The sequence below is a fragment of the Vibrio sp. 14N.309.X.WAT.E.F5 genome, assembly GCF_030397615.1.
GTDB classification, from domain to species: domain Bacteria; phylum Pseudomonadota; class Gammaproteobacteria; order Enterobacterales; family Vibrionaceae; genus Vibrio; species Vibrio lentus.
The window spans coordinates 1-165,899 of sequence record NZ_JAPNXR010000012.1 but is presented as its reverse complement, the minus strand read 5'-3'; the positions used below and the strand labels follow the sequence as shown (position 1 = coordinate 165,899).

Sequence of the window (165,899 nt, the reverse complement as noted above, 5' to 3'; positions counted from 1 at the left end):
AACCCGCATCATCAGCTTGGAAGGCTGAGGTAATAGCCATTATACGATGCACGCACACTGTCTTAAGAGTAAGACTGAGGCATCAAGAAGACTGGAGCGTACAGCGGGAATCGAACCCGCATCATCAGCTTGGAAGGCTGAGGTAATAGCCATTATACGATGTACGCACATCGTCTTAACGAGTTTGATAATGCCACATCTAACTGAAAACGAAACCTTTTTCTTTCATTTTTATTCTAAGTGCTCGCATAACCACCACTCCGCTAGTTTTTCAATCATATCTGGCCTTATGAGAGTGAATAAAATGTGACTAAAATCTCGTTAAAAGGAGAGCGAGAAATAATAGTAAATGTCATGCCGTTTTTTTCGATAAATCCACCTTAATTTATAAACCTGTTTTAGTGGTGCTCAGTTGTCATAAATCTAATAAAAATTAAGGTATTTGGAGTGTTAACATAAACTGATTTTTATTCTTGTTTCGGCGTTCGTTAATAACAATCTGAATGCATAAATTTAACTTATTAGCCAGTCAAAACATTCAGTAAACTAATCCCAAATGAGTAGAGTTATAGAGACTTCTAAGCCTTTGCAGAAAAAAGTAACGAGTTCAGTTGATAATTCACGCAAAAGCCTCGTCATTCCGTCTGTCGTTTGGTACATTTGCCGCACATTTTGTCTCCCCTAAAATACCCATGCCTTCTCAGTTCCGAATTAACAAAATTGTTGAAATTGGTGATACTCTTCACCGCAGTGGTTGCGCTCCGTATAAGCTTGAAAAATATACACAATATTATGCTAAAAAGCATGGTGTGGATGTGATGATCCAAGCAACGCCAACCGCGATTAATTATCAGTTTCCAGACGATAACAACGCTGTGATTCTAAAGCGTCTAAAGCCTGCTTCAATTAACCTGAGTTTGTTGGCCAATACGATCATTCGTATTAACCAACCGAGCAGTGAGCCTGTACCAGAGCCTGTCGGTTACTCTAAATTTGTGACTGCACTCGCCAATATGGGGATTCCGCCTGCGTATTTGATGCTGGTGGGCAGTACGTTGGAAGCGGTGGGTTTTTCTGCGTTATTGGGTTTGATGGTTTGGGTCTGTCAGCAAGTTCTTCATTCACGTCGCGCTATCGCGGTTGAGTTCATCTCTGCATTGTTAACCGGTATCTTCGTGGCGTTTTTGGCGAGTACAGGGTTGCCGATTCCGGTGTGGGCATTGTGTATCGCGTCAATCGTTTTGTTCGTCCCCGGATTATCCATAGCCAACGCATTAGAATGTTTGGCGTTTAATGACTTGGTTTCTGGTACTAGCTTGCTAGGGCAGAGCGCCTTAACCCTGATTAAGCTGTTTGTCGGGATTATCATGGGGCTCAACATCGGTGAAGCGATATGGGGACAAGCGGTTTCTATCGACTATACCAATGCGGTACCAATGTGGATGCACATATCCGGCTTGGTGTTGATCTCAGTATCTATCGGTGTGATGTTCAATGCGCGCCCTAAAGACATCTTGCTTGGCTTGCCAGTTGCGGTTCTGGGTATGTGGGGGCCATTCTACCTTGGTTTTGATAGTGGCTGGGTTGTGGGCACTTGGGTAACGACGGTTCTTATTACTTTGTACGGGACTTGGATTGCCAAGAAGATGGAGCTCACGGGCTCTATTTATATCGTGCAAGGGATCATCATCTTGGTTCCGGGTAGCCGAGTATTAGTGAGTGCCAGCCAGTCTGTGTTTGAACAATCGATTCTGCCTATTCCGAGTATTGGTTTGTCGGCGTTATTCATGTTCTCTGCAATCGTGGCAGGGCAAATCACCGCTTACTCAATTTACTCGCCAAAAGTCGAACGTTAAGCCGTTCTGCTTCTCAAATCTTTAAACAAACACAGCTTAATGGCTGTGTTTGTTCGTTTTAGGTGCTGTTCTTTCTACGTTAAATTGCGCTACCGAAAATTGGTTCGATTTGTGCTCGCTAAGCCTAACAAGAGTCATTAAAATGGGGACAAATTCTATTTAAATGAAGTATTAACGTATGTCTTTACCTCCTTGTCCGCAATGCCAATCTGAATATGTCTACCCAGACCAAAACAACCTAATTTGCCCTGAGTGTGCCTATGAGTGGAACCCAGAAGAAGAGCGTTTAGAAAGAGAAGCCGCGCGTGTTAAGGACGTAAATGGCGTTGTATTGGAAAGTGGCGATAAAGTTACCTTCATTAAAGATCTAAAAATCAAAGGCAGTTCTTCTGTACTGAAAATCGGCACTAAAGCGATAATCAGACGAATCAATGAAGGCAAAGATCACCAGTTAGATTGCAAGCTGGATGGTGGCGGTGAAATGCTCGTTACGGCGAAGTACGTTAAGAAGCAATAGCGGCTAATGGTATTGACCTATCATTGCCGTTCAATAATTCTGACTGAGACATTGTCGTAAATCTTCAATAACTTTACGTGGCTTCTCGGCATACTGGTTCGCCTATTAAACAATATTAATTGCCTGAGAATTAAGATGATTAGAGAGTACAACCCAACTGATATTGAAGCTGTTTTAGATATTTGGTTAACCGCCTCGATAAAGGCCCATGACTTTGTGGCTCCTGAGTTTTGGGAGTCGCAAGTGGCTAATATGCGCGACCTATATATCCCGGCATCAACAACTTACGTGTATCAAGTAGACGGTGAGGTTCGTGGCTTTTATTCGCTTTATGAAGGGATCTTAGCGGCGATCTTTGTCAGTACAGAACAACAAGGCAGTGGTATTGGTAAGCAGCTTATTCATCACGCGAAGCTTGAATGCCCGAACCTGTCATTGAATGTATATAAAGAAAACCAAGCGACGATTCAGTTCTACTTGTCTCAAGGATTTTCTATTGTGAGTGAACAAGTTGATGAACATACAGGGCATCAAGAATACACCATGTACTTAGCTTAGGCTTGATAGCTAAACCCGAAAGAGCAGTAACTAGGAATCGAAACTATATGGACATGGTCAAAGCTGATATTTCGCACTCAAGTGTCTTTCATCACTATGTGAATGCTTGCTCTGAGGATGGGTTAGATATTTACACAGGTATTTCTGACAGTAGTGATGCGTATTTAAAAAGGCGAGTCGCTTATTCAAAAGGTGAGGAACTGCCAGAAGGTTGGACGCCTGCTTCTACGTATTTTTGTATCGACTCTGGTCAAATCCTTGGTGTCATAAGAGTTCGTCATGGCACCAGTGAATACATTCATGACGTTATCGGACATATAGGCTACGAGACTTTGCCACAAGCGAGAGGGCAAGGTATCGCAAATCATATGTTGTCTTGGGTTCAACGTCACGTACTTACCGAAAACGCTATTATTACCTGTGAGTACGGCAATATTGCTTCGCAAAAAGTGATTGAGAAGTGTGGGGGGCAGTTCTTAAATACCTTTTACTCAGAGCAAGATAAACACGAAGTTCTACGCTATCAACTAAACCCTAAATGAACACTGAAGCATGGCACCTTCCAATTCTCACTTGCTTGTCGTGAGCGAGCTTTTTGGGAATGAAGCTGCTGGTGATTCTGATTCATTAGTTATAGTTCATTGATTATTGTTGGAGATATTTTGAAGTATTCGACAAGACCCGCTCAGTCATCAGATTATGAATTTCTGTTCGAGCTAAAAAAGGCGGCTGAACTTGAGCCAATTAAGGCTGTTTTTGGCTGGGATGAGCAGATTCAACGAGATATACACGCCGAAGAGTGGGCAGAAGAACGGCCTGAAATCATTGAATATCAAGGTAAAGCGATTGGCAGTGTGTTGTTGCAAGACAAAGACGACCACTTCTATTTTTGCCGGTTCTTCTTACTGCCTGAATATCATGGCAAAGGTATTGGCAGCCAAGTTTTAACGGATTGCTTAGCTCAAGCAGCCAAACTCAATAAGCCTGTGGCGTTGTGTTATTTACAAGGTAATCGAGTTGGGGAGTTGTATTTAAGGTTTGGCTTCGAAATCACCTCGCAAAACGATCAGTTTGTCTATATGTGGCGTGAATAGTTAGTAATAATTGTGATTAACTCATTCCTTTAGCCTGTATCTCCATCAGATAGTTGTCTTAATCTTGCCAACAGAAGACGTTTAAATATGAGAACTGTCAGCTGAATTATAAAATAATGCTAACCATATCAATATTTTATCAATCTGTGTTTTCGGTCTGGATTTTTAATGATAGGGTCGCTGAATAATTATATTGATAAAAATAAAGGCTTTATATGAAACATTTTCTGCCAATGGCTTTGGTAGCTAGCTTAACGGGTTGTATGACGTTACCTCATAATGCGTCGAATACTCTATCTGCTCCTCATGGAGATGGAGCTATTGGTATTACTACGAAGATCATTAAGGTTGGTAGTGCTTATCCGTGTGATACTTTTTCGATTCTAATGTACGAAAAGATTGGTGATGAACTCGCTCAAGAACCGGAGACGTTGAGAATGACAGTCTACGAAGATCTAGAGTACGTATTGTTTGATAATATCAAGCCAGGTAGTTACGTTGTTAAAGAAGCACGCTGCAATGTTCCAAGAGGGATCGCTGTAGACGGATATAAACGTTACCACTCTATCGAAATGTCGAGTGAGTACATGGTTAAACCCAACACATTGACTTTAACTGACGACCTAATCTTTGCTGCTCAGGAAACTGAGAAGGACTTTTATTTCACAGTTGAATCAAGTGAAGAAGTTTCCAATTACCTTGAGGGTCTGCTTGCGGTATCAGATACTATCGGTGAAGAGTGGAATATAGAAACTCCTAAGAGTCAGCAGCTCTAATCGTTCGTTGGCTCCAAAGTACTAGCTGCCTTAAAACTGGTTAACTTAGCTGGAAATTGTAAATAAACTCAATGGTACGCTGTGTCATTGAGTTTATTAGTTTTGAGGGGCGACTTAGATTTGATAGTCAGTAATGCCCGAATGTTACTACTACAGATCTGCACTCTTCATTAAGCCTTCTTTTGGCTCCTAATTGTTTGCCTGCAATATCTTAAAAGTAAAAATCTTGCGACGATACTACCCCAAAATCTGTTTGTAGCATCGCTAGAATCAGAGTTATCGACATTCATTTCCCAATTTTAACTCGGAATTATTAATCTTACTGGTTTCAGTAACTAACGGTTTCTTGCGACTGAACTTTTTACAAGTGCATGAGGCGGAACACCAAAGGCTTTCTTAAAAGCATTAGTGAAATTGGAAGGGTGCTGGTAACCCGCCTCATAAGCCGCTTCGGTTATTGAAACCAAGCCGCGCTCTAAGTGCTGTCGCGCGATATCTAGGCGTCGCTGGCGAATATAGCCGTTGATGGTTAGATTATAAGACTGCTTAAATCGACGTTGTAAATTGGAGATACTCATTGAAAATTTACTCGCGATGCTTTCAAGGCTGAGCGGCTGATCCAAATTGATTTCAATGTAGCTGATGATGTCTTCAATTTTGGCATCAAACCCTTTTGAGGTGGTTACCTCATCAATGCTTTCGTTTAAATCTAAACTCTTCAACGTGCTATTCGAACTGATGATTGATGGACTGGTATTTGATGAAACGAGATTGGCATCCTCAGAAGTACATTGCTGACAACATTGAATTGGCATCTGAGATAAGGTTTGAGCAAGTAACTGCTGGGTCAGCGTCTCTACGACAAGCTTGTCTTGAAAGTTGGTTGGTGTCGCTTGGCTGGTTAATCTGTTGGTGAGTTGAATGATGTCAGCGTTGATCTGTAAGTCGTAAAACGCCTTGTGTGAATCGAGGAATGACTTGCTTGTACAGTGCTCACTTAAACGTGGCTCTACCCATTGAGGTTTAACCAATATGTTGATCTTGTTCATCTTATTGTTTTGGATTAGCGAACGCCTGAAGTTGGCAGGTTTGGCTAAGTTTACTACCACGCCTTGTGGTCCATTGCTGGCATCGAGATCGAACTCAAGATCGTCGTAGCCAAAGGTGAGCTTTCCTTCGAGAAGAATGGTAATCAAGATAGCGGAGTGAGCCGTCGAAACTATGTTGCTGTCGACCAATTCAATACAGCGGCCACCATGCACAAAAATTTGGTCATTGTATTGATAAGAAAGAAACTTTCCCTCAGCAAGCGAGGTCTGCTTGGTTTGACCTTGAGTGACGATAATCTGCTTTTCTGTCTGTTCGAGCTTTTTGGTCAAGGCGACTTTTTTGGTCAATGCAGCTCTCTTTACTGGTGCATTCGCTTTAGCCACAGCCGTTTCGGCAAGTTTAGTTTGCTTTGATGTTACTTCACCCATTTGACCGTTCCTCATAACACCTGTGCGTTTCTGCATAAGCAAATCATCTGTGCATTTATAAATTACAACTCTATCATATTTGCGAATTGTTATCATTTACATCTAGGATTGAATTTATGGAAAGCCCAGTCAACTCAACAATTAAGCTTTCAGCCCTCTGTATTGCCATAGCCAGCGCGTTTAGTAGCCCTGTGATGGCAGAGGAAAACACATCGCACTTTGATGAAGTTGTGGTGTGGGGAACGAGAGTATCGAGCAACACTGAATCGATCATTGCCGATGACATGTCACTCAAGCAAGCTGACCATATGTCAGATCTTCTGCGTGAGATTCCCGGTGTTGATGTTGGGGGAACGCACTCGGTTAACCAACGAATTACCATCCGTGGACTAAGCGAAACTGACTTAGATATTCGTCTCGATGGTGCTTCTCAGCATGCCAACATGTTCCACCATATCGGTAACCTGACTCTTAACCCTGACATTTTGAAATCGGCTGATATCCAAGTGGGTAACAACTCGGTGACGCAAAATGGTTTAGGTGGTTCGGTGCTGTTTGAAACCAAAGATGCGAAAGACTTACTTCGTTATGACGAGAATTTTGGCGCTCGTGTTTATGGCGGCTACGCGACTAATGCAAGTCAGCAAGGTTCTTTAACTGTGTATGGTTTGTTGTCTGATAAGGTCGATGCGATGCTCTACAGCCATTACATGAGTAGAGATGATTTTGAAGACGGTGACGGCAATGAAACCTTCGGTTCAGAAGGGGACGTGTACAACATTCTCGGTAAGATTGGTTTTGAACCGAGTGACTTACATCGCTTTGAACTCTCTTATGACTTGTATCGTGATAGCGGTGATTATAGCCCGCGTCCAGATATGTCTGGCGGTGCGAACGAAGGCTTGTCTAACGATATTCTCATTCCTACCGATTACGATCGTGACACGATAACGGCTAGCTATGAACTGCGTGGCGAAAGTCACCAAGGTAACGTGACTCTGTATAACACAGAAACTGAGATTCAGCGTGATGAAAGTGTTATGGCACCACGTTGGCCATCAAATCGCTTGTCTAACAACACCGCGAAGAACCAAAACTTTGGCCTGAACGCGAAGTTCCAATCGGACTATCGCCTAATGTCGTTTGATAACATCGCGACCTATGGCTTTGACTACATTGATAAGTCATCAAGCAGCTATTATGGCAGCAGCAAGTTTATGGATGAGTCAGCAATTTCTACCGCACTTTTTGTTGAAGACCAGTTCTACTTTACCCAAGCCTTTTCTATCACGGCAGGTGTTCGCTTTGATGATTACCAGCGTAAAGCCGAAACAGGAAACGATGACTTTGACGATGTAACTTGGTCGTTGGCAACCCAATGGGATGTGACCCAAGACTGGACGCTGTTTGCGAGCACCCGTTCGCTGTTCAAAGGCCCAGAGCTGATGGAGACCTTTATTGCTTATCAAGATGCAGCGTTCTTAGCTGACGATATTAAAGCCGAAACAGGGCAGAACACTCAAGGTGGTGTGCGCTTTGATAAGCGTTTAGATAACCACTTCATCGGCGCAAATCTAACTGTATTCCAAACCAATATTGATGATTACATTGCTGAAGAGTATCAACGAGCGAATCAGAGTTATTTGATTTACAACTTAGGCGACGTTGAGATTAAAGGCTTCGAGGCAAGTTTATCTTATGGCTATGAGATGTTTAACAGCAAACTGTCTTATGCGCGTTCAGATACTAAAAACAAAGACACAGGCGGCGCTGTTGCAGGTGGCAATGGACGCAGTATTGATATGGGTGACAGTATCACGCTCACGCTCGATTATCAGTCTGAAGTGCTAGAAACGATCTTCGGTTGGAACTCAATGTTGGTGAAAGACGAAGACAACGTATTTGATGGTCAGCCAATCAAAGAGGGTTACGATGTTCATAACCTGTATGCTCAGTGGGTGCCATCAAATGTGGATGGATTATCTGTCACCTTTGGTATCGATAACGTGTTTGATGAGCAATACACCTCACACGCATCTCGTTCAGGAACAGCTAGAGGTTTTACTTTGGATGACTATGAACCAGGTCGTAACTACAAGCTTTCAGCTGCTTATCAGTTCTAGGAAAGGTTTAAACTCATAGGTTTGGTTAGAGCGATAAACTGGGTCGTAGGGATCCGCAAAGTTTAGCGCCCATAACTGAAGCTATTCTTTTAAGTCGGTCGTTTAAAGCATTCATTTAAGTTATTCGTTTTAGTGATTACTTTAAGTGCTTAGTTTAAGTGAATAGGGAAAAGAAAAGCGCCTCTCGATCTCTTGAGCAAGGAATCGAGAGGCGCTTTTGCTTTATTCGTTATTGTGGGTATCACTCAATAGGCAAAGACAGCACACCACCATTGAGTTCTACTTGGCTCAGCCATTCTGTTGGAATCGCTCCATCTTCTTCGTAGAAACACGCCGCTAATACCGCGCCAATCACAATCGCACGCCCGCAGCTGTCACCACCACATAAGATGTTGTCGCGAATGCCTTGTTTATAATTCTGAGCACCCGCAATGATGCGAATCAGCAGTGGAAACGCAGCACTCAATTCACAATGCAATCCGAACTTCTTCGCGGCATCTGTTATTGAAAGCTCAGGTTCAGCCAATGCTTCATCGATTTGATCGTGTATAAATCTGCTGCAAGTTTGTCGCACCATTTCTACGGACTGTAATGGTGATTTGCCTTGAATTGCTGCTTGAATCAACAGGGTGATGGCTTGCGCCCATTCCACGGCTTTGTCGTTGTTGTTGGTCACTCGTACCGCGCTCTCTACCATCGCTGGTAAGGTGTGAGAGGTAAAAGTACACGCCACTAATGGAATGATCTTGGATATTGCGGGGAGCTGTGTATCGTCTGCGCCGCAAGCTGTAATCGGGGAATCAGCTAACTCTAATTGATGTATGTTCAGCAAGCTCATACGAGTGGCTTTATCAATGTAGCCTCGCCAACTGCCACCAAAATCAAACCAGAAACGGAAGTGTTTGATGTAACTCGCTTCATCGTATTCTTTATTGTCGACTAAGCTATCGACCATCGCCAATAACTGAGCACCATATTGAGATTGTTCGCCTGCGGTTTTTCCTTGGTGCGCAAAGTAGCCCTTGTCTTGATAATCGAATTGATTCGGTGAGCGAAACTCTGGCTCAAAACCCGCTACGTGTAAAATCCTCTCTTGGTCGTAAAGCCAATGCAGCCCCATGGAAGCAGCGTCGCCAACCAAGGCGCCAACAACAGCGTAAAAAGCTCTTTCTTTATGATTGTCCATGTTGAGTGATGTCCTTGAGAAGAATCAACGTAGTTCGATACTTTAAGTATAGTGATTAGGCGAGTATTTTGCTGTGTTTCTAAGAAGAAATATGAAGGGATAAATCCTGATTGGTCAATAACTTAAACCAATCAGGTGAAATTGATAAGGGCAATGAATGGTCGGGTGAGTCGATACTTTTGATTGATGGCGTTACTGATGGTTAAGGTAGGCGCTAGAACGCTGCTCAATCACTTTGAACAGACGCGAAAGTGCAAAGCACAAAGTAAAATATACGAAGCCAACAATCAGCCAGATCTCGAAGATCAACCCCGAGGAGTTTGCCATCTCAGTACCAACAAACGTCATCTCTTGGATCGAAATCAGAGACACAATCGACGTGTCTTTAACCAAGGAGATTGCTTGGCCAGCCAATGGTGGGGTGATGGCAGTTAATACTTGTGGACCAACCACAAATCGATACTTAGACAATGCAGACAAGCCAAGCGAATCGGCCGCTTCCCATTGGCCTTTAGGAATACCTTCTAAACCCGCTCGAATCACTTCCGCAATATAAGCAGAAGAGAGCAAACCAATACAAATGACACCAGATGCTAAGTTTTCCCACAGGTTAGCTGGGCCGAACAGGAAACCTTGAACTGCGTTAATCTCACCATTGTGTTCACGTAAGATACTTTCTAAACCAAGTAATGGAATCAGTTGGTTAGAAACGAAGAAATAGAATATGAAGACAAACACCAGTGGCGGAATATTTCGAACCAACTGGATAAAAATCAGTGCAGGCGTTCTGAAGAAAGCGATTTTAGAGTACCTTGCGACACCAAGTAATGTCCCAAAAGAGAGTGCTAACACCATGCTCCAGACACTCAAGCGCAGTGTTGCGATCAAGCCTTGGAAAAAGTAGGGAATACTGCCTTGAGAAGGTGGAATACAAATCAGGGTAAACGCATCTTCCCATCGCCAATGGTAGTTGATACCAACAGCAGAACGATAATAAAGCCAGCCTGCAAACACACAAATGACAGCGAGTAACACGCCATCTAAAAGAGTAAGGCGTTGCTTCATATGAACGTTGGGCTTAGGTGTTGTTAATGCGCTAGTACTACTCACGTCATTCCTGTTTAAACATTAATTATTATTGGGTTGTTGCTTGGATCTAAAACGAATCAAATTAAGCTACTTAAAAAGGCTACTCAAATCGTCGATGAGAAGGCAGTGCAAACAGTGCACTGCCTTGATTTAGATTCGACAGATTAGCTCATATTAAAAGGTGAGCTCAACTTCAGATTACTGACCTTGAGCAATCTGGTCTTGCCAATCTAAAGTAGAGAACCAGTACTCGTAACGCTCTTTCAACCAACCGTCTTCAGTACGTGCTTTGATCCATTCGTTGAAGAATTCTGCCTTGTCGGTTTCACCTAGGCGAACTGCAAATGCTTCATTACCTTTGGATAGACGCTCTTCAAATGGAATAAATAGCGTGTCTGCGTTTTTGATCGCTTCATGTTCTGGTTTCGGGCTAGACGCGATAACTGCGTGCGCGTTGCCGTTTAACACTTCTTGGAATGCCTGAGCATCGTCATCGAACTGTAGAACTTTCGCTTTAGGGAAGGTTTCACGAGCCACTTGAACTGTGAACGCACCACGACGAGCAGCAATTTTCACGCGACGAGAATCAAAATCAGAGATCTGAGTAAAACCTTCCGCTAGCTCTTTGTTAGCAGCCAGTTGAACACCAGAGTGCGAGTATGGTTCAGTGAACAGCACGCTTTTGGCACGAGCTTCAGTAATAGACATACCGCCGATGATCACATCAAACTTCTTCGATAATAGAGAAGGGATAATGCCATCCCATGCCGTAGGTACAAATTCGACTTTCCAACCTGAATCTTCGGCAAGGCGTTTCGCCACGTCGATTTCGAAGCCAATGAGATCGCCTTGTTTGTTACGCATTGCCCAAGGAACAAATGTCGACATACCAACGCGTAGTGAGCCACGTTCGTTGATTTTATCGAGGTTAGGCGTTTCAGAAGCAAGTGCAGGCAAACTTACGGCAAGCGCAAGTAGGGCTGTAATCGCGGTTTTAAATAGCTTCATGCTGATAAATCCTTATTGTGTTCGCCAGTTAGCTCCGAGCTTATGCTCAAGCCAAGCAGCAACGGCAGAAAGTGAAAGTGTAAGAGCAAGATAAATGATCGCCACAGAGAACCAAATCTCGAATGGCATCGCGGTTTCAGAAACGATGTTTCTGGCTTCGGTTGTCAGGTCGAAAATAGCCATGACACTCACAATCGAAGAGTTTTTAATTAGAGAGATCACTTCATTGGTCAAAGGTGGCAAGGTGCGTTGCACCACCTGAGGAAGAATCACATCCCAGTAAGTATAGGTCTTTGATAAGCCCAAGGATTGAGCCGCTTCAAATTGTCCTCTCGCAATACCATTTAAACCGGCACGAAATATCTCGGCGGTGTAAGCACCTTGGAAAAGTGCCAAGGCTAAAACGGCAGTGCTAAAGCGATCCAGCCCTAATACGGGGCCAAATACAAAATAGAGCAAATAAATTTGTACCAATAACGGCGTGTTACGAATCAGTTCAACATAGCTGGTGGCTAAGGTGCGTCCAACCACAGAATTTGAGTTTCTCAATAGCGCTGTCGTCAAACCGATGATCAACGTAGCGACCAACGAAATCAAAGAGATATTGATGGTAACCAGTAGCCCTTCAACCAACTCTGCTGGCCACCATTCACCATCTTCATAGAAAGCAATATAGTCCGGCACGCGCTCCCACTGCCAGCTGTATCCCATGGTTTGTGCGCCAGAATCGAGGATCCAGACAACCGCAGCCACGAGCACAATAATTTGTACCAAAGCGGATAGGGCGGGTTTAATAATTCGAATCAACATCAATAAGTCAGGATCTGATTTAGGAACGCTTGAGTACGTTCATGTTGCGGGTTTTCAAAAAGCGCTTGAGGCGTATTGGATTCCACAATTTGCCCTTCATCCATGAAGATAACTCGGTCGGCCACTTGTTTCGCAAAGCCCATTTCGTGGGTCACACACACCATGGTGATACCTTCGCTCGCCAATTCAACCATCACATCGAGCACTTCGTTGATCATCTCCGGATCAAGCGCTGAAGTTGGTTCATCAAAAAGCAGTAATTCAGGCTTCATGCACAGTGAACGTGCGATAGCCACTCGTTGTTGTTGGCCGCCAGAAAGTTGTACAGGGTATTTGTTGGCTTGTTCTGCAATGTGTACGCGTTCGAGATAGTGCATTGCAATCTTCTCGGCTTCTTGTTTGCTTTTTTTAAGCGTACGAATCGGCGACAGAGTTAGGTTCTCAAGCACAGTAAGATGGGGGAATAAATGAAAGTGCTGAAACACCATTCCGACTTGACCTGGAGTGCTGAACTTGCGCGGAAGCACTTGCTCTAGCACAGAAAGCTCGCCACTTTCGAAGGGTTCTAGCTGATTGATACAGCGGATTAAAGTTGATTTCCCCGAACCTGATGGCCCGCAAATCACCACTATTTCTCCCTGTTCAATATTTAAATCGATATCCTTTAGGGCATGAAAATCACCATACCACTTGTTAAGTGACTTAAACTTAACCATTTCCTTGAGATTGTTCAAATCGTTGTTCATACCTAGTAAAGAGACAGGTTTACCTTACCAATATAGAAATCTGAATGCACATAAAATTAAGGACTTATGAGAATTTAATAGCATCTTGTAGGGCAAATTAAAAAGCAGCGCCTGATTTGGACGCTGCTTGAGGATATACGCAAGGGCAAAGAATTTGGTTCAGTTATCACGGATAAATTCTTAGATTATAGTGATTTTCTTTAGAACCTTGTTTTCCTTGCTCTAATTTTGACCGCTATTGAATCGCAGACTCTAGAATCTCACGTGTTTTCTGAGGCGTGATTGCTTTGTTCTCGCCAAGCTCTAGGTAACCGTGTGATTCAAGTTGCGCGACAACACTATCAATCGCAGTTGCTTTGTTTGTTTCGTAACCGTCGAACATCGTTGGAACGTCTAGGCTGTGGTAGAACGCTTCGATTGCAGCAATAGTGCGCTCTGCTAAATCGGCACCCGCTTCTAGGCCAAATACGTTACGACCCATTTGCTCTAGCTTGCCACGCTTCGCTTCGATTTGATTACGAAGTAGTGAAGGTTGAACAATCGCAAGAGACCGTGCGTGGTCTACGTGCCATAGTGCTGTGAACTCGTGGCCAATCATGTGTGTTGCCCAATCTTGAGGAACGCCAGTACCAATCAGGCCGTTAAGTGCTTGGTTTGCCGTCCACATTAGGTTTGCACGCCATGCGTCGTTGTCACGCTCGTCGTATTGCTTACCCAGTACAAGCAAGTTTTTAAGCAGTGTTTCTGCGTAACCGTCTTGAACCATCGCGTCTGTTGGCATCGTAATGTATTGCTCACACACGTGAACCCATGCGTCAACTAGACCGTTGATCAATTGACGCTCTGGAAGAGACTTCATTACGTCTGGATCCATAACCGCGAACTTAGGTTGTACTGCTGGGTTCATGAACGCCAGTTTCTCTTGAGTCTCTTTACGAGTGATTACAGCACCCATGTTAGATTCAGAACCTGTCGCAGGAAGTGTCAGTACTGCACCAATAGGAGTAGCTTCAGTTACTTGGTGTTTGCCCGCTAGGATATCCCAACCGTCGCCGTCGTATTTAGCCGCTGCAGCAACGTATTTAGAACCGTCGATTACCGAACCACCGCCAACAGCGATAATGAATTCTACGTTTTCTTCTTTAACAAGAGCGACTGCTTTATCTAGCGTCTCTTTCGTTGGGTTAGCTTCGACACCTGCGAACTCAATCCAAGCGTGATCCTTTAGAGAAGCGACAACTTGGTCGTAAACACCGTTGCTTTTGATTGAACCGCCACCGTAGATGACTAGCACTTTCTTTGAAGTATCAACTGCTTGGCTGATAGCGTTGATTTGACCTTGGCCGAAATGGATTACAGTAGGGTTAACGTAAGTAAATTGCATTAGAGATTCCTTGTGTAAAGCTAAATTTGTTATTTTGGTTTATTGCTCAATTTCTATATTTGCATATTAGTACAGTCATTCGGGGTAATGAAGGGCTGTTTCTCCAAATAAATTGCCTATTTCTACAAAGTTGATATTCTTCCTCTGCTTTAGCTTACATACTCTTAGCACTTGGAATGGAAAGTCGCCACTTATGAAAGAACTCGCGCAGTTATTACAGTCTTACGTTGAACACAAAGGTTGGGATGATCTTGAAGGGATCAGAGAAACAGAAATAGACGGCGTGTGGTTATATAGAAGCAGCGGCGGCAATCAGCGTCAGCCTTTTACTTACCAATCTGGCATCATAATGCTGGGGCAAGGTAAAAAGAATATCTATATTGGCGAACGCCCAGTCACTTACGCAGCTGGTGATTACCTTGTAGTAGGTGTGCCAATGCCGTTGGAGTGTGAGGCTTTGCCTGTTAATGGTGAACCATTGCTTGGTTTATCTATCAACATTGACTCTCAACGTTTGCACAGCTTGGTAAAAAAGTTAGAAGACCAAGGCTTTCTTGAGAGCTACTGCAATAAGCACAAACAGAATTCTAGCGGCTTAGAGTCCACGCCGATGGAAGAGCAAATGCTAGAAAGTTTTACTCGATTGGTGAAAATGCTGCATTGCGACATCGAAGCCAACATATTGGGTGATGCCATGGTCAGCGAAATTGTCTACCGCGCCCTAACTGGTTCAGAAGGGCGAGTGCTGTTTGATTTGGCCCATCATGACGGCCATTACGCACGTGTCGCTAAAGCACTATCTAAAGTGCATGAAGAGTATGACCAAACTATTACTGTTCAATCGCTTGCCGACGAAGCCAACATGAGTGTGTCTGCCTTCCACAATGCGTTTCGTAATGTCACCTTTGAATCACCGCTTCAATATTTGAAGAAGGTAAGGCTTAACAAAGCCAAAGAACTGATTCAACTAGAAGGCTTACGAATCAGCGATGCTGCTCGCCGAGTCGGCTACTCCAGCCCATCCCAATTCAGTCGCGAATTTAAGCGCCACTTTAATACTACTCCAAGAGCGGTTTAGTCTTTACTCAATATCTATGTCCCGAAACGTGCGGCATTTCATGTTGTGCGATATCACGCATATCTTTTGGTTGATCGAGAAGTATTTATTTTATAAATATCTGGTTAGTCGTAGCTCTTCTCTCGTGAGGAAAGCTTAATTTACAGATATTTTCTAGGAGTTCTCTTGCTCGATTTATTGAAGAAAGTAGCATTAATTAATCTAACAGCAGCATTGGTTGTTTTAGCGCTATCTCAGTTTTTTCCTTTCTTTGCCACGACAAGACTTGTCGACTTTCTGTTTTTTGTGGTCATTGTCATTTGGGTTCTAGCGAAGTTAATGTGGGAAGGTGGAGTTCATAGTAAGACGACACGTCTTGATGACCCTATAACAGATAAAGTCTACAAAATGGTCGAAGGCCATGATTTTGATAAAGACCAACAAGAACATTACCGAATGAACTACCACACAGGGTTAGTGTTGTTCATCGCTGGTTTACCCGCTTTTATTGCTTGCTTTGTCCTGCAATTTTTATGAGTTAGAGGTTCGCAATGGCGTCGCTCGTTCAATTTTGAAGCTATCCTCATCCCTAAAGGGACCATTCCTTGGTATTGCAAGCGTCTTTCTTCTGCAATCACTTCAGCCTTCCATACTTGTTTAATTATATGAGTAAATGTATCTAATTATAGGTATTGTCAGTTTGTTGGTATTGGATTGTCGAATATATTATTAACCGGATTTATGTGTAATGAGTCCGTTAAAATAATTAATTAAATAGCCTAAGAGTTTATGCACGGGTATAGGAGAGAAACTCACTAACTTAGCTATTAACGGAGTTTTAGTGTGAACAACCTATCAAATATTATCTAAATTTTAGGAATTACTCATCGTATTCTCAGAGAGAGTATTCAGGATTATTGAATAGACTTAAAATTAAAGATAATTTAGCAGTTGATAAAGCCTAGTATGACGGATAATTAGTCGTTTGATGACTAATTATTCTGTAACTTGCTGATTTATAGTCAACTGAGAGTCTGATGGATATCACGTTTACCCTAAAATAATTCACTTAACATGGCGCTACTTTAATCATTCTTTCCAATACGATTGTTAAATATAAATACGTATGCCTATATTATTAAAAGGATAATTCCGATGAGTAGCGATATCATTAAAATTTCAAGAAATACTGAAAATGCACCAATTAATTCTGTATCTACACAAACGGTCGCTTTTTCTCATTATAATAACTTTTCAGCTCAATTACCTGTTGACCCTAAAACAGGTGAAGTCGTAATCGGTAATATTAAAGACCAAGCAGAACAATGCTTAAATAATATTAAAGCTATTGTTGAAAGCATCGACCATGTTATGGATGATGTGGTGAAGATTAATGTTTTCGTTAAGAATATTTCTGATATTGAAGCTATCGATGAAGTTTACAAAAGCTTCTTTAACAACAGCCTGCCTACACGTACCGTTGTGGGTGTAGCTGCACTGCTAAACAGCGATGCGCTAGTGCAAATGGATGCTCTGATTTCTAACGGCGAAGGCACTAAACCACAAGCACCTTGCGCACTAGTTAAGGTATCAAGAAATACAGATAATGCACCTCAGAGTGCTGTATCGACGCAGACAGCGGCTTTTTCTCACTACAACAATCTTTCGGCTCAATTGCCTATCGATGTAAATACAGGAGAGTTGGTTTCAGGTGGTATCAAAGAGCAAACGACACAATGTTTAGCAAACATTAAGACGATTCTAGAGAGTATCGGTCATGTCATGAATGATGTGGTTAAAACGACTATCTACGTGAAAAATATCGCAGATGCGGAAGTGGTAAATGAAGTATGTGCTAAATTCTTCCCAAGCTACGTTCCTGCTCGTACCGTTGTTAACGCCGCTGAACTACCAATGGGCGCTTTAATTCAAATTGATACATCCGTTTCACATGGCGACGGTACACCGCCGCAATTACCAGAAGACACTCGCTTGTTGGTTATTGAAGCTAATAATACTGTTGCTGCACCATTCATGCCTTATTCGCACACCGTTGCTTTCTCCCACTACAATCATATTTCTGGTCAACTACCTTTAGACCCGAAAACCAATGAAATGGTTGCTGGTGGTGTAAAAGAGCAAGCGGAACAATGTTTACAAAATATTAAGGCGATAATTGAAAGTGTTGACCATAGCATGAACGATACCGTGAAGATCAATATTCAGCTTAAAGATGTTTCAGATATTGAGGCGGTGAACGAGATTTACACCACATTCTTTAATGCTGATTTACCGGCAAGAACGGTAGTAGGAGTTTCAGAAATTCCTATGAATGCTCTAATTCAAATTGATGCCGTCGTTTCTAACTGCGAAGGTACGCCGCCACAAGACTAAACGTCATTTAACCTTTCTCGATAACAGCGATCAGATCTCGGTTTAAACTCCTAAATATGGAGTGGCACATCAACCGTAGATCTGATCAGTTAATGTCATCCTAGACGTTAATCAATCATCAAGCCTCGCTACACAACTCGTTCAAAGCGAATTAATTAAGCTTATTCTCGACATATGGTGCTTATTAAGTCGAAGTGTTTTAATATGAAAAACAGACGCTTAACGCAAGAAAGAAACCCAGTTTATGCAATTTCGAATTATTTTACTGCTGTGCCTTGCCCTAATAGGGTGTTCGTCCAATCAAGAATTGATACCCGACCCAAAAAACATCACGCTATTTTATGGCGATACATCGATCTCGGCAGGTGTTTTAGAGGATAAAACATTTAGTTCAGTGCTCGCTGACAGGGTTGAAAGCGTTACTTTTTCGGGTTCAATACGAAAGCAAGACTCTGGTTACTTCGTCGATATGTTAGTGATTCGAGAAAAGAAAGAGCCACGCTCGACTCGACAATTAAATACTTCGCTTCTTATGAAGCCCGGAGAGTTAGTGGATGTTGGCGGCGTGAATAACGATGTATTCAGAGTTATTCTCGAGTAACACACCCAATGTGCTCAATTAATCTGAGTTTTTGCTTTACCTCAACCTAACTTCAAGTCTTAAGCTTCTCTCAACCATTGGAAAGGAGCTTATTATGCAAAACAACTACGTAAAAGAACTTGCCGTAAAAACTTATCAAGAAGAGCTTCAGAAAGAGTACGTAAAATCTAAAGCTCGCCCATTTCATGCCCCAAGCTTTATCGGAGGCATACTGTTGTCAGTCGTGTTGGTTGGCTTGTTTTAACTTAAGCAGGATCTTTGATCCATTACCAACTCTCAACATCTCTATTTGATGCGTTTTAATGCTTACGGCACAATCGCTTATGTTGAATTATGATGCCAATGTCGAGAGGAAGTATGGCAAGTCCTAGAGTTTTAAAGGCGCAGATTACTGATATTACGTGTGGCGAAAATGTCACTATCATCGAGCCCTCTAATGTGTATGGTTGTGAGCTTAAAGATGATGTGTTCGTTGGCCCTTTTGTAGAAATTCAAAAGAACTCGGTTATCGGTGACAGAAGTAAGATTCAGTCTCATACCTTTATTTGTGAGTATGTGACTATCGGGCGTGACTGCTTTGTTGGGCACGGTGTGATGTTCGCGAATGACTTGTTTAAAGATGGCACACCAAATTCAAACCCAGACAGTTGGGGGCGAACTGTTATCGCAAATAACGTTACCATCGGTTCCAATGCGACAGTGTTGTCTGTCAGCATTTGCGAAGGGGTGGTAATCGGCGCGGGCAGTGTGGTGACCAAAGACATCACCGAGAAAGGTATTTATGCAGGCAACCCTGCTAAGAAGTTAAGAGACCTACCTTAAATTCAGAATAGAAGCCGCGTTATATGAATCATAAGGTGCAGCTTTTTAGATAAGCGCCAGAGTATTGATTATGGATGTATTTTTACACTTACTTCAGCCAAGCGATGTAAGTGCTTTATTGGAGTTTGAAGTCGAAAATAGAGAGTGGTTTGAGCAATTTGTCCCAGCTCGGGAAGACAGTTTCTATTCTTATGCGGGCGTTGCTGAGCAAGTCACGAGTTTTCTAACAGAGTATGGCAATGGCGAGATGATTCCTATGTTGATCAAAGACGCTAATGGCACTATTTGTGGGCGAATCAACGTTCGTGATATCGACCAGAACACTGAAAGTGGAGAACTAGGTTATCGAGTAGGTCATGCATTTGGTTCTAAAGGTATTGCGTCCAACTCGGTGAGAAAGTTACTTATCTACTTGGCCGAGCACTCTTCCCTTAAATATGTTGATGCCTATGCGTTAGTGGGTAATGTAGGCTCAAATAAAATCTTATCCAATACAGGGTTTGATTTAGTTGAACGCGTTGAAAGTTACGCCGTGTTCAAAGGGAAGGCTCAAGATGCTCATTATTATCGAAAGGCGATACTTTCTTAAGTGAATGTTTGAGATGTATTATTTGTTCTATCATCAATGAGATAATAGATTTAGACAAGATGAGCTCACATCAGTTGTGGTGCGAAACAATACAGAGATCAGTTTATGAACATCGTGACAGTCTATAGTGGTAATCAACAGGTATACGCGAATCTATATCAGGGTTATGCCGCCGAGTTTTCAAAGATCATCGGAGATAAACCAGACGAGTATGGCTTGTTTGAGATTTATCCGACGCTTGGTGATACCGTAACAGGTTACTTACTCTACATTGATGGAGTTCCTGCTGCGTTGACAGCAATTGAAAGCAAAGCGCCAAATGAGTTTGAGATATGCGATTTCTATGTCGTCCCTTATTTTCGAAAAAACAAAGTAGGGAAACGGTTTATCTGTGAGCTGTTTGAACATCTAAAAGGCAGTTGGGAGATCAAGCAAGTACTGGGTGCAGAGCATGCAGTTAAGTTCTGGAGAGAGGTCGTTAATGACTACACATCAGGTAACTACGTGGAAGATCAATATCAGGACGAAAAATGGGGCTTGGTAACGAGACAATGCTTCAATCACGCTGCTAGTGCCGAGTAAAAGCTTATACATTAGAAGCTGGCAGCGTCCTTCTAGCCAGCTTCGAGTCTTTTTATTTCAAGGTTTAAGGTTACTTCTAGTTACGGCCACTTATAGATTTACGGTTACTTCTTAGGTTTGTTACGTTCGATTACGCTAATCGCGATCGCCAAAAATAGAATATCTTTCACTAGGAAGAAATTAGTGACTAAGATGCCATCCGATACTTTCCAAGTGTTTGGCGTTGTAATTAGGAAGCTGAGTGTCACAATAAAGATAGCCGCTGCAGCAATGCCTGAATAGAAAGCAACTGTCGGTTTCTTAAATCCAACGATCAGTCCAATCGCGACAATGATCTCCGCGCCACCCACCATGTTAGACACCGCTTGTACTGAGAACAGATTGTAAAGCCAGTTCATTGCAGGATGATTTGCGATTAGCGGTTCAATGAGCATCGCTTCGGTTGGCGTAAACTTATAAATACCAATCCAAGCGAGCACTAATGCTACGCCAATCACACCAAGGTTATATCCCACATTACTCTGTTTTAAATCATAGGTTTGAACATGCATAAAAGTACTCCATTTAATAAAATCCCTGAATATGACCGCACTAGTGCAAAATTAATTTCGCTGTGAGAACAATACTTAATCTTTTTTAGCGAATTCAGGTTCGAGCCCTGAAAAGTCGAGTCGCAAGATGCTTGGTAGAGAAGGGGTGTTTTATGCAAGAAGAGGAGCTTTCTAATTTTTGTTTTCAATATTAGGAATTTGGATTAGATTACGCTGACGTAAATCCAAATTATAAGAAGAGAATCGCTCGTGAAAATCCATAGAATTAACCCGACCAAACGTTGGTCTGATGTAACTGTATTGAATGGCATCGCAAGTTTTGTTGAAGTACCAGAGACGGATACATCTGCAGGAATTAAGAGTCAGGTTCAGCAAATTTTTGATCAAGCAGAAGAAATGATGAGCTTGGTCGACAGCGATAAATCTCGCGTATTGTCGGTGACGATTTATCTAACAGATTTCGCAAACTTTGATGCATTGAATGAAGTGTGGGACTCGTGGTTCCCTGAAGGCAGCGCGCCAAGTCGTGCATGTGTAAAAGCTGAACTGGCAAACCCAGAGTTGTTGGTGGAGATGTCGTTTATGGTTGCTGCGGGTGAGAAGTTTCAATAAGCCGAAATATCTCTAGAAGTAAGTATTAGTCGATATAAACGCTAATCAGCTAATCAGCTAATCAGCTAATCAACACAACTAGGCAACGAACAGATAAAACAAAGCCACTCAGGTGAATCACTTGAGTGGCTTTATTGTTTACACGCTACCCGACACTAAATCGGATTAGGTATTAAGCGATGCCTTGATCTCTTGCCATCTGCTTCGCGATCTTCGGTGCGTGCCATAAACACGGTAACAAGATGAACGATACAGGAACGGCTGTGATCACAATGAACGACTGTAGGGCAGATATACCGCCAGAACCCATTGAGATAAGCGCGATAGCTACTGCACCCATGATGATACCCCAGAAAGTACGTACGGCTGCGTTCGGCTCTGTAGTGCCTGTCATTACCACACTGATCGTGTAGGTCATTGAGTCACCTGTTGTCACGATGAACGTAGTCGTCAGGATCAAGAACAGAATCGCAATCAAAGTAGGGAACGGCAGTTGCGCTGTAATTGCTAGAAGAACAGCTGGAAGGTTAAAGCCTTCAAACGCACTAGAAATCACGCCTGGGTTCTCTAATTCAAATGCTAAACCACTACCACCAACGATGCTGAACCAGAAACAAGTTACAAGCGGTGCAACGATGCTGATAGATACGATCATCTGGCGAATGGTACGGCCACGTGAGATTCGAGCAATGAAGATCGCCATCATCGGGCCATAGCCCAAGAACCAACCCCAGAAGAATACAGTCCAGCCACCTAGCCACGCTGTATCTTGGCGGTAAAGCGCCATAGGGATGAAGTTATCGACCATTTCGCCCATACCTTGCAGGTAGCCATCAATGATGAAGCTCGTTGGGCCGACTAGCAAGATGTAGCCGATTAGGCACACAGACAAGATGATGTTGTAACGGCTAACCAGTTGGATGCCCTTGTTTACGCCACTTAATGCAGACAGCGTGTACATTGCGATAGCAAATACGATAACAACACTTTGAGTCGCAAAGCTGTCTGAAATGCCAAACAGTTCGCTCAGAGCGTAGCTGATTTGTAGGCCAAGGAAACCAATAGGACCGATAGTACCTGCAGCTACTGCCACAATGCTACACGCGTCGACTACGTTACCAATCCAGCTATTAATTGCTTTGTCGCCAAGTACTGGGTAAAGCAGAGTACGAGGCTTAAGAGGAAGGCCTTTGTCGTAATGCAGGTGCATTAACACGATAGAAGACAAACCGCCTAAGATTGCCCATGCAAGGAAACCCCAGTGCATGAAAGATTGTGATAGGGCATTGAACGCCATCGCTTGAGGATCTGCGTTGCCATAAAGAGGCGGAGCTGAAACGAAGTGAGCAATAGGCTCTGCCGCTGCCCAGAACACACCACCGCCGGCTAGCAGCGTACATAGGACGATAGACATCCATTTAAAGGTGGTCATTTCAGGGAAGGCAAGCGTTCCTAAACGAACGTGGCCTGTGCGCCCTAGTGCAAGCACTAAGCCGATAATGAAGTTAAGTAGTAGTAGGACTTGCCAGAAAGCACCGAACCACTTAGTTGAGTAACTAAAGCCGATGTTAACAAGTTCGGACAACACGGAGGTGTTGGTGAAAGCGAGGATGACAAAGAGGGTTAAAAAACTGCCACTAAGCCAAAAGACTGGGTTTCCGAGTTCCAGTTTTTCACCCAAAGATTGAGCTTTGTTGAAATCGATAGAAGTAGATTCTGCGTTGATGTTTTCGTTGGCGACTTGCGTCAAGTTGGACATTATTTCTTCGCTATATTTGGCTCTTTCAAGCCTATGTATTTCTCCCACACTTGCATAGAAATGTGAGGTTCGTCAAAAAAGCCGCAGATACTAACACATTTGTTACCAAAAAGTGGGCGAATTCCCAAAAGAAACCCAAATCATCTATAAATTGCTACTTTTTGGTTAGTTTTAATGCGGATTTTTTCTCAACGCTGTGTCACATTTCTGATTTTTGAGACATTATTTTTTAGCTTTCCGAAATAAATTAATATTAGTTGTTGGTGCAAAATAAGTGTCGACTCATTGCATGCTATAAACAAATTAATGCGAGTCATTTTATAAATACTGAATATTTTAGGTGTTTAATTGGCGCTGTTACCTACAGTTGTTTTGCGAAGAGATTTAAGTGGTGAGGAAAGTGCCATTTAAATTGAACATCTTGAAACAACAACTTAAGGGATAGCTAACATGCACCTAAACCAAGGAAGAGTGGCCAAGAAGGTTTTTACACTCAGTACTCTCACCGCGTCATGCTTGATGGCGTTCAACAGTTATGCGGCTGTTGATTGTTCAACGTTAGAAACGTGGGACTCTGCCACGGTGTACACCGGTGGTGATCAGGTTTCACATGACGGCAGCGCGTATTCAGCAAATTACTGGAATCAGAACAACAACCCGAGCCAATTTGAAGGTGACTATGCACAGTGGAAAAAGCTAGATGTGTGTAGCGGCAATGGGGGCGGTGGTACACCAAATGAAGCACCAACGGCTTCGTTAACAGCGCCAACGGCATCAGATGTGATTGTTGAGGGTGACAACGTCGTATTAAGCGCAACAGCACTGGACGCTGATGGCAGTGTTGCTTCAGTAGAATTCTTTGTTGATGGTTCTTCGGTCGCGGTTGTGACAGCGGCACCATTTGAAGCAACGTGGGCTGCAACGTCGGGTAACCATCAGGTTTCTGTTGTCGCGACAGACAACGAAGGTGCGGCAAGCCTTGCTAGTGAAGTTTCAGTGGTTGTTGATTCAGCTCTGCCAGGAAATGAAGCACCGACAGTTTCGGTTGCGCTTTCAGCAGTTTCGGTCGATGTTGGTGGTGTAGTAACGCTTACCGCAACAGCAGCAGACAGCGATGGCACGGTTGATAAAGTAGATTTCTACGTAGCAGGTGCCCTTGTAGGGACAGCAGCGACAAGCCCATACACATTAGACTACACAACGACTCAAGCAGGCTCTTTAGCGGTTTACGCGAAAGCTACCGACAATCAAGGCGCAACGACAGATTCAGCGCTGGCTTCTTTGACTGTGAATGGCGCGCCAACAGTAAGCACATGCCGTCCTGATGGCTTGTATCAAACTCAAGGTGTCGATGTTCCTTACTGTACTATTTACGATGATGAAGGCCGTGAGAAAATGGGCGCGGATCACCCACGTCGTGTCATTGGTTACTTCACCAGCTGGCGTGCAGGGGACGACCCGCAAGCCGCATACTTAGTCAATGATATTCCTTGGGAACAACTTACACACATTAACTACGCTTTCGTGAGCATTGGCTCAGATGGCAAAGTAAACGTGGGTGATGTGAACGATCCGAACAACGCAGCGGTAGGTAAAGAGTGGCCGGGCGTTGAAGTTGATCCTACCTTAGGCTTCAAAGGTCACTTCGGTGCATTAGCGACCGCTAAGAAAAAACACGATGTTAAGACTTTAATCTCAATCGGTGGTTGGGCGGAAACGGGTGGTCACTTCGCCACTGACGGTAGCCGAGTGGCTGATGGTGGTTTCTACACAATGACGACCAACGCCGACGGTTCTATTAACCATCAAGGTATCGAAACATTCGCCACTTCCGCGGTGGAAATGCTGCGTAAATACCAATTCGATGGTCTAGATATCGATTACGAATACCCAACCTCTATGGCGGGTGCCGGTAATCCGTACGACAAAGACTTCATGGAACCCCGTCGTCAATACCTGTGGGCTTCGTACCAAGTCTTGATGAAAGTGCTACGTGAGAAGCTTGATGCGGCGTCTGCGCAAGATGGTAATCATTACATGTTAACGATCGCGGCGCCTTCTTCTGGTTACCTGTTGCGCGGTATGGAAACGTTCGATGTGACTAAGTACCTCGATTACGTAAACATCATGTCTTACGACCTTCACGGTGCGTGGAACGATCACGTAGGTCATAACGCAGCCTTGTTTGATACGGGTAAAGATTCAGAGTTAGCACAGTGGAACGTTTACGGCACCGCGGCTTACGGTGGTATCGGTTATCTGAACACGGATTGGGCTTACCATTACTTCCGTGGTTCTATGCCAGCAGGTCGTATTAATATCGGTGTGCCTTACTACACTCGTGGTTGGCAAGGTGTAACCGGAGGCGAAAATGGTCTTTGGGGCCGAGCTGCACTTCCAAACCAAGCTGAATGTTCAGCAGGTACGGGGGAAGGTGAGAAGAATAACTGTGGCCATGGTGCAATTGGTATCGACAACATGTGGCACGATACCGATCCAAAAGGTAACGAAATGGGCGCGGGTTCTAACCCAATGTGGCACGCGAAGAACCTAGAGAAAGGCATTTGGGGTTCGTATGCAGAGGCTTACAAGCTTGATCCTGTGAATGATCCATCTGATGTTCTAACGGGAACTTACACGCGTAACTACGACAGCGTAGCGGTTGCCCCTTGGTTGTGGAACGCAGAGAAGGGCGTATTCCTTTCAACGGAAGATAAAGATTCTATCAACGTGAAAGCAGACTACGTTATCGACAAAGAGATCGGCGGTATCATGTTCTGGGAACTGGCAGGGGATTACAACTGTTATGTACTCGATGCAAGTGGCAACCGAACGTCTATCGATACGACAGAACAAGCGTGTAACAGCGGTAACGGTGAGTTCCACATGGGTAACACCATGACGAAAGCTATCTACGACAAGTTTAAGTCTGCGACCCCATACGGAAACAAGGTAGCGACGGGCGCTATCCCGACAGAAGCGCTAGATATTACGGTATCGGTTGGTGGCTTCAAAGTCGGTGACCAAAACTACCCAATTAACCCTAAGATCACGTTTACAAACAACACAGGCCAAGCACTTCCGGGCGGTACCGAGTTCCAGTTCGATATCCCAGTGTCAGCACCTGATAATGCAAAAGATCAATCGGGTGGTGGTTTAACGGTGATTGCTTCGGGTCATACTCGTGCGGATAACATTGGTGGATTAGATGGCACTATGCACCGAGTGGCGTTTACTTTGCCTACATGGGAAGAGCTTCCTGCTGGTGGTGTGTATGAGCTAGATATGGTGTATTACTTGCCAATCTCAGGCCCTGCTAACTATGCAGTAAGCGTGAACGGAGTCGATTATGCCTTTAGCTTTGAGCAACCAGACCTACCATTAGGTGATATCAGTTCAGGTGGCGGTAACCCTGGCGATGGCGGCACAAACCCAGGTACATGCGATACAGCCGGTTTAGCGGTTTACCCAGACTTACCTCAGAAAGATTGGGCGGGTAACCCAAGCCATGCAAACACTGGCGACCAAGTGGTTCATAACGGTAGTATTTACCAAGCGAACTGGTGGACAAGTTCTGAACCGGGTAGTGATGGTAGCTGGACTCAGGTTTGTTCTTAATTTAATGCTAACTAATCCATTTATAGACAATAGATCGCAGTAATAGCCAGTAAATACGAATGCTTTTACGTCTATTTATCAGTGATTTAGTGTAATTTAAGTAATCAACTTCAACGTAAAATTAAAACGCCGAACTGAATCCAGTTCGGCGTTTTTGCTTTAAGTCACAGATTGCGTATAGAAACCCTTAAAAATATCGACACTCGTTCAGTAAAAAATAAAACCATGATATAAAACAATCTGTATATAAGAGAAGTCACAGCGTTACCTAAAATTATAAATCTATGGGGTAATCTTGAAAGTCAGACGTAAATACATTCTTAGTTTTTCCATTGCGCTCGCCATTGTGTCGATGATTCTTTCGGCCTTTCAATTTAACCGAACTGAAAGGTCACTGTTGGAATCCAACCAGCTATTTTTTCGAACGATTGTGAATGCGAGTTACGATATTGTCGACACAACAGTTAATGAGGCGATAAAGACATATCTCAAAGGAATTACCGATACCGTTGCGTCCCATGTATGGCATGCCACACCGGAACAGGAAATTGAACAGGTAAGCCAGATCGCCAATGAATTGCACATTGGACAATCAGGTTATATCTATTTGATGTCACCGCAAGGCGTTCACCTCTACCATCCTTTCTTGCAAGGAAAGAAGCGCGGGCATCTTACTCATATCCAAAAACAGCTCAGTATCGACTCTGGTATGATCGAATACTTTCACGCTAATCCACATGAGATAAGTCGGCGTGCAAAAGTTGCCTATTCGATGAGGCTACCGAGTGGCAATACTTTGGTCGCGACGACCTATAAAGAAGAATTGATGTATTTGGTCGATCTTGAAGGCTTAAAAGATAAGCTGAGAAAGTACGCGTTCGGTGATAGCGGATATGTGTACATTATTGATCTTCAGGGTAATTTAGTGCTTCATCCTGATTATGAACACAAGTCATTGAAAGCCTTGATAGGCTACTCGTCCGAACTGCTCATTGATCGAATCGCAACCCAGCCAGAAGGTCACTTTAGCTATTCAATTTCCAGTGACAATGGTACGACCAACAAAAACGTCTTCTATAAGTTTTACCCCTATCTGAATTGGGTCATTTCCGCCGGTATTTTAGAGCAGGAGCTCAATAGAAATCATAGTTTGCTGTTCATTAGTTTGATGGCTTTGGTCGTGAGCCTATTGAGCATTATCATCGTGTTGGTGCTTTACCTGCGGCATCGTCATCTCAAAATCTTGGATGTTGCGAGCCTCGATTACCTTACTGGTCTTCCTAGCCGACGGAGTTTTATCGAGCAGTTAAAGCTGAAAATTGCGCAAAGGTCGCCTTATCCGCTAACAAATGTCGGTGTCATTTTGCTTGATATTGACCATTTCAAACGGGTGAACGATCAATATGGTCATGCTCAAGGCGATAGGGTTATCTGTGAGGTCGCAAAATCACTGAAGAGATTTGTTAATCGTCGTCGCTTGATTGCACGCTATGGCGGTGAAGAGTTTATTTTGGTGACGTTTGATTGTGATGAGCGTGAGTTATTCGAATTGTCTGAGGAACTCAGACGAAGTGTAGAGCAACTGCAAGGTTTGGTGTCACCTGTCACAATCAGTGCTGGCTGTTGTCACGATCGAGCGCTCACTGATATTGAAACAGCGATCGATAAAGCTGACAAAGCGCTTTATCAAGCAAAAGAGAGGGGACGTAACAACACTCAGACGTATCAAAAGAACGAATATCGCGTTGCTTATATGTGATCAGTTGAAAGAATCGATGTCTTCAAGGTTGGAAATCATGCTCTTGAGAACGACAGACACAAAAAAGCCCAAATAGATCGCTCTATTTGGGCTTTTTCAGAAATATTTGAAATGCTAATCGCTAATTTAAGCTTTCGCTGCTTTCATCGCTTCCGTTTTTTTTTCCTTTTGCATTTTTGCAAGGAAGTAGATGTTTACACAAGCGATGAAACCGTTGGTCGCGACCACTGGCCATGCGTCAATCATAACGCCGTATGCTGTAAAGAGAGTACAGCCAATAAAGTTAAGGACACGCAGACGAACGATATCTTTCATTGTTAATGAAATTGCGACCATAATAGATGCCGCGTAACCTAAAATTTCAACCATATTGAATTCCATTGTTTGACCCTCTTAAATTTGCCGATACTTTGTCGGTACCAATTCTTCTCTTCATGAGATGATTGAGGAAGCTCCGTGCCTCGAATGGTCTGGTTATGTTTAACGAGGTAGACTATACCAACTCTGTTTTTGTGATTAAACCCCCAAAACGGGCAGAAGTGAAGGTTAGCGATTACGCAAACGTTTAATGACCTTTCTATTAACATAATTACTATTTATGTTGGGAGGTTAATTGATATTTATTCTTATATAGGTAAGGAAGCCGCGAATGATAAAACGATCCATTTGTGCAACAAAAAGCATAAAAAAAGCAGCGTTATTGGCTTTGATAGCGATTGGACTGACAGCATGTACCACACAAGAAATGCCGCCATCGCACAATTATGGTGTGGTCACCAGTGGTGATTTTGAGTTCATGGAACACGGAGTGACGACGTACTCGTGGCACCCTGAATCAGAGCAGGTTTACCTTTCTCAAAAATACGATGAGACCGTAGTAACCGATCTAGTGCGTGATGCGATTGAAGATCAACTCGCTACGAAAGGTTATCAACTGAATCAAAATGGTGCAGTTGGTGATGTTGTTGTCGGTTTTGGATTGGCCGAAGAATCAGAGTTAAATGATGACTCGATTTTCGATGCGATTAAGCTTTCAACAGGGGTGCCATTTTATGATGGTGACGGAAAGGTCGCCGAGAAAGGATCGCTGTACATTGCTTTTTTCGTACCTAACTCTCAGGTCGTACAATGGCAAGCATTAGCACAGTCTGGCATTCAACCTGATTTAGAGCCAAGCGAGAGCAAACAGCGCATTACTGGCTTTGTTGAAATGTTATTTAGACGCATGCCTGAGCGATAGAATAAGTCGTTGGATGCATTCGTTGAGTCAATATTAGTTGTTGAAAATATGGTCAGATCGCAGATTATACTTTTTTATTTGTAACGAATGGTACAAATACGTAAAGCAACGTAAAGTTCGCGCTTCTTTTGCTAGCATTTGTCTATACTGCTCAAAACGTTAACTTAGGTTTGATTCAATGAAACTGTTTTCCAAATACTCTCTCCCTCTATTAAGTATATTCATTGTAAGTAACGCAGCGATGGTAAGTAATGCAGCTATCGCAGCACCTTCTATAGTACCAAGCCCACCTAGCCTAGGCGCAAAAGGGTATGTGTTAATTGATTTTAATTCCGGTGATGTGCTAGTCGAAAAAAACGCACACACTAAATTAAACCCAGCAAGCTTAACCAAACTGATGACCAGCTATGTAGCTGGACAGGAGATGAAGCGAGGCAACATCTCTGCGGATGATCAAGTAAGAATCAGTGAGAATGCATGGGCGAAAAAATTCCCAGACTCATCGAAGATGTTCATTGAAGTGAACACCGATGTGGCGATGATGGATCTTTACCGTGGTTTGATTATCCAATCGGGTAACGATGCGAGTGTTGCGATTGCAGAACACGTAGCCGGTTCACAAGACGCCTTTGTTGATTTGATGAACTCTTGGGCAACCTCTTTAAAACTAGAAAATACCCACTTTGCTAACGCACATGGCCTAGACGCTGAAGACTTATATTCGACACCTTATGACATTGCATTGTTAGGGCGCGCAATTATTCGTGATCTGCCGGATGTATATGGCTTATACAGCGAGCGCTCGTTTAGCTACAACGGAATTACACAGCACAATCGCAATGGTTTACTTCGTGATAGAAGCTTAACCGTTGATGGCATGAAAACCGGTTACACATCTGGTGCAGGCTACAGTTTAGCGAGCTCGGCAACACAAGGTGAAATGAGACTTATCGCGGTTGTGATGGGCGCATCGAGCGTTAAGAGCCGTGAGTCAGACAGTAAACAGTTATTAAGCTACGGCTTCCGCTTCTTCGACACACTGAACCCACATCAAGGCGGCGACCAAGTGGCCGAAGAGAAGGTATGGTTTGGTGAGCAAGATACGTTGAAACTGGGTGTTGCAGAAGATACCTTCATTACTTTGCCTAAGTCAGACAGTAAAAAGCTAACAGCGTCGATTGAACTTGATTCTGAGTTAAAAGCGCCGATTGCTGAAGGCCAGACTTTAGGTGTGGTTCACTACACAGTCGATGGCGAAGATGTTCAAACTCAACCATTGATTGCGCTAGAGGCTGTTGAGCAAGGTGGCATATTCAAACGTTTGATGGACTACATTAAATTGTTCTTCGCGAGCCTATTCTAAATAGAGTCGTTGTTCAGCTAAAACGAGAAAACTTAGTGGGCGTTGTGAGTAAATCACAACGCCCATTGTTATTTCTGCACGCATGAAAATGGAGCCTGTCGCTTTCTTTATTAGCCGTAGCGAGCGGTTTCGATTACTATACGCAAAATTTAGCAGTGTAGTCACTTATGACCATAGAGATAAAGAACGTAACCGAACCCGAAGTAACATGTGCCAATTGTCAGGCATGCTGTTGTCGTTTAGAGGTTATGATCATCACAGATACCGGCGTTCCTGAAGAGCATATTGCGTATGACGAATGGGGCGGCGAGACCATGCTGAGATTAGACGATGGCTGGTGTTCGGCAGTTGATAGAGAAACACTGATGTGTACGATCTATGAAAACCGACCTTGGATCTGTCGTGAGTTCGAAATGGGCTCTTTTGAATGCGTCGAGCAACGTACAGATGTGATGGGCTAAGCGTCGGCTGTATCAAAAACAATATCAAAAAGTACGCTATCGATCTGTGATAAATACACCATCAGATTAAATTTCAGGGTTCTATATCTTAAGCAGATGTAGAACCCTGAATCGTTTTAGCGAAACAAAGCTATAGTGCGATAAGAGTAATCTAAAACTCTGACGGCACTTCAAACTCGATCCACTCATCAGTTGTTGGGTGAATCAGTTTTAGGTAGCCCGCATGAAGGTGCAGACGTTCACGTTTGTAACCATAGAGATCATCACCTCGGATTGGTACACCAAGGCCCGACGGGTGAGCGCAATGTACGCGCAGCTGATGGGTGCGGCCTGTTTTTGGATACAAGTGAACCTTGGTTTTGCCATTGTTGGTGCTGACCGCTTCCCAATGAGTTTCAGCGTTACGCCCATGTTCAGGGCAAACCAATTGTCTTGGTCTGTCTGTTATGTCGCCGCGCAAGGGCAGGCTGATATCGCCAGATTTGCCGTCGATTTCACCATCTAACAGAGCTGTATATCGTTTCTCTACGGTTCTATCTATGAATTGCTTCTGGATGTGTTTATTGGACTCTGCAGTCAGTGCCAAGATCAGCAATCCAGACGTCGACATATCTAACCTATGGATAATCAAAGGGCCTGTTGCGTCGGGGTAGCGCGCTTTCATACGGGTATAAACAGAGTCCTCGATAAACTTACCAGGAACCGATAAGAACTCCTCGGGTTTATTCACCACCACGATCTCGTGATCTTCATAGACAATATCAAACGACTTACCAACCGCAGGGTTCACGATAAGCGGGTTATCTTCTAATTCGATGCCGTTTAGCTGGTGGTCGAGGATCTCGAAGCTTTTGCTTTGGCAAACCGGGTATAAGTTTGCGTGCTGGCGAATGACAGCCGTTGGAGGTAATCCCCACCAAAACTCAGACAAAGCTAATGGTTTAAATCCGTGTTCAAAAGCAAAATTAAGCAGCTTAGGTAGGCAACAGTCGCCAGAGCCTTCAAGAGCGTCTTTGCCATCTAACAATTCAAGCAGGTTCTTTGATTCGAGTGCTTGGTTGATAAAGCGATAATGAGACAAACGTTGCGCTTCTAATTCGACTGCGATCGCTTGGTACTCTTGCTTGCGGCTCTTGAGTTCGCTTTCGATAGCATCAACTTGCGACTGGCGTTCTGCGATCTTTTGTTTCCACTCTATACGGAGCGCTTTTAGGTCGCGCTTCTCTTGGCTGCTTTGATTGCCTAACTGTTTAAGCAGGTCAGCGGCTGAATCAAGATTCCCCAACGCTTTCTCTTGATTGGCTTTTTCTCTTAGAACCGTACGCTCAGCCTTGTTGGCAGCCATTGCGATCTGAAATGCTTCAACTGCTTTACTCGCATCGTTTTTGAGTTCAATTAGGCTTGACGTCAAATCATCTAGGTTATGAGTTTTTTCTAGGTTCGTAATGTCATCGACCAAGGTTGCTTGCTTGACTAAGCCTTGCGTGTTTTGGACTTGAAACTGTTGCCCATCAATAGCAGAAGGAACAAAGGCAATACTTGTTAGCTGAGAGGCGAGTGAAGAATCTAACTGCAAACCTGAAAATGCAGAAAGGTAGCCTAGCTCTTGAGTTGTTGGATCCTGAATAAGAAGCACGGCATAGAGGTTGCCTTGCGATGTTTCATTCACACCGCAGTCGAGTAATGACTGCTGAAGTTGCTGCATGGCAAACTCACACGTTGGATGTGGTGTGTAGTAGTACGGAAACGTAAAACGAGTCGGTAGCGGTAAGTCTACATTCGTATTGTCGTTTTTTAGGTGCAGTGGTGTGTATTGAGCAAGGTTTGCTGACATGAAGATCAAACTCTATGGCTGTTCAGTTAGAGTTCGGTATTGTTGTCGAAATGAAGGCAAATGAGAAGCCAAAGCGAAAGATAAATCGGCTTTGGCTTCATTTAGTGGCTTGTGCTTATCCTAAGCGCGCAGAGCTTGATTGAAACTCGATCAGTTCGAGTGTTCTAGCTCTAGTTGCTCGGCTTTTTGGTAAGCAGGGTGGCTCGTTAAAAGATCACCGTATTTAGCAATGTTAGGGTAGAGCGCAGTGGCACCGAAGTTACCCACGATTTCTACGATGAACGACATCATGAAATCGGCACCCGTCAGAGTATCAGCAACAAGGTAAGTTTTACCTTCAAGCGCCTCGTTGACAAAGGTTAGGACCTTTTGGTTTTCGTCATCAGCGTAGCCGCCAAGGAAATTAGTCTCGCAACCGTCTTTCATCACAAAGATTTTAAGTAGCATTGGCAGAATGCCAGAGCTTTCAGCGAAGTGAAGCCATTGTGAATATTCTACATAGTCAGCTGTGCCACGTAATGGTGCGAACTTACCTTGACCGTATTTGTCGATTAGGTACTCGGTGATAGCACCAGATTCGCTGATCACAACACCATCGTCTTCAATAACCGGAGATTTACCAAGAGGGTGAACGGACTTCAATTCTGGTGGTGCTAGAAACGTTACACTGTCTCGTTGGTATGGTTTGATTTGATAATCAACACCAAGCTCTTCCAGTAGCCAGATGATTCGTTTTGAGCGAGATTTGTTTAGGTGATGCAAAGTAATCATGATTTTACCTAGTTAACTGGTTCAGTTTTTAAATTTATTTAGCTTCGTTTGTTTTGATAACAAGCTTACCGAAGTTTTGGCCTTCCAATAGACCCATGAATGCTTGTGGCGCTTCGTCTAGGCCTTCAACTAGGTGCTCACGGTAATGCATCTTGCCTTGAGACAACCATTCTGTCATTTGAACAGCAAACTCATTGTAACGGTGTGCGTAATCATCAAAGATAATGAAACCTTGCATCTTAATACGCTTGACCAAAAGAGTGCCCATAAGGCTAGACATACGATCTGGGCCTTCAGGAAGTGATGTTGCATTGTACTGAGAGATAAGGCCACACACAGGAATACGAGCACCTGTGTTAAGCAACGGCATTACCGCGTCGAATACTTTGCCGCCAACGTTTTCAAAGTAAACATCGATACCGTTGTCACACGCTTTAGCCAGTTGTTCTGCGAAATCGTCAGCTTTATGGTCGATACATTCATCAAAGCCCAGTACCTCTTTCGCGTACTGACACTTCTCTTGACCGCCTGCAACGCCAATTACGCGACAGCCTTTTAGCTTGCCGATTTGGCCAACGGTTGCGCCTACTGCACCTGTTGCAGCCGCAACGACTAGAGTGTCGCCTTCTTTAGGTTGGCCGATATCAAGTAAGCCCATATACGCAGTAAAGCCAGGCATGCCCATGATGCCTAGTGCGTAAGAAGGGTGTGTTGGCTCTTTACCTAGTTTGATTAGGCCTTCACCATCAGACACACCAAGATCTTGCCAACCAGTGTAAGCCAGTACCCATTCGCCAACTTCGAAATCGCTGTTGTTTGACTCGTCAACCTGACACACGGTTGCACCGACCATCACTTCGTCGATTGCAACTGGATCAGCGTAAGATTTTGCATCGCTCATTCGGCCACGCATGTAGGGGTCTAGAGAAAGGTAGACTGAGCGAAGTAACATCTCGCCGTCTTTAATTGTTGGTGCGGCTACTGTCTCTAAACGAAAGTTATCTTGAGTCGGTGCGCCAACTGGGCGAGAAGCCAATACGATGCGGCGATTGTCTTGTTGAGTCATTGGATATCCTTAATTTTATATTATGTTTATTTAGAATTAGACCAGTCGTCTAGTTTTGTTGTCTAAAAATCCCGCCGTCATCAAATTGATAAGAGGGCGGGTTATCTGTCGTTAATAAAACTAAACACAATGCGCGGTTAGTTTTTACCTTTTAAAATCTGTTGGGTTAGATTTAAAGCTGATTCTAAGCTGCTTGAGCTCTGGCTTAGTTTGCTCAATAAGCTTGCGCCCAACCACATAGAATATAGATTTTGAGCGGTTTCTTGGCTGTCTTCAACCTTAATGGAGCCATCTTCAATACCACCTGCAACACAGTGTTGTATCGTAGAGGTCACTTTTTCAGCCCCTTTGAGTAAGGCTTGACGCATAGGATCAGAAAGATCAGAAACTTCAGCGCTGAGCTTAACGACTAAGCATTTATGAGCGTTACAGGTACCGTTTTCAATCTGTGACCATCGAGTGAAATAACTGATAATTCTCTGGTAGTGGCTACCTTCACCATGAACCAAAATAGTTTCAACTCTACCGATGTAGGTCTCAAAATAGTGTTGAATCAGAGCCTCGCCAAATTGCTCTTTCGATTTAAAGTAGTGGTAAAACGACCCTTTCGGCACGTCCGCTTCTTTAAGCAATTGCGATAGGCCAACGCCGTTAAAGCCGTTGTTCACTATTAATTGGTAGCCAACATCTAAAACATGCAGGCGTGTGTCATTTGTTTTTTCGTTCATGGGCAGTACTATAATTCAAATTAGACCAGTCGTCTAGTGGTTGGTTTTTGAGGGTATATTCCGTCGTGGCTGAAGTGGCTCAAAATGTTCAGATATAAAAAAGCCCCAACATAGCGCGTATGTTGGGGCTTAAATCAATCACTTCGATTATTTGATAGAGATTAACTCAACATCAAAAATCAGTGTTGCTGAAGGTGGGATTGGGCCTGAACCACCTTTACCGTAAGCCAATTGGCTCGGGATAAACAGGCGAACTTTTTGACCTTCAACCATGTAAGTCAAACCTTCTTGCCAGCCCTTGATTACTTGCTTAAGAGCAAATGAAATCGGCTCACCACGATCAACAGAGCTGTCGAAAACAGTGCCGTCGATAAGTGTACCGTGGTAATGAACCGTTACTTTGCTGTTCTTAGTTGGGTGCTCTGTACCAGTACCTTCTTCAAGAACTAGGTATTGAAGACCACTTTCAGTCGTAACAACCCCTTCTTTAGAGCCGTTTTCGATAAGGAACTGTTGGCCTTGCTCGAAGTTTTCGTCACCAGACTTATGATTCATCCAAGTACGATAGATCATGAAACCAGCCAAGATGAAGACAATGACCGGGATGATAAATTTAGACATAGTAAAACCTATTTATTGTTGATTCTTTATAGAGAAAAGCCGTTACGGCTGAGTCAAAAGGTAGTTGATTGTTTTTGCGATACCTTGAACATCTTGGTGGCCTGCAGTTAGGACTTGGTACTTACCATTGATGATAAAAGTCGGTACTGAGTTGATTTGGCCTTTTACAGAGATCTCCTCTGCTTTCTTGATAAAGTCAAAAAGCGCAACTTGTTGTTCTTTGTTCAGTTGGTATGGGCTAACTAGACCGCGAGAAGTGAACGCAGTCTCTAGAGCTTGTTGACGTTGTTCAGGAGTCGCATCTGCACCCATTTGAACCGCACCGAATAGATCATCCATGAAAGCGTGGTCAGGCGTTGCGTCAAGCTGCATTACCGCTGTGTAGTAGATCATCGCGCTAATTTGAGCACTTTCGTTGAAAGTCACATGAACTTTGCCAATCTTTTGGTCTGTCAGTGATTCAAGCTCTGGAATTGCACTTTCCATTTGACGGCAGTGACCACAATTAAGAGAGAAGATTTCAGTGATCGGAGATAAGTTAAATTCAGTCAGAGCCGCTGGAAGTGCTTCGTATTGAACACCTTGTTGTGGCTCATCTGTTTCACTACAGCCCGCGATAATAAGCAGGGCAGCGAGTGCTGTAACGAATTTAGTAAATGGTTTAAACATAATGTTTGCTCTAGCGTTGAGAAGTCGTGAGATTCTAACTATTTAGTAAGAATTGGAAAACAATTATAAGGTAAATAAATGCAAACAGTTCGAACTAGCGGGTGATGACAGGCTAGTTGACGGTTAACTGTGATCAAAAGCACTTTTTTTGGATGTTTTTTTTCGTCTAAAGTTTTTGTCTAAAGTTTTTCTCTCGGTGCCGATATAGACATTAGTGAATGGTTTATCTGCATGAGTGGTTGGTGAAGTAATGAGATATTTAGCAATAATGTTAAGCATAGCTTTGGCTGGGTGTGAAGCTACGTCACCAACTGATTTATTTGGTGGTGACATGCTAGAGACTGCACCACAAACTGATTACGATCTTATGCACCCTGAATGGGGCGTGGTTCAAACGACACGCGTAGCAAGCAATCGTGGCTATTCAATGCAGAGCAATACTCATCAACAAACAACCATTACCACCAACTACGGGCGTGGCGTTTCAACCAACGATCCGCTAGAAGTTTTCCTGAGACAAAACCGTATCGATTTCGAAGTTCTGCCTGGCAACCATGTAATGGTAAAGCTTGAGCAACATGTGAACTTTAAGACAGGCTCTGCTTTCCCTGAACCCGCTTACAACCATTGGTTAGATACGTTGGGTAGTTATCTTTCTCAGCGTCAAGATATCGATGTTGTGATTGAAGGTCATACCGACAATACGGGTTCTGATCAAATCAATGATCCTCTATCAGAGCAGCGTGCAAAAGAAGTGAAAGCTCGATTAGAGAGTAACTATGTATCTAGCCGCTCTATCTATACTCGAGGCTTCGGTGAATACGTGCCGGCTTGCAACAATGCTTCAGCCCAAGGTAAAGCATGTAACCGCCGTGTAGAATTGATGCTGATTGTCGCTAAATAACAGTTAGTCTCTCTGTTCTCGTTCAAAAGAAAGTAAAAGCAGATAGAGCAAACAGGTATAGATAACAGACATAAAAAATCCCTCACATAAGAGGGATTTTTTGTATCTGACTTTCGCTTAGCGTTGTCAGCTTATGCGAATTGCTTTTCTAAGTAAGTGACTATGTCTGAAGACTCGTACATCCACTCAGTTTTGCCATCTTTTTCGATACGTAGGCAAGGCACTTTCACGCGACCGCCGCCAGCTTCAAGCTCTGCACGGTGCTGTTCATTGTTTTTTGCATCACGAAGTTCAAACTGAACCGATTGACGTTTCATCGCACGGCGCACTTTTACACAAAATGGGCACGCTTCGAATTGGTATAACGTGTGCGTTTTTGCTTGCTCATTCACTTGGCTTTGTTCTTCTTGAGAACGTTTCACACCACGAGGGCTGAAAACAAAATTCAATAGCAAAATGACGCGACCTAAAAACCAACGGATAAACTTCATAACTCTCTCTACATATTTAAAATTAGCGTTACAATTTGCAGCATTATATACACAAGTTTTGTCAGATGCTCGCAACAAACGGCTAATATCTATTTTGTCCGTTCGATCGTGTGAGACTTAGCCACATTTAACCCCAAACGTTTTGATAATCGGGTTAGGTTTGCGCGGTCTGTTTTTAGAACTCGTCCTGCTTGTGCCCAGTTAAAATTCGCATCTTCTAACACTTCTGTGATTATCGTACGTTGGAAATCATCCGTTGCACCACGTAACCCAGCAGTCAGGTCGATAGTGGGTGTTGATAACGGCGTGGTTTTCACTTGTGTCGTTGCGATAGGTTGATCTTGGTCGAGAGGGCCACAATCTTCCTTGCTAATCGTTACGAGGTTTTTGTTGGTGCTGCGAGCCAGTGCTTTCAGCGCAGAACGGCTGATCACGTGTTCAAGCTCACGTACGTTACCTGGCCAACCGTAACGGTTCAGGAACACAAGTACATCAGAACGGAACTTAACTTGGTTGATACCAAGCTTACGGCGCGCTTGCTCAAGGAAGAAGCCCGCTAGCAAGCTAATGTCGTCGCCACGGTCTTTCAGTGCAGGCACTGCAATAGGGTAAACGCTGAGTCGGTGATACAAGTCGGCTCTGAATCGACCATCTTCAACTTCTTGTTTCAAATCTCGGTTGGTCGCAGCCAATACACGAACATCAATGGTTTGAATGTTGTCTTGACCTACTGGCTGGATTTCGTTGTTTTGCAGTGCACGTAGCAGCTTACTTTGAGCAGCTAAAGGCAGTTCGCCAATTTCATCAAGGAATAGGGTGCCTCCGTCTGCTAAGGCAAACTTACCAAGGCGATTTTTATCGGCACCAGTAAACGCGCCACGAACGTGACCAAACAGTTCACTCTCTACTAGGTTTTCAGGAATCGCAGCACAGTTTACATACACAAGCGGGTTACGCTTACGTTGTGATTGATGATGCAGAGTACGAGCCACTAACTCTTTACCTACACCGGTATCACCGTGAATCAGGATATTGAATTCTGAAGGCGCGACAATCGCAATGTCATTCTTAAGCGCAACCATGGTATCGCTTTTACCGATCAGTTCGCCGCCATCGCGTTCCCACGCCTCAACGTTTAACTCTTCTAATAGTTGCTTTGATTGTTTTGCTTGATGCTCTAATTGCGAGAACGTCAGTGCCATTTGCATGGTTGATGCTGCAATGGCTGCCAGTACTTCGAGATTGCGAGCAGGAATATTCGCAAAGACATCAGGCTTTAGGCTATCTAACGTCAGGATCCCCAGTAGCTTCTCACCAAATAACAGCGGAAGACCCATACAAGCATGCATCGGTAGATCGCCGTCGTGGTCAATAAGCAAACCATCGAAAGGATCGGGTAGGGAGCTGTCAGCATCAAAACGAACAGGAGAACGTGATGCGCAGATTTCTTCAAAGCGAGGGTGCTCTGAAATGATAAAGCGACGACCGAATGTATCTCGACTGAGCCCTTGCATTGCGATGGGTACTAGCGTGTCACCTTGAAGGCTTAAAAGTGCGACACAATCACACGTGATGGTTTTCCGAATAGCATCGATTAGGCGATTGAAACGGTCTTGATCGTTCACACCGCTAGCGAGACCGATGGTCATTTCCATAAGAGTGGATGCTGAGATATCTTGCATAAAGGGCTCATACTGTTTGTATTTTTATACATGGTAGAGTCTTTATGACACAAAAAAAAGGTCTTTTTGACTAAAGTTTGAAGTGAATTTTTGAAAGGATGCCAGACACAGCAAGCTTTCGCATGTTGGCACCCTTTGTGCAATGTGTCCATTACGTGTTGTCTATATGACTGAATATCTGACCTATTGTTGATTTGAATCAATTAATGCGAATTTATCAGTCCACGTGATTCTCATGAAAAAATGCAGCCATAGAGCTCATTGAGAAAGAATTGGTATAAAGTCATCTTTAAATAAAATTAGTCAAATTGACATCAATGGTCAAAAGACTAAGTGTTCGGAGTAAATCAATGCTAAACAATCTACATATCAACATCATCAAATCGACGATTCCTCTTTTAGAAAGCGCAGGCCCTGCTTTAACTCAACACTTCTATCAACGTATGTTTACACATAACCCTGAGTTGAAAGATATCTTCAATATGACTCACCAAAGAACAGGTCGCCAAGGTGTGGCGCTGTTTGAAGCTATCGCGGCTTATGCAAAGAACATCGAAAATCTAGCGGCGTTAACCTCAGCGGTTGAGCGTATTGCACAGAAACACACAAGCTTTAACATTCAGCCAGAGCATTACCAAATCGTTGGCCTTCACCTAATTGAAACACTGCGTGAGTTAGCTGCTGATGCATTCACACCAGAAGTAGAAGAAGCGTGGACTGCGGCTTACCTATTCTTAGCGCAAGTATTCATCGACCGTGAAGCTGAACTTTACCTACAGCGCAAACAAGCTGTTGGTGGTTGGGAAGCCGCACGTGCATTCGTAATTACAGACAAAATTGAAGAGTCAGCATTAGTAACAAGCTTCATCCTACAACCAAAAGATGGCGGTGACGTTCTGGATTACACACCAGGACAATACATTGGTATCGAAGTGAAACCTGAAGGCGCTCAGTACAGCGAGATCCGTCAATATTCACTATCAGACAAGCCAAACGGCAAGCAGTACCGAATTTCTGTGAAACGTGAAGGCCAAGGTCAAGAGACTCAAGGCGTAGTATCGAATCACATGCACGATACTGTTGCTATCGGTGATGAAGTTAGCCTATACGCACCAGCGGGTGACTTCATGTATCAAGAGCGCAGCAAGCCAGTAACGCTTATCTCTGCGGGTGTTGGTGTAACGCCAATGCAGTCTATGCTTGAGTTCTTAAACAACGAGCAGAAAAACGAACCTGTACTGTACCTTCACGCTTGTGAAAATGTAGGTCAACACTCTTTCACGACTCGCGTTAAAGATATTGTTGCCGACAAAGGTTGGGCAGCGAAAACGTGGTACATGAACAAAGACGAGTCTGCATGTGAGAACACACATGAAGGTCAAATGGATCTAGCGTCTATCTCTGACACTAACGGTTTTGAGGAGAGTGATTTCTATATCTGTGGGCCTGTTGGCTTCATGAAGAACATTGTAGAGCAGCTAGATGCACTTAAAGTCGACCGTTCTCGCGTCCACTACGAAGTATTTGGCCCACACGCTAACTTCTAATAGCTCTCGATAGTTCAATTGACACTCGCCTGAACTATTAACGACCTTGCCTACTCAAAGGCCCCGCAGTGCGGGGCCTTTTTTGGTTTATCCTGTCTGACATCATCGGATATTGAAGATGTGGATACTCGAACTAGGAGCGTCTCGCGGTCGAATTAAGAACGCTTAACCTTTTTGGACATGTAATCAGAATCAAAAAACTCGGGCCAGTACATTTTTACGTAACCGCCAGCGACCCAGATAACTAATATGGTCGCGATGGTTAGCTCAAAGAAGCCAAATCGGTGTAACCAGTACCATTGAGGGAACTCGGCCCCAAAAAACGTGGTTAAACGATGCATAGCAATAGCACTGATCACCGATGGGAAAGTAACAGCAGCAATCGAAGGTTGGAATTTCAGACGCATTAAGCGGATATAACACAAGTAGATAAGCAGCGTCATGGTGATTGCGATACCCGCCAAAGCGCCCGTAAGAATAGGGTCTGGGTTGTCGAAGTTGACTAAGTAAGCGGCTAAAGACAAATTTACTGGTGCGGCCATGATTGCAAGAGTAGGTCGAGCTCTACGAGGTAAATTCCCTTCAAAAACCAAGCGGTAAAGCACAACGGGCAGCATGAAGAAGTAGATGGCAATACACGTTGCTGCGAGTGTTTCTGAAAATACCGTGTGTCCAAATTGCGTGCCTGCCAATGAACTGCTGATCAGCCCTACAGGATAAAGAAACCAACTTGGAACGATGTTCGACATTTTGAAATTGATGATCTGAAAACCGAAGAACAACACCATCATGGTAAAATGCAGCAATAACGCGCAGAACCAAATTGGGTAGGCGATTATTGGCGATATTTCGGCGAGATAGTCACACAGAATCAATAACGCCATGCTCATCGGCGCCATTAAACTTCCGCTTAGTGGATGGCGAATATCATTAATGAAGGTATTAAAGCTGGTGAGATAACGAAGTAAAACAGGCAGTAATAACAGCGCACCGAAAGCAGCAAGGTAAGGGCGAATGATCTCACCAACCCCCGGGAGGTATAATGCCCAAGCTTGTCCTAGTCCAATTACACCAAGTGCTAAAGACGCCTGAGAGGGCGGCACATTTTTTACTTGGGTTAATCTTCTCCAGTTCAACGACTTGCTCCAACTTAGTTATTATAGCTTGTGGGTGCTTATAGAATATCAGTGAGTAATAGATTTTTTGCTCTAGTTAGAGCGTGTAGCTGTGCCATCAATAGATGTTGAGGGCATTCAACTAATTTTGAGTGGATGATAGCAAGTTTAACGTTTGCTTTTTTGATTTTGATGCGGAATCGGGACATTAAGCACGTTGAATGTGTGCTTTTGTTTCATGAGTCATTTGTAATTAACGAACTTCCTCTTGCTGAGGGAGGTCTTGTTGTCTTAACTTCTCGTTTTTAAGTGTACGGTTCAATAGTTGGCTGTAAATTGGCTGACCGCCAAGCATTTGCGCAATGATCACTGCGCCCAAGCAAGTAATGATCAATGGCAGGATAAGGTAGTAGTTATTGGTCATTTCGATAACCAGTAATATACCTGTAATCGGCGCACGCACAGTGGCAGCGAATAAGGCACCCATACCTGCTATCGCAAACATACCCGGTTCAATATTCAATTCAGGAAAGAATGCCGCAGCAATTAGTCCAAAGGCATAACCAAAGAGCGTGCCGAGTGCGAGCATCGGTGCAAAGATACCGCCGGGAGCACCAGAACCAAAACAAAGCAGCGTAGTCAGTACTCGTCCTAGGAAGATCAATAACAATACGTTGGTGCTGTAACTGCCATTAGTGATGTTGGGGATAATACCAATACCACCACCAGTCAATTCGGGAATATAAAGAAGCAACAGGCCAAAGCAGCCACCGAGCAAGGTACCGGTCATCAAGTAGCGTTTGCGGTCATTTTTGTGTATGGCCACAAACAGGTCTTGAGAAAGCGTAATCAGCTTATTGAAAACCACACCAAACAGGCCGAACAACACACCTAACAATAAGAATAACCACAGAGCATCTAATTCAGGAGGCTGGTATTGAGGCATTGTGATAACGGCGGATTGGCCATTGATCGAACGAAACACAATATTGGCTGATACAGCGGAAATAATGACGGCTTTGATCGAAATGAGTGAGTAACGAAATTGTGGTCTCATTTCCTCGACCACAAACATAATCCCGGCGAGTGGCGCATTGAATGCAGCCGCTAAGCCACCAGCAGCGCCTGAAGCAAGCAATGAGTGTCGAGTATCATCATCTTTTACTCTGAAGATGTCAGTCACCATACGACCAATACTGCCACCCATTTGCACAGTTGGTCCTTCACGACCTAACACCATACCGGAACCTAGCGCGCCCATACCGCCAAAGAATTTTACTGGCAATACTCTCCACCATCGAACAGGGCGCATACCGTCCATCGCACCTTCAATTTCAGGGATCCCCGATCCGGCAGCTTCTGGAGCAAAGCGGTGAACGAGGAAATAACCAATAAAGGCAAATGCAGCACTGATCAAGAAAGCGGCAAGCCAAAGGGGTAAGTGGCTGCCAATTTCATCTTTTAGCCAATCGGTACGAGTTTCGGTGATGAAATGAACCGCGACTTCGAAATAAGTGCCAACAACGCCAGCAAGTACACCAACGATGCAAGAAAGAAAGAGAACTGAAGCTGGGGTCTTATCTCTTGAGAGAAATTGATTAATAGCATCCCTTGGCATTTTGGCGAGTAGGGACTGCTTAATTTTCTCTCTTCTGGTCATTGAGATAAGGCTCCTGAATGGGTTGAGGCGGGACTGCAATAAATTATACGCTTCCTCTGCATATCCTATAGCAACAAAGATGCAAAGTTGAATTTCATTTATGGAATATACGTGTTACATAAATGGAATCTATAGGCAATAGTGGTATCACCGTCACAATTTTGATCGTTTCTCTGGTGGCAGCTTGAATATCCCCAGAAATGAACCATAGTTAAATCGTAAAGCAACATAACAGACCGCAAGGAGACGTGAGGTTTTACACACAATTTGGATGGATTCAGATACAAAGTTTTAGTTTCTCGTTAATTGTTCAGGTCGATATTTAAGGCTTCCTGATTCGCGAACTCACGATTGAGTAACGAGAGTGAGGCGTACTGATAAGTACGCCTTTAGTTCGTCTGGAGCATTCATTTTTCTTCGTTCCTCCCTTTTCTAGTGACACTCATACAACTTCTGGCTTAAATCATTCTCCGTACAAACAAGCGATTGGGGTCAATTTCTCCGTGATTGTGTATATACTCCTTAAAAAAGGAGAACTGATATGACCAAAAAAGTTCCTACAAACATAATTACGGGTTTTCTAGGTGTCGGTAAGACGACCGCTATTTTGAACCTTCTAAAAAATAAACCTGAGAATGAAAACTGGGCTGTCCTAGTTAATGAGTTCGGCGAAATCGGCATTGATGGCGCATTAATGACAGACCAAGGTGCTTTGATTAAAGAAGTACCGGGTGGCTGCATGTGTTGTACCGCTGGTGTGCCTATGTCAGTGGGTATTAATGCCTTACTGCGTCAGAAGCCGGATCGCTTATTGATTGAGCCAACAGGGCTTGGTCATCCAAAGCAGGTTATTGCGACGTTAACTTCAGAGCAATACACACCTTACGTTGACCTAAAAGCGACGCTAGGTTTGGTTGACCCAAGAAATCTGTCGATTGAGAAATATACGTCTAATCAGAACTTTAATGATCAATTAGATAGTGCTGACGTGATTATCGGAACTAAAGTAGATTTGGTTCACTCTGAAGATATCGACGCATTCAATGATTGGGTGACGGATCAAACACCTGCAAAAGTGTTCCATAAGCTGATTCACGATGGTGAAGTGCCATTGGAAGTGTTGGACATTGAAAGGGTACATGGCAGTGCTTCATCTCATATTGAATCACATCATCATGATCACGCTGAACAAGAGCCTCAATTCCAACTTCCTCCCGGTGAAGCTTTCATCCGTAAAGAGAATAAAGGGCAGGGCTACTTTAGTTGTGGCTGGTTGTTTGGCGCTGAACATAAGTTTGATTTTGATGCGCTGTTTTCAATGCTGTCGGATCTGACGGCTGAGCGCGTAAAAGCGGTGGTGAATACTGACCAAGGTTGCTACGCGTTCAACGTGGCGAATCAAGTCGTGTCAGTGAATGAAATTTCCCTTGATGGCTTTGAGTCTCGCCTCGAAGTGATTGACTCCCAGTTAATGCCTTGGAGCGATTTAGAGCAGATTCTACTCAAGCTGTGTGGTATCAAATAGCCCTGTTTTGGCTGTTTGAAACCATGATTTTGGTGTTTACCTTGTTGAAGGCGGGATAAACACCAGATTAAATGAGAAAGTTTGCGTTATATCACGATAAATGTGAGATAAATCACTCTAATTACTTTATAGTGCTCGGCTGAAATAAGAATGTAGGCTGTCTGCTTAAGGAACCCGTAACAATGTCATTTTCCTCTCAAGGTTTTGCTCCTGAATTAGTCAAAGCGTTGACTGAGTGTGGTTATGAGAAACTCACACCAATTCAACAAAAAGCGATTCCAATGGCTCGTAAAGGCCATGATATTTTTGCTACTGCTCAAACCGGTACGGGTAAAACAGCGGCATTCTCATTGCCTGTTATCCAACACCTTTTGAACAGCGGTAAAAAAGCGTCTAGAGGAACGGCTCGCGGCCTTATTCTTGCTCCGACTCGTGAGCTTGCTGCGCAGATCGCTCAAAACATCAAAGACTACGTAAAATACACTGAACTAAGCGTTTCAGCGGTTTACGGTGGTAACAAGATGTCTTCACAAGTTCGTCAACTAGAACTGGGTGTTGATATTTTGGTTGCGACTCCAGGCCGTTTAGAAGAGCACTTAGAAGCGGGTAACGTGTCTATTGCTAACCTAGAATTCCTAGTATTCGATGAAGCTGACCGCATCCTTGATATGGGCTTTATCAATGCAGTTCGCAAGATCATGTTGGATGTGGAAACTTCTCCACAAATCATGATGTTCTCTGCGACGACTTCAACTCAGTTAAACCAGTTGTCTGTTGATATTCTGCGTAAACCAAAACGTATCAGTGTTGAGCGCGAAAACTCAACGGCTGCAACTGTTGGCCACGTGGTGTACCCAGTTGATCAAGAGCGTAAAACAGAGCTACTTTCTGAGCTGATCGGTCGTAAAAACTGGCGTCAGGTTCTTGTGTTCGTGAACTACAAAGAAACAGCAAACGATGTAGTTAAAGAGCTTAAGCTAGACGGCATTAAAGCGGTACTTTGTCACGGTGATAAAGCGCAAAGCGCTCGTCGTCGCGCATTGGATGATTTCAAAGAAGGCAGAGCTCGTGTGATGGTTGCAACCGATGTTGCAGCTCGTGGTCTTGATATCGAAGACTTGCCACACGTAATTAACTACGACATGCCTTTCCTGGCAGAAGATTATGTTCACCGTATTGGCCGTACAGGTCGTGCTGGAAAACAAGGTCACGCAATTTCTTTCGTTAACCGCGAAGAAGAACTGACAGTTGTTCAAGTTGAAAAACTGATTCAACAACGTATTCGCCGTGTTGAACAACCGGGTTATGAACCGAAGAAACGTGATGCTTATATCGAGAAGCTAAACACTAAATCGGCTTACAAAAACCGCCAGGGTCGTAAGAACAACGCAAACGAAGAAAAACCCGATCAAGCAAGCGCTGAACGTCGTTTAACTATGATGAAGCGAATTCAAAACCGTCGTAAGTAATTACGGTTGGTGATCGAAAAGAGCCACTGTTATGTGGCTCTTTTTGTTTGTATTGTTCGCAATATTGTTTATTGTCATCACTACTTCGTTTCAATATCGCTTCATTTCAAGTCCGATCAAGAAGCAAAAGCCACTAAATAAAAATAAGCCAATAAGGTAATAATATGGATAGCACACTACTTTGGGCTTTTATTCCCACGTTTTTCTTTGTCTCAATCACGCCCGGAATGTGTATGACTTTGGCGTTGACCCTTGGAATGAGTGTTGGATACAAACGTACATTATGGATGATGATCGGTGAACTGGCCGGTGTCGCTGTGGTTTCTATTGCCGCGGTATTGGGTATTGCATCTATCATGTTGAACTACCCGTGGCTATTTACGGGCTTCAAATTTGTTGGTGCAGCTTACTTGTTCTATTTAGGTGTTCAGATGTGGCGTTCGAGAGGCAAACTAGCGATCAGCACTGACAACCAAACAACAAAAGTCAGTAATGATTGGGATCTGGTGGTACAAGGCTTTGTAACGGCAATCGCGAACCCGAAAGGCTGGGCATTCATGATTTCGTTATTGCCTCCTTTTATTAACAGCAAAATAGATCTAGCACCGCAGTTGTTCATCCTAGTGTCTATTATTTTGGTTTCTGAATTTGTCTGCATGACTTTGTACGCGACAGGCGGTAAGAGCTTAAAGCATATGCTGGGCAAAGCCGATAACGTTAAGCTGATGAATCGCATTGCTGGCACGCTAATGATGGGTGTTGGTGTGTGGTTGTTCGTGAGTTAACTGTGATTAACGGTATTGCGATCAACGATAACGGTTAGAGATCCCCGATTCAGTCGTTCCTCCTTCTCGAGGATGACGAGTACTTGGGCTGATGAGGAGTTTTGAAAGCTCGGATTCTTACTTAAACCGAAGAATGAATAGAATATAAAAAGAGCGATAGGGCATTTAGCCTTATCGCTCTTTTTCGTTCTAACGTCCTTAGAGTGGGCCGATTTTAATCACTATCGATATCAAAGAGACCAGCTTTAAAGCTCTGATTAAACGGCGATCTCACCACCGTCTTCACGACGAATCACAACCGTAGATGCTCTTGGGCGAACACTGCCTTGAGTTTGCGCAGTTGCATCACTTGAAGAAGGCCAGTTTGCAGGGTGCTGAATATTTACAAACAGTGACTTGTAATCAGGGCTAATCGTAAAGCCAGTTACCTCACATCCGTTTGGACCAACAAAGAAACGCTTAAGTTGCGCTTGATTGTCTTCACCAATCACCGCACTGTTACCGTTGTCGTCTGTTAGCTTAGACGGTACCACTGCTAGCATTTGGTCGTTGGTGTAACTCGTTACTTCATCTGCACCGTTATCCGTCTGAATCCATAATATGCCACGAGCATCAAACGCTAGTCCGTCTGGGCTAGCAAACTGGTTCATATCCGTCAGGCCAGAACGGTTGGTGTCTGCATCGCCGTTGGCAGGTGAACCGAATACGAAAATATCCCAAGTGAAGTCTGTTGCGCTGTCACCTTCATCCCAACGGATAACATGGCCAAACTTGTTGTTCAAACGTGGGTTTGCTGCGTTCGTTTCACTGGTACGCGCGGTGTTATTGGTAAGTGTTAAATATACAGAACCTGTGTATGGATCTACTGAACACCACTCCGGACGATCCATTGGTGTTGCACCCACAAGGTCGGCGGCTCCGGCTGTATTTAAGATGATTTCAGCCAAAGAGTTGAAATTGTCTGCCAGAACTCCACCCGATAACGTTACGCTATCCAGTGTCAATGGTAGCCACGTGCCAGAGTTGTCTTCGTTGAAGCGCGCCACGTAAAGTGTGCCTTCATCCATGTATTTATCACCTGTTGCTAGTCGGTTTGATGGGTTACCATCTGCTGGATCCCAAGCGACAGCGGATTCGAATTTGTACAGGTACTCAAAACGAGAGTCGTGGCCTGAGTAGAAGACAACTGGCTGACCTTCTTTTAGCTTGCCAAAAGTGCAGCCTTCGTGACGGAAACGACCAAGCGCAGTACGCTTTTTCGCTCGAGCGTTCTCTGTGTAAGGGTCTATTTCAACAATATAACCGTGGCCGTTTGCTTCGTTACGGTAATCATCTATTGAGCTTGCACCTGTAGGCTCTATGTTAAAGCGAGTGAATTCATCCAAGCGCTCTTCTGCATTGCCAGCCAATGTATCCCACAAATAACGTGTGCTGGTATCGTCGATACCAATGCGTTCTTGTTCTTCAGTTCGAACGCCTGCATTAACAAAATAGCCGGGCCAGTTCTCTTCACATGTTAGATAAGTGCCCCAAGGGGTGAAACCATTACCACAGTTGTTTAATGTACCACGCGCTTGGCTGCCATCAGGGGAGAAGCGAGTTACAGTAAGAGCGGTATGTGCGACTGGGCCAGATAAGTCCATTACAGTCGCGCCAGTGTAGCGGCGGTTGAGTGGATCGGTATCGACCAATTTCCACATGTTGTCTTCCAGTTGAATTCGGACAACTGACACGCCATGGGCATTGATTTCTTTACGTACTTCGTCAACAACAGTACGGACACCACCTTGTATAGTTTGGCCGCTAGGGTGCAAAGCATTCGTATCAATATATTCATGGTTAATACACAACAAGCCGTCTACGTTGCTGTCATTTAATGGGAAAAAGTGCATCCCGTCGTGGTGCATACCCAAGGCATTCAATTGTTCTTCGCTTGTGTTACTGCCGTCATCCTTCCATGCACTACCTTGTGTATTGAGCGGTGTGCCCCATGGGACTAAAACTTGTGCCATGTAACCTTGAGGAACCGAAACAGCATCGGTTAATGAGCCCGGAATCGAATCAAAGTTCAGGACCGCACTAGAGGCACCTGAACCATTTCCTACTGAAGAGTCTGGACTAGAAGAGTTACAACCAGAAAGCCCAAATGCACCGAATGCTGTCATTGCACTTATGCCTAAACCGCCTTTCAAAACGTTTCTTCTTGAAAGGTTTGCGTCTAGTACTTCTTCGAATGGTTTGTTTTTACTCTTATTGAATCGAGTGCTATTAAATGTTTCCTTGCTCATCTGTACTGCTTCCTATTGGCTGTAATTATTATGGGTTATTCACGACTTGCTCGGCTATTAATCGAATGGTTAATAACTTGGATCAATGTGTGAGTCATCCTGAGGCAGTTAAGTGACGGATTTTTATGAATTAGATTAAGTTTTTGTTTCTGCAGCACGATTTTTGCGATTAAGCGTGATGAGTAATACAAAACTCTTGGGAAATGAAGAGGAACTGTGTATAAGTGCTTTATTAAACGTAGAGAGAGACTGTTATGAAATTAGATAAAATCGAAAACAAAAATCGCCGCCTTCGCAAGAAATTATACCTAGGTGAATTCGCGATTCTGGGTTTTGAAGTAAGCTGCAAGACATCGATTACTGATTTTGACCAATACGATGTGTTCATTGATGAGTTCATCGACTTCATCGATAGCATCGGTCTGTGCTTTGGTGGCGGTGGCCTTGAGTTGTTTGAAGGTTTCCTATGCTCTATTGAGCGTTACCGCTCAGTAACAGAAGCAGAGCAACTGCAAGTTGCACAATGGCTTGAAGCTCGCGCTGAAGTAAGCAAAGTTGAAGTTAGCGAACTTATTGACGCAAACTACGCATTCTAAATTGATGTTGTGCTGTTAGCTTAACTTGAAGGTCGATTACGGCTTTTAGAATGAGCAACAACACCTTAGAACAAAGGCCGAATCGTTATATCGATTCGGCCTTTTTGCGTTTGTTACGTTCCATTTTATTGCTCACTCTTGTTCTTTTATAGCTTAACAAGCCGTTAGTAGGACTTTTGTTTTCGAATAAATATCAGCGCTTTACTGTTACTTTTGTTGGCTGTAAGAAGTTTGAATAAACTTGTGAGAGTTTTATGAGAATTCAATGAAGTTGCTGATAGATTTGATCGCCATTCTTAGAGTCACAACACCACAATTCGTTCTGGCAAATGTAACGGTATATCGCTGTTATTCGTTTTGTTGGCAACGATAGGACTCGATAAAGGATGGAATCAAAATGAATAAACGAACTCAAATCAGCTTAGTGGTTAGCTCTGCTATGTTGGCCTTTGGTACAGCACAGGTTCAAGCAGCACAGCTAGAGGTGACGGTGACCAATGCAACGAAAGGAATCTATTTTACGCCTATCTTGGCAGCGGCTCATGATTCTAACTTGTTTATGTTTAGGACGGGTGAAACCGCTTCAGCAGAGTTGGAGTCGATGGCCGAAGGTGGTGACATTTCTGGCCTTTCAAGTCTGATAGCTAATGCGGGTGGTGTGGTGGTTGAAAACCCAGCAATCGGGATATTGAATCCAGGTGTAGCAACCACGTTTGATATTGATACTGGTGATTTGGCTTACTTGTCACTAGGCGCAATGCTACTTCCTACCAACGATGGTTTTGTTGGTTTAGACAGTTGGAAGATCCCAACTCAAGCGGGCACTTACAAAGCAACGCTCAATGGTTATGACGCAGGCACTGAAGCGAATGATGAGTTGGCTGGCAGCATGCCAAACCCTCCATTTATTACTTTTGGCGCTGGTGGTACGGGAGTTGAAACAGCCGTGTCTAACGCTAAGGTTCATATTCATCCGGGTAACATTGGTGATAGTAACGCGGCTGGCGGAATCAGTGACCTCGATAGTAGCAGTCATCGTTGGTTAAACCCTGTGGCAACTATCACTATTGTTGTGAAGTAAGGGGGATGTATGAAAGCTAGAATTCTATTTATCGCGGCCTCTGTCGCTGTTTTGGCGGGTTGTCCGGATGATGACGATGATTATTATCGTTACGATGTCAGTGTTACTAACCTAACACCCAATCAACCTATGTCGCCCCTCGCGGTATTGACTCACAATAACAGCTTCAATCTGTTTGAAGTCGGTCAAAGTGCCTCAGTTGACCTTGAATACTTAGCGGAAGGTGGCAGTAATACACAGTTACTTGCGCTCAGTGACAGTGACGCGAATGTTTACCAAGGTATCTCAGGAAGCGGGCTTATCTTGTCGGGTGAGAAGGACACATTGTCTATCCGAGTCGATCCTGCTTTAGAAGGTTACCTTTCGGTTGCTTCGATGCTCGTGAATACCAATGATGCGTTTGTGGGGGAATCTGGCTTATCGCTGAAATCATTAGCGGTGGGTGATACGTTTGTTATGAACATGAACGTGTGGGATTCAGGAACGGAGCTGAACGATGAGCTTGCTGCAACCATCCCAGGGCCCGCTGGCGGTGGTGAGGGCTTTAATAGCGTAAGAAATGATAATGATGTGGTGAGCTTCCACTCAGGCGTCATCAGTCAAGATGATGGCTTAACGACCTCAACTCTCAGTGCTAATCATCGCTTCCTTAATCCAGGTGCGAGAATCACCATTACCCGAACTGAATGATTGGGTTAAGCGTGAAATGAAAGAATTCCTGCTCTGTTCCGGTCAATTGAAAGGTGGGTAGACTCCGAATAGAGCAGGGATCATGAATAGTGCTGCGGCAAATTTGATGGCAAACATATTACTGGTTGAAGACGACGATGATTTAGCGGAACTGGTGCAAATGCATCTCAAGTTTCAAGGTCATCACGTCGAAAGAGCCAATACAATTGAAAAAGCGCAGGGCCTGTATCTGGATGGTCAGTTTGATTTAGTCGTGCTCGATCGAGGCTTACCTGATGGCGATGGACTCGACTTTTGTCGGATGATCCGCCAGCAAGAGGATTGGACCCCCGTGTTAATGCTCACAGCAAGAGATGCTGAACTGGATAAAGTCTCGGGCTTAGAAGCGGGTGTCGATGATTACATTACAAAGCCATTCAGTGTGCTTGAGTTTCAAGCTCGTGTTCGTAATGTCTTACGTAGGGTTAATCATGCAGAAGCCACAATAAAAGAGGTTCCAAAAACGGAATCTGTGATGAGTTTTGGTGGCCTTACCATTCAACCGGAGCGTCATCAGGTTTCGTTAAACAACCAAGATGTTCTATTGACCGCGACAGAGTTTACTTTACTCCATTTCTTAGCCACCCGTCCGGGTCGAGTGTATAGCAAAGATGAATTGCTCGATCATGTATGGCACACCAATCATTCAGGCTACCACCACACCGTTTGTAGCACCGTCAATCGCTTACGAACCAAGCTTGCTATGCCCAATAGCGATGATGACTTCATTAAGACTGTTTGGGGTGTTGGGTATAAGTTTGAATCGAAGACTTAGTTCTGGTTGTCGTTTTTTAGTCCATTAATAGAAACAGAAGTCATGTGAAGGAGGGAACATGAGTTTTAAATCGCGCTTAGTGTTGTTTACCAGCTTGTGGTTTCTATTAGTGAGTGTGGTCATCGCCTATACCTATCATTGGCAGAAAGAGACTATTGAGCAACGAACGAAACAGAGCTTACACAAAGAACTCGCGCTCCACATGCGCGATGATAACCCTCTTATGATTGGCACTGACTACAACCCAAAAGCCCTCAAATCCATCTTTCATACCTTAATGTTAATAGGGCCAGACTTTGACATCTATTTCCTTGATAGTCAGGGCAATATCACCACGCATGCAGCGCCTGAAGGCACTGTGTTAGCGAACCAGATAGACTTAGCACCGATTAAGCAGTTTCTAAACGATGAACCTTATCCGATTTTGGGAGATGACCCGATCAACCCAGATTCTCGCAAGGTGTTTTCTGTCGCAGCGATTGAAGAGCTAGGATCTACGGTTGGGTATCTTTATGTGTTAATTGGCAGTAACCGCCATACTGTGATTGCAAATTCACAGGTCGACACACCCTATATCGCACTGGCTGGCCTTATGTTGGTCTCTATTTTGGGTTTTGCCATAGGAGCTTATCTATTGGTTAAACGCAGCTTATTGAACCCGATAGAAGCCGTAACCCATAAGTTGCAACAGCAAGCCGAACAAGACTTTCGCTTAGAACCTAATTTCACACATCAAGTACCAGAACTGGTGCCGATCGCGCATTCTTATCAGTTGATGGCAAAGCACATTCAACAACAGTTTCTGCAACTTGAGTATCAGTCATCACACCGGAGACAAAGCTTATTGCAGCTCAGTCATGATTTGAAAACGCCATTGTCGAGTGTATTGGGGTATCTAGAAACGTGGAAGATTCAAAACCCACAATCAGACCCGTTAATTGACGTTGCTTTCCGTAATGGCAACAAGTTGTCTGAACAGCTCCATTCGCTGCTAGACAACGCTAAACATGATAACCCTGTTCCCACGTATCAATACGCTGCGATCGACTTAAATGTGTTGATGAGTGAGTGTTTGGAAACGATCCGAAGCAAGTATCTTCATAAACAGGTCGAGATTAACGTCAACATGCCTAGTGGGATAAAGGCGGTAGGGGATAGCGATTTACTTGAACGGTTGGTTTTAAACTTGTTAGATAATGCGCTGAGGCATAGCCCAAGTGGAACCATGGTGTCGCTGGATATCGGTTTGGAAGCAGATTCCAAGCGAGTGAAGGTGGTAATTCATAATGAGGTTGAGCTGGAAGCGCCAAACGGTTCGTTGGGAATTGGAACTAAAATCGCTCAGTCGATACTAATGTTACATCACAGTGTGTTAGAGACGAAAAAGGCAGAGAACTCATTTCAGCAAAGTTTCTATTTGCCGTCGATATAGCGTTACCTGTCTTTGTATAGCTTTGATGGCTTTCAGCTTAGGTTATAGACGAGTTGTTCACTGAGTAGCGAACAACTCGTTGAAAAGCTTTTAAATTGAAGAGGCATTTAAGCGTCTTCATTTCCTTCTTCGTTGCCTTCATTCACTTTCGCGTAAAAATGAAGCAGTTCTGTCAGCTCTTTTACCCAACCGAATGCTTCTGTCGGTGCTTTTTCCAAAATCTTCTCTACTTTCTCGCAATGAGTTTCAAGGTCGATGGCTTGCTCAAGGTTGAATGACATTGCGTAGAAGTGCCAAAGCAATAGACGTGTCATACGCTCAATGTTTTGTTGTGAGTTATCTGACTCACTAAATGCAAGGTTCACTTCACTCAGCGCGATTGCGGTCATTCGTAGCATCGCGTCGAACTTCGCTGACTGCATGCGCTCTTCACTGGCGACTTCTTCCTGCTCAAACGTAAACAATTCCGTCATCGCGTCTTCAGGGACAAGACGATGGATCATTCTTAAACTGAATTCTTCTAGTTCCTCACGAGGCATGGTGTTTAAGCTAGTTAAAGTGTAATCGCGTTGCATAGCGTTCTCTTGGATGAGCAAAAAGGTCGGACAGTTTAATGGAGAACTGAGCTTAGAAAAAGCATATTTTGGATAAGCCCACGTTTGCAGGCTTATCCAAGTATCAAACGCCTTAGACTCAGCGCTTAGAGGTTATTTATAGCGACTTAAAACATTGTATAGCGACTCAAACGTTATCAGCTTTTGCTGAAGCTTGGTGGTTGATACTGCATAGACTGATCGTTTCTCATGAAAATGTTGCTCGCGACCAAGCTGCCGATGCAAATCGAACAAAGAGCAACCCAAGTCATCGCATCTGGAATCTCGTTAAACAGTGGAACCGCCAACAAGGTAGCGACGGCGGGGGTAGCACTACCAAAAGCGGCCGAGCGCTCTGCTCCTAATGTGTTAACAGCATAAAGGTAAGTGAAAGCTGCTATTAAGCCTGCACCGACGCCTTGTACTGCAGAATGTACAGCAAGCTCGGTAAATGGCCATTGGGCGATTGGTGTATCCATTAGATGGCTGGGTAGGCTACCAGTCAGGATAAGGAGCAGTAATAGCAAAGTAGAACACAATGAAATGAACCCCGCGCTCACTAATGCATCAAGGTTGGCGACACGCGCTGAGATAGTAAAAGTGGCCCACATTAAGCTTCCACACAAAAACAACAAGTGGCCTTTGGTGTATTCAAAGTTGAAGCTGCTTAAGCTACTGCCTAAAAACAGCAATATACCGAGCAAAACCAGTGCTAAACCGGCGATACGGTGTCGGCTAAGGGGTTGCTTAAAAAGGAGTACCGCAATGCCAGTGACGAAGAGTGGCAGCGTTCCCGGAACTAAAGCACTCCCGTGTGATACCGGGACAAATTGCATAGCTGTTCCTGCAACGAGTAAATAAGGCAATCCGCACCCTACAAACATGCCCGCTAGGTAGCGCTTAGGGACTGAAGAAATAGAAGTATGTGCTTTCCAAACCAAAGGCAGTAGCACTAATGCAGGGATGAGAAATCGCGTCAGTGCGATGTCTGCAGGTGTTAAATCTGAATTTGCGCCGCCTTTAAGCGAAAGAAAAAAACTCGCCCAGATGAGCAGAGTAACAACGATAGATAGATAGCCAAGCTTCATAATAAATAAGGAAAGTGGATTATGCTTAATTATGAATTAAGAGCTATGCCATAGGTTGGCAAATTTAGTTCTAACTTGAGTTATCATTGAGGATTCCTGCTAATATTTATCAAATTATTAACGAATTTAACCAATGATCGGCATTTACTATGGATAGAATTGATAGGCATCTTCTAGAGTTGCTACAAAAAGATGGCAGGTTAACTACGGCTGAGTTAGCAGATGAAGTCGGTTTATCACCTTCACCGTGCGCAAGACGCATCAAAAGGCTTGAGGAAAAGGGAATTATTGACGGTTATCGTGTGAGCTTGTCGCGAGAGCAAGTTGGCATTGCTATGAGTGTCTTCGTTGAGGTGAGTCTAAATAACCACCAAGAAGTGTCGATCGATAAATTTGAAGGCGCCATTGTCGAGATGGAGGAGGTGATCAGCTGCCACGTAGTATCTGGCGCTTATGATTATCTGTTAGAAGTGGTTAGTCCGAATCTGATGTCCTATGAGGCGTTTACAAGAAAGCTACAACGGCTCTCAAACGTCAAGGACATACATACGCATCTCGCGATTAGACAAGTGAAAGGTAATGCACCGCTGCCTGTCTATGTTGATTAAGATTGATTGTGTTGACTAAGACTGACTGCTCTAAATAAGCCCGATTAAGGCAAGTAAGAGCGATTAAGCTGAAAGGGTTACTTATATGCATTGAGGTTGGTTGGTGAGCTGAAAAAGCAATGTTCTACTGCTGATAGAAATGTCAAGTTGAAAACCAAACTAGGCTCGACAACTTAACATAGCGGCCATAAAAAACGGAGCACCTTGTGAAAGGTACTCCGTATGTATAGGTGCAAAAATCAGTGATATTTAAAGTTAGAGATTGAACAATCTCCGGTTTTTACATTAATTCTGAATGAAAATGCATGTGAATGGTAATCCACACCGTCATTCCAAATTGTCTCTCCAAATATCCTACATAGCTCTAGCTCACTTACTGAACCGAACTCTTCCATGTGTTTAGCGACAGATAAAAGTTTACCTCTTATCTCTGCAGTCCCTTCCGTGTTACTCAAGCAGTTGAAAGCCATAGTCTTTTGCATATTACCTAGCCAAAATGTTTCTTGTTATTAAGTTATATGAAGAATCATGATAACAATTTTCTGGCGTTTGTAAATCTATTTTGTGATGGATATCTCACATATTTACTTGCATTGGTCGGAAAGTGAACTTTATTGTTGATAGTTAGCACATTAGATTTACAAGCTATTGATAAAGCTTTGATTAACTATTTCTCTGGATATTCTGGCAGCGAGGTAGTCTGTTATGAGAATAAATCCAGTCGATGAGCAGAGAAAGTCGAATGTCGGTTTCAGTTTGAAGCATCGTTTATTGGTGCTTTTGCATGGCGTGCTTCATCTATCATATTGGCTTCCTTACGATACTTTGACGACAGCTGACGGAATTTATCACTGAGTGCATGGAGATCTTTGGAGAGCGATTGTGAACTTGTCACATGCGATTGTGCGCTTTCAGATTGGCGCGGAAGTTTTGCCTTAGCACAGTGCTGAGCAACGGCTTGCCATAAGCGAGTGAGAGACTGAGCTCCTTCTAGTTCACTAGATACGACGTATGCCTGTTTTAACAAAACCTCAGAGACATCATAAGCGGTATTCATATGACTATTGAGCTGCACATTAAACCTTTCTTCATACTTTGCCCAAAGCTCAATGATCTGTGTTTCGTTGAAGTGTTTAGATAGCAGAGTTTGTGACTCATAGGTTGAGAGAACTTGGTTGAACTCTTTGGTGTATTGGTTGTAGCGATCTTCATATACGAGTTGGCGATCCAACAATGTTTGCCAGTTTTCACGATCGCAATGGCTTGCGAACGCGGCATTGGCAATCAAAGGTACGCTCATAATGATAACCTTTCCCCAAAAACGCATGACTTTCCTCTACTTACCGTGCTCTCTACAGACAGTATAGATGAGTGGCAGCGTGAGTTGATGTACACTTCATGTAACCCTAAAACGGAAGAGCTGGTGGATTTGATGAAAAAAGCGCTGATCGCTTTACTTGTGTTGTTAATATTGGGCGGAGGAGGAGCAGCGTACTACTTCTTTGTTATGAAGAAAGACTCACCACCAGCAGACAAAACCGAAGAGTCCGTTGAAGAAGTTACTCAGCCTGAAGCGGATTTAAAACCGATCATGGAACTTAAACCTGAGCCAGAGCAGACAGAGTTTTACGTTCTGGATAGAAAGCTTGAAGTGGTAGAACAACCAGAAGTTGATGGCTTGATAACAGATTACCTCTACAAAGGCGAAAAAGTCGAAGTACTCGAAAAACAGGGTGAATGGGCACGTATCTCAGACTATATCGTTCTAAAAGAAGGCGGGCCACAGACAGCCGAATGGGTTTCGATGTCTGGCCTATCCAATGATGAAGTGATTATTTCTCAGAAAGAAAGCATAGAGATATTGGATTCATATTTGGTTAAATCCGACGATCTTAAGATCCATAAAGAGAAGTTCCGCAATACGGTTGCCGAGCTGATCTCTGATGGCGAATGTGACCCAAGTGACTTCGAAGAATTGGGTGGTTGGGTGAAATCGGTAAAGTACAGTGACCGAGATGTCTATTTTATCTATTGTGGCGGACTGTCTCTTGAAAATAAAATTTATTTAGATGTAAATACAAACGAAACATTTACTAAGTAAGATCCAATCCACTATTAATAACTAGATGTATTAATAGCCATTAAATTTTCTATTTATTTAGACTCAAAGCCCACTCTATTGATAGTGGGCTTTTTGTTGTCTACTCAATTTTAATTATCGAAACAGAGTTTTAGTCAATGTGATTTCAACATTTATTTATATTGGATTTTATATAGAACAGCCTCGATAGATTTATTAATAGGGAATAGTAATCTCACTATTATTCCCTCGATCAATTGTTTCGTTTCTCAATATTGCATTCTCATTGAAACTAGTTAGGGAGTGTCATTTTATCTCAAATAAACAGGGGCTTATCTGCTTGGTGATATAATTGATGTTAAATAAAGTCTATTGGTATCAGTAGCTTGGTGGATTTTACATAAGAGTAACATTTCATAGTTTTTGGGATGTAAGTCAGATTTCTAGCCATAATATGAAAATATTTTTTATTTGTAATAATACTTTTTGATTTTGAGATGTAGGGTTTAATTAAAGCAAATCGTAAAGTTTAATTATCGACTAAGACATTATCTTATTAACATCATTGTTATTTAATTGCTTGTAAGGGATGGAACCATTAATGAAAAAACTTGCTTTAATTACAGGATCAAAAGGCGGTATCGGCTCAGCAATTTCTTCTAAATTAGTCGCGGATGGCTATCGTGTTATCGCGACCTATTTTACTGGGAATTATCAGTGCGCACTGGATTGGTTTAATGAAAAGCAATTTACTGAAGATCAAGTGCGATTGTTTGAATTAGATGTCACCAACACCGCTGAATGTGCACAGAGCCTAAGCAAGTTGTTAGAAGAAGAAGGCACGGTGGATGTTTTAGTCAACAACGCAGGTATTACTCGTGACAGCGTCTTCAAAAAGATGGATGCCGAAGCTTGGAAAGATGTGATTGAGACTAACCTCAACAGCCTTTTCAATGTGACACAGCCTCTGTTTGCACCGATGTGCGAAAAGGGCAACTGCCGAGTCATCAATATTTCTTCAGTCAATGGCTTAAAAGGTCAGTTTGGACAAACTAACTACTCGGCGGCTAAAGCGGGAATGATTGGTTTTTCAAAAGCCTTGGCAGCGGAGGGGGCTAGAAGCGGAGTGACGGTAAACGTGGTTGCCCCTGGCTACACAGGCACACCTATGGTTGAGCAAATGAAGCCTGAAGTCCTTGATTCAATTAAAAACCAAATCCCAATGAAACGTTTAGCGACGCCTTTAGAAATTGCAGACGCAGTGGGCTTTTTAGCAAGTGAATCTGGCGCGTACATTACAGGCGAAACACTGTCTGTGAATGGCGGCTTGTACATGCACTAATTGGCGAAACTAAAGGGAATTGAATAATGGAAAAAGTATTTATTGTTGCGGCTAAACGTACTCCTATTGGTGCATTCACCGGGTCGCTAAAAAACGTATCTGCGGGCGAGTTGGCTGGCGTTGCGATCAAAGGCGCACTTGAGTCTGTCGATCTTTCGTTGGATGCGATTGATGAAGTGATCGTCGGTAATGTGATTTCGGCAGGTCAAGGCATGGGGGTTGCTCGTCAGGCTTCCATCTATGCAGGGCTACCTGAGGAAACACCTGCATACGGTGTGAACATGATTTGCGGCAGCGGCATGAAGTCGGTGATGGATGCAGCTGCGCACATCAAAGCACAAGATGCTGAAGTCGTTATTGCAGCGGGTGTTGAGGTGATGTCTCAGATTCCTTTTATTGTGCCACCGAGTATTCGAAATGGTCACAAGATGGGTGACATCTCGATGAAAGACTTGCTGGTGGGTGATGGGTTAACCGATGCGTTCAATCATTACCACATGGGTATGACGGCTGAAAACATCGCCAACACTTTGAATATTTCGCGTCTCGCACAAGATAACTACGCGTTAGAAAGCCAACAGAAAGCAGTTGCTGCGATTGAAGCGGGTAAGTTCAATGAGCAAATCGTGCCTGTAGAAGTTAAGCAACGCAGACAAACCGTCACTTTTGATACCGATGAGTATCCGAAGTCAGACGCGACATTCGAAGCTCTACAAAAGCTTCGTCCAGCCTTTGACCGAGAAGGAACGGTCACCGCTGGTAATGCATCAGGCATCAATGATGGCGCAAGTGCCATTATCTTAGCGTCTGAATCTGCGGTCTTGAAATACGGCCTGACACCACTGGTAGAGCTGAGCAGCTACGCGCAATCGGGTTTAGACCCAAAAATTATGGGGTTAGGTCCAGTAGAAGCGGTATCTAAAGCGTTAGACAAAGCGGATTTAACTTTAGAGGAAGTCGAGCTGTTTGAGTTGAATGAAGCCTTCGCTGCACAGGCGTTAGGCGTAATGTACCAGTTGTCTGAACAACATGATCTGCCGCTTGAAGCGTTCAAGTCTAAAGTTAATGTCAACGGTGGCGCTATCGCACTTGGTCACCCTCTAGGGGCATCAGGTAACCGAATTATTGTTTCACTCATCCACGAAATGATCGAGCAACATACCAATTATGGTGTTGCTTCGCTTTGTGTGGGCGGGGGAATGGGAACCGCTGTTTTGCTTAAAGGTATCGAGGGTTAGAACTCGACATGCCGTAGGCGAGCCAAATTGGTTTTTTAAGCTATTTATTTTTTTAACTATGTATTCATCAGGAGTTACTTATGTACACGGATATTTTCAAAACAATCACAGACCAAACTGAAAAGCAGTTCGAACCGTACTTGAAATTCAATAAGTTGGTTGCAAAGAACGTTCAAACAATGACTGAACTTCAAATGAATGCGTTGCAGACTTATACCGATATGGGTCTTGCACAAATGAAAGCAGTCAGTGAAATCAAAGACGTAAATAGTCTTACCGCTTTTAACGGCCAGCAACTAACGGCACTTACTCAATTGTCTCAACAGATGATGAGTGATAGCTCAAAAATGCAAGCTGCTGCAAAAGAGTTCAAAGAAGATGTTGAAACACTAACAACTGAAAACTTGAAAACAGTTACACCTGCATAAAACTAGTCGCCATCGAGTTAGTACAGGTTGGCCTGTACGGCTTGGTGGCGATTTTCCGATTATTGGAGTCATGTTATGTTTCAACACTTCTTTTCGGACTACCTTGTTAAGCTTCAACAAACGAACCAGCAATGGTGGGAAAATTTTGAACAAAACAAGGAAGCCGCGCAATCTCCCCTAAATAAAGCGATGCAAGAATTGAATTTTGATGATGCATCGAAAATTTTTGAACAAGCCGCAAACCAACCAGCCGTTCTACTTCAGCTGCAATCCCAATGGTGGGAACAGCAACTGCAAATCTGGCAAAACGCAGCACTGATGGGTAACACTGAAAGCGTTATCGCTGAAGATCGTGGTGACAAGCGTTTTATCGATGATGCATGGAAGAACGACCCTTTCTATAGCTTCATCAAGCAATCTTACTTGCTGTTTAGTAAAAGCTATATCGATACCATCAACTCGATTGAAGGCATTGACGAGAAAACCAAAGAACGTGTAGCGTTCTTCTCACGTCAGGCTATCAATGCCATGTCCCCAAGCAATTTTATCGCGACTAACCCAGAGTTGATGAAGCTGACTTTGGAGAGAAATGGCGAGAACCTTCTTGATGGCTTAGAGCAGTTGCAAGCGGACGTGGAAGCGAGCGCTGACATCCTTAAGATCCGCATGACCAACAATAATGCATTCCGATTGGGTGTGGATGTTGCGAATACAGAAGGTGATGTCGTCTTTCAAAATGACTTGTTCGAACTGATTCAGTACCACCCAAAGACACCACAAGTTAATGCGACACCATTGTTGATCGTTCCGCCGTTTATCAATAAGTACTATATTCTCGACCTCCGTGAAAAGAACTCGATGGTGCGTTGGCTACTTGAACAAGGGCACAGCGTATTTATGATGTCTTGGCGGAATCCGGGTGAGGCGCAGAAAGACCAAGAATTCGGTGACTATGTCACGGAAGGTGTCGTTAAGGCGGTCACCGCTATTGAAGACATTACCGGCAAAGAACAAATCAATGCCGCAGGTTATTGTATTGGCGGCACGGTACTCGCATCTACGGTGGCTTACTATGCGGCTAAGCGTATGAAGAAGCGCATAAAAACGGCGACCTTCTTTACCACATTATTAGATTTCTCTCAGCCGGGTGAGGTTGGGGCGTATATCAATGAGACGATAATCGACGCGATTGAGAAACAGAACGATGCGAAAGGCTACATGGATGGTCGCTCGTTGAGCGTGACGTTCAGTTTACTTCGCGAGAACAGCTTGTACTGGAACTACTACATTGATAACTACCTCAAAGGCAGTAGCCCGATGGAGTTCGATCTATTGTACTGGAACAGTGATAGCACAAACGTGGCGGCTAAATGCCATAACTTTTTGCTGCGAGAGCTCTACCTTGAAAACAAGCTGGTTCAAGATAAAGGCGTAAAAGTAGGTGGTGTTTGGATTGATTTGAATAAGATCAAAATACCAAGCTACTTTATCTCAGCCAAAGAAGACCATATTGCTTTGTGGCAGGGGACTTACCGTGGTGCATTGAACACTGGTGGCAACAAAACGTTTGTTTTAGGCGAGTCTGGCCACATTGCAGGCATTGTTAACCACCCAGAGAAAAAGAAATACGGCTACTGGTTGAACGACAACCTAGACGATTCTGCTGACGAATGGCTAAATAACGCAAGCCACAATGAAGGCTCATGGTGGACACACTGGGATCAATGGTTACAAGACTTTGAAGCTGACGAGAAAATCGAACCTTTCAATCAAGGTTCCGAGCTTTACCCTGTGATTGGCAAGGCGCCGGGTAACTATGTTAAACAGGTGCTGCCGATTGTTGATAAAGAGACCGCTGAGCAAGACGTCGCCGAAACAAAAGCTCCGGAAAGCGAAGCTTAGAATTGATTATCACAACTTAACAGTTGAAATACCAAGTGCCAGATAATAAAAAAGCCACTGAATTCAGTGGCTTTTTAGTGTCAACTCATGTCAAAAATAACTGGCATAAGTTGAAGCAATTTCGATTTCTAATCGATTTCTTTGTCTTTAGTCATAGATAAAAGCCAAAGAGATACGGCTGCAACACCTGCAAAGCCACCAAGAATGATAACTGGCATAGCGCTGTAACCTAGGATGTGCCAAATTACGCTTTCTAAAGTACTCATTCAATCGCTCCTTATTGCCAGCCTTCAACGCCGTGCATGTCTGGTAGTTTATGTGCGATACCTTTGTGGCAATCTACACACGTTTTTTCACCAGAAGCTAGCGCAGTTGAGTGTTGTTTCGCACTACGAGGGCTCTGCTCTGAGAAGTCCATGTAATCGAACTGGTGACAGTTACGACACTCAAGTGAGTCATTGCCTTTCATACGTTTCCACTCACGTTCAGCAAGGTGGGCACGACGTGCTTTGAATTTCTCTTCAGTGTTGATGGTTTTTGCAATAAAGTGCGCGTACAACTCTTTAGATGCCTGAACCTTACGAACAATCTTATCTGTCCACTCGTGAGGTACGTGACAATCTGAACAGATAGCACGAACGCCTGAGCGGTTAGAGTAGTGAATTGTTTCTTGGATTTCAGCAACAATAGGCGCATGACAACCAGAACAGAACTCTTCCGTGTTGGTTGCTTGCATACCTGTGTTAAATGCACCCCAGAATAAAAGACCGCCAGCGAAACCCAAGAAAAGTACAACGCCTACCGCTGCTTTACTTGGTGTCGCGAGTCTTTTCCAAAACGCTTTAAGTAATTTTATCATATATAGCCTCTCTTACCGTCTGGCTACGATTAACGCAGTGAATCTACAGGTTTGAACTCGTTCTCAACTAGTGGTTTAGCATTAGCTTGAGGTACGTGACACTGTAAACAGAAGTAACGACGAGGTGATACGTCTGCAAGTACCGCATCTTCACGGTTCATGTAGTGAGTTACACTCACTTTAGTAGCACCCATTTCTTTTGCGTTTTTCCAGCTGTGGCAAGAAAGACACTTGTTAGCGTTAAGAGAAACTTCATAGCTACGAATAGTATGAGGCACTAGAGGTGGTTGGTATACGTAGTCACTCTCAAGTACTTGGTCACGAGGGAACTTTTTGAAGTCATCCGCTGCGCGAGTAGCTTCAAGTTCACTTGCACCACGTAGAGATTCTACGCCACCAATGCCGCCTGGGTTATCCAGTTCAGCTTGAGCTTGAACTGCACCAGCTAGCAAAAGACCAGCTGATAGTAGGGCAGTAATCAGTTTTTTCATGGTTAATTTCTCCGCCTAAAGGCTAATTCTTTGAGTGGACTACTTCCTTCAAAAAGTGATGAAAAAAGTAGTCGCAATATTAAATACGTTAGATCTTGTATCTAGGTTCTAAAAGCAATTGGCGCTTAAGAAACCTTAGTGATCTTAACTGGACACTTCTTGTAATCCGTCTGCTTAGACAGAGGATCCGTTGCATCCAAGATCAACTTGTTGATCAGAATTCTTGCATCAAAGAATGGTACGAATACCAAGCCTTGTGGTGGACGGTTACGACCACGAGTTTCAACACGAACGCGTACTTCACCACGTTTGTTTTCGATAAGAACTTCATCACCACGGCGAAGGCCACGAGCTTTAGCGTCAGCAGGGTGGATGTAACAAAGTGCATCCGGTACTGCTTTGTAAAGTTCTGGTACACGACGAGTCATAGTACCTGTGTGCCAGTGCTCAAGAACACGACCTGTACATAGCCACATATCGTATTCATCGTTTGGTACTTCAGGTGGCGCTTCGTATGGAGCATTGATGATCAGTGCTTTACCATCTGGCTTGCCATAGAAATCCCAATCAGAACCTTTCTTAGCGTATGGATCCGAACCTTCTTTAAAGCGCCAAAGTGTTTCTTTACCGTCAACAACAGGCCAACGTAGACCACGAACTTGGTGGTAGCGATCGTATGGTGCTAAATCGTGACCGTGGCCGCGACCAAAGGCTGCGTATTCTTCGAATAGACCTTTTTGAACGTAGAAACCTTGAGCTTGTGCGTCGTCGTTAAGCTCTTGAGCTTCAGACAGTGGGAATGCATCAACGTTGCCGTTTTTGTAAAGTACGTCGTACATGGTTTTGCCACGGTACTCAGGCATTTTCGCAACAAGTTCTTCGCCCCAAACTTCTTCAATAGTGAAGCGCTTAGAGAACTCCATGATTTGCCATAGGTCAGACTTAGCTTCACCTACCGTTTTCACTTGTTGGTACCATGCTTGTGTACGACGCTCTGCGTTACCGTAAGCACCTTCTTTCTCAATCCACATTGCTGTTGGAAGGATAAGGTCAGCCGCTTGAGCTGTCGCTGTTGGGTATGGGTCAGAACATACAATGAAGTTATCTGGGTTACGGTAACCTGGTAAACGTTCAGTGTTGATGTTTGGACCAGCTTGCATGTTGTTGTTACACATTACCCAGTAAGCGTTGATCTTACCGTCTTTAAGCATACGGTCTTGAACAACAGCGTGAGCACCTGGTTTAGCAGGGATAGTGCCTTCTGGAAGTTTCCAGATGTCTTCTGCGATTTTACGGTGTTTAGGGTTAGCAACAACCATATCTGCCGGAAGACGGTGAGAGAACGTACCAACTTCACGAGCTGTACCACACGCAGATGGTTGGCCAGTAAGTGAGAATGGGCTGTTACCTGGAGTAGAAATCTTACCTGTTAGAAGGTGGATGTTGTACACAAGGCTGTTCATCCATACACCACGAGTATGTTGGTTCATACCCATAGTCCAAAGTGACATTACTTTGATGTTTGGATCGGCGTATTGCTTAGCCAGCTTGATCAGGTCATCTTGAGATACACCTGACATTTCAGACGCTTTCTCAACGGTGTATTCAGCAACAGAAGCTTTGTAGTTCTCGAAGCTAATATCAGTCATTTTGCCTGAGTTAGGGTTCGCAGCTGCCTGTTGTAGAGGATCATCATCACGAAGGCCGTAACCGATGTCTGTTGTTGCTTGCTTGAAGTTCGTGTGCTTGTTCACGAAATCCCAGTTAACGGCATCGTTTTGAATGATGTAGTTAGCAATGAAGTTAGCAATCGCTAGATCTGATTGAGGTTCGAAGATGTAACCCGTGTCTGCAAGCTCAAAAGAACGATGGTAGTAAGTAGACAGTACGTTTACTTTAACGTGTGGGTGGCTTAGACGGCGGTCTGTAATACGAGTCCATAGTACTGGGTGCATTTCTGCCATGTTTGAACCCCACAGAACGAATGCGTCTGCGTGTTCGAAATCATCGTAACAACCCATTGGCTCATCGATACCGAAGGTACGCATGAATGCACCTACCGCAGAAGCCATACAGTGACGAGCGTTTGGATCGATGTTGTTTGAACGGAAGCCCGCTTTCATCAGCTTAACCGCTGCGTAGCCTTCCATTACAGTCCACTGGCCAGAACCGAACATACCAACGCCTGTTGGACCGTTCTTCTTCAGAGCTGCTTTCCACTTCTCAGCCATTACGTCGAATGCTTTGTCCCAAGATACTGGTGCAAAATCACCATCTTTGTGGAACTCGCCATCTTTCATACGAAGAAGAGGCTGTTCAAGACGGTCTTTACCGTACATGATTTTTGAAAGGAAGTAGCCTTTAATACAGTTAAGGCCTTTGTTTACAGGTGCTTCTGGGTCGCCTTGAGTCGCGACCACTTTGCCGTTTTGAGTACCTACTAGTACTGAACAGCCCGTACCACAAAAACGACAAGGCGCTTTATCCCACGTGATTTTTGTTTGATCTGAGCTAGCAATCAGGTTGGTTGCTGTTGCCGGTAGAGATACACCTGCAACGGCTGCCGCTGATGCAGCTGCGTTTGCTTTCACAAACGCACGTCTTGTCATTTTCATACTTCACCCTCAAGTTGAGAATTGTTGCTTCCAGTTTCTAAATCCGTTTCGTCTAGATCAGTCTCGATTTGGTGGTAAACCAAAGCTGTCCCTAAAACGTTCTTAATGTTATTTATTGCTTCGATGGTGTCCGTTACAAAACCTTGGTTTTCGGTTTCTAGGACCACGATGATTTTGCCTTCAGGGCTGTCTCCGTAGATCTCTGCATTATCAAACTTTTCGATTTCTGCTTTAATCTCGACCAGATGCTCTGGGCTCACATGCACGACTAAACTTGATATATGCACTTCATTTAGTGCCATAAATTGCTCTCGTTATTTTTGTTTTATGCATTACTCACAAGAATAGCTGAAGTAGGGCAAACTGCTACGCAGGCTCCACAACCGTTACACTCATTTAACTCGATTTTTGGTAGAGCAACACTGCCTGCTCTAAGTTGAAATTGAATGGCCATAGGTTCACACATGTCACCACAGCTTCGGCATTCAACATTTTGTTGCGCTAAACACTTATCAGAAATACGTGCTTTTGCTTGCCAAGGCTCTCCTTGCTTTGGCTTAAAAATGGGTTCGGGACAAACATCTGCACATTGATAGCAAAACGTACATTCATCGATAGAGAAATCGACAGTGGGGAACCCACCATCGCCTACAATGATTATCTTAGTCTCACAACTCTCGATGCATTTTCCACAGCGAGTACAGTCATCTACAAAGCTTTCTAGGTTGTTAATCCAAGGCAAACGAATTTGGCTTGCATCCACTTTTTTCCTCGAAAACATACGGCGTTTTGATAAATCTACCACAAGTAACCTATAGATGTTGCTAAGATGTTGTAATTGTAGGCCATTATTTCATTAATATCTTGTAATTAGTCCTCACAAGTAGTGTAGTTTTAGAAACAATTGTATAAATACCCCCTAAGGGCTAATTAGGGGCATATATTGTCTTAGATCAATAAATTACAAAGCGAGTGATCACATATTGAATGGAGCTATGATTTTTGATGTGTGACAATACGATCTTGCTGGCTATTCATCTCTCACTAGGAAGGCTTTTTTGCTTATAAAACCGGTTTCATCTGTCACTAGCACAATAGCAAAATCGTTGCTTTCTATACTGTTGCTGTCGGTTGCTACTACTGGCTTTGCTATCTTCACTTTGGCTTCGAGCTTGAATGATGCAGAAGCCATAAATGTAGCAGGTTCAATGCGTATGCAGAGCTATCGTTTGGCGCATGATATTCAAATAGAATCAGCTGATTACAATTCTCATATCCAAGAATTTGAAAAGTCGCTCTATTCGTCTTCAATGGCGGAGTTGGTCAGTTGGGAAGTGCCAACCGATATCACAGAAGATTACTATCTAATCATTGGTCGCTGGCATGAATTGAAGCGGGTATTGAATAGCGATGATCGTCAACATTATCTGGTGTTGGTGGAAAACTTTGTGAATGAGATAGACCACTTCGTTTTCAAGCTTCAGGAGTTTTCAGAGAATAAGCTGATTAAATTAGCGTGGGCTGGTGGTATTGGCTTAGGTGGCATTCTCGTCATATCTCTTTTTGTTGTTCACTTTGTACGTAAACAAGTTGTTAAACCTCTCCATGCGCTAGTCGGCGCGAGTCAGAGGATAAAAAATAGCGACTTCAAGGTGGAATTGCAGGTTACCAGCAACAACGAATTGGGTATTTTGACGAAAACGTTCAACTCAATGGCCAAAGATTTGGGTGTACTTTACCGAAACCTCGAAGATGTCGTTGATGCCAAAACGGTTGAACTGCAAAACGCGAACCAATCATTACAAGCGCTTTATTATTCCTCTCAAGAACTCACGGTAACGCGGATTGCACCTGAAAACTTTCGGGCCATCTTGCAGCACTTAGTCAGCTTAGAAGGGATTGAGTCGTTAAGATTAGAGATTGTAGATAACTCAGGTCGCTCATTGATAATGGATGAGGGCTACGACGCGAATCGTGAGTATGAAAAATTTGAGATGAAGCTGGATGATAACGAACTCATTTTGGGTTACCTGTATTGCTCATATCATCATGGGCACTCAACAAAGACGTTAATAGAGAGCTTTATTCAACTGTTATCTCGTGCAATCTATTATAATCGCGCGCAAAAGAAAGCCGAGCAGCTTATTATTATGGAAGAGCGTGCGACAATAGCACGTGAGCTGCATGATTCACTTGCTCAGTCGCTTTCATACTTGAAGATCCAAGTGACTTTATTGAAGCGTGTGATTGGTAAATTACCTGAGCAAAAACACCGCGAGCAATCAGAGCAAATTGCTTCAGAGATAGGTAACGGCTTAGCCGATGCTTATACTCAGTTAAGAGAGTTGCTCACGACATTTAGGTTGTCCATTAAAGAGGGCAACTTCGGAGATGCTTTGAGCACCATGCTCGAGCAACTCAGTGAAAGAACAGATGCCAAGATTAACTTAACCAATAATCTGTCATCTATTGAGCTTGATGCGCACAGTCAGGTTCACTTGCTTCAATTGATTCGAGAAGCAACAATAAACGCAATAAAACACGCCAATGCCGACTTGATAGATGTATGCTGTATCGATGAAGATGGTGAAGTATTAGTCGTGATCAAAGATAATGGAGATGGCTTTGACCTAGGTAGTTCGAGAATGAACCACTATGGAATGAGCATTATGCAGGAGCGTGCGGCAAGACTGAATGGCGACTTAACGATTGAATCAGCTCAAGGTGAAGGCTGTACAGTCATATTGAAATATAAAAGTTTGAAGGAAGTTAAAGTTGACGATTTGTAAAGTAATGCTGGTTGATGATCATCCATTGATGCGCCGAGGTATAAGCCAATTACTAAGCTTTGAAGACGAATTTGAAGTGATTGCAGAAGCGAGCAATGGCACCGAAGCCGTTGCACTTGCTCATGAAGAAGAACCTGATTTGATCCTTTTGGATCTGAATATGAAAGGGATGTCTGGATTAGATACCCTAAAAGCACTTCGTACCGATGGTTCAAGCGCTAACATTGTCATCTTAACCGTATCTGATAGCCCAGCAGATATAGAAGCTATTGTAAAAGCGGGCGCTGATGGTTACTTGTTGAAAGACACTGAACCCGATGAGCTCATTGAACTGCTTAAGCAAGCACACAGCGGCGATAAAGCCTATAGCAGTGTCGTTTCTCGTTACCTAAATGATGCTGACAGTCGTAATGATATCTTTGACCAACTGACTGAGCGTGAAACTCAGATCCTTCAAGAAGTTGCGAAAGGTTACCGTAACAAGCAAATTGCTGATCATCTGTTCATTTCTGAATCGACAGTTAAGGTACACATGAAGAGCTTGCTGAAGAAGCTGCAGGTACCTTCGCGTACGGCTGCAACGGTTCTTTATCTAGAACGTTACGGTGAAATGAAGTAGGGCTTGTTCCTTTGAAATAAACTATTTCAAGCCATACTGCTAATTACAAGTGTTCGGATCAAATAGCGTTAGCTTCTAACGACATTGAGCATGTGACATTAAAAAAGGCGCTGAACTTATTAAGTTCAGCGCCTTTTTGTTTCAGCATTTTATATCTAAATTAGCATGTCTCTTTTAATGAGAATTAAGCTGCCATTGGTACTAGAACAAGCGTACCGAAGATAACTGTGATAAGACCACAGATTACTGGGACAGATGTACGTTTTACTACTTCAAATGGGCTGATTTTACCCATACCAGAAGTCGCTACAATTACCCCAGATACTGGCGAGATGGTACGACCTAGGTTCGATGCTTGAAGCATTGGGATGATTAGGAACGCTGGGTTCAAGCCCATTTTCGCAGCCAGTGATGGAGCAAGCTCTACGAATGCATAGAATGGCGCGTTACCAGAACCTGTCGCGATAGCAGCCGCAACCGTTAGACCCGTCAGGATTAGCATCAGTGCGATACCGCCTGCGCCTGCCGATTCAGCAAGACCGATTAGGTTATCAATCGCACCGATAGACATTAGACCTTGAGCAAATACGCCCGCCGCAACCAACAGCATTACCACGCCTTTGAATGCTTCTGCCATGCCTTGGTAGCAAGAATCTAGATCTTCTAGCGTTTTTTCGCCGTCGAACTTCTTCACAACGTAATCGATGATTGCGCCCACGAAGATAGAGCCCACTACGATAGTGTAGATATCAAGTGACAGGCCTGGAATTGTACGGCCGTTAAATAGGAATACACCGATGATAGGCAGGAATGGCAACGCAGCGTAGAAAGCGGGTGCTGTCGTTTCAATGTCAGAAACGTCTACTTTTTCCATTGGTGTGTTTTCTTTCTTATCCAGATACTTGTTCCAAAAGAAAGCGGCTGCAGCCATTACGATGATTGCACAAATAGAAACTGGAAGTACCGTTTGAACGGCAAACACATCAAGAGACATTCCTGATTTTTCAGCTGCAATAACCACATCACCAGACGTTGGTGAAAGGATAATTGCCGCAGGCGAAGCACAAACCGCGACAGCAGCAGGGCGAGAAATACCCATTGCTGTCATCATTGGGAATAGGGTCGCCATCAATAGAACACCAAGGCCTGTTGCAGAACTTACTGCTAGTGACATTAGACACGCTACGATGTAAGCCGCAACAAGAAGTACATAGGGAGACTTGATAGCTGCAAGTGGTTTAGAAAATTGCTTTACTACTACGTTGTTCGCGCCGATGTGAGTCATGTATGAAGCGAAACCACACAGAAGCATGATTTGCATGCCTAGGCCGCCCCCGCGGTATTGAAGCATGTACTTAACGAATTCTAGTGAGTCGGTAACCATGTTACCTGTTGAAGCTACCTTAGCTGGTAAAACTGTGTGACCAATAAGGCCAGTAATAAGAAGTAGGGCAAGGCCAGCAGTTAATAATACACCCGCTGCTTTATAGCCTTTCACAATAAAGTAACCAACAGCGATGGTAATCACGAATCCGATCAAGAGCTCTAGCATAGAAATCTCCACAAAGTTTAAAAAATATAAGAAAGTGTTTCAGAATATGACAATGAATGTACAGAAAACTGCACTGTGGCACGAGGCATAGTTGAGGTTGATATGATCTAAGACAAACATTTTTTTCGATGTTAATTATGGTTGTAAATCATGATTAACTACTGTTGTTTAGATGTTAATAAACAAATTATGTGGCTTGCTAGAATATAACTTGGATCACTTTTGATTGGTTTAGTTGCATATGATTGGCTGGTTTATAAAATTATCGTGTTTTGTCTATTTGTCGAGGTAACTGACAGGAAAGGGGGCTTTATGACAAGAAAGTGGATTGTTTTATGATTTGGCGCCTACTGAATTAGGTTTATAAACGCCAAATCATTGGAGGATGAAAAGTACTTATTATTGCAATGTACTCATCAATTTATATTTAACTCAGGTTCGGTGTTTGAATAAGTCGGTAAATCAGGACATGCCATCTTTTTACAAAAGTGAATCATGCCATTTTGAGTGACGAGCAACAACTCATCATCGTTCAGAGGTATGTAAGGCATTGCGTCTGACGACAATACAGAACCTTCACTGATCATGACTTTCTCATAGAACTCTAACTCTCTATTCGGCAAAATTTGCTCATGTGCACTTTCATCTAATGAAATATTGTGTTGAGTGGCCGTATAAGATCCAGATGAAGTAAAGCCAACTTGTTTGGTAGACACATACAATAAATCGTAGCTATTGTTTTTCTTAAACTCGATATTTATTGACGACTGATTATAGATAACTTTATTAGTTGGGGTGATCACAGACGCAGCGTTAGCTAAATAATGACCTTGCAAATGAACTTTAGGAAAAATAGTCGTCAGCCAACCGACTAAAACACCAATTAGTGTCACTCCAACCAATGTACGTATTTCTTTATTCACAAGTTACTCCTGTAAAATCACTAGGGAAGCTTAAAGATTTTCCTGAATTATCGATGATGATTTTTCGTCCTTTATGCTCATAAAGAGTAACGTTATTAAGCTCATTAAAAGTAAACTCGTCTGATGCTATTTTACAAGAAAGAAAATGCTGACCAGTGAGCTCTTCACCTAAGCTATTTCTATCTAAATATGTGAATAGGTAGTGAGAACAAACAGCGGCAATCATAAACAAGGCTATCAGTGTCAATAGATTGTTTTTCTTATCTATAGGGGGGGCTGTTTCAGCTTTGGTGTTTTCTTCATTGGAGCTAGCTGTTTGTTGTTCAGCTTCTTCTGATTCCTGTCGTCGTTTTATTTTTTGTAATGCGCGTTCTTTGTCTTGCGTTACTTGCCCTGCAAATCGGTAACCTTTACCGCGTTCAGTGACAATGATCATTCCGGTTTTATCTTCTAAAGCTTTGCGACAAATGGAGATAGTCTGCATTAAGCTGCCATCTTCGACATATATACCTTTGGACACCCATACTTGCTCGATTAGAACTTGGCGAGTGATCACTTCATTCGGTCTAGAGATAAAATATTTGAGTAACTCGGACTCATTAGAACCTATTGGGTAGGTACGGCCCGTCTTGAAGTGATGGATTTCACTCTCTTCTAAATTGACCTGTATATCATCATTGATAATGAATTCAGCAGACATCTGGGTTCTCGTTGTTATAAGCGTTCTAACGTAAATATAACAAATGTCAGCATAAATATAAACTCACTATTTTTCGTGCTAGTACATTGTAAGTTGTTAAATATAAACAATTAATCTTTATCATTTAGACTTTCTTATAAACCTTTTTTAGGTTGTTTAATGCGTTTTAAGGTGCTTGGCGTTCACTGCTATTGGATCATTGTTCGGTGACGCTGATTTAGTGGGTGTGGGTTAACGGCTCAAATTTCTTACGTAGTTCTATCAACGTGTCATTCCAACTCTGTGTTGCCTTGCTCTCTGCGAATAAAAGTCAAGCTTACCTCTGACTCAATCGGCAACTCAAATAACGATAAACGCATGACCACACCAGTTAAATGCGAAAGCTACGAGGGAGAAATTTTGAAAGAATTCAATAAGCCATATTTATGTGGACTAATAACGTTAGCCTTACTCGGCTGTCAGTCGGAAGACTCGACTCAAGAGCCCGTTTCAGTTTTGGTTCCTTACAACATTAATGAACTACCAAAACCGAACGACGGTTACGGGTATGACGACGACGGAACTATCACTGGAGTCGGTGAAGACGCCGCAGCAATGTCATCGACTAACGACGCGTATTATCAAGATTACAATAACTCATACGCAGCCCTAGACGGCTGGGGGCTTTGTGCAGAACCGATTTTAATTCCTCTACAAAGTGTTAATTCTGATAAGCGTTATCCACTAAATAACGAATCCTTAGCCGGGAATGTTGTATTAATTGATAACGTAACCGGTGAGGAAGTTGATACTAAAATATCAGCTGATGGTTCCAATATTATTATTCAATGTGAATCAGGTTTGGAAGAAGAAACAACTTATTCGATCGTTGTTACTGATGGTGTAAAAACTGAATTTGACGAACCTTTAAAAGCGGATTTTAGCTTTGAACAATTAATATACTCAGAGACACAATTTGAGAATGACAAAGAGCAAGACCTTCATACTCAGGTAATAAGTGCTATTGATTCATATGACGCACTCTATCCAGGTCAGAACATGCCTGTATATGCCGCACAGTTTAAAACTCAGAGTGCCTATTCTCAGCTTGATGCGATGAAGATAAATCACGTGTTGTACGGGAGTTCACTCTCCCAAACACTTCCTGAAATTGTAGAGGAAAAGCGGGAATATAACCTGTATACAAAAGTGCTCAAAATTCCGTCTTACTTACCTTTTACAAAAGAGAGGGAGGCGGAATGTATCGTCGATGAATTTGATCCGAAGAAAAATTGTCCACCACTTTATGAATGGATCACTAACACTGACGGTGGTTTCCCTACGGCTGATAACCCAATCCCCCAAATAACAGAAGATCTCGAGATAACAGCAGACATATACGTACCAAAGAGTTTTAGCTGGGTTATACCTAAACAACTGCCTACAGCCATCTTTATACATGGTGTTACAGCAGAGCGAGGCACTGCTTCTTTAATGGCTGCAGAATATACGGATAAAGGTTATGCCGTGGTTGCGATCGATATGCCATATCACGGGGAACGAATGCGTTATGACGACACTGATACTGACCCTAACGATGACGAAAAAACAGGAGTAGAAATCAGTGCTCGAGCAAACAAGGCGTTCTTCATCAATATTGATTCTCCTTTAGCGCTTCGTTCTAACCTCCAGCAATCGGTGTCTGACTTCTTGGGGCTTCGTTACGCGTTGAGCCAAGAGCATTGGGTGAAAAAAGATGATGTTCACTTAATTGGACAATCCTTGGGTGGAATAATGTCGGTGATGGTCAGTGAATTTAGCCAAACTAAAGATGGTTTCCCAGCTAACACTGATTTTGTATTCAACACGGTGAACTTTGTTGTTCCGGGGCAGGGACTGACTAATCTGGTTTTGTCTTCGCAAACGTTGGGCCCAGAAATGTCCGAAGGTGTTAAGAAGTCTCCAGATGTTCAGCGTGGTATTGCTGAGACAGTGATACCTGATACTTGTACCACGGAGGCGACGAACCAAGAGTGTATTGAATCGCTACGCGAGTTTGTCGCACTTTCTACAGACAACGCACTACTTGTGAGTCAGTTGGAGAATGACATCTTTGATCTGGTTGTAACTGACCTTAAACAAGGGGTTCAAGCGACAATTGATAGTGCCGATCCTGCTAGCTTCATCTCGCGTCAAGTTAAGGCTGAGCAACCGACTCTTTTGTTAGCGGCCGTTGGAGATTGTGGTGAAACCTGCGATGTCGGCGTTGATTACGTGTCAGACAGCGTTATTCCAAACTCTGCACCAGATAACATTCGCACTGGTACCGAACCACTTATTGCTGCACTTGGGTTAGACCCAATAACAGGGACATCAGACAATAAAAATGCAAAACGTGGCGCTGTTAGAACCACCACTGGTGGGCACGGTACGTATTTGTTCCCGTATGAAGGTCCTGTTGATGAAGACGGGCTACCGGGTATGCCGGGAGAAAACATGTCTGACGTACTTAAAGCTGTGGACACTCAACAAGTCGCCGTAGCTTCAATGGTAATGAGTGACGGTGCAGTTGTTGTCATCAATAACGAAGATCATATCGAAACAGAGGTACCTCAAGATGAAGAATAAACTCTTATTAGGCACCGCAGCTGCTCTCATTCCTTGCTTAACAAACGCCGCAGGATTCCAACTTAACGCACAATCAGCAACAGGGTTGGGCCGTGCATTTGCGGGCGATGCAGTGATGGCAGATAGCGCCGCGATTGTTGCTAAGAACAGCGCTGCGATGGCTTATATCGAGCAACCAACACTCTCTGTTGGTGCTATTTATATCGATAGTGGTATTGATGTGTCTAATGTTAGCTACACGCCGATGAGAGGCTATACAGACACACTCGATGATCAATCTCTCGATGCGGGAACTTTGGTTCCGAACATTCATTATGTTCATCCTATTGAGGGTTCGAAGTTCACTCTGGGTGCAACTGTGCACTCTAACTTCGGTACCGATGTTGAGTTTGACGAGTCGTTCGAAGCGGACGAGTTCGGAGGTAAAACGGCGCTTTCCAGTATCAACGTTGGTTTTGCTGTCGCTTATGAGTTGTCTGAAAAAATCAACTTAGGTGCTGGTCTTGATGTTATCTACGGTGAAGGCGAGATTCACCGTAAAGATCTACTTGATGTCGATGCAGACGGGTTTGGTCTGGGTGCAAATGTTGGCGCGACTTACCAAGTCAACGAACACAACAAATTTGGTATTAGTTACCGTTATAGCCCCGATATCGAAGTTGAGGGGGATATCTGGATGCTGGGTTCTGGTACGGCAGAAAAAATGAATGTTCCGTTACCAGACACTCTAGAGTTTTCCGGATGGCACCAAATTAACGAGCAATGGGCATTCCATTACAGTCTGCAATGGGTGAATTGGTCAGAATTTGATTCATTAACGTCTGATTCTTACGACGATTCTATCAAGGAGTATCAATGGAAAGATGCAGGACATATTTCGGTCGGTGGTACATACACCATGTCAAAAGACATCGTGCTAAGAGCGGGCTACATGTACGACATTTCTCCAACTGACGAACTCACATCGTTATCTATTCCTGATGTTAATCGTCACTGGTTCACCGTCGGAGGGACGTATAACCTCACGGTCGCCAGTTCTGTTGACATTGGTGTCGGATTTATCATCGGAGAATCACAAGATATTGACGAAAGCCTGACGACTATTCCGGGAACGAGTTCCAATATAACTGCTGATGTGACTGCCAATGCTCTCTTGCTTGGCGTTCAATATCAGCATCGTTTTTAACTTTTACTTTGGAGTTCTAAACGTAAAAATTTAGGAATCATATAAAAATTGCAGGGCTCGACAGTGAGTTGAGCCCTTTTCTCATTATTAGCTGTTTTAGCATTATTTAAATAGCTGGAAGCTCATTAAGTAAGAAATAGCTGCTTAGAAAAACGTTTTAATTCAGACGAATTCAACGGTTATGGTTATTAAAAATGAAATTTACAAAGCTTAGCAAAACAATCTGTTTGGCGCTGTTTGCCTTACATATCACCCCGACGTTTGCCCAAGACTCAAACCTGATTCCTGTGACTATCGAAAAAGCTCACAAACAAGCATTCACTTCTTCAATTAACGAGGTAGGCAAAATTAGGGCGACGGATTCTGCTGCATTGACATTTAGTGCTTCCGATAAAATTCTTAACATCCATTTCAAAGATGGAGATTCGGTTAAAAAAGGCGAACTGATCGCTCAGTTAGATAACACCAAAGCGAAAGCCGATTTAGACAAAGCTAGAAGCTCTTTAGCACTAGCCAAGTCGAAATTGAAGCGAGTACAAGAATTACTAAAGAAACAGCCTGATTCTATGTCTCAACAAGATGTTGAAGAGCTAGGAGAACAGGCAAATCTAGCAGCCGCTGATTTCCGTCAGAAAGAAGCGCTGATGAATGACTATTTGTTGGTTGCGCCATTTGATGGGCAGTTAACCAATTTTACCCACTCAGTAGGCAGTAAGATCGATGGCGCCACAGCGTTAGTGAGCTTGATTAAGCTTGATCCTGTCGAAGTTCAATACTCCATTGGACAGTCAGATTTAGGCAACGCTCAGCTTGGACAGAACGTTTCCATCCAAGTTGATGCTTTTGTTGATGAAGCCTTCTCTGGTGTGGTGGATTACATAGCGCCAGCCGTTGATGAAAGCTCTGGCCGCGTAGAAGTGCACGCGCATGTGACCAACCCTGATCATCGTTTAGTCCCAGGTATGTTTGCCAAAGTAAGTCAAATGACGAGCGAGGATTCAACGAAGATGGTGGTTTCTCAAAACTCAGTTCAAGCAAAAGATGCACAGCGCTTTGTTTGGGTTGTGAATGGTGAAAAGATTGAGCAACGCGTTGTTGAATTGGGTGTGAATACTAACGACGGATATGTTGTTGTCGAGAAGGGATTAAAACTGGGCGATAACGTCGTTGTGACGGGGCAGCAGAACCTAAAGAGAGCGTCGTTAGTTAAGGTCATGAACCCAAATGCCGAGCAGAAAACGGTTGAGCTGATAACCGAGCAGGCCGCTAAAGATAGCTCGAAAAAAGCCGTTAATCCTGAAGCAGAAATGACCGAAATTCAAGTTGATGAGTCACACCCGATTGAACCTTCTGTTGATTGGACTGAATCATCAAAAGCGGTTGACGAAGTAATTAACGAAAGCAGTAAAGGTACAGAAAAAAACGTTACTGTTGAGCATTCATCGAATGAAACTCAAAGCAAGGAAACACTAAGCAAGGAAGCTGTAACGAAGGAGAGTGTGAATGAAGCTTCCTGAGATCTGTATTAAGCACCCCGTTTTTGCCTCTGTTCTGAGTATCACGATTGTTTTACTTGGCTTGTTGTCATTTCAAAAACTATCAATTCAGTATTTCCCTGAACATAAAACACCCTCAGCAACGGTAACTGCTGCGATCAACGGCGCGAGTGCGGAGTTCATGTCGCGTAATGTGGCAGACAAGCTGATTACCGCAGCGACTGGTCTTGATAGTGTAAAAACCATGACGACCGACTGCCAAGAAGGGACGTGTAATCTCAAAATCATCTTCGAAGACGACATCGATGACGTCGAATACACGAGCCTGATGAACAATTTGCGCAGTAGTGTCGAGGCCATTGGTGATTTCCCGCCTAGTATGACGGATAAGCCAACGGTAACAGACGACTCATCTGACACCAGCATGCCGAGTAACATCATCACTTTCGTGAATACTGGCAAGATGTCTAAGCAAGATATGTTTGACTACATTAGCCAACAAGTTGTGCCTCAATTCAAACACATTCAAGGTGTTGGAGGTATCTGGGGCCCATATGGTGGTAGTGATAAAGCGGTGAGGGTTTGGTTGCAACCCGATCGTATGATGGCTCTGAATATGAGTGCGTCTGATGTGGTGGGGACACTGAGTTCTTACAACGCGACGTTCACAGCAGGTACTATCAAAGGCGAAGTTCGTGATTTCTCAATTAACCCTGTCAACCAAGTCACTAGTGTTGATGATGTGCGTGATCTGGTCGTTCGTGTCGACAATGGAAAAATCATTCGAATTGGTGATATCGCTGAAGTCAAAATGGGAGAGGAGAGCCTAACGCCGAGTATTTTGCGTGTCGATGACAATCTCGCTATGTCTATTCAGGTGCTGCCACTAAAAAGTGAAAATCCGGTAACAGTTGCTGATAAAGTAAAAAAACAAATTGATGTGATTCAACCTCAGTTGCCAGAAGGCATTGAGATGAAAATGGTTTACAACCAAGCGGATTTCATTAAAACCGCGATTGATGAAGGTTTCATAACTTTAGTTGAGGCCATTGTTCTTGTTTCTGCCGTCGTTGTTCTGTTCCTAGGTTCTGTTCGCGTGGCTTCGATTCCGATCATCACTATTCCGGTGTGTGTGATTGGTGTGTTTGCTGTGATGCATTTACTTGGTTTTAGCATCAATGTGTTGACGATTCTGGCGATCATTCTCGCGATTGGTCTAGTGGTCGATGATGCGATCGTTGTAGCTGAAAACTGCTACCGTCATATCGAAGAGGGTGAAACGCCATTTAACGCTGCAATTAAGGGGTGTCGAGAGATCGTCTTTCCAGTGATTGCAATGACGCTGACTTTAGCGGTTGTTTACTTGCCAATTGGCTTGATGGCTGGCTTGACCGCCGATCTGTTTAGGCAGTTCGCGTTCACGCTTGCAGCAGCGGTGATCATCTCTGGATTTGTGGCATTAACGCTATCGCCAATGATGAGTGCTTATTTAATGAAGCCTGTATCAACGCCTCCAAAATGGTTCCAAAAGGTCGATGCCAAGCTGAATCGACTGTCTGATGTGTACACCAGAGAGCTGGGTAAGTGGTTCGAGCGTAAAGCACTGATGAGTGGTATCGCTTTGATGCTGATTGCTCTGTCTGCCTTAGCTGTTTGGACAATGCCACAAGTGCTGCTTCCAACTGAAGATACTGGTTTTGTTGAGGTAACATCGACACCGCCAACAGGCGTAGGGCGACAATACCATTTAGACAATAACGCACAGCTAAATAGCGTATTTTCCGATGATAATTCTGTAGAAGCTAACCTAGCTTACATAGAAGGAACACCCACAAACCATGTGTTATTGAAACCGTGGGGAGAGCGTGAGAAATCCGCTGATGAGTTGGTGAACGAGTTTATTGCTAAAGCGCAAAGTTCAGTCTCTGCCTACGGCATGTCTTTCAAGGTTCGTTCTGCAGATAACTTGAATATCGCGACCAACATGATCTTAGAGCTCACGACGGTGAACCGTGACACAACAGCTTTGTCAGAAACCGCGCATCAGGTTGTTGAGGCACTAGAAGACTACGAGGGCGTAACTAACGTTAAGAACTCGATGTTACGTGATCAATTGCGTTATGACTTGTCAATTGACCGCAATGCCATTGTGTTGTCTGGCGTTGATTATGGAAATGTAACCAACGCACTGTCGACATTCTTAGGCTCTGTTAAAGCGGCTGATTTACAAGCAGACGACGGTTATACCTACCCAATACAAGTACAAGTGAACCGTAAAGATCTGGGTGATTTCAAAGTGTTGGATAAGTTGTACGTTGACTCTCAATCCGGTCAAAGACTTCCGTTGTCCCAGTTTGTTTCTATTAAACAAGTAACGTCGGAATCGAACTTCAAGACGTTCATGGGGCAAGACAGTGCGGAAATCACAGCCGATTTAATGCCCGGATATACGGCTAGCGATGTAAAAGCTTATGTTGATGATAACGTACCGAGTTTATTGCAGCCTGCTCAACGCTATGAATTCAACGGTATTGTAAAAGACTTAGTTGATTCGAGTGCTGGTGCTCAAGTGTTGTTCGTATTGGCGTTGATCTTTATCTTTTTGATTTTAGCGGCGCAGTTCGAAAGCTTTGTCGATCCGATGATCATCTTGCTTACCGTACCATTGTGTATTGTGGGGGCGATTCTGACGCTATCGGTATTTGGTCAAAGCCTAAATATCTACTCAAAGATAGGATTACTGACTCTGGTTGGCTTAGTGACTAAACATGGTATTTTGCTAGTGGAATTTGCTAACGAGAAACGTAAATCTGGTGCGAGCGCTCAAGAAGCTGCGATCAGCAGTGCACGTTCGAGGCTGCGTCCTATCTTGATGACATCACTAACGATGATCCTTGGTTCATTGCCGTTGGCACTGGCAGATGGTCCGGGCTCATTAGGTCGTATCAATATTGGTTTGGTGTTGGTCGGTGGTTTATCTGCTGGTACTTTCTTCTCATTGTTTTTAGTACCTGTCGCGTATGTCGGTATGGCGAACTTAAAGCAAATGGATGTGCTGGCTCGACTGAGAACGAAATCAGTATAGCGAGATCGTTCAAATTTAAGCTAGATACTTCAAGGCCCTCATACGAGGGCCTTATTTGTATACGGGCTGGGAATCGAAGGGATCTTTAAAAGTCGTAGTTTAGATTCATTGAGCTGTAGATTTCAGCGTTACTTTGGTCTGACGCAACAGTAGTGTTGTAAATGTATTCGGTATCAAACGTGAGTGCCAAATTGCCCATCAGAATGTTCTTCAAATAGCCCTTGAGGTTGTAGTTGGTGTTCTCTTCACCGTAGGCTATGTTTGCGGTTGCACCCATAGAAAAGGTTTCAGTAAGCGTTAGTGAGCCATCAACACTCGCATTGACGATCAGTTCATAGTTCTCTTTATTCGGAAACTCTTCATCGGAGGATTGTCGTTTACTGATTCGATAACCCGGGCCTGCAGAGCCCTGCAGTTTAATTCGTTCAGTATCGTAAAAGTGGCGACCTAAACCTGTTGCGGTAATAAACTGCTTTCGATAAGTACCAAAGTGGTCGTGCTCAAAACGAGTTGTTGCGACCAAATAGGTGACTTCGTTTAAGTCATAGCTGATGCCATAGTTGGTGGTATAGCGATTGGTGCCATCTTCATCATTTTCGGCATCGGTATAATACGTATCGAACTGTACTCGTTGCCCCCAGTTTTCTTTTTTGTAGCCTACTGATATTCCTGAGTTAATCGACAACGATGAACTGGTGTTTTGAGAGTAGATAAAACCCAGTTTGGTTAACGTAGTGAAAGGCGATTCGTCTTCTTGTTCTGACTCTTCATTCAAAATTGCTTCATTTTCGAAGGATTGTTCTTCAGTAACCTCGGCTTGTTCTGTAACAACAGCTTCTTCCACCGGTGCCGTTTCTTCAGCGAATACTTGAAAAGACAGAACCATCGCCGCTAAAGGTAGCGGGTTGAAATATCGTTTGTGTAGAACAGTGTTTCTTAATGTGAATGTAGTTTTTGATATAGCGTTTATCGACATAATGGTTAGGTATATAAATTGATTTAACACGACCAACCAAGGGTTAATCGTGATGAGTAGACAGTGATCGAATCGAAAGTTTTAGTGAGCTACGACGCGATAGGCAAAGGGGAAAAGAGGGTTTTAATCGCAGAGAACCCGTTGCCCCTATGAGGGTTGAAATCTTCAATATGTACAAAAAATTCAAGGATCTCAGAGGGCTTGTCATCTTCAATCAATAAGAATTCCAACAACCCTTTTTCGATATGACACGAAAGAATGGTTTCGTTTGAATGGTCTGCTGAAATCTGTTCAACATTGATCACGACACTTGTCTCGGGTAAGACATTGAAAGAGTCCTGCGCACATTTAAGAATACAGCTGCACACGTACTCTCGATATAAGGCGTTGCTTTCTGAAAGGGACAAGGTTTCTAACTTTACTTCGCCTTGGCACAAGACCTTTTTATCTTTAGGGATCACGTTGTGCTTATTAACCTGAATGTTGATTTCTAACAGGTGACCATTTTTATAGGTATTGAAGTTGTGGTTTATCAGCTTAGTGTCGACCACTGTCGCGTTCATCGTGTTCTGCTGAGCTTCAGAGAGGGCAGACAGCTTTGCATGGCTATCGTTATTCAAAACGCCTTGCGACAATTGATTGCCTTTTGCCCAGTAGCTGTAGTTTTGAACCCAATGTACAAATTCCGTTTTATATTGTTCGATGTCTTTCTCTGCTGCTAGTTCGACATTGTTTGTGAGGGTGTGAAACTTAGATTTGTTACCCAACAGTATATCTAGCCAGTATGGTTTGTATTCATCAAGCGCTTCCATGGCTTTGACTTTATTGTCGAAGCGAACTGTTGGCATTGTAGGCGCAGGTTCCATGGCAATCGACTCCCAATTCACTTTTGGTGTTGGAATGGTATGTACGGATTGGATTAACTGCAGGTGCTGGTTGAACAAGGTCACTTCACTAACCGCGTTCTCAAGTTGTTTCGTATTCATCTACATTCCTGTCGACTGTTGTTCATATCGTTTGGCGTTCATTTTATGGCCAAATGACACTCGGAATATTTCAATGAATGTGAATGATCTTTCGTGAGGTTGTTTGATAATGGTTTAGGAATATTTGTAATGGTAGGCAGTTTAGTGGCTGCTTATTGGTGGGGACAGATAGTACAGAGGCGAAGAACTTAATGAATTCGAAAGAGTATAACTTGTAAGAAAAGACAAACCCTGCGATAAGAGCAGGGTTTTTATTGAATCTGTACTTAGTGACTGGTTAGGCGATGTGCGTCATTTTATTAAGCACAAAGGTTTCAATACAGTTTTCAGTCGCAGCCATGTACTCAGCGATATGTTCGCTCGCTAAGTGTTTCTCTAGATGATCTTCAGATTCCCAATTCTCATGAAAAACGAAGTGAGCTGGGTTACTGTTATCTTGGTGCAGATCGTAGTTAATACAGCCGTCTTCAACACGGGTTTTATCGATCAATTTAATCATCTCAGCTTTTACAAACTCAGTTTTGTCTTCTTTAGAGACGATCGTTGCAATAATAGTCAGTTTGCTCATTTTCAATTCCTCGGCTTTAAACTCGATAAGTTCACGTAATATAAGTATAAATTCAGATTGAAGAAAGAGTTCTGAAATCCAATAACTATGGTTCTTGGCATCCACAATTCAAATTTGAGAGCTTAAAGCTAGTGGTAATCGGTTACGCTCATTAAAAAAGCCCTCATAGCAATATGAGGGCTTCAGAATAAGAATCAAACAGTGTTGTTATTGGTGTGTTAAGCGCAATGCTCTACGTTAAGCATATTGTTCCACTGTCATCGCCCAATTTTTCTTTTGTTGTTCAAAATTCATTTTGATTTGTTGGTAGCGAACCTTAAGCACAGAGTGTTCGTACTTTTTCACAACGTCTTCACGTTTACTTTCAAGTAGCTGTTTTTTGACTTCGTAGTATTCGTTCATGTTTGATACTAGAGCATCGAACTCTTGTTGAAGCTTGTCTGCGATTTGCTGTTTGTCGGCACGGTGCATGATTTTCTGCTGAGTGCGTTTCAGTAGCATTGTCGCTTCGGCCTTTTCAATACGAGCTTGTGGTGTTTTCTTAAGCTTACTTGCTAGGCCCATCAATGAAGCACTCTTAATCAACCATTTCGTTGGGTCGTATTGCCACCAGTAAATGCCATTACGGTAGTCGTTCTCAAAGATGTGGTGGAAGTTGTGGTAGCCTTCGCCAAAAGTGAGTACTGCTAACACACCGTTATCACGAGCTGTGTTTTTGTCAGTAAAAGGTTGGCTACCCCAGATATGAGCAAGAGAATTTATGAAGAAAGTTGTGTGGTGGTTAAGTACCAAACGAACCGCACCCGCGATTAACAACATACCAATCACATCGCCGTAAATCACACCTAATGCGATAGGAACACCAATGTTCATGAGCAATGCTAGCAGAACGTAGTGCTTGTGCTGCCACATCACGATCTTGTCTTTCTTCAGGTCACGACAATTCTCGTAATCAGTATACATTGCTGTGTTGTAATTACGGATCATCCAACCAATGTGTGAATACCAGAAGCCACGTTTGGCTGAGTATGGGTCTTTGTCGTTGTTGTCGACATGCTTGTGGTGCACACGGTGGTCAGAAGACCAGTGTAGTGCACTGTTCTGGAGAGCAAACGCACCGCCCAAAGCAAACAGGAATCTTAGGCTTGAATGCGCTTCAAACGCTTTATGAGACCATAAGCGGTGATAGCCTGTTGTGATAGACAGATTACAAAAAGTAAAACAGACCGCTAGCCATATCCAGTGCTCCATTCCATAGCCAAAAAAGTAGCCATAAACGGGAGCCGCAACAACAGCAAGCAGCATACTAGAAGAGAATACAAAAATATTGAGCCAGATTAATGGTGGCTTCTTTGTTGATGGTTTGTCAGCACTATTCATTAGCAAAATTTCCATTGGGCTTACATCTGTGCGCTAGAATATCAGCGTACACGTGTAAGTCAATATTGAAAGTGTAAACGTGTATTAGTATGTTTTGCTTAAATATTGTATAAAGGTAGTGTGAAATGTAGTAACAAGTCATAAATGGAAGTACTAAGGGCTAATAAATGGAAATTAAGGTAGCTGAATATAAAGATTATGAGCGGATTGCCCAATTACACGCGGATAGCTGGAAGCTATATTACCGTGGCATTCTTGCTAATGATTACTTAGAAAATGATGTTTTGGAGGACAGATCTGTTATTTGGCAGACTCGTTTGATTAATCCTCCTTTTAACCAACATGTTTTATTGCTTGAAGAGGGCGGTTTACTGGTTGGTTTTGTCTGCGCGTTTGGTAATCACAACTTTGAACGTGGTACGTTCATTGATGCGTTACATGTAGACAATAATTACCGCGGTCGTGGCGTAGGCAAACGTCTTTTGTCTGAGTTATCGAAGTGGTTACAGCAATATTATTCGGATTCAGGACTGTACCTAGAGGTGATGTCTGAGAATCACCAAGCCATTGCGTTTTATCAAGCGATTGGTGGCAAAGAAGAACTAGAGCAAGTTTGGAACGCACCATGTGGGAGCCAAGTGAACGAGAAGGTGATTTCTTGGGGTTCTCCAGAGGAGCTTGAACAAAAAACGGCGAGTGTTGTGTATTCTTAACCCGTAATTAAACATGCCTTATTTTTAACGAACTAACGTTAATTTAAGTGCGTTTAGAACGAATAAAAAAGCCCCAGACTGAATAGGTCTGGGGCTTTCTCATTTTTAGAGCGTTAGTGGGTTTCTAGTCCGACCAAGAGATGCAATTTCTTCCCTTCTTCTTCGACGAATACAGAGCTTGATCGGCATCGTTGATGAGTTGTTCAACCGATCCTAAGGCTTGAGTCACATGCTTGACACCAATAGATACCGTGACTTCAAATCGAAGCTGGGCTGGACAAGCCAATAAGTCGTCTGCAAGCTGCTTAATGCTTACCTCACTCTCGTTTTGGATAATGACCAAAAACTCTTCACCTCCGTAACGAAAGCAGGTGCTGTGTTGTGGCAAGGTGTCTTTAATAGCTTCAGCCAAATCTTTGATGACCGCATCCCCGGTCTGATGGCCATAGGTATCATTGATTGACTTAAAGTGATCAACATCGATCATGATAGTGGTCATTGAAAGCTGTCGGTCAATGTTCGGTTCAATAACTTGATGCAGATACAGTCGGTTATAGCACCCGGTGAGTGCATCTTGATACGAGAGAGCTTCAAACAAGTTAGATTGCTTACGTAGCTGGATGGCTTGTTTACGAAGCTGTTCGGATTGAGTAAAGCGTTTATGCACTTCGAAATCTCGTCTTAAACAAGAGGCTGCAATAAGAATATAAGCTGAAGCGTATACGGAAATCGTTTCCAATTCGTGACTAGGCTCTGCTGCGTAAAGTGGTGGTGCTAAGCCAACGAGATAGCATAAGAAGATAATGGTCAGCGCGCTTAAACTATATCGAGCGGACATTCTGGAAAATGTCCCAACGTAGATCATCACGAGGATGGTGCCACCTTGATAATCTAAGTTCCCAAAATCAATGGCGATGCGACCAACATAGACGAGAAATAGGGCGCTGATGACCAGAAGACAAGCTTCGAGCTGCTGTAAGTGGTTAGGTTTATGTTTGATGCAATAAGCCGCAACGAACATCATGATGACGAAAAGTATCGTTCTCAACACCACAGGGAAAATACATTGTGCCCCAAAATTGATGTAATCGGAGATAATGAAAGTAAAGAATATGGTAATAGGTACGTAGATGAATTTTACGTACGGTAGATAGATTTCATTGTCGAAATAAGTCTTAAATCGTTGGTTTTGAAATCCGGGGTATGAACGCATTTGAGGTAAATCGCTACTGTGTCACAATAATTTGGTGCAAGTATGTCTACGTCGATGATGGTTGTAAATGCGAGTTTTTATTTATGTGACAATATGTTAGTTCTATCATCATAGGTGTGCAGTTTTTATGCTCACGCTCTAATTTTTCGCTGTCAGAGCGTGAATATCTTATAATTTCAAAGACGTTAGCGCTTGTTTTTTAAGTAACGCTTACGGCGCTCTTCTTTCTTCTTAATCTGTTGTTCAGCTTTCAATGCAGCCGCTTCTTCAACTTCAACCAGTTCTTTAGTAATCATCTCTGGTAGCTCTAGCGTAACTTTACCTAAAGTACCGCTGCGAAGTTCGTGAAGAAGGATTTCAGAACATTTGTGAATGTCTATATGACCACCTGCACGAAGTGCACCGCGCTTACGACCAATGGCTTCCATCAATTCGATATCTGACTCTGGCAGTTCTTCAATTTGGTAGCGTTCTTTCAAAAGGTGAGGGTACTGCTTAGCTAGATACTCGACGGTGTAGAATGCGACTTCATCGTATTCCATTGCCGTGTCTTTAACCGCACCTGTAGCGGCTAGGCGGAAGCCACTGTGTGGGTTTTCTACTTTAGGCCAAAGGATTCCTGGAGTATCTGAAAGGATCACGCCATTTTGAAGGTTGATACGTTGTTGGCGACGAGTTACTGCAGGTTGGTTACCCGTTACCGCAATCGTACGTCCAGCCAAACAGTTGATGATGGTCGATTTACCCACGTTCGGGATGCCCATGATCATTGTACGAATATTCTTACCCATCTGTTCACGGTGCGGTGCTAATTTACGTACTAGCTCCATAACGTGGTTAACTTCTTCTTTAGCGCTGGTGGTAATCGCAATCGCCTTAACGCCTTGCTCTTTTTCGAAGTGCTCAATCCAACGCTCAGTAAGCTCAGGATCCGCAAGGTCGCGCTTGTTCAGTACTTTTACACAAGGCTTATCGCCGCGCAGTGAAGAGATCATTGGGTTTTCACTACTGAACGGGATACGAGCGTCCAGTACTTCGATGATCACATCAACCTGTGGGATAACTTCTTCGATTTCTTTGCGGGCTTTATGCATGTGACCCGGAAACCATTGAATAGACATAGAGATAAACCTTGATAAATATATTTGCTGCACATTGTAAGGGTTCGCTAGGGCGTGTAAAGCGCTATATCGCCTAGAAGAACTACAGAAAAAGACATTTGCGCAAAGATTCTTGGGAGTTCAATTGAAATTGACTACTAAGTTACAATTTAGAGCGCAGTTATCATATGGCTAACTCTTTGATTAAGTTTTAAAAATTTCAGGTTAGCTAGTGAGGGGACGCATTATTTGAATCGATTATTTCAGGGGTAAATAATGCGTGTATCTGCTTGGTTTGCCTCAAAGGTAAATCGAATATTACTAGGGGAACCTATGTTGGAGGTTGGTTTGATTGTACAGATTGAGCTAGGCTTTTTATTAGCTGCTTACGTTCAGCTTGAGCAATGTATATAAATTGGTCGTTGTAGCTTTTGTCTGCGTTGATATATTGTTCGAAGTTAACCGGTACTCCAGCAACCGAAAGCTCTAAATGCAAGTGAGGTCCAGTTGTTCGGCCTGAATTCCCAGTAAGACCGATTATCTGACCTTTAGTGATGTATTCCCCAGCTAAGACATGTCTTTCTGAAAGATGAAGGTAGCGCGCGTAGTTTCCATCAGTGTGCTTTATGGTTAAGTAGTTACCTGCGAAACGGTTATATCGAGACTTCAAAACGACACCGTCGGACAACGAATGAATCTCTGTGCCAATAGGTGTCGCGTAATCCGTTCCAAAATGAGGTGCAATTCGATTCGTTATAGGGTGTTTCCTGTTTAAATCGAATGATGAACTTACTCGATAATGCTTAGCAAGAGGGAATACATAGTCATTGTTTATTTTATATCCATTTTCGTTATAGATATTATCATCCGCCCCTCTCATAGCAAAAAATTCTATATCACTACCTAAATAGTAAAAAGCACTGACATATTCTGTGTTTGTACCATCATGTTGGGTTTTTATTGAAAACTTATCACCGTTGTTAACTGATTTAATAATGTCAAAATTATCACCTAATAGACTTAATAGTGATTTTAATTCATTGTTCGTCAAACCAGAGGATAGTATAGAACTGACAAAAGAATATTTCACAACCCCTGAAACCATTTCAGATGTCGGATCTGGGGTTGGAATATGAATGCTTTTGGGTTTGGCTATTTTAGGTGCCTGTTTTTTATCAGTATTTGAATGATTGTAGCTTAGCGATATGGCTGTTGAAACGATCAAAAAAACCATCAAAAGGCCAAAGGAAAGGGTGCGGCGACTTAAATGGCTATTTATTTTCAAATACATAAATTATCAATAAAATTCGGTTAATGGATAAAAATAAGAATTAGATCATAATATTTATTTGTTTTTTTTGCATGTTATTTTAGTTCATTCCTTCTTAATGACTGGCTAAAGGCATAGGGTGTGTTTCTAGAGTGATAAAAAACAAACCTTTCACCTTTTGATTTAGATAAATTGTACTTTGCAAGTAGTTATTATGTCATGTTGAGAAAATTTTAGACGATAATATAATCGCGGCAAAATATACTCTGCCAGAATACTATGTTCACTAAAAATACGCTGAAATCAACATTAGGTCTTATTGTTACGTCGCTTATCTTAAGCGCATGTGGCGGTGGGGAAGGTGGAGGTGATAACACCCCGCCAGCAAGGAATACCGGAAGCATCTCAGGTAACGTTTTTGACGCTCCTGTGAGCGGTGCAAAAATTGAGGTGTTTGAATACAAGGATGGAAACCTAGGTAGGAAGTTAGCAAGTACGACTTCCGATGCTTTTGGTGACTACAAGGTTGAATTTGAATCTTCATCGATGCCACTTTTCATCGTAGCTAAAGAAGGCAGTTATACCGATCCCTTAACGAAAAATACAGTGTCTGTCAGTAACGGCAAAACACTGCGTTTAGAAGCCATGCTCAATTACAAAGAAGGGCGTGACCAAAACTTAATGCTGACCCCTTTGACGAACATCGTTTCAGGCTTAACTCAATACAAAGTAGGCAGGGGAGTGTCAGACTCTACTGCTATATCGGAATCACTAAATAGCATTAACGATATGTATGGTTTCGATGTCAATGAAACTACTCCGATAGACATTACTAAAGGTGGTCAAAGTAGTTTTGCTACATCCGGTCACCAATATGGTGCTTTGTTAACCGCTTATTCTTCTTATTCGTACGACCTAATTCAAAAATACGGTGATACTCAGAGTAATATTTACACATCGATGCATTTGGCTGATATCCAATATCGAGATGTCATTGCCGATGGTCTTCTTGATGGGCTGGAAATAAGTACTGTGTCGGGAGGGGTAACCCCTTTAACCTTCGGTCAACAAAAAGTCTCTAGTGATATTTACACTAACGATTTGGCACAGCATGTTCTAATTGTCGTCAATGATCCTAACTTAAATATTTCAGGAACAGACGCAGACGACTATGTTGAGTTTAGCCGTAAGATTAATGACCAAGGCACCAATAGCGGTACTGGCGGTGTGATCCCTCCTCGCGATGAAACCGAAATTGATACCGAAGCGCCTACAGTGTCTAGAACAGACAGTGATGTATTGGCAGGTCTCGATAAAGTGGATATTAAGCTCAATGATGAAATTGGTGTTCAAGGTGTTTCAGCGTACCTTGAATACCAACTGGACGGTGTCTGGTCTCTCGAGAGTCAATGTGACGATGAACAAACTTCGGATAGTGAGTTTTGTTTCTTGGAGTTCGACGGCTTTGAATCTGGTCTTAGAGAAACAAGTATTAAAGTAGGTGTAGACACAAAAGCCATTGACGCGGTAGAAGTGGGACTCTCAAATGTCACTGCGGCACGTTTGGTTTTTTATACGACTGATGTCTTAGGCAACGAATTAGTTCAAGGGCGAGATGTTGGCCAGTATATAAACTTTGAATGGGACAACAATGCACCAGTAATTGAGGTAACTTCAGAAGATACTTTCAATGGTAAAGATGATAACTATTTTCTTAGAGGAATTATAAAAGAAGATTATCAAAATATCGAATCAACGACGGTAAGAATCAATGGAGAACTACCTAAAAATTTAGAATGTAAGCCGATGAACGCTGAGTTTGGTAGCGCTTGTAGCTTCGAAGAGAGCTATCCTGCAGCGGACTTTTCATCATCAACAACTTCATTTGAAATTACGGCGACAGATACGCAAGGGAATGTAGGAATAGAGCCACATACAGTAACTAAGGATGATCAAGCTCCGGAGCAAGTAATTAGCTATCCAAAGAATGCTCCAATGAATTATATCAACGTTAGTGTTGATGGGGAGCGAGTATCTAAAGAAGATGTTTATACGCAAGATACCTACACATCAGAAACGGTTCAATCCACTCGTGATTATTTGAAGATTGATTACATTTACGCGAGTAAGGGGATTTTAAGCTCAATTCCAGGTGTTGATTTCAGTGACTTTAATGTCAACCACCTCAAAGATAACAAAATTCCATATGTTCGTGTCAGAGTTTCAGATGGCAATGGAGATACGGGGTTAGGATCTAGTGCCGACAAACTTAAGCTAGTTGTTAAGTATTTAGTAAGCCCAAATAATGATAACAACTACGCGCTTCAGAAGGTGACCGATACCGTAGCCTCTGCCGCTAAAATACCCCACGAAACTATCTCTGATACTGAAGGGCACGTAAATGAGGTCATCTATTATGTTCCTTTTGTAAAAGAGATACTTGGTGACAACTTCGATTCTACATCCGAGAACAGCAGTCAAAAACTAGTGATTCAAACTATTGACGAGTCTGAAAATGAAAGTGCTGAGCAAGAGGTATATTTTCGTAGTAGTTTCGACTTACCGACAATGACGATTGTTACTCCATTTATCGGGGCTAGTGTGCAATTGGAGGGGTTAAACTCGAAGGGGGAGTTTACCTCGTTAGGAAGATGTACCACTATTCAACACTTAGAAAGTGATGGAACAAATAAAGCACTAGATGTTGCTGGGTGTGAAACAACAACCGATGTAGTTAACTACGACTTTATGCGAGTGCGGCTAATCGGTATTGATGGTAATACACAACCGCATTACTACAAGTGGGAAAGTGATCCGGGTACACAATCAGAACAAGTGAACTTAAATAGCGCGAATATAGGAGCTTACTTCAAACTAAATGGTTCTAAAACTTTTTATATTACCGAGCTAGCAACATACCAGACCGGACTGTTTGACTCTCAATGGAATCAAGTTGAAGCTGGAAACAAGACCCCTGAGAATGCCGCACGAATTTTAGACGACGTAGAATATGCTCTCGCTGGTGGAAGTGACTCATTCTTTGGTTTCGACCCAACGATCGTTTCGTATGCGACGAATGAAATGTTGAAAGGTGCTATTCCGGAAAAACTGCCAAATAATTACATTCATAGGTTTTTAGTAGAAGCGATTTACGACATTACCCAAGTAAACAATATGCTACTAAGTAACTCTGTTGATTTTGCTTCCGCTATTTATGATGACTTGCAGTACGATGGCCAAGCTAACGGTATTGGTAGTGGGGGTAAAAAAATAGTTCTAGATTCATATGAATTTAGCTCAAAGTCTTACCGTAATGACTTAGCGCAATCGTACTATAACATTATGACTGAAAAGTATGGTGTTACAGCTAACCTAGCTCAGCGATACGCCGATCAGATATCAATGGCTAACCCAAGCCTAGATGGCGAACAGATCATAGACGGTGATGTCGAAAGTATTGATAAATCACCGCCTCAACCTTCGCTAAGTATCGAAAATGGCCGAGAAACATGGGTTGGAAATAAACGTTACGTTGCTGGTGTTTTAAATTCGCAGATTCTTTTGGAAGATCCATCTGGCATTGTAGTAGAAGAAGGCAGTCAGCCATCATTTGTTACTATGTGGTATGAAAAAACTGAACCGAATACGGGAACTCCAATTGACCTGAATATTCGAGAGTCAGGTGGTGATAGTTATAAAAAAGAGTATCTATTTACCCTTGATACTGAGTCGTCAAATCTCACAGGTATTGACAAGTTTGAGCTTATAACGAGTGCAATGGACGAGCATGGAAATAGCTATGGTTACAATGGGGAAGATCCCCATATAGAAACCTTATATATCGATAATGATTATCCTTTGGTCACTTACACTCCCCCGATCGGTGGTGACGATAACCCGGTCGAAGAGGGCGTCTACCTGAACACCAATTATAACCAAGAACTCACTTTTACAATTGATGATCCTGTAGGGGATAAGTTGGATAAGCGCGGCCTAACTTTCTATAACGCGGCCACAGGAGAAAGCAATAGTTATGCTCCGAACCGTTTTTCAAGTAATGAAGAAAAATATTTTAAGGTGAAACTATGCTCTGGAGAAAAATGTAGCGCAGAAGATAATATTCTTAGTCCAAAAGATGGTAATTGGACTGTATATGTGAGTGCTGAAGACAATTTGTCTAATATAGTTAACCGTCAGACGACCAATGCTCCTCAATTTAGTGTATTACTTGATTCAAAAGGTCCGGTAGTAAACGGATCTAAAATTGCCAACCATCTGGGTGGTAACTCAAGTTGGGTTCCTGATATTACTTGGAGTTTAAGCCCTGGAAGCTTGGTTAAAGTCGAAATGAAGCCAGAGTCTGGAAGGCGTTTCACTTTACAACAGTACGAAACCGAACCTGAAGAGAGTACTGAACCGTATCTCTTTGGTATTCAGCCTAATGTAGAGGTGAGACTAGTTGCAGATGCATTTAAATATAATGAGAAAAACTTTTTCTACGTAACAGCAACAGACAGCTCTTTTCCATTGGGTACACACAGTGGTGAATTTGAATTCTTAGTCGATAATAAGGGGCCAGTAATTGAACTTGCTGACCCGTGGGTAATAGATACAAACTCCGGTGAAAGCTATGTTCTTGGTACCAATTTTACAGTGAAGATTACGTCAGTATCTGACGATTCTGACGTATCTAAAGTTGAACTTTGGCAACAAGGTCAAGCAACTGCAATACGTTCAATTGACCCCAAAGATCCAACGCAGCCTTTTGATATCGTAATTACAGAAACACAAAGTGACGCTATCGTAATTGGGGAAGACAAAAAGGCTAATCTGTACCTTAAAGCTGTAGACGAATATGGATTTGAATCTGAAACGGAAATAAGAACTATTCTGTTAGATCGTGAAGGTCCATCATTAAAGTTAAATGGGTTTGATCCGGAAAGTTTCTATCTTGGTAATTATGTATTCAACCTTTCTGCTCAAGATTTAAATGACAGGGGAACACCTTCGTCAGAGGGTGTTAACAAAGAAACATTAGAGTATTGGACTTTTAAAGAAAACCCCTCTGATGCAAGCACCTTAGTTGGTGATGAAATGAAGATCCCTTTAGGAGGCGAAAACTATGTCGATAGTGCGACTCGCACAATCAGATTAGGTGGTTCCGACATTAGAGGGAATACGACAAGCGTAGATTATGTGGTTAAAGTTCAAAACTCAAAGCCCACGATTAAATCTGTTACTTTCACATATGAAGGTGGCACACCAGTTTCTTCTGCTGGTGGCCAGATACAAATTACTCGTAGTGAACCTGTAATTATCAGTATTGCTGCCGAAGACGAAAGCGGGATCCCGCTAGTTGAAGGTACTTATAAATATGGTGAACAAACCAACAACATCTCATTTTCTCAGAAAGACGGCTTATGGGAAGCTAGGTTGACAGAGGCCGATCTAACGGAAGACGGAGCCTATCAGCTGGAATTCAAAGTTTATAATAATGTTCGCTATAACTCAGAACAAGAAAGGCCGTCTGCAACAAGGTCAGCAAGTATCAATGTGCAACGTCAAGGCGTAGCTCTGTCAATCGCAAAACCGACTGACTTCCAAAGTCATATATCGGGAAGTACCCTTAATGTTGAATTTGACCCTGTGGGTGAGGTAAAAGCGAGAACATTAGAATGTTGGGTAAGAGAAAATTACACATCAGAAGGTGTACCGGAAGATGGTCCAAACTATGCTTATTCAGGTGTTATAACTAATCCTCAAGAGAATTATAAGTGTAGCGTTACAACTGATGTGAATATGTCTGTTTCACCTGTGGTTTTGATAACTAAAACAGTCGGAACGAATGGCACTGAAACTGTTAATAAGTTCAGCTTTAATATGATGGATATCGATGTCCCAACGGTTGAACAGGACACATATCAATTTACTGGTAATGACGTTGGTTTGAACGACAAAGGTGAGAAAATTTTGAGCTTAACATTGAGCTTCAAAGACAATCTTTCTGGTGTGGATATTAGTGATGGTAATGAGCCATTATTAATAAGAAACCGATTCAACAAGTCTTTTAAACCAAATAGCTGTAGCACGAAATTGGGTATAACGACCTGTTCGTATACAGGTTTGTATTCCGATATTCTCTCTCCAGGGGCGTTACAGCACTTATACACGATTAAGAACTTGTCTGATGTCGCCGGAAACTTAGGTTTGGACCATGCTTTAGAGTTATTGCTTCCAGCCCAAGGCGATTTAGAAATCGCCATTACTAGCCCTGCTGAAAATACTATTATTCGAGGTGAGACCCTTGAAATGAAATTCAAGGTGAAGGTTGGACAAAATTCTGATCTTGAAAATGTCGCCGTAACTCTAGATGGTGCGTCATATAATTTGAACGATAACCCAGAGAACTTTGGCCTTTTCCCTAAGTGTGAGGATGACTATTCTTGCTCTACGTTTACCGCGCCATTAGATGATAAACTTGATGGCAAAAAAATTGAGCCGCGAATACAAATTATTGATGTATGGGGTGAATCAAAGAGCGATGAAGTCCGCGTAACGGTCGATAATAGCGTTCCAAATATTGACGATACAGTTACCCTCAATGAATCTCCGGACGATGCTAACTTGGTTAGATTCCAGTTTTCGGTTTGGGATGAAGGGAGTGGAATTGCAAGCGTTAAATACACGTTAAGCAATCCTAAGCATGTCTTCGATAAAGATAACATTCCCGACAATTCGCATCTCTATTTTGATCTTCCGAAAACTGAGTTACAGGGATTGAATTCGATACGAGTCAATGTCGAAGCAACTGACAATGTAGGTTGGACTCAAAACAAAACGATTGATATTGACATTAGGGTACCAACTATTGATTTGGCTTTTGATGGAATAACAAGTTTACAAGGGGATAAGCTTGCTTTTACCAATGAAAGCCAAGCGTTCACCATTACTTCTGATGAGGGAGAGGATGTTAAAGCTGCTTCCTATTCTATAGATTTGGTTCCAGCTTCAGGTAGCACAATTAAGTTTTCTGGAAAAATAGCCTCTTCAACAGCTTCAGATACGATGACATTTGATATCGATGCTCAAGCTGAGTATATGCAAAAAGTAACCGTAACCGATTCTATCGGGCGAGTCATAACCGACGTTAATGTGCTCAATAAGACTTACGATTCTAAAGGCATTGCGTCCATTGTTGATTACCAAGCTCCGGTCATTTCAAGTATCACCAGTACTCAGGATTCGATGATTCCGGAGGAAGGGCAATATTATTTGGATGTAAGAGCATACGTCTTCGATAAAAATCTAAGCAGTGTTAATTCTACTGCAAACAACGGTACCGATGCCCCGGTAAACCCACAGTTAATTGAAGAACCAATCAAAGACGGTGACCCTTACTTGATACGTTATCTTTTATCTCCTGGCGATTATCTAATAACGGTAACAGCAGACGACTTAGTTAAACACAAGACCGAAAAGTCACTAAATACAAAAGTTGAAGCAGCAAGTATTCCAGAGCTAACAATATCAACGGCAGCATCAATGCCTTTGGCTGGTGGAGTCGAAATTCCTATTTCATTTACCTTTACTGAAGAGGTTAATAAGTTTGAATTTTCAGATGTCGAAATTAAAGCAGATGATGACAATGATATAGGCGCGCTGAAGGAAGCATCATGGAGTACAACAGACAACATAACTTGGACGGTCAATTACATAGCGCCAGAAAAACAAGATAAAAACATAACCATACGGGTCGGTGATAATAGTTACGAAAGCGTAAATACTATCCCCGGAACAGGGGATAGTTTGGTTATGGGGGTCGAGGGTGTTCTGCCAACGCTGACCAAAGTGACATTTGATCCACTGCATCAGGAGATCGGTGAAAATGTAAAAGTAACTCTTGAGTTCGATAAAGAATTACAAGAAGCAACCGCAATGCTTGGTGAAAATGAAGTTAGCTCCTTAACTGTAACGGCCGACAAGAAAGTTTGGGAGGGTAGTGTTCAAGTACCGGATACCAATGAACTAGCTGTGGGTTTGATTGTAAGCCAGTATAAAGATTTGGTGGGTAATGTGGGTGCGCAAGACAGCACACACTCGCTGCCTATCACGCCAACCTTGGACATCACCTCTGTAGGCAGTGTGGACGGCAGCAATGCCGCTGACTTGGCCTTCTCAGGCACCTCGACCCGTTTTGATGGTCAAGGGCTCAGCCTAGAAGTGAAAGCGCAAGGCAGTGAGGCGGTATTAAAAAGTGGCAACGCGACCGTAGCAAGCGGTGGGGCTTGGAGCAGCAGTACCGTTGACATCAGCGATCAACCGAATGGTGCGTACACCGTCGTTGTGACGGGCACCAACGCTTCAGGCGTGCAAGTAAGCGAAAGCGCAAGCTTTACGCTCGCGCAAGCGGTACCGACGTTAACGAGCGTGACGTTTAACCCAACACACCAAGCGATAGGTCAAAGCGTATCGGTCAGTCTTAAGTTCGATAAAGCGCTGCAAGCGGCCAGTGCTGAGTTGGGTGGCAAGGACATCCCGTTGACGCAGAGTGCGGACGCCAGCGTGTGGACGGGCAATGTCGATGTATTAGTCGCGACGTCGTCTGATTTGACGGTGGATTTGGTGGTGAAAGATTACCAAGACTTATCGGGTAATGTGGGTGCGCAAGACAGCACACACTCGCTGCCTATCACGCCAACTATTGGCATCTCTGCGATCAACAGCGGTAACGATGTTAATGAATCAGAGTCACCAACGTTGATTCTTGATGGTACTACGGTTCGTTTTTCTGGAGGTGATAAGTTGAGCCTAAGTGTCACAGACAGTGGGGGCGTTAAAGTTTCAGATGCTGAGGTGCTGGTTGGTGAAAACGGAGTTTGGCAATATGAACTGACTCTTGATCCAGTCGAAGGTGGGTCTGTGACGGTGTCACTACATGGTGCCAATGCACTTGGATCCGATGCTACTTTGGTTGAATCTACATTTACATTAAATAAGGATGTGAACGCTGCAGTGGTCATAGTGCCAAGTTTATTACGACAACTGCTTATTTACGACAAGGGCACAAAACTAGCAGCGTAACGCTAATCGTTATATGGAAGATTAGACAAAGGTCTGCCTATTCGGCAGACCTTTTTGCAAATGTATCTCAGGTTGTTGGAATTTGAGTATGTATCCGGGGCTTAATCATTTTTATTACCCTCAATTTTATTAAGAAAATTATTGTACACCAGTGCCCAATATTGATTAGTTTAGTGATGCTGAGTCATTGAAATGAAAATTATTTTGTTTTTCCTATCTCATTATTTAGTCATATTTTCAGTCAGATAACTAATATAACTGGTGATGCAATCAGAATGGCAATTGCATAGATATTTTGCATAGTAGTTTTTGGTGTTATCTCTATAAAAGTGCCATCTTGATATTAAATGCATAATATATATAGTGTTTATATCACATCGTTATTTGATGTGGTGTTCTGCATTTTGGTACTTTAGTACCACCCTTTTAAGCCAATTTAGTGTTCCAAAATAAATCCTATTTATATTGGCTAAGTTTATGTGGGAATTTATTCCCACTTTTTTTATCTTTTACAGATGAGAAAATGCTTAATATAACCTTCTAAATCGATGAAATGCTTCCACCAGATATGTGTGTTTGGTCTAGTTAGTATTTACTTAAGTACGTAATGAAATGATTATTATGTGACATCCGTTCAAATTAATTTGCCTTTTTAGTTAGTCAGACGAAATGACTATTTATCCTGTTTAATTGGCTTTATTGCTAGTGTTATGGTTTTTGACGATACTCCTTCTAATCTATTGAAATTTATAACCATTACGCGTAGAATTTGTTTAACCAAATCGTTTTTTAAGCCTTATCAGCTTAGTTATCACCGCAACTATATATACCTGTAGGTTGTGGAGAATCCAAATGCACTTAGTTTGCAAATTTATATCTAGTTCGTCTCTCAGTACGAACGACCTTCAATATGTCTTAACACCGGATGAGTGTATCGGGCTATTTTCGCGTGTGCGCACCCCTAAAGACATCTTGGCTCAATTACCAAGCACTTTGCTTCAGCAGATTACTGCGTCGGCTAAAAAAAATGTCCACAGCCTGCTCAACGCTATTCGAGTAGAACTTGTAAAAGCGAACTGGGTTTGTCTTTCTTCCAATGTGCGGATACGCCCATTAACGAGTAAGCAGCTAGCAAGCTCCCCTAAACTTAAGTTACATATTGACAGGGTGAGTAATAGTGGCTCAGAGCGCGTTCACAAAGCTAATTATCAGCAAGTTGTCGACGATGTACCTTTGGCACGTCATTACAGCTTTTCGCCAGTTGAACCTTCTCCAGAACATAAAATCGTTGTCGAGTTTGCAGGGCAGTGGTCTAGCAATGCGGCATGTTTGATGTTGGGAAAAACCGAAGCTCAAAAAGAAAAAGTGACTGTAGGCAAAGCCGATACCGAGAACAAACACCGTAGTCTCGCGACGTTTAAAGCCCTCGAAGCTGAGTGTAAAACGCTATATATCAAAATTCCTTGTTCTGACCAGCCTCAGCCAATTTTGCTTAAACTCGCCGAAGACCTGCAGCCCGTTGATAAAGAAACGCAGATGGAAGAGTGGGATAACGTGTTGGTGCCGGTAGTTCCGCTATACAAATCGGGTTCTTCATGGGATGGCTACAAGTCGGGGCGTGTTTACATTATTTGGAATGGGGAAGTTTGGCGCGAACTACAGGTAACAAATGATGGATATTTTGCTGATGTAGACATGAGCAATAGCCGAAAAAAAACAACGGAGACAAGACACGTCAATATTGATGGATCTTCGTTGTTCCCCGGAGAGAATGTTGCTTTTGAACGGTTCACCATTTTGCAAGATGGAGTAGAAGTGTTTAGCGGCGAACTAGACATCAATGAGCAGGCAAGAGTGTTTAGTTTGGTTGCAGAGGAGGTCGAGATCAAGTTCGTTGGTTTTGAACATGAGCAATTGATGGTTCCGACACATCCTAGCCCTATGAAAGCCTCTTCTACACTGAGTGATGAGGTTCTGGGTTATCCGCTACCTCACATCTGGATACCATACAAAATCAAAGGTGAGTGCCAAGGCGTTTACCTGTATTACGCATCTCAAGCATTAAGTGATGCTGCTATTTCTGAATTAGAAAGCAATTATGAATCGATGGCTGTTTCACTAGCTGAAACGTCAGACTACAGCAGTAATCAAGAATTTACTCAACAAACCGTTTTTGCTTTGCCTGAGCTCTCTGAAAGTCAAAAAGTGAATGCGGTTGTGAATGTACAGAACGATTGCAATGTCGCCGCAGTCAATATACCGCCTCCTGGAAGCGAGATCTTATTACGCTATCGTGTTCTTAGCTCCACTGATCAACCCGATGACTATTTTATGTTACAAAACGACGAGCATAGTTGGTCGCAAAAAGCATATTTTCGTTGTGCCAAGGTCGATGAAGATGGCTATCTCAATTTACGATTTAGTGGCTGGCCTGAAAAGGTTAAAGAAGTCGATATTTTAAGGGGAGCTCATGCATCACGAGGGATTGAAACTCCCGAAATGTTTAAGTTGCGCGAAAAAGTAAAAGTTACGGATTTATTAGGCTAAAAAATGAAAAAAACACTACTAATAACGTTATTAGGCTTAGCAATCATTGGTTGTAATGATCAATCTCAACAGAGTGCTTCCCCTATTTCGAGTTCTGCGCAAACAGAGCAAGAAAAACACCCAGATCGCGTTTATGTCGGCGAGCAAAACTACTACGTAATGGAATCGGCAGTTACCAATGAGAATTGGGTATCCGATGACGAAATACAACCTATGCCGGGTCAGTTTCCTAAATACTATGTCTTTAATTCAGATGAATGGCCTAAGGAAGACATTAACGATGCTAGCTCTTATGATCTGCCGCGTTTTCAGTTTGCATGGGACAATGATGATGATGACAGGGTGAAACTGAAGATTTGGAGCATGAAGACGGATGGTACAGATTTACGTTTAGTGGTTCCAGATACCAAGGTTGATGGCATTGTACTTATTCGACGCTCTCCTAACTTGCGTTATGTTGCTTGGATAGATAGGGGAACTGGCAAGTATGTTTATGACTTACAAACGGGTGTAAAAACGCGAGTGATGGGAGGTGGCTCTCCTGGCATGGTTTGGTCAGAGGATAGCCGTTATTTATATTTTCATACCATGCCGGGACAGAATTTTGATGTTGATAACGCGCGTTGGAATTCTGAAACTGGCGAAATTGAAGCGATTGATTTTGGAGTTGGACCTTACGCTGTCCTGAAAAATAAGACGATAACGAATCTAAGTTACACAGGGGTGTTTAAGCGAGATTTAACGAACAATGCTCTGAAACATATAAGCATTAATCCAACAGGTAAGGTTCAGCAAAGAGAGTGGTTGAAATTTCGGGGTATGAGTCCAACGGGTCGATATGCTTGGGGCCAAAATAATCAGAATAGATTCATTTTTGATATTGAAAATGAAACTGTAAAAAAATACGAAAAAACCGAATATGTGGGTTCAGGGATATTAGGAAAAGATGCTCGATTCAGTGCACATGACCGCGTATCTCGTATGACTGTCGTCGATCGCGAAACACATCGACGCTGGCAATGGTATGCGTTGGGTACTGGCGAAATAGGCGTTAACTCTAATATGAGCTTATACAATGGCTTGGTAAATGATGGTCTTTGGTTTAAGGAGAGTGAGTGATGGTTGATTTATGTACTTACGATAAACCGATGTATTTACTGGGTGTGTATTTTCAAGGTGAAGCTACAGATGTGGGTCGCGAGTTCAGTAATTGGAATACAGTGTCAGACTTAACCAGCGTAGATCAAGTAAAGAATGTTCGACCTATCCCATTTACCCCAATACTAATAGATGCTCTTGCCCAAGACTCTGTAACTTTGCCTAGGTTCTGGGGAAGTGACCAATATGGCAGGCTATGTAACCTATCGTACTTAGGTGAAGCTGAAGATAGTAAAAAGCAAGTACTTCTTCGCCATAATAGCCCCATCACAACGATTGATATTAATCAAAGCTATGAGATGTTGTTTCCGTCCACTAATTTAATTGGTCAATTAGTGCAAAAATCGTCATCTGTTGTTGAACTAAAAGAAACAATGAAATCACTGTATACGGAGATGAGTTGGAGAAACGTAGCGAAACGGTTTAGCCCTACCAAAATTTCTGTAAAACAACTTGCGAAGCCTTATATAGAGGAGCATGGGCAGCCCCTTTCTCAAGAAGAAGAAAACTACAACCAGTGGTATGCAGATATCCAGTTATCTGGCGTTGAGGTTATTGAGGGGTTTGTTGTACCCAGTGTTAATACTGTTAGTATCGTGTTTAGCAGCGATATTTACATAGGTGCGGAAGTCTCATTAATAAAATATTGCAGCACACTTGGCAATCAGCAAGAAACGTCAGAGGTCGTATTGGAAAGAGGCGTCGTGAGCCAGCCTTTTTATGATGATGAAGATCAAGAGTCGCAAGAATTTAATGACACTTTGCCATCTGTATCATTTAATCTACCTTCGGTTATTGAACCTGCGAATTCTGAGTCAACCTCAGAAGATGATCACATCGTGCTGGGTGATGGTTTCTACGGTCTGAGGGTTCAGTTCTTTGTTCAGGATTATCTTAAAGAAAACAAGCGTCTTCAAAATAAGTTTCCTGAAGTTATTCAGTCTGGACGACTAAGGTTTGAACGGAATAAATTGTCAGCAGTCACTGGCGTAGCAGATCAGGATTGTTATACCTACGAATTGAACGAAAAGGTAACGTTTAAATCAATCAGCGGTTACGGAAAACTCGCTATTGTGTGCGGCGACATGATCTCTCTTGAAGAGTGTTTGTTTTATCAGTACCCCCAAGCATTACCCTCCAATTACAGCGAGTTAATGACAAAAACCGGTAAATCGGTTCCTCTTAGCGGCACGGGTGTTAATACACTCGGATTAGCGTCAGCAATCAAAAAGAATGCGGAAAGTTTGGCTGAAGGTTTTCTGATGGGAGGGAATCCATTTTCAGAAAACCTAAAAGCAACGATGTTCAGTGTAGCTAAAGGGATCTGGTCGGACATTGAGCATCAGAAATTGCCTGATTTAATGACCAGCAGTGTTGCACTCGCTTTTGGCTTTTCAGCATTTAAAGAAAGCCGTAAAGAATTGACCAAAGCGATAAGATTTGCCAATAAGGGGCTCGACTTTAATCAAGCGGCAGCCTTGGCGTTTCGCAAGAGCGGTATGAACATCTCTTTTATTAAGCGCGAACTCGATGTGATAAAAGCTAGCTTGATCACGGATACGTTCAGCGAGAACTCAACACGACTTGCGAGGTCATGGTTTAATGGCTCCGTTATGGAGAAGATGAACCGAGCATTTCCAATTCTTGAATCTGGCTCTAGCTTAGTTGACTTGTACGATTTGGTGCAAAAAGAAAACGAGCTTGAGAAAAAATCTCTTGAAGCCAAAGAAGATTTCGATGCTGTATCTCAAAGTTACCTTCAATCTATTTCAGTTATTAAAGCGTATCAACAATGGGTACAAGCGTTAGACGATGCTAAAAACGTCATCAATGGTAGCGATGGTGAGGAGATAGCCCACATAGTTGAGGACAGCCAAGGGTTAGCGATTCATATCAACTTTAAGTTCAACGAATGGCAACATGGCAATGAGCACGGCAAGCTGAGAACAGACATTAAACAAGTGTGTAAGAACTTGTCGCTATTGATGCTAGATAACCCAAGCTACAAGGTATCGATAGAAGGGCATGCTGGTAGGATTGGATCTTCTGATGCGAACGATCTTGTTGCTGCTAATCGTGCAAAAACTGTTACCAACGCAATAACCTCCATTGACTCTAGCTTAGAAGAAAAGGTTTACACGGCGTCTTATGGAAATACTCAACCGCTTACGGCTGATAGTACCAAGAGCGATATGTCACAGACCGGAGACAGTGCCCCAGCAGCTTTAGATCGACGAGTTGAAGTTCGATTGATTATTCCTAACTATCAAGTTGTTTTACCACCGAGCCGCAGCGGAATGGTGGAATTAGAGAAAGCACGCCAGTTGAAGCAAGCATTGGATGTTGGCTTAGATGATACGCAGAAGGCGCAAGTCGCAGCGGTATTAACCACTCTTAGCGGGTTTGCGATGTTTACTCCGCTAGCTCCGCTTGCTGCGGGTATTTTGTATCTAAAGTCCGGAGCAGAGCTAGCAGACTGTGGGTTATCTGTGTTGGACGAGCTCATTACTGAAAAAGCCTATTCTGACTTTAAAGGACGTTATCAGAATATCGACCAACTAAACCAGTTAGGTAAAATCCATATCCGAGTTCTTCAACAGTACAGAGATTTAAAAGTAACGATTGAGCGTAGTGAGATAAAGACACGTGATGAAGTTGAGTCTCATCTGAAGAATAAAGAAACGGTGCAAGAGCTGCAGAAACGATTTTTACTCCGTGCTCTTGCGCTTAATGGGCTCGTGGAACTGCTTGCTCGAATTTCGCTTTGGAATCCAAATGTTTCTAAGTTGCAAGGGTTGCTTGAGGAATATCGAGTTAAGGATTACATCGATGTTTACGTTATCAACGATAACTGGGAGGCGCCGTTAAGCAATTACAACACAATGGCTCAGAACTGGATTCAACGAGTTAGGGACGATAAGTCAGGTGCAAGTGCTGCCCGAGCTTTTGCGCAATCTTGGAAAAACGAACATTCGCCACAATTGTCCCCTTTGTTGAAGAGAGCTCGCATTCAAGGGGAGTTCAATAAAGGCTTCCCAGTACAAGCACGTCTATATCAGGGGGATTCGGACAATGGCTTTTCCGATTTCGCGAAAATGTTCGATAACAACGTGGAGTCGATTAAATCGGACGATATCGGCTTCAGCCGTTTGCTAGTTGAGAGTAAAGGGGATGGGGTTTCTTGGAAGCCGCTTGAAGAGTGGATTTCCCCAAATAAAACCAATCGAATTACGCCTTTTACACGTATTAAGGTACAGATTGTATTATCAAGTAATGCCTCTAAATCTAAGAAAAAGATATTTAAGACAACTTTGCAATATTGTTGTGAGCGGTCGCTTTGGGACTTTAAAGGGCCAAGCTTTGAGGTTCTGATGGCACCGCGAAAAGCGGATGATCTAACTTTTTGCGGGAGCAACGATAAGCTAAAAAGTTACTTTGACCAACACGCAGTTGAAGAGCATCTGACATGTGTTGAATTTGAGCCAACATATTGGTTCGGCGAATATGAAATCCCAGGTCTTAAGCCTTTATACTCAAATTACGAGATGCAAAGCTTCGATAAATGGAAACAAAGTGGAGAAGCTCGCTCAATGCAATACTATTTCACTGCTGATGGGAATACGTTGTCTCTAGCAGGTATTGAACAGCAGTTATTCAAGTTTAACTATGGTGTCGATGACAATAACACCTATGGTAAGCAGTGTTATCTGAATGACGATGGAGAAGTCGAGGTTGATGGTTTACCACTTGTTCTATACGACGGTCTGGCGAATAGGCAAGTAGTGATTAACGAATATGATTTACTAATCGAAGAGTTTGTTAAAAGTACTTCTGCTAAAAAATCTGAAGGTATTGCACCGTATCTAAAAGGTGATGTTTCGATCTTTAGTGCTGTTTCGAAAGGCAGTGGTTTTGAGTGGTTCGATGATAAAGCACCAAAATCCTCTGTACTTGATTGGTCTAATGATAAACCAGTTACTATATATGTCGCGTTTCTTTCCGAAGGAGGCGAAAAAGAGATATATAGACGCATGATGGGAGAGGGCTATCGGGTGCCAATGCGGTTATCTTTGTCGATTGAAGAGCAAGAATCGATTTTTTCAAAAGATGCAACTGAAGGACCAAGTTTCTTTGGTTCATTGCTTGAAGTAGGTGAGTACACTTATACGAAAGAAGTCCCTTCTCCTTATGCAAAAGTAGAAATTAAAGAAGTGAGTTTCACTGAAGTTGATACTGAGGTTACATCGGACCTAACATCTTTTGTGGAAGAGTTTCAGACGAAAGTCAAAGACGCTCCTAATCGATACCTAGACCCATTTAATGACCGTAGAACGCTACATATTGTTAAGTTTGAGCTTAGATACACCTCTCCTACTGGACGACGAGTGCCTACTTTGAGGCCATTTGGTCCTATTGTAGACAAGACAAAAGCAGAGTTCTTACCGGTGCATATTTCGGTATCATCGTTATCGCAAACGGGGCTTGCACCCGGCGTAGGGGAGTATCCTATAAAGCAGCCTCAGAAATTGTCTTTGCCTGGTGGTCAAAAATACAGTGTGCAAGGGGTGCCTTGGATGGAGATTGAAGGAGATGCTTCTCGAATGAATGATTCGGCTTTTCTCTATTGGCAAAAAGAGTTAGCGAACAACCCGGTGAAACGAAAAGCGTGGATCGAGGATTGGATTGTGAAAGAACCGATGAATGTTAGTGCTCCGCAGCAAAAATCAATATAAAAAAACCGCCTTCGGGCGGTTTTTTTGTTTCTATCGGAATGACTAAAATACTCCGCCTTATTGTTTTTTTTGCTCAACCAGCAGCAGAAATATCGTATTTCTTCATTTTGTGATTGAGTGTACTTAACGGCAGTGACAGTTGTTCAGCCGCTCGTTTCGTATGCCAATTACAAGAGTTTAAGCAGTCAATAATTACGGTACGTTCGTACTGGCTCACGACCTCTTTTAGGCCAACTGCGACATCGTCATCTCCTAGAGGTTCAGGTTCGAACGTGGTTTGAATTGCCGATGTAGCTGGAGCAACAACTTGATGGTGTTCTACCTCTTCAGGGATCTGTTCACCAAACTCAATCTGAGTTATGGTTTCAAAATCCGAAAGCAGAACCGAGCGTTCGATGATGTTCTTAAGTTCGCGCACGTTACCGGGGTAGGTGTAAGCGAGCAGTTGGTTTCTCACATTAGCACTCAAACCTGGTGATTGAGGCAAGCCTAACATCGTCGTGGTTTGTTGAACAAAGTGCTCGGCGAGTGGGATAATGTCCGCTTGTCTGGATCTCAGAGGTGGTAAGGTGATAGGAAACACATTCAAGCGGTAGAACAAATCGGCCCTAAAACCTCCGTCTTTAATCTGCTGCATTAAGTTACAGTGTGTCGCCGCAATGACTCTGACATCTACTTCAATCTCTCTGCTAGCGCCTACAGGGCGAACTTTACGTTCTTGCAGCACACGCAGCAGTTTAGCTTGAAGTAGCATTGGCATATCACCAATTTCATCTAGGAATAGGGTACCACCGTTTGCTGCTTCAAATAAGCCAACTTTGTCCTTGTCTGCACCGGTAAATGAGCCCTTTCTGTGCCCGAAAAGTTCGGATTCCAGAAGTTGTTCAGGAATTGCGGCACAGTTCTGAACGATTAATGCTTGGTCAGAACGATTCGAGTTTTCGTGAATGTATTTTGCAATGACTTCTTTACCCGCACCCGTCTCGCCTCTAAGTAAGACGTCGACAGGCAAAGAGAGCACCTTATCAAGTCGGCTCAATACATTGATCATCTCTTCACTTTCAGCGATCGGACCTTGATAGGTTTTCTTTGTCCGTTTCTTTAGCTGAGTATTTTCACGAACCAACGCTTGGTTATCAGCGCTTAAACTCTTAATCACTTGACCATATTGCTCTAACCAAATGGCATGGCGAATATTACTTGCCGCCATTCGGCAAAACTCGGTAAGTGCAGTTTCGTTATCGATAACGCTTAAATCAAGCAAAACCAATAATCCAATAGTTTTGCTTTCATCATCAATCAATGGCCAAGCAAGTAAGTTATTGCTTTTTAGACCTAACGTTTGCTCGGTTTGATAGATGCCTTCACAGTCATAACCATTGTAAGTGTATAGCTCATTGATCAAGACAACTTCGCCGTTACGTACGGCGAAGTTGAATGGGTCGGCTTCACTTACTGTGTCTAACTGCAGAGGCTCCCAAGGATGTGAGGCAATGACTTTTTCATGGTGGTGTGCGGTGCTCGGAATCAAGGCTTGACCGGTTTGGTCAAGCACGTAAATGATGCCATGTTTCGCGAAAGTCATTTGCCTTGCTGCTGTGAGAACGGCATCCAAAGTTTGAGCTAACTGGCTGCGATCAGCCAGAGATTGGCTGATCGCAAGTAGGGCGTTACTAAGCTCACTATGGTTAGCTGAACGCATAGGTTAGAGTTCCTTGCTCGTCCACAGAAACGTCAATTTGAGTATGTGAATCATCCTTGTCATTCACCAGTAGTTGAGTCGAAAGCTGCGGCAATAGTTGACGGTTAATAACGGCATCAATATTTCGAGCTCCCGTCTCTGCAAGGCGGCAGTTGCCTAATACGAATTCCACTAAGTTATCACCATAGCAAAGTGCCAGTTTGTGGTGGCTTTGTAGGCGCTCAGACACTTTCTTTAGTTTATGATGGATAATGTCAGTCATTGCTGCGTCTGAAAGTGGAAGGAATGGCAACACGGACATACGAGCCAGTAAGGCTGGTTTGAAGTGTTGATTCAATGTTGGGCGAATGGCTTCAGCGACGATATTGGCATCAATGTCTTTCGCTTGGTGAACTAAAGACTCAATCTCATGAGTCGCAAGGTTACTTGTCATGATGATGAGTGTATTTTTGAAGTCGATGGTACGACCTTCGCCATCATTTAGCGTGCCTTTGTCGAACACTTGGTAGAACAGGTTGAGTACTTCTGGATCTGCTTTTTCAACTTCATCTAAAAGAACAACAGAGTAAGGGCGCTGACGAACTGCTTCGGTCAGCATACCGCCTTCACCAAAACCAACATAGCCAGGAGGAGAACCAATAAGACGAGAAACCGTGTGTTTCTCTTGGAACTCAGACATGTTGATGGTTGTCATGAAGCGTTCACCACCAAACATCTGATCAGCGATAGCGCGAGCGGTTTCTGTTTTACCTACACCACTTGGGCCAACCAATAAGAAAACGCCCGTTGGTGCATCTGGGTTACCTAATCCCGCTTTTGCGGTTTGAATACCTTCAGCAAGCGCATCAATGGCAAACTCTTGACCTTTAATGTTTTGAATTAGATTTTGCTTCAAGTTTAAGGTCGCTTGCGACTCATCTTGAAGCATCTTACCCATAGGGATGCCTGTCCAATCAGAAATTACATGACTAATTTCGTCGGGACCCACTTCGTAGTGAACGAGTGGATTGGTACCGCGCACGTTATCTAAACGTTCGTTACAAGATTGAATAGCTTCGCGAGTCTGCTCTTCAGAATATTCATGACAATTTGGCTTGTCACTTGTTAGTGCTTCATTGTCTTGAAGCGCATTGTCACCTTTAGGATCACGGTCTTCTTCAGTCGAAGGAGTAGTAAGGCTATAAAGATGGCTACGCAGTTCAATGATTTCTTGAATAAGAGATTGTTCTTTTTTCCATTGAACTTGAAGGGTAGCTTGTTCTTCGGTGGCCTTTTCAATCTTCTCTTTTAGATCAGGAATTAAAGCGGCACTGTGTTTGTCACCGGTTTGCTGCAGTTGGTCACGCTCAAGAGCTTCGAGTTCGCGGTTCGCAGCTGCAATTTCTTGATGCAATGTTTCGACAGGTGCCGGTGTTGCATTAAGGCTAATATTGACGCGAGCACAAGCCGTATCTAACACGTCGATTGCTTTATCTGGCAGTTGGCGTCCAGTGATGTAACGATCAGCTAAGTTTGCTGCGGCAGTGATTGCGTCGTCACGCACGTACACGTTATGTGATTTTTCATAGGCTGGTCTTAAGCCTCGGATGATCAATGCGGCTTGACTAGCTGATGGCTCATCGAGTTTTACTAGTTGGAAACGGCGCGCCAGAGCTGGATCTTTTTCGAAATATTTCTTGTATTCAGACCATGTAGTGGCAGCAATTGTTTTTACTTCACCACGTGCTAGAGCGGGTTTAAGTAGGTTGGCAGCATCACTGCCTCCAGCTTGATTGCCTCCACCAACTAGCGTGTGAGCTTCATCTATAAATAAAATGATTGGAGTCGGTGAATTCTTCACTTCATCTAGTACTGCGTTAAGGCGTTTTTCAAACTCACCTTTTACACTCGCTCCTGCTTGAAGTAAGCCCATGTCTAGGCCGTATAGTTCAACACCTTTGAGGCAGTCTGGCACATCTCCTTCGGTAATTTTTAATGCAAGACCCTCTACCACCGCTGTTTTACCAACTCCCGGCTCACCTACGGCGATTGGGTTATTTTTTCTGCGTCGCGCCAATATGTCGATTATTTGTCGGATTTCCTGATCACGGCAGAATACTGGGTCGATCTCGCCCTTTCTTGCTTTGCCGGTAAAGTCGGTGGTGAATTTACTTAATGCCGAACCATCTTCACGTGCATCGGTTTTTTCTGATGTCGTTGCTAAAGATTCTAGAGAGTTTGTTGTGAGTTCAGAAAAGTTACGCTTTAAGGTATCTGGGTTTACACCGTCTAAGATTGAAGCGTAGCCGTGCTGACCATAGCGTAGTGGGTTACTCACGAGTGTAAGAAGTAGGGCGCCAGAGCGAATCTGAGTTTCGGATAGATCTAAAGATGAGACCAACCAACTTTCTTGAAGCCATTCGATTAAAAGCGAAGAAAAAACGGGCTTGCTGCCGTTGCCTGTTGTGTTGGTATCTAAAGTCGAACGAATGGATTGCCTTAAAATGGTCTCTGAGCAATCGAAATGACTTAATAAGATATCAAAATCACTATTTGGCCTTTCTAATAAGCTTAATAGATAGTGTTCAATTTGCACTTCATTGGCTTTTTCCGATACGGCTAATGCAGCGGCATCCTCTAAAGCGACTTTTACAATAGGGTGCAGACGTTGTATTAAAGAGGAAAGGTTTATATTTATCATTTTAGTTCTATTAGTTATGTATATGGGATGCAGCAATTATACTAAAATTGATAACTGGTTTTTTATTCGGTGATGAATTTACTATTGTTTATTGGTTACTTTTATTGTTTGTTTTGGCTTTTTATCTGACTAATATTTAAAATCCCGTTCAAAATAATAAATAGTCTAGGCGTTATGATTTAATTACTAGTTTTTTTGACTTTATTTCTAATCTTCGAGATAGTTATTTTGCCTTTGTGTTTTAAATTCAATTTATTAGTATCCACGTTCAATAAATCGTTTTTCTTAACAACAAATTGTTGTTAAATATAATATTTATAACGGGTAATTTTTTGTAACTGACTGTATTTATTGGCTTTATAAAGTTGGCATGATGTTTGTATTAGCTTAATCAGTCGCGGTGATAAGCGATTTGGTGAATTAATGAATTATAAATTTTAAAAAGGAAATATCGATGCCAACTCCAGCATATATGTCTATCAATGGTGAAACTCAAGGTCACATTACTAAAGATACTTACTCTGCAGATTCTGTAGGTAACACTTGGCAAGAAGCTCACGTTGATGAGTTCCTAGTTCAAGAACTTGATCACGTACTAACAGTTCCACGTGATCCACAAAGTGGCCAACCAACAGGTCAACGTGTTCACCGCCCTGTAGTAGTAACTAAAGTACAAGACCGTTGTTCACCTCTGTTATTCAACGCATTAGTGTCTGGCGAAAAGCTTCCTGAGTGTGTAATCCGTTTTTACCGTACTTCAGTACAAGGTAAGCAAGAGCACTACTACTCAATCAAGTTAATTGATGCACTACTTGTAGATATTCAAACTCGTATGAATCACTGTCAAGACGCTGCAACTTCAGATCGTGTAACTGAAGAAGTACTTAAGCTGACTTACCGTGCAATCGAAGTAACTCACGAAAACTGTGGTACTGCTGGTAACGATGACTGGCGTGCTCCACGCGAAGCTTAATCGCTTTTCGTGAAAAAACAAAGGGTCAACAACTGCTGTTGGCCCTATTTCTATTATTAGTATCAGGTAAAAGATATGGTGAATGACGTAGAATTTAAGTTTGAACTGCAAGGCTCTGAGCATGATTTTCGTGTGGAGAGCTTTCAGGTAATCGAAGAGCTTTCAAAGCCTTTTCAAATCAGCCTATCATTACTTTCACTTGATCCTGATATCTCATTTGATGCACTCATCCGTAAACCAGGTAGCTTGACTCTATATGGCCAAGGTGTCAGTTCAGCGAGATGCTTTCACGGCGTAGTTAATGAAGTTCGTTACCTTGGATCGGGTAGGAGATTCTCCCGTTACCAACTGACTCTTGTTCCGCAAGCTTGGTTTTTGAGCCAAAGACAAGACTGCCGAATTTTTCAACAAAAATCAGCGTCGGCGATCATCTCTGAAGTTTTAGATGATGCGTCAGTAACTGATTATCGATTAGAGCTGTCAGGCGTATATCCTTCAAAAGAATACGTGCTCCAATATCGAGAGACAGACCTAGAGTTTGTTCAACGAATTTTGGCAGAGCATGGTATGTGGTACTACTTTGAGCATACAGAAGCTAACCACACAATGGTTATTGTCGACAGTAATGATGCAATAGCTGAGTTATTGAGCTCACCACTTAACGGGTCTTATTTGGGGCCTATTGTTTATCATGCTGATGGTGGTGGTGTTGCAGATCGCGAGCATATCTCTGATCTTGAACTTGTGAATCGAGTGAAAACCGGCCACGTTACTTACACTGACTATAACTACGAGTTTCCGAAGATCCCTCAGGAAATGAGCAGCTCCGGCGAACTCGATTTAGACCTTAAATTGTTCGATTTCCCAGGGCGTTACGTTGATCCAATGATGGGTCAAGTAAGATCAAATGAATGGATGTCTGAATATGTTGTTGATAATCAGCAAGTGGAGGCGACCAGTAATGTCATGAGGCTGGCGTCTGGATACAGTTTTAGTATCAGTGAGCATCCACGTTCAGCAATAAACCGTGATTATCTCATGTTATCGGTAATGCATAGTGGCCATGACCCTCAGGTTCATGAAGATGAAACTAATGGTCTGCCAACTACATATCACAATCAGTTTGCGTGCATTCCTAGGAATGTTGAGTTTAGAGCTCCAAAACTTGAGGCTCCTTTGGTTGAAGGTACACAAACAGCGGTCGTTGTGGGGCCTGCAGGCGAAGAAATCTATACTGATAAGCTTGGGCGAATCAAAGTTCAGTTCCATTGGGACCGTTATGGCGAGAGCGATGAGCATTCCAGTTGTTGGATTCGAGTAAGTCAATCAATGGCAGCACCGACTTGGGGGGCGGTATACCTACCTCGCATCGGTCATGAGGTGGTTGTTACCTTCCTAGAGGGAGACCCTGATAGGCCTTTAGTTACTGGTGCAGTTTATAACGGACTTCATTATCCTCCTTATTCGTTACCAGAGAACAAAACGCGTACAACTTTCAGAACTCAAACGCATAAAGGGACAGGCTATAATGAGTTGAGCTTTGAAGATGAAGCTAACCAAGAAGAAGTCTACATTCATGCGCAAAAGGACATGTCGACTAAGGTTTTGAATAACCGCTACCGCGACATAGGCCAAGATGAGTTTTTAAAGGTTGCACGCCATCAGACAAATGATGTTCACGGTGATCACAAAGAGACCATTGACGGACACAAGACCACCCAAGTTAACAGCACGTTTACTGAAACTGTCGAACAAGATGTATCCGTTACTTACAACGCTAATGAAACTCAATATGTTAAGAACAACTCTGACTTAGAAATTGGAGACAATCAAATTACCAAGATTGGTAAGAATGATGATTTGGATGTTGGTGAAAACAGCAATTTAACGGTAGGTGCATCAAAAAGTTCTGATATAGGGGCCGATGATAACCAGACGATTGGTGGCAACTTAACGGTCTCTGTTAAAGGAAACACTTCATACAAAGCCGATGGTGCGACGCAGGTCATAAGCGGCGACAAGATAGTACTGAAAACAGGTGGTTCGTCATTAGTGATGAATAGTGACGGGTCTATCAAGTTGTCAGGTTCCTCAATAACCATCGAAGGAAGCGATAAGGTTGTAATCAAAGGTGGAAACGTGGCGATCAATTAATGATGGAAAAACAAACCCAAATTATACAAACCATCACCGAACAGCAAGCCGAATCAACGGCTTGCTTTTCGCGTTTTGGAACAATTGTATCGATTAACGAAACTAAGAGTGGTGTTCGCGTCGATTTCGAAGGAAACCCGTTGCAGCAGCCAATTAATGCGAGGTTGGGGCGAGGGTTCAAATTAGCCGAGTTACAACTTGCTATTGATAACAACCTTTCATGTCGTATCGAGTTTCTTAATAACGACTTTAACCTTCCTTTAGTCACAGATATCTTTTTCTCCATTGTTGATGACTCGGATGAGTTTGTACTGAGAGCAAAGAAAATGGTTATTGAAACGGAACAAGAGTTAATTGTGAGAAGTGGCGAAACAGAGACTCGTTACAGCGGCCGTGATAGCCGAATTACCACCAAAGCCAAATATGTGACTTCTCAAGCAGAGAAGGCTCAAAAAATTCAAGGCGGCACCATCGCGATCAATTGATCGTGTTACTAGATTGGATTCACGGATGCGTCAAAAAATAGGTATTGATCAACTAAACCAGCCGATTACTAATGAAGATTTGGAACTCGCCATCACTAATGCGGAAAGTACTCTCACTTTATTAGACGAGTTTCCTATCAAATGGCTGGATATGTGTAATGAAAAGCTGTCACTGGCTTCGGAGACACTCGGTTTCTTGTTAAAGCAACGCTTACAAGTACATAAAAGGGGATACCCAAGCGTTAAACTGGAGTATTTAGCGCTGGCTGAGCGTCAGATTGAAGACCTAAAAAATGTTTATTTGTCTTTCTATCGATTGGCTCCGGGATTGATTCATCAATTAAAGCAGAGCGAACCAACCATTTATGCTTGGCTCATGTTGAATTCTGAGATTGGACAAGAGCACGAAAACCTACTTTGTGGTTTATCGATACTTGATGACTTGGATTACCAAACCGCAAAATTGCTGATTGTTCAGTCATCATTGTCAGGTATCGACTCTGTGGTAATCGAAATGGTTGAAGGTGGTTGTAAACTGCCCCTGCTTTATTTGGAGTGCTTACAGTTACGCCAAACTGTCACAGTTGGTCTGCTAAAACGTTGGCTTAAAGACAAGCGGTTTTCTGAACATAAAACACATTTATTTTTATCGTTACAAAACGATGCAGAAAGCGTTGTCTGGTTAGCTGAAAACTCAAATAGCAGTCAGAACTTGTTTGAGCGATTACTTGCGAAAGAGGATAGAGGGACATGGTTTCGTAAGGAATTTGGTACCTCAATCGATAGTGTATCTGATCCCGAAGTGGTCACTTTTGCCAAACTTTTGGAGCTCAAAGAGTTTGAGAGCTTTAATCTGAGTAGTGTACAGGCTCCTTTCGATTTTGTATTACATGGTCTGAATGAACATGTTCCGAAAATAGTCGAATTAGTATCTAGCCTTGACGAGTTCGAAGGTGAGGATTGGATCCAAGCGCTTTACATTGTCTTTGGGAAACGTTTACCAGTGATACCAAAAAATTTGGGGATAGACTTTGAGTGGCACGAAATACTCGAAAAGCTAAAAGAGTGGGTCGAAATTGGCGCCTACAGACAAGCGTCACCGGGTCGATTGGGACAACCTTTGACTCTAGAAACTAGTATCCAAGCCATGTTCGATACTCAAGTCAGTGCTGCTTTTAGGGTTTGGATTTGGCGTCAGGTTTGCCTCCATACTCGCTCATATATCCCTTGGGATATGGCTATGCCAGTTCATCAACAAGAGTGGAATATCACGCGACTAACCCAGAATTCAACAGCCTCAGAAAGGTTTAATCTAAGGAATAATAATGCAGTTGTGGGATATTGAGAACCATCCAGAACTTTCAATCAAAGGCCGTTTTCAACGGGACCATAATGGCAATGAGGTGTGGATTGTCGTTGGAAAACGTTCATGGCAACTCGTAGGTTCTGTTTGGAAGGAGCAAGAAGAGGCAGAGATCTATGACGATCCTGTCTATCTGGGTGAAGCAGGGCTTTCCGCGATGAAAGCTGACCAAGAGTTCTCCGTTGTTAAAACCAACACAGATGTACTGATTTTCGGTAAGGCCCGAAGCTACGCGAAAAAGGCAGTTACGTACCATGAGTGTCGGCTTTTGATTGATGGCCATATCGACAAAACCATATCGGTACTTGGTGATAGGCAATGGATTGAGCACGGAGGTAGCGTAACGCTAAGTAAACCACTCCCATTTGTGGAAAAAGAGATCGACTTCTCCTGTGCTATCGGAGGCGATTTAAGAAACCGGCTCGGCGGAGGTATTGCTGATACTAAAGGGGAACTATTGAAACAGAAGGTTCCTTCGGTTTTTTATCCTACGGAAGATTGGAGTGCGACACCCAAGAATACACGGGTTGCTGGATTTGGTCCGTTAGCCCCATTTTTCGGGGCTCGTCAGCAATATGCTGGCACTTTTGATGACGATTGGCTAGAGAATAGGAAACCTCTTTATCCCGTAGACTTTGACCAACGTTTTTATCAGAGTGCGCCACTAGACCAACAATGCAAAGGCTTCATATCTGGCGGTGAACGATTGATGATGAGTGGCTTTTGCCATAATGATGCACTCTCTTTCCGTTTCCCCAAAGAGATGTATGTAGCAGAAGCTCAATTTAAAAATGCCAACTATCAAGTAGATATGCCTATTTCTACGGTTTTCATTGATACAGAGGCTCGCATACTTTCAATCAGTTACAGCGCCGCATTTCCTTGTCAAGGCGAGGAGCATCTTTTAGTTTCAACGAAGATCCATAAAAAACAGGAGTTGTCCGATAATGAATAACAATTCAGCACGATTCGTTATTGGTATGGAAGCCATGACACCAACGGGCATGAATCTTGATATTGCCACAACAGTTGCCAAAGCGGATTTGGGAAGGTTCGATCAGCAAGTGGCCGGTGATGGGATAGAAAGGTTCACGTACGCTAATATTGAATACATTTCCAGTACATCATTGTTTGACAAGTGTTCGGTGCTTATTGAGAGCTTGATCGACTCTCTTTTAAAGCAGTTACCCACATCATTAAAGCCTATTCCGTTACTCGTCAATGTACCGGGCTCTATTTCTGCTGTGGAGATGAGTCAGTGGTTAAGTGAATGTAAGCATTGTGATTCAATATCACGTTATGAAGTTGTTCAACAAAGCGGACCATCACACTTGACCACATCGTTGGCTAAGTTGAACCAATTCGATGCAATAATGAGTATCTCAGTAGATTCACTTGTTGATGATCTCAGTGACTTAATCGAAGCTGGAGATGTCATGAGTTCAACTAATCCATGGGGCATAATACCGAGTGAGGGCGGGGCGGGTTTACTGTTATGTCGGAATAACTTGGTGCAAACGTTAAAGCTTAAACCCAAAGCAAAGTTAGGTTATTTCGAATTAGAACCTGCAAATACAACGCGAAGGTCAGTAATGAAGCTCGTCAGGAATGCGAGTCGCAATATCAAGAGTTTTGGGCCTGTATTCTCTGATATGACTAATCTGAGGTCTCATACTGAAGATTATGGATTCGCGTTAGGTGCACGCGCCGAATGTTTTGATAACCCACAGCAGCCCACGTTAATTAATGATTTATGGGGCACATTGGGTAGTTGTTCTGCATTGGCATTAATGGCCTGCACTATCCAAGAGGTAACGCACAATAGCCCTGTAACCCTGTTAATGTTTGATGTTAAGGGAGAAAGGGCGTTGCTCCAACTCACTTGTATGAAACAGACCTGACTACATAGCCGTGATACGAAACGCTAATATGATAATCATTATCACACTACAATTATCTGAAAGGCGATTCAGTAGACAAAGTTAGTCTTAGCGTTTATTTAGATCCAACTTATTCATCAAGCCGCTTTAGTTGCTGCACCGCTCTATTTCTAAATTTGTAACACCTTAATGAAACTAATGTGTATTTTTTATCATCGTAATTAAGTATAGCGTTATACATTCCAATTACGAACTCAAGCTTAGGGCCGGGGCTTGATGGTTTTATGATAAGTGAGCAGTATTTCAGTGCTTTACCATACTCACTTTATATCGAACTATTTCTAATTCCTATTTGGTGAATCCACTTCCCAAACACCTATTCTAATTATAGAGATAATCAATACTATTTCTGAACATTACTCAGATAAACGAACATTTCGTTTTTATTAGAATGAACTAAAAATGTGACTCAGTTAACAATGTATGTTTAGTTCGTTATTTACGTGGATAAGTACCCTAATTTTTAGCCAAAAATAGTTAGTTAAAGCGTTTGTCGTAATGTTCGGTTGTTTAGTAATAATAACTGAATTAATAGTCTTACCGATGGTTTTAAATACTGCTATTGAAAAGGGTATTGGACAGTAATTATTATCCAGCATTAATTTATTTCGTTTGATAAAGAGTTTAGCGTGCCAGAAAAGCAAGGGACAGCCAAAGGTTATCTAGATAAGTTGGTTGTGAAAGCGATCGAAAAGAAAAATCAGCAAGCTCAGAATATGGCTAATAAAAATAAGCCCAAGCTAGAGTATGTGATTTTCTCCCAATTTGACGTGTTAGATACATTACCTTCAAAAAATGGCAAAACGACTGTTTATCACCTGGCCAAGAAAGGGAACCCTGAAAAACAGGTTTGCTGTAAGGTTTTAAATGAAGGTTCATCTGAACTTGCGAATGAATTAATCATTAATGAAGCCAGTCGTCTTGAGATGTCTCAACATCCGAGTGTTGCTGATTTCATTAAAATAGGCAAAGAGTTCGATAGACCATACTTTATGTATCAGTGGATTCAGGGCGAATCTTTGGCTGAAAAAATGGCTCGTCATACTCCTAAAGGTTTTAGGCATGATCATATTGCGTGGCTGATATATCAATTGTCTGGTGCGCTTGAGTTTATGCACACGAGAGGTGTCTGCCATTTAGATATTAAACCTTCAAACATTATTGTTACAGAGTCCGATTATGTAAAGTTGATCGACTTTGGTGCTGCTCGTTATGTTGGTGAATCTAATACTTACGCAGAAGCAAGCATGAGCTATGCGTCTCCTGCATTTATAAAGTCTGGCGTGGCTCAACCTCAAGATGACGTCTATTCATTGGCGTTATTAACTGGGCATCTATTTCTTGGTGCTGCATTTGGCGATGCTTGGACAACTCAATTACAAGCAAAAAAACGACCAGGTTTAATCCCTAACCATGTATGGAAGTTAATTAAAGATGTTGTCAACAACCCTCGACAGCACAGGTATACAGCGACTTCGTTTGCGCAGCAACTAGCGAAGATCGATACCCAAAAATTTGGTGCTGATGTAAGTGCTCCCTTATTTAGTAGTTTACGGAATGCTGATCTCGTTCTAACCAAACATCGAACTATTGACAGAATTCAAAGTGGTCGACTCCGATACTTAGAAGCGAGTTTGGTTCTGTGTGTCGTGATTATCACTGGCACATATTTATATAACCAAGGTCAGCCTGAATGGAAATCGATTGTTAAATCTACCAGCAGTTCAAGTAGCCTTGTGAGCACTATTAAACCTGCACAAACCGCGTCTTTTTTAGCGCAGTCTCCATGGGATATTGAATTCGCGTTACAGGATATGGAAAAAGATGTCGTCTCGACAGCTCCTTACCGAGAAGCTTATGAAGTCCAACAGAGCAAATTAGCTAAGTTGTATAAAAACTATGAATCAGACTTGAATGAATATGAAGGGGCGGTCGATCTACTTCCTAAAACTCTGATGTCGATCCGGCATGATCTCGTTGTTTTGCGAGAAAAACTGAACAGTGACGGCTCTCTATTTCCTTATGCAGATAAAGCGCTGACGGAAACGATGGCAAGTCTGAATAAGGCAACCATCAATTCGCAAAATATTGCCGCCTTTGGTGGGAATCAAGAACAACGTTTAGTCGAACTCATCTTAGATGGGAAATCAGATGTTGCAGACAGTGATATTGAAACTGCTTGGAAAGTAAACCAGTCAAGAGCCTATTTTTATAGTCATGTATTACCGCGAAAAGTGCTCAGCGGAATAGATGCCTCGATAGAGAAAAATGCAAAGCAGCATTATTACACCAAAGCAATTCTTGAGGCAGAAGCTGCGCAATCATTTTTTGGTAACACGCCAAAATTGAAAGCTAAAGTAAGAGCTCTAAAAGTAGCAAGAAGCGAATTTATCTTGTTCAGTACTGTAACTGAACAATCAGTATTTGGTCGACAGAAACTTCACGACTCGTTAGCTGATCTAGAGACTAATGCCCCTAAGAAATTCAGCGAAATAACGGAAATTCTTAATAGTATGGCAAGTGATTCTATAGACAAAAGTCATCAACTATCTAAACCAGCGCGAGGTGCTATAGCAATCGAGCGAGCAATTAGAAATTACAATTCTGAAAGCAGAGGTTAACTTGAGTCTGATCGATACTGAAACGCTATTAGCACCAATATCTGAACACTCACCAACTGGTGACGATGCTAGGTACGAGTTTTGCTATGAAATGATGGAAGCCGAAGTGAAAAAATTTGGTTCATTATTTGGTGAGACTGTTGACTGGCATATAGTAAAAGTCCATTCGATTGAAGTGCTAAGTCAGCATAGTAAGGATCTTAAAGCGCTTTGTTATCTGATCCGTTCTTTGGTAGAGGACAAAGGCGTGATAGGGCTTGAGGAAGGGTTATCTTTGCTCAATGACTCAATCAGTCGTTTTGGTCATGAGTTATACCCTAAACGTAAAAGAGGTAGAGATGGGGCTGTTGAGTGGCTCAATCATCAATTCAAACTCGTCGCGACTAAATTGTCTGCAGAGTCCCTTGACTGGGAAGTTCTATCTCGATGTACCACACTAACTGAAGGTATCCAGCGTCAGTTTGACGAGATATTTCAAGACTCTGATGTAGACTTTTTCGAATTAAAAAGTCATTTGAATCAACTAATGCAGAACGCATCTCTAAATGAAGAAACGTTGGTTGAACACAGTGTGGCTGATTCCGAACCGCTCATTGATGTTGTTGCACTGTCCGAGAAAGCGATCGTTCCACAAAGCCACGAAGCAGACAGTCCGAAGACGCACACCACGCCTAATCAGAAACGAAGTAAACCTCGAGAGCACAGTACTGTAGACGTTGATACAGATTTTTCGTCTCCGACTGCATCAAAGCGTACGTTAAAAAAAGTGTCTGAGATAATGGTGCATTCAAATCCGACTGAACCTTTAGGATATCGGATTTACCGTCATCTGACATGGGCCGACGTTGATGGTTTACCAGATCACAAAGACAATCTAACGCCTCTTAGCCTCGCTGTTTCATCAGACCATCAGGCGGATTATCGAGATAAAGCAAATCAAGAAAGTGATATCGATACGATCAAGCGCCTAGAACGAACACTTACTGATGCGCCATTTTGGCTGACTGGGCATTATTTCGTTTATTCAATGTTAGACAATCTTGGGTATGACGAAGCCGCGTTGGCTGTAAAGCAAGAAACAAAGAGATTTGTCGATTCTTTTGAGGGAATTGAGAACCTCTCTTTCAAAAATTCTATTCCATTTGCGGATGAAGCAACGATTACTTGGTTGTCTACAGGTAATGCTTGTCCTTCGGGTAAGTCGTCAATAATTCAAACTATTGTTGTAGCTGAAGATGATCTATCTGAGATGGAGGATATTGCCCTAGGTGACTTGGGTAAATATGTGGCTGAACTGTCAAACAAACTCGAGTTGGATAACTCCGGTCGTGGACAATTCATGTTGCACTTAAAGTTAGTGAAAGCCTACCAAAGTGTTGGTTTATACCCTTTGTGCTTGCCTTACTTGGAACAAAGTTGGGCGGTGGCTAAGGAACTAAATCTATCAATTTGGGAACCCCATTTGTTTTTTTCTTTAGAAAATCTAATTCAAAAAACTCTAAAGGAACTATATCGAACTAAGGATTTTTTACCTGTGAGATATAGCGAATGGGAAACAATTTATGACCAGCAATAAACTAGAAAGGACTAATTATGTCACGTGATGGCTCGGTGGCTCCGAAAGAGCGAATTAATATACGTTATGTTCCAGCAACAGGCGATGCGTCTGATGATGTTGAACTGCCCCTAAGTATGATGGTTGTCGGTGACTTCACTGCTCGTGCAGATGAAACTCCGATCGAAGAGCGTAATCCGATTAATATCGATAAAGATAACTTTAACGAAGTATTAGAAGGTTACGCTCCGAATATCAAAGCAAATGTTGAAAACCGTCTTTCTGATGAAGAAGGTGCGCAAATTGGCGTTGATATTACATTCAAAAATATGAAGGACTTTACTCCAGAGTCGATTGCGAAGAGCGTTCCTGAGCTGAATGGTTTACTAGAACTTCGTGAAGCCTTGGTTGCATTGAAAGGCCCTCTAGGGAATGTACCTGCTTTCCGTAAGAAGATTGCAGCAGTTCTTCAAGATGAAGAAGCAAGAAAGAAACTTTTGGATGAACTAAGCATTGGTGCAGACCAAGGCGAAAAAGCAGAGTAAGGAAGATCATGTCGGCAGAAGCACAAGCACCAGAACAAGAAGCAGCTCTAGTTGAGTCAGGCTCTCTTCTGGATAGCATTCTAAATGAGACTCGCCTTAAACCTAGTGATGAAGGTTTTGACGTTGCAAAGCGTGGCGTTGAAGCATTCATTGGTGAGTTATTAAGCAGCTCAACAGTAGAAAAAGTAGACCAGTCTTTAGTTGATTTGATGATCTCTGAGATTGATCAAAAGTTGTCTAAACAGGTTGACGCAATTCTTCACAACGAAGAAGTTCAAGCGATTGAATCAACATGGCGTGGTCTCAAATATCTTGTTGATCACACGGACTTCCGTGAAAACATTCAAATCGAACTTATTTCGGCTAAGAAAGACGAAGTTCTAGATGATTTTGAAGATGCTCCTGAAGTAGTGAAATCAGGTTTGTATAAGCAGATTTATACTCGTGAATACGGTCAATTTGGTGGTAAGCCGGTAGGTGCCGTTATTTGTGATTACCAACTATCTGCGTCTTCGCCTGATATCAAATTAATGGAATATATGGGTAATGTAGGTGCTATGTCTCATGCACCATTTATTACTTCTGCATCTTCTCAATTCTTTGGTTTAGATTCTTATGAAGAATTACCAAACTTAAAAGACTTAAAGTCGGTATTTGAAGGTCCTCAGTATACTAAGTGGCGCGGATTCCGTGAGCACGAAGACGCACGTTATGTGGGGCTTTGTACATCACGTTTTATGCTGCGTACGCCATACTCAGTTGAAGACAACCCAATTAAGGCGTTTGACTACGATGAAATGGTTACAGACAGCCATGACAATTACCTTTGGGGTAACTCAGCTTATGCTATGGCTTCAAAGATCAGTGAGTCGTTTGCAAAATATCGCTGGTGTCCAAACATTATTGGCCCGCAAAGTGGTGGTGCGGTAACCGATTTACCGGTTTATAACTTTGAAGCGATGGGTCAGATCGAAACTAAGATCCCAACCGAAATTCTGGTTTCTGACCGCCGTGAGTATGAACTTGCAGAAGAAGGCTTTATGGCTTTAACAATGCGTAAAGGTTCTGATAACGCAGCGTTCTTCTCGGCAAACTCAGTTCAAAAACCAAAGGTGTTTGCGAATACACCTGAAGGCAAGCAAGCTGAGATGAACTACAAATTGGGTACTCAGCTACCTTACATGTTCATTATTAACCGCTTAGCTCATTACATTAAAGTACTTCAACGTGAGCAAATTGGTTCTTGGAAAGAGCGTACCGATTTGGAAGTTGAGCTTAATAAATGGATCCGTCAATACGTATCTGACCAAGAGAACCCGCCAGCAGAAGTTCGTGGTCGTCGACCGTTACGAGCGGCTAAAGTCGAAGTGTCTGACGTTGAGGGTGACCCAGGTTGGTATAAAGTATCAATGTCTGTTCGTCCTCACTTCAAGTACATGGGCGCGAGCTTTGACTTATCTTTGGTTGGTAAGCTAGACCAATAATAAGTTTGGAAATAAATAAGCGGCCAGGTTCACTGGCTGCTTTTTTTCTTAGAGTGTTATATGGAAAAAGGTTACCGATTATTAGAACGAATTGAACTTGGTGAGCCGAAAAACTGTTATGAAAAAGTGGTTTCACATAGGCATTTAATTGAATCCATTCATCTGCACCTTGCTGATTTGCTTAATACTCATGCGGGTAATGCAATGATCGATGGGGAATATGGCTTACCTGATTTCAATGATGTTCTATCGAACAACACCAATTTAGTTCGTCACATTCAAAAGAACATCACTTCCACAATAGAAAGCTTCGAACCTCGGCTACGAAGCGTTGAAGTGCATTACCGAGAAAATCACAACAACCCTCTTCAATTAGGCTTTGGCATATGCGGAGAAGTCTTACACAACGGTGGAAAAGTTCCGATGTCTATCGATGTCTATATGGGAACTGACGGCCAATTTAACGTTTAGTAGGTGCCCATTGAGTAACAGTAAATACTTTCAAGATGAACTCACATATCTACGAGAATCCGGCAGCGAATTTGCCAAGTACAATCCAAAACTGACCAATTTTTTATCTGAAGGAACATTCGATCCTGATGTAGAACGTCTTCTTGAAGGTTTTGCGTTTCTTACTGGCCGTATTAGAGAAAAGATTGATGACGAACTCCCAGAGCTCACTCAGTCGTTAATGACGCTGTTGTGGCCACATTACATGCGCTCGATTCCTTCGTTATGCATTAGCGAACTAACGCCGCACTCAGGAAGTGTCACTGAAAAAACAGTGGTGAAGCGTGGCGCTGAGATGGCTAGTGAACAAGTGGAAGGTACGCAATGTTTATTCAGAACCTGCTATGACGTAGAGCTTTTCCCCTTAAAAATCACAAGCATTGACCAAAGCAACAGTCGAACGAGCTCATCTGTTGATGTGACACTTGCGACTGAACATGGGCTAGAGTTATCTCGTATCGGGTTAGATAAATTAAGGTTTCATTTACATGGTGAGATCCATATAACTAGAATTCTTTTCTTATGGATATTTAGATACTTAGACTACGTCGAGTTAGACGTGGGCGGTGGGTATAAACGTAAACTTGGACCTGAATTTGTTAAACCGGTTGGGTACCAAGACGACGAAGCGATACTGCCATATAGCGACAATTCATTTGCAGGTTATCGTTTGTTGCAAGAATATTTTTCTTTGCCAGACAAATTTATGTTTTTTGATATTACGGGTCTCGATTGGCTAAAAGGGATACCACAAAGAAGTACCGTGAACCTTAAATTCCATTTTAAGAGAGCATTACCTGCCGAAGTTGTCCTGAAAGATAAGCACTTAAGGTTACATTGCACGCCAGCTGTGAACCTATTCGAAAAAGATGGCGATCCAATTCGGCTTGAACATCGCCGCAATGAGTATAAAGTTCGGCCACAGAGTGACAACCAGGATCACTACGAAGTTTATTCAATAAACCAAGTAGAAAGTTGGAGCAAAAATGAAAGGCGACGAAAACCTCTTATTGAATTTGAGTCCTTTGAACACCAAATAAATCAGCGAGATAAACGTGATTTCTACAAGTCAAAAGTTTCAGAGCGAGTGAGTGGAAGAGGGCTTGAGCGTTATATATCTTTTCATACCCACAATGGGAATATTGCAGACCTAGGAACCGAAACGGTTTTGATGAAGTTATTGTGCAGTAATGCAGATTTGTCTGAAAGATTGTCTGTAGGAGACATCATATATACCACACATAAATCTCCAACTTACGCCACGTTTAGTAATATTACTAAACCTACGCAATCTGTTAGCCCGCAAGTGAATGGCGAACTCCAATGGCAACTGATTGCTAATATGTCATTGAATTATCTATCGCTCTCTAATATTGATGTACTCAAGGTTTTACTGTCTACATATGACTTCCATTCTAGAGTAGATAGGCAGGCTCATAGGGCTTCGTTGCATAGGCTTGACGGCATTATCTCATCAGAAATGAAACCTATCGATAGAGTGTTTAGAGGGGTATCCGTTCGTGGTAATCAATTTAAGCTTAAGATGAACTCTAGTTTTTTTGTCAATGAAGGGGACATGTTTTTGATGGCAAATGTATTGAATGAGTTCATACGCTTATATTCAAGTGTTAACTCATTTACAGAGTTAGAAGTCTACGATGAACGCAGCGGCGAAAGCTACCAATGGGCAAGTTTAACCGGACAGCAAACAATCTTATGATTGATGAATTATCAGAAAAAATAAACGAATTTAGCTTTTTTCAAGCAGTTTTGCTGTTAGAGAAGCACTACCAACTATTACCGGGCAGTGATTTTGTAGCGGTTGGTGAAAACAAATATTTTTATCAAGAGAGAATTGCGTTTAGTGTCTCACCAAACCTCTGTTTCCCCAAAAGTGATATGGAATTCATCAGTCATATGGAAAGGTCTGGTGAGCACTATTCGAGAATTGAAACTAACTTCTTAGGATTACACGGTTCAAGTTCACCTTTGCCCGCGAACTATACAGAAAAATTAGTAGGTAGAGATGATGATGATAATCCAGTTAGAGACTTCTTTGATTTCTTTCATAATAGATATACCAGTTTAATCTATCGTGTTTGGAAAAAGTACCGTTATCATGTTCAGTATCAAAGCGATGCAACAGATGACTTTTCTGGGCGTATGCTGCACCTAGCAGGGTTGTCTAATGTTATTCAAGAGTCCGATACGATCGGGCTTGATCGTGCAAAGATTTTGTCTTACGTCAATCAGCTATCTACCAGGACACGCTCTCCGAAACTTATTTCTGGCATTGTTGCGCACTATTTTTCATTACCAAGTGTTCGAATCGAAGAGTGGGTCTTTCGAAGAGTAAAAATTGCCGAATGCCAAAGGAATCAATTAAATAGAACGAATTGTATTTTGGGTTCAAATTTACATTTAGGTAAGAGCATCCCAGATCTAAACGGTAAGTTTAATCTTTGTATTGATAACATTGATTTCGAGACGTTCCGAAAGTTCTCCTATGGAGGAGATTTCCATAAAACTTTAGTGGGGTTGATGCGTTTTATTCTTCGTGACCCCATGTCTTGGGATTTAAAGCTAACCGTTGATTTAGACTCAGTTCCAAAGAACCAACTCGGTCAAGGTGATGGGACGAGTTTGGGGCAAACTTTTTGGTTGGGTCAAGCAGGTACGAAAGATGCGAAGATTAGAGTAATTGGAGGCATTTAAAAAAGCCGCTCATAAGAGCGGCTTTATTTTTAACGACTGATTGGCTGGTGTAACACTACTGTTGTATTGAGAGAGCGAATGCCATTGAAAGACTCTATCTCATTACATAAATGGTGTATTGATTGCAGATCAGGAGCTTCAATCAAAGAAATAATGTCGTAGGTACCCCCAACAATGCTTGTAAGTCTGACTTCAGGTAGTTCTTTTAATGCATTACTTACATCATTTTTCTTACCTTTTTCACAAGAAATTAGCAAATAACTTGCCGCTTTTCTCCCGTCATTTTCTACTCTTATTTGTGCCGTATACCCTTTGATAATACCGGTTTTTTCAAGCCTGTTGATGCGTTCAGCGACCGCTGTTCGCGACAAGCCGATGTTGCGAGAAAGATTAGCAATAGATTCTCGCCCATTGGAGAGTAGATTCGAAAGAATTTTACGATCTAGTTTGTCTAAGCCTTGTAAACTAATGTTGGACATCATGTGTTCTGCCTTTTCTGAATTATTATTGTATTTGTATTTGTATTTGTATTTGTATTTGTATTTGTATTTGTATTTGTATTTTTACTATATGGCTTCGGGTAGAGTGAAGTTATACAGCTCCGCTAACGTAAACGGGTTTTTCTGAGTCAAAGGAGTGATTCGCAAGCTCAGATCTCTGCCTGATACTTTTATATCACTCACGAAGCTACCGTTATGGGTATTTGTTAACGTTGAGTCACCAAATAACCGATAGATAGCCCATTGACCATTCTTGCTCAGTACATGTTGTTTACCTTCGTCTGTTACATCTTGAATTGTTATACTGATATTGAAATCTCCATTTTGAGGAGGCCACTCAAGTTCACGAATTCTGCTGGGACCATGGTAATAGTTGATATTTGAGTCCGCTATTTTTAAGCTTGCTCTGATCGCACTAGAATCAAGATCAAGTACCTTCGCACTAAATGGAAGGTACAAACGGTTTGTACTCTTGTTGATTAGTGTATCTCTGATGACATTGTAATTTCTTAACTGAACAAGCAGTTCTGGTGAGAGAGGCATAATTTCACCTTCTACTTGTTTTGGCGTCCATAGGTTTGTGTCATAAAAAGGAGCGAAATTTTTATCGATAAATGCATCAAGCAAGCCTCCCGATGCGAAAAGCAGCTCAAAGTCTTCGATCGAAATTTCTTCTGTTGCACTTAGATCAAAAGGGTACCGTTCTAAACCTAACTCTTTGAACTTAGAGTAGATCTCACTATACCAAAGAGTCTGTATTCCTTTTGATGATTCAGAAATCATCACGGACCAGCTCTGGTTAACTACGTCTAAAAGCCAACTTCTTACGGGCTCAGGAGATTTTTGTGCAATTTGTTTTAAACGAATCAGAGGATCGGCATCCGTACTACTCATCCGGTGTTGTGCTGCAGACAATGCTGCCATTTGAGGGTCCGGTGCGTCTGCTATATCTTTCATATACGTACGAACTCTGCTCAGTGCAGTTATCGTTTCATCCCATGGTGTAGGGGAGTTTGGGGTTTCGTTAATTTGCAATTGATTCAAGATGTGGAAAGCTTGTTCAACTCTTTTCATTAATAAGTAGTCAGGCTTTACAACTTCTTCAACGAGTTCTGGTGCTGCTTTTACGGCACCCGCAAGTTTAGGGTTAACTTGAGCCATTAATGCTCCTTGTTGACCGATCGGTGAAAACTGCGTGTTTGTATAAACTTGTTTTAGAACCGTTGTCATCGGAGAAGATGGGCCAGAGATCAGATCAATGGCGTTAGTAATTTCCCCTATATTGTTATAACGCTTTACTTTTAGTTCGCTTAAAGCATTTCGCCAATAACTGATGTAGTCATCCGTATATTTTTTTCTTACTTGCTTCTTGAATGTCTCTTGTTCTTTGTCTGTTGGGATTACGTGGTTTGACAAACCCAATACCCAGTTGTCGGTGATGACTTGTTGCGACATTAAATCGACACGAGGGCGGTAAAACGTACTGAAGCCTGTAGATGTGTAAACTTTATCGATTTCTAATCGTTGAGGATCCAAGTTGTCGTTGAAGACATTATTAAAGTCGAAACCGACTGCTCGCTGTAAATTCAAAGTGCCTAAATCAATGTCACCTGCTTGTTGTAATAAGCTGGCGTACACAAGATCTACATTTGAACTAGAGAGTAGAGAACGCCTTGTCGCACGCACCATATTCATGTTGATCGATACAGGTTCAAAATCAGTGCGGAAATATGCGTCCAAATATTTCATCACTGTTGTGATCGTGTCTGGTTGATCACTGAGTTTTTGCAGCGTTGACATCGTTTGCTGACGTAGAAATTTTATCTCGCGTTTTGTAGGATCATTCAACATTAAGTAACCTTTTAGTAAAGGCAGTGCATTATTAACGTTGTCTTGATTTTGTGTTAGTTGCAAACGATAACCTTGCTCAATTACTGGCATTAAGTGGTTTCTAATTTGCATTATGAGGGCGTTATAAGCGATTTTCGTACTTTCATCGAGACGACTTACATTCATATTCACAAGTTCATTATCTAGCGCTTGTGAGCCACTAAGCCATGCTTGATAAGATGGTTGTACAGTTTGGATCGCACTTGAAAGAGAACTTTCAAAAGAATTGCCTTTTGGGGAAGACGATTGTGAATCATCGATACCAATAAGCTGACTAATCACTCTCAGGTTGTCATCTAAAGTCGTTGAAAACAGGTAAGCACCACTACCTAGCAAAATAATGGAAGCTGCAACGGCTAGACGGCTCTGCCTCTGGATCATCCTAAGGTAAGTCTTGTTTTCACCTGCGAAATCAGATTCAGGCAGGATCTGAGAGTCCATTAAGAAGCGCGTAAAATAGGGCGTTTCTGTTAACTGAGTATGTTCCGACGCAATGATCGGCAAGTTAAAGTAGTTGCTGCAACTCTTAGCTAATAGGTTGTATTTTCTACCACCTTGGATATTCGATATAAAAAACACTTCACGGATATCAAGAGAATAAGACCCAGTATTGAGTTCTGAAAGTCGTTCTATCACAGAAGCAATTTCAGACTGGCACAATTCGAATTGTTTAGGAAATGCTAATATGGCTTGCTTCTCGTTAACGTCATTAGAGTGAGACGACGAATCTAACGCATTGCTCTCCATTACTTTTACTAAATTACGGAAGCTATCATGGTAGTACTCAACAAATACACCTTTAGCTTCCTTTAATGGAATTGATAGAAATTCAACCGAGGTCTTTAAAGAACTAAAGTGTATGTATTCCTTAAACCCTTCTAGCTTGTCGAGCTTAGACATCATTAAATATAAAGGGATCGCTGAAGATGTTTTTTCACTTACTGATTCTAATCGATGGTTAAGCGCGGTTAACGTGTAATCGATTTGTTCGGTTTCAGAGACAATTAGAAATTCAAAATCGATAAAAAACAAGCAACCAGAAAATGGCTTTCTTGGCTTATGTCTAATGACCTCATCTACAAATGCATCCCATAAAGCGCTGTCGTTACTAGACACTTCTTGAAACAATAGTCGCTGATCCGGTTTGATATAAACTGCTGAGTCAGACTCATACCATTCGAAAAAATCATTCTTCGCAGTTCGAGTTTGATCCATTGGCTTGATAGCACAGGAATTAAGTAAAAACTGAGTTCGACCCGCATACTTATTTCCAATCATCAAGTAAATAGGCTTTTTGTTTGATTTCGCCAAAAGAGGGCGAATGACCATAGCTAGCGCTTCTTCTTCAGTTTCAAGCTTAAGCGCTTTGCTGTTGTTTTTTTTCTTTAGCCATAAAGTGATCTGAAACAACGAATAAAAAAGTGTTACCGCACCTAATGCGATCCACAGGTAAAACTTGTCTGTTATATCTAGCCAGAGGATATAAATAGCAGCGATTGTAGCTGCAAGAAAGAGGAAAATGGCTGTCGATATAACAACAGGGTTCCTCATTAGTTTGTGTTTTAACATAAGCCTATTTCGTTGTTTTAAGTGTGTTTTATGATCTGATTTGAATGCTATTTTTTAGTGCTACGGTTGCATTGTTTTAAGCTCAGATTCCAAGGTTTTAATTTTGTGCAAATAAACGTTGAGTATCCGAAGAGATTTCTGAAGTTCTTTTTGTTGTTTTTCTTTCTCTGCATACTCAATGCGACCAATCAAAGGGAAAAGGGAGTTACTGTATTCGTAAGCTCGCGCTGTTTTTTGACTTTCGCTTCCTCTTATGACATTTGCAAATACAGTTCTTGCATCTGAGAAGCGTCGGTGAAGTTGCATGTAATCCGAATCTAATTTTTCTTTCTGACTAGTGAATTCTTGACGTAAACGTAAAACTGACGATGAATCTGGGTAGAGTTTTGTTAGGTCAGTAGTCAATTGGTCGAGAGCGTCAATTTCATACACTTTTACAGGGTTAGTCGACCAATCTTTCATCAGATTGTCTAATTGGTTTACGACATTAGGTCTTACATCGTTTGAAATTGAAGCATATTCATATTTTAACGAGTGTGTTATTTCGCTTAACTGAGGGATGTTTGATGCGACTACTTTTCTAGTAAGCACTTTCAATTGGTACTGTTCATAAAGGAAATGAGAGGACAATGCCAGTACAAGAAACCCGGCTAATAAATAGATGACTAAATAGTTCGACGTTGATTTCTCGTCTATCTTGGGAGCAATAGCTGGTTTACTGTTAGATACATCAATTTTAATTGCGGTTGATTGAGTAACAGGGGGTATCTGTCTATTCTCTTGTGCCGCTAGCCTTGTTTTACTCGCTGCTTCACGGAGTTTCGCTTCATTTTCTTTATGTTCATCTACCCATTGCTTTAAGATTCTGCGAACTCCACCTAGTGAAGGTGCTTTTATTCCATAATGGAGCCTAAGTTCCTCTTCTATTCTTAAACATAAACGGTGGCAAGTTTCGATCAACAAAATGTCGTCAGAGCTAGTCTTAATGTTCTTAATCCATTTTTCAGTGTGCTCGACCATCCAATCAATCGCACCGATTCTTGCGTTTGATTTACTTACTTCAGGATATGCCGTGTACCAATAAACGACACACAAATCTAAGATTGAGCTGAGCCCCTCGGCTAAACCTTTTAAACCATCATTATGCGTTGCTGCGACGGTAAAGTAGCAGCTACATCGAAAGTCTTTGCTATTTTTGGAGAGTATTTCCTTAGACAAAGACTGAACTTTTCTCCAAGAAACTCGACCTGTAACCTTATTTAGGTTATTAATTTGACGTTTTATCTCAGTGAAATCATCTAACGCATTTGGGTTAGTTCCGCTAGGTTTTTCTTCATCAATAGGTCGCCTTGTGAAATCCGAGGAAAACATAATTTTGATATCCAACTGTATATATAATGAAATCGAAAAGTAGGATTGACTAATAAAGTCACTCATACCTTATTTATATTTTTATATTTTTTAGCGATTCTATATTCAAAACGGATAATTTGAATGTGAAAAGATTTGAAAAGCTCTTAAATTAAACATTATGTGATGTTGTTCACAAAAAAGTCGAAATCAAGTCCATTTTAATGTTGGCTTTTATAAAAAATCAGTGATTGATGTCACATTTACAACGTTGTCGTTACAAAATGTTATGCATATAACTATTGATGTGTGTGGTTATTTACTGGTCAATAATCGATACGGTCAATCATTCCTGGAAATATTAAGTAATACTAAATTAGCAAAATATTTCCAGGTCATTATTATGATGTGAACAAAGATAAATGCGTAGGCATGCTTAAATTTTTAATTAAGAAAATGCTAATTTTATGAGCGTTTAACATTGAGCAGGGCTCTAATTATTGATAATTTTGATTTTATAATTGGATTTAACCGGTGAATGTGCGTAATGCATTTTCTTATAGATATATCGTTTTTTTTACTAGTTATAATGTCGTAATTAGTGGGTGCGACCGACTCCTTATTGTAAAAGACATAATACTTGCTATCTTGCGCATCTAGTTAATATATGGATGAACTCAGAGGGAAGCATGCGAAACCTAAGTCAAATCGGTCTAATATCCACAATGTGCCTTTTTTCATCCATCGCAATCGCGAAGGGTGAGAGATATGGTGGTTCAGTAAATATGCTGAGCATAGACACTATAGAATACGAAGAAGGACCGAGTGGACAAGTAGATGCTCTGCGTTACGGGTTCGTCCATACACGTCCAATTGACGAGAGCAATAACCGATGGCGTTGGTGGTTAGGGTTTAATTATTTAGCAGAAGATGATATCGAAGCACCTAAAAATGGTGTGTATAACGAGGTGACAAATTACGAATTTCGCATTGTCCCACAGTATGCTTTAGGTAGCTGGTCGGTGTTTACTCCTTACATTGGTGCAGGTTTGTCTTTAGGTTACTCACAATACTCTAACCGTTGGAAAGTTGATGACCAAGGTTTTAGATATGGCGAACAACTTGAAGATATTGATCAATTTGAAGCCGGCGCTGTAGTTACTTTAGGGAGCGTGATCAAATTAGGCAGCAATCCCGACGCTCACTTACAAATTATTCCCCAAGCTTCATACATCTTACCTTTTTATAACGAGGGGTTAGGTGGTGTTGAGTTTAGTGTTTCTCTTCTGTTTTAAAGGCTATTCATGCGAATTAATCAATTGGTTTTGGTGATCTCAAAGTGCCCAGAAGAATACGTTGGAGCTAAGAGTATAGAAATGCCCGAAGAAGGCGGTTCTATTGGTCGTGAAGCTGGGTGTACTGTTTCATTGACTGATCATAACCGTTTTATATCGGGTACACATTGCTTGTTAAGTGTATATGGGGATACGTATTACATCAGCGATATCAGTACTAATGGGACATTGGTTAATGGGAATAAGATCCTTAAGAATCAACCGGTCTCATTATGTGACGGCGATAGAGTGTCTTTGGGACAATATGAAGTGAGTATTTCTCTTGAGTTGGTAACGACTTCATACGACATAGCTTCTGAAATAGCACCAGAAAGAGATTCAACAGACCCTTTAATGAACTTGGAAGAGTCCGTTGTTGAAGAAGAGGCTGAGGCAGGCACGCTAGAAGATCTCTTTATGGAAACGAAACCTGATGGTGTTGAGACCCATGATCCCGTCGAACACTTAAAATTCTCAATGCAAAGAGATGATGACTACCTTGTTAGAGACGAAAGCAACGATAAAAGCCTTACGAAGTCATCGACAGAACATCAAAGGCAAGTCGTTGATGACAGTCTGAGTATCCATTCTGAGTTTGACCTTCCTAGTCTGATTCCTGAAGATTGGATGGGGATGGAAGAAGAACAGCAGGCGAGCCTGAAAGCTAAAGATGTCGCCGATGATCAAGCTAATATATCGAACCGTTTAAAACCAGCAAGCGTTGAAGGTTCAGATCTTAAGTCAGATACACCTAACGGTAGTTCAGGGACTCTCAAAAATAAACTACCAGAAGTGCCACCTGTCACTATTATACCTCATTCTACAAACATACAGAGCCATAAGTGGGAAGAGGTGACACAAGAATTTGTCTCTCATACCGAACCACAAGAGCAGCCTGTTGAAAGTGAGAGTAGAACTCAGAATAATATCGCATTGAGTGAAACTTCTTACGAACATGAAAATGTGACACATGCATTTTTTGAAGGACTGGGTGTTGATTTAGAATCTGACACGAAACATGACGCTCTATTTTTTAAACAAATGGGCGCTTGTTTACGATTGTGTATCGATAATTTGTACAAAGATTTACAGAGTGTTGAAGAGCTTACTGACGAAAGTTCATTTGCCCACAATGATCTTAGCCTAACTACATTGATGTTAACGCTAAATAGTCAAAATCTATTGGCTCCAAATGAGCTAATTGAACAGATACTGGATGAACTTAGCGAGCACGATACCTTATATGCGAGGGCAATTAACGATTTGGTATTGGAGCAACTAAAAGCGAATGATCCTCAGCAGTTTGCAAACACTTTAAGCCAAGAGACACGCTTCCTTAGTAAGTCAAAGTTGTGGAAAAAGTACAGTGAACATTATGAGCAAAGTACTAGACAATTCAATGAGTCAACTTTTAAAGCGTTGATGAAAGACAGATACAATAAGGTTGCAAAAGCTGATCATGCGTAAACTTATAATCCCCATTACCTTGTTTCTATTATCAGGTTGCTCAATGTGGGAGCAATTTAAAGAATCATCTGGAATTACGCCAGAAACATCTTCAATTGAACTCGTAATAGAAGCTTCAGAACTTCTTAATGTTCGAGAGCAGGGACAATCTTCGCCGGTCATTCTAAGAGTTCATGAGCTCACTTCACCTGTTTTATTTCGTAGTTTGGATTTTTTTGCTCTATTCGAAAATGATAAAGCGTCCTTAGGTGATGAGTATATTAAACGATATGAATACCAACTGCAGCCGGGCGATGAGCTACATGAGATTTTAGAGTTAGATCCAACGACGCGAGCATTAGGTTTTTCTGTGGCATTCAGAGATATTGATGGCTCGTCTTGGCGGAAGGTTGAAGTGATCGAAGAAAAAAGTGAGTACTTTCTGAGATTAAAAGTAGAGGGTAGTGAATTATCTTCGAACAATACTCGCGGTATTGAACAGACGTATTTTTAAGGAACTGACGAATGTCTTTATATAACCCAGTTGTTTGGCAAGATGGTATGTTCATGAAGCCTCAACACTTTCAGCAACTCGATAGGTCTCAAGGCAAGTTATCTAACATGCTTAGCTCTAATAGCTCTCCCTTACACTGGGGAGTGAAAAAAATTGAGATTAACACTGAGCTACTGGCTCTTGGTAAAATCGGGATCACACGAGCAGAAGGTATCTTACAAGACCGTACTCCATTTGATTTACCGCTTCTTGCTGAGCTTCCAGAAGTAAGAGATGTTGACCCTTCGATTGCGGATAAAGTGGTGTACTTATGCTGCCCACTGCCATCAGAGCGATCTGAACTCTTTGGCGGAAATGGAGACGGTGCTCGCTATAATATGGAAACCCAAGAAGCCGTAGATGCATGTTATGAATCAGAAGATATGGCAAGTATTGTGGTGGGTAAGCTTAACTTTTTCTTAATGTACGATCATGAAGATAAGAGCGCATATACATCAATTCCCATTTTGAAAATTTCGGAAGTGAAGCCAGACGGGAGCATCATTCTGGATGAAAACTATATTCCGACGTGCATTGATATTCACGCATCTATAGTTTTGAGCAAGTTCGCGACTGAATTCGCGTCAATGCTTAAACACAGGGCCGAATCGATTGTTCAACGCTTAGGCGTGGTTGACCAACAGGGCGTGTCATCTGTTGCTGATTTTATGTTGTTACAAGCTTTGAATCGTTATGAGCCGTTGTTCTGGCATTTTGCAAGTGTTGAAGGCGTTCACCCAGAGTCATTTTATCGGATCCTGTTACAAGCGGAAGGTGAATTATCTACACTGTGTTCCGCATCTCGTAGACCACAAGAGTTTACAAAATACAACCATAGCCAACTGACCGATTGTTTATCTCGTACGCTTGATAGCGCGAAAATGACATTAAGTGTTATGTCAGAACAACGTGCAATACCTTTAACATTGAGAGAGCAAAGCTACGGAATTCGAACTGCAGCAATTCCAGACAGTAAAATTGTCGAATCTACGACGTTTATTCTTGCTGTTAAAGCAGACGTACCACTTGATATTCTGCATACGCAGTTCGTAAGCCAAACCAAGATTGGTTCGATCGACAATATTCGCGATTTGATCAACTTACAATTGCCGGGTATTGAAATGAAACCAATGCCAGTGGTACCTAGAGCGTTGCCTTATCATGCTGGCTATACTTATTTTGAGCTCGATAAAGCGAGTGACGAATGGAATGCATTGAATAACACGGCAGCAATCGCTGTACATATTGCTGGCGACTTCGCGAACTTATCACTACAGCTTTGGGCTGTACGTTTATGAGTTACGCCGAAAACGATGTCACCGTAGTACTATTTCAACCAGAACCAGGCAAACCAATGGAGGTTATGCCTGCACCTGATTTATCTAGAAATATTGCGGTAAGAGACTTAAACGTGGAGAGCATGGGTGTTAACCCGTTGGTCGATCAGTTTACCTGGTTAATAGCCAGTCTCTCATGTATGTCTTCGATTCCTTGGTTGGACGATCCTGGCCCTTTTAGAGAACAAGTTGCTCGAGAAATTCGCAAAGGTGAACGAAAGCTCAATGAAATGGAGTTGGATCGGGCATCAATATTGGTCATACGCTATTGCTTATGTGCTGCAATAGATGAATCTGTGTGTAGGCAAGAGTGGGGGGCAAACAGCCATTGGAGTACCAATAGCTTATTGTCGGAGTTCCATAACGAGACATCTGGCGGCGATAAGTTTTTTACTATTTTAGAGCGCTTGAAAGCTGATCCACGAAAATACAGACACGTTATCGAATTCCTTTATTTATTGCTTCAACTTGGGTTCAAAGGTAAATACGGCCGAGAAGAGCGTGGTAACGAAAAGCTTTCAGAGATAGGAAACACAATTTATCGCTTAGTCCGAGACGAGCGTTTAGCCGAACAGGAAAAAGTAACGTTAGTTAACTTAAAGGCGAAGTATTTAAAAAAACCTCTCAAACGCGTTATTTCCCCTAAGTTAATTATTGGCGTCAGTACTGTGATCTTTGGTGTTATGTATGCCGCGACCTACTTGGTCATTGACCTAAAATTTCAGCAGCTATTGGATGTTTATCAATAGCATTAGATTTAATTGTGAGATCTTCTGTCCGTTTTTAAAAATAGACTCGAAGTAACAGTCTCATCCTTCATTTTCACTACGTACTTAGAGAGATTGCGACCTGCGATCTCTTTTATCATACATCTATTGGAATTTAATTGGATTTACTATGGGCGTAACAGTTTGTGCGAATGGACTCAGCGTAGTTCATCAAGGCTCAGGAGGAGAAGCGAACGCAACACTCCCTGATGTTTGTTTAACAACAGTCGGCAAACCTGTTGTTCCTATCCCTTATGGTAACAATGCAAAGTCCGCCGATTTAGCGGGCGGCACCACGACCGTCTCTATGGATGGCGGTAACAGCATTGCTATAAAAGGCAGTAAATTCAGCGCTAGTACTGGTGATGCCGGTGGTGATAAAAAGGGTGTAGCCTCAGGTACTATTGAAGCCGAGGCCGAATTCATATCAGCTTCTCCTACCGTTAAGTTCGAAGGTATCGGTGTATGCCGACTTTCTGACCAGATGACTATGAACAAAGCCAACACCATGTGTTTAGGCGGCGCGCAAAACCCTTCGGTTTCTGTAACTGAAGATCAAGAAGGGACGTATACGTTGGATATAGAGTGCAAGTATCCAAATGGTATGCCTTATTCTAATGCGCCATTTTCTTTAGTCGAGCCTTCTGGATCTGTCATCGGGAGTGGGGCTTTGGATTCTAGCGGAAAAGCAACGGTTGGTGGGCTAGCTTTAAAAGAATGCAAGCTGGTACTCTGCGAAACTCCAGACTCTTATACTCCAAACCAATCTTTAGCTGAAAGTGTAGTGACGGAAACATATCCTGACCCAAATGATTTTTGCACGTTTGTAGCGGGTCGTCGATCACCATTTTGGGAGGACCGTGTCGGGGTTGCCAATGATTGGGGCATCTTGATGTCTCCATCCTTCAGTGATGATGACTTTAGAGATATCGTATTAGAACAAAGTCGTATTCTGACTCCTTACGCGATCAGTCAAAACCACTCTAAAGATTTTTCTGATGCTTATGTCTCGGCACTTTATCACATTCAAACTGATAGCACTTCGCTTGATAAGTATGAACCCTTAATTGAACTACTGTTAGAACAAGTACACGAAAATGGCGACATATTGAGGGTCCTATATCAAGCTGATGTGTTTGAACCTCCTTATGAGTTACTTGCAAAACTTCGCCTTTTGGGGGCAGGAAATACCGTGAGGTATTTGCAGTTAGTCTTGTGGACGTTGATAAACAATCAAATCTGTTCATACATCGATGAGCTTAATAATGAAATCATCGATCGTTTGGATTTCATACAAAACCAGGCTTCAGCGAGATCGTTGAGTTCAGTTGAAGAGGGAGTTGAAGGTTATAAAAAAGCACTTAACCATTTCAAACAGGCATTACCTGACGTAGTTAGCCAAATTTTCTCGAACAAAAATGACACTCTAATTTCTATATCTGCGATGGCCGTTGGAAGCATCGTTAACATCACAGGTCAATCAGGGTTTACAACTAACCTTGGTAGAGTTAATGCCGTGGTTTACACGAAATCAAACAACTTGAACCGCCCATCGTTTGTCATTTTTGACGATAACTTTTCAGACTAGGATAGTAAATCATGGATGCAGTTTTTCCGATAGCGCAACGAGAAGGCGATGCTTACCATACGCTTAGTGATTTTACTAAGTTGTTTGATCAAGCTAAGAGCGGTCGTTATTTAATAGGGCAAGGCTATGGTTGGCATAGTGGGGTTCATTTAACATCAAAAATGCTACCTTGGGGTAAAGGCCTCAGACCTATTCAAGCGATGCTTGATGGTAAAATTGTAGCGTTTCGGATTCATTCCGATTACCAAGTTGCCGCCTATCAAGATCAAGAATTTAAATACAGTAATAACTTTGCTCTTATAGAGCATGAGGTTGTAAACCCCGAAGATAGTGAAGATGTATTTAAATTCCATACACTTTATATGCACCTTGCACCACCTTCAGATATTGGCGCCAATTCATCTATAACCACGCGTTACCGTTTACAAGAAGCGAGAAATGTACGCACTTTCAAACATAGTGATGTACCTACTAATTCTGGTGAAAAAAAACAGTCGATGTCTAAAGGAACAACACTTGAATACTTGTATGCCGAAGAGAAGGAAACCCACCCATACCAGATCGGCAAAAATACTTACAAAATGATAAAGTGCCGTGTCGTAGAGAATGGCGAGTCACCAAGTGGCGGAGAAAAAGCAATGTTAAACAAGATTGTTTGGTTTGCTTCGGGTCTCAATAGTGACTTTGACATTTTGGAAGATTCCTCTGCTGTCCTATCAGAACCAGTTTCAGAACCTAAGTGGATGTCGGACAACGCGGCAATGATTAGGGACGGTAGTGTGGTTTCTTTACTCCCGATCTTATTGAGAGAGGGGATAAAGGTTTCAGCTGGGGAAGATATCGGCTACATGGGAGCGCACGAATACAGCAACGATGCAATAGGAACTAAGAAAGACGATAATCGTGTACATATCGAGATGTTCTCTTTTGAAGAGCCGCCCGAATTTTTCAAAAAACAGGTTTCTCCCAAAAATGCGGAAGAAAATCCACTGGTCGTTCTCGATGGATCCGATAGTAGTGGTGCCGTTGATATGAGTAATTCGTTTATTCAGCAATTACTCGAATCTGTGACAGAAGATCAAGTAACGGATTTCTCCTCGTTCACTGCTCGTGATGCCAAAGTATACTTAGATGGTAAGCGTAAACATTTTGAGCGATTTATTGTGAAACATCCTACAGATTGGCATACAGAATCGTCACAAAGTCTTTATGAATCAATCCATCAGACAGCCAAGGAAGCTCTGGATATTAAGTGCTCGGCCGGTTTTGTAACTGAAGAGGATTACCGCAACTCTCCATGGCGCGATCAAGTTATGGAGAGCTTTGATCTTTTCTCTCAATTCGAATTGGAAAGAGCAGATAAGTTCTCATGGATGCAAGATTTACAAGGTGATTTACAACTAGGCGATGATAAGAGTCTTTGGCATTATTGGCCTTTTGTTAATTCTTTTTTTTCGGGTTACTACGTGACTCAAAAGCAAATGAATCTGATGTTCCCAGATTCTTCCCACAGTAAAAGAGAAGAAGTGCGTGACTTATTTAATAAATATGCCAGTAGTTTCGAAATAAATACCAATGAACGAGCGGCACAATTTTTTGCTCAGATAAGAGCGGAAGTTGGTTCGAAACTAAAAGGTAATGAAGAGGACTTATGGTATTCTGTTGATAGGTTAAAAGAAATGTTTAAGCGTTACTTCAATAAATACCCTGAAGAAGCAGCTAGTCTTGGCTACATACGGATTGATGAAAGTGAATATAAAGCACTTCCACAGGCGGATAAGAAAAAGTATCTGAGAAGAAGAAGCTATTATTATAGCCAGTTCCCTCAGGAAGATGAGATAGCGAAACGTGTTTATTCTTGTGATTCAGCAGATGGCGATTTTGTACTCGTCAAAGGAGGGGACGTTTCTGGATTGAGGTATAAGGGGAAGGGGTTTATACAGCTAACTTGGAAATATAACTATGACGCTGTTCAAACTAGATTGGAAAAGAAAATTCAAGACTTGGATTTTAATATTTCAGATGACCCTTACTCGGTTTTGAGAACTAAAGAAGGTTTTTTATCCGCCCTTGGTTTTTGGGATGTTAATAATTTGAATGAGAAAGTGTCCGGAAGTATAGCTAGTACAAATAGTATCACTAATGTTGTCAACTCACGCCTTCCACGTTCTCACAAAGTAAAAAGAACAAAGTACTTTTTGGATATATATGAGGTTTTATGTAATGAATAAGTTTTTAGTAAGATTGATCGTATTCATATCCGCAGCTTTATTGAGTTTTAGTTCGTTTTCTCAAGTTGAAGATTGTTTTTTAATAAATCTTAAAAATGAAAAAATTGAAGTTGAGGTAAATGAAATTTATGGGGGTTATTACTTTTCAAAATCTAAGCAACGTTTTTTAGGTCAAGATATATTGCTTGGTGATAATCAAATATCAACGATTTCAGGCAATGAGAGTAATTATCCTGATGTTTTAGAAAATGATATTGATTACAAATTGATTATATCAAATATTTTAGTGAAGAAATTGGGTTATTCAACTAACCAAGATGTTGAAAATAACATTCTAGTAACAACAACACAAGAAGATAATTCTAGTTATAGTTTTATTTTGGTTTATTCTTACAAAAATAATAAAATTGTTCTAACCGACGTTTTCTATCTCGAAGAAAATGTTGATAAAAGAGAAGGTGAAAACACGCTATATAAAGTAAATGTGAAATATCCAGAGAGTATTATTGATTTGGAAAAATATGATAGAAGAACACTCTCCGATTTTATAGTTAACAATTTATATAAATCTGTACAAGATATGACGATCGACATTAACTTATGAACAGTATAGAAGGCTTGAGTAGATATTGAAGAATGTTTCATCTTTTGAGTGCCCGACGTATAGATGCTCTCTCTATTTTTGCAAGAACCTGTATTGTTTCAATTTTATCTGCATCCGATATGCTTAGTTTTAATATAATTTCTAAATTTATTGAAGCATTGTTTTTTTTATTTTTTGTGTTGTTACCAATTTTTGTAAATGCGAACTGCGAACAAGATTCTGTTATGTTAACTTGTGAGTTAGATAACAAAGGTGATGGTTTGAAAGCTTGTTATAATAAAGCCGAGAATTCGATGTACTTCGTTGTTGACGAAAATGGGTTGAAACCAGTTTATACTCCACTACATGGGAATAATTGAGATAACTATAAATGGGTGGATATTTCTCTTAGAGAACCCGAATACATTCTTTTGAAATTTGAAGTAAATGAAAACAAGAATACGTACTTTTCATTGACAAGAGGTGGTGGACGTTTGAGTATCGTTGCGAACTCCGTTGACATGATTGAAGATGAATATGCTGTTGAGTCTTCTGTGAATTGGGAACTGAAACATCTCTGGACTCTAACGTAAGATTAAAAGTCAAGCCCAATGAGTTTGAGTCTTGGGATTAATCTCATAGATATGTGATATCAGTGAAGTAAGCGCCTTCGGCACTACTTAATTTAAGACTAAAGTTAATGTGTAAATAAATCGAATACAATACTTCCTGATGGTAGGTAGCGTGAACCATAACAACGAATATTACGTAATGACTCCCAACTTTGACATGGTAGGGTTTAAATTAATTCCAACAGAATCAACATTTTTTAGACGGTTTCATTATCGAAAACAAATTTACGGTGAGCCAGTTCTGCGTTTTTATAGTAAAGGTAATAATATTATTGATAATACAATGCCTATGCTGTTTTGCACTCCCAATGTCATGATATCTGAATCATTAAAAGAGTTAATTGATAACAATATTTACGGAGGGAGTTTATACCCCGTTATAATAAATGATGAATGTGACAATTACTTTTTGATTAACATCTATGAAGAGTTAGACTGTTGGGATAGAAGTAAATCAAATTATGAAAAAGAGGATCCTGATGAAGACCCCCACGTTATTAAGTATCATTTGGACGTTGAAGTTCTAGATAAAATAAGAGAGTCAGACCGGTTGATATTTAAAATGGGAGGGGATGACTTATCTCCTTTTATTGTTCATGATAAAATAAAAATAAAAATAAAAATAGAAAATAGAGTGTCTTACGTAAATTTCTTTTCTTTAGATACATATCAACTTGGCGACGAGTATTAATTCTGAGTTTAATTCGGGAATAATCTTTTGTTTTGATATGTTTAAAGAGCGCCTGAGGCGCTTTTTTAAGTCATACTGGTTACGTTAACTTCTGATACATAGCAATAGTTAAGCACTTAGATCTTTTCAATCTCGGGTAGAGCGTATACCTTCATTGATTCAACGTTCGGTTGATAGACACGTAATAAGAAAGACCAGTTGTCTTTAGGCGTGTGAGCAAAGTTTACGTTATTGTCATCCGCATGTTTTTTGCAGTCTGAACCACCGAATACCACCGTGAATGTACCGTCTTCGTTTTGCGTCAGTCCTTGATTGGTCGAAACGATGTTGTTCTCGTTCGACATGAGATAACCTTTTGAATCATAGACAGTGATTGAGTAATAACCTAGGTCACTAGCTAATTTCGGTGCTTCGTATGTCGCTTGGTAACATTGTTCACCTTTGGCATTCTCTAGTGCGTAAGGTGCATACATTGCGGTGTCAGCTGTCGATAGGCCGAACGCTCCAGCAATAGTGTAAGTAGTCTTTTCCCAGTCAGTCACATCTTGCGCTCGGTATTGAACTGTATCGTATGTGTCATTTAACTTATCGTATTCTGGCATTAATGCAGTACGAACTGCTTCCATAGCCTCAGTGTTTGGCTTTGGCAATCCTTCAAGATCTTGACCACCACCGATAATTTTTACTTTCGGCTGAAGCTCTTCTGTAATCCGTTTAACGTTTTGTTTTGTTCCATCTGTCGCAAAACGCAAGCCTATCAGCACATATTTTGTATCGAACATTTCAGGAGTGAACTCGTAAGTTCCTGCGCTAACCTTATAAAATGGTTGAGTGTGGTTCATATCTTGAAGGTGAAGTGTAACCAATTTCCCATCGTTCTCAGGTACAACGACTGTAAATGGTTTGGAGGTATCGATAACGCCCATTGAGTACAAGTGATCAATGGATGGTGATACAACCCAGCGAGTGTCTTTGTTCGCCAGTTCTTTGAAGTGATGAAGGTTGTTTAAGCCTAACTTAAAGTTGCGAGCAAAATTGTCAGCAAACCAAATGCCTTCTTGGTTTATGTACTCATGCACCGTCATACCATGATCTTCTGGGTTTACCGCCCACGAAGAAGAGTCAATGTTAGCAAAGACATCTTCAATTGATTTATCTTCATTGTTAAAGCTGTTTGTGGACGTTCCTGCAACCGTAGAGAAAGACGTGACCACTAATAAAGAAAGTAGAGTTTTTTTCATTTTTAAATACCATATTCTGTTTTATTAAGTTGAGGTAATGGTAAGTAAAAGTTTGGTATTTATGAAATGACTATATAGAATCACAGGTATGACAAATATGTTATATCTGTGAGGTTGGTACTTTGAAAGCTGCGCTAAACAAGATCGATTTTAACCTACTTAAGGTTCTACATGTTTTGATAGAAGAGCAAAATGTTACCCATGCTGCGGAGCGACTTTTTCTTGCTCAGCCTTCTGTGAGTCGGAAGTTACGGAAACTTCGAGAGCAGCTTGATGATGAGCTCTTTGTTTCGACTCCACAAGGAATGAAACCTACCTACAGGTGTAATCAAATCGCAGAGTCACTCCCTGACTTAATTGCGCTTCTAGAGAAAACATTAACTCCGGTAAAGAAGTTCGACGCGTACAGCCATGCTGGGCATATCTCTTTGGCCATTAATCCGCTTTTAGGACAGTCATTGCCTCATATCTTGTTTCTATTCCTTGCCAAGCATGCGCCGAACGTGACGTTTTCTTGCCACATATGGAACCAGAATACGCTTGATAATTTAGCGAAAGATAACATTCAGTTAGGCATTAATTACGACGTTCCAATAGGCAGCAAGGCCATATTGTATAAACATTTGGCCGAAGACCACTTTAAGTTGTATGCGAATAAATCCCATCCAATTCATCTGAAGAAGATGGTGGAGTTTGAATATCTTTCAGAATGTCGATTTGCAATTGCACAGTTGGCTGAGTGGAATGAAAAAGAGGGGATGATGGAAAATATGTTAGTGCAAAGAGGATTGAATTATAACGAAGTCTTTCGTTCCGAAATAATCTCAAATGTCGCAGCTGTGGCAGCGCAAACAGAGGCTTTATTCCCAACTTCAGAGCTGTATATCGATAATACGCATAACCTAGTTGAAGTTAGTCATGCGAGGCTTCCATCATTCAATAGCAAGCAGATTTTGCTTTATCAACACAAAAGAAGGGAGTCAGATCCTTTCTACTTGTGGTTACATGAAAACATAGTCCAGTTGGTTGATGGGTTAGGTTAGTCGAGTAAATATTGATTTGTGCGACATTCAGTCTCGATAAAGCATTTAAGCGTCGTTAAACATTCTTTATTATTGAAACCAAAATCTGACCAGTGAGATCTTCATGCTCATCGGTCTACACATCGTTATAACAATATCATATCAATTATTTGTAATACATTGTTGATGGCAATAATGAGGTTTTCATTAACTTGTACAAATACATATGTTTTATTGATGAATTTTCGAGTGTTAATTTATTGGTGTTGTCCCACGTCAAACTTCCCGAATTTAAATCGTAGTCCTTAGCGGAAAAAGTTGTAAGAATTTTCCTACTTGTGATTTTTCTTTCCTAAATAACAGTGGTTTAACTCTAATAGTGGTTTGTTACCTAATTTGACAAATTAGATGTCAAGTTTAGGATGTCCGACCTGTGTTATTGGGAAGTTACATGTTGAATTTTAGAAATACAATCGTTTTATTTGCTATCACTTTGGTTTGTCTTGTCATCCCAAAGCCTACTGTCGCATCTGAGCAAAGGGACGATAAAATTGTTGTTGGTGTGCTCTCAAATAATAGCCATGACGGCGGTGGTAAATTTGAGGCTATTTATGGAATCAGCTTAGACTACCTATCAAATATAAGTCATTTTTTAAATTTAAAATTGGAAATTAAGCATTACGATAATATTCCCGATCTGCTGGATGATGTCGAAGCAAACAAAATTGATGGTGCATTAGGGTTCAGTAAAACAGAACAAAGGGAGAAGAAGTTTTCGTTTTCGGAACCGATCTTCTCGACGACTCTGGCTGTTTGGTACCGAGATGTGTACCTGAAAAACAAAAATCAAGACCAACTGACATGGGCGTGTATTGACAAAAGCGTGTACTGCCAATTTGTTGAAAAACGTGGCGCCCAGAAAATCTATAGAGCTAAATCCCGTGATGATGCGTTCAATGCGGTCTTGCAGGGCAAAGCTGATGCGCTTGTCAGTACCTACGTTTCAATCAACGAATACCTCGATCATAAGAATGTGATGAGAGGTGCGGTTGATGTGCCGGTATGGCTACCTGAAGAGAACATTCGATTCGTTTCCAGTAAAGATAATTCAGATCTCATCAAAGGCATCGACTCAATCCTTTTGTGGGAAGTGGAAGGGCGTGGCATTCGGTCAGTGGCTTCAAAGAACCCTTACCACGTTAGTGACAAGCTCATCTCACAGTATAAAGCGCACCAAAACGGTAAAGATGTGATCACCTACAGTTCGAGCGGTGAGGCGTATCCGTTTCTTTTTGAAAACGAAAAGCAACAACTTGATGGCATGCTGGTGGAATATCTTGCTTTGGTTTCTTCGAGAACAGGATTGGGTTTTGACTATGTCGTCCCTGAATTGAACCTAGAATCGAGTTACACCTCTTACAACGCGGATATCGTTCCAGTGTCATACCGAGACAAGACGATAACTAAGGCTGATAGATGGCTAATCACCAAGCCATTCATGCGTGCAAGCTTTACTAAAGTGACATACACCCAAGCGAACACTATGCCTAAATCGGACAAAAAGGGCATTCTTCTTAGTGTCAGTAAGCAGGGAATAATTAATGTCGGTCAACGTGAAGACATAAATATCACACGTTATCGAGATATGAAAAAAATCCTTGATGATCTTAAAAGTGGCGAAATATCGGCAGCTTACGTTCCGAGTGATATTACGTACTCAATGATTCTGAATGACTCTTCAGAAGGACTCACATTTGATAAAAACCAAGGCATTACTTATTCAATTGCCTTTGCGGTATCGAAGAAAAATGCCGAACTAAAGAATGTGTTAAACAGCATCATTGATACGGTGAGTAAAGAAGAGATAGAAAAGCTTCGCCGCAACTATCGTAAATTCAATTTGGTTTACGGTTACGATAGCAGCAATGTGAATAAATTTGCCGCTTTGGTAGCCGTAGTTTTTATGACCCTTTCATACCTTGGTTATCTGCTATTGGTGAACTTGCGTTACAAAGTCAGGCTTGCTGAGCTTAATGCAGGGAATGAAGAGAAAGAGAAGATTTGGCTCTCTGAGATCATTCAAGAGATCAACAATATCGTTTTTATTCATAATGAAAAGAACGAGATACTGTTGAGCAACTGTCCTAAGTTCCAATCTAATGAATGTCAGGTTTGTACTATGAAGTCTCAAGTGACCGGGGATTTATTGGTCGGAAATCAGATTGAGATTAGAACCATCATTGACGGCGAGAGCCTTAACGATACCCATTTGGCCAAAGACTGTCGTTTGGATATCTCCGATGTGCACCGAGAAAGCAAAACCATCGCTTCGTCGAGTAGTGATAAGCGTTTTATTCTGACTTCTTTGCTCGATATTTCCGCGCAAAAGAAGCGTGAGAACGCGTTAATCAACGCAGAGAAAGAAGCCAAACTAGCAGTTGAAGCAAGAGAGAGCCTGCTAACCACCATGAGTCACGAGCTTCGCACGCCTTTATCTGCTGTGCATGGGTTGCTCGACATAATCAAGATCAATGCGAGTAACAATAAAGACAGCCATTTAGTCGACCAAGCCATTCGTTCTCTCGATCACTTAAATAAGTTGGTGGATGGTGTACTTGATTTGTCGAAGATCGAATCGGGTGTGTTATCTGTTCAGGCTGAAAAGGTCGAACTGTTACTCCTTCTTTGTGACGTTTTCAGAACCTTTGAACCCATTTCGAAAAGTAAGAACCTTAGTTACAGCGTCGAGATTCATCCCTTTGCTTTTCGTTGGGTAATGGTTGATGGCATTCGCGTCGCTCAGATACTGACGAATTTGCTATCGAATGCAGTGAAGTTCACCTCACAAGGTGAGATCAGTGTAGTGGTTGCAGTTGTCGATGGTCAGTTAATTGTAGAGTTGACGGACACGGGCATTGGTATGACTCCTACACAGCAAGAGCAAGTACTGAAACCTTTCGTGCAGGCTGATGACACCATTACCAGACAGTTCGGTGGCACAGGGCTAGGGCTTAGCATTGTTGATCAACTCCTGCAATGCATGGGTGGTGAGCTTCATATTGAGTCTGAACTGAGTCGTGGTACTACGATTAACGTTTCGATTCCGTTTGTCCTAAACGAAAACGAAGGCAGTGCAGATTATGAGATTCGAGATCTGACTTACTCACGCGACCTACCAGATAATTTAAGAGGTTGGTGTCACGAGTGGAGGTTGACGGAATCCGAGAATATGCCGGATCTGAGCACCATACGGAACTCTCAATCTAACCATGTTGATATGACCTTTCGCCGAGGTATGAATGATCTGGTCACAATTGAACATGAACAATTGAAATACCCAGACAGTTTATTGAATTTGATCGTGAAATCAGATGAGCACGCCATCAATGTACCAACCCCGAAAGCGGTCAGAGAATGGAAACATGGCGATGTACTCATCGCAGAAGATAACCCAATCAATCAAAGTGTCATGACGCTACAAATGAATGAGATCGGCATCAAACCTGTGTTTGTGGATAACGGTCTTCAGGCGTGGGAATACATTAATCAGAACCCGATTAAATTGCTACTTACTGATTTTCACATGCCTGAACTGGATGGTTATGAGCTAGCCAGCAAGATTAAGAACAGTGACCAGTTCAAAGGTATTGTTGTGATTGGTATCACCGCAGAAGACTCTCGTGTTGCACGAGAAAAGACCAAAGATATCGCGATCGATGACATTCTTTACAAGCCATACAGTGTTTCCAAGTTGTTGGATATTCTCGAGAAGCATGCAACGCCTTCAAACCAGGCGCCAACTTGGCTAGAACGATTCGACAAAGATGATGCAATTGCGGTTGCCAATGTGTTCATCAATACCATGAGCGAAGATGTGGCGCGTGTTGACATCAATTCGCCAACAATCAACCGAACGCTTCATCGAATAAAAGGAGCGTTAAACGCAGTCGGTGCAAATGATATCGCTGTGTTGTGTCACGACGTTGAGTGCTGTGAACCGAAAGCGAATAAAGAAAAATTAGGGAAGTTAGTTAGGGCCATTGAGTCAGAAATTGAATTTACAAAAGTGTGGTTAAAAGCCAATGAATACTAATCTCGAAATCATGATTGTTGATGATCATCCCATTCATCTTATCTTACTAAAGCAATTGTTAATCAAGCTAGGTAGCAAGGTTACCGTTTTTGACAATGCATTAGACGCTTGTGAGAGCTTGGCTGAAAAGAAGTACGACATCATCTTTTGTGATATTCAGATGCCAGTGCATGACGGGATAGACATGATGTTTATGTTGGACGAGGCGAATTACCAAGGGAATGTGGTGTTAATTAGCTCTGTGGAACTGACTGTGATTTCGGCTATTCGTGCGATGTGTGAAGGTTTCCCGTTCGATGTGTTGGATATCATTGAAAAGCCATATACCCAGAAATCGATTGAAGATGTATTGGCGATGAGGCTTAAAACGGCCAATAAGCTTTCCCCAGAAAGGAAGAAGACAGAGGTAACCGATGAAGAGTTTTTGGTTGCTTTGGCAAAAGGACAAATACAGAACTATTACCAACCGAAAGTAGACTTTGTCACGGAACATTTGTCTGGTTATGAAGCGTTGGCTCGATGGGTTCACCCTGAATATGGCGTGCTAACCCCAGATGTGTTCTTGCCTATTGTCACTCGATGGCAGTTGTCTGCAGAGTTGTTTGATACCGTTCTAAACAACGCGCTAGATGACATTAAAACTCGAAATCTGGACAAGAAAATTGCCATTAATGTCGATCAATTCAATTTGGAAGACAGCGACTTTGCCCAAACCTTTATTACTCGATGCCTAGAGCGAGAGGTGAGCCCTTCGGCTTTCATTATCGAGATCACCGAGCGTGACACCTATCGTAACAGTGTCTCTTTGTACAAGAACCTCACTAAGCTGAGGGTGAATGACGTGTCAGTATCGATTGATGATTTTGGGACGGGTAATTCGACCCTGGAAAAGTTGGCTCAACTGCCGTTCAACGAAATGAAAATTGACCGTTCGTTTGTCTTTGAAATCAAAGATGATCAAAAGAAAAAGAATATCGTTTTATCAATATGCGGTTTAGCGAGAAACCTTGGTATCAAGCTTGTTGCTGAAGGTGTAGAAGACCATGAGACTTGGTCTTTGTTAAAAGAGTACGGTGTGGAGGTCTGTCAGGGGTATTTTGTGTCAAAGCCATTGCCGTTAGAACTTGTTACTAACTTAGATATAGATATCAAATGAACTGTTTAATCTTCGATGATCATCCCTTGGTTTGTGTGGCCATAAAATCACTCGTTGAATCCTCACCGCACATAGGTCAAGTCTACCTAGCTTCAGAATTGAAAGTCGCTAATGAGTTTGTTCGTAAATCAAACATCGACTTACTGATCTTGGATGTAAATTTGAATGATTGCGATGGCTTTGACTTTTATCGTCGTATTAGAGCGCATGGGTTTAAAGGGCGAGTCGTTTTCTATTCAGCTGAAACCAGTGCTTACTACAGCGAAATGGCATTCAAAGTGGGAGCTCATGGTTATGTTTGCAAATCAGAGCATTACAACGTACTCAAAGACGCGATTGAAGCCATTGTGAAAGGTTACTCATTTTTTAAAGAGATGAATGACCCCAAAAGTACAGTACAAACGCTTAAGCTTTCTGCTCGTGAAGCAACGGTAGCTAAATTATTGCTAAAGGGAATGACGAATAAAGATGCCGCTGAGTTTCTCTCTATTAGTGATAAAACAGTCAGTACTTATAAAAGAAGGATGCTTACCAAGTACAGCGTTGACAGTATTGTCGAGTTGTCGAGAGTGATTGAATTATGACGACTAAACGAATCATCAAATTAATGCCTAAATTTAAAATGGCGACGATTTCACTGACATTGTCTTCAATGTCATTTCTATTGTTTATCGTCAGTTTTGGAACGGTAGCAATCAACAATGACATCAAAGAGTTTGATTTAAGCACGTTGCAGTTGGATAGACATAAAGACAACTTAGTTCTGTTGGGTTTGTTTACGGAATCTCAGATTAATCAAACATCAGGCGTGGGTAGTCATGACTTTGACAACGTTGATGACATTAACTTTGTTGATAGCATCTATGTGTTAGGTGACCCTGAATTGAACGAAGCCGAAATTGCAGTTAGGAATCTCATGCACCAAATTTCGTTGTATCAGAATCTCGGAGGAATTGAAGATAACTTTGTCTATTTCTATCGTTCGTATTCGGGTTCGAAATACATATTTCCTAATAAATTTGAGGACTTCACCCCCTCTGAGGCGAATCTATCGCAGGATATTTGCCTGGGAAGTGAGGTGTGTTCGATCACCGCGAAAGAATACCAATTGACGGATCGGGTAATCATATCGCCGCCTCACATTGGGCTGATAAGCCAAAAGGAAATCATTTCGATTGTGACTCCAGTTTATGATGAGGGAAACATCATTGGTGACTACGTGTTGAACGTGAATATAGAACTTTATATAAGCGGTGGTTTAGATGTGGGGTATGAGACTGAAAACAATATCAATAACTTGATTGTCACATATCCAGGTTACCCGTATTCCTATCTCAATTACAGTAAGACGACTGTTGCGGATAACCAGACCACTTATACGTATCGCTATCCATACTCGAAGTTGATTATTGATTACTTTTGGGTGTTTGTTGTTTTGCTGCTCACTAGTCTTAATTATCTCTTTTATGTCAATAAGGCCAGGATCGCCAAAGACGAATTGGTGGACGCGAAACACTCGGCGTTAAAAGACGAGCTGACAGGGTTGTACAACCGTCGAATTTATAACGAGCCGTCTTTCAATCAAGCGGTGCAAGGAAAAGCGTGTTCGGTTATCGCCATCGATGGTGACCGAATTAAAAAGATCAACGATAATCTTGGTCACAGTTGGGGAGATGAAGTGATTCAACACATCGCTCATTCAATGAAAGACGTTTTCCGCCGTGATGACTTCTTGATAAGAGTTGGTGGCGATGAATTTATCGTTATTATGCCGAATTGCAGTTTTGAAAATGCTAAGAAAGCTTCGGAGATCTTAGAAAGGCAAGTGACAGAATCTAAAGTTGCTTCATTGGGGTTTGATGTGTCGGTGAGTGTAGGGGTCGCATTTAAAGGTGCGAGTGAGTCACTGGAAAATGTGCTTCACAAAGCTGATGAAAAGCTTTATGAGCAAAAAGCGCAGCGTTAATTGGGTGCATATTTCATCTAACCTATCGATTTGATGTTTTGTTATGTTAGATGAACGTCAGATCTTGCGGCTAGTGGAAAGGGTAGCGTCAGCAATGGCTCGCTCACTTGTATTGACTAAACTTAGATACTAACGTGTACATGTTAGCTAAGTTTATGAATTTACGATGAAGGGTTATTGCTGTGAATAAAGATTTAGATCTAAATCTTCTACGTATCTTGGTGTTGTTAGATAAACACCAACAACTTAAGCCGGTGGCTAAGATTCTTGGCAAGAGCGAGGCATCGATCAGTAAGTACCTTGCTCGCTTAAGAGAGCAGCTTGGTGACGAGTTGTTTATTCGACATGCACACCATTTTGAAAGTACGGATTTTCTTAAGAAGCAGCTTCCAGTCATTCAGGCGGGATTAGACAGCCTTGAATCTTGTATGGGGACGAGTGCTTTTGACCCGCTAATTTATGACAAACCCATCACTATCTCGATTCCTCAAGTTGCGCAGTACTTTCTGGGTGAACTGATATTGAATGACCTGTTTGAACTGTTTCCGAATGCACCCATTAGTATCGTGAGTCCCAGTGATCGCCCGATCGAAAGTATCTTAGATGGCAATGTAGACGTGTACATGCACAATTTTAATGAAGACTGTCCTAAGAGCATCTATCAACTACCTGTTGGTTCACTGCCAGTCGGCATCGTACTTCCTGATGACATGGAAGCAGACTCGTTAGAAACGGCATTGTCATTGCCCTTTATTTTCTTGGAGCTAAAGGGCTGGAAGGACTCCAAGCAAGTGGTCAGAATGATTTTAGAGAAGAAAGGATTTGAAATTGAATCTAAGGTCACTGTTGGGGATGTTGGGCTATTACTCGGACTGTTAAAGCGTCGAAGATGTGCCACCATAATGATGAACTTTGGTCGTTCGATTGAAGGCTTTAAATCGATTGAAATACCAGAATCATATTATGCGACAGGTCGCCCCAAAATCGCGGCTTACATCAAGCAAACCCACCGCAACAACGCGCTACATCGATTGCTTATTGATGTGATGGAGAAATACTTAAACTAGGCTCACTGGCTCACTAGATAAGTAAATAGATCAATAGGGCTGTAGGTGACGAACAGCCAGCCATTCCAGCCAAGTTAAGGTGAGCTAAGAGACTAAAGTGTATCGTTCAGTTGGACCAGTTCAACGATTGAATTGGCTCTGTACTTGCTTAGGATCCGTGTTTTATAGGTGCTGATAGTTTTGGCACTTAGAGATAGTTTTTCTGAAATAAGCTTGTTCGAGTGCCCTTGAATCAGGTACTGATACACGATCGCTTCTTTGTTAGAGAGTTTTGTGTTCTTGCCACTGTTCTTATCACCAGATTTGAACAACGAATAACCTTTCATAATGCTGGATAGGGCGAAGCGAATGGATTCATGGCTCTCGCTCTTACTCAGGAATCCGTTGGCACCTAATGAATGAGCCGCCTCTGACAAGCTTGAGCTATCTGACGAAGAAACAAACAGTAACTTGCCTTCATAACCGTGTGCTTTGATTATTTTAGCGAGGTTAATACCATCGTTGTTGGCCAAGGTCACATCAAGAACAATCAAATCAATGCTCTGACTTTTCACTAGCTTTAGAATTCTATCGGTATCTGTGGTTTTATGCAGATCTTCAACCTCTAACGCGTCCATCACCAACTCAGCAAGAGCTTCACGATAAAGCGGTTGTTCATCTATGATTAGAACGTTCTGATTTTTCATAAGTCACCTAAAATATTGCTGTGTGACATCCTGTCTCTTTGAGTTCTAAGATTGTGATAAGCCATAATTCTATGTAAAAACAAAGTAGTTAGGGTGAAAATGACATTTTAATATTTTGAAAATCAGGTTGTTTAAGAGGGTGTTAGCTTATTGCTCTCCCGAAAACTAGCGTCACTAGTAGGTGGCTCTACCTCGGGCTTTGTACAAGATTTGATTGTAATTGATACTGCTTAGCTCTTCTTTTGTGTGTAAGTTAACCAATACGTCATTGCACTTGTTAATTTTGATACGAATATCGTGCTTGCCTTCATAGGGCGTGCTCAGTAAAGCTGAAAGCTTGATGATTGCCAAACAGGTCTTTTTTGAGTGTGGCAAAAGGTCGTGAATGTCTAAATAATAATCAAGGTGTTTGTCTTTCGTTAAACGCTCGGACGATTTCATTAACACCATCTCTTTGCGGATATTACTCAATTGCTGCTGTGAGGTTTGTAGACGTTCCCTAAAACCGTTAAGCATATGAATTTGGCTACGAATAATACTTGGGTGTTGGTCTTGATTAATGCTGTTTTCCAACCTTTTCACGAACGTCGGCGTTTCGCTCAAGAAAGAGCACTGTTCTAATAAGAAGCACAGGTGGTAGAGGTCATAAAAGTGGAAATCAGAAGTATAATTCAACGCTTGTTTTATACTCAGAGTTGCTGTTTTTAGGTCGCCTTTGATCAATGCAGTGTGAGCAGAAATCAATTTGTCCTGAAGTATAAGCTCTGGCGTTTTGCCGATATCATTGAGAATTGAGTTGTACGAAGCAAGCTGCCTTTCAAAGAGGTTTATTGAGCCGCCAAGCGGTTGCTTGTAAAGAAAAGTACGCATGTAGTTAATCTTGGTATAAAACCCACCACGAAAGGTATTAATGTTCTTTTCGTAGTACCTTTTCATATAGGTAAAAGCATCTTGATACGCTTCTGCAGCGATAGATAAATTCGCGATCACCAATTCACGGTGCGCACCCGCATCGAGTAACATCGCTGACTGCTTCAAGTGATCGATCGCGTTGGGTAGGTCGTCTTCAATCGAATATATGTTCGACATTTCGTCGTGAAAGTAGGGGTTGTTTTTCTTTGATTTAACTAGGCTTAGTATCTCTTTTGCTTCATCCATTTGGTCTGTTTCAATCAGCGTGCTTGCAAGACCTGTTTTGATCCAGTCTAAGTCATCCTCTTCGAGAAGGCTCTCATACTCCTCCTGAGCCTTATTAAATTGCTTACTTTTCAATAACGCAGAGGCTTTATATTTTCGGATAAGCTTTGAGTATTCAGGGTGAAACGGTTGAAGATCATCGCACTCACGTACAACACCAGTAAAATCGAATTCAGTTAACTTTTCAAAGATTGGTGCAAGGACCAATTTTCGATTGAGGGCTGAAAATATTCGTTTGATAAAGAACTGCTTGTTAAACGGTTTAAGTAGGTAATCGTCAGGGTCAGAGTCCACGATTGAGCGCACGACGTTGTAATCATTTTCGCCTGTGAGGAACATAAAAACCGTGGTCGATTTTAAGATTCGAGCGTGTTTGAGCTCTTCCAAAAGCTGATAGCCAGTCAATTGGGTTTGGAAGTTATAGTCACAGATAATAATATCAAACGCGTTCTGACGGCATTGATGAATCACGTCGAAAGGTTTGTATGCATAAGATATGGACTCAAAGCCGATTTGGCGCAAGATTGTGGTCACACTGCTTGTAACCAGGCGAGAGTCGTCTGCAACCAATACCGTATATTTTTTAATATCTTTATTCATTATTTTAACTGTTGACCAAATTTAGCTAATTGTAACAAAACGGAAATAGCTAAAATCGATACTGAGTTAAAATAAGAAAAGTCCTACATTGATTCGATTAATTTCCTACGTCATTAATCTCTAGCCAGTTCTCAACTAAATTAACGCTATGTGAAATTAATTTAATAGTGTTGAGGTTGGTTTCTTCAACACTATTATTTCCTAATTTCAATGCTGTCTCTTCCGCTTTAATTTTTTGCTCTAGCGAAAAGTGTCCGATTGATGAAAGGCCACCTTTCATACGGTGAATGACTTGTAAGGTGGTTGTGCGCTCAGGCTTTGTATCCCTTAGTCGCTCTAAGTCTTCTTGCATGACGCTAACGTAAACCTCAGCAAGGTAAGCTCTTTGATCGCTAGGGTAGTTATTTAACCAATCGATGTTATTGGATTTACTCGGTCTAGATTGCATAAGAATATTGATTGAAATATTGGAAAGAAAGGGTATCTATTATGGTCAGTTAATGGAAATACGTCAGACTTATTAAATCGATGTGTTCAATATTTAAAGTGTATATTGGTAGGTGGCTACGTAGAAGTATATTTAATACGGATGGAAAAATAGAGTGTTCAATAAAATGGGTAGTTGAAATAAAAAAAGACCATTAACGCTAAACGCTAAATGGTCTTTTTGTAGCAATACTGAGCTGATTGTCAGTAAGTTCAATCAAATTCATGAGCGATCTTACGTCACGAATTTATAGCAACTTCTCGATAGCGATTAGGAATCGAGCAATGTCTTCTGCGCTAATATCACGGTGAGTAACAAAGCGAACAGGATTACCTGGTGACATAGTAATGCCTTGTTCACCTAACTCTTGTGCGATGCGGTTGATATCTATGGATTCATCTAATTTAGCAAACACAATGTTAGTTTGGATGAAATCAGGGTTAACAGAAAAGCCTTCTAACTTGTTTAAACCAATCGCTAGATTTTTTGCATTGTCGTGGTCAGTTTTAAGTTGAGCCACGTTCTCCGTGAGAGCCATTTTACCTGCTGCGGCAAGAATGCCAGCCTGACGCATACCGCCACCCACCATTTTACGTAGGCGGCGTGCTTTGGCTATGTACTCTTTACTACCAAGAAGTAGAGAGCCAATCGGCGCGCCTAAGCCTTTTGATAAACAGATCGTCATTGAATCGAAGTGTTGTGCGATCTCTTTAATGTGAACATCCAGTGCCACTGCCGCATTGTATACGCGCGCGCCGTCGAGGTGCATTTGCAGGCCGTGTTGGTTTACGAACTCACGAGCTTCCGCTAGGTAAGACATTGGAAGTACTTTGCCATTAATCGTATTTTCTAAACTAAGCAGCTTAGTACGTGCAAAGTGGCTGTCGTCTGGCTTAATCGCAGCAGCAAGCTTTTTGAAATCTAACGTGCCGTCTGGGTTGTTCTCGATTGGCTGAGGTTGAATCGAGCCAAGTACTGCAGCGCCACCGGCTTCGTACTTATAGTTGTGCGCTTGTTGGCCACAAAGGTATTCGTCACCACGCTCACAGTGTGCCATTAAACCCAGTAGGTTGGCTTGTGTACCAGAAGAAGTGAACATCGCCGCTTCAAAGCCGGTCTCATTCGCTGCCCATTGCTCTAGTTCGTTTACGGTTGGGTCATCGCCATAAACATCATCACCCACTTCTGCATTTGCCATTGCATCACGCATGGCTTGTGAGGGTTTAGTTACGGTATCAGAACGAAAGTCCATGTTTCTCTCCTAGAGTACTTTAGGTAGTCATATAATTGGCTATAGATAGCCGCATAGTTGGGCTTTGCTTAAACAAGCGATAGTTTTGGTATCGGTAATTTGATCGTGTCGTATTTTGTCGTGCAGTTCTTCTAGGCTTAGTTCGATCACCTCTATGACTTCATCTTCGTCGCATTTAAAGCGGGTAGTGAGGCTTAAGTCTTTGGCGACGAACAAATGCTGAATCTCATCACAGAATCCAGCTAAAGGGGTAACTTGTCCTAAGCTTTGAAAAGAAGTTGCACTGTAACCTGTTTCTTCTTCCAACTCTCGCTGGGCACATTCAAGAGGTGTCTCACCAATTTCCATGGTGCCCGCCGGTAATTCTAAAAGCCATTTTTTAAGAGAAGGGCGAAACTGATTAATGAGGATGATTTTTCCAGACGAAGTGATAGGAAGAATAACTGCCGCGCCGGGGTGGTTTATTGTTGTATGTTTTACCACGACGTTCGTAGGGAGCGTCACGTTCTCTTCTATGAGAGAAATACTTTTCCATTGATGGATAACTTTACTCATGCAGTCTGGCCACATTCCTTGCCAATTTTTCGGATAACTGAAGACGTGCACCACCATAACGTCTATGGTGTCGAAAATAAAAGAAAAATTAGGCTTAACAATAGATTTAATTTCACGCCGTTCGTGATGCTACTCTCATAATTGGAATCTATGATTACGCAAAAATTGCAGCGTAACCATCTGATATAAAGGCAACTCAATAATAAAAGATGCTTGTAACAAAGTGCTAACAAATGTATAAAAACGTATCTACACTCTCAACTGTTCAAAGATTTTCGGAGTAACGCATGAACCCTTCTATTTCCTCACATGCTGACAAGGCGCTACTCTCTGAAAGAATCAATAAATTAGCGCATGCACTCTCTGATGGCGTTTATGAAAGAGAAGACACCATCAAGCTTTGTTTACTGGCGGCTCTTGCCGGTGAAAGTGTGTTTCTATTAGGCCCTCCGGGCATCGCAAAAAGCCTTATCGCTAAACGCCTCATTCAGGCTTTTGACAACAGTAGCTATTTCGAATATTTGATGACACGTTTCTCTACACCAGAGGAAGTGTTTGGCCCGCTAAGTATCCAAGAATTAAAAGACAACGGTCGTTACGTAAGACTGACCGAGGGTTACCTACCAACCGCACAAGTCGTATTTCTTGATGAGATCTGGAAAGCAGGTCCTGCGATCCTAAATACGCTTCTCACTGTAGTGAATGAAAAGACATTTAAAAATGGCGCAGACATCGAGCGCGTGCCTATGCGCTTGTTGGTTTCAGCCTCTAACGAACTTCCAGATGAAGACAGCGGCTTAGAAGCTCTTTACGACCGAATGTTGGTTCGCGTGTTCGTAAACCGTATTCAAAACAAACAAAACTTCAAATCGATGCTGACGACGGGCACATCTCAAGAAGCTGTGATTCCAAAGGGTTTGGCAATTACGGATATTGAATACCATCAATGGCAGAAAGAACTCGATAAGCTTGAATTGACGGACAACTCGTTTAACAAGTTGTTTGAACTGAAAACCATGTTGGAAGAGACAGTTAAGAATCAGGGCTCATCATCAGAGTCTGAATTGTATGTCTCAGACAGACGTTGGAAGAAAGCGGTCAAACTATTGAAAGCGAGTGCATTCTTCAGTGGCCGTGATAGCGTAAATCCGCTGGACATTATGCTTCTGCAGGATTGCTTGTGGCATAGCCCAGAATCACGTGATGTGGTTCGTAGTGTAGTTAAAGACTTTGCATTAAACCGAGCGTTTGATCAGCAGGAGTCGAAATCTCAAGTCGAAATGTCACGTGAAGAGCTTGAAGATATTCAAGATGATGTTGAATCAACGTTATCGGTGTCGCTCTCTATGGAGTCAACCAGCGGCTTACTGCGTAAAGACGTTTACCAAAGCGATATCAAGAACGCGAAAATGTACAGCGTCGGCAGTGCTTACAACTTAGTTAAACTGGTTATGCTGCAAAGCAACATGTCGGTTTCTGAATCTGAGAAAGGCGATAGCCGTTGGGTATACGTAGCCAAGGATGATTTTGATCGTGCGCTTAAAGAAGGCCACGGTGATATTTACGGTTACGTAAATGAAAATAAAAACCTATGCCGTTTAAAACTCGACTTGGATGCATCGAACCAATTAGTAATTAAAGATATTGCCAATCGCTCTGTATTGGTGAGTGTGGTGACTACCGACGGTTTAGACCAAGAATTGTATAACAAGTGGTTGAGTGGTGCTGAGAGAGCGTTAGAGCAGTTGACCGAAGCTGAATTCAAGCTAAAGAGAGTTCGAACTGAATTCCATGATGCGTTGCCTCACAACTATATTGATCCTGATTTACCGAAGGCAATGGAAGCAAGCTTGCAAGCTGTAACTCAAGATCTTGAAACCACGAAAGTGAAGAGCAGTAAGATCGCACAGCGTATTAAGTTCATGAGTCAGTACTTCGAGTAAGGGGAGAGCATATGTTAGGAGCAGACGGCTTAAACCTCGCTTTGATGGTAGCTGACTCAGGAATCATTGATACAGCGATGAATGATCTCATCGCTCGTTCTCAAGTCATGATGGCTGCTGAGAACAAGGGCGTGAAAACGTCGGTCAAAAACCATTTGGTTAAGTGGCGCGGTAAAGTAAAAAAACGCGTCACTAAAGTGTGTGAAACCGATCGTTTCCAAGAAGAAATTGCATTGTACCAAGAGGTTATCTACTGGGATGAACCCCAGTTTTTTGATGAGATTGACAGTGTCATCAAAAAATTGGAGTGGCACTCAGCGTTCTACCTTCAAGCAAGACGTTTAATGGAAAACAACAAAGGCGTTTATAACGCAATGTTTCCACACTACTTTTGCGACCAGTGGTATCAATCGCTTTCAGATGCGATTAAGCAAGCTCAAGTAACCGAACTTGAAACAAGCAAAGAAAAAGTTTTAGCTGACCTTTATCAACGCATGGAAACCATGAAAAACATGGATAAAGTGACGGAGTCTGGTGATGAAGGCAGTGTAGGGCGCTTGTGGGACATGGCTTCGGCTAAGTTGAGTAAAACCGACCTAACAGTAATGAAGCGTCATGCGGAGTTTCTAAATAAGCACAAAGGCCTTCAAGAAATTGCGGAAAAACTCGGTCGTATGGCTGGCTTAGAAGATGATCCTTCTTTGCACAAAGCCCCTGTAGAAGAACTACAGATGGTTGAAGAGAAGAGTGATGAGGCAGTCGATGATATTGTTGGGATTCATGAAAGTGATGACCTCAACAAAATGCTGCCGAACGAGACCATGTTCTTAGCGTACCCAGAGTTAGAAGTGATTTTCTACAAACACTTGGCCGACAAGCGTTTGCTTAGCTATCGTTCGCAAGGTAAATCTCGAACGCTACGTAAAGTCAAAGCTCAAAAGCCAGACAGCAAATCGGTGGACATTGAAAAAGGTCCATTTATTGTTTGTGTTGATGCGTCCGGTTCAATGAGCGGTTTCCCTGAACAGTCGGCAAAAGCGATGGCTTATGCCTTGATGCAAATCGCCTTGGCTGAAGAGCGCGATTGTTATGTGATTTTGTTCTCTTCAGAACACATTACTTATGAATTGACTCGACAAGACGGTCTGCGTGAAGCCAGTGACTTCCTAAGTTACTCATTCCACGGCGGGACAGACCTTGAGCCAGTGCTAATGAAGTCGATAGATTTGATGATGGGCGACAAGTACAAGAATGCTGATTTAATCGTGCTTTCTGACTTTATCGCGCCAAAGCAGTCTGATGAAATGATTGCTCAAGTCGAGAAACTTAAAACGCACAAAAACCGTTTCCATGCAGTTAGTCTTTCTAAGTATGGTAACCCTCAACTTATGACCATGTTTGATCACTGTTGGTCGTATCATCCAAGCCTCGTTGGCCGCTTCATGAAAAAGTGGTAGTGCGCAAACACCTTAAATGAATCGACTTTGCTGTATGCTTTTTGAATAAAAAGATCGAACATGCAGCAATTTGATTTAAATGTCAGCAAACAGAATTTAAATTCACATTTTTGTTTGACTATCTTCACTCAATCCGTAAAGTAGGCACCCGAACACAGCGGGGCTAACGTTTAGTCGGTTCTAACGTGTTGAAAAATGGCGCCTTGGCAGAGTGGCTATGCAGCGGATTGCAAATCCGTGGACCTCGGTTCG

The 165,899-nt window shown here is 42.2% G+C and carries 130 protein-coding genes and 1 tRNA gene; 78 read left to right on the top strand and 53 right to left on the bottom strand.

Annotated features, from left to right (window positions below; genetic code table 11):
- Window positions 1-92 precede the first annotated feature (92 nt).
- Window positions 93-167, bottom strand: a tRNA-Gly gene (locus OW495_RS14805).
- Window positions 168-692: 525 nt separating this feature from the next.
- Between OW495_RS14805 and OW495_RS14800 the strand changes: the two genes are divergently transcribed.
- The 6 genes from OW495_RS14800 to OW495_RS14775 all read left to right on the top strand — a co-directional run bounded on the left by OW495_RS14800 (window position 693) and on the right by OW495_RS14775 (window position 4,801).
- Complete coding sequence (locus tag OW495_RS14800; RefSeq protein WP_017058966.1) at window positions 693-1,856, top strand: threonine/serine exporter family protein; 1,164 nt, start codon at window positions 693-695, stop codon at window positions 1,854-1,856.
- A 178-nt stretch (window positions 1,857-2,034) separates the two neighbouring features.
- Window positions 2,035-2,373 carry a zinc ribbon domain-containing protein YjdM gene (locus OW495_RS14795; RefSeq protein ID WP_102328354.1) on the top strand — a complete coding sequence of 113 codons (339 nt, stop codon included), beginning with the start codon at window positions 2,035-2,037 and terminating at the stop codon, window positions 2,371-2,373.
- Window positions 2,374-2,508: 135 nt separating this feature from the next.
- A complete protein-coding gene (locus OW495_RS14790) occupies window positions 2,509-2,931 on the top strand; it encodes an N-acetyltransferase (protein ID WP_289887217.1) in 423 nt (140 codons plus the stop codon).
- Between the two features lie 47 nt (window positions 2,932-2,978).
- A complete protein-coding gene (locus OW495_RS14785; RefSeq protein ID WP_289887215.1) occupies window positions 2,979-3,473 on the top strand; it encodes a GNAT family N-acetyltransferase in 495 nt (164 codons plus the stop codon).
- Window positions 3,474-3,593: 120 nt separating this feature from the next.
- Complete coding sequence (locus OW495_RS14780) at window positions 3,594-4,025, top strand: GNAT family N-acetyltransferase (protein ID WP_289887214.1); 432 nt, start codon at window positions 3,594-3,596, stop codon at window positions 4,023-4,025.
- A 215-nt stretch (window positions 4,026-4,240) separates the two neighbouring features.
- Window positions 4,241-4,801 (top strand): hypothetical protein, encoded by a 561-nt coding sequence (locus OW495_RS14775; RefSeq protein WP_289887213.1) that lies wholly within the window; start codon window positions 4,241-4,243, stop codon window positions 4,799-4,801.
- A gap of 335 nt (window positions 4,802-5,136) precedes the next feature.
- Here the strand turns inward: OW495_RS14775 and OW495_RS14770 are convergent, their stop codons facing one another.
- Complete coding sequence (locus tag OW495_RS14770) at window positions 5,137-6,375, bottom strand: AraC family transcriptional regulator (protein WP_289887212.1); 1,239 nt, start codon at window positions 6,373-6,375, stop codon at window positions 5,137-5,139.
- Between the two features lie 20 nt (window positions 6,376-6,395).
- On the opposite strand from OW495_RS14770, the gene OW495_RS14765 reads away from it, so the two are divergent.
- Window positions 6,396-8,402, top strand: coding sequence for a TonB-dependent siderophore receptor (locus tag OW495_RS14765; protein ID WP_289887211.1), 2,007 nt, complete (start codon window positions 6,396-6,398; stop codon window positions 8,400-8,402).
- 241 nt (window positions 8,403-8,643) lie between these two features.
- On the opposite strand, the gene OW495_RS14760 is transcribed toward OW495_RS14765, so the two are convergent.
- From OW495_RS14760 to OW495_RS14735, 6 genes are all read right to left on the bottom strand, one after another.
- A complete protein-coding gene (locus tag OW495_RS14760; protein ID WP_289887210.1) occupies window positions 8,644-9,588 on the bottom strand; it encodes an ADP-ribosylglycohydrolase family protein in 945 nt (314 codons plus the stop codon).
- Between the two features lie 192 nt (window positions 9,589-9,780).
- Window positions 9,781-10,698 carry an amino acid ABC transporter permease gene (locus OW495_RS14755; RefSeq protein WP_289887209.1) on the bottom strand — a complete coding sequence of 306 codons (918 nt, stop codon included), beginning with the start codon at window positions 10,696-10,698 and terminating at the stop codon, window positions 9,781-9,783.
- 177 nt (window positions 10,699-10,875) lie between these two features.
- Window positions 10,876-11,685: a transporter substrate-binding domain-containing protein gene (locus OW495_RS14750; RefSeq protein WP_289887208.1), complete on the bottom strand. Its 810-nt coding sequence runs from the start codon at window positions 11,683-11,685 to the stop codon at window positions 10,876-10,878.
- A 12-nt stretch (window positions 11,686-11,697) separates the two neighbouring features.
- Complete coding sequence (locus tag OW495_RS14745) at window positions 11,698-12,495, bottom strand: amino acid ABC transporter permease (RefSeq protein ID WP_029223351.1); 798 nt, start codon at window positions 12,493-12,495, stop codon at window positions 11,698-11,700.
- Window positions 12,495-13,241, bottom strand: a complete 747-nt coding sequence (locus OW495_RS14740; protein ID WP_289887207.1) for an amino acid ABC transporter ATP-binding protein — start codon at window positions 13,239-13,241, stop codon at window positions 12,495-12,497. Before OW495_RS14740 ends, OW495_RS14745 begins: the two co-directional genes overlap by 1 nt.
- A gap of 235 nt (window positions 13,242-13,476) precedes the next feature.
- Complete coding sequence (locus OW495_RS14735; RefSeq protein ID WP_017109485.1) at window positions 13,477-14,625, bottom strand: iron-containing alcohol dehydrogenase; 1,149 nt, start codon at window positions 14,623-14,625, stop codon at window positions 13,477-13,479.
- Window positions 14,626-14,818: 193 nt separating this feature from the next.
- Here OW495_RS14735 and OW495_RS14730 point away from each other — a divergent pair, with 193 nt between their 5' ends.
- The 8 genes from OW495_RS14730 (at window position 14,819) to OW495_RS14695 (ending at window position 20,670) form a co-directional block, all read left to right on the top strand.
- Window positions 14,819-15,703, top strand: coding sequence for an AraC family transcriptional regulator (locus OW495_RS14730; RefSeq protein ID WP_017108095.1), 885 nt, complete (start codon window positions 14,819-14,821; stop codon window positions 15,701-15,703).
- 165 nt (window positions 15,704-15,868) lie between these two features.
- Entirely contained in the window at window positions 15,869-16,219 is a 351-nt protein-coding gene (locus tag OW495_RS14725; RefSeq protein WP_102328365.1) for a hypothetical protein, read from the top strand.
- Window positions 16,220-16,837: 618 nt separating this feature from the next.
- Entirely contained in the window at window positions 16,838-18,076 is a 1,239-nt protein-coding gene (locus OW495_RS14720) for a RidA family protein (protein WP_289887206.1), read from the top strand.
- Window positions 18,077-18,320: 244 nt separating this feature from the next.
- Window positions 18,321-18,677, top strand: coding sequence for a hypothetical protein (locus tag OW495_RS14715; protein WP_102383992.1), 357 nt, complete (start codon window positions 18,321-18,323; stop codon window positions 18,675-18,677).
- Between the two features lie 94 nt (window positions 18,678-18,771).
- Window positions 18,772-18,921, top strand: a complete 150-nt coding sequence (locus OW495_RS14710; RefSeq protein WP_165886753.1) for a hypothetical protein — start codon at window positions 18,772-18,774, stop codon at window positions 18,919-18,921.
- 113 nt (window positions 18,922-19,034) lie between these two features.
- Window positions 19,035-19,499, top strand: coding sequence for an acyltransferase (locus OW495_RS14705; protein ID WP_065104710.1), 465 nt, complete (start codon window positions 19,035-19,037; stop codon window positions 19,497-19,499).
- Between the two features lie 70 nt (window positions 19,500-19,569).
- Window positions 19,570-20,088, top strand: a complete 519-nt coding sequence (locus tag OW495_RS14700) for a GNAT family N-acetyltransferase (RefSeq protein ID WP_289887205.1) — start codon at window positions 19,570-19,572, stop codon at window positions 20,086-20,088.
- A 105-nt stretch (window positions 20,089-20,193) separates the two neighbouring features.
- The gene (locus OW495_RS14695) at window positions 20,194-20,670 is read left to right on the top strand and encodes a hypothetical protein (protein WP_017109493.1); all 477 of its coding nucleotides are present in this window, start codon (window positions 20,194-20,196) and stop codon (window positions 20,668-20,670) included.
- A gap of 104 nt (window positions 20,671-20,774) precedes the next feature.
- Here OW495_RS14695 and OW495_RS14690 read toward each other — a convergent pair whose 3' ends face one another.
- Window positions 20,775-21,221, bottom strand: a complete 447-nt coding sequence (locus OW495_RS14690) for a DUF417 family protein (protein ID WP_289887196.1) — start codon at window positions 21,219-21,221, stop codon at window positions 20,775-20,777.
- Between the two features lie 249 nt (window positions 21,222-21,470).
- Here OW495_RS14690 and OW495_RS14685 point away from each other — a divergent pair, with 249 nt between their 5' ends.
- Window positions 21,471-21,833: a RidA family protein gene (locus tag OW495_RS14685; RefSeq protein ID WP_289887195.1), complete on the top strand. Its 363-nt coding sequence runs from the start codon at window positions 21,471-21,473 to the stop codon at window positions 21,831-21,833.
- Window positions 21,834-22,005: 172 nt separating this feature from the next.
- On the opposite strand, the gene OW495_RS14680 is transcribed toward OW495_RS14685, so the two are convergent.
- Window positions 22,006-23,592, bottom strand: coding sequence for a BCCT family transporter (locus tag OW495_RS14680; RefSeq protein WP_029226019.1), 1,587 nt, complete (start codon window positions 23,590-23,592; stop codon window positions 22,006-22,008).
- A 450-nt stretch (window positions 23,593-24,042) separates the two neighbouring features.
- Here OW495_RS14680 and OW495_RS14675 point away from each other — a divergent pair, with 450 nt between their 5' ends.
- On the top strand, window positions 24,043-27,210 hold the full coding sequence (locus OW495_RS14675) for a glycosyl hydrolase family 18 protein (RefSeq protein WP_289887193.1): 3,168 nt from the start codon (window positions 24,043-24,045) through the stop codon (window positions 27,208-27,210).
- A 295-nt stretch (window positions 27,211-27,505) separates the two neighbouring features.
- Entirely contained in the window at window positions 27,506-28,969 is a 1,464-nt protein-coding gene (locus OW495_RS14670; protein ID WP_231901139.1) for a sensor domain-containing diguanylate cyclase, read from the top strand.
- Window positions 28,970-29,095: 126 nt separating this feature from the next.
- Here the strand turns inward: OW495_RS14670 and OW495_RS14665 are convergent, their stop codons facing one another.
- The gene (locus OW495_RS14665) at window positions 29,096-29,350 is read right to left on the bottom strand and encodes a YgjV family protein (protein WP_010430226.1); all 255 of its coding nucleotides are present in this window, start codon (window positions 29,348-29,350) and stop codon (window positions 29,096-29,098) included.
- A 268-nt stretch (window positions 29,351-29,618) separates the two neighbouring features.
- Here OW495_RS14665 and OW495_RS14660 point away from each other — a divergent pair, with 268 nt between their 5' ends.
- The 3 genes from OW495_RS14660 to OW495_RS14650 all read left to right on the top strand — a co-directional run bounded on the left by OW495_RS14660 (window position 29,619) and on the right by OW495_RS14650 (window position 32,033).
- On the top strand, window positions 29,619-30,209 hold the full coding sequence (locus OW495_RS14660) for a DUF4136 domain-containing protein (RefSeq protein WP_017078292.1): 591 nt from the start codon (window positions 29,619-29,621) through the stop codon (window positions 30,207-30,209).
- Window positions 30,210-30,387: 178 nt separating this feature from the next.
- Window positions 30,388-31,572 (top strand): D-alanyl-D-alanine carboxypeptidase family protein, encoded by a 1,185-nt coding sequence (locus tag OW495_RS14655; protein ID WP_289887192.1) that lies wholly within the window; start codon window positions 30,388-30,390, stop codon window positions 31,570-31,572.
- Between the two features lie 167 nt (window positions 31,573-31,739).
- Entirely contained in the window at window positions 31,740-32,033 is a 294-nt protein-coding gene (locus OW495_RS14650; RefSeq protein WP_017085602.1) for a YkgJ family cysteine cluster protein, read from the top strand.
- A gap of 151 nt (window positions 32,034-32,184) precedes the next feature.
- Here OW495_RS14650 and OW495_RS14645 read toward each other — a convergent pair whose 3' ends face one another.
- The 6 genes from OW495_RS14645 to OW495_RS14620 all read right to left on the bottom strand — a co-directional run bounded on the left by OW495_RS14645 (window position 32,185) and on the right by OW495_RS14620 (window position 37,722).
- Window positions 32,185-33,867: an RluA family pseudouridine synthase gene (locus OW495_RS14645; protein WP_102513962.1), complete on the bottom strand. Its 1,683-nt coding sequence runs from the start codon at window positions 33,865-33,867 to the stop codon at window positions 32,185-32,187.
- A 150-nt stretch (window positions 33,868-34,017) separates the two neighbouring features.
- A complete protein-coding gene (locus OW495_RS14640; protein WP_102299977.1) occupies window positions 34,018-34,638 on the bottom strand; it encodes a glutathione S-transferase in 621 nt (206 codons plus the stop codon).
- Between the two features lie 34 nt (window positions 34,639-34,672).
- The gene (locus tag OW495_RS14635) at window positions 34,673-35,704 is read right to left on the bottom strand and encodes an NADP-dependent oxidoreductase (RefSeq protein WP_102513961.1); all 1,032 of its coding nucleotides are present in this window, start codon (window positions 35,702-35,704) and stop codon (window positions 34,673-34,675) included.
- A 137-nt stretch (window positions 35,705-35,841) separates the two neighbouring features.
- On the bottom strand, window positions 35,842-36,432 hold the full coding sequence (locus tag OW495_RS14630) for a TetR/AcrR family transcriptional regulator (protein WP_102513960.1): 591 nt from the start codon (window positions 36,430-36,432) through the stop codon (window positions 35,842-35,844).
- A 147-nt stretch (window positions 36,433-36,579) separates the two neighbouring features.
- Window positions 36,580-37,053 carry an FKBP-type peptidyl-prolyl cis-trans isomerase gene (locus tag OW495_RS14625; protein ID WP_102513959.1) on the bottom strand — a complete coding sequence of 158 codons (474 nt, stop codon included), beginning with the start codon at window positions 37,051-37,053 and terminating at the stop codon, window positions 36,580-36,582.
- A 42-nt stretch (window positions 37,054-37,095) separates the two neighbouring features.
- Entirely contained in the window at window positions 37,096-37,722 is a 627-nt protein-coding gene (locus OW495_RS14620; RefSeq protein WP_102513958.1) for a thioredoxin domain-containing protein, read from the bottom strand.
- Between the two features lie 268 nt (window positions 37,723-37,990).
- Here OW495_RS14620 and OW495_RS14615 point away from each other — a divergent pair, with 268 nt between their 5' ends.
- A complete protein-coding gene (locus tag OW495_RS14615; protein WP_289887187.1) occupies window positions 37,991-38,626 on the top strand; it encodes an OmpA family protein in 636 nt (211 codons plus the stop codon).
- A 131-nt stretch (window positions 38,627-38,757) separates the two neighbouring features.
- Here the strand turns inward: OW495_RS14615 and OW495_RS14610 are convergent, their stop codons facing one another.
- The gene (locus OW495_RS14610) at window positions 38,758-39,117 is read right to left on the bottom strand and encodes a glutaredoxin (RefSeq protein ID WP_029223355.1); all 360 of its coding nucleotides are present in this window, start codon (window positions 39,115-39,117) and stop codon (window positions 38,758-38,760) included.
- Window positions 39,118-39,206: 89 nt separating this feature from the next.
- Window positions 39,207-40,799, bottom strand: a complete 1,593-nt coding sequence (norR, locus tag OW495_RS14605) for a nitric oxide reductase transcriptional regulator NorR (RefSeq protein WP_065104723.1) — start codon at window positions 40,797-40,799, stop codon at window positions 39,207-39,209.
- Between the two features lie 350 nt (window positions 40,800-41,149).
- Here norR and hmpA point away from each other — a divergent pair, with 350 nt between their 5' ends.
- Window positions 41,150-42,346 (top strand): NO-inducible flavohemoprotein, encoded by a 1,197-nt coding sequence (gene hmpA, locus OW495_RS14600; RefSeq protein ID WP_102513957.1) that lies wholly within the window; start codon window positions 41,150-41,152, stop codon window positions 42,344-42,346.
- 155 nt (window positions 42,347-42,501) lie between these two features.
- Here hmpA and OW495_RS14595 read toward each other — a convergent pair whose 3' ends face one another.
- Complete coding sequence (locus OW495_RS14595; protein ID WP_198599797.1) at window positions 42,502-43,482, bottom strand: TDT family transporter; 981 nt, start codon at window positions 43,480-43,482, stop codon at window positions 42,502-42,504.
- 232 nt (window positions 43,483-43,714) lie between these two features.
- Complete coding sequence (gene clcA / locus OW495_RS14590) at window positions 43,715-45,121, bottom strand: H(+)/Cl(-) exchange transporter ClcA (RefSeq protein WP_029223356.1); 1,407 nt, start codon at window positions 45,119-45,121, stop codon at window positions 43,715-43,717.
- Window positions 45,122-45,662: 541 nt separating this feature from the next.
- Here clcA and OW495_RS14585 point away from each other — a divergent pair.
- The 3 genes from OW495_RS14585 to OW495_RS14575 all read left to right on the top strand — a co-directional run bounded on the left by OW495_RS14585 (window position 45,663) and on the right by OW495_RS14575 (window position 48,900).
- On the top strand, window positions 45,663-46,646 hold the full coding sequence (locus OW495_RS14585) for a GTP-binding protein (protein ID WP_017105859.1): 984 nt from the start codon (window positions 45,663-45,665) through the stop codon (window positions 46,644-46,646).
- Window positions 46,647-46,828: 182 nt separating this feature from the next.
- Window positions 46,829-48,115 carry a DEAD/DEAH box helicase gene (locus OW495_RS14580; RefSeq protein WP_017109515.1) on the top strand — a complete coding sequence of 429 codons (1,287 nt, stop codon included), beginning with the start codon at window positions 46,829-46,831 and terminating at the stop codon, window positions 48,113-48,115.
- Window positions 48,116-48,279: 164 nt separating this feature from the next.
- Entirely contained in the window at window positions 48,280-48,900 is a 621-nt protein-coding gene (locus OW495_RS14575) for a LysE family translocator (RefSeq protein ID WP_102513956.1), read from the top strand.
- Window positions 48,901-49,157: 257 nt separating this feature from the next.
- Here OW495_RS14575 and OW495_RS14570 read toward each other — a convergent pair whose 3' ends face one another.
- Window positions 49,158-51,188, bottom strand: a complete 2,031-nt coding sequence (locus OW495_RS14570; protein WP_102513955.1) for a PhoX family phosphatase — start codon at window positions 51,186-51,188, stop codon at window positions 49,158-49,160.
- 254 nt (window positions 51,189-51,442) lie between these two features.
- Here OW495_RS14570 and OW495_RS14565 point away from each other — a divergent pair, with 254 nt between their 5' ends.
- The 5 genes from OW495_RS14565 to OW495_RS14545 all read left to right on the top strand — a co-directional run bounded on the left by OW495_RS14565 (window position 51,443) and on the right by OW495_RS14545 (window position 55,801).
- Window positions 51,443-51,784 carry a YggL family protein gene (locus OW495_RS14565; RefSeq protein WP_017062629.1) on the top strand — a complete coding sequence of 114 codons (342 nt, stop codon included), beginning with the start codon at window positions 51,443-51,445 and terminating at the stop codon, window positions 51,782-51,784.
- 397 nt (window positions 51,785-52,181) lie between these two features.
- Window positions 52,182-52,865 (top strand): spondin domain-containing protein, encoded by a 684-nt coding sequence (locus tag OW495_RS14560; RefSeq protein WP_017109520.1) that lies wholly within the window; start codon window positions 52,182-52,184, stop codon window positions 52,863-52,865.
- Window positions 52,866-52,874: 9 nt separating this feature from the next.
- Window positions 52,875-53,555 carry a spondin domain-containing protein gene (locus tag OW495_RS14555; protein ID WP_102513954.1) on the top strand — a complete coding sequence of 227 codons (681 nt, stop codon included), beginning with the start codon at window positions 52,875-52,877 and terminating at the stop codon, window positions 53,553-53,555.
- 82 nt (window positions 53,556-53,637) lie between these two features.
- On the top strand, window positions 53,638-54,369 hold the full coding sequence (locus tag OW495_RS14550) for a response regulator transcription factor (RefSeq protein ID WP_102513953.1): 732 nt from the start codon (window positions 53,638-53,640) through the stop codon (window positions 54,367-54,369).
- Between the two features lie 58 nt (window positions 54,370-54,427).
- On the top strand, window positions 54,428-55,801 hold the full coding sequence (locus OW495_RS14545) for a HAMP domain-containing sensor histidine kinase (protein ID WP_102513952.1): 1,374 nt from the start codon (window positions 54,428-54,430) through the stop codon (window positions 55,799-55,801).
- Window positions 55,802-55,908: 107 nt separating this feature from the next.
- Here OW495_RS14545 and OW495_RS14540 read toward each other — a convergent pair whose 3' ends face one another.
- On the bottom strand, window positions 55,909-56,376 hold the full coding sequence (locus OW495_RS14540; protein ID WP_102311884.1) for an exoribonuclease R: 468 nt from the start codon (window positions 56,374-56,376) through the stop codon (window positions 55,909-55,911).
- Window positions 56,377-56,552: 176 nt separating this feature from the next.
- A complete protein-coding gene (locus OW495_RS14535; protein WP_102513951.1) occupies window positions 56,553-57,482 on the bottom strand; it encodes a DMT family transporter in 930 nt (309 codons plus the stop codon).
- A 149-nt stretch (window positions 57,483-57,631) separates the two neighbouring features.
- Here OW495_RS14535 and OW495_RS14530 point away from each other — a divergent pair, with 149 nt between their 5' ends.
- Window positions 57,632-58,090 carry an Lrp/AsnC family transcriptional regulator gene (locus OW495_RS14530; RefSeq protein ID WP_099165573.1) on the top strand — a complete coding sequence of 153 codons (459 nt, stop codon included), beginning with the start codon at window positions 57,632-57,634 and terminating at the stop codon, window positions 58,088-58,090.
- A 239-nt stretch (window positions 58,091-58,329) separates the two neighbouring features.
- On the opposite strand, the gene OW495_RS14525 is transcribed toward OW495_RS14530, so the two are convergent.
- Entirely contained in the window at window positions 58,330-58,572 is a 243-nt protein-coding gene (locus OW495_RS14525; RefSeq protein WP_017105871.1) for a hypothetical protein, read from the bottom strand.
- Between the two features lie 269 nt (window positions 58,573-58,841).
- Window positions 58,842-59,417 carry a hypothetical protein gene (locus tag OW495_RS14520; RefSeq protein WP_102513950.1) on the bottom strand — a complete coding sequence of 192 codons (576 nt, stop codon included), beginning with the start codon at window positions 59,415-59,417 and terminating at the stop codon, window positions 58,842-58,844.
- A gap of 96 nt (window positions 59,418-59,513) precedes the next feature.
- Here OW495_RS14520 and OW495_RS14515 point away from each other — a divergent pair, with 96 nt between their 5' ends.
- From OW495_RS14515 to phaC, 5 genes are all read left to right on the top strand, one after another.
- The gene (locus OW495_RS14515) at window positions 59,514-60,191 is read left to right on the top strand and encodes an SH3 domain-containing protein (protein WP_102513965.1); all 678 of its coding nucleotides are present in this window, start codon (window positions 59,514-59,516) and stop codon (window positions 60,189-60,191) included.
- Between the two features lie 580 nt (window positions 60,192-60,771).
- On the top strand, window positions 60,772-61,512 hold the full coding sequence (locus OW495_RS14510; protein WP_102278857.1) for an SDR family oxidoreductase: 741 nt from the start codon (window positions 60,772-60,774) through the stop codon (window positions 61,510-61,512).
- 26 nt (window positions 61,513-61,538) lie between these two features.
- Window positions 61,539-62,750 carry an acetyl-CoA C-acetyltransferase gene (locus OW495_RS14505; RefSeq protein ID WP_102512840.1) on the top strand — a complete coding sequence of 404 codons (1,212 nt, stop codon included), beginning with the start codon at window positions 61,539-61,541 and terminating at the stop codon, window positions 62,748-62,750.
- A gap of 80 nt (window positions 62,751-62,830) precedes the next feature.
- The gene (locus OW495_RS14500; protein WP_004731353.1) at window positions 62,831-63,178 is read left to right on the top strand and encodes a phasin family protein; all 348 of its coding nucleotides are present in this window, start codon (window positions 62,831-62,833) and stop codon (window positions 63,176-63,178) included.
- 75 nt (window positions 63,179-63,253) lie between these two features.
- Entirely contained in the window at window positions 63,254-65,080 is a 1,827-nt protein-coding gene (gene phaC / locus OW495_RS14495) for a class I poly(R)-hydroxyalkanoic acid synthase (protein WP_102512841.1), read from the top strand.
- Between the two features lie 128 nt (window positions 65,081-65,208).
- Here phaC and OW495_RS14490 read toward each other — a convergent pair whose 3' ends face one another.
- The 6 genes from OW495_RS14490 to napF all read right to left on the bottom strand — a co-directional run bounded on the left by OW495_RS14490 (window position 65,209) and on the right by napF (window position 69,850).
- Window positions 65,209-65,346 carry a TIGR02808 family protein gene (locus OW495_RS14490; protein ID WP_004731329.1) on the bottom strand — a complete coding sequence of 46 codons (138 nt, stop codon included), beginning with the start codon at window positions 65,344-65,346 and terminating at the stop codon, window positions 65,209-65,211.
- Window positions 65,347-65,357: 11 nt separating this feature from the next.
- On the bottom strand, window positions 65,358-65,939 hold the full coding sequence (locus OW495_RS14485) for a NapC/NirT family cytochrome c (protein ID WP_004731326.1): 582 nt from the start codon (window positions 65,937-65,939) through the stop codon (window positions 65,358-65,360).
- 29 nt (window positions 65,940-65,968) lie between these two features.
- Complete coding sequence (locus OW495_RS14480; protein ID WP_004731324.1) at window positions 65,969-66,430, bottom strand: nitrate reductase cytochrome c-type subunit; 462 nt, start codon at window positions 66,428-66,430, stop codon at window positions 65,969-65,971.
- 125 nt (window positions 66,431-66,555) lie between these two features.
- Window positions 66,556-69,045 carry a periplasmic nitrate reductase subunit alpha gene (napA, locus tag OW495_RS14475; RefSeq protein WP_017109531.1) on the bottom strand — a complete coding sequence of 830 codons (2,490 nt, stop codon included), beginning with the start codon at window positions 69,043-69,045 and terminating at the stop codon, window positions 66,556-66,558.
- A complete protein-coding gene (locus OW495_RS14470) occupies window positions 69,042-69,347 on the bottom strand; it encodes a chaperone NapD (protein WP_017109532.1) in 306 nt (101 codons plus the stop codon). Before OW495_RS14470 ends, napA begins: the two co-directional genes overlap by 4 nt.
- 23 nt (window positions 69,348-69,370) lie before the next feature.
- Entirely contained in the window at window positions 69,371-69,850 is a 480-nt protein-coding gene (gene napF / locus OW495_RS14465) for a ferredoxin-type protein NapF (RefSeq protein WP_017109533.1), read from the bottom strand.
- 253 nt (window positions 69,851-70,103) lie between these two features.
- Between napF and narQ the strand changes: the two genes are divergently transcribed.
- On the top strand, window positions 70,104-71,834 hold the full coding sequence (gene narQ / locus OW495_RS14460) for a nitrate/nitrite two-component system sensor histidine kinase NarQ (RefSeq protein ID WP_102328392.1): 1,731 nt from the start codon (window positions 70,104-70,106) through the stop codon (window positions 71,832-71,834).
- Entirely contained in the window at window positions 71,821-72,453 is a 633-nt protein-coding gene (locus OW495_RS14455; RefSeq protein WP_017105883.1) for a response regulator, read from the top strand. Before narQ ends, OW495_RS14455 begins: the two co-directional genes overlap by 14 nt.
- A 184-nt stretch (window positions 72,454-72,637) precedes the next feature.
- On the opposite strand, the gene dcuC is transcribed toward OW495_RS14455, so the two are convergent.
- The 3 genes from dcuC to OW495_RS14440 form a co-directional block, all read right to left on the bottom strand.
- A complete protein-coding gene (dcuC, locus tag OW495_RS14450; RefSeq protein ID WP_065104738.1) occupies window positions 72,638-74,005 on the bottom strand; it encodes an anaerobic C4-dicarboxylate transporter DcuC in 1,368 nt (455 codons plus the stop codon).
- A 416-nt stretch (window positions 74,006-74,421) separates the two neighbouring features.
- Complete coding sequence (locus tag OW495_RS14445) at window positions 74,422-74,928, bottom strand: hypothetical protein (protein ID WP_102514212.1); 507 nt, start codon at window positions 74,926-74,928, stop codon at window positions 74,422-74,424.
- Window positions 74,921-75,628: a winged helix-turn-helix domain-containing protein gene (locus OW495_RS14440; protein ID WP_102514211.1), complete on the bottom strand. Its 708-nt coding sequence runs from the start codon at window positions 75,626-75,628 to the stop codon at window positions 74,921-74,923. The genes OW495_RS14445 and OW495_RS14440 overlap by 8 nt, the downstream gene beginning before the upstream one ends.
- Window positions 75,629-75,985: 357 nt before the next feature.
- Here OW495_RS14440 and OW495_RS14435 point away from each other — a divergent pair, with 357 nt between their 5' ends.
- The 4 genes from OW495_RS14435 to OW495_RS14420 all read left to right on the top strand — a co-directional run bounded on the left by OW495_RS14435 (window position 75,986) and on the right by OW495_RS14420 (window position 84,002).
- Complete coding sequence (locus OW495_RS14435; protein WP_102514210.1) at window positions 75,986-78,235, top strand: lipase; 2,250 nt, start codon at window positions 75,986-75,988, stop codon at window positions 78,233-78,235.
- Entirely contained in the window at window positions 78,225-79,421 is a 1,197-nt protein-coding gene (locus tag OW495_RS14430) for an outer membrane protein transport protein (protein ID WP_102514209.1), read from the top strand. Before OW495_RS14435 ends, OW495_RS14430 begins: the two co-directional genes overlap by 11 nt.
- A 194-nt stretch (window positions 79,422-79,615) precedes the next feature.
- Entirely contained in the window at window positions 79,616-80,938 is a 1,323-nt protein-coding gene (locus OW495_RS14425) for an efflux RND transporter periplasmic adaptor subunit (RefSeq protein WP_102514208.1), read from the top strand.
- Complete coding sequence (locus OW495_RS14420; RefSeq protein WP_289887161.1) at window positions 80,925-84,002, top strand: efflux RND transporter permease subunit; 3,078 nt, start codon at window positions 80,925-80,927, stop codon at window positions 84,000-84,002. The genes OW495_RS14425 and OW495_RS14420 overlap by 14 nt, the downstream gene beginning before the upstream one ends.
- Before the next feature lie 85 nt (window positions 84,003-84,087).
- Here the strand turns inward: OW495_RS14420 and OW495_RS14415 are convergent, their stop codons facing one another.
- From OW495_RS14415 to OW495_RS14400, 4 genes are all read right to left on the bottom strand, one after another.
- On the bottom strand, window positions 84,088-84,978 hold the full coding sequence (locus tag OW495_RS14415; protein WP_240698608.1) for a DUF481 domain-containing protein: 891 nt from the start codon (window positions 84,976-84,978) through the stop codon (window positions 84,088-84,090).
- Between the two features lie 89 nt (window positions 84,979-85,067).
- Complete coding sequence (locus OW495_RS14410; protein WP_102514206.1) at window positions 85,068-85,964, bottom strand: hypothetical protein; 897 nt, start codon at window positions 85,962-85,964, stop codon at window positions 85,068-85,070.
- A 277-nt stretch (window positions 85,965-86,241) separates the two neighbouring features.
- Complete coding sequence (locus tag OW495_RS14405; protein ID WP_102514205.1) at window positions 86,242-86,532, bottom strand: putative quinol monooxygenase; 291 nt, start codon at window positions 86,530-86,532, stop codon at window positions 86,242-86,244.
- A 237-nt stretch (window positions 86,533-86,769) separates the two neighbouring features.
- On the bottom strand, window positions 86,770-87,912 hold the full coding sequence (locus OW495_RS14400; protein WP_102514204.1) for a fatty acid desaturase: 1,143 nt from the start codon (window positions 87,910-87,912) through the stop codon (window positions 86,770-86,772).
- Window positions 87,913-88,079: 167 nt separating this feature from the next.
- Here OW495_RS14400 and OW495_RS14395 point away from each other — a divergent pair, with 167 nt between their 5' ends.
- A complete protein-coding gene (locus tag OW495_RS14395) occupies window positions 88,080-88,625 on the top strand; it encodes a GNAT family N-acetyltransferase (RefSeq protein ID WP_102514203.1) in 546 nt (181 codons plus the stop codon).
- A gap of 124 nt (window positions 88,626-88,749) precedes the next feature.
- Here OW495_RS14395 and OW495_RS14390 read toward each other — a convergent pair whose 3' ends face one another.
- The 3 genes from OW495_RS14390 to OW495_RS14380 all read right to left on the bottom strand — a co-directional run bounded on the left by OW495_RS14390 (window position 88,750) and on the right by OW495_RS14380 (window position 92,229).
- Window positions 88,750-89,838: a GGDEF domain-containing protein gene (locus OW495_RS14390; protein WP_102514202.1), complete on the bottom strand. Its 1,089-nt coding sequence runs from the start codon at window positions 89,836-89,838 to the stop codon at window positions 88,750-88,752.
- 185 nt (window positions 89,839-90,023) lie between these two features.
- On the bottom strand, window positions 90,024-90,959 hold the full coding sequence (gene ylqF / locus OW495_RS14385; RefSeq protein WP_029223363.1) for a ribosome biogenesis GTPase YlqF: 936 nt from the start codon (window positions 90,957-90,959) through the stop codon (window positions 90,024-90,026).
- A 310-nt stretch (window positions 90,960-91,269) separates the two neighbouring features.
- On the bottom strand, window positions 91,270-92,229 hold the full coding sequence (locus OW495_RS14380) for a peptidoglycan DD-metalloendopeptidase family protein (RefSeq protein WP_102514201.1): 960 nt from the start codon (window positions 92,227-92,229) through the stop codon (window positions 91,270-91,272).
- Window positions 92,230-92,487: 258 nt separating this feature from the next.
- On the opposite strand from OW495_RS14380, the gene OW495_RS14375 reads away from it, so the two are divergent.
- From OW495_RS14375 to OW495_RS14360, 4 genes are all read left to right on the top strand, one after another.
- Complete coding sequence (locus OW495_RS14375; protein ID WP_289887156.1) at window positions 92,488-101,289, top strand: tandem large repeat; 8,802 nt, start codon at window positions 92,488-92,490, stop codon at window positions 101,287-101,289.
- Window positions 101,290-102,141: 852 nt separating this feature from the next.
- The gene (locus OW495_RS14370) at window positions 102,142-103,836 is read left to right on the top strand and encodes a hypothetical protein (protein WP_102514587.1); all 1,695 of its coding nucleotides are present in this window, start codon (window positions 102,142-102,144) and stop codon (window positions 103,834-103,836) included.
- 3 nt (window positions 103,837-103,839) lie between these two features.
- Complete coding sequence (locus OW495_RS14365; RefSeq protein WP_099167552.1) at window positions 103,840-104,955, top strand: hypothetical protein; 1,116 nt, start codon at window positions 103,840-103,842, stop codon at window positions 104,953-104,955.
- Window positions 104,955-109,727, top strand: a complete 4,773-nt coding sequence (locus OW495_RS14360) for an OmpA family protein (RefSeq protein WP_102514585.1) — start codon at window positions 104,955-104,957, stop codon at window positions 109,725-109,727. Before OW495_RS14365 ends, OW495_RS14360 begins: the two co-directional genes overlap by 1 nt.
- Window positions 109,728-109,800: 73 nt before the next feature.
- Here OW495_RS14360 and OW495_RS14355 read toward each other — a convergent pair whose 3' ends face one another.
- A complete protein-coding gene (locus OW495_RS14355; RefSeq protein ID WP_102514584.1) occupies window positions 109,801-111,429 on the bottom strand; it encodes a sigma-54-dependent Fis family transcriptional regulator in 1,629 nt (542 codons plus the stop codon).
- The gene (gene tssH / locus OW495_RS14350; protein WP_102544055.1) at window positions 111,416-114,109 is read right to left on the bottom strand and encodes a type VI secretion system ATPase TssH; all 2,694 of its coding nucleotides are present in this window, start codon (window positions 114,107-114,109) and stop codon (window positions 111,416-111,418) included. The genes OW495_RS14355 and tssH overlap by 14 nt, the downstream gene beginning before the upstream one ends.
- Window positions 114,110-114,563: 454 nt before the next feature.
- On the opposite strand from tssH, the gene OW495_RS14345 reads away from it, so the two are divergent.
- The 13 genes from OW495_RS14345 (at window position 114,564) to tssG (ending at window position 130,454) form a co-directional block, all read left to right on the top strand.
- A complete protein-coding gene (locus OW495_RS14345) occupies window positions 114,564-115,082 on the top strand; it encodes an Hcp family type VI secretion system effector (protein ID WP_012600867.1) in 519 nt (172 codons plus the stop codon).
- A gap of 75 nt (window positions 115,083-115,157) precedes the next feature.
- Window positions 115,158-117,236 (top strand): type VI secretion system tip protein VgrG, encoded by a 2,079-nt coding sequence (tssI, locus tag OW495_RS14340; protein ID WP_102514494.1) that lies wholly within the window; start codon window positions 115,158-115,160, stop codon window positions 117,234-117,236.
- On the top strand, window positions 117,236-117,721 hold the full coding sequence (locus OW495_RS14335; RefSeq protein WP_102514493.1) for a hypothetical protein: 486 nt from the start codon (window positions 117,236-117,238) through the stop codon (window positions 117,719-117,721). Before tssI ends, OW495_RS14335 begins: the two co-directional genes overlap by 1 nt.
- Window positions 117,722-117,746: 25 nt before the next feature.
- A complete protein-coding gene (locus OW495_RS14330) occupies window positions 117,747-119,066 on the top strand; it encodes a hypothetical protein (protein WP_198599814.1) in 1,320 nt (439 codons plus the stop codon).
- Window positions 119,047-120,039 (top strand): DUF2169 domain-containing protein, encoded by a 993-nt coding sequence (locus tag OW495_RS14325; protein WP_099167566.1) that lies wholly within the window; start codon window positions 119,047-119,049, stop codon window positions 120,037-120,039. Before OW495_RS14330 ends, OW495_RS14325 begins: the two co-directional genes overlap by 20 nt.
- Window positions 120,032-120,985 (top strand): hypothetical protein, encoded by a 954-nt coding sequence (locus tag OW495_RS14320; protein WP_102514491.1) that lies wholly within the window; start codon window positions 120,032-120,034, stop codon window positions 120,983-120,985. Before OW495_RS14325 ends, OW495_RS14320 begins: the two co-directional genes overlap by 8 nt.
- 668 nt (window positions 120,986-121,653) lie before the next feature.
- Window positions 121,654-123,645, top strand: coding sequence for a protein kinase (locus tag OW495_RS14315; protein WP_102333582.1), 1,992 nt, complete (start codon window positions 121,654-121,656; stop codon window positions 123,643-123,645).
- Window position 123,646: 1 nt separating this feature from the next.
- Window positions 123,647-125,221, top strand: a complete 1,575-nt coding sequence (tssA, locus tag OW495_RS14310) for a type VI secretion system protein TssA (protein WP_102514490.1) — start codon at window positions 123,647-123,649, stop codon at window positions 125,219-125,221.
- 17 nt (window positions 125,222-125,238) lie between these two features.
- Complete coding sequence (tssB, locus tag OW495_RS14305) at window positions 125,239-125,745, top strand: type VI secretion system contractile sheath small subunit (RefSeq protein WP_017064520.1); 507 nt, start codon at window positions 125,239-125,241, stop codon at window positions 125,743-125,745.
- An 8-nt stretch (window positions 125,746-125,753) separates the two neighbouring features.
- Complete coding sequence (tssC, locus tag OW495_RS14300; protein WP_017062582.1) at window positions 125,754-127,229, top strand: type VI secretion system contractile sheath large subunit; 1,476 nt, start codon at window positions 125,754-125,756, stop codon at window positions 127,227-127,229.
- A 60-nt stretch (window positions 127,230-127,289) separates the two neighbouring features.
- A complete protein-coding gene (gene tssE / locus OW495_RS14295; RefSeq protein WP_017067543.1) occupies window positions 127,290-127,700 on the top strand; it encodes a type VI secretion system baseplate subunit TssE in 411 nt (136 codons plus the stop codon).
- Window positions 127,701-127,710: 10 nt separating this feature from the next.
- A complete protein-coding gene (tssF, locus tag OW495_RS14290) occupies window positions 127,711-129,459 on the top strand; it encodes a type VI secretion system baseplate subunit TssF (RefSeq protein WP_102361667.1) in 1,749 nt (582 codons plus the stop codon).
- A complete protein-coding gene (gene tssG, locus OW495_RS14285; protein ID WP_029235222.1) occupies window positions 129,456-130,454 on the top strand; it encodes a type VI secretion system baseplate subunit TssG in 999 nt (332 codons plus the stop codon). Before tssF ends, tssG begins: the two co-directional genes overlap by 4 nt.
- 29 nt (window positions 130,455-130,483) lie before the next feature.
- On the opposite strand, the gene OW495_RS14280 is transcribed toward tssG, so the two are convergent.
- From OW495_RS14280 to OW495_RS14270, 3 genes are all read right to left on the bottom strand, one after another.
- Window positions 130,484-130,936 carry an Lrp/AsnC family transcriptional regulator gene (locus OW495_RS14280; RefSeq protein ID WP_017062578.1) on the bottom strand — a complete coding sequence of 151 codons (453 nt, stop codon included), beginning with the start codon at window positions 130,934-130,936 and terminating at the stop codon, window positions 130,484-130,486.
- An 84-nt stretch (window positions 130,937-131,020) separates the two neighbouring features.
- Window positions 131,021-134,413, bottom strand: a complete 3,393-nt coding sequence (gene tssM, locus OW495_RS14275; RefSeq protein WP_102514452.1) for a type VI secretion system membrane subunit TssM — start codon at window positions 134,411-134,413, stop codon at window positions 131,021-131,023.
- Window positions 134,414-134,473: 60 nt separating this feature from the next.
- Window positions 134,474-135,784: a type VI secretion system ImpA family N-terminal domain-containing protein gene (locus tag OW495_RS14270; RefSeq protein WP_102514453.1), complete on the bottom strand. Its 1,311-nt coding sequence runs from the start codon at window positions 135,782-135,784 to the stop codon at window positions 134,474-134,476.
- Window positions 135,785-136,452: 668 nt separating this feature from the next.
- Here OW495_RS14270 and OW495_RS14265 point away from each other — a divergent pair.
- From OW495_RS14265 to OW495_RS14225, 9 genes are all read left to right on the top strand, one after another.
- Window positions 136,453-137,058: a hypothetical protein gene (locus OW495_RS14265; protein WP_076668623.1), complete on the top strand. Its 606-nt coding sequence runs from the start codon at window positions 136,453-136,455 to the stop codon at window positions 137,056-137,058.
- Between the two features lie 9 nt (window positions 137,059-137,067).
- Window positions 137,068-138,564, top strand: coding sequence for an FHA domain-containing protein (locus tag OW495_RS14260; RefSeq protein WP_102514454.1), 1,497 nt, complete (start codon window positions 137,068-137,070; stop codon window positions 138,562-138,564).
- Window positions 138,557-139,057, top strand: a complete 501-nt coding sequence (gene tssJ, locus OW495_RS14255) for a type VI secretion system lipoprotein TssJ (protein WP_029222546.1) — start codon at window positions 138,557-138,559, stop codon at window positions 139,055-139,057. Before OW495_RS14260 ends, tssJ begins: the two co-directional genes overlap by 8 nt.
- An 11-nt stretch (window positions 139,058-139,068) precedes the next feature.
- Window positions 139,069-140,394 (top strand): type VI secretion system baseplate subunit TssK, encoded by a 1,326-nt coding sequence (gene tssK, locus OW495_RS14250; protein ID WP_017066221.1) that lies wholly within the window; start codon window positions 139,069-139,071, stop codon window positions 140,392-140,394.
- Window positions 140,391-141,182, top strand: a complete 792-nt coding sequence (gene icmH / locus OW495_RS14245; RefSeq protein WP_017062571.1) for a type IVB secretion system protein IcmH/DotU — start codon at window positions 140,391-140,393, stop codon at window positions 141,180-141,182. The genes tssK and icmH overlap by 4 nt, the downstream gene beginning before the upstream one ends.
- Window positions 141,183-141,330: 148 nt before the next feature.
- Window positions 141,331-142,788 (top strand): DUF4150 domain-containing protein, encoded by a 1,458-nt coding sequence (locus tag OW495_RS14240; protein WP_076668627.1) that lies wholly within the window; start codon window positions 141,331-141,333, stop codon window positions 142,786-142,788.
- An 11-nt stretch (window positions 142,789-142,799) separates the two neighbouring features.
- Window positions 142,800-145,019, top strand: coding sequence for a hypothetical protein (locus OW495_RS14235; RefSeq protein ID WP_241908681.1), 2,220 nt, complete (start codon window positions 142,800-142,802; stop codon window positions 145,017-145,019).
- A complete protein-coding gene (locus OW495_RS14230) occupies window positions 145,012-145,623 on the top strand; it encodes a hypothetical protein (RefSeq protein ID WP_131825242.1) in 612 nt (203 codons plus the stop codon). Before OW495_RS14235 ends, OW495_RS14230 begins: the two co-directional genes overlap by 8 nt.
- A 723-nt stretch (window positions 145,624-146,346) precedes the next feature.
- On the top strand, window positions 146,347-146,925 hold the full coding sequence (locus OW495_RS14225; RefSeq protein ID WP_289887147.1) for a hypothetical protein: 579 nt from the start codon (window positions 146,347-146,349) through the stop codon (window positions 146,923-146,925).
- Window positions 146,926-147,041: 116 nt separating this feature from the next.
- Here OW495_RS14225 and OW495_RS14220 read toward each other — a convergent pair whose 3' ends face one another.
- Window positions 147,042-148,166, bottom strand: coding sequence for a DUF1254 domain-containing protein (locus tag OW495_RS14220; RefSeq protein WP_289887146.1), 1,125 nt, complete (start codon window positions 148,164-148,166; stop codon window positions 147,042-147,044).
- 122 nt (window positions 148,167-148,288) lie between these two features.
- Here OW495_RS14220 and OW495_RS14215 point away from each other — a divergent pair, with 122 nt between their 5' ends.
- From OW495_RS14215 to OW495_RS14190, 6 genes are all read left to right on the top strand, one after another.
- Entirely contained in the window at window positions 148,289-149,209 is a 921-nt protein-coding gene (locus tag OW495_RS14215; RefSeq protein WP_102514457.1) for a LysR family transcriptional regulator, read from the top strand.
- Window positions 149,210-149,639: 430 nt separating this feature from the next.
- Complete coding sequence (locus tag OW495_RS14210; RefSeq protein ID WP_289887145.1) at window positions 149,640-153,281, top strand: transporter substrate-binding domain-containing protein; 3,642 nt, start codon at window positions 149,640-149,642, stop codon at window positions 153,279-153,281.
- Window positions 153,271-154,437 (top strand): EAL domain-containing response regulator, encoded by a 1,167-nt coding sequence (locus tag OW495_RS14205; protein ID WP_289887144.1) that lies wholly within the window; start codon window positions 153,271-153,273, stop codon window positions 154,435-154,437. The genes OW495_RS14210 and OW495_RS14205 overlap by 11 nt, the downstream gene beginning before the upstream one ends.
- Window positions 154,434-155,021: a response regulator transcription factor gene (locus OW495_RS14200; RefSeq protein ID WP_102514460.1), complete on the top strand. Its 588-nt coding sequence runs from the start codon at window positions 154,434-154,436 to the stop codon at window positions 155,019-155,021. The genes OW495_RS14205 and OW495_RS14200 overlap by 4 nt, the downstream gene beginning before the upstream one ends.
- Before the next feature lie 23 nt (window positions 155,022-155,044).
- On the top strand, window positions 155,045-156,403 hold the full coding sequence (locus OW495_RS14195; protein WP_157939949.1) for a diguanylate cyclase: 1,359 nt from the start codon (window positions 155,045-155,047) through the stop codon (window positions 156,401-156,403).
- A 182-nt stretch (window positions 156,404-156,585) separates the two neighbouring features.
- Window positions 156,586-157,470: a LysR family transcriptional regulator gene (locus OW495_RS14190; RefSeq protein ID WP_289887143.1), complete on the top strand. Its 885-nt coding sequence runs from the start codon at window positions 156,586-156,588 to the stop codon at window positions 157,468-157,470.
- A gap of 92 nt (window positions 157,471-157,562) precedes the next feature.
- Here the strand turns inward: OW495_RS14190 and OW495_RS14185 are convergent, their stop codons facing one another.
- The 5 genes from OW495_RS14185 to OW495_RS14165 all read right to left on the bottom strand — a co-directional run bounded on the left by OW495_RS14185 (window position 157,563) and on the right by OW495_RS14165 (window position 162,247).
- Window positions 157,563-158,156, bottom strand: coding sequence for a response regulator transcription factor (locus tag OW495_RS14185; RefSeq protein ID WP_102514463.1), 594 nt, complete (start codon window positions 158,154-158,156; stop codon window positions 157,563-157,565).
- Window positions 158,157-158,330: 174 nt separating this feature from the next.
- Entirely contained in the window at window positions 158,331-159,953 is a 1,623-nt protein-coding gene (locus tag OW495_RS14180) for a response regulator (protein WP_102514464.1), read from the bottom strand.
- A 97-nt stretch (window positions 159,954-160,050) separates the two neighbouring features.
- Window positions 160,051-160,305, bottom strand: coding sequence for a hypothetical protein (locus OW495_RS14175; RefSeq protein WP_133153989.1), 255 nt, complete (start codon window positions 160,303-160,305; stop codon window positions 160,051-160,053).
- A gap of 382 nt (window positions 160,306-160,687) precedes the next feature.
- Complete coding sequence (gene ltaE, locus OW495_RS14170; RefSeq protein ID WP_102514466.1) at window positions 160,688-161,692, bottom strand: low-specificity L-threonine aldolase; 1,005 nt, start codon at window positions 161,690-161,692, stop codon at window positions 160,688-160,690.
- Window positions 161,693-161,731: 39 nt separating this feature from the next.
- A complete protein-coding gene (locus tag OW495_RS14165; protein ID WP_029225657.1) occupies window positions 161,732-162,247 on the bottom strand; it encodes an NUDIX hydrolase in 516 nt (171 codons plus the stop codon).
- 287 nt (window positions 162,248-162,534) lie between these two features.
- Between OW495_RS14165 and OW495_RS14160 the strand changes: the two genes are divergently transcribed.
- A complete protein-coding gene (locus OW495_RS14160) occupies window positions 162,535-164,190 on the top strand; it encodes an ATPase RavA domain-containing protein (RefSeq protein ID WP_102514467.1) in 1,656 nt (551 codons plus the stop codon).
- Between the two features lie 11 nt (window positions 164,191-164,201).
- Window positions 164,202-165,647, top strand: coding sequence for an ATPase RavA stimulator ViaA (gene viaA / locus OW495_RS14155; protein ID WP_065105819.1), 1,446 nt, complete (start codon window positions 164,202-164,204; stop codon window positions 165,645-165,647).
- Window positions 165,648-165,899 lie beyond the last annotated feature (252 nt).

Coding starts and splice junctions, on each gene's coding strand:
- OW495_RS14800 (WP_017058966.1), top strand. CDS start 693: ATGCCTTCTCAGTTCCGAATTAACAAAATTGTTGAAATTGGTGATACT.
- OW495_RS14795 (WP_102328354.1), top strand. CDS start 2,035: ATGTCTTTACCTCCTTGTCCGCAATGCCAATCTGAATATGTCTACCCA.
- OW495_RS14790 (WP_289887217.1), top strand. CDS start 2,509: ATGATTAGAGAGTACAACCCAACTGATATTGAAGCTGTTTTAGATATT.
- OW495_RS14785 (WP_289887215.1), top strand. CDS start 2,979: ATGGACATGGTCAAAGCTGATATTTCGCACTCAAGTGTCTTTCATCAC.
- OW495_RS14775 (WP_289887213.1), top strand. CDS start 4,241: ATGAAACATTTTCTGCCAATGGCTTTGGTAGCTAGCTTAACGGGTTGT.
- OW495_RS14770 (WP_289887212.1), bottom strand. CDS start 6,375: ATGATAACAATTCGCAAATATGATAGAGTTGTAATTTATAAATGCACA.
- OW495_RS14765 (WP_289887211.1), top strand. CDS start 6,396: ATGGAAAGCCCAGTCAACTCAACAATTAAGCTTTCAGCCCTCTGTATT.
- OW495_RS14760 (WP_289887210.1), bottom strand. CDS start 9,588: ATGGACAATCATAAAGAAAGAGCTTTTTACGCTGTTGTTGGCGCCTTG.
- OW495_RS14750 (WP_289887208.1), bottom strand. CDS start 11,685: ATGAAGCTATTTAAAACCGCGATTACAGCCCTACTTGCGCTTGCCGTA.
- OW495_RS14745 (WP_029223351.1), bottom strand. CDS start 12,495: ATGTTGATTCGAATTATTAAACCCGCCCTATCCGCTTTGGTACAAATT.
- OW495_RS14740 (WP_289887207.1), bottom strand. CDS start 13,241: ATGAACAACGATTTGAACAATCTCAAGGAAATGGTTAAGTTTAAGTCA.
- OW495_RS14735 (WP_017109485.1), bottom strand. CDS start 14,625: ATGCAATTTACTTACGTTAACCCTACTGTAATCCATTTCGGCCAAGGT.
- OW495_RS14730 (WP_017108095.1), top strand. CDS start 14,819: ATGAAAGAACTCGCGCAGTTATTACAGTCTTACGTTGAACACAAAGGT.
- OW495_RS14720 (WP_289887206.1), top strand. CDS start 16,838: ATGAGTAGCGATATCATTAAAATTTCAAGAAATACTGAAAATGCACCA.
- OW495_RS14715 (WP_102383992.1), top strand. CDS start 18,321: ATGCAATTTCGAATTATTTTACTGCTGTGCCTTGCCCTAATAGGGTGT.
- OW495_RS14710 (WP_165886753.1), top strand. CDS start 18,772: ATGCAAAACAACTACGTAAAAGAACTTGCCGTAAAAACTTATCAAGAA.
- OW495_RS14705 (WP_065104710.1), top strand. CDS start 19,035: ATGGCAAGTCCTAGAGTTTTAAAGGCGCAGATTACTGATATTACGTGT.
- OW495_RS14700 (WP_289887205.1), top strand. CDS start 19,570: ATGGATGTATTTTTACACTTACTTCAGCCAAGCGATGTAAGTGCTTTA.
- OW495_RS14695 (WP_017109493.1), top strand. CDS start 20,194: ATGAACATCGTGACAGTCTATAGTGGTAATCAACAGGTATACGCGAAT.
- OW495_RS14690 (WP_289887196.1), bottom strand. CDS start 21,221: ATGCATGTTCAAACCTATGATTTAAAACAGAGTAATGTGGGATATAAC.
- OW495_RS14680 (WP_029226019.1), bottom strand. CDS start 23,592: ATGTCCAACTTGACGCAAGTCGCCAACGAAAACATCAACGCAGAATCT.
- OW495_RS14675 (WP_289887193.1), top strand. CDS start 24,043: ATGCACCTAAACCAAGGAAGAGTGGCCAAGAAGGTTTTTACACTCAGT.
- OW495_RS14665 (WP_010430226.1), bottom strand. CDS start 29,350: ATGGAATTCAATATGGTTGAAATTTTAGGTTACGCGGCATCTATTATG.
- OW495_RS14660 (WP_017078292.1), top strand. CDS start 29,619: ATGATAAAACGATCCATTTGTGCAACAAAAAGCATAAAAAAAGCAGCG.
- OW495_RS14655 (WP_289887192.1), top strand. CDS start 30,388: ATGAAACTGTTTTCCAAATACTCTCTCCCTCTATTAAGTATATTCATT.
- OW495_RS14650 (WP_017085602.1), top strand. CDS start 31,740: ATGACCATAGAGATAAAGAACGTAACCGAACCCGAAGTAACATGTGCC.
- OW495_RS14645 (WP_102513962.1), bottom strand. CDS start 33,867: ATGTCAGCAAACCTTGCTCAATACACACCACTGCACCTAAAAAACGAC.
- OW495_RS14640 (WP_102299977.1), bottom strand. CDS start 34,638: ATGATTACTTTGCATCACCTAAACAAATCTCGCTCAAAACGAATCATC.
- OW495_RS14635 (WP_102513961.1), bottom strand. CDS start 35,704: ATGACTCAACAAGACAATCGCCGCATCGTATTGGCTTCTCGCCCAGTT.
- OW495_RS14630 (WP_102513960.1), bottom strand. CDS start 36,432: ATGAACGAAAAAACAAATGACACACGCCTGCATGTTTTAGATGTTGGC.
- OW495_RS14625 (WP_102513959.1), bottom strand. CDS start 37,053: ATGTCTAAATTTATCATCCCGGTCATTGTCTTCATCTTGGCTGGTTTC.
- OW495_RS14620 (WP_102513958.1), bottom strand. CDS start 37,722: ATGTTTAAACCATTTACTAAATTCGTTACAGCACTCGCTGCCCTGCTT.
- OW495_RS14615 (WP_289887187.1), top strand. CDS start 37,991: ATGTTAAGCATAGCTTTGGCTGGGTGTGAAGCTACGTCACCAACTGAT.
- OW495_RS14610 (WP_029223355.1), bottom strand. CDS start 39,117: ATGAAGTTTATCCGTTGGTTTTTAGGTCGCGTCATTTTGCTATTGAAT.
- norR (WP_065104723.1), bottom strand. CDS start 40,799: ATGCAAGATATCTCAGCATCCACTCTTATGGAAATGACCATCGGTCTC.
- hmpA (WP_102513957.1), top strand. CDS start 41,150: ATGCTAAACAATCTACATATCAACATCATCAAATCGACGATTCCTCTT.
- clcA (WP_029223356.1), bottom strand. CDS start 45,121: ATGACCAGAAGAGAGAAAATTAAGCAGTCCCTACTCGCCAAAATGCCA.
- OW495_RS14585 (WP_017105859.1), top strand. CDS start 45,663: ATGACCAAAAAAGTTCCTACAAACATAATTACGGGTTTTCTAGGTGTC.
- OW495_RS14580 (WP_017109515.1), top strand. CDS start 46,829: ATGTCATTTTCCTCTCAAGGTTTTGCTCCTGAATTAGTCAAAGCGTTG.
- OW495_RS14575 (WP_102513956.1), top strand. CDS start 48,280: ATGGATAGCACACTACTTTGGGCTTTTATTCCCACGTTTTTCTTTGTC.
- OW495_RS14570 (WP_102513955.1), bottom strand. CDS start 51,188: ATGAGCAAGGAAACATTTAATAGCACTCGATTCAATAAGAGTAAAAAC.
- OW495_RS14565 (WP_017062629.1), top strand. CDS start 51,443: ATGAAATTAGATAAAATCGAAAACAAAAATCGCCGCCTTCGCAAGAAA.
- OW495_RS14560 (WP_017109520.1), top strand. CDS start 52,182: ATGAATAAACGAACTCAAATCAGCTTAGTGGTTAGCTCTGCTATGTTG.
- OW495_RS14555 (WP_102513954.1), top strand. CDS start 52,875: ATGAAAGCTAGAATTCTATTTATCGCGGCCTCTGTCGCTGTTTTGGCG.
- OW495_RS14550 (WP_102513953.1), top strand. CDS start 53,638: ATGAATAGTGCTGCGGCAAATTTGATGGCAAACATATTACTGGTTGAA.
- OW495_RS14545 (WP_102513952.1), top strand. CDS start 54,428: ATGAGTTTTAAATCGCGCTTAGTGTTGTTTACCAGCTTGTGGTTTCTA.
- OW495_RS14540 (WP_102311884.1), bottom strand. CDS start 56,376: ATGCAACGCGATTACACTTTAACTAGCTTAAACACCATGCCTCGTGAG.
- OW495_RS14535 (WP_102513951.1), bottom strand. CDS start 57,482: ATGAAGCTTGGCTATCTATCTATCGTTGTTACTCTGCTCATCTGGGCG.
- OW495_RS14530 (WP_099165573.1), top strand. CDS start 57,632: ATGGATAGAATTGATAGGCATCTTCTAGAGTTGCTACAAAAAGATGGC.
- OW495_RS14525 (WP_017105871.1), bottom strand. CDS start 58,572: ATGCAAAAGACTATGGCTTTCAACTGCTTGAGTAACACGGAAGGGACT.
- OW495_RS14520 (WP_102513950.1), bottom strand. CDS start 59,417: ATGCGTTTTTGGGGAAAGGTTATCATTATGAGCGTACCTTTGATTGCC.
- OW495_RS14510 (WP_102278857.1), top strand. CDS start 60,772: ATGAAAAAACTTGCTTTAATTACAGGATCAAAAGGCGGTATCGGCTCA.
- OW495_RS14505 (WP_102512840.1), top strand. CDS start 61,539: ATGGAAAAAGTATTTATTGTTGCGGCTAAACGTACTCCTATTGGTGCA.
- OW495_RS14500 (WP_004731353.1), top strand. CDS start 62,831: ATGTACACGGATATTTTCAAAACAATCACAGACCAAACTGAAAAGCAG.
- phaC (WP_102512841.1), top strand. CDS start 63,254: ATGTTTCAACACTTCTTTTCGGACTACCTTGTTAAGCTTCAACAAACG.
- OW495_RS14490 (WP_004731329.1), bottom strand. CDS start 65,346: ATGAGTACTTTAGAAAGCGTAATTTGGCACATCCTAGGTTACAGCGCT.
- OW495_RS14485 (WP_004731326.1), bottom strand. CDS start 65,939: ATGATAAAATTACTTAAAGCGTTTTGGAAAAGACTCGCGACACCAAGT.
- OW495_RS14480 (WP_004731324.1), bottom strand. CDS start 66,430: ATGAAAAAACTGATTACTGCCCTACTATCAGCTGGTCTTTTGCTAGCT.
- napA (WP_017109531.1), bottom strand. CDS start 69,045: ATGAAAATGACAAGACGTGCGTTTGTGAAAGCAAACGCAGCTGCATCA.
- OW495_RS14470 (WP_017109532.1), bottom strand. CDS start 69,347: ATGGCACTAAATGAAGTGCATATATCAAGTTTAGTCGTGCATGTGAGC.
- dcuC (WP_065104738.1), bottom strand. CDS start 74,005: ATGCTAGAGCTCTTGATCGGATTCGTGATTACCATCGCTGTTGGTTAC.
- OW495_RS14440 (WP_102514211.1), bottom strand. CDS start 75,628: ATGTCTGCTGAATTCATTATCAATGATGATATACAGGTCAATTTAGAA.
- OW495_RS14435 (WP_102514210.1), top strand. CDS start 75,986: ATGACCACACCAGTTAAATGCGAAAGCTACGAGGGAGAAATTTTGAAA.
- OW495_RS14430 (WP_102514209.1), top strand. CDS start 78,225: ATGAAGAATAAACTCTTATTAGGCACCGCAGCTGCTCTCATTCCTTGC.
- OW495_RS14425 (WP_102514208.1), top strand. CDS start 79,616: ATGAAATTTACAAAGCTTAGCAAAACAATCTGTTTGGCGCTGTTTGCC.
- OW495_RS14420 (WP_289887161.1), top strand. CDS start 80,925: ATGAAGCTTCCTGAGATCTGTATTAAGCACCCCGTTTTTGCCTCTGTT.
- OW495_RS14415 (WP_240698608.1), bottom strand. CDS start 84,978: ATGTCGATAAACGCTATATCAAAAACTACATTCACATTAAGAAACACT.
- OW495_RS14410 (WP_102514206.1), bottom strand. CDS start 85,964: ATGAATACGAAACAACTTGAGAACGCGGTTAGTGAAGTGACCTTGTTC.
- OW495_RS14405 (WP_102514205.1), bottom strand. CDS start 86,532: ATGAGCAAACTGACTATTATTGCAACGATCGTCTCTAAAGAAGACAAA.
- OW495_RS14400 (WP_102514204.1), bottom strand. CDS start 87,912: ATGAATAGTGCTGACAAACCATCAACAAAGAAGCCACCATTAATCTGG.
- OW495_RS14395 (WP_102514203.1), top strand. CDS start 88,080: ATGGAAATTAAGGTAGCTGAATATAAAGATTATGAGCGGATTGCCCAA.
- OW495_RS14390 (WP_102514202.1), bottom strand. CDS start 89,838: ATGCGTTCATACCCCGGATTTCAAAACCAACGATTTAAGACTTATTTC.
- ylqF (WP_029223363.1), bottom strand. CDS start 90,959: ATGTCTATTCAATGGTTTCCGGGTCACATGCATAAAGCCCGCAAAGAA.
- OW495_RS14380 (WP_102514201.1), bottom strand. CDS start 92,229: ATGTATTTGAAAATAAATAGCCATTTAAGTCGCCGCACCCTTTCCTTT.
- OW495_RS14375 (WP_289887156.1), top strand. CDS start 92,488: ATGTTCACTAAAAATACGCTGAAATCAACATTAGGTCTTATTGTTACG.
- OW495_RS14370 (WP_102514587.1), top strand. CDS start 102,142: ATGCACTTAGTTTGCAAATTTATATCTAGTTCGTCTCTCAGTACGAAC.
- OW495_RS14365 (WP_099167552.1), top strand. CDS start 103,840: ATGAAAAAAACACTACTAATAACGTTATTAGGCTTAGCAATCATTGGT.
- OW495_RS14360 (WP_102514585.1), top strand. CDS start 104,955: ATGGTTGATTTATGTACTTACGATAAACCGATGTATTTACTGGGTGTG.
- OW495_RS14355 (WP_102514584.1), bottom strand. CDS start 111,429: ATGCGTTCAGCTAACCATAGTGAGCTTAGTAACGCCCTACTTGCGATC.
- tssH (WP_102544055.1), bottom strand. CDS start 114,109: ATGATAAATATAAACCTTTCCTCTTTAATACAACGTCTGCACCCTATT.
- OW495_RS14345 (WP_012600867.1), top strand. CDS start 114,564: ATGCCAACTCCAGCATATATGTCTATCAATGGTGAAACTCAAGGTCAC.
- tssI (WP_102514494.1), top strand. CDS start 115,158: ATGGTGAATGACGTAGAATTTAAGTTTGAACTGCAAGGCTCTGAGCAT.
- OW495_RS14335 (WP_102514493.1), top strand. CDS start 117,236: ATGATGGAAAAACAAACCCAAATTATACAAACCATCACCGAACAGCAA.
- OW495_RS14330 (WP_198599814.1), top strand. CDS start 117,747: ATGCGTCAAAAAATAGGTATTGATCAACTAAACCAGCCGATTACTAAT.
- OW495_RS14325 (WP_099167566.1), top strand. CDS start 119,047: ATGCAGTTGTGGGATATTGAGAACCATCCAGAACTTTCAATCAAAGGC.
- OW495_RS14320 (WP_102514491.1), top strand. CDS start 120,032: ATGAATAACAATTCAGCACGATTCGTTATTGGTATGGAAGCCATGACA.
- tssB (WP_017064520.1), top strand. CDS start 125,239: ATGTCACGTGATGGCTCGGTGGCTCCGAAAGAGCGAATTAATATACGT.
- tssC (WP_017062582.1), top strand. CDS start 125,754: ATGTCGGCAGAAGCACAAGCACCAGAACAAGAAGCAGCTCTAGTTGAG.
- tssE (WP_017067543.1), top strand. CDS start 127,290: ATGGAAAAAGGTTACCGATTATTAGAACGAATTGAACTTGGTGAGCCG.
- tssG (WP_029235222.1), top strand. CDS start 129,456: ATGATTGATGAATTATCAGAAAAAATAAACGAATTTAGCTTTTTTCAA.
- OW495_RS14280 (WP_017062578.1), bottom strand. CDS start 130,936: ATGATGTCCAACATTAGTTTACAAGGCTTAGACAAACTAGATCGTAAA.
- tssM (WP_102514452.1), bottom strand. CDS start 134,413: ATGTTAAAACACAAACTAATGAGGAACCCTGTTGTTATATCGACAGCC.
- OW495_RS14270 (WP_102514453.1), bottom strand. CDS start 135,784: ATGTTTTCCTCGGATTTCACAAGGCGACCTATTGATGAAGAAAAACCT.
- OW495_RS14265 (WP_076668623.1), top strand. CDS start 136,453: ATGCGAAACCTAAGTCAAATCGGTCTAATATCCACAATGTGCCTTTTT.
- OW495_RS14260 (WP_102514454.1), top strand. CDS start 137,068: ATGCGAATTAATCAATTGGTTTTGGTGATCTCAAAGTGCCCAGAAGAA.
- tssJ (WP_029222546.1), top strand. CDS start 138,557: ATGCGTAAACTTATAATCCCCATTACCTTGTTTCTATTATCAGGTTGC.
- tssK (WP_017066221.1), top strand. CDS start 139,069: ATGTCTTTATATAACCCAGTTGTTTGGCAAGATGGTATGTTCATGAAG.
- icmH (WP_017062571.1), top strand. CDS start 140,391: ATGAGTTACGCCGAAAACGATGTCACCGTAGTACTATTTCAACCAGAA.
- OW495_RS14240 (WP_076668627.1), top strand. CDS start 141,331: ATGGGCGTAACAGTTTGTGCGAATGGACTCAGCGTAGTTCATCAAGGC.
- OW495_RS14235 (WP_241908681.1), top strand. CDS start 142,800: ATGGATGCAGTTTTTCCGATAGCGCAACGAGAAGGCGATGCTTACCAT.
- OW495_RS14230 (WP_131825242.1), top strand. CDS start 145,012: ATGAATAAGTTTTTAGTAAGATTGATCGTATTCATATCCGCAGCTTTA.
- OW495_RS14220 (WP_289887146.1), bottom strand. CDS start 148,166: ATGAAAAAAACTCTACTTTCTTTATTAGTGGTCACGTCTTTCTCTACG.
- OW495_RS14210 (WP_289887145.1), top strand. CDS start 149,640: ATGTTGAATTTTAGAAATACAATCGTTTTATTTGCTATCACTTTGGTT.
- OW495_RS14205 (WP_289887144.1), top strand. CDS start 153,271: ATGAATACTAATCTCGAAATCATGATTGTTGATGATCATCCCATTCAT.
- OW495_RS14200 (WP_102514460.1), top strand. CDS start 154,434: ATGAACTGTTTAATCTTCGATGATCATCCCTTGGTTTGTGTGGCCATA.
- OW495_RS14195 (WP_157939949.1), top strand. CDS start 155,045: ATGCCTAAATTTAAAATGGCGACGATTTCACTGACATTGTCTTCAATG.
- OW495_RS14185 (WP_102514463.1), bottom strand. CDS start 158,156: ATGAAAAATCAGAACGTTCTAATCATAGATGAACAACCGCTTTATCGT.
- OW495_RS14180 (WP_102514464.1), bottom strand. CDS start 159,953: ATGAATAAAGATATTAAAAAATATACGGTATTGGTTGCAGACGACTCT.
- OW495_RS14175 (WP_133153989.1), bottom strand. CDS start 160,305: ATGCAAGAAGACTTAGAGCGACTAAGGGATACAAAGCCTGAGCGCACA.
- ltaE (WP_102514466.1), bottom strand. CDS start 161,692: ATGGACTTTCGTTCTGATACCGTAACTAAACCCTCACAAGCCATGCGT.
- OW495_RS14165 (WP_029225657.1), bottom strand. CDS start 162,247: ATGAGTAAAGTTATCCATCAATGGAAAAGTATTTCTCTCATAGAAGAG.
- OW495_RS14160 (WP_102514467.1), top strand. CDS start 162,535: ATGAACCCTTCTATTTCCTCACATGCTGACAAGGCGCTACTCTCTGAA.
- viaA (WP_065105819.1), top strand. CDS start 164,202: ATGTTAGGAGCAGACGGCTTAAACCTCGCTTTGATGGTAGCTGACTCA.